This is a genomic window from Trichodesmium erythraeum IMS101 (assembly GCF_000014265.1).
Taxonomy (GTDB): Bacteria; Cyanobacteriota; Cyanobacteriia; order Cyanobacteriales; family Microcoleaceae; genus Trichodesmium; species Trichodesmium erythraeum.
In genome coordinates, this window is the sequence record NC_008312.1 from 3,921,662 (window position 1) to 4,152,347 (window position 230,686).

Annotated in this window: 140 protein-coding genes and 4 pseudogenes (2 of these 144 cut by a window edge); 71 read left to right on the forward strand and 73 right to left on the reverse strand. The window is 34.4% G+C overall.

From position 1 onward, the window contains the following. The 3 genes from TERY_RS12165 to TERY_RS12175 all read left to right on the forward strand — a co-directional run. A protein-coding gene (locus TERY_RS12165; protein WP_370495349.1) for a dynamin family protein crosses the window boundary here: on the forward strand, positions 1–1,265 show its 3' portion. Its footprint begins 202 nt before the window's first position; 1,265 of the gene's 1,467 nt are visible here — the last part of the coding sequence; the start codon falls outside the window, past its left edge; it ends in the stop codon at positions 1,263–1,265. 144 nt (positions 1,266–1,409) lie between these two features. Further along, positions 1,410–3,569: a dynamin family protein gene (locus tag TERY_RS12170; RefSeq protein ID WP_011612109.1), complete on the forward strand. Its 2,160-nt coding sequence runs from the start codon at positions 1,410–1,412 to the stop codon at positions 3,567–3,569. Between the two features lie 112 nt (positions 3,570–3,681). After that, complete coding sequence (locus TERY_RS12175) at positions 3,682–5,337, forward strand: dynamin family protein (protein ID WP_011612110.1); 1,656 nt, start codon at positions 3,682–3,684, stop codon at positions 5,335–5,337. A gap of 723 nt (positions 5,338–6,060) precedes the next feature. Here the strand turns inward: TERY_RS12175 and TERY_RS12180 are convergent. From TERY_RS12180 to TERY_RS25260, 6 genes are all read right to left on the reverse strand, one after another. Next, complete coding sequence (locus TERY_RS12180; RefSeq protein WP_011612111.1) at positions 6,061–6,834, reverse strand: DUF4058 family protein; 774 nt, start codon at positions 6,832–6,834, stop codon at positions 6,061–6,063. A gap of 1,044 nt (positions 6,835–7,878) precedes the next feature. Next, positions 7,879–10,722 (reverse strand): carboxypeptidase-like regulatory domain-containing protein, encoded by a 2,844-nt coding sequence (locus tag TERY_RS12185; protein WP_011612112.1) that lies wholly within the window; start codon positions 10,720–10,722, stop codon positions 7,879–7,881. 714 nt (positions 10,723–11,436) lie between these two features. After that, entirely contained in the window at positions 11,437–12,228 is a 792-nt protein-coding gene (locus tag TERY_RS12190) for a hypothetical protein (RefSeq protein ID WP_011612113.1), read from the reverse strand. Positions 12,229–12,240: 12 nt separating this feature from the next. Further along, positions 12,241–13,374, reverse strand: a complete 1,134-nt coding sequence (locus TERY_RS12195; RefSeq protein WP_011612114.1) for a hypothetical protein — start codon at positions 13,372–13,374, stop codon at positions 12,241–12,243. 126 nt (positions 13,375–13,500) lie between these two features. Further along, entirely contained in the window at positions 13,501–14,091 is a 591-nt protein-coding gene (locus TERY_RS12200; RefSeq protein WP_011612115.1) for a hypothetical protein, read from the reverse strand. A gap of 1,092 nt (positions 14,092–15,183) precedes the next feature. After that, a complete protein-coding gene (locus TERY_RS25260; protein ID WP_011612116.1) occupies positions 15,184–16,503 on the reverse strand; it encodes a sigma-70 family RNA polymerase sigma factor in 1,320 nt (439 codons plus the stop codon). Between the two features lie 819 nt (positions 16,504–17,322). Here TERY_RS25260 and TERY_RS12210 point away from each other — a divergent pair. The 3 genes from TERY_RS12210 (at position 17,323) to TERY_RS12215 (ending at position 25,031) form a co-directional block, all read left to right on the forward strand. Further along, a complete protein-coding gene (locus TERY_RS12210) occupies positions 17,323–22,284 on the forward strand; it encodes an AAA domain-containing protein (RefSeq protein ID WP_011612117.1) in 4,962 nt (1,653 codons plus the stop codon). Positions 22,285–22,733: 449 nt separating this feature from the next. After that, a complete protein-coding gene (locus tag TERY_RS32960) occupies positions 22,734–22,877 on the forward strand; it encodes a hypothetical protein (RefSeq protein WP_155994410.1) in 144 nt (47 codons plus the stop codon). A 309-nt stretch (positions 22,878–23,186) separates the two neighbouring features. Further along, complete coding sequence (locus TERY_RS12215) at positions 23,187–25,031, forward strand: hypothetical protein (RefSeq protein WP_011612118.1); 1,845 nt, start codon at positions 23,187–23,189, stop codon at positions 25,029–25,031. A 49-nt stretch (positions 25,032–25,080) separates the two neighbouring features. Here TERY_RS12215 and TERY_RS35025 read toward each other — a convergent pair whose 3' ends face one another. From TERY_RS35025 to TERY_RS12230, 3 genes are all read right to left on the reverse strand, one after another. Beyond that, positions 25,081–25,218, reverse strand: coding sequence for a hypothetical protein (locus TERY_RS35025; protein ID WP_196797006.1), 138 nt, complete (start codon positions 25,216–25,218; stop codon positions 25,081–25,083). Positions 25,219–25,367: 149 nt separating this feature from the next. Further along, complete coding sequence (locus TERY_RS12220) at positions 25,368–30,803, reverse strand: AAA family ATPase (protein ID WP_011612119.1); 5,436 nt, start codon at positions 30,801–30,803, stop codon at positions 25,368–25,370. A 1,424-nt stretch (positions 30,804–32,227) separates the two neighbouring features. Next, complete coding sequence (locus TERY_RS12230) at positions 32,228–33,283, reverse strand: peptidoglycan DD-metalloendopeptidase family protein (protein WP_011612120.1); 1,056 nt, start codon at positions 33,281–33,283, stop codon at positions 32,228–32,230. Positions 33,284–33,894: 611 nt separating this feature from the next. Between TERY_RS12230 and TERY_RS12235 the strand changes: the two genes are divergently transcribed. After that, the gene (locus TERY_RS12235; protein ID WP_011612121.1) at positions 33,895–34,443 is read left to right on the forward strand and encodes a flavodoxin; all 549 of its coding nucleotides are present in this window, start codon (positions 33,895–33,897) and stop codon (positions 34,441–34,443) included. Positions 34,444–34,911: 468 nt separating this feature from the next. On the opposite strand, the gene TERY_RS36885 is transcribed toward TERY_RS12235, so the two are convergent. The 3 genes from TERY_RS36885 to petJ form a co-directional block, all read right to left on the reverse strand. Next, positions 34,912–35,040 carry a hypothetical protein gene (locus tag TERY_RS36885; protein ID WP_370495356.1) on the reverse strand — a complete coding sequence of 43 codons (129 nt, stop codon included), beginning with the start codon at positions 35,038–35,040 and terminating at the stop codon, positions 34,912–34,914. A 194-nt stretch (positions 35,041–35,234) separates the two neighbouring features. Continuing rightward, positions 35,235–36,107, reverse strand: a complete 873-nt coding sequence (locus tag TERY_RS12240; protein ID WP_370495358.1) for a tetratricopeptide repeat protein — start codon at positions 36,105–36,107, stop codon at positions 35,235–35,237. Positions 36,108–36,348: 241 nt separating this feature from the next. Then, entirely contained in the window at positions 36,349–36,684 is a 336-nt protein-coding gene (gene petJ, locus TERY_RS12245; protein WP_044136765.1) for a cytochrome c6 PetJ, read from the reverse strand. Positions 36,685–37,756: 1,072 nt separating this feature from the next. Between petJ and TERY_RS35030 the strand changes: the two genes are divergently transcribed. Next, positions 37,757–37,951, forward strand: a complete 195-nt coding sequence (locus TERY_RS35030) for a helix-turn-helix domain-containing protein (RefSeq protein WP_196797008.1) — start codon at positions 37,757–37,759, stop codon at positions 37,949–37,951. 787 nt (positions 37,952–38,738) lie between these two features. Further along, positions 38,739–38,957, forward strand: coding sequence for a zinc ribbon domain-containing protein (locus TERY_RS36890; protein WP_370495360.1), 219 nt, complete (start codon positions 38,739–38,741; stop codon positions 38,955–38,957). A 681-nt stretch (positions 38,958–39,638) separates the two neighbouring features. Here TERY_RS36890 and petE read toward each other — a convergent pair. Further along, positions 39,639–40,040 carry a plastocyanin gene (petE, locus tag TERY_RS12250; protein WP_011612124.1) on the reverse strand — a complete coding sequence of 134 codons (402 nt, stop codon included), beginning with the start codon at positions 40,038–40,040 and terminating at the stop codon, positions 39,639–39,641. 143 nt (positions 40,041–40,183) lie between these two features. Between petE and TERY_RS12255 the strand changes: the two genes are divergently transcribed. Both TERY_RS12255 and TERY_RS12260 read left to right on the forward strand, forming a co-directional pair. Then, complete coding sequence (locus tag TERY_RS12255) at positions 40,184–40,606, forward strand: BlaI/MecI/CopY family transcriptional regulator (RefSeq protein WP_011612125.1); 423 nt, start codon at positions 40,184–40,186, stop codon at positions 40,604–40,606. Next, the gene (locus tag TERY_RS12260) at positions 40,606–41,451 is read left to right on the forward strand and encodes a M48 family metalloprotease (protein WP_011612126.1); all 846 of its coding nucleotides are present in this window, start codon (positions 40,606–40,608) and stop codon (positions 41,449–41,451) included. Before TERY_RS12255 ends, TERY_RS12260 begins: the two co-directional genes overlap by 1 nt. A 126-nt stretch (positions 41,452–41,577) precedes the next feature. Here TERY_RS12260 and TERY_RS12265 read toward each other — a convergent pair whose 3' ends face one another. The 3 genes from TERY_RS12265 to TERY_RS12275 all read right to left on the reverse strand — a co-directional run bounded on the left by TERY_RS12265 (position 41,578) and on the right by TERY_RS12275 (position 44,944). Continuing rightward, entirely contained in the window at positions 41,578–42,153 is a 576-nt protein-coding gene (locus TERY_RS12265) for a gamma-glutamylcyclotransferase (protein WP_011612127.1), read from the reverse strand. Between the two features lie 857 nt (positions 42,154–43,010). Continuing rightward, a complete protein-coding gene (locus TERY_RS12270; protein WP_011612128.1) occupies positions 43,011–44,126 on the reverse strand; it encodes an aldo/keto reductase in 1,116 nt (371 codons plus the stop codon). A gap of 311 nt (positions 44,127–44,437) precedes the next feature. After that, positions 44,438–44,944 (reverse strand): bifunctional nuclease domain-containing protein, encoded by a 507-nt coding sequence (locus TERY_RS12275; RefSeq protein ID WP_011612129.1) that lies wholly within the window; start codon positions 44,942–44,944, stop codon positions 44,438–44,440. Positions 44,945–45,235: 291 nt separating this feature from the next. Here TERY_RS12275 and ribE point away from each other — a divergent pair, with 291 nt between their 5' ends. Together ribE and TERY_RS36895 are read left to right on the forward strand one after the other, a co-directional pair. Further along, positions 45,236–45,961 (forward strand): riboflavin synthase, encoded by a 726-nt coding sequence (gene ribE / locus TERY_RS12280; protein ID WP_011612130.1) that lies wholly within the window; start codon positions 45,236–45,238, stop codon positions 45,959–45,961. 591 nt (positions 45,962–46,552) lie between these two features. After that, the gene (locus TERY_RS36895) at positions 46,553–46,687 is read left to right on the forward strand and encodes a hypothetical protein (RefSeq protein WP_370495365.1); all 135 of its coding nucleotides are present in this window, start codon (positions 46,553–46,555) and stop codon (positions 46,685–46,687) included. A gap of 178 nt (positions 46,688–46,865) precedes the next feature. Here the strand turns inward: TERY_RS36895 and TERY_RS12285 are convergent, their stop codons facing one another. The 5 genes and pseudogenes from TERY_RS12285 to TERY_RS12305 form a co-directional block, all read right to left on the reverse strand. Continuing rightward, positions 46,866–47,090, reverse strand: a complete 225-nt coding sequence (locus tag TERY_RS12285; RefSeq protein WP_044136767.1) for a hypothetical protein — start codon at positions 47,088–47,090, stop codon at positions 46,866–46,868. 44 nt (positions 47,091–47,134) lie between these two features. Continuing rightward, positions 47,135–47,356 (reverse strand): hypothetical protein, encoded by a 222-nt coding sequence (locus TERY_RS12290; RefSeq protein ID WP_044136770.1) that lies wholly within the window; start codon positions 47,354–47,356, stop codon positions 47,135–47,137. Between the two features lie 34 nt (positions 47,357–47,390). After that, positions 47,391–47,621, reverse strand: coding sequence for a hypothetical protein (locus tag TERY_RS12295; RefSeq protein ID WP_044136771.1), 231 nt, complete (start codon positions 47,619–47,621; stop codon positions 47,391–47,393). A 153-nt stretch (positions 47,622–47,774) separates the two neighbouring features. Then, positions 47,775–48,398: pseudogene (locus tag TERY_RS36900) on the reverse strand (hypothetical protein). A gap of 975 nt (positions 48,399–49,373) precedes the next feature. Then, entirely contained in the window at positions 49,374–49,628 is a 255-nt protein-coding gene (locus TERY_RS12305; protein ID WP_011612133.1) for a hypothetical protein, read from the reverse strand. A 318-nt stretch (positions 49,629–49,946) separates the two neighbouring features. Here TERY_RS12305 and TERY_RS12310 point away from each other — a divergent pair, with 318 nt between their 5' ends. After that, a complete protein-coding gene (locus TERY_RS12310) occupies positions 49,947–50,627 on the forward strand; it encodes an ester cyclase (protein ID WP_011612134.1) in 681 nt (226 codons plus the stop codon). Positions 50,628–51,367: 740 nt separating this feature from the next. Here TERY_RS12310 and TERY_RS12315 read toward each other — a convergent pair. Further along, on the reverse strand, positions 51,368–52,381 hold the full coding sequence (locus TERY_RS12315; protein ID WP_011612135.1) for a (S)-8-amino-7-oxononanoate synthase BioU: 1,014 nt from the start codon (positions 52,379–52,381) through the stop codon (positions 51,368–51,370). A 659-nt stretch (positions 52,382–53,040) separates the two neighbouring features. On the opposite strand from TERY_RS12315, the gene TERY_RS12320 reads away from it, so the two are divergent. The 3 genes from TERY_RS12320 to TERY_RS12330 all read left to right on the forward strand — a co-directional run bounded on the left by TERY_RS12320 (position 53,041) and on the right by TERY_RS12330 (position 54,509). Next, positions 53,041–53,253 (forward strand): DUF2997 domain-containing protein, encoded by a 213-nt coding sequence (locus TERY_RS12320; protein ID WP_044136774.1) that lies wholly within the window; start codon positions 53,041–53,043, stop codon positions 53,251–53,253. A 45-nt stretch (positions 53,254–53,298) separates the two neighbouring features. After that, positions 53,299–53,685, forward strand: a complete 387-nt coding sequence (locus TERY_RS12325) for a DUF1257 domain-containing protein (RefSeq protein WP_011612137.1) — start codon at positions 53,299–53,301, stop codon at positions 53,683–53,685. A gap of 368 nt (positions 53,686–54,053) precedes the next feature. Then, positions 54,054–54,509 (forward strand): 4Fe-4S domain-containing protein, encoded by a 456-nt coding sequence (locus TERY_RS12330; RefSeq protein ID WP_011612138.1) that lies wholly within the window; start codon positions 54,054–54,056, stop codon positions 54,507–54,509. Between the two features lie 533 nt (positions 54,510–55,042). Here the strand turns inward: TERY_RS12330 and TERY_RS12335 are convergent. The 3 genes from TERY_RS12335 to TERY_RS12345 all read right to left on the reverse strand — a co-directional run bounded on the left by TERY_RS12335 (position 55,043) and on the right by TERY_RS12345 (position 60,355). Beyond that, on the reverse strand, positions 55,043–56,659 hold the full coding sequence (locus TERY_RS12335; RefSeq protein ID WP_011612139.1) for a DUF4335 domain-containing protein: 1,617 nt from the start codon (positions 56,657–56,659) through the stop codon (positions 55,043–55,045). A 785-nt stretch (positions 56,660–57,444) separates the two neighbouring features. Continuing rightward, a complete protein-coding gene (locus TERY_RS12340) occupies positions 57,445–58,050 on the reverse strand; it encodes a DUF3038 domain-containing protein (protein WP_011612140.1) in 606 nt (201 codons plus the stop codon). A 424-nt stretch (positions 58,051–58,474) separates the two neighbouring features. Then, a complete protein-coding gene (locus TERY_RS12345) occupies positions 58,475–60,355 on the reverse strand; it encodes a DUF1565 domain-containing protein (RefSeq protein ID WP_011612141.1) in 1,881 nt (626 codons plus the stop codon). An 897-nt stretch (positions 60,356–61,252) separates the two neighbouring features. Here TERY_RS12345 and TERY_RS12350 point away from each other — a divergent pair. Next, a complete protein-coding gene (locus TERY_RS12350) occupies positions 61,253–62,335 on the forward strand; it encodes a thiamine phosphate synthase (protein ID WP_011612142.1) in 1,083 nt (360 codons plus the stop codon). A gap of 11 nt (positions 62,336–62,346) precedes the next feature. Then, a complete protein-coding gene (gene thiS / locus TERY_RS12355; RefSeq protein ID WP_011612143.1) occupies positions 62,347–62,589 on the forward strand; it encodes a sulfur carrier protein ThiS in 243 nt (80 codons plus the stop codon). 724 nt (positions 62,590–63,313) lie between these two features. Here the strand turns inward: thiS and TERY_RS12360 are convergent. Continuing rightward, positions 63,314–65,392, reverse strand: a complete 2,079-nt coding sequence (locus TERY_RS12360) for an SUMF1/EgtB/PvdO family nonheme iron enzyme (RefSeq protein ID WP_011612144.1) — start codon at positions 65,390–65,392, stop codon at positions 63,314–63,316. A 376-nt stretch (positions 65,393–65,768) separates the two neighbouring features. Between TERY_RS12360 and TERY_RS25265 the strand changes: the two genes are divergently transcribed. The 4 genes from TERY_RS25265 to TERY_RS12375 all read left to right on the forward strand — a co-directional run bounded on the left by TERY_RS25265 (position 65,769) and on the right by TERY_RS12375 (position 68,938). After that, positions 65,769–66,269 (forward strand): AAA family ATPase, encoded by a 501-nt coding sequence (locus TERY_RS25265; RefSeq protein WP_196797010.1) that lies wholly within the window; start codon positions 65,769–65,771, stop codon positions 66,267–66,269. A 126-nt stretch (positions 66,270–66,395) separates the two neighbouring features. Next, entirely contained in the window at positions 66,396–66,575 is a 180-nt protein-coding gene (locus tag TERY_RS35040) for a hypothetical protein (RefSeq protein WP_052845787.1), read from the forward strand. 229 nt (positions 66,576–66,804) lie between these two features. Further along, on the forward strand, positions 66,805–67,206 hold the full coding sequence (locus TERY_RS12370; RefSeq protein ID WP_011612146.1) for an FAD-dependent oxidoreductase: 402 nt from the start codon (positions 66,805–66,807) through the stop codon (positions 67,204–67,206). 658 nt (positions 67,207–67,864) lie between these two features. Then, complete coding sequence (locus TERY_RS12375; protein WP_011612147.1) at positions 67,865–68,938, forward strand: hypothetical protein; 1,074 nt, start codon at positions 67,865–67,867, stop codon at positions 68,936–68,938. A 253-nt stretch (positions 68,939–69,191) separates the two neighbouring features. Here the strand turns inward: TERY_RS12375 and TERY_RS12380 are convergent, their stop codons facing one another. Beyond that, positions 69,192–71,330: an amylo-alpha-1,6-glucosidase gene (locus tag TERY_RS12380; RefSeq protein WP_011612148.1), complete on the reverse strand. Its 2,139-nt coding sequence runs from the start codon at positions 71,328–71,330 to the stop codon at positions 69,192–69,194. A gap of 1,928 nt (positions 71,331–73,258) precedes the next feature. Here TERY_RS12380 and TERY_RS12390 point away from each other — a divergent pair. The 3 genes from TERY_RS12390 (at position 73,259) to TERY_RS33010 (ending at position 86,507) form a co-directional block, all read left to right on the forward strand. Beyond that, the gene (locus TERY_RS12390; protein ID WP_011612149.1) at positions 73,259–73,513 is read left to right on the forward strand and encodes a hypothetical protein; all 255 of its coding nucleotides are present in this window, start codon (positions 73,259–73,261) and stop codon (positions 73,511–73,513) included. Between the two features lie 1,177 nt (positions 73,514–74,690). Further along, the gene (locus TERY_RS35045) at positions 74,691–81,128 is read left to right on the forward strand and encodes a cadherin-like domain-containing protein (RefSeq protein ID WP_011612150.1); all 6,438 of its coding nucleotides are present in this window, start codon (positions 74,691–74,693) and stop codon (positions 81,126–81,128) included. A gap of 1,785 nt (positions 81,129–82,913) precedes the next feature. After that, positions 82,914–86,507, forward strand: a complete 3,594-nt coding sequence (locus TERY_RS33010; RefSeq protein ID WP_011612152.1) for a choice-of-anchor Q domain-containing protein — start codon at positions 82,914–82,916, stop codon at positions 86,505–86,507. A gap of 275 nt (positions 86,508–86,782) precedes the next feature. Here the strand turns inward: TERY_RS33010 and TERY_RS12410 are convergent, their stop codons facing one another. Further along, positions 86,783–87,148, reverse strand: a complete 366-nt coding sequence (locus tag TERY_RS12410) for a protein kinase domain-containing protein (RefSeq protein WP_011612153.1) — start codon at positions 87,146–87,148, stop codon at positions 86,783–86,785. A gap of 501 nt (positions 87,149–87,649) precedes the next feature. Continuing rightward, a pseudogene (locus TERY_RS33015) lies at positions 87,650–87,848 on the reverse strand (IS1 family transposase); the annotation flags it as partial. A gap of 14 nt (positions 87,849–87,862) precedes the next feature. Here TERY_RS33015 and TERY_RS12415 point away from each other — a divergent pair. Continuing rightward, complete coding sequence (locus TERY_RS12415; RefSeq protein ID WP_011612154.1) at positions 87,863–88,555, forward strand: Uma2 family endonuclease; 693 nt, start codon at positions 87,863–87,865, stop codon at positions 88,553–88,555. A gap of 317 nt (positions 88,556–88,872) precedes the next feature. Beyond that, a complete protein-coding gene (purL, locus tag TERY_RS12420; protein ID WP_011612155.1) occupies positions 88,873–91,200 on the forward strand; it encodes a phosphoribosylformylglycinamidine synthase subunit PurL in 2,328 nt (775 codons plus the stop codon). 1,095 nt (positions 91,201–92,295) lie between these two features. On the opposite strand, the gene TERY_RS12425 is transcribed toward purL, so the two are convergent. From TERY_RS12425 to TERY_RS12455, 7 genes are all read right to left on the reverse strand, one after another. Next, complete coding sequence (locus tag TERY_RS12425; RefSeq protein WP_011612156.1) at positions 92,296–92,997, reverse strand: 1-acyl-sn-glycerol-3-phosphate acyltransferase; 702 nt, start codon at positions 92,995–92,997, stop codon at positions 92,296–92,298. Positions 92,998–94,136: 1,139 nt separating this feature from the next. Further along, complete coding sequence (locus TERY_RS12430; RefSeq protein ID WP_011612157.1) at positions 94,137–95,609, reverse strand: aldehyde dehydrogenase family protein; 1,473 nt, start codon at positions 95,607–95,609, stop codon at positions 94,137–94,139. Between the two features lie 1,257 nt (positions 95,610–96,866). Next, on the reverse strand, positions 96,867–97,499 hold the full coding sequence (locus TERY_RS25280; protein ID WP_011612158.1) for a 2OG-Fe(II) oxygenase: 633 nt from the start codon (positions 97,497–97,499) through the stop codon (positions 96,867–96,869). Positions 97,500–97,612: 113 nt separating this feature from the next. After that, entirely contained in the window at positions 97,613–98,245 is a 633-nt protein-coding gene (locus TERY_RS25285; RefSeq protein ID WP_011612159.1) for a 2OG-Fe(II) oxygenase, read from the reverse strand. A 314-nt stretch (positions 98,246–98,559) separates the two neighbouring features. Next, complete coding sequence (locus TERY_RS12445) at positions 98,560–99,156, reverse strand: molybdopterin-dependent oxidoreductase (RefSeq protein WP_011612160.1); 597 nt, start codon at positions 99,154–99,156, stop codon at positions 98,560–98,562. Between the two features lie 1,430 nt (positions 99,157–100,586). Further along, positions 100,587–102,002: an LCP family protein gene (locus tag TERY_RS12450; RefSeq protein ID WP_011612161.1), complete on the reverse strand. Its 1,416-nt coding sequence runs from the start codon at positions 102,000–102,002 to the stop codon at positions 100,587–100,589. A gap of 111 nt (positions 102,003–102,113) precedes the next feature. After that, positions 102,114–102,488: a hypothetical protein gene (locus TERY_RS12455; RefSeq protein ID WP_011612162.1), complete on the reverse strand. Its 375-nt coding sequence runs from the start codon at positions 102,486–102,488 to the stop codon at positions 102,114–102,116. A gap of 685 nt (positions 102,489–103,173) precedes the next feature. On the opposite strand from TERY_RS12455, the gene rpe reads away from it, so the two are divergent. Continuing rightward, a complete protein-coding gene (gene rpe / locus TERY_RS12460; RefSeq protein ID WP_011612163.1) occupies positions 103,174–103,884 on the forward strand; it encodes a ribulose-phosphate 3-epimerase in 711 nt (236 codons plus the stop codon). A gap of 164 nt (positions 103,885–104,048) precedes the next feature. Here the strand turns inward: rpe and TERY_RS12465 are convergent, their stop codons facing one another. The 3 genes from TERY_RS12465 to TERY_RS12475 all read right to left on the reverse strand — a co-directional run bounded on the left by TERY_RS12465 (position 104,049) and on the right by TERY_RS12475 (position 107,731). Next, positions 104,049–104,798 carry a DsbA family protein gene (locus tag TERY_RS12465; protein WP_011612164.1) on the reverse strand — a complete coding sequence of 250 codons (750 nt, stop codon included), beginning with the start codon at positions 104,796–104,798 and terminating at the stop codon, positions 104,049–104,051. Between the two features lie 253 nt (positions 104,799–105,051). After that, positions 105,052–106,491, reverse strand: coding sequence for an RDD family protein (locus TERY_RS25290; protein WP_370497210.1), 1,440 nt, complete (start codon positions 106,489–106,491; stop codon positions 105,052–105,054). After that, complete coding sequence (locus tag TERY_RS12475) at positions 106,484–107,731, reverse strand: protein kinase domain-containing protein (protein WP_011612166.1); 1,248 nt, start codon at positions 107,729–107,731, stop codon at positions 106,484–106,486. Before TERY_RS12475 ends, TERY_RS25290 begins: the two co-directional genes overlap by 8 nt. A 224-nt stretch (positions 107,732–107,955) precedes the next feature. Here TERY_RS12475 and TERY_RS12480 point away from each other — a divergent pair, with 224 nt between their 5' ends. The 3 genes from TERY_RS12480 to TERY_RS12490 all read left to right on the forward strand — a co-directional run bounded on the left by TERY_RS12480 (position 107,956) and on the right by TERY_RS12490 (position 112,797). Further along, positions 107,956–108,549 (forward strand): FHA domain-containing protein, encoded by a 594-nt coding sequence (locus tag TERY_RS12480; protein WP_011612167.1) that lies wholly within the window; start codon positions 107,956–107,958, stop codon positions 108,547–108,549. Between the two features lie 1,370 nt (positions 108,550–109,919). Further along, the gene (locus TERY_RS12485; RefSeq protein WP_011612168.1) at positions 109,920–111,818 is read left to right on the forward strand and encodes an FHA domain-containing protein; all 1,899 of its coding nucleotides are present in this window, start codon (positions 109,920–109,922) and stop codon (positions 111,816–111,818) included. 574 nt (positions 111,819–112,392) lie between these two features. Next, entirely contained in the window at positions 112,393–112,797 is a 405-nt protein-coding gene (locus TERY_RS12490) for a hypothetical protein (protein WP_011612169.1), read from the forward strand. A 141-nt stretch (positions 112,798–112,938) separates the two neighbouring features. On the opposite strand, the gene TERY_RS12495 is transcribed toward TERY_RS12490, so the two are convergent. Beyond that, positions 112,939–113,379, reverse strand: a complete 441-nt coding sequence (locus TERY_RS12495) for a hypothetical protein (protein WP_011612170.1) — start codon at positions 113,377–113,379, stop codon at positions 112,939–112,941. A gap of 344 nt (positions 113,380–113,723) precedes the next feature. Between TERY_RS12495 and TERY_RS12500 the strand changes: the two genes are divergently transcribed. Continuing rightward, positions 113,724–114,530, forward strand: a complete 807-nt coding sequence (locus tag TERY_RS12500; protein WP_011612171.1) for an HAD family hydrolase — start codon at positions 113,724–113,726, stop codon at positions 114,528–114,530. A 308-nt stretch (positions 114,531–114,838) separates the two neighbouring features. Next, positions 114,839–116,053, forward strand: coding sequence for a DNA double-strand break repair nuclease NurA (locus TERY_RS12505; RefSeq protein ID WP_011612172.1), 1,215 nt, complete (start codon positions 114,839–114,841; stop codon positions 116,051–116,053). A gap of 163 nt (positions 116,054–116,216) precedes the next feature. Here the strand turns inward: TERY_RS12505 and TERY_RS33020 are convergent, their stop codons facing one another. Together TERY_RS33020 and TERY_RS33025 are read right to left on the reverse strand one after the other, a co-directional pair. Continuing rightward, positions 116,217–116,366 carry a hypothetical protein gene (locus TERY_RS33020; protein WP_155994412.1) on the reverse strand — a complete coding sequence of 50 codons (150 nt, stop codon included), beginning with the start codon at positions 116,364–116,366 and terminating at the stop codon, positions 116,217–116,219. A 149-nt stretch (positions 116,367–116,515) separates the two neighbouring features. Further along, positions 116,516–116,665: a hypothetical protein gene (locus tag TERY_RS33025; RefSeq protein WP_155994413.1), complete on the reverse strand. Its 150-nt coding sequence runs from the start codon at positions 116,663–116,665 to the stop codon at positions 116,516–116,518. Between the two features lie 1,575 nt (positions 116,666–118,240). On the opposite strand from TERY_RS33025, the gene TERY_RS12510 reads away from it, so the two are divergent. From TERY_RS12510 to TERY_RS26310, 3 genes are all read left to right on the forward strand, one after another. Further along, positions 118,241–119,326 carry a hypothetical protein gene (locus TERY_RS12510; protein ID WP_155994414.1) on the forward strand — a complete coding sequence of 362 codons (1,086 nt, stop codon included), beginning with the start codon at positions 118,241–118,243 and terminating at the stop codon, positions 119,324–119,326. A gap of 434 nt (positions 119,327–119,760) precedes the next feature. Next, entirely contained in the window at positions 119,761–121,563 is a 1,803-nt protein-coding gene (locus TERY_RS26305) for a GUN4 domain-containing protein (RefSeq protein ID WP_011612174.1), read from the forward strand. A 337-nt stretch (positions 121,564–121,900) separates the two neighbouring features. Further along, on the forward strand, positions 121,901–123,772 hold the full coding sequence (locus TERY_RS26310; RefSeq protein WP_011612175.1) for a GUN4 domain-containing protein: 1,872 nt from the start codon (positions 121,901–121,903) through the stop codon (positions 123,770–123,772). A gap of 323 nt (positions 123,773–124,095) precedes the next feature. Here TERY_RS26310 and TERY_RS12530 read toward each other — a convergent pair whose 3' ends face one another. Then, a complete protein-coding gene (locus TERY_RS12530) occupies positions 124,096–124,860 on the reverse strand; it encodes a transposase (protein ID WP_011612177.1) in 765 nt (254 codons plus the stop codon). A gap of 1,893 nt (positions 124,861–126,753) precedes the next feature. Between TERY_RS12530 and TERY_RS33030 the strand changes: the two genes are divergently transcribed. From TERY_RS33030 to TERY_RS33045, 4 genes are all read left to right on the forward strand, one after another. After that, positions 126,754–126,900, forward strand: a complete 147-nt coding sequence (locus tag TERY_RS33030) for a hypothetical protein (protein ID WP_155994415.1) — start codon at positions 126,754–126,756, stop codon at positions 126,898–126,900. 688 nt (positions 126,901–127,588) lie between these two features. Further along, on the forward strand, positions 127,589–127,735 hold the full coding sequence (locus tag TERY_RS33035; RefSeq protein WP_155994415.1) for a hypothetical protein: 147 nt from the start codon (positions 127,589–127,591) through the stop codon (positions 127,733–127,735). Positions 127,736–128,707: 972 nt separating this feature from the next. Then, positions 128,708–128,854 carry a hypothetical protein gene (locus tag TERY_RS33040; protein ID WP_155994415.1) on the forward strand — a complete coding sequence of 49 codons (147 nt, stop codon included), beginning with the start codon at positions 128,708–128,710 and terminating at the stop codon, positions 128,852–128,854. A gap of 414 nt (positions 128,855–129,268) precedes the next feature. Beyond that, on the forward strand, positions 129,269–129,415 hold the full coding sequence (locus TERY_RS33045) for a hypothetical protein (protein WP_155994415.1): 147 nt from the start codon (positions 129,269–129,271) through the stop codon (positions 129,413–129,415). Positions 129,416–133,126: 3,711 nt separating this feature from the next. Here the strand turns inward: TERY_RS33045 and TERY_RS12535 are convergent. The 5 genes from TERY_RS12535 to sat form a co-directional block, all read right to left on the reverse strand. Beyond that, positions 133,127–133,663 carry a COP23 domain-containing protein gene (locus TERY_RS12535; RefSeq protein WP_044136781.1) on the reverse strand — a complete coding sequence of 179 codons (537 nt, stop codon included), beginning with the start codon at positions 133,661–133,663 and terminating at the stop codon, positions 133,127–133,129. A gap of 1,063 nt (positions 133,664–134,726) precedes the next feature. Further along, complete coding sequence (locus TERY_RS12540; protein ID WP_011612179.1) at positions 134,727–135,353, reverse strand: exopolysaccharide biosynthesis protein; 627 nt, start codon at positions 135,351–135,353, stop codon at positions 134,727–134,729. Between the two features lie 399 nt (positions 135,354–135,752). Then, the gene (ahcY, locus tag TERY_RS12545) at positions 135,753–137,030 is read right to left on the reverse strand and encodes an adenosylhomocysteinase (RefSeq protein WP_011612180.1); all 1,278 of its coding nucleotides are present in this window, start codon (positions 137,028–137,030) and stop codon (positions 135,753–135,755) included. Between the two features lie 817 nt (positions 137,031–137,847). Continuing rightward, entirely contained in the window at positions 137,848–140,265 is a 2,418-nt protein-coding gene (locus tag TERY_RS12550) for a caspase family protein (RefSeq protein WP_011612181.1), read from the reverse strand. 622 nt (positions 140,266–140,887) lie between these two features. After that, positions 140,888–142,054 carry a sulfate adenylyltransferase gene (gene sat, locus TERY_RS12555; protein WP_011612182.1) on the reverse strand — a complete coding sequence of 389 codons (1,167 nt, stop codon included), beginning with the start codon at positions 142,052–142,054 and terminating at the stop codon, positions 140,888–140,890. 1,460 nt (positions 142,055–143,514) lie between these two features. Between sat and TERY_RS12560 the strand changes: the two genes are divergently transcribed. Further along, a complete protein-coding gene (locus TERY_RS12560; RefSeq protein ID WP_011612183.1) occupies positions 143,515–143,856 on the forward strand; it encodes a hypothetical protein in 342 nt (113 codons plus the stop codon). A gap of 344 nt (positions 143,857–144,200) precedes the next feature. On the opposite strand, the gene TERY_RS12565 is transcribed toward TERY_RS12560, so the two are convergent. Beyond that, positions 144,201–144,908: a glucosamine-6-phosphate deaminase gene (locus TERY_RS12565; RefSeq protein ID WP_370495385.1), complete on the reverse strand. Its 708-nt coding sequence runs from the start codon at positions 144,906–144,908 to the stop codon at positions 144,201–144,203. Positions 144,909–145,146: 238 nt separating this feature from the next. Between TERY_RS12565 and TERY_RS35050 the strand changes: the two genes are divergently transcribed. Together TERY_RS35050 and TERY_RS12580 are read left to right on the forward strand one after the other, a co-directional pair. After that, complete coding sequence (locus TERY_RS35050) at positions 145,147–145,338, forward strand: hypothetical protein (RefSeq protein WP_196797012.1); 192 nt, start codon at positions 145,147–145,149, stop codon at positions 145,336–145,338. A 1,935-nt stretch (positions 145,339–147,273) separates the two neighbouring features. Beyond that, positions 147,274–147,483: a hypothetical protein gene (locus tag TERY_RS12580; protein ID WP_011612186.1), complete on the forward strand. Its 210-nt coding sequence runs from the start codon at positions 147,274–147,276 to the stop codon at positions 147,481–147,483. Between the two features lie 710 nt (positions 147,484–148,193). Here the strand turns inward: TERY_RS12580 and TERY_RS12585 are convergent. The 10 genes from TERY_RS12585 to TERY_RS12630 form a co-directional block, all read right to left on the reverse strand. Further along, a complete protein-coding gene (locus TERY_RS12585) occupies positions 148,194–149,162 on the reverse strand; it encodes an SDR family NAD(P)-dependent oxidoreductase (RefSeq protein ID WP_011612187.1) in 969 nt (322 codons plus the stop codon). 1,571 nt (positions 149,163–150,733) lie between these two features. Further along, positions 150,734–152,455: a hypothetical protein gene (locus TERY_RS12590; RefSeq protein ID WP_011612188.1), complete on the reverse strand. Its 1,722-nt coding sequence runs from the start codon at positions 152,453–152,455 to the stop codon at positions 150,734–150,736. Positions 152,456–152,646: 191 nt separating this feature from the next. Beyond that, positions 152,647–157,875, reverse strand: a complete 5,229-nt coding sequence (locus TERY_RS12595; protein ID WP_011612189.1) for a HEAT repeat domain-containing protein — start codon at positions 157,873–157,875, stop codon at positions 152,647–152,649. An 895-nt stretch (positions 157,876–158,770) separates the two neighbouring features. Continuing rightward, positions 158,771–160,357 carry a gamma-glutamyltransferase gene (locus TERY_RS12600; protein ID WP_011612190.1) on the reverse strand — a complete coding sequence of 529 codons (1,587 nt, stop codon included), beginning with the start codon at positions 160,355–160,357 and terminating at the stop codon, positions 158,771–158,773. A 405-nt stretch (positions 160,358–160,762) separates the two neighbouring features. Continuing rightward, positions 160,763–162,361, reverse strand: coding sequence for a glycosyltransferase family 39 protein (locus TERY_RS12605; RefSeq protein ID WP_011612191.1), 1,599 nt, complete (start codon positions 162,359–162,361; stop codon positions 160,763–160,765). Between the two features lie 89 nt (positions 162,362–162,450). After that, on the reverse strand, positions 162,451–163,986 hold the full coding sequence (locus tag TERY_RS12610; protein WP_011612192.1) for a DUF6798 domain-containing protein: 1,536 nt from the start codon (positions 163,984–163,986) through the stop codon (positions 162,451–162,453). Positions 163,987–164,182: 196 nt separating this feature from the next. Beyond that, positions 164,183–165,946: a hypothetical protein gene (locus TERY_RS12615; protein WP_011612193.1), complete on the reverse strand. Its 1,764-nt coding sequence runs from the start codon at positions 165,944–165,946 to the stop codon at positions 164,183–164,185. A 138-nt stretch (positions 165,947–166,084) separates the two neighbouring features. Next, a complete protein-coding gene (locus tag TERY_RS12620; protein ID WP_011612194.1) occupies positions 166,085–167,635 on the reverse strand; it encodes a glycosyltransferase family 39 protein in 1,551 nt (516 codons plus the stop codon). Between the two features lie 439 nt (positions 167,636–168,074). After that, positions 168,075–169,049 (reverse strand): flippase-like domain-containing protein, encoded by a 975-nt coding sequence (locus TERY_RS12625; protein WP_011612195.1) that lies wholly within the window; start codon positions 169,047–169,049, stop codon positions 168,075–168,077. A gap of 796 nt (positions 169,050–169,845) precedes the next feature. Continuing rightward, the gene (locus TERY_RS12630; protein WP_011612196.1) at positions 169,846–170,814 is read right to left on the reverse strand and encodes a glutathione S-transferase C-terminal domain-containing protein; all 969 of its coding nucleotides are present in this window, start codon (positions 170,812–170,814) and stop codon (positions 169,846–169,848) included. A gap of 666 nt (positions 170,815–171,480) precedes the next feature. On the opposite strand from TERY_RS12630, the gene TERY_RS12635 reads away from it, so the two are divergent. The 4 genes from TERY_RS12635 (at position 171,481) to coaBC (ending at position 175,222) form a co-directional block, all read left to right on the forward strand. Continuing rightward, the gene (locus TERY_RS12635) at positions 171,481–171,966 is read left to right on the forward strand and encodes a hypothetical protein (protein ID WP_011612197.1); all 486 of its coding nucleotides are present in this window, start codon (positions 171,481–171,483) and stop codon (positions 171,964–171,966) included. Positions 171,967–172,026: 60 nt separating this feature from the next. Beyond that, positions 172,027–172,644, forward strand: coding sequence for a serine esterase (locus TERY_RS12640; protein WP_011612198.1), 618 nt, complete (start codon positions 172,027–172,029; stop codon positions 172,642–172,644). A 364-nt stretch (positions 172,645–173,008) separates the two neighbouring features. Then, the gene (locus tag TERY_RS12645) at positions 173,009–173,221 is read left to right on the forward strand and encodes a protein IsiD (RefSeq protein WP_011612199.1); all 213 of its coding nucleotides are present in this window, start codon (positions 173,009–173,011) and stop codon (positions 173,219–173,221) included. Positions 173,222–174,010: 789 nt separating this feature from the next. Further along, the gene (gene coaBC / locus TERY_RS12650) at positions 174,011–175,222 is read left to right on the forward strand and encodes a bifunctional phosphopantothenoylcysteine decarboxylase/phosphopantothenate--cysteine ligase CoaBC (RefSeq protein ID WP_011612200.1); all 1,212 of its coding nucleotides are present in this window, start codon (positions 174,011–174,013) and stop codon (positions 175,220–175,222) included. Between the two features lie 283 nt (positions 175,223–175,505). On the opposite strand, the gene TERY_RS12655 is transcribed toward coaBC, so the two are convergent. Continuing rightward, positions 175,506–176,354: a DUF3598 family protein gene (locus TERY_RS12655; protein ID WP_011612201.1), complete on the reverse strand. Its 849-nt coding sequence runs from the start codon at positions 176,352–176,354 to the stop codon at positions 175,506–175,508. Positions 176,355–176,953: 599 nt separating this feature from the next. After that, positions 176,954–177,346, reverse strand: a complete 393-nt coding sequence (locus tag TERY_RS12660; RefSeq protein ID WP_011612202.1) for a DoxX family membrane protein — start codon at positions 177,344–177,346, stop codon at positions 176,954–176,956. Between the two features lie 539 nt (positions 177,347–177,885). Between TERY_RS12660 and TERY_RS12665 the strand changes: the two genes are divergently transcribed. The 6 genes from TERY_RS12665 to TERY_RS12685 all read left to right on the forward strand — a co-directional run bounded on the left by TERY_RS12665 (position 177,886) and on the right by TERY_RS12685 (position 186,082). After that, complete coding sequence (locus TERY_RS12665) at positions 177,886–178,362, forward strand: hypothetical protein (RefSeq protein WP_011612203.1); 477 nt, start codon at positions 177,886–177,888, stop codon at positions 178,360–178,362. Positions 178,363–179,571: 1,209 nt separating this feature from the next. Next, positions 179,572–180,033, forward strand: coding sequence for a hypothetical protein (locus TERY_RS12670; protein WP_011612204.1), 462 nt, complete (start codon positions 179,572–179,574; stop codon positions 180,031–180,033). A gap of 897 nt (positions 180,034–180,930) precedes the next feature. Next, positions 180,931–182,202 (forward strand): acetylornithine/succinylornithine family transaminase, encoded by a 1,272-nt coding sequence (locus TERY_RS12675; protein ID WP_011612205.1) that lies wholly within the window; start codon positions 180,931–180,933, stop codon positions 182,200–182,202. Positions 182,203–183,211: 1,009 nt separating this feature from the next. After that, the gene (locus TERY_RS33050; RefSeq protein WP_155994416.1) at positions 183,212–183,388 is read left to right on the forward strand and encodes a hypothetical protein; all 177 of its coding nucleotides are present in this window, start codon (positions 183,212–183,214) and stop codon (positions 183,386–183,388) included. Between the two features lie 643 nt (positions 183,389–184,031). Then, positions 184,032–185,357: a family 10 glycosylhydrolase gene (locus tag TERY_RS12680; RefSeq protein ID WP_011612206.1), complete on the forward strand. Its 1,326-nt coding sequence runs from the start codon at positions 184,032–184,034 to the stop codon at positions 185,355–185,357. A gap of 131 nt (positions 185,358–185,488) precedes the next feature. Next, positions 185,489–186,082 (forward strand): hypothetical protein, encoded by a 594-nt coding sequence (locus tag TERY_RS12685; RefSeq protein ID WP_011612207.1) that lies wholly within the window; start codon positions 185,489–185,491, stop codon positions 186,080–186,082. Between the two features lie 729 nt (positions 186,083–186,811). Here the strand turns inward: TERY_RS12685 and TERY_RS12690 are convergent. Beyond that, complete coding sequence (locus tag TERY_RS12690; RefSeq protein ID WP_011612208.1) at positions 186,812–188,191, reverse strand: aldehyde dehydrogenase family protein; 1,380 nt, start codon at positions 188,189–188,191, stop codon at positions 186,812–186,814. 346 nt (positions 188,192–188,537) lie between these two features. Then, entirely contained in the window at positions 188,538–190,790 is a 2,253-nt protein-coding gene (locus TERY_RS12695) for a RelA/SpoT family protein (RefSeq protein ID WP_011612209.1), read from the reverse strand. 774 nt (positions 190,791–191,564) lie between these two features. Between TERY_RS12695 and patD the strand changes: the two genes are divergently transcribed. The 11 genes from patD to TERY_RS12755 all read left to right on the forward strand — a co-directional run bounded on the left by patD (position 191,565) and on the right by TERY_RS12755 (position 211,531). Next, entirely contained in the window at positions 191,565–191,951 is a 387-nt protein-coding gene (gene patD, locus TERY_RS12700) for a heterocyst frequency control protein PatD (protein ID WP_011612210.1), read from the forward strand. After that, a complete protein-coding gene (locus TERY_RS12705; RefSeq protein WP_011612211.1) occupies positions 191,948–192,559 on the forward strand; it encodes a zf-TFIIB domain-containing protein in 612 nt (203 codons plus the stop codon). Before patD ends, TERY_RS12705 begins: the two co-directional genes overlap by 4 nt. A gap of 227 nt (positions 192,560–192,786) precedes the next feature. Beyond that, positions 192,787–194,445, forward strand: coding sequence for a dipeptide ABC transporter ATP-binding protein (locus tag TERY_RS12710; RefSeq protein ID WP_011612212.1), 1,659 nt, complete (start codon positions 192,787–192,789; stop codon positions 194,443–194,445). Positions 194,446–196,834: 2,389 nt separating this feature from the next. Continuing rightward, the gene (locus tag TERY_RS12715) at positions 196,835–197,443 is read left to right on the forward strand and encodes a nitroreductase family protein (RefSeq protein WP_011612213.1); all 609 of its coding nucleotides are present in this window, start codon (positions 196,835–196,837) and stop codon (positions 197,441–197,443) included. 2,917 nt (positions 197,444–200,360) lie between these two features. Beyond that, positions 200,361–201,638, forward strand: a complete 1,278-nt coding sequence (gene glyA, locus TERY_RS12725) for a serine hydroxymethyltransferase (protein WP_011612215.1) — start codon at positions 200,361–200,363, stop codon at positions 201,636–201,638. Between the two features lie 384 nt (positions 201,639–202,022). Beyond that, a complete protein-coding gene (locus TERY_RS12730) occupies positions 202,023–203,084 on the forward strand; it encodes an MraY family glycosyltransferase (RefSeq protein WP_044137494.1) in 1,062 nt (353 codons plus the stop codon). A gap of 1,440 nt (positions 203,085–204,524) precedes the next feature. Continuing rightward, complete coding sequence (locus TERY_RS12735; protein WP_011612217.1) at positions 204,525–205,802, forward strand: competence/damage-inducible protein A; 1,278 nt, start codon at positions 204,525–204,527, stop codon at positions 205,800–205,802. Between the two features lie 297 nt (positions 205,803–206,099). Further along, positions 206,100–206,231: a hypothetical protein gene (locus TERY_RS36905; protein WP_011612218.1), complete on the forward strand. Its 132-nt coding sequence runs from the start codon at positions 206,100–206,102 to the stop codon at positions 206,229–206,231. A gap of 31 nt (positions 206,232–206,262) precedes the next feature. Further along, positions 206,263–206,709 carry a type II 3-dehydroquinate dehydratase gene (gene aroQ / locus TERY_RS12745; RefSeq protein ID WP_044136786.1) on the forward strand — a complete coding sequence of 149 codons (447 nt, stop codon included), beginning with the start codon at positions 206,263–206,265 and terminating at the stop codon, positions 206,707–206,709. Positions 206,710–207,850: 1,141 nt separating this feature from the next. Next, entirely contained in the window at positions 207,851–208,990 is a 1,140-nt protein-coding gene (locus tag TERY_RS12750; RefSeq protein WP_011612220.1) for an ADP-ribosylglycohydrolase family protein, read from the forward strand. Positions 208,991–209,005: 15 nt separating this feature from the next. Further along, positions 209,006–211,531 (forward strand): HD family phosphohydrolase, encoded by a 2,526-nt coding sequence (locus TERY_RS12755; protein ID WP_196797014.1) that lies wholly within the window; start codon positions 209,006–209,008, stop codon positions 211,529–211,531. Positions 211,532–211,723: 192 nt separating this feature from the next. Here TERY_RS12755 and radC read toward each other — a convergent pair whose 3' ends face one another. After that, complete coding sequence (gene radC / locus TERY_RS12760) at positions 211,724–212,455, reverse strand: RadC family protein (RefSeq protein ID WP_011612222.1); 732 nt, start codon at positions 212,453–212,455, stop codon at positions 211,724–211,726. 210 nt (positions 212,456–212,665) lie between these two features. Here radC and TERY_RS12765 point away from each other — a divergent pair, with 210 nt between their 5' ends. Together TERY_RS12765 and TERY_RS12770 are read left to right on the forward strand one after the other, a co-directional pair. Further along, a complete protein-coding gene (locus tag TERY_RS12765; RefSeq protein ID WP_011612223.1) occupies positions 212,666–213,211 on the forward strand; it encodes a 1,2-dihydroxy-3-keto-5-methylthiopentene dioxygenase in 546 nt (181 codons plus the stop codon). Between the two features lie 964 nt (positions 213,212–214,175). Next, positions 214,176–215,213, forward strand: a complete 1,038-nt coding sequence (locus TERY_RS12770; RefSeq protein WP_011612224.1) for an aldo/keto reductase — start codon at positions 214,176–214,178, stop codon at positions 215,211–215,213. A 1,560-nt stretch (positions 215,214–216,773) separates the two neighbouring features. On the opposite strand, the gene TERY_RS12775 is transcribed toward TERY_RS12770, so the two are convergent. After that, positions 216,774–219,260: a tetratricopeptide repeat protein gene (locus tag TERY_RS12775; RefSeq protein WP_011612225.1), complete on the reverse strand. Its 2,487-nt coding sequence runs from the start codon at positions 219,258–219,260 to the stop codon at positions 216,774–216,776. A 175-nt stretch (positions 219,261–219,435) separates the two neighbouring features. Further along, positions 219,436–219,639: a hypothetical protein gene (locus TERY_RS12780; protein WP_370495400.1), complete on the reverse strand. Its 204-nt coding sequence runs from the start codon at positions 219,637–219,639 to the stop codon at positions 219,436–219,438. A gap of 364 nt (positions 219,640–220,003) precedes the next feature. Between TERY_RS12780 and TERY_RS12785 the strand changes: the two are divergent. Further along, positions 220,004–220,348: pseudogene (locus TERY_RS12785) on the forward strand (type II toxin-antitoxin system PemK/MazF family toxin). A gap of 255 nt (positions 220,349–220,603) precedes the next feature. Here the strand turns inward: TERY_RS12785 and chrA are convergent. The 3 genes from chrA to TERY_RS12800 form a co-directional block, all read right to left on the reverse strand. Next, entirely contained in the window at positions 220,604–221,854 is a 1,251-nt protein-coding gene (chrA, locus tag TERY_RS12790) for a chromate efflux transporter (RefSeq protein WP_011612227.1), read from the reverse strand. A gap of 304 nt (positions 221,855–222,158) precedes the next feature. Next, entirely contained in the window at positions 222,159–223,193 is a 1,035-nt protein-coding gene (locus TERY_RS12795; protein WP_011612228.1) for a sulfotransferase, read from the reverse strand. Between the two features lie 33 nt (positions 223,194–223,226). After that, a complete protein-coding gene (locus TERY_RS12800; protein ID WP_011612229.1) occupies positions 223,227–223,601 on the reverse strand; it encodes a hypothetical protein in 375 nt (124 codons plus the stop codon). A 684-nt stretch (positions 223,602–224,285) separates the two neighbouring features. Between TERY_RS12800 and TERY_RS12805 the strand changes: the two genes are divergently transcribed. Then, positions 224,286–225,155: a hypothetical protein gene (locus tag TERY_RS12805; RefSeq protein ID WP_011612230.1), complete on the forward strand. Its 870-nt coding sequence runs from the start codon at positions 224,286–224,288 to the stop codon at positions 225,153–225,155. A 422-nt stretch (positions 225,156–225,577) separates the two neighbouring features. On the opposite strand, the gene uvrB is transcribed toward TERY_RS12805, so the two are convergent. The 4 genes and pseudogenes from uvrB to TERY_RS35065 form a co-directional block, all read right to left on the reverse strand. Beyond that, positions 225,578–227,578, reverse strand: a complete 2,001-nt coding sequence (gene uvrB, locus TERY_RS12810) for an excinuclease ABC subunit UvrB (RefSeq protein WP_044137500.1) — start codon at positions 227,576–227,578, stop codon at positions 225,578–225,580. Positions 227,579–227,777: 199 nt separating this feature from the next. Then, positions 227,778–228,125 (reverse strand): annotated as a pseudogene (locus tag TERY_RS36910) (chromate transporter). Between the two features lie 381 nt (positions 228,126–228,506). After that, positions 228,507–228,728: a chromate transporter gene (locus tag TERY_RS35060; RefSeq protein WP_196797017.1), complete on the reverse strand. Its 222-nt coding sequence runs from the start codon at positions 228,726–228,728 to the stop codon at positions 228,507–228,509. 44 nt (positions 228,729–228,772) lie between these two features. Further along, a complete protein-coding gene (locus TERY_RS35065) occupies positions 228,773–228,967 on the reverse strand; it encodes a chromate transporter (protein WP_196797018.1) in 195 nt (64 codons plus the stop codon). A gap of 658 nt (positions 228,968–229,625) precedes the next feature. On the opposite strand from TERY_RS35065, the gene TERY_RS12820 reads away from it, so the two are divergent. Continuing rightward, a complete protein-coding gene (locus TERY_RS12820) occupies positions 229,626–229,886 on the forward strand; it encodes a hypothetical protein (protein WP_011612233.1) in 261 nt (86 codons plus the stop codon). A 388-nt stretch (positions 229,887–230,274) separates the two neighbouring features. Beyond that, positions 230,275–230,686: the 5' portion of a prepilin peptidase gene (locus TERY_RS12825; RefSeq protein ID WP_011612234.1), read on the forward strand. Its footprint extends 410 nt past the window's final position; 412 of the gene's 822 nt are visible here — the first part of the coding sequence; its start codon is at positions 230,275–230,277; the stop codon falls past the right edge of the window.

Genomic DNA, 230,686 nt, shown 5'->3' on the forward strand with positions numbered 1-230,686 from the left:
AACTTGAAAAATCTGTAATCTTTTTAGAGCTTGATATTGAGGAAATAAAACCTAAGAAAGAATTAGATACCAAACCAAACTCTAAGGTTAATTTGGAAGTAACTGAAATTTCTTGTTGGTTTGCTGAACGACTAGATAAAATAGCTAGAACAATTATTGAATTTGAACAGCAAGGTGATGTAATTAATTGTCAAGCTGTTGTCACTCTATTAGAAGAATCAATCGAAAAACTACTAAATATAGGTAATCAATTGAGAGTCTTGATGATTGGAGATCTTAATCGTGGTAAAAGTACGATTCTTAATGCTTTGCTTGGAGAAAGTTTGCTACCTATGGGAGTAACTGCTACTACTGCAATTCCTACTTTTGTTAAATATGGTGAACAGGAAAAAGTAGTAGTTTATAAGAAAAATGGTGAACAAGAATCATTAAGTTTGGAGGAATATAAAAAGAAATATACGCTCAATTCAAAAGAAGTCAAATCTCTAATAAAGAAGCTGTATAATAATGTAAAAAGAAAATGGCTTGAACCTCTAGATTATGCTGAACTTTATTGTCCAATTGAAGTTTTATCAAGAGGGGTAGAATTTATTGATACAGGAGGATTTAATCTTACAGAAGCACAGAATCAAAAGACTTTTGATTACATTAAGGAGTGTGATGTTATTTTCTTTATTTTAAGTGCAGACCAACAACTTACTCAACAAGAGAGTAATTATATTAAAAGGCTATTAAGTATGCAAAACGATATTAATCAAATAAAAATAAACCAAAATTTTACTCCAAAAATCACAAAACCTATATTTTATTTAATCAATAAATTGGAAAAGGTTGAAGAAGATGAAAAAAAAGAAGTCCATGACATTTTTGTTGATAAATTCTGTGAATGTTTAGATATAAGTGAAGATGAAGCAGAAAAAATGTGGGGAGATACAATATTTGATGTGTATGCTAAAACAGCTTTAAAAAATTTAGAGCAAGGAGAATCTCTTGATGGTACTGGAATTATAGAATTTCAAAAACGGCTTGATAATTTTTTAAGTAATGAAAAATTAAAAACTAAATTACTACAAGCTGCTCAAATAGCAGAAATCGTTAAAGGTAAAATTGCTTCAAAAGTTAGTAATAGATTAGCTTTGTATAAATATACTGAGGTTGACCATGAGGTAAAAATTAAACATTTACAAGCCTTACAAGATAATATTTCTGCTCAAGTGGAAATAATTAAGGCTAAATATAATCAAATAAGTAGCTGTGCAGAATAGATCACATATACTTTAAAGCCAAAAAGCATATCTTCCCTGTAGTTTGGGAATAAATAATGGTAATTAATTTTGCCTAGGCACTTAGTAATATGACTTTCTAAACATGAAAGTCATACAAGTTAAATAACAATGAGGTAAACGACCATGCAAAATCAAAATACTGGATTCAATTTAGAAGTAACAAAAATCCGCCATGGCTTTGCTGATAAACTTCAAGAAACGGAGAAAATAATTGGTGATTTTGAAAATCAAGCAATAGTTCAAGGAGCATCGGGACAGTTAGAATTATCTGCTGTTAGAAAGTCTTTACGTAATGAAATTGGCAAGCTAAAAAATGGTAAATTTCGCTTTTTAATCATTGGAGATTTTAATCGTGGTAAAAGTACTATTCTTAATGCATTTTTTGAAAAAAGTTTGCTACCTATGGGAGTAACTGCTACTACTGCAATTCCTACTTTTGTTAAATATGGTGAACAGGAAAAAGTAGTAGTTCATAAGAAAAATGGTGAACAAGAATCATTAAGTTTGGAGGAATATAAAAAGAAATATACGCTCAATTCAAAAGGAGTCAAATCTCTAATAAAGAATGTGTATAATAATGTAAAAGGAAAATGGCTTGAACCTCTAGATTATGCTGAACTTTATTGTCCAATTGAAGTTTTGTCAAGAGGAATAGAGTTTATTGATACAGCAGGATTAAATCATACAGAAGAGGAAAATCAAAAAACATTTTCGTATATTGAGAAATGTGATGCAATTCTTTTTGTTTTAGCCGCAGATGAACAATTTACTCAGAAAGAAGAAGGTTACCTAAAAACGTTTTTGGGGTACAAGAAAGAGATTGAAGATATTGAAAACCAGCCACAATTAACACAAAGTCAAAGCTCAGATCCAGAAAGCAGAAACACAAAGGAAGTCAGACCAATTTTTTACTTGATTAATAAATGGGAAAAAATTGAAGAAGATGAAAAAAAAGAAGTCCATGAAATTTTTGTTGATAAATTCTGTGAATGTTTAGATATAACTGAAGATGAAGCAGAAAAAACGTGGGGAGATACAATATTTGATGTGTATGCTAAAACAGCTTTAGAAAATTTAGAGCAAGGAAAATCTCTTGATGGTACTGGAATTATAGAATTTAAAAAAAGACTTAGTGATTTTCTAACTAATGAGAGATTAATGACAGAATTAAAACAAGCTGTTAATAAAGCAGGAATTGCCAGCAGACAGGTAGTGTCGAAAGTTGAGGAAAGATTGTTTACACTTGAAGATGATGTAAAAACATTGGAAGAAAAAATTGAGAAAACTAAGCCTTGTGTTAATCTTATTAACAAAATTGTTCAAAATGTAAAGGAGAAAATAAAAGACAAAAGATATCTCTGTATTGCAAAAGTGGAAGGAGAATATAAAAGCTATTTTAATCAATTAGTTCTCAATTTTGAAAGAGATTTTGAAATGCCTGTAGTATCGGGTATGGAAAATAATCAACGTGAAAAATATACCCAATCTTTAGAGAATAAATTAACAAAATATCGACAAAAAAAGCTGAAAAATTGGCATAAAATAAGTACGGGTATCGTGTATGAGATTATTAATGACTTAAACAATTCATTTAACAAAGAAATTAATGACTACAATAAACAAAGAGATGCTATCAGGGAAATTCTTAATAAAAAAAAGTTTAAAGTTAAAGACCAGACAAGTTTATCCATGGATCAAAGTAGTTCATCAGAAAAATCATCATTAACTCCGGCTGAGGCAAATGTAACAGGAAGAATGTTATTGGGAGGGACTGGTGGGACAGTAGGTACTGCAGCAGTAGGAGCTGGAGGAGTATCATTAGCCCATGTTTTCGGATCACATATAGCTTTAACACATATTGTTGGTTCTGCTGTGGCTTTAACTCCTTTAGGATGGGTTTTAATTGGTAGTAGTGCTGTTGTGGGAGGAATAGTAGCATGGTGGCAAAGAGACGAAGAAGTTAAACAATTTCAGAAAAATATGCAGAACAGGGTCAAAGAAGCATTTAAAAAATTGCTTGAAGAAGATAAAGTCGAGGCTCTTAAACAGCAAGCCAGAGAGGTATTTAACCCTTATGAGGAGTCAGCTAAACAAATGAAAGACGATATTGAGTCTCTAGAAATATCCCTTGATAATTTGTTGGAAAAGAAAAGAACAACTTCAGTTAACATTGAAGAGGAGAAAGAACGTTTACAAACTTTCGTAGATAATATTAATGATAAATTGAAAACAATAGAAGCAAAATACAATGAGATAGCTTTAGCCCAATCTAAAGACAGTTAAACATTGTATGGTTAATTTTTTTTCTCAGGGTAGTTTACTAAGTTTTCTATTCTTTAGTAAGCTACGCTTTCTCGTAATTAACTGATGAAACTTGCAAATTATTTTGTTCAAAATGAAATCTTCTATCACAATTTCAAAGTCTCTTCAAGCTGCCTGTCAATTTATTGATGCCCAAGAAAATCAGCAACTTATTAAAGATGTGGAATTAGCCTGCCAACAATTGGTTAATCCTAATTTTGGAATAGCGGTAGTTGCTCCTTTTAATTTTGGCAAATCTACTCTAATTAATGCTCTATTAGGTAAAGAAATTATGCCAACAAAAATGATCAGAACTACTGGAACATTAATTAGTGTCAAGTATGGAAAAACTTTAACAATTGTTATTACTTTCACTTCAGGTAAAGTAATAAGAAGTAACGATGGAAAAGTTCTCAAAAAGTTTACTGTTTTGAATCGTCAAGGTAAACCTAGAGAGGATGTAGTTTCTGTAGAAGTTTTTTATCCTCATAAATTGCTCAAAAATGGAGTAGAACTTTTTGATTTACCCGGAACAAATGATAGGGAAGAACAGGATATTTTGATTCGTAATCAGTTATTGCGGGTAGATTTAGTTATTCAAATACTAAATGCTAGACAACCTTTTACCCAGGGAGAAAAGGAAACACTTAATAAATGGTTATTGAATAGAGGTATTAAAACAATTATTTTTGTTCTTAACCGGATGAATGAATTAGAAAGCAAAAATGATCAAGATGAAGTTTATAATGATGTTTATTCAACTATTAATACTTTTGAATCAGATTTACCTAAAGGGGTTAAAAAACTCTACCGTGTTGATGCACTTCCTGCTCTTAAGGCACAACAAGAAAGAAACATTTTGAAAATGATTACAAGTGGTATCATAAGTTTTGAATCAACTTTATTGACTATAATTTCTCTTCAAAAGGAAAGAATTAATCAGACTAGATTATTTCGGGTAATTAGTATAGCTTCTCAGGTTAAGTCTGTTTTACAAAAAGAAGCGAATAATTTGCTCAAAGAAATTAGAGATGCTGAATATGTCAGAAATGTTGCTATTGAAAAAGGAAGGCAGCGAGAAGAATATCTCAGAGAAGAGTTTAAAAGAAGAGTAAGAGTTTATGGTAATTGGCTATCTTTAGATATGCTTTTAGGAAGTTATCAAGAAAAAGTAGCACTGGCTTTAGAAACAGGATCTTTTAATAACTGGCAAGATAGTCAATTTAAGTCAACTATTCTTAATTATACTGAATCAATTGAAAAGTGGGCTAATCAATCTTGTGATGAGTTTCAGAAAGGTAGACCAAATAGGATTAAGATATCATTTCCCAGTTATCCTCATGTCTCTTTACCTCAGCTTCAAGAGACTGATTTTGGTCAGTGGTTTGGTGATGTTTTTAATGGTGGAGAAAACCAAAGAAGATTGGATAAAGAATATGAAAGAAAAAAATGGCTTGCTTATAAAAGTGCTGCTTATAACTATTTACATAAATTTCGTACAGCTACTCTAGCTTTTCTCAATGAATATGAAAAAACTGTTGAATTATTAATAGTTTTTACTGTTCCACCAGAGTCATTTACGGTTATTCAAAAACGTTCTTGTTTAAAGGTTTTAAATAATTTACTAAATGCTATTTACAGTATAGAATCATTGAAAATAACAACTAATATTCAGAGATTAAATTTGGGTAAAGATTTTATTTTTTTTATCCTTTTTTGTAAAAATTGTTTTTTGATGTTAATTGTTTAGGTGAATTTTTGACAGATGCTTTAGCACCTCTCAATGAATATGAAAAAAAATGTTGAATCATTAATATTTTTTATCGTTCTACTAGAGTTATTCACTGTTATCCCCCAAGGTTATTATTTAAGGTTTTGAAATAATTCACTAAATGCTATTCAAAGTATAGAATCCTTGAAAATAATAACTAATACTTATAGGTTAAATTGGTGAGAAAGTTTAATTTTTTTCTCTTTTTTTGTGAAAAGTATTTATTTATTGTAATAAAATAAATATTAATTATACTATAAATCTGTGATAATTTCAAGGATAGATATCAGTATTCAATAGAGAATGATGGGAAAGGTTAGGACAGTCTTTCGGTAATACTTTTTTACGGAAGTCAGAAGTGAAATTGAATATTATGTCTTATGTCGAGCTCAATACTTACCTTAATATTTATAGTTTGGTAGATGTTTGCAGAGGGCAGAAGATACTTATTCTGAAGGGTTTTTTCTAATTGTAACTAAGTTTTACAGGACTTCGGCAGAACCACCATATCTAGTAGAGGCGTTTAAGGTTAGGGCTCTAAACGGCTGTTCGCCCCTATAGATGGTGTATAGTTTGATATTTTACTTAAGCCCTCTTTTATACATAGACTATGCTGCTGGGCATGATGCAACATACTAAAAATTTCTGCAGTCAATATAGTTTCAGGTAATTATTTGAGAAATGGTGTGCTAAAATAGGAGCCTACTGCCTATTCTCCATTCCCTTAACAAATGGCAGAACATCAGCCACAGACCAAGGTAAAGGAGGGCGATCGCTATAACCAATAAAATGCTCATACCCCAACTGTTCGTACAACTCATTTACTAGTGTCTGTAAGTCTACTATTGGTTGAGTATCTCCAGCCAATAGAGGTAGTGAAAATTGAGGAATGGGATCGCTCAAATTAAAAGGATACAACTCGGCAATAGGGCGAATGTTATAGGGACTGATCAAAATTCGATAGTGACTTTTAGTGCTAGTTAAGGAAGGTAAAAGTTCTCCCTCTCGCAAAAGGTCAATTTCCACCAGATGAGTCCTACTCTCTAAAAATTGTTTCCGTCTAGTTTCATATTTATTACGACCTTCTCCTTTTTTGTTTACGAAAGAAATAACTTCAATAATTGTAACTACTTCGTTTGTGGTAGTATCCTTAACTTCAATATGATCCTGCTCAAGTTCTTCTCCCATAGGAATAGTTACTATAATAGGCTGACTGAAAGGTTGTGGTGTGGAGGCTTTTGTTGTTAGTGGGAGTGAATTATCTTGATTTTTTTGCACATTAACATCTGTTTGACTAATAACGATCTGTTTTGAGTTACCCATTTGATATACCCATTTATCAGTCACTAACTGATATTTAGGTAATAACTGGGGAGTTAACATTCTAGCGATCGCTGCCACCAGTTGATTATGAAATTCAGGCCAAAGTTCAGGTTGTTCGAGGTATGGGTTCATTCCGGGAAATGGGTTAGGCATAAAAAAAAGGAAAAATTAGTATTTATATTTATTTTAATTAGGGCTTACTGAAATTTGTCTTATGGGTGAGGGTTGAAGTCCGAACTCACGAATAGTTAGCGAGGTTGCATCAGAATTTCTGTAAGTATTTATACTATTCAAAACTGTTTCTACTTTCTCCAGATATCGATATCTATATAATTAATAAATAATGTTACACAAAATCAAGTTGATTTAAGGTATAAGGTGTGAGGTGTCAGGTGCTAGGTTTGAAAATTAACAAATTGATAACACCTTACTACCAAATATATTGATTTTGGGTCTGGTTTTTCCCGTTGAAGTTTTTACTTGAATTATTTTCTATCTTTGCTCTCTACCACTCAACCTCAAACGACCAAACCTACTAATTATCTTTACTCTCTACCTGAAACCACGAAAAGGGAGTGAATTGTATCCAAGGCATCCAGGTCAATGTCAGCGGTTGTTAAGTTCCCTCCTGGGCTATTAGTAGATTTAAAGGTGACTGAATATTCTTGAGAAACTTGAATGACTCGCTCTTCATTACTACCACGACTACTACCACAGTCGACGATATCTGTGTTGCGTCTCTCCGCAGGCGTTTATTTTACAGCATAAGTTCTGGGAGAAGTCACAGAGGAACCTATTTAATCTATGTTTCCCACGACAAAATGTAGCATAGAAAGATAGGTCAACCCTTCCCTTGTTATCTCCCTGAAACGGCGGGCAAGTTAACCCAACTAGAAGAAAATTATAGTGGTCAATTATTCTCAATAATTTAGTAAATATTTATGCTTAATATTTCTCTGATATTTTGACTTCTCATTAAGGTCAAGTAAATAAGGATAATTTTTATAATATAAATACTTAAGCAAGCCACAGATTTTATACTAATTTTGATATGACATATTGAAGTGCAGAATGTGAAATTTAAGGTGTCACAAATAGTTTTAAACTTTAGATGGGAAATAATTTCCTGAAATGACTGAGGGGGTCAAAATTTAGATTCTTTAAAATCTAACTTTTGACTGCTGCTTAGGGATGGTTTTAATCTCTGTCCGCTGGCTCCCGATAGAGTAAATCAATTTCTGTAAATACCTCTGAGGTTTCATCAAAGCGAATACTCTGGGGTTGAGCTGGTACACCATCAATGAGTAAATCATATTCACCAGGACCGAGGGACTCTAAATAATAAATTCCTGCACCATTGGTAATTGATAATATTTTTGCTCCTTCTCCACTGCGGGGGATCGCCTCTACTCGTAAACCACCCACAGGGTTCCCCGCATCATCCAATACCACACCTAACAAAGCATAGGCAGTTGTTAGGGGTATATAAATGGGTGTATAACTACCAGCTTTCACCTCGACAGCAGAAACTAATTGATTACTTTTCAACCCCAGGGGAATACCTATCGGATCAAGCTCAAAACGGTAGGTATCTGGAGGCAAACGCACAAAAATCCCATTTTTGCGCAGGTCTGGACTATAACTACTAAATCGCCTGACATCCTGATCATTAATCAAGAATAAAAATTCAGCTGTTTCATCCTCTAGCCCTTTGGTATAGATTTTTTCTCCTCTATCTTTACGATCATTGCCGTTTTTATCCAAAAAAGGGATTAACACTAGTCCCCCTTCTGTGCGTAATCTCTCAAAACGACTCTTACCAAAACTTACGGAGGATGACAAAAAAGCAGATGAGGATATCTGTAAACTAAATCTAGAGCTGTTATTGCTCATGGAAATATTTTGATACTTTGCTGTGACATATAACCCTGGGATTTTTGCGGTTGTGATCGAAGCTTGCAAGCCTGAACCTTCTGTTCCGATGCCGTAACCAATATCAAAAATCCAATCTGCAAAGCGATCGCCTACTTGGGAACGAGGTTTATAACGCCAACCAACTGTTGCGAGTCTATCGCTAGAGTTGTTATCATTCTGATCCATCTCTAAGTTCAGAAAAAGGGAATGATTATAATCATACAAACTTTTAGACTTGAGGAAAAAATATTCAAGATCTGTATCCCACCGCTGCTTTCTCATGCGGTGTCGGAGGGTGAGATTCTGATAACGAGAAAACAGATTCCAGTTAACATTTTGATCTTCATCGATATCAATGTTATTACGGAACAACAAATTACCAAAAGAACTACTGACATCGAGTCCCCCTACCAAAACTTTTTCGCCCACATCCCAACCTACATTTGTGGTGAGTCCTGGAAAAAGTCGCCACCTAATTCGTGCATCTTGAGCGTTATTATTACTGTTCAATGACAAGCGAACATCTGGACTCAAATCCCAATTTGCTCTAAATCTTTCTGATAAATCATCCTTATCAAACTCAAAATCTATACCCTGCTTCGGTTTAAAACGAACATTCAAATCATAGCGAATATTGCTACGTTTGTTGTCGGCTCTTTCATCACTATTGAGCATTGCTGTCGCTGTAATTTTTAAAGGCAAATTTCCTGGTTGAAAAAATACTTCCCCCATACCTTTCAGTTGCTGGTCATAAAAAAGTCCTGTACCTAGGGTGATGTTGTCTGTGGCACCCCAACGGTACAAAACTCCCCCTTGCATTTCATCCTCCATAGTTCCGAAGAAGGTCTCGCTATTTTGCGATCGCTCAAATCCACCCGATATCAGTAAGGCTGCAGTCCCACGACTGAGCTGACCAGGCAGTGAAAAGAACTCGGCTTCCCGAATTTCTGGGTCTGCGCTCAGTCGCCCATCGGGGTAGAGACGCAATTTATAATTATTGGCTGAAGGGCTACCACGGAGGGAAGAGGAGACTGTAGTCACGTCTTCAAAGCGATAAATACCGGATGAGTCTACTAACTGTTCTGCCAAAACCCTCTTACTGATAGAGTTAACAAGCTGTACCAATGTGCCTGGCTCTGCTCTGCCCCGAATATCTCGTTGTAAGCGACTGGAATTCAATCTTTGTTCTGGGTTGAAGCCTTCGTTTCCACCGGAAGAGGTGATGGGTGGCGCAAACCCGAACCGCCGAATGGCAGTAAATCCGGTGTAGGTACTGCTACCTTCTGGCCACAATGTTTCTTGGTCACCGATGATATAGTCCGTTGTCGGTGTTTGTCGCATATATTGGAGTTCGTTGAGTTTCCATGTTTGGCGATCGGTGAGGTCTTCTTGGTCAATATTCAGGTACCAACTGCCTCCGAATAGAGTCCCGATACCAACGAGTTCGCCAGTGTAGTCGTCGATTTGGTTGCCACTGCCGGAGATGTTTGCTTCTTGTCCGATGATACTGAGGGTGATGGGGGGGGCTGAGATGCGGGGTAAGCCTTCTAGGTTGAGCTGTCGTTGGTTGCTACGGATATTTGTTTGGGGTAGGTTTTTTCCCAGCCAGTCGGGGTTGAGTATAATTGCATATTCTTCTATATCAAATTCTACGGGAACACCTAATAGTTCACGAATTTGTTCTACGCTCAAAGCCATGCCGAGTTGATCATCGATCGCTAATTCGTTAAGGTCAATTTGTAAAGCTAAACCAGGCGACCGCAGTTCTACTTTTCCGTTATCTAGGGGAGTGGTGTTAAACTTTAGGGCTTTGATGACATCATCGTAGGCAATCAGCCATTTGTCAAAGTCAATTGCTTTTTCGCCATCTTCTGCACCGCGGACGAAAGTTCCGGGATTCACTGTGCGATCGCCGACATAGATGGCCAAGGGCATCAGGTCGAAATTCTGACTAATGGTTTCTGTGTCAGGTTCTGATTCTGAAATAACGGTTGAGGGCGGCAGTTCTTGGGCTTGTAGAATTGGTATGTTAATTGCTATACTTATAATTTGCGGTACAATAACAAGACTCAGATAAGCCCCACTGTTCAGCCTAAAAAATTGGGAAACTTGATTAAAAATATTCATAAATTGCTTGATACCAATTCTTAATACAGAGGCCTTTGGTATCTTTTACTATGGCCGGATAAATTGAGCCGGAAAAAATTCCCACGGTTCTGGAGCCTGAGTCATTCTGAGGCAGATAATTTGATGGGAGTTGGTCGGAGGGCTAATCTCACTTATAATATCATGCCCGGTTGAATACTTACACTTTGGAGGCAGTCAGGCAGAGGGCAGATGGCAAAAGACAGAGGGATAGAAAAAGCATTTATGAAAGAAAGTTTTTTAATTATGGCTTACTGATTAAATATTAAAGCATTGACGTATCAAAGCTTCAGCATTTTGAGTAGCTCAAAAAGTGTCTAGTTTTCGGTTCTGAGAGCTGAAAAAGTTAGTATTTTAGACGCTCCCTAGGTATAAAAATCAAGGTACAAATATATCCCCCTACCTCCTCTATCAATTCCCCATTCCTCTGTAGGGACCTTGCACACAAGGTCCCTACATTTCCTCCTGAAAGATATTAAGGGTGGTTCCCCTATTCCTGAAAAAGGCTTTTTCAGCAAGCCCTAATTACTGATGCTCTGGACATGATATAATAGTATGTTAGTTTTAATTATTAGTTTTGATTAAAAGACAAATGATTCACAAAGCCTGTATTTATATTATTGATTTTTTAGTCAATTATATTGATTTAGTGTGGGTTCCTATGAGCTTTAGTGTTAGTTCGAGTAGCTCCCTACTTTAGGGAATGGATAGGTCAAAGGAAAAAGGTATTTTACTAGAATTTTTACCATTGTCCCAGAGCAACTCTCCGGTCAATTGGTATGTACCGGAGGTTAATTCTACTGAATTTTCCGGTAATTCTAGTGGAATTAGGCGATCGCCTCCAGCAATGACAGTAATTTCTTTAACCTCGTTTTTGATAACGGCCTGGCCATTGCGCTGTAACTCCCACTGAACTGCAGGTCGTACTGTGCCGTTTCCTGGATTAGTCACAAGTAGCTCAAGCTGTTTTTTTTCTGAATTATAAGCTGCACTTTCTGGGGCTAAAGCAAAGTTAACTTCACCATGACGGACATAAACAGTTACCCCCAACCGAGCACGAATACTGAGACCACCTTCAGCATTTCGTTCTTTCAGAGGTTCCACAAAAATTACTGATCGATATTCTCCAGGGGCTGTTGTTGGTAACATTCGCATAATTAAACGAACTCGCCGACTTTGACCGGGCTTAACTACCAATTCAGCGGGGGAAAAAATTAAATAGGGGGACAGGTCAAAAGGATCACCTTCCTGAGTAGTGAAACCATCTCTCTTATAGGTAAAGGCTTCTGAGTTCAGTCGTACTCTCTGAGGTTGTGAACTTTTATTACGGACTGAAATTACCCCACTTGCTTTTCCTTGCTTAGTTTCCGCATTGATAACCATCGGGGAAATTGATACTTGAGCTTGCACTGCCTGAGGCAATGCCATGACAGAGGCGATCGCTGCCCCTAACAAGCTTTGCCATAAAAAACTTTTAAATAATTTCATCACCCATCTATCCTAATTAGCTGTGACAGTCACGGTAAAAGTTGCGGAATAATCTCCTGCTCCCAACTCTTCTGCCGCTCCTGTAGTGTCAAAGCGGGAAGTAACCTCAATCTCAATGTCTCCATTATCATCGGTACTCTCCCTTGTCCTCTGATCAATAATACCAGTGGTAAGTTCTTGAGTCAGTGCTTGTAGTTCCGTTGTTGTATTACTAGAAGGATGTGTTTTTCTAGTTTTGACTTTATGATCAACACCATTACTCCCTCCCCCCTGAAGGAGATCGATGTTTGAACTATTGCTAAATATTGGAGCAGTTAAGTTGGTCATCTCCACCGAATAGTCAACATCAGCGGTATTACAATCAAAACCGACAGAATCAGAAGCTTCTAGTATCCTGGCCCTTGGCTCGGGAAGTCCTGCAGACGATGTGGTTGTAACATAAGCCTTCGGGTTACCTGTCTCTGTATATTCACTACTATTTTGCAAACTGCATTCTTTTTCCACATTCTTAGAAATTACAGTAGTATTACTACCCGGGGTTCCCGAAGATGTAGGAGTCGCCGTTATCCTGAACTGTGTCTCATAGCCCCCTGCCGCAAACTCCTCTGCGCCTCCCTGTAAAAAAAAGGTCGACCTCAGATTTATTTTAATCTCACCATTACTATCTAAAGATAAATTGTCCCCCGGTTGACTACTACTAGAAGACACAATATCTACACTATCGTTAGTCGCCGTAAAATTTTCTTTTAAATCAGTATAAGAGGTGTTTTTTCCCACAGAAACTTGATGGGTGATCCCCGGGTCACCCAAATCTAAATTTGCAGGTGCTGGACTAGGGAGGGTAATTGTATCCAGATCCACGTCAATATCAGCGTTTGTTAAATTCACTCCTGAGCCATCAGTACATTTAAAGGTGACTGAATAATCCCTAGAAAGCCGAATGACCCGCTCTTCATTACTAACACCATCCACAGGGGTTGAGGTAATAACATAAGTTATAGGAGAGGTCTCACTTGTACTGATTTGATGGCATTCATTTGCAGCACTAGCCTTGGCTGGATTTAATACTATCCAGGAACTAGAGAGCAAAAAAAGAGTGGCACAGTTTTTACTACATTGCCATAGCCATGAATGCTTAATTTTCATTATTTCTACTTAATTGTAGATTAGTTGAAAACTTATATACATTGAAATTCCCATGGAAAAGGAAATGATGATCAGATGACCAACACTCCCTTTTCAATCTAAACTATTGCTGGAAATATAGCGTTCCTATTGTGCGGTAACAGTAAAAGTTGTCGTAGCACTATATGTTTGTGCCAATAATTCTTCATCAGCTGCTGTCCAAACAGAGCTTACGTTAATTGTCAGGTCTCCATCACCATCAGTATCTATGTTTGTACCAAGATCGCCGTCTGCTACGGTGGTGTCAGCAGCAACATTTAGTCCATATTGAAAAACATGACTTGCCGTAAGGTTACTTGCCGTAGCATTTGTGCCAGTGGGGGCTGTGTATGTAGTGCCAGTACCCGAAATGACAACTTGGACTTTTGCAGTATTGCAATCAAAAACTATGGCATCAGTCGCAGTCAGAACTTTTGTACGGTCCTCATTAGCACCTTGACCAATATCAACAATCGAAAGAGAGTCATTTGTACGATCGTAATCTGTTTTATCACTTGCTGTTACTATCGCACACTCTGGACTTACAGTTTCCGAGAAGCTAACAGCAGCATCTCCTGACCCAGCAGTCCCAGGAGGATCCGCCAAAGCTGAATTACGAAAAGCCAAAACTGATCCACCAGCCAGGGCGATCGCCATTGTCGAACTCAAAAATCTTTTTGCTGTTTTGCTTAAATTCATTCTAATTCCCTCAATATTTCTTGATGTTCTGCCAAACAGTATCAAAGAGAAATAATCATCAACTATTTTAGACAGTTTTACTATCTAATTAAGTTTTCAAGAATCTAGTTCTTAAGAAACTTTATTTCTCTGTTATATAAGTAAGACTGTTTTAGGTAGCAAATTGTGAATTTTTTTTCTTGAGAGTAGACAGAGAAGGAACTTCAACTCTTTCCCTAGGAGACACTGCGCCAATGGGAATACATTTAATATTATTTACCTCAAAATTCTATTTTGCCATAGCAAACTTCCCTTGACCCTATATTAGGCCAAAGGTATTCTGAAAGCGAGCTTTTGGGCACAAAAAGAGAACTCGCCATTTTTCTAGTTAGGAAGTAAGCACAACAAATCTAGCAGCAGTCAAACCAGACTAGAAGCTGTGATTCAACCGTTAATTATTTCTGGCCAAAGGTATCCTATAGGCCTGCTTTTGACCCAAAAAAGCGATCGCGCTATCTTTCTAGTTAGGAAGTAAGCACAACAAATCTAGCAGCAGTCAAACCAGACTAGAAGCTGTGATTCAACCGTTAATTATTTCTGGCCAAAAGTATCCTATAGGCCAGCTTTTGACCCAAAAAAGCGATCGCCCCATCTTTCTAGTTAGGAAGTAAGCACAACAAATCTAGCAGCAGTCAAACCAGACTAGAAGCTGTGATTCAACTGTTAATTATTTCTGGCCAAAAGTATCCTATAGGCCTGCTTTTGACCCAAAAAAGCGATCGCGCCATCTTTCTTGTTAGGAAGTGAGCACAACAAATCTAGCAGCAGTCAAACCAGACTAGAAGCTGTGATTCAACCGTTAATTATTTCTGGCCAAAGGTATCCTATAGGCCAGCTTTTGACCCAAAAAAGCGATCGCGCCATCTTTCTTGTTAGGAAGTGAGCACAACAAATCTAGCAGCAGTCAAACCAGACTAGAAGCTGTGATTCAACCGTTAATTATTTCTGGCCAAAGGTATCCTATAGGCCAGCTTTTGACCCAAAAAAGCGATCGCGCAACTATAAACTTAAAACTGACTCAAAAACAATAGTTTTAGCTTCAAAAAAACCCCACTAACAGCAGAATTTGTACCTCAGTTTCTCTGCTGAAAGCCTTAGCAAATTATCCGCTGCTAACCAATTAAACTGTTTGTCTAAAGCTTTTATTTTTCTGTTGCCAAAGTTGTATAAATGTGTTATGTCTTCTAGACCTTTGTGGATTAACCCCCTGGCCGGTTCCTTATATTGTTGGGCTAGCAGGAAGCCGACTATACTTATATTCATCCTGCCCCTCAGCAATACCGGTACTATATTTGTGCATGTACTCAGTAGACCACATTTGTGTTGTGTCTTATCTTTGTACCTTTTATTAGCATACTTAAATGATTTCACTAACACTGATGGAGCAACAAGCTCTTGTTTCCTATAGCCAACAGTCTCTATTTTCCCTAACTCCTCCTCAGCCGTTGCCTCTACTAAGTGCTTTTTCTTAGCGTCCCTAAGTGATTTCACTAACACTGATGGAGCAACAAGCTCTTGTTTCCTATAGCCAACAGTCTCTATTTTCCCTAACTCCTCCTCAGCCGTTGCCTCTACTAAGTGCTTTTTCTTAGCGTCCCTAAGTGATTTCACTAACACTGATGGAGCAACAAGCTCTTGTTTCCTATAGCCAACAGTCTCTATTTTCCCTAACTCCTTCTCAGCCGTTGCCTCTACTAAAATAGGCTCACTTTTCTCTTCAGATAAAACAGCCTCTTGGGGCATCTCAGTAGCAATAATTTCTGTTTCCAACTCTTGAGCTGGAGAATTTTCTACTTTGTGCTCCTCAAAAATAACTATTTCTTTTTGTTTCTGGTATTCCTCATACCTTTCTCGCAAAATAGCCCGCCCCTGGGAAATACGCTTACGGACATTAGGCTCAGAAATACTTAACTCTGTAGCTATTTCCTTATAAGAGTATTCTTTAAAAAAGAGAGCAAAAGTTTCCCGTAGTCTCTTTGGCAAATTGTCAATAGCCAAGCGACAAAAATCTTCTAACTCTCCGTAGGCAACAGCAAAAAATGGATCTCCTCTTTGAGTCCTCCCATCAGCGCGAGATAGAACCAAGTCTAGATCCTCAACCTTTTGATGATAGCGAGCAGACTGCTTCAGTAGATCCATACAAAGGTTATAGGTGAGTTTTGCCAACCAAGCTTTGAAGTTATCAATTGTTTTGTGACACTTTTGTACTTTTTCCCTAGCCTTCAACATAGCCATACTCAGAGCATCCTCAGCATTTATAGAATTACCTCCCATCCATTTGACACAGCAATGGTAGAGATAGTCTTGATGCTTTTGCCACTCTTGCCAAAATAGCCGGTCAATATTTGCAGTTCTATTGTATCTGTTTAACATTTTTTTTTAATATATATATAATTAATTTTATCTATATACTATATATAATTAATTTTATCTACATTTTTTAATATATATATATAATTAACTTTATCTATATACTATATATAATTAATTTGATCTACATACTTAAGTTAAATAATCTATACAAATTAGATACAATCAGGAAATAAAAAAAATTTTATCATAATTTAATGGCTAAGTTAAGGAGTACATGGCTTTCACCAAGCTGCTTCTAAGGATTTTAGTTGAATATTTTGGTAAGGGTTAAGGAAAAAAATCTGTCTCCTTAAAAGTTTAGTCAAAAATCAAGAAGGCTATTACTAATTCTCTTGAGAACTAGCAAGCCCTAATTAAGAATTAGAAATAAACCGATTTGATTTACAAAAATTCATAAAAAAAAAATAATTCTTACGAATAAATACCGTTTATTGTTTTAGTGCCTAAGTATTCTTAAACTCAAACAATTATTGGCTCATAATTTAGAAAGAACCACCTGATGAGTAGGGATATTTTATGTTGCAGAAAACTCGTAGCTGTTCACTCCTACAGATAGTTTATAACTTGAAGTTTTTTGCAAGTTCTGTTGCTGATATAATACTAATAAATAAATTAATCAATTAATAATTAATTAATTGATTAGCAGGTACTGACAACCATGAAAAAAACTAATAACTGATAACTAAACAAAACTTACGCAGCTATCACCATATATAGTAGGATTTTTAATCTTGCCGAGCACTGGCTGTTAACCTCTCAAACTAGTCTATAATTCCATATGAATACGTAAACCCTGTTGAAAAAAGCAGATAACTGAAAATGACTATATTTCAAACTAACCCATCCAACCTTCACCAATTACTCCAAATGGTAAAAGATGGAGATGAACTTAACCTACAAGCAGGAGATTATAAAGCACCTTTTACCATAGATAAATCAATTACCATTCGTGGTAGTGGTAGCGATACCGTGATTTTTGCTGCAACCGAAACCCCACTAATAATTACAGCTTCAAAAGTACGAGTGGAAAATTTAACAGTAGAGCGAACAGTTGGTGGTGACAATGGGGAAGTTGCTATATTTGCTGAAGCTAATACTAACCCCATTTTGAGTCAGGTGAAATTAAATGGTGTTGCAGAAAATGTAGAATGGTCAGGAGTAAGTTGGAATATCCCCACAATTCTCGACTTTGGGGAAATAGAAATAAACCGACTGGTAGAACGTGAGTGGGAGTTAGAACTAGGTTCAGCTTGTCAGGTTTTGTGCGATCTTAATTGGTTACAAGTGCGCTCCAGTTATCTCTCACCGGGGCGACAAAATTTACAGGTTGTCCTGAATACTGCCAATATCCCTACTGGTACAAATTTATCTGGCTTGATTTTTCTGTCAGCAGCAGATAGTAGACGGGAATTAGAAGTTACTGCCAAAGTTATTTCCCCCCTTCCAGTAACTCCAGTTTTAGCAGCTTCCACAAAAGCTTTGCCAGCTAAAGTTTTGAACTCTCAAGATTGGGGTTATCGGTTTTCTGGTAGTGCCGCAGATAAATTGGTTCGCGCTCAGTTGGGTGAGGCAGCTCTGAAAAAATATCCAGAATTTCCCCAACGTCGAGCCAAAGCAGAAGCATTGATGTCTGAAATATTGGATGGAAATTCTCATCTATATTATGTGCGCCGTCAAGCGCCGGGAAGAGAAGAAGGAGAGGAAATTTGGGAACTGACTATGGCGACTGACAGGGAGGAGCAAGAGTGGGAAAAAACTTTGAAACTTCGCGGAGCAGTAAATATTGATGAAGACAGAGTTTTAAAATTATTATCGGTGCAGTTAATTTCTCAAAAAGCAGAAAAAGATGAATTTAGTTTAGCTTTGCAAATTCGTTTATTGCCACAACATCAGTATCGACGAGGGATACCATTGGGAGTAGTGCGCTCTATGGGTAAAATGCCTTTTTTTGGAGACCGTATACCTACAGAGGAGCAACTACCTATTTGGACGACTTTTGTAGAAATAGAGCAACGTATAGCAGAAAAACGTCAGTTTTGCCTACAGTTTCTGAGTCATAACTATGGTAGTGCAGGGAGAAAGATTACTTTTGAAATTGATGTTTCTTCCGCAACCATTGATGGTACCGCAGAAAGTGCTATAGACGATCTTGAGTTACGGCGACGACTATTTGAGGCTAAGAACGAAGATATTCAGCTTTTTCAAACTTCTCCTGCAGGTGGTGATGCTAGAGATGGAGAAAAGTTGGGAGCGATCGCTACTATTGACTGGAAAAAAGGTCAAGTAGGAGTAATGTTAGATAGTGAAATTGTGGAAATTATTAGTCGTGGGAGTTATAGAATACCATCCACAGGATTTCTATTTTTTATAGCTTCTGGGGATATAGCTCAAGTGAAACGCAAACGCAGAGCTCTAGAAGATTTACAAAGTGGTCGTTGTCAGAATCCATATTTGGGAGATTTTTTCTTTGATGCTACCTGTGCGCGAGCTCCGAAGCAGGTAGTTAAACTGCAACCCCAGGATTTATTGTTACCTGCTGCGAATGTTAATCAAATTGCTGCTGTGGAAACAGTTTTAGCTAGTCCAGATTTGGCTTTAATTCAAGGACCACCTGGCACAGGGAAAACTACTGTTATTGCTGAAATATGTTATCAAGTTGCTTTGCGTGGGGGACGAACTTTGATTGCATCTCAGGCAAATTTAGCAGTTGATAATGCTTTGAGTAGATTAGTTCATAACCCGGTTATTCGTGCTGTGCGTAAGGGAAAAGCAGAAAAGGTGCAGGAAGAAGGGGAGCCATTTTTGGAACACCGAGTCATTGATACTTGGTTGAAAAATACTGCAAACGACTGTGAAAGTGATTTGGATGAGCGGCTACAACGGGTAGAAATTTTACGGAATTTATTGATAGAGTCAGAGAGGTTTAATGCTTATGTGGAGTTAGAGGAAGTATGGGTAAGTCAGCAGCAAGAGTTGAGCGATCGCCAAACTATTTTGGAAACAAGTCGGGAAGTTTTAGCAAGTGAAGTTTTGCAATTAGAAACTGATACAAAGGAATTAAATTTTCTGATGTTGGGATTAGATAATTTGTTAAATTCTGCACCTAATGTTAATTGGCAAGACGAGGAAGTTAAAAGTTTATTACCCCGTTTACAACCTTATTCTCAGGAGGAAAAATCAGTCAAAGATTTAGTAGAGAATGTGCGTTTAGCTCGAAATATTTCCAGAGATATTGGTTGGGAAATTCCAGCATTAGGAGCTTTTGGTTTAGCAACTTGGTTTCAAGAAAATTTAGCTATTTTATTGCCAGAATTTTACAATGGGTTAGCTGTAGCAAAAAAAGTAACTCTGATGATGTCAGAACTAGAAAATTTACAGCAGATATATCAACAGAGTCATAGTAAGTTTGAGCAGCTCAAAAAAGATATTGATAACCAAGATATAGTTTCGGAAAATCTACAAAAAAATCGCCAAGAATTAGAATCACAAAAAAGTCAAATAGATTTAGTTGTTTCAGAAGTAGGTGCTTGGATAAATATTGGTAAAAACCGTATATTTGAGGAATTAAAAAAATGTTGGGAGACTGATCAAGATTTCCAATTAGATTTAATTGGGCTACCAGAAAGTTTGATTAAACTTGTTAATAGGAAAAAATTACAACTTTTGCCAGAATATGCTCAACCTCTTCATAGTTTGCCAGATTGGGAAAGAGTGGAAAAAGCATTAAACGCAGAGTCAAATCGTGGCTTTCAAAATATCCGAGGCCGAGAACATCGTTTTGATAATTTTTTGCAAATTATTCTAAGTAAACCACCAATAGTTTTGTCAGAAAGAGATTATCAAAAGTGGCAAGAATACGCTATATATTTTGAACGTTATTCGCAACTTAACCAAACAAGCCGACAAGGTTTAGTAGAAAAAATCCAACATTTTTTTGATGAAAATAGGAGCAAATATAGTCTGGTATGGAAAGCAGATAATATGTTAAATACTTTGGCAGAAGTAACAGATAAGATATCCAATAAAATTCTCCATCATTCTCGTGAAATGTTACTTCCTATGAAACGAAGAAATCAAAAAGAAATACTAAAAAATAAGGAACATTTAGAAGAAATTAGTGAATTACAGAAAAGCTACAAACAAGAACGAGAAGTAGTTGAAGAAGAAGGAAAAAATTTACATCAAAAGCTCGAACAAAAATATCAAGAGTTTATTAACAAATTAACAGGAATAGAGGTTCAATTAGAGTTTAATCCAGAAATTCATAGTTTAGCTAAAAAGTATCTTGAATCAACACCATTAGAAGTATTAAATGATCAATCAAATTTTGTAGCTAAAGTAAATTCTTGGGAAAATAACCTCAAGCAACTTGAAAAAATAGCCCCTTTATTTGAGCCTTTTACCGTTCTTACAGATATTAAAAATCTTCTCCAAAATAAACTAAATACTGCTCAAGAAAAAGCAGATAAATCTCAGGAAGAACTCCAATCTTCTGAAACAGAAATTAATCAAATTAAAACAGCCTTACAACAAGAACCATCAATAACCCTAATCGAAGAAAGAGACTGGTGGAAATCTGCATGGAAAAAAATCCCAGAAAATATCAAACCTAGGGTTTATGAAACAGAAATATTTGCCATAGAAATTTTGCAGAAAATTAAACTTCAACTGCAAAACTGGCAACAAGAATTAGACACAGAAAAAACATATCTAAATAGCCACCAGAAATTTATCCAAGACTGGATTGAAAAAATCAAAAAACCTTCAGAAAAAGATAGTAACGATCTGAGAAAAATTTATCTTGATAATGCCAATGTTATTGGTATTACTTGCGTCCAAGCTGCCAGTCGGAGTTTTGCTGAAGAATTTAATAGTTTTGACGTAGTTATAATTGATGAAGTTAGTAAATGTACTCCCCCAGAAATATTAATTCCGGCATTAAAAGGCAAAAAATTAGTATTAGTAGGAGACCATCGCCAATTACCACCAATGCTCCATAATAGTACTATTGAAGAAATTGCTGAAGAGATGAAGAGTACAAAAGAAGAACTAAGCTTTTTAGAAGAGTCGCTATTTAAAACTCACTTTGATACAGCAACAGAAAAAATCAAGCAGATGTTAACTATTCAATATCGAATGCACCCGAATATTATGGGAGCAATTAATCAGTTTTATCAACATCGTTTACAATGTGGTATTATTCAACCAAACGAAGAACGCGCTCACAACTTAGGTGGTGAAATTCTGCAAGATAATAAACATATTATTTGGGTAAAAATGCCACATTTAGAAAGTTTTATTGAACAAAAAGAAGGAACATCACCTTTTAATGAAAAAGAAGTTGATGTCATTGAAAAATTATGTGGTGAAATGGAGAAATCTTGGCGTATTAAAATTGCGGAGGGCTTTCCCAGAAAAGAATTAGGAATTATTACATTTTATAATGCTCAGTTACGACTAATAGACTCAAGAATTAATCCAGAAAAATTTCCATCGCTGCATATTAGAACAGGTACAGTTGACAGATTTCAGGGTATGGAAAGACAAGTAATTATTGTGAGTATGGTAAGAAATAATGAGGAGGGAAAAGTAGGGTTTGCTAAGAAGCCAGAACGGGTAAATGTTGCTTTTTCTCGTGCTCAGGAATTGTTAGTTATTGTTGGGTGTCATGGGTTATTTACTCAACATTATGGAATGGTGGGAAATATGTACTCAGAAGTTTCTGATGTTGTGCGTCGTCAAGGAGGGTTGATAGAATTTTCTGACATTTTGGGTGAATAAAATAATTGAGAGTTTGATCAAAATTATATTATAATTTGATTTGCCAAGCACCTATAGTATAGTTACATTCTAAATTAAATATTTTGCTAAATTCCTAAAAATTATCACATATCTTTTAAGATAATGGTAGTTAAATTTAGTAATTCAATTAGATGTCTATCAAGCTAATTGAGGGTCAGTTGGGTTTAAGGCTATTTTATGGCTTATTCTAGGAACTAGTGATACTTACAGCTAAGGATATAATCAGGGTTTTAGCTTATCCAAAAATCAGATTAATTGAGCTAAAATATGGAATTTTGCTTGAGGCAGGTATTCTATAAAATAGGGAAAGTAATCTTTAAATTACTAAAACAAGTTAAATTAGTGGTAGTATCAAAATATTTATAGAATTAGTAATATATTAAATGAGTCTTTTGTTTTAATTAGGAGTGCTCTGGAGAGAAAATAAAATGTTATTGGCACCGGATTTGCTTTTAGTTGGTAAATACCGTTATCAACTAGAATATTTAGATATAAATAAAGTCGGTACTCATGCTAAGTCTATTCTCAAATGTGACCTGATACAACCTGAATTATTACTATTTTTAATTTAGTTGTGCTTTGGTAGATAATATTATTAATAAATAACTACTATAAACAGGGAAGTGGAAAGATAATTTTGCTTTACTCTTTTAGATAAAATTATCTTAATTCGGTGAAAAAAAATGTTTTATCTTCAGCCAAGCCTGCAAATGTTATTAAATTCTCTTTCCTCATAACTCCTAACTTTAATCTTCCTAACTCCTAAGTCCTGAGTCTTCATTAACTATCTAATTATACCAATTAGACTTGATTTAATATTACAAGGAAAGGAGCTGTAACAACAATATCCAATTTTATTAAGTAACGCAAAATTAAGACAAATGTTTTTACAATCTTCTACTAAATATATCAGCCCAGAGTTAAATAATTTAGCCGATAAAATTGAAAAAGATAGCCCTGGAATATCAGTTTTTGCTGCTCGTCAATTTTGTTATAAACTATATCAAACCCCAGTTCAAATTGAGATAATCAAAGAGAGAGATTTGAATATTCTTGAGGAATTTATTCTCAGAGCAAGTATTGAGTTTAATCCTCCACCAACTGAAGTAGAATTAGCACAAATACTAAAGTTAGATCCTATATTTATTCAGAACACTACTAATACTCTTCAATCTCTACAAACTTTAACTATAACACCATCAGATTCTAGAATTAGCATAACTTCTGAAGGAAAAGAATTTTATACAAAAGGTTCCTTGCCACAACCCCCAGAAAATAAAATTATTTATGCTATTACTAACCCTCTTTCTGAAGAAATTAATTGGCAACTTTCGGGTTTAAATTCTAAATCTCCAGAACTGCCAAACTTAGCAGATTTTATAACCTTTGAAAATACAACTCCTGAAATTGCTAATTTTACTATTGAAGAACTAAAAAAGGAAATAATAGACTCTAATTTAGGTATTTATTTACCAGAATCAGGAAAAATAATTAGAGATATTTTCGTAAATACAGATGGGGAAAAATCTATCTGGAAAGCTATTTCTATTTTAGTTATATTTGATATAATTGAAGAAAAGTTGATTTTACAAGCAAGAGAAGGAAATAAAATTTTAGAAAGGGTATCAAATCAGTTACAGGAAATGATAGAACGAGGAGAAATTTTGCTCAATGAATTATGTGGTTTACCTCCTGAATCTATAGCCTCTCAAACAGAATCAATTTTAGATTTAAAGAACCAAAAAGTTGAGGAGAGACTCCAAAAAATTCGGCAACAAGGAATTGAAATAATTAAGCAAACTAGAGAGCAGGGAAAGAAAAAATTACCAAAAAAATCAGAATTTATTTTGTTGCGCGATCGCGAAATTAGACCAGAGTTTTTATCTACTCTAAAAGCAGCAACTCAACAGATTTTAATCTATTCTCCTTGGGTAACTGAGGAAGTAGTAGATGAGGAGTTTATACAGCTTTTACAAAAGCTAGCAAATAACGGGGTGTGGATTTTAATGGGATATGGAATTGCAGAAAAACAGGAAAAAGAAACTCAAGCAATGTCCCCTAAAGTTGAGGAAAAATTATTAACAATTAGAACTCCTGAAGATTTACCAGCAGCTCAGATATTTTGGTTAGGAAATTCCCATGCTAAAGAGGTATTAGTAGATAGAAAAGTTCATTTATCTGGCTCTCATAATTGGCTTTCTTATCGAGGAGATAGAGGTTTTCGAGGAGAGACAGCTTATCGAGTCACAAATCTTGATACTGTTGGGTCGGCTTATGAATATTTGCAGGCCAGATTTCAATTTCATGCTAAAAATTTATGGGAGTCTGCAGTATCAAGTAGGGATATTAATTTGGCTGTTCAATCTGTTTGTATTTGGGGAGCTTTAGGTATGGCAGAAATGGCGTTTCAAGAATTACAATATCATAATTGGATTGAACTTTTTCCAATGTGGTTAAAAGTAGTTATTCAGGGGTTGAGGTCGAAACAAATTTTACTAGATGAGCAGATTTTTAAGCAAGCAATTTCTTGGTTAAATATAGTTGATACATCATATCAAAATATACAAGATTTACGCTCTGGATGGCAAGGAGTTATAGGAGAGATAGCTCGTCAAAATTCCCAAGCAGCTTTAAATTTATTAAATGAGGTAGCATGGGCAGAATTTATCCGTTTAGAAATTTCCTTAACAGACACCCCAGAAAAATTTATAAAAACGCTAAATTAGTTAGAATAAATACTTTGGCATAACTATAAGTATTCTAGGAAATATGATGTTATTCCTCAACCGTTCTGAGAAAGCTACAACTACAACTAATTGAACCTCTTAATAATTCTACTGTTGCTTCTATCTTGATAGATTTTTGGGAAATAATTATATATTGCACCAGATAGTTATAAATTATGTCAAACAATTATACCAATTCAGTTTAAAGATCTCACAAATAGTTTGAGAGTTTAAATGTGAAATAATTTCTATAAATGACTGAGCGCATCACAGTTTTCAAACTTTAAAACCAGACTTTTAACTTTTGAATGTATAACTTCCGTCAAAGGGTATTACTTATCTATAATCCAACAAAACCGGGATTTTGATTATGAACTCGCTACCTTTTCCTAGTTGAGAAATACAATACAATTCTCCATTATGTTGCTCGGTAATAATTTGATGACTTATTAATAATCCTAATCCAGTTCCTTGACCAACTGGTTTAGTAGTAAAAAAGGGGTCAAACACTTTTTCCCGCACTTTTTCGCTCATTCCTATCCCATTATCAGCAATAGAGATTTGGACAGTTTTGTCGTTGTGTACCTCAGTAGTTATCCTAATTTCAGGAACAGCGGGACTGTCTGCCCTTGTTAAAGCATAGATCGCATTGGTAATAATATGCCAAAAGACTTGATTTAGTTGACTAGGGTAGCAGTTGATGAGAGGCAGTTTTCCGTAGTTTTTAATCAGAGTAATATCAGGACGACCCTTTTGATCTTGACAGCGATGTTGCAAGATCATTAACGTGTTTTCTAAACCTTCATGGATATCTATCTCCTTACATTCTGATTCACCAAGACGAGAGAAATTGCGCAAACCGAGGACAATCTGGCGAATGCGATCGCTTCCATTTTGCATTGACTGGAACAAGCGTTTTAAATCCTCACACAAAAAGTCTAGCTCAACCTCTACTAATTTATCTTGTATTGCTGGACTAGACTGGGGAAAGTTCTCTTGATAAAGGTCTATTAATTCCACTAAATCTCCAAAATATTCTTGAGCATGAAAAATATTCCCAGAGATAAAAGTAATGGGGTTGTTAATTTCGTGAGCAATTCCCGCTACCATTTCCCCTAGAGAAGAAATTTTTTCAGCCTGAATTAATTGAGCTTGAGTACGCTGCAATTGTTCTAGGGTAGCCTGTAATTGTTGGTTATTTTCTTGTAGTTTCTGGGTTCTGATTTCCACTTCAGCCTCCAGGTTACGACTATAGTTTTCTAAACGACGATAGAGCAGAGCATTTTGGATAGAAATGGCTGCTTTTGCACTCAAAAGATTGATAATTTCTATGGAAGATGAGGTAAAAACTTGAGTACATAGATAGTTTTCCAGATAGATAATACCGATAAGTTTTCCTTGGTTAAGCATTGGGGTGCAACAAAGGCTTTTCGGCTTCTGTTGAGTAAAATATGGATCGCTAATGTATACATTCTCTTGGTCGAAATAATTAATCAATATCCTTTGTCGAGTTCGTTTTACCTTATTAATAATATTAACTGGTAGAACATTACTTAGATTTGGGGAGGCCTTCAAGAAACGACACTTGTTCTGATCACAGATGACAGAAATTTCCCAAGTACCAAAGTTATCTACAACTAGAACACCTTTATCTGCTCCAGCATTTTCGATAAGAACGTACATTAATTTAGAGAGCAAAACCTCAAGTTCAACTTCCTCAGAAAGAGCATGGAAGGCTTTAATGGCAGACTTTAGATCTAGTAATTGAAGAGAATTTTCTAGGGAGATGCTAGTAGTGGAGCTAATAGGTTTGACCTGTTGAAGGATGGGGTTAAGGAGTTGAGGATAGGTTTGTTCTAGTTGCTCAGTTTTAGCTTTGCTACCCCAATAAGCATATCCATAATAAGCCTCTTGCATATAACCAGCAGCAATTTTCTCTTTGCCCCATACAAGATAAAATTTTGCTGCCAGTTCGTTAGCCAGAGCTTCTTCCTGGAAATATTCATTTTCTTTTGCTCCAGCAATAGCGCGGTCGTAAAAATCTCCTGCTTGATACTTTTTACCTAAAACTCGATACTTTTCAGCTTCCACTAATTGCCATTTATGCAAATAATTCATCGGCGCATATTCTGACCAAAGGTGTAAATTATTCTGATTTTCTTGTACTTGTTGCAGTGAACTCCCAATATCTGAGGCAGACTCTTGAAGAGTAGCTAAAGTAATTAAAGAATCATAAAAATAAAAGCCCGCTTCACCAACCGTTCCCAGTCCTCCAGACAAATACTTTTTAGCTGCAATAGTATCAGCTTTTGCTGAAAGGATATCCCCTAAAATAAACTTTAAAATTCCCCGATGGAGATAATAATGAAAAATTTGAGCTAGATCATGGGATTTTAACATTTCAGTCATCCAAGGCCTTCTATCATTACTGTCCTCAATTTCCAGATGAATATTTTCTGGATTTCCTAAGAGCAATACTGTTGCTTCCCAAAAAATCAAACAATATCTTTCAAAGTGTGACAGCTTGAATTTAACTGTTACCTCAATATATGCTTGGATTTGAACTACTAACTCTTTCAATGGTTTACCACACCAGAAAGAATTGAGACAAAATCCGTAACTATAACGACCGAGATATTCAACTTTGCCTATTTCAAGAGCAGCCTGATAACCTGCTTCAAAAATTGACAATGTTTCCTGGAGGTGATTTTGGTGATGATACAAACATAATCCAAGAGGGATGAAGGTTATAGCGGGAATATTTTTATCCTTGGCGTTAGAAGCTAAACGATAAGCTAATTCGCCCAATTGATTGCTTGTATAAATATCTTTCTTAAAGTTCAGCATAAATATTCCATAAACCACATATCCAGTCGGTGAAAAGATACCATTACCATACTGAATTGATAATTTAGTTTGTAAACTACCCAACAAAGCATACAGAGGAGAACCTGCTAGATAACAGCACGTAATCATTCTGGTAGATATTTTCAAAATCGCTAATTTTTCAGGATTTACCATAACTGGCAGGTGTAATAAATCCTCTATAGATCGATCGCCTATCAAAGCTTGAGTTTCTTCAATTTCATGCTCCAATTCAACAGAGGTAATAGTCTCGGGAAACTTAACTCCAAACTCTTCTAAAATTGACTTACCATAGGCGATCGCTTCTAGCAAATTATTTTGGGTAGTTAAAGCTTGGATTCTAATTATATGACTGTCTACTTGATCTAATAAAGTTTTTCCATGCTCAATAACTGCATCTATCTGTTGATTCATTCCCTGAAAATCCCCATAAATTACAGATGCTTCTGCTACCAATTCATGTAATTGTAACATGGTTACATATTTTCGTTGCCAAGCTTTCCTACCAAGTAAGTCAATGCCAATTACTCCATACTCCCTTGCCGCTTTGTAGGCAGATCCTCCTTTAGCTTTACGACAAGCAACAAGATTAAGTTCCGCTAGTTCATCCCGTGCAACTTGTTCAGTAATTAAATTAACTCCATAATTGAGTTGATTAACAATTTCAAAAATGTATCGTTCTCTGGTTTCTGGAGATATCTGCTCTAGGAGTAATTGCCCAATGTGATAATGGTTAGCTTCCTTTTGATCATCAGGAATTAGAGAATAGGCAGCTTGTTGGACGCGATCATGCAAAAAGCGATACCCCACATTTTCAATATATTCATAATCTACCTCTGTTTCATCATTGCTGGTATAAAATTTATATACTTGACTTTGTAGCAAAATTAACTCTGCCTCTAAAGCTGACCACAAAGCTGTCATCACATCTGATTTCAATTGCTTGGCCACAATTGCTAATGTATCTAAGTCGAATTTGTTGCCAATACAAGCTGCTAATTTAAGTACCTGCTGAGTTTCCTTGGGTAACTTCAGCAACTTTTGTGACATAAACTCCACCACATCATCAGTGAGAGAAAGATCATTAATTTGGATTATATCACATTCCCAATAGCCCTGTTCGCGATTAAAAGTAATGTATCTATCCTGATATAATCCTTTGAGGAACTGAGTTGTAAAAAAAGGATTTCCTTGAGTTTTCCGATTAATTAATTCCGTGAGTGGTTGCGAGATATCAGTTGAACAATGTAAAGTATCAGCTACTAATTGATTCATATCGCGGAAAGCAAGAGATTGAAGAGTAATAGTATTAACAGTTGTACCCAGTTGTTTCAACTCCTCTAGCGCCAAAATCAATGGGTGTACTGATGAAACTTCATGATCTCGATAAGCTCCCAACAATAGTAGATAACTATTATCCTCCATCAACAGTTTAATCAATTTCAGAGAAGCTGTATCCGCCCAATGTAGATCATCCAAGAAAATTACCAGGGGATGTCTTTTATCTGTGAAAACTTCAATAAACTTTTGGAACAAGAAATTAAAACGATTCTCCACTGCATTGCCTGATAGTTCTGGTACAGCAGGTTGTTTACCAATTACTAACTCTAGTTCTGGAATCACATCAATTAATACTTGTCCGTTCTGCCCAACTGCCTCCAAGATTTTCGTTTTCCATGCAACAAACCGAGCATCAGGCTCAAACAACACTTGTTCCATTAAATTTCGCAGTGCTTGTAAAAATGCTGACAAGGGAACATTTTGATTAAATTGGTCAAATTTACCTTGAATAAAGTAACCATGTTGAGCAGTAATTGGTTTATGAACTTCATTGATCACAGCAGTTTTACCAATACCCGAAAACCCTGCCAGCAGCATTATTTCAGATCTTGGAGCCCTATCCCCTTCTCCTTCAGATACCCGCTCAAAAGCAGCTAACAACTGCTTAACTTCCCTTTCCCGTCCGTAGAGTTTTTCAGGAATGAGGAAGTGAGTGCTAAAATCTAGCCTTCCTAATTGAAACTTAGCTATTTCTCCTCTAGCTTCCCATTGTTGCAAACAATTTTCTAGATCATACTTCAAACCCAATGCACTTTGATAACGATCTTCAGGATTTTTCCCCATCAATTTCATGACAATGTTAATTACCATCTGAGGTATTTGTGGAATACAAACCCCATTTCTTAATTCCTTGTTCTCAAAGATTGGTAATTTAGCAATATGGCAATGTACTAACTCCATTGGATCATCCGTGGTAAAAGGTAACTCACCTGTAAGTAGTTCAAAGAACGTAACACCCAAAGAATAAAAGTCCACGCGATAATCAATACCCCGGTTCATCCGCCCAGTTTGTTCCGGAGAGATGTAGGCCAGAGTTCCTTGTAGCACATTGGGGTGGGTAACTTCCTGTTGTGCTTTGGGCAACAAACTAGCAATATTAAAATCAATCAGTTGAATTTGTTGAGTTTTGGGATAAATCAAGATATTGGCGGGTTTAATATCTTTGTGGATGATGCGCTTTTGGTTCAGATAATGTAGAGATTCAGTTAGTTGAATAGCAATTCTCAAAAATTCCCCAAGGTTTTGTTCTAATTCAGTATCAACACTTTTCAAACCCCCATGCCAATAAGATGAAAGGGCGATCGCTCCATTATCTGGCATCACTAAAGCATAACCATTACCGTAACGTTCCAGAGCAAGAGGTTGTAAAATATTGGGGTGTTGCAGATGGCGACTTAGCATATATTGGTTGTGAAATTGTACCAGCTCATTAAATTTGGGGTTAACATTGGCTAAGACTTTGATAATTACAGGTTTGTTGTCACTATTGCGTGTACCTCTATAAACTTCTGTTCTTGTTCCTTGGTAGATAATTTCAGTTATATGGTAACCAGTTAGAGTAATCATAATTATGTTCGAGATAATTGACAATTTGATATTGTTTTATTGACTTTCCAGAATTCTACTTATACGATAGTTTTTTTGACCCTGACTTCTAATCTTTTTCCAAATACCCTGACTTCTAATCTTTTTCTAAATTCCTGATTATTTCGGATTCTAGACAAGTAGACTTTTATCTATAATAGTCTATAATGATAAAATTTAAAACTTCATTCAAATCATCAAGATTTCTCAACAGGTACCAAGCTCGTTTTTCCATAGATCTGATTATATACACCTTTCCAATTTTTAGCCAGTTAAATAAACTACACCATAGAATTCCAAGTACTCAACAACTACAACAGGACTTACGCAAAGAAACTATATATATATATATAATGTATGGCAAAAAAGTGCGATCTTCACTATATCCTTTAGGCTCAGGTGAACCGCCACCCGGAGCGAAGGCTTTACTATTTTTCTTGAAAAAAGCTTCAGTTTTATAATAGAGTTTTTGGGAATTAAGGAAAAAAAAACGACTAAAACCTAAACAAGTTTATTTAGGTTTTAGGGTGCTTTTTAGTATTAAAATCCTAAAAATTTTATATAGTAAGCGTTTTATAATTTCCAATTTGACCACATCCAACAACTCTAATTAAATACTTTTCAATTCAAATGAAACGTATTGCAATTATGAGCTCAGACCCAACCGATAATAATTCGTAGCTTTTCTTTGTAAATACTTTTTTCTATTTTGACAGGAAAATTTATTCAGAAATTCCACACGCTCCATCTCACAAGCAATAAATTTTTCTGAATTATTCCTAAAGGTCACACTGCATGGGTCCTAGACCTGTGAATTGCTTGATTATAGCGTGAAATCATTCTCCAAACTCATTGGCTATGAAATTCACATTTTACAGCTCTCAGTAATGATTAATTGAAGTCATATTTTGACAAGACGTTAGTAAATTAGGGTATAATATTTCCCAAAAGCCCTTATAAGTAAACTTTAATGCAATGCCCTGAATGTAAATCAACCCAAGTTAACAACAGTGAAAAAAAGAAAGGAAAACACCAATTACATCTGTCTACACTCCCTACCATAAACCGCTATGTTTAAGCTCAAAGTGATAAATGGATCTAAGTTGCAACAACGACAATTCGATAATTAAGCAGTGGAGTTATTCATACAATGTGCCAGACTAAACCGTATAATTTAAACAGGTAAACCCAAAAGCTACAAAATTAAAATCTATTCAACTCCAACTAAGGGAAATTCTCACTTTAGCGGAGCAAGTTCAGCAGCTAGATCGCCACTTTCATGAAATAAAGCCATTCACCCTTCTTAAATTCAGAGATGTTCCCGTACCATTAACTCAAAAAAAAAAGTAGCGGTTTAGCGATCGCATACTTTCTTAATCATACCTTCATTTACCAACGCCCTTTTTTCAATTTAATTGAACCTCTTTTGTAATATTTACTAATACTTGGTCACCTCTAGTCAAACTATACTCACCTCTCCATTTACCTATAGGAAGGGACTGAGAATTATTGCGTTTACCCACATACCCCATCCATGTCTTGTGAGCAGATTTCATTTCCTTTTTATTGTCTATAACCCCCTCACCATTAGGAGCAAATAATTGATAATGTTCTTTATCCCCAGGCAAAACCCCATAAATTTGTACCCAAAATATTAATGCCGCACTATTTCCTGCTAAAACAGTATCGTAAAATTTGCCAGACCACAAATCATCCATAGTTGGCGCAACAGTAGCAAACCCACTTCTAATAATTCCAGTTGGTTTATAACTCAACGGTTCTTCCCAAATTGAATTACGAGGAACATTACAACCACTCTTAACATTCACTCCAACAAATGGATCTACAATTTCTCCTTGATATCGAACACTTAAATGAACATGAGGAAAAGAAGATAAACCAGATGTTCCTACTATTCCCAGTTGAGTACCTGCTTTGACAACCGTTCCTGGTTTCACAACAACACTACCATTACGGAGATGACAGTATTGAGCTTCCCAACCATTACCATGATCTATGACTATTCCATTTCCACATTCAATATTCTTAACCGCATCCCGATCTGCTGTATCTATTATTCGGCGATCTGGTATTCCGTCTCTGGTTCGTAGCACTTTACCAGGCGCCACAGCTGTCACAGCTACACCTTGTGCCATAATTTTTTCATCAGGTATAGCAAAATCTGTTCCTTTGTGACCATCGTAAGTTTGCCTGCCACAACCAAAATCTAGTTCTTTCGGACTAGGATCGCGATCGCTATACAACAGAATAAAGCAGTCTTTGTCAAGCTTACATTCAATAGGTAGAGCAAATTTTGGATTATTTGATACCTGAGCAATAGAATTTTCAAAGACAGAATTTTGAAATAGTCGGGTATGAGCATTAGCACTTAGCAGGTAGTTAGTTACTAATGCTATTACTAATGCAGTAACAAAACCATAAAAATAATTTTTCAGTTTCATCAGTATCTAGTTAATAAATATTTCTAATATTAGTTATTTTCATAAATTATCTCAATACTTAGAAAAATCTAGTAATTCAAAGCTTTTTTCAAACTTATAAATAGGAATCTATCCTAATCTCATCTTTCCAATAAAGTCAATTTCAGATGTTTCTCAGAACTAAATTTCTAACAAAAACATCTATAACTATAGACTAAATTCAAAAAATTGTCAACTACAACCAATACAGATTTCGATTAATTTACCCGATATATTCAAGATGTAGATAAAGTTGATAGAAAAAACTATATCTATGCCAAGGTCATCTGAAGCAGTTGCCTCTATAGACCTTGATCATTTGATTTAGCTTGAGAATACAATTGAAAACTTATTGATATTACTTCTTATTTAGCTCTCAGTAAGACTAATCCATAGATGGATTTTAACTGTCACATCTGAAAATCAGCTCAATCAAGAATTGATACCATTAAGTAAACTAGACAATTCTGCAATTAACTTGTTTAATTTACCAAGATATCCTAAAACATCTTGGTCGAGCTAGTACAATTTGCTTTCTCGAATAGATTCAATCAACTTTCATTTAGATGTAAAACTAATCAGGAGTGTCGATAATGGCAAAAATTGGTATCTTTTACGGTAGCACATCCGGCGTCACCGAAGAAATCGCTACAGCATTACACGAAAAAATTGGCGAAGAACTTTGCGATATCTATAGTATGGAAGAAGATTATGATGAATATAGTCAACTTCTTGATTACGATTATCTATTATTAGGTTGTTCGACCTGGGGAGCAGGAGAGGTACAGAATGACTGGCGCGAACCACTTTTTGACATGGATATCGAAAAACCTGATTTTACTGGAAAAACTATTGCCTTATTTGGTGCAGCAGATCAAGTCAGTCATGGAAAGCACTTTGCTGGTGCATTACAAATTATGTGCGACCACTTTGAGAAACTTGGTGCAACTGTAGTGGGAGAGTTTCCCATTGAAGGTTACAGTTTTGAGCACTGCTCTGCCGTCCGTAATGGTAAATTCGTGGGATTACCAATTGATGAAATTAATCAAAGCGATCTAACTGAAGATAGAATTACACAATGGGTAGAAACCCTACGCCCCATTTTTTTAGGTGAAGAAAGTTCTGTCTTATTGGCTGCTTAGGTAGGAAAATTTATATAGCACCCAACACGCAACAGTAGGAAAAATTTTACTGTAAAAGATTTCTCCAAATCTCAATAATTGAAATCTTGATACCAATTTAGGTAGCGATCGCTGTGGAGGCGGCAACCTAAAAAAAACCACCGGAGGAAGTTATTCAGGTAAATTTATCTCTTGGTTAAATAACCGACACCCAGTTTTTAACCCAGATTAATTTAGAATGGGAGTCAAAAACTCTTAGTCTATTATATAAGCCCTAGTAAGGTGAAACTAAAGCTTCCAAAGGATGAGGAGGATGTTTGCCCTTAACAGCTGTTGCCGTAGCATTCCCCCCGTGAAAAGTAAGCATGCAGCTAAAGCAGCGATTTATTGCTCCAATATTGCTCAGTAAAACTATCCGGAAAGTTCAAAAAAGGAAAAAAGTAAGCTCACAGCTAGATTTATGTCTATGTTGAAGACTGTAGGAGTCTGTTAGTAGCCTTGAAGCAAATGTGTATTTCCCATTTGCGATAGGCTAACCGCAGAGTTCCAGGGCGTTTCAAACCCTGGAAATGTTAAATCATCATCTATTGTATCTGTAAAAAATTGTTTTGTTTGCATCAGTTCATCTCCTTTTGGGCTGGGGAATATATTATTCCCCAACTTTTTTTTTATTTATGGTAGTTTTCAAATAGAGTAACCAATAACTTAGAGTCAAACCGAAAAATCCTTACTTTGAGCTATCTTAACTTGCTCTAACTCCTCTGTAATTGTTTCTCTTAGTGTAATGAACCTATCTTTTCCTGTAGATTTTTTTAGCCAATAGCAGTTTGATTAGATAATAACAGCCATTTTTGTAACCCATCAATTAACCCTTGAGTGTAGTTATAAGCTGCCATATTGCCTTGATCACAAAAACACTTTGCAGCGGCTTGCAAATCTTGAATTGCTGCTTCATAAAGTCCACCTTCTTCAAGCAATAACCCTCGGTTTAAATATGCTTGAGCTTCATAGGGATTAATTTGTAGACTTTTACTAAAATCTGCCATTGCTCCTTCAATATTTCCCATCTTCCTACAGACACAACCTCTGTTATAATAAGCTCTAGAATTATCAGCATCTATATAAATAGCATAATTAAAATCTGCCATAGCTTTGTGGGTATTTTTTGACATTAAATATGCCAAACCCCTTTCATTATAAATATCTCCTTGATTAAGGCTAGCATCCTGCTGAATATTTGTTAGAATTAAGTTATAGTTTTCTATGGCTTCGTGATAATTCTTTAGTTCAAAATTAGCCAACCCACGATTATATAAAGCACGAAAATCATTATGCTGATGATTAAGGACCTGATTATATTCTGCAATAGCCTGTTGGTAATTACCAATTTTGTCATAAGCTAAACCTAGGTTGAGATTTGCTTCTATATTTTTTGGATTAATTTTTATGGCTTCGGTACAGTCAGCGATCGCTTCCTCATATTTTCCCCATTGAAGATAAACTAAACATCTATTACTATAAGCACTAGCAAACTTAAATTTCAATTCTATGGCTTTAGTAAAATTTTCAACTGCTTGCTCATAGTTTTTGTTTTCTGAATTAGTAATTCCTTCAGTAAAGACCTTTTTAGCATTTCCAATCTTTAAGTTAGCAGTTGCAATTTTCATCGGTGGAGAGAATGACAAAAATAAGACTGTAACAACAATAATAATGCTGAATAAAAATCGATATAAGCCACTCATTTGTCACCGTATGTATTTACTTAAGATGCCAATATTGGGGCGAATACATAGAGCTATAGATTTAGTATTTCCTTTTGCTCTAATTTTCACCCCTACTATTAAGGAATATATTATCAAGATGAGAAAGCTTTCATTTGTGATTTAGAAAACTTTTCTCTCCTATCTTTTCCTAGTTTAGTATGAATTATTTCCAGCCGCCTTCAGCTTGAGCCATAACATAAGCTGCAACATTTTCAATTTGTTGAGGTTTGAGACGACGCCCAAATGCTGGCATTGCATTTTTACCATTTGTCACCTGGTAGATAATTTTCTCCGCTGCAAACATACCATATTTTTCTAAATCTGACTTTTGTAAAGTCTTTGCAGGGTTAATGTTATTCTTACCTCCGATATGGCAAGCTGCACAGTTACCTTGGAATACCCCCTTCCCACTAGCTATATCAGCAGCAAAAGCTGAAGGTTGTAACGCAACAACAACAAACATTATGGTTAAGACCACAATTGATAGTAATTTTTTCATTTGTTCTTCTCTGTCAGTACGAACACAGATTATTGTTAAATCCGTTTTTATTATTTTCAATGAAGTTTAATATTAAGTCAAAAGACATTTTGTCAAACATAATAATTGGATGAATTACTATTAAATAGTTTTTCATGCTTTTCATTTTTCTTAAAAATTAAAAAATACTTAAGTACCATAATAATATTGTTTACCTAACTTAATTTGATGTAAAAAATACAATATAAAGACTTCAAACTGACAAAAATTATCATTAATTTTGTGTGCCTACTTATTAATAATCAAAATAACTATCCTCACCCTCAAATACTTAACTTTTAGAGAGAGAAAAATTTAATATAGTAACCCTGTAAAATCACTAGACTTCTTCAAAAAATAACTCTAACTCTTGTTACTTTTGCCCTTTACATAAGTGCCCTCTGCCTACTACCTGAAAGCAGCCCATTTATTTCTTTCATTTTTCAGATAAGATTGCTATAATTAGATTTCTATCTTCTTTGTCTGTTTAAGAGCTAGGCTTTTTTTCATTTCTTAAAATCTTCATCGGCCTAAAGTCGCAGAAATTCTAACCGAGCTGGAGCTCAAGGAAATGTCACTTATTAGCTATAATCTTGGCTTATTTATGATAATCTGTAATTACCTTAATTTATCCTACTTGGATTTAAAACAGAACTGCATCCAAATTACCAGCCAAAAACATTGCTAGCTAAACATAAGCTCTGTAGGCCGTCATGCAAATAAATTGAGGTTTGTGATTAACTTTGTCTAGCAGAAGTCCCGCAACATAGTTGACTTGGTGTCAGGATGAATGGGTTATTTCTGAATCATTTTGTCTACTTCTAAACGTTTATCTTTAATATCATCAGGCAAATTATCTATGAAGTCGCTAATTACCTGCGTCATTGTTTTCTATTTTTTTATAGCATATAATCTTAACTTATCTAATCTTTCTTTAGTTGTTCGACAATGCAATAATTATTTCATATTTATATGCTGCAATTATGTATATAAATTATAATAATATATATGTTCAAAAAATAAAAGATAAATGAGAATACCCTACTAATACAAGTTGCATCCAACAAAAGAGCAAGCAGAAAAAATAGACAAGATACTAGATATGTTGCGTTATCAATATAACTATATGTTGGCTATTGGTTTATTTGGTGGGAACAAAATAACTTTCCAATTAATGCTTTTCCTTTTATATCTTATCTACCCGCTCTTAAAGACCAACCAAAAAGATTTAGTCAGTAAAAGTAATTAACTCAATTAAAGTTAGATAGACCCTGGTACAAACAGATTCATAGCTAAGTATTACAAGAAGCACCAAAAAGAGTTGATCGGGCATTTGATAGATGGCTAAAAAGTGACGTTAATAGTAAACACTTAGGCAAACCTAGGTTCAAAGGAAAATGTCAGTACAAAACATTTACTTATCCTCAGTTTAAACAACATCATTTTGTTAATAACAAAGTCAAATTATCTAAAATTGTTGATCTGAAAGTAATTGTACATAGACCTATTCCAGACCGTTTCACTATCAAAACAGCATCATTAATTAGGAAATATAATTGGTATTTTGTCGCTTTCAGCTTAGAAGACAAGTCTATAGCTGAAATTAAACTAGATATTAAGCGAGGTACAATGGTAGGTATAGATGTTGGTATTATAGATTGTTTTATTATTTCTAACAATGAATCATTTGCAGCTCCTAAATACCTGATAAAGGCCGAATAAAAAAATCAAGTTAACACAAAGGAAAGTGTCTATAATCAAGAAAGGTTATAAACCTAGATAAAAGGTCATTAAAAAGTTAGCTAATAAACATATAAAAGTTGCTGATACCAGAAAAATTTTTCACTTAAAAAATGCTAATAATTTGTTATATAAATATGACATTATTGCAGTAGAAAAGCTAAATATAAAAGATATGTCTAAATCTAGATTAGCTAAATATATATATGATGCATGATGGGGAAATTTCAAGACTATTTTAAACTAACAAAGCCGAAAAAGCTCGTCAGTTAGTTGTAGAAATTAAACCTCATGGAATGTTAACTGAATGCAGTAATTGTGGGCATCAAGTCAAAAAAACTTTAGCTCAAAGACAGCACCAATTTCCTAACTGTAACTTATCAATTAGTAGAGACTTAAATACTGCAATTAACATCAAAAATAGAGCCAAAGTATTGATTAAATACTTGCTGCCACAAATCAAACTTAAATCATATAAAGGTTTGAGCCTATTCGCGCATCAATTTGAGAGGTAGGGCATTCCTTGTTAGCTCAGTTTATGTCTATATATTAGAGTTGCTGAGAAGCCCGCTTTGTAGCTTGTCTCAAAGTTTGGAGTATGTCACGGAAAAATATTCCTTTTTCATGACTTCTCAAATCTCAGGAATTCCAATGCCATTGACTTACATAAGCCGTTGGTTTAGGTTAAACCCAAAAACTGTTACCCTGCTTGAGGTATTGTTTTCTACTCGGTAGTATCGGTTATTCAAGTGTGAACACTTTGGTTTGAGTTGTAAGGCAAGACTTAAATGCTTGTTGAAATATAACAATGAAGTTCAGTTTTACAGTCCGTGTCAGGGGAGCTGGATCAGATTGATGTGGCGAGTCTTAGGGAGCGTCTTCAAAGACTTATGTAGATAATAATCATAGGTTTTTCCAAACGGAGAGTTGACCTTTTCCTGATACAAACCTCAGAGATCCATAAGCTAATACACCTATCCCAACCCACCCTCGTCACTTTCCGGGGGAGGATATTTAGGAGTTGGTTACCTTTTCTTCAGCATCCATTTTTGGTCTCGGACTGCCCGTCCACGACTAATTAATCAACAAAATAATAGTATTTGTATTGTCTTCAAAAAAATAACTAAAAAAAATCGCCCTAAAAGGGCGAGGTATTAAACTCAATTTTTCAGTAATGTACAAGTTAAGTTCTGCTATTATTTTACAATCATATGACCAACCATTCCGGCACCACGGTGAGGAGTACAGAAGAACTCATAATCACCAGCCGTAGCATCTGCTGGGATACTTATATCAAAGCTTTCTCCAGTTTTATATGCCAATTCTTTGTGGGAAAGTGCTTTAGACAGATCTGCATTTGGTGATTTAGCAGGATTAAAAATTACATTATGAGGTTGAAGCATACCATTCTTGAATGTAACTGTATCACCTGGTTGAACAGTTACTTTCTTCGGAGCAAATTGTAGCCCACCAGCACCCATTGTTACTTTATAGTTTGCTGCTTCTGCTGGACTAGAGAATACTAGACTACTGATAACTAGCATTACTACGGAAGCTAGTATTGCTATAGACTTAGACAATGAGGAAATCTTACTCATCTTTAACCCCTATTTTTTTAAATTATTCTGTATTTGTACTATGTATTATATAATAACAAGACAAATCGTCATACCTAAATAATTTACTATAAATAATCGGGAATTTTCAACTAGGCCAAACTAAAATCGAAAAATTAAAAATTATGAGTCCTCTACCTAATCACCGTCCACAACAAATGTCCCTTGGCCCTTTGGAAACAGAAATTTTGAATATTGTTTGGGACTTAGGTTGTGCCACAGTCAAAGAGGTACAAGAAATTATTCTAGCTGACCCTGAGCGAGAGTTAGCTTATACTTCAGTAACCACTGTACTACGTCGCCTAACTCAAAAAGGTTGGTTAGTCTGTGATGCAAGTGAGCGTGCCTTTGTGTGGCGACCTTTGATTTCTCGTACTGAAGCCAAAATCTTGAAAGCCCACCAACAATTAAATCAATTTCTGGCAGTAGGAAATCCTGATGTGGTAGCCGCTTTTGCGGATAGTTTAGACTCTGCCAGTATAGACCAAATAGAGGAGATAGCCGAGAAGCTAAAAGCTATACGCAAAGCTAGGGAGGAGAAAAAATAATGCACCTAATTATTATATTTTTAGTTCTAGGTTTAGCTTATAGCCTCAGAACTGTGGATTTTTTTATTTCCCCTCATTGGTTAGTCCGTTGGCAGCGGTCTTTACTATTATTTGTTTCTTCTCCCCTATTACTTATTGCAACAGCTATTGCAGTCATTTGTATGGGGCCTCAAGGGGAAATGCTGGGATTATCAACTGGATGGATTAGTTATATAATAGCCTGGAGCTTTTGTGGATGGATAGCTATTTTGGGTTTGGTTTTAGGCTATCAAGGTTGGCGGTCTATACAAAAGGTTAATGATTATCCTCAAATAAATATTAAAGGTAAATCTGTATTTTTGCTTGATAATCCAATTTTATTTAGTGCTCAAATAGGCTTTTGGAATTCTAAGTTAGTTGTTAGTAAAGGGCTTATAGAAAGGTTAAGTTCTGATCAAATTTATGCAGTTTTGAATCACGAACAAGCTCATTATTATTATCGAGATACTTTTTGGTTTTTTTGGTTAGGTTGGTTAGGGAAAATAGTTCCTTTCCTACCAAATACTAAAGCTTTGTGGGATGAACTTTTGACACTGCGAGAAATTCGTGCGGACCAGTGGGCAAAAAAACAAGTTGATGGGTTGTTGTTGGCGGAGATTTTGTTATTAATGGTAAGCGATCGCCTGACTCAACCAACTAACTTTTATGCAGCATTTAGTTGTACAACTCCCCCTAACCGTTTGACAGAAAGAATTGATGCCCTATTAGCAGAAACAGATTTTTCTATTCAAGGAAATAATTACTGGTTTTGGAGTTGGATATTATTAAATTTTTTCCCTTTAATTACTATGTTATTTCATCAGTAGAAAAGGGAATATGACTTATGAATAGATTTTCAGGATAAAAATACCTTAGATATAGTACTTTAGTTTTCTTCTTCCTATTCTCTTTTACCAGATGAACTATTCGCTAAAAACACAAAATTATCTACTTTATTTATTTGATAAATGCTTAATATAGTCTACAGCTAAAACTTTTTTTTGTCTTTTCTGGTGCTGTAAGTTGTGCATATGTTCAAATAATTTCCAACAGTATTCTTGAGAAAGTCCACAAGTTATTGCACCTCGAAGTACAACGTTAAAATACCAATCATTAGGAGCTAATTCCTGGGATAATTTATCTACAACTACATAAGTAATTACTTTACTATATAATTTGCCTTGGCTATAAACTTCAACTGTTTCTGGTCGATAACCACCGCAGTGAATTTGTTTAACAAAATCAAATTTAACAGTCTCTCTTTCATCAAGGCGATCGCGTAACCTCAAAGGTAAACTATAAAGTACTCCTTCCACAGTTGAATTTGGATCTTTGACTACATCTAATGCTCCACAATTACGCTTTTGTAAATAATTATAAAATCCAATTCTGTACCCTTTAAGTTTCCCAGGACCAATAATATAGGGATGAGTATTTTCACCCAAAGTTCGTTTTAAATCTACAGGACACATACAAGAACCATAAGCAAAATAGTAAAACTTTTTCTCTGTAGAAATTAGCTTGTTCATCTTGGCTATTAAGGAATGATAATTTAAGAAATATATATGTAGTGTTTCCAGAAATATTTATAGCAAATAGCAAGTATATCAGGTATAAACATTAATTAAGCAGGTAAACAAAATAAATTACACATAGTTGAAATTCTAGGAAATTCTTATTGTGTAAACATAGCTATTTGTAAATAATGTTGTAAATAATTTTGTGTAGCTGCTTATTCCTGTCTTTTAGACAACTTGCTACTCACTAGTATACTTTACTGAAATGAAACACATACTTTATACCAGTAACAATTACTTGTTAATATTATCTAAACTCATACTGACACGATTATCAGTGATAAATATTACAGTTTTATTTCTTTAACTACTTAATGGAAAAAAGAGTAGAGAGTATCTTATTCTGTGAAAAAATACCCCCTATATATAGCATATATAGCACTTAGTATTATGATTATGTTTTTTTAATACCCACTGTGGAAAAAATTTAGGGAATTGAGAATAAATAGCAATTAAATTGAGAAAAGCATTTTTATTATGCTTAATTGATGAGACTTAATATTACCGTTGTAGCTGAGGTTATATTATGGGTGATAACAAGATATCTCTACTACAAAAACTTTACTATTTACACCTTGTAAATCTAATTTTTGATAGGATGCTATATCTTTAACAACTTTACACAAGATCTGAAAAATTTATTCGGTACAACCAATGAGGAAGAGACCTGATATTATCACAGTAGCTGAGGTAAACATTATTGAAACGGTAAGACAACTGCACTACAAAAGATTTACTATTTACACCTTGTAAACCTAATTTTTGATAGGATGCTGTAGCCTTAATATTTTAACACAAGATCTAAAACTTTATTCCCACAATCGACGACCAGATACACCCTTAAACCTTTCATGGGTATCTTTCAACAAATTTGGTATATCCAATTTTTCCGGACATCTAGGTAAACACTCACCACACTCAGTACATCGGTTACCTTTCTTACCAGGAAACCAATGACCAGCATTTTCAAACATTCCGTATCGATATTTAGCAAAATCTATCATATCATAAGCTATCCCCAAATTCCTTAATCTTAGAATTTCTGGAATCTGAATATCTTCTGGACAAGGTAAACAAGCATAACATTGGCTACATTTTTCCGTTCCCAAGCGCTTTAAAGCTTGGTTTTCTAAACGCTGAAATATTTCTGTTTCCTGAGAGCTTAGAGGTTCTATGCGATCGCTCATAGTCAAAGGCCATTCTAATTCTTGTGGCCTAGCAGCACCCAAGCTCAAAGTTGTAATTCTAGGATCACTTAATAAAAAACGATAATTTAATTCCAGTGGCAGAAAAGGCTGACACAACTTCTGAAGATTAGGAGGTGGTGTATATAATTGTCCACCTTTATCTCCTGGAGAAATAATAAAAATGCCCATATCTTTCTGGTGGGCTAACTCGACTGCAGGAGCATGACGTTGGAAAAAGTAGTAGTAATGTAAATTAATAAATTCAAAAAAATCTGTATTAATGGTTGCTAAAATTACCTCTAAAGGCCCATGAGTTGAAAAGCCAATATGTCGGACTCGCCCATCACTAATTACTTTATGAAGGGCTCTTATCCCATAAAGAGTAGTTTCTAAATGTTTCCAGGTATTAATGCCATGAATAGCTAGAAAGTCTAAATAGTCAATATTGAGATTTTTCAATGATTCATCTATGGAACTTTCTATCAGACTGACATCTTGTGTCGGCGTAATTTTCGTTGTTATATAAAGTTGATCACGCCGCAACCCAGAGGCCAAGGCTGTGCCCAGATACTTTTCACTTTGACCATAACCCCTAGCTGTTTCTATATGATTAATTCCCATTTTCACAGCTTGTTGTATTGTTTGAATAGCATTTTCCTGAGATACCAAATATCGCATAGTACCCAAGGAAAATACTGAGAGATTGAAATTAGTTTTGCCAAACCTGCGGTAATACACCTGTATATTTTAAAATCTTTAACGCCATCCCCGGCTCTTAGACATGGGAAAACAACTGAGCCCTAAGCTCTATGTTTTTATGTCATTAATGTTATTATGACATTCCTCTAGTACAGAGAATTTTAGCAACGTTTCATGGAGTTTTTGGCTCCAACTTTTAAGAAGGATGAAAACTGTAATTAACTTGCCATAAAAATACCTACCATCATGCTAAAACTAAAAATCTCAAATAGGCTGTTCAAATTCTTTCTTAGGGAAATAAATATTTTTTTGAATTTTAGTTTTTGGATTTCAACTTCTGTAAAGTAATATCAAGACAGTTCACCAGTACTAGATCCACCACGTTTGATCAAATCTTCAGGGCGAAGTTTTGACACAAAATCCCGAAATGCTTGCCTTTCAGCTTCATCTGCATCTCGGTCTACGGGGATCGAGGCATCTGCTATTACTTCTTCCATGACCCAAATTGGGCTATTTGTACGCAAGGCAATAGAGATAGCATCACTGGGCCGGGCATCAATTTCTTTTTTAGTTTCTCCTTGCTTCACAATTAGCACTGCATAGAATGTATTATCTTGCAATGAGTGAATTACCACCTTTTCTAGAACTCCATTGAGTGAATCTAGAATATTGACAGTAAGGTCATGAGTCAATGGACGTGGTGGTAGATGGTTTTCCAGGGCACTAATAATTGCCTTGGCCTGATCTTGACCTATATAAATAGGCAACGCACGTCGCTCTGTACTATCTCTTAACAACACAATTGGATTACGTGTTGCTGCATCCAATGCTATTCCAGCGACTTTCATTTCAATCATAGGCTCGGCCTCATCTTATAAATTATTTTTATTATTTTTGTCAAACTATATAGGATATGAATAATTCTAAGTAAGAAAGAATTGAATGTTAGTGTGCCCTGATCTTTACCTAATATAAGTTATTTTCACATTTATTTATTATTTTTATCTTTTAAGGTATGGTATCTGCCTTGACTAATAGCAAACCAAAGGTTAATACCATCTTATCTTTAAGCTATATGTTGTTGCAACTGCTCTAAAAATTTAACTAAACTTTAATTAATTAATTAATCATAGGGAAAAACAAAAACAGTGTTTACAGGATTAGTTCAAACTTTAGGAAAAATTAAACTTTTAGAAGAAAGCCAAATTTTAGTTTCTCTAGCATCATCTAGCAATAGCAAAATTATTTTAGAAGATTTGGCCATTGGTGATAGTGTAGCTGTAGACGGTGTTTGTCTAACAGTAATAAATATTTTAACCCAAGGATTTTTAGCGATCGTATCACCAGAGACTTTACAACGTAGTACACTAGGTCAACTTTCGGATAGGTATGTTAATCTTGAAACTTCATTAAGAGCAGGCAGTAAATTAGGAGGCCATTTTGTGACGGGTCATATTGACGGGGTTGGATGCTTAGAAACCTCTGTTAAAACTATTAATGCCTGGGACATGAAATTTACAGCTCCACACAAAACATATGAAAGCTGGGAATGTCAGATTGCACCGTATATTGTACCTAAAGGAAGTATAGCAGTTAATGGTATCAGTTTGACTGTAGCTGATTGTGATCGGGATGGCAACTGGTTTCAGGTAGCAGTTATTCCTCATAGTTTTAATGAAACAAACTTGAGTCATTTAAAACCAGGTAGTTTAGTAAATATTGAGGCAGATATTTTGGGTAAATATGTAGCTAAGTTTCTCCGTCATGGGTCTAATAATTATTCAGTTTTACCACCTGCTTTAACAGTAACTTCTCCTGTTAATAATTTAAAAGATATTACACCTGATTTTTTGGCAGAAAATGGTTTTATTTAATTTAAGGTAATAAATAGGGAGTAGGAAATAGGGAAAAATAGAAAGCAGGAAAAAATAGGAAAAGTCAAGAAATAAGTGTAAATAAAATTAAGCACCTACACAAAATCATTTAGGGTTGGCTGAAATTTGTCTTATGGGTGAGGGTAGAAGATGCAAAGGCACTGAATTAGGATAAATATAAATGATAAAGGATGTAGTCGAAATTATTTTCCCTCAATTTTTCTGCCCGACCTACTTCAAAATCATTAATTTTGAGTTGATGAGAGCAAAAAGCTTGTAGCAAAGGTGCTGATATTTAAAGGCTAAAGTATTTATCTGTAAATGCTTTCAGGTTTTTAATATAGTCAATGGGTGAATTTCGCCCCTTCATCTCTCCTTCAAGCTCCGTATGTAAGAGCTTCGCGCCTTATACGGCTGCTGATACTGGATAACTTCTATAATATTAAACTTGGTTATCAGTTACATAGGAAAGCTTGGGGTTTTATATCTAAACTTAGAAACAAAAGCTGTAATTGGGGAAAGTCTTTATAGTTAGGAATAGAGCAAGTACTTGCTAGTGCTTTCTTAGAAAATCAAAGGTCTGTTTAAATTGTGGAAAAAATAGGATTAAAAATTGAAGGAAGTTTAGTTAATTCCCAGTCTCAGAAAGCAAGTTTTAAATATACTTTGATTAAAGAAGATTTTATTATAAAAATCAAAGAAGAAAGAGTAAATAAAAAAGATTGACTAATCTCTTTTTTATACTTTATTTGTAATCAAAAATAATTAAATTATCATGTAAATACCTATTTTATTCAAAAATAATCTAGTAAATTTAAGTCTTAAAACTAATTATTGAAAAAAAACATGAGTAAGACTGACTCTAAGCTAGCCCTGTAGGTGCAAGATCCAGACAAAATAATTGCTATAGCCCAGGTTGCAGCATCATGTGCCAAATCTTCGGTCTCAACTCTACTGCACCGAGTGCTGTGCCGTTAGCCACACTCAAACAGTCATAGTTGGCTGCACTCAGCACTCGCATTCTACAGGGAAAAGGAGCTACCCCCAGGGAAGCGCTACTTAAACAAAAGTTAAAAAAGTGTTGTGGCTGGGGAAGTACAGAACTCGGGGAAATAACTTGATGATTCATGAATGCCCCTGATCGACAATTCAACACCATTCTTGTTCGGGAAACTACTGAGCAGTTTCTTCACTCAAAAAGCCGTGGTTAGGAAAGGTGGTTTCAATTGCTCTGTGAATTTTCTGCTCTGCCCACAAGTCAGAGGCAGTGAGCCAAGTTCCGTCAGCTTTGGCAGAAGGTTGTACTTGTCCTGTTTCTGCTATTAGAGGGCTTCCTACCCGACTAGTTGTGGTTTCAGCGAAGTTGACTACCTTTGTCGAAAAGTCTTTCCTCATAAACCTTTTTTACTTATAATTTTGGCTCAGTTGCTCAATAGTTGGCATTGTATTGTTGGTAACAAACTCCCTCGGGAGAAGCCATAAAAGTTCCTAGGGGTATTTGGGGGTTACAGCTTGCCCCAAAAACTTTACACTGAAAGGGCTTGAAAAACCAACTGAGGACAGCCCAACATTGGGAAGAATGGGGGTCATATCTCTTTAATTTGGGCAGATGGAATTTCACTTCCGCATCAAATTGAACACAGTCAGGGTGTAGTTTCAAGCCAGACTAGTCAGTGGAAACTATCCCCCGCTATTCATAGAAATCATGAGGCTTGTACACTCGGCTGATAGCTTGCATTGCTTCTAAGCTAAGAGAGGCTGAGAGTAATTCTAATTCAAGGGTGGAAAGTTCTGCACGACTATCAACCAGTTGTTATAGTAGCATCAATTTAGCTTTGAGCATGGAAATAGGAGTAACTTCGGCAACAACTAAGGGTTTGCAATAGTAACCAACTAAAAACTGATAGGGTTCCAGTTCAAAGGTAGCAATTAGTTGAGCTGGTGCGATGAATCCATCTATAGGTAAAATTCGGGAGTCCATAATGGCTTTGAGAGTAGGCACAATTGAGATGTGGTTACAATAGACACTAAAGTTGTCAATCTGCTTGGATTATGCTTGTAGAAAAGTCTGGGCTGTTTTGGCAGTGCTGTCTTCAAAGCCTACCCTGAAGAAAATGATGTGTCGCGTCCGTTGTTCGAGAGCGATTTAGAGAGCTTGCTGAGGCGAAGAGATAATCTGGATATCTGCTCCTTGGGTTTTGGCTTCTGCAAGGTTTTGTTGCGAGCCACAATAACTATTCGCGGCTTCACAGGTGGTGAAAATTATCTCTGTTTTTTGGCTGAGAGCTATGGCATGATCGATGCGCTGGGGAGCCAGTGACCAGCTTGCTTCCCCATAGCCTTGGAGGAATTCTAGATACCCGCACTCAATGGTATTGAGATTATATTTAGCAACAATGACAAGGCTATTAGGAGCACATACAGGCAAGAGCTTAATCTTGCGTTTTAGAGTCGCTCCTAAAGAGCTGCCTAGATTTTTGAGCTCATTTAAGAGTAGCTTTCCTTTCTATGATTGGTAAACTTCAGGAATAGAATTCAGAGCTTTAATTGGCTAAAAAGAAAACAAAGATTAAACAGCGAAAAATGCTCCCCTTTGTTCAGCCAAGATGTTGTGGAGTTGTTTTTGTAAACTCAAGAATATCTCTTTTGTAAATTCATTTGCTGTTTAAATAGTTTGTGTTCTACTATACCTTCACGGAAATTTATCCAGAAATCAAGATTCTGGCCCGAGTCATCAAAGCTTGAAGTTAGCGGTTTAGGCGGCTAGAGGAAGAATCCGGTCTAACTCAAGAGACTTTGGCTGCAAGTCTGCTTCAAAAGTGGGCTTAGGAGAAAGGACACGACTAATAGCAAAACGTTGAAGTCCTCAATACAGGCGAGAAAAACTCAACTCGGAATGAAGAGGAGAGACTTTGGGCTGAAATCCGCGTTATAAAACTTCTCGTTCGATGGCTTCAACGCTCACCTGTTTGCCATAAATAGTAACCGAGAGTTTTTGAGGCGTAAATTTTGTAGGAGATGAGTTAGTTTCTATTCTCCCTCAATTTTAACCGTTTTTTTTGGTTTTAGATTCAGTTAGTTGCTCCCCAGCCACAGCCTTTTTTTCCCATCCGGGTAATGACCTGAATTCCTGAGGAAACTAAAGGGGCAAGAAGACGATAGAACTAAGCTACTGTTTCAGGTCGAGAACTAAGAGGATGACTCCATCCCAAAAATTAGCTCGGTGAGCTACACCCTGGGAGTCAACGATGAATTGAAAGGGATTTAATTTTCCTGAAATTAGCCTCATCAAAGTCTGCCAACACCAATAATGGTCGCTGGTTTTCTCCCCACTAATTAATTCCAGAATGCTCCCATGATGTCTTTTGAGGCTTTCTCCCCTATCTGCTTTTTCACTATGGTCTTTCCACAGTTAAACCCCTGAAATTTTCTGGCAATTTTTCGGGAGTAATAAAGTATCCAGACCAGCTAGATATCTTCTGTGGACCTGAAGCTGATTTTCTACCTTCTGGAGCAGGAGAGCGACCAAAGTTTTTCCCACCCTATTGATATCCCAGAGATTTTCAGACATAAAGCGATCGGGCTTTACAGAAACCGTTCCACCCAAAAATAAGAGTGAGCGATGTTGTTCATCGTTTTGCTTCCTCTGATTAACAACAGTCCCCATAAATATCCTTGGAAAGAGACAAAATTAAGTTTCCAGAAGTGGCAAGTAAAAACCAGAAAATAACTAAATAATTCTTGAGAAATAAACTGTTGCATATCTAGAACACACACAGTTGAGAGATCCAGGTTTAGTGTATCATTAGCGCCTCCAATAACTTACAGAGTCATCCCTTCTCTCTAGGGCTTGAGTATTTAAACTCAGTAGTGAAGGCAAAAACTATAAAAGTATAGACTTTATTTGTAATTAAAAATAATTAAATAATTATATAAATACCCATTGTCTTCAAAAATAATCTAGTAAACTTAAGTTGTAAAACTAATGATTGAAAAAAATATGAGTAATACTGACTCTAAGCTCCCCCTGTGGGTACAAGATCGAGACAAAGTAATTACTAATAATGAAGGAGTGGAATGGCGAAAGGGGAAACGACCAGACTATTCTCATAATGATCGGGTTTTCCAACAAGAAAGTAAACACGATCATCAAAAAGGCTCTTTAGAAGCGATCGTTCATAACCTAGTCAGAACTTTTGAAATGGAAGTATCTAATAAAATTGATCCTCAACAGTGGTTATCTGTTGTTGCCGATAAATTTCGCATGAGTAGTAATGGAGGTAAAGAATACACTGCTCAAGAAACAGCAGAGCAAGGAACATATAATCTTTTTATGAGTCAAAATCAATATTATAATCCCAAAGAAGAAACTTTTGAATCATCCTCTGAAGTTTTTAATACAGCTTTTCCTGAAGGGTTTCTTTGGGAAGTAATAGAAGTGCTCTCAGGACCACCAAATGTTACTTTTAAATGGCGACATTGGGGAACTTTTAAAGGTAATTTTAAAGAGCATAAACCCACTGGTAAAACTATTGAAATCATAGGTATTAGCCTTGCTAGATTAACTGAAGATTTAAAGATTTTATCTATAGAACATTATTTCGATAATAGTAAGTTTATTAAAGATTTAACTGCTGGTAGTTGCCCATTTAATAGTCAAAAATAACAAGATTATTTAAAAAAAAGTAGGAATAGCTTGAATATATCTATGGTATAATTTTCTAACAATTATTTCTCAATACAATTTAAGTAATTAAGCACTATTAAACTCCTGGAAAACCTACTTTAGTTTGGCTGATGGTATATGCTATAAGAAGTTCAATATCATATAACACATAGGTGTAATTAATTTTGTGTACCAGCTATACTACTTCCTACACATCTAGTTTTCTCCTTTGTTTGCTCTTGTAGAGTAAATTGATGTTTACGAAACATTACTTGGAAAAATTGCCTCTACTTCCCTAGTTATTTATAACTTTTAAACTAGACTCACCATTCGCTTAAATTTTTAGAGAATAATCTTTAATAACGGTTACACACTAAGTGCACATTTGTTTTCTGCAAATTGGGTAAACCAAATGGAGTAGGTTGACGATATCTAATTTACTGCCTCAAACTATGATAAACTCCTTGATAGTAAATCAGTTGTTTTTGATTAATAAATTTTTGCTCTATACCTCAATTTCCATCCCATAAATGATTTGGGGAGGTTGATCAAATTTTAGGTTGAAGCTAGAGGCGAAGGGTGAGTTAAGATAGTGGCGTTCGCTCAACGGATCGGAGTTCTATGGCATAGATACCTGCAGGAGTTCTATACAATAACTATTCATCCTGACTTGACATAATACTATAGTGTGAGTAAAAAACTCACACTATTAATACTTCACCCATTAAGAAGATAAACCACTAGCGGACAAACTGTGGCATAACTTCAGCAGCAGTAAATAAACCATAAATACCTCTTTGATGTAAACCGACTCCTGCTTTGAAATAGCCAAATGCCGGACCACAAACATTAGCCGCCATGCTTGTTTCATCTCCTAATGTAAAAGTATGAGTAGAAATTTTACCTTCAAAAGTGCGACCAGTTATCTGAACATTTGTACTTAAAGGTTTTTTCGGGTTGCGAGTATCAACAATACCTCCTACTGTTACTCGATCGCGATCGCAAATTCCTGCCAACTCCAACATAATGTCGTCAGCATGTTCCATGTTCTGCAAATTCAACAGACCATTTGTACTTTCCAACAAAGCTTCCACCTCAGCATCAGTCATGGCTTTAGCTTTTTCCACATCATATCCGGGTAAATGACCAATATCCTCACGAATTGTGGCGCGGTAAGCTTCCCAATTGGCAATACCCACTCCAAAAGTAATTTTCACACTATGAATTTCCCCATAACTCTGAGCTGCTATAGCTGCTGCTGCAGTTAATAAACCAGGAGTTGCGCCACAACCTGTCATATAAGTAATACCTGCAGCTTGTAGTTCATCTTTGAGGGCCAACAATTGTTCTACCGCACTCGTTCTTTTAATAGCATCGACTAATACTCCCCGCCAACCAGCAGCAATAAATTGTTTAGCAACACTTGCCATAAAAGTATTAGGTAAGTTAGGAAGGGCCAAAAAATAACCATCCACAGTACCAGCTACTTTAATTAATTCTTCAATACTCTTATTACTTAAAACCCCACCAGTTTCTAAATAACCTAAAGACCCTTGGTCATTATACATAGTCATACAATGGTCAGCATTTAATCCTTGAGAATTGTAGACATAACCTTTTTGGTCAGCAGCAGCAACCAAGGCCATTTCTTGTTTAGGTGCAAGTACCCTAGCTGCAGCTTGCCCCAGACCGCCGAAACCTAAAACACCTACATGGATTTGATTTTTGGAAGTTGTTATTTTCATAGCCCTCATAGTATTTAATTTAACTGGACAGACTTTTATTATCTGCTAAGGTGCATCACTCTGGAAATCATTTTAGTTATCACCAACAGCACTTTCCACTGTATTTAAGGTATAAATTTAGGGGGTAAAATGCCCGCACCATAAGATTTTACTATTCAGGCCTTGTACATCTCATTTGAGTCCGATACTTTATCAGTTATCAGAGTTGACATCCTTCTAGGCAGTTAAGCGTGGGAGGAGTTTTACCGTTAGCTTGCTCAGGAGCGGGTTGACCTTGTAGGGACATTCCATTGAATATCTTTACTGTAATCTAGCCGTAAAAAAAATTATTTTTTCTTAACAATTTATGTTATATTTGTCAATAGTTTGAAGTTAAAAGTTTTAATAAAAGTATTAACTTGTCTAGTTTCTCTTCCCACATTTCCTTATGCCTGGGTTTAGTATCTTGACTGTTTCCAAAATATACGCCAAACTTAACAAGTAATTAAGTTACTGCTTCAGATTATAATAACTTTTGTTAATGATTCGTTATATATCAATTAATAAAAATTGATTTAGATTAAAAGCAAATCATTGAAACAATCAAGAAGCAACTTTAGCAGATATTCAGTTTCAAAAAATTGGTGTCTGTACATAGTCCTATAACTGTTCATCATTGAGCTATGAACATGGAAACTTTAGAGTTCATCATTTATCCAGATGGTCGAGTACAGGAAAAAGTGACTGGCATTGTCGGTAACTCCTGTACAGAAGTAACTGCAGCAATTGAAGCTGAGTTAGGTATTGTCTTAACTCAACAGACAACTTCTGAATATTTTGCTCAACAGCAGCATCAGTCTGATACTGCCACAACGCAAGTTTCTTCTTTTAGCGACTGGTAAAATTATTTTTTTTGTTGAGTTCCGTTTATTGCTTCTCAAATAACTATGTCACACTTTAGTCAAATTAAAACTCAAATTCGTAATTTAAAGTCTTTGCAGTCTGCTCTGACAGATTTAGGTATTGACTGGAAATCTGGCCCAACACAAGTCCGGGGTTATCGTGGACAGACTAGCACTGCTGAAGTGGTCATACCACAAAATAATGGGTATGATTTAGGTTTTACTTGGAATGGTAATGAGTATGAACTAGTAACTGATTTACAATTTTGGCAACAAGCATGGTCTGTAGATCGGTTTATAAAAATGGTGACTCAGCGCTATGCTTTACACACTGTAGTCAATGAAACTACCAAACAAGGATTTCAAGTTACTGAACAGCAAAAAAATCGGGATGGATCTATCCGACTAGTTGTTCAGCGCTGGAGTGCTTAAATAGGAGTAATCTCTTGCTAGTCTAGTAGGGTTCATTATACTCCACTTCCTGTAATGTTACTGAGTTCCTTAAACTATCGCGAAAGGTACCCTACTGGACTATAGAGCTCATTTGGCATCTCGGAGTGAAATAGGTAGAGAAATAGTGACTATAGGGGCATTTTTTGACCTTTTTTCCTTATTTTATTTCTCTAACTCCTAACTTCTAAATGTTGAGTTATAACTCCTTTGCCGACCACAAACACTCCTTGCCAAGAGAGGAAATGGCTTTTATATAATAAATTATTATCAGTGTTTGTTGGACTTTTTTCTGGGACCTAACCTTACCAATTCTCAAATTATAAATCATATTTATTTGTTTTGAAAAAATGCTAGATTTTTCTTCATCCTCCCTAGAAGGTGAGACAGAACGTTCTGGTTTGGAACCTGAACTTGGTGGAATATTACGGGATACTCCAGAACGTTCCGGTTTGGAACCTGAACTTGGTGGAGCATTACGACAAAAGGGAGTTTATGTTGATGAAATTACCTGTGTTGGTTGTAAACACTGTGCCCATATTGCTCATAATACTTTTTATATGGAACCTGACCATGGGCGATCGCGAGTTTTTGATCAAGATGGTGACTCTCAAGAATTAATTCAAGAAGCTATCGATACTTGTCCTGTTGATTGTATTCACTGGGTTGATTATACTAAACTGAAAACCCTGGAACAAGAGCGCAAGTATCAAGTAATTCCTATTGCTGGAGGTCCAGTGGATCATAGTACAGTGCGTATTGCTAGTCATAAAAACAAGCAAAATTTTATAAAAAAAGAAATTTGATTGTTGTAATTAGTGGTAATAATATAGGTTGGCCAATGAGACCTAACTCAACAGACATCTTTTTGTTCGCTCTAGTTGCCTCAACCCAACCTAAAATTTTAGATATAGATTTGGACACATTTCTGTATGGGCTTAAATTTTTAGGCGTATCAGTCCAATACCCTGATTTACAGGGCTAACAATTTGGACTTTGAGATTCTCCCCCGCTGTTAGGGGCGCTTAAAGAACCTAGCTGTAGCTTCTCAACGGGTTGACATTTTGCTGGGGCAAATATCTGCTAACACAGGCTGTTGCACCAACCCCTCAAAACTTACTATATCATTATTTTTTGATTAATTAAGTCAACGCTCTTTGCCATAAATATGTGTTTTAATACATTTATGTGACTGCTTAATTTCTACTTAAGGGATCTTGCCTGCATTAACTCAAGCTTATGTCAGTAGTTTTTCTTTAGTTGATAAGTTTGATAACTTAATCACCTGAAATAACTAGCTCGGGACGGTATTCTTAGATTCTAAAAATTGTCAACTAAATTATTCCTCTAAAAAAGTCTGTACTTGACCATTTGGTCTCAAAACTAATCGAACTTTAGCAGTTTTTCCGCCCTCAATATTAGACACAAAAGTTTGTTCTTCTAGAGGCATATTTGTATTACCATAAAACTCAACCGATGCTCGACTAATGGGAATTACCTTTTTCACAGAACCATCCCCATTTAGTAATAAACTATACTGCAAATCTTTTTCTAAACCTGAAGGCGGTTCCCAGGTTTTTTCAAAGTATTCTCTCACCTCTGCTACTTGAGGAATTTTATCAAGCAATGTATATTTAGACTTGTTTTTCTCACTATTAGATTCAGCAGTAGTTGATATATTACCCATTACCACCGGATCTACATCTTTTAAGGCTGGTAAATTAATTTTTCGGGGAACATTTATCGGAATACTACTCACATCTAAATAGGGTTTGACTCTTCTGCTATTAATATTTGTATTTGGTAATGGGGGTTGGTTTGGAGCAGGTTGAATTTGCAGACTTGGAGGCTGTTGCACAGGGTATCTAGGTTGTACTGTGACTCCATAATTAGGTAGTGCTGCTGGAGGAACTGGCGGAGGTGTTTGTAGCGGTGCTAGAGGAATTGGTTGGGGTGTCTGTAGCGGTGCTGGAGGAATAACAAATGTATTAGAACTTCCTTGGTTTTGGGGAGTGGGAGAAAAATTAGGTTGTCTTAAATTATTAGGAGATGGTGATCCTGGAGGATTTGGTTTAGGAAACAAAGGAGATGGTTTAGGAATGGGAGAAGGTTTAATTATGGTTGTTGTTGGTGATTTTTCTTTTGGTGTAGGTAATGGGGATGGAGGTACTTTTGGTGTTGGTAATAAAGTAGGGCTTGGGGATGTCTGGGAAGGAATTGATTGATTATTATTCCTGATAGCATCTGATGTAGCAATATTTTCATTTTGCTTTTGTTGACTTATTGCATAGCGGTTATAAAGTTTAATTCCGCCAGCAGTCAAACCAGCAGTAAGAGTCATTAGTATTACAGTATGCAACCATTCGGGAATAGGTTTAACTTCACCATCAGACTGAAACTGAGGTAATGTCTGTAAATCATTTTGACATTCATCTAGAGCGATCGCTAAATCATATAATTGTAACATACTCAGGGAAATAAATTCTCCTGATTCTTTGTTTGCTAAAGATCCCAAAAATAAATCATGGGTCAATAAGTCTCGTGGTTGCACATAAATATTTTGATTATTTATCAGGGGTTGGGAAGAAAAATTTATAACTTTCGCATTAGCACCTTCCATAGTATCTTCTGTGCTAGTATCTTTCTGATTTTTTTTATAAGAATTTTGTAACTGTATATTACTATCTTTTTCTACTTCTGTATTTTCCACATGTGAGGGTACAGTCGAAGAGTTATTTAAAAATTCTTGGACATAACTAGTAACTACTTTGTGGAGAAGATCTAGTTCGCTGCGCTCGCCTTTAACTGCCATATGCTCTGCTTCAGACACCCTGGGGTCGTCAAAACTGAGGCTAAACCTTTGTTGTCTTTGTATACCAAACCATGTTAACAATTTCAAACCTTTAGCTGTTACTGTTAATGTACAGGTTGGGGGAGTGTAACTTCGTGAAAACATTTGAATTAAATATCAATTTAAAGCCATACTGAAAAAATTTGAATTAAATATCAATCTAAAGTTATGCCATTAATCGTTTTTCCCTCTTAATGCCTAATTAGTTAATAATTTTATTCATCCTCAAAAATCAATTTGTACCAATTACTATAAACTTATACTATACTTAGTTGATACTTCAATTATTTAGTAATTAACACAGTTGCAATAACCTTTTTAATCATTATTAAATGGGAAACTGTAAATTACTATTATGGCAGTAAAGACGTTGTATACAACGTCCTTACCACAATACTAGCCAGCTCAATAGCCAAATTGAAAAGTTTTTGATAAATGGTATTACACAAAGTTTTAGGAATTAAGTACGGGATACATTGTTAGAGTTGCCATCTAACTCAGGAAAGTCAGAACAGATAAATTTATAGCCTTTATTTTTCTCCATAACTGTTTGATATTATCAATAAAAATAGCTAGTATTTTACAAAACAAATTATCACATTTGCATTTGTATTTTTAGGCTTTTTTTATTAAATTTATTTAACTAGTACTAAATTATAAAAAAACAAACATTAAGGAGCTTTAAATATTTTGCTAATCCTCAACTAATAATTATTAATTATCTTAATTATATACATTTTTTTATCAATTGATTTGATGATTATGTCAAAATAATTTACTTGCCCAACCCCAGCTTTTAATAAGATAATAATCATTTGGGGGGATAATTTCCCAAAATCTACGTCACCAAAACAAAACAACTTTTGATTTATGACCTCTGACTTTTGACTCTAGCTAGTTTTTTTATTATTGAGTTTAAGGCTTAATAAAAGACGATTGCATCCTTGAGGAGCGCTATAAAATAACAAATCAACTAATAACTTTAAAGCTAATGTTTCTGATTTATATGGTGTCGTACTGCCACGATCCCAATAATAATTTTGATAGACTTCTTTAAAGTCATAAAGATATTCCCTTAACAAAGTAACTGATTGAAGTTTACTATTTTGACTATCAATTTGTTCCATTAATGACACTGCACGACGAATTAAACCTTGGTTTTGTTTTGCTAGGTGACAGATAATTAATACAAAACTTTGAGCTTCTTCTACTTTCAGAGGTTGATTTTGAAGTACTACTGATTTTAATCCCTTCTCTGTTTCTACTACTAAAGAGAGCTGATCGGCAATTTTGGTCGATATATTTAATTGACTTGCTACTCGAACTATGGACTCAGAATTAATACCTATTAAAACCTTGAGAGCTAATAGTGTAATGTCCAATTTTGTTCTAATCTTATCTAATGGAACTGTTTGGGCCAGTGGAGGCTGGATATAATCTTGTCTCTGAGGAAGCACGAAAGATTTCGCATCACTGGGACTTGCAGATATCACCATATTATACCTCTGGAAATTTTAAACTCAGCAAATCTATTGTAGTCTTAGTCAAGCAAATTGTGTCTAATATGAAAAAAATTTTTTGTATGGATATTTTCTTGAATGTTTGTTTTTTCAAAAAATAATAGATATTAATAGTCTTTGTTAAGAAAATAAGTTAAGTTATACTCATTAATCAATTTTTGTGGCAAATAAATAATAGAAGTAAGGCAAAAAAGAAGGGGTAAGTTAAAAAAAAGGGGGAAAATGATTAACTTCTTGAGTGAAAAATGAATTCGAGCAGCTCTTTTTAAGTATCTCTAATTAAGTAAGATACATGATGACTTCTGATGACTTCTGATGACTTCTGACTTCAGCTATAGTCCTTTGCAGGGAATTTAATTTCGCTGCTTTGCGCCTTTTGATTTTTATCTATATCTTAATCTTATTGCACGGGTAGAATTTGAGCATTCAACCCATTGTTCTGCAAAGTTCTTAATAATTTATTCGCTTGAAAGCGACTCTTAAAAGCTCCTGCTTGCATTATAGAATTACCATTAATTTTAGTGGAAAAAGCATCTGGTACGAGCGATCGCAGCTTATATTGCTGAGAAATATTATTCACACTTACCACTACCCGATAGCGTAGACCTAAAGCTACTGCATGATTTTGAGAATTAGACCTTAAAGATAGCCTAGAAAGAGGTAATGGATTTTTATTTTGTGCTATACCGGGTGGTACATAACCTCCACGACCAAGAGGAATATTTGCTGTGGGAACAGGTAATACACTAGGAGCAGCAACTGGTGTCTTACTTCCATAAGTTGGGGGAGTGCTTCTTGGTGGTAAATTCGACAAGGCTTCTAATGCTCTTCTTCCTGACTCTGGTGGCGATACTGGTATTTTAATTGTTTGTCTATTATAGTAATTAGGATTAGTTTCTAGCAGTCTTTGTAAATTTCTCTGACCATTAGGTTGTTCGTAGGAATTTGTCCTAGATGTTTTCTGAGTTTCTGGAAGTGGTACAGGGATGATAACTATTTCTCTGGTTGAATTTTGTGTTCTGGCTCGGGAAACAATATTACTAGATATGCTTTGCTCCGGTGGTTTTTCTGCTGAGGGTGAAAAATTTGATTCTTTTGTCTTTACCTGAATGTCTTGTCTTAGAGGTGCAGTTTCCATAACTACTGCCTCCTTTTTCGACTCTCTTTGTACTTGATCTACATTTGGGGTTGTTGGAGTATTTTTCACAGGAGCAACTCGTGGAGGTGGGGCAATTTTTCCCGCTATATCGATGCTACCATAATTACGATCGCCTTCTAAAGAATTTCCATAAGCAGGAATAATTTTACCTTTAACTACAGAATAAATATTATACTGACCATTATTACGAATAGTATTACGACCAGGCTCTTGAGAATTACCTAGATCCGGTAGTGATCGAGCGGTGGCTGCTACTCCATTCTGTCTATTATTCTCTATATAATTGCCTCGCAAAATTGGCTGTGCATTTCCTTGGATAATTATTCCATTTTGATTTTCAATTAAACGGTTTCCTATTACTTTTGGAGCAGCATTATCTGAAATTTTAATGCCCACAGCTGTGTTTTGAAACAAATTATTTCTAATTTCTGGTTGAGAATTATCAGAAATTTTTATACCATTTCTGCCGTTGTTATAGAAAGTATTTTCCTGAATCATTCCTATATTATTACCCACTATAGAAATTCCATTCATACGATTACCAGTAAAAGTATTTTTACTAATAATAAAGTCACTAGATTCGATCCATAAACCATAACCTTGAAGATTAGGATTTGTGACTGTTACACCATTTAACTTTGAGTTTTTAGCTGCTATGATTGTAATATTTTTTTGTTTTATAGTCGAACTATTAAAATTACCACCACCTATAATTAAAACATTTTTACCTCTGTTGAAGAAGTTGCCTTTTATTGTGACTTTTGGCTTTAAAATTAAAGGGAAAACTTCACCTGTTTGTCTGCTATAAGTTCCAGGAGCAAGTAAAATTGTTGTATTAGGTTGAGCAATTTTTAAAGCATAAGTAATAGTTTTCAAAGGAGTAGTTTTAGTTCCATCTCTGTAGTCTCTGCCAATTGATGAACTAACATAAAGCACTTTCATCTCAGAATTAGCTTGATTTTCTGGGACTTGGGCTACTTCTTTTATGGGTGGTACTGCCAAACTTGTAGACGCAAATAACCCTAGTAATACTGTAGCTAAAAGGATTGATAAATAACTGGTTTTATGTAATAAATTTGTGTGATTATTTTCTGATGAAGAAATTATAAATATTGGATTCACAGCTTTTCTCCTGGGAAACTATGACAGAAAATTAGTTATATTTTATAATGGGATGTTTTGAACAAAGATTTTGATTTTTTTTCAAAATGATTTAATTGTTAAAGATTATGGGTAAGTTTTAAATAATCTTCAAAGAAATATATAGCAATCAGGAATAATTTATGAAATTTTTAATAACAATTAAGAAGAATCAAAATTATTCAATATTCTGAGTTTTAATTTTTAATTACTACTAAAACCTTACAATTGACATAAGATGCAATAGTTATAGTTAAAGTAGACTTGCCCCTGAAACCCAGAGCTGTTCTATTTTCTTAAAAGTACAGATGGGGGAGATGGGTGAGATGGTGGCTTTAGGAGAAAATAGGTGAAAAAATAAGGTTTTGACTATTATCAGTAATCTTTTTACCTTAAATGAACTGTTTTCTTGAGACATCATCGCGATCGCTAATATTTGTTTATTCTTGTTATCTGGGAATTACAGCAGACACTGGGCAAATTATGCTCCCCTGCATTTGGTAAAAACTATGTATTAGGGACATCTTGTCTCTGTGGGCGGAGTTCATAAATCTGAAATATGCTGATATAAATGATTAATAAATGCAAAAATTTCTAGCCTGAGATTTAGGATTTTTTCTAAATATGGCCTGACAGTTTTTCCTTTTGTCCTGTGGGAATAAACATTGAGTTCTACAATAATAGAAAAATTATATAAATGATAGTGAATTTCTATATAATAGTAAATTTTTATATTTTAGCCGGGATTATATTACAAAAAAATATATATTAATGGCATAATAGCAAAGTTTGTTTTGGTCTGCCCTCCAGATATTTGAGAGAGCAAATTTATAATTGTTTTGACACAGTAAGATTAAAATTTATAGGATAACTTTTATTATGGGCGATCAATATAATTTGGAAAAAAATGTGCAACCTGCTATTCGCCGAATTCTAGATGCAAATTTAGATAGGGCTCGGGAAGGACTAAGAATTATTGAAGAATGGTGTCGCTTTGGGCTTAATAGTATAGATTTGGCCCATGAGTGTAAAAAATTACGTCAAGAGATAGGTGGTTGGCATGCTACAGAACTGAGAATGTCCCGCAACACCCCTAATGACCCAGGCACACAGTTGACTCATCCACAAGAAGAACACCGCTCAGATATTGAACAACTACTACAAGTTAACTTTTGTCGTTTAGAAGAAGCACTCAGAGTCTTAGAAGAATATGGAAAAATTTATAATTCTCAGATGGCTTTGGCTTGTAAACAAATACGTTACCGAGTTTACACTATCGAAAGTGGTATTCTCGCCTATAAAAGAAATCAACAACTGCAAGACTCCTACTTATACCTTGTTACTTCTCCTGAAGAAAAGTTAGTTGATATAGTAGAGGCTGCTCTTCAAGGGGGGTTAACTCTTGTCCAATATCGAAATAAGACGGCAGATGACATAACAAGATTGACAGAAGCCAAAAAACTTTGTGAGGTTTGTCGCCGTTATGGGGCTCTATTTATTGTTAATGACCGGGTAGACTTAGCGATCGCTGTTGATGCAGATGGGGTTCATCTTGGACAAAATGATATACCTCTTAACATTGCTAGGCAACTGCTTGGTCCCCAGAAACTTGTAGGTCGTTCTACTACAAACCAGGAAGAAATGGAGCGGGCAATTCAGGAAGAAGCAGATTATATTGGAGTCGGGCCAATATATGAAACTCCTACTAAAGTAGGTAAAAAAGCAGTTGGTCTAGAATATATCAGTTATGTTGTTAAGAATTGCCCTATTCCTTGGTTTGCTATTGGTGGAATTGATATGCAAAACTGTGATGAAGTTCTATCTGCTGGTGCTCTTCGTGTATCTGTAGTTAGGGCAATTATGCAGTCAGAGCAACCTACTTTGGTAACTCAATATTTTCTGTCTCAATTAAGTCGTTATCAAACATTACGTTCTCATAGTATATTGCCAGAAAAAGTTTAGGTTAGATCAGAATGTCAAATAAAATTACTCTTATAGTTAATGGAGAAACTCGTACTTGTTTACCTCGGACAGTCCTACCAAATTTTTTAGATGAGTTAGGATTCAACTCCCGTTTAGTGGCTGTAGAATATAATGGTGAAATTCTACATAAACAATTTTGGGATAAAACTGAGATGCAACCGGGGGATAAGTTGGAAATAGTTACTATTGTTGGAGGTGGCGTTGAAGTCAGTAATGATAGTCATTTGAGTTGAGATGGAGACATTTCTTTTTTGCTAGAACTAAGTTTCAGCAGAAAAAGAAAGGGTGTTCTATTTTTCTTTGAAATGACTATAAAAGTCAGGAGTAGGGTGCTGTTAGTGATGGCGTAACGCACCCAAACCCAGATTATTAAAAAGGATGTTTCTCAACTGTTTTATATTGATATGCTCCCGATGTTGGGCTTAGGGGAGAAGGGGGTGTTATTCTGCCAAGGAGCCCCGACCGCAGTTTTGAGGTGAGGTGATATCCTCCCCCTGTGTTGATAATAATCTAATTATAACGCCGTTTGCGATAACTTTTGTATTGAGCCAAAAGGTTTTTTTTATTATTAAGTTTGAGTTTGGTTAGGGATGGATGTTATCTATGACTGAGTGCAGTTTACCTAATGTTACTCTTATTTATATGTTAAGTCTTTATTCTTTGGTTAAGTCAATAGCTCTCTCCAAAAATACTAATTTGATCACTGTAGAAAAACGATTTGAGAACTTGTTCTGGAGAATTCTAATGCTCTCTTACAGCATATTTCAGGTTAATGAGGTACCTCTAAGCAGGCAAGGTGCGCGCACTACTGATTTTTATCTAAATACAGCTCGACATCATTTTCCTGAAATTAGCTGTCATTGAGATGCATATTATCTATTCAACACAAATATTGGTAAAAAATTCGACCCACCAGAGGCAAGGCTCAATAGGGCAAAAGGGAAAAAAGGCAAAGGGCTATTGAAGAGTCTTGGGGGGAACGATCACAACACGAAAACCAATAGAGTAGGAACTCTGGTATGATATATAGCTGCTGCGTGCCGCAGAGCGACATGAACTAGGAGCGGCCTGGCAGTATCCGCCACGAATAACTTTTCTGTCTTTGTCTCCATCAAAATTATCATTACACCATTCGTTTACATTCCCGTGCATGTCATATAAGCCAAAAGCATTAGGAGGAAAAATTCCTACATCTGTTGTCCGTTCTCGATATGCTCCTTGTGGTTCATTAGCATGAGTTTCCCTCCCGTTAAAGTTAGCTAACTCGGACGTTATGGTTTCTCCAAAATAAAAAGGTGTTGTTGTTCCTGCACGACAAGCATATTCCCATTCTTCTTTTGTTGGTAGCCTAAATTGCTCCCCTGTCTTCTTGCTCAGTCTTCGGCAAAACTCTTGTGCTTCAGACCAAGTTACTTTCTCTACTGGTAGTTTTTTTCCTTTCCAGTTTGAAGGAGATCCATCCAATTCTGTTCCAATTTTTTCAAGGTTGGCCACTGCGTCCCATTGTTCTTGGGTAATTTGATATTGGCTCATCCAAAATTCTTCTACTTTGACTAATTTTTGCCCGTATCCTTCTCCCATCATATATTCACCTTTTGGGATGGGCACTAAAGAGAGTTTTATTGATCCAGCAATTACAATTTCTCTGACAAATACACTAAATTGATTTCTGGCTATTTCTTTTCCTTGAGCATTTACTGTTACCGTTTCTAGTTGTTGAATTGGTAGTAGTTTTTCCGGTTTTTTGCTTATATTAATCATTAAATTTATATTGTACCACCATAATTCTTCTAGGCTAAGGAATAATCCTTGTAATGGTATTATGGTTTGAATTGGGTTGCTAGAAATGTTAAGCTTTTTGAGACTTTTCATAACTGTAAATGGTCTCAAATCTGTGATTTTGTTATTTTTCAAATCAAGCTCTATGAGTTTATTAAACTGTCGCCAATAGCTCTTGATATTACCTATTTGATTATTTCTCAAAATTAAGTTTTTTAAGTTACTAAGTTTTTTTAAACAATCAATACTTTGAATTTTATTATTAGCCACTGACAAGTATTCTAAAGCTGTCAATTGGCTAAGAGGTTGTAAATCAGTTATTTGATTATCGTCTAGTATCAATTTATTAAGATGCTGCAAATTCGCTTGTTTGACAAATTTTAAATCTGATAAATTATTATCAATTAAGGTAATTTCTCTTAACTCTTTAAACTGAGACAATAAAGTTAAAGGCTGATAGCTACAAATATAATTAAACACCTCTTTTCCAATAATTGTTAAATGTTGGAGCTTTTTATAATTATTAATAAATTCAAGTTTTGTAATACTATTTCTGCCAACAATTAAAGTAGTAATATTAGGAAATTGTTCAACCCCTTGTAAGTCTTCATTAGTCAGAGTACTGTTACTTAAATCTAAAATTTTTAAATCCAAAGCTCTTTTTTTATCTATATAATCTATGTCAACATAACTCCAATTGTTTTGAGCATAAATTAACTCTTCTAACTTCAGAGTTAAGAAGTCGATAGGTTCTTCTAAATCTAAAACCTCTAATGATTCATTAATTGACTCTAACTTTCGCCATTCTAAGTTATCCTCTATTATATTATTATCCTCAGCAGTTGAAGTTAGGTAATATTGTGCTAATTCCTGCTCAACTTCTGGATGATAAATTTGTGCTTTATTTTCTAAGCTAGTATAGTGAATCTTAAACACTTCTTGAATTTGGCTGTTACCTTTTTCGTTTTTGATATCTATAGCTATTACTTCCTTTTCTCCATTATTTTTATCCCTCAATACATCTCTTTGGAAGACATTAACCTTAATTATTAAAACCAACTTTGAACCAATTTTTTGCTTCTTAACTATGACTTGATTATCTTCATTAATCTGCAACTTTTTGAGCTCAGGATAAGCCAGGACAACTTCGGCAATTTCTCCTCTTTGGGAGCAATATTGGGGATTAAAAGGATACAATTCTAGCTGATAAAGATTATCTGATGAATTTTCATTACTCGATTTACTCAGTTCTAGCAATAATAAATGCTCAGTTTCTTGTGACTCAAACTTACTTGGCTTATTCCAGATTTGTCTTTGAATTGTTAATATTTACTTAAGATTATTTCCAGTAAAAAAGCAATTATTTTTAAAATACTATAGTAACATTAAATAAGTTGTCAACCAAACAGTAAACTGAAGATTTGAACGACTAAAATTTCCTGAATCATATCTCATAATTATAAAATTAAGCTATTTAGATATCATGCTCCAAATGCTCTCACCGTTGAAGAGTTTCTTAATAGTTATTTTCAAGATAATAATTTTGAAATTATCCTTTATTATAATCAACTAGAAGGCTACAGATTTGAGGGTAAAAAAAATGGTCTGACAAGCTATGAGAAGTTTTATCAAATTGTCAACTAAACCTAAAAGAATTTTCTTTTTTGTCCGACCTACAGGAATGGGAAAAACAGAGGTAGCCAAAGCCCTGACAGAGTTAGTTTTTGGTGATGAAAAAGCCTTCGCACGTTTCGATATGAGCGAATACAAAGAACAACATGCCGCAGAGAAACTAACTGGTTCGCCACCTGGTTTTGTTGGTTATGGTGAAGGAGGAAAACTCACTAACAGAGTCTTAGAAAATCCTTATTCTATTTTACTTTTTGATGAAATTGAAAAGTCTCATTCCACAGTTCTTGATAAGTTTTTGCAGATTTTAGAGGATGGTCGATTAACAGATGGTCAGGGTAAGACTGCTTATTTTAATCAGTCAATTATTATATTTACTAGTAATATTGGAGCTTCTAAGTTATTGCAAGAAAAAGCTAATTTACAAACTAAAGACTATACCGAAATTGAAAGTTTTTTTAAATATAAAGTCAGAGATTTTTTTCTAGAAAACAGCCGAGCATAAATTTTTAATCGCCTAGGAGAGAATATAGTTGTCTTTGATATTCTAAGGCTTGATCATATTGTCGTAATTTGTCATAAGTTTCTGAATTACTTTGATAAAGCTGCTTTTAATAAATATCAAATTAAATTGAAATTTAATAGGAATATTGATGACTTTTTAATAAAAGAAATGCAATCCTATGAAATTTTTTTTATGGGAGGAAGAAAAGTTAAAAATCTTTTAGAAATATATGTTAAACGTCCCTTTAATTATTGGTTATTTGCAAGATTATCTGAGATTCCAAGTTTAGAAAACAGTGAGTTATAATTGTCTATTGAACGTCAAAAATTAATTGTCAAGGTTAATAAATAAAATCAGAAATGCAGGAGAGTAATTAGGTAAGCATTCCGCTATTCAATGCTTACCTTTATTCTTTTTCTGAAAAGTTGCGCCACAATATGTATAAGAGTACAAATTACCAAGTATATGGTTGACTTTTTATGATGAATATGGTAATTAAAAAAAATCCCCAAACTCTCTATCTAAAACAACTACCATGACAAAACTAGATTACGACTTAGTTATTGTTGGTGGGGGCATTGCTGGGACTGCTCTAGCTTGCGCTCTGAAAAATTCTGGTTTAAAAGTGGCATTAGTTGAGACTAAACTTAAATGTGTAGCTGCCAGAAAAAAACTTGCTTATAACCTTTCCTTAATTTCAGGCAGAATATTGGATGGCATTGGAGTTTGGCAAAAAATTTTGCCCAAAATTACTACATATAGGCAAATAAGTCTTTCTGATGGTAACTATCCCCATACTGTTCAATTTTATCCTAATTATTTAGCTATTAGTGGTGAGAAACAAACCTCAAAAGAGGGGCTAGGTTATGTGGGAGAACATCAAGTTATGCTGACGGTAATGCAAGAGTTTTTGGCGGACTTTGAGCAATTTACTTAGTTATGTCCGGCAGAAGTTTTGCGGGTAAATTATCAATCTAATTTTCTATAATTCCTATCGATATTTGATAACAGGGCAGGACTTACACAAAGGCTCTAATTTTAGTAAAAATATTAGTAAAAATGTCTGAATAAATTACCAGAAATACATCATATATAGTAATACTGCGTAAGTTCTGTAAAGTATGGGTGGTGGTGTATTGTAATTATTTTTGTTGGGAGAACAGTGAGAGCATTTTGTTTCTATCTAGACATTATGGGAGTAGGACTACCAAATAATGTAGGTTTGAATGTTTAATGGCTTAACTCTCTTTGATCACTTTGCGAGGTCTCAATGGCTGAGAGCATTTCAGAGACTTAATTTCTATTTTTGGCCATAATTTTTAGTTACTGGCGCGAAAATCATGTTTATTGTAGGAGTCATTATTATTTTAATTGTTCTCTATACGCAACCTAAATACGCAACCTAAACATTGTGAGTTAAACTCTCTGCAATTTCACTTCACTAATCAAGGTTACTGGGGTATCTTATAAGTATTATTATTGTTTTTACAGATGAATATCAAAGATTATAAGCTATAAAAACAATAGATATATTATTGACATTTTTAAAATCATTAAATACAATATAGTTATAGATTAAAATAGAGGACGTAGTTATGTTTTTGAACCCTAGTATTCATCAACAAATCCACGATTTAGAATTGGCTATGGAACAGTTAGAATTACAGAAAGAAGCCATTGCATTTGCTAAGAAAATTGATAATGAAGTAGGTAAGATAACTGAGCGTTTAGAAGAGATATTTAAGCAGTTTCCTGACTATAAAAATATAGTTTCAAAGAGGTTAAGGTTTGGTGAAGTAATTATAGATGAGGATTTAAGTATTGAGGATATCAATGACGTTGATGCAGAATTTTACAGTAGTGAGGTTATTGAAGTAAAAGAGATAGAAAAAACTATAGAGACATCTGCAACAGATACATTACAACTAGGTGATTTGGTTGAAAATAATTCAAATGGAGAGAGACTTTATGTGTTGAGTTTAGATTGTAATCATAAGAAAAGAAATCCTTATTATATAGTCTGCGATGAGAATAGGATATTCAAGATAAAAGAAAAAAATGTATTATTCTTGGCTCAATCTAATGATGAAAAAATAGCCTATGTTTATAGTTGCGTAAAAAATCTACTCTTAAAAGCAACAGATAACTACAACTTAAGTCTTGTTTTAAATAATTTGACTGATGAGATTCAAACATCTGTATGGAAAACACTTACTATAGAGGAAAAAAATCACATTGAGTGCGTTCGCGCTTGTCCTAAACTACTTCCTGGAACTTCACTCAGAGAGGTGGGGGTATTAGGAAGTAAAGTTTTATATGTTGGTCATAATGAAAATAAGAAGAAAGAAGCTTATTACATTGGCTATTATCTGAATGGAGAGCATGTAGCAAAAGATAAGAGAGTTGTATTAATAGATGGAGATTTTAAGCCTACTGTTTGTGATCAGAAATATATTAAACCGTTGATGAAGCCTCAACCTGATGAGTTTGATAAAGTACATCAGGAAATGTTGATAGAATTAAAGTCATGGATGGAACCGTCGATATATGGTTTCAAGCCTTTAGTTGAATCTGATGATATTGTTAATGATAAGCATAACCAGAGGTCTCCTATATTATTAAAGTCCTTGGAAATTAGGATGAAAAAATGGCTAAAATTTCTTGGGTAGTCTTGTAGACGTATTGATATTTATAAGTCAGCTCCTTTCACTGTCAGGACTATAACTACAAAAATCACCACTACCTGCATTTTAAAACTTTTGAGCAGGTCATTTATCAGTTTTATTATACTATTATATCAGAGCATAATATAGTTGAATTTTTTTCAGAGACCAAAAATCAAAAAATCAGTGAAGCAATTGTTTGGTTAAAAAAATTACTTCACTGCTAAATACCACCTTAAATAAAGAGTGTCTCTTGATTTTAACTAACTTGATGAATGAGTGACCAAGCTCGTAAAACTTCTGCAACACTCCACGCTTGAGCAATACAACCACGAGGTGTTGTTGGTTCATTACCGTCAAAAATTTCGCTAATACTACCAATACCATGCACCATCAAATGTTTTTCCATTGGTTTCAATAACTCTTTAGCTTTTACTGGATCTTTATAAATTCGTAAATGGGCTATAACATAACTACCGATCAACCAACCCCAAACAGTCCCTTGGTGATAGGCCCTATCACGTTTCTCCATATCTCCTCCATAAATACCCTTATACTCTGGATCATCACTACTAAGACTGCGTAACCCATAGGGAGTTAATAACTTCTGAGTGCATATCTCCATCACTTGTTTTTCTTGTTCTACTGTCAGAAGGGGAGTATAACTATATTTTTGACTTATTGGTGGTAGTGATAAAGCAAATATTTGATTAGGTCGCAAAGAAGCATCATTACCACTAGGTGTATCTATGACGTCGTAACAATAACCACTTTTATTATTCCAGAAACGGGGAAAACCTTTATCTTTGATCAACCTTATTAATTGTTTGTACTTAAGCTCTCTCTTCTTTAACTTTTCGGCAAACCTATACATGATTTGCAAAGCATTATACCACAAAGCACTGATTTCAATTGGTTTCCCAATACGCGCTGTTACTGGCGAGTTATCAACTTTGGCATCCATCCAAGTAATTTGACTACCTGGTTCACCAGCAAAGATTAAACCATCATCAGTATCTAACTTAACGTTGTAACGAGTACCTTTAGAATAGTAGTCAATAATTTCTTCTAGTACTGGAAATAATTGTGCTAATAATTTGTCATCTTCGGTGGCTTCATAATACGCACGAATGGCTTCAAAATACCATAGTGTTGTATCTACAGTATTATAAGTTGGTGTTCCACCACTTTCTGGGAAGTTGTTAGGTAACATTCCCTCTTTGACATATTTGGCAAAGGTTTGAAGAATGGAACGTGCTACATCAAATTGCTTTGTACAGATGGTTAAACCTGGTAAGCTAATCATTGTATCTCGCCCCCAGTCTTGAAACCAATGATAACCTGCAATGATGGTTTTCCCTTCTGTATGTTCAGGAGATTTGCGATCAACTATAAATTGGTTCGCTGCTAATACTAACTGCTTGATCCATTCTGGTGTTCCTTTGTCATTAGCAGAGGATATCGATGCAGAGGATATCGATTTTTTCTGGGTTGATATTTTTGATGGACTTGATAGTGGATCAATTGTTTTTTTTTGTTGTACTTGGGATATTTGAGGGTTAGCAAATTTTTGTATGATCTTTTGTTCGTAAGCCAGACGAGATGCTAAAGCTTCTTCACCATTAGTAGTAGGATTTTCTTTTGTGCTAGCAACTATAGTTAGAGATTTTCCTACTTCTAATTGAGCATTGAGGGTGATAGCGTTTAGGTGGTCTTCTATTTCCTCTAGCCCCCGATATTTTTCTATTGCTAGGTTAAACCCGTAATACCAATTGTTAGCATGTGTACATACTAAGGTTTTTTCGTCTATTTGAGGATGTGTCAGTAGATATAGGGGTGTAGCTTCAGGAAAAGGTTGTACACATACCCCTTTGTTAGCTTTCTTGATGTTGATATACCAGTCATTTGCATTATTTGCATAGGTATGATCATGATGCTCTCTATGGTTAATTAATGCTTTTATAACTAAATTTAATGGTTCGCTACCACTGCGTAGGTTATAATGAATGTAAGTTGTATTTTCTCCTTGCTCCATCCAGATTCGTTTTTCTAATACTATGTCCGCAAATTTAAATTTCCATACTGCTATTGTTCCTTCTAGATAAAATTTTTCGACTTTTTTGTAACCTTCTGGATTTATTGATCCGTTTGCCCAACGGTTACAATATAGTGGGAAGTTTTGATTTTTATATTTAGCCGTTTCGTCTAATTTTGTTAGTAGTAGTGTACGTCCTAATGGGGGCTGGAGAGCTGCTATTAGTAGTCCGTGATAACGACGAGTTAGGAGTTGGGCTATGGTACTGGAAGCGTAACCTCCTATTCCGTTTGTGACTAACCATTCTTGTGACTCAGCTATGTTGAGATTACTACAATTTTCTCGTTCAAAACTTATAACCATAAAAATATTACTTACTTACAATACATTTACATATAGTTGTTCCAGAGTTTTTTTTGACATCTTCCCCGGCTGTTAGACGCACTTAAACAACTGAGCTATACCTCCGATCCGGGTTGATATTGCGCAGGCTGCTGCACCCAGCACCTACCCCGAGCAGAGGTGAGTTACACTTGCCTCCACCTCTGTTTTTTATCTCCGAATACCGCTTTGTGATTAATCAATAAACTCAATTATAACATAATGTTTTTGAAAAAACAACTAATTGTATATAAAAAAAACAATTGGGTGATTTTTTTTACTCTATTTTTCTCTAATATATCTAGGTTTTTTTCTTTCTGATTATTTCTATCTCTTAGCTGCGAGTATTTTTTTTTGCACTTTTATTGTTACACTCTAAGGCTCTTATATTAAGTTAAATTATACTGATCATAATATTATCTATTACAATTTTTTTGGGAATGCAGTTCTTTTTTTTTTGAGCTTCACAATATCAAGATTCTACTTCTTTGATGTTGTTTTTGCTCAGGGATATGAAATTACTTTTTCTTTTTATCAATGAGACTTTTGAATGAGACTTTTGTTAGTTGAATAAAAAGTCATGTGTATAGACAGACTTCCCTCATTAACATCTTTATGTTATCAGATTTTTTTGTGATTGCCAAGTGTTTCTTCTTTTTTTGGTGCTTCATACAATGAGAAATAGATTGGGGTTTTCTTAGTGAATAGCTCCATCAGTTCAATGAGACTTTTGTTTATTGAATAAAAAGTCATATAAAGAAGCAAAGCTATTTTTATAGTAATTAAATCATCAGAAGTTAAATTTTTAAAATCCAAGTTTTTTTGAGCTTCAGGATAGAGCTTAAGAAAATAAAAAAACTCCTGGTCAATGACTAGATGTAGATGTGAATTTTGAGGTTTGCGATCGCTGAATATTGATAGTTTAGTTTCTCAGAGTAGGTTGATGTGCTTTAGGTAAGAAAAAAAAAGAGATTGAAGTTCCCTTGGTCGATGGTTCCATAAGTTCAATGGGATTTTAGGTGAATTGAATAAAAAGTCATATATAGGGGTAAGTTAATCCTTATAATAATTATATCATCAGAAGTTGAATTTTTTAAAATCCTACCCTTTAAAATTTTCTTTTGGGTGCTTAAGAAGATGAAAAAAAGCTAGTCAATGACTAAGGCGGAATGTTGATGGCTTAGTTTTCTCAGAGCAGGTTGGTATGCTTCAGAGAATGAAAAAAAAAAGATTGAAGTTCCTTTGGTCGATGCTTCTATCAGTTCAACGGGACTTTATGTTAGTTGAATAAAAAGTCATATATATAGTCAAGTAGACCCCTATAATAATTATATCATCAGAAGTTGAATTTTTCAAATCCTACCGATTGAAGTTTTTGTTTTGGTGCTTAAGAAAATGAAAAGCCTATTCCATGACTAGATGTGAATTTTGAGGTGTGCGATCGCTGAATATTGATGGTTTTGTATTTTATCATCAGCCTTTTGAGCTTATTGAGTTATCAGTTATATTATGTGTGCTTAAATAGTTACAAATAACGAGTATAGCCAGGAGTTAAAAGTTAGGAGTCGAGAGTTAGGTAGGTGGAGGTATGGGAGGAAAGAGGAGAAAAAGTAAAGTATAAAAATTTTTTTTGAAAACTAATTAAGTAGATATAATATTAATTATTTATTTGAAAAAAATTTGAAAAAAATAAGAGAATGAAACGAATTATTTTTACCTGTCTAATAGGAATAATAACCCTAACTACAACTCCCCTAATATTGTTACTATTACCACAAGGTAGTTATGCTCAAACTTGAAATTCTCAGGCAGAAAAATTAGATAAACTACTAAAAACAGCACTGTAACAAATAGGGCAATACCAATATCAGAAGTCTATAGAAAGGTTTCAACAAGTTTTAGTTATTCCCATGAAAATTCTAGAGGGAGAAAAGGAGGCGATGGCTGACTTTGGTATTGGTTATGTTTCCGACAAAATAGGTCAACCCCAAAAGACATTAAAATATTATGAAAAAGGTTTACCCATTTTGCCAGAAGTGGGCGATCGCTCAGAAAAAGCTACTACTTTGAATAATATTGTCGTAATTTACGGAGATAGTAACCAAGCAGAAAAAAACTATAAACAACTAGAAAAAGTCATTTGGGAGGCTAATTTCTTCTTCTAGCTGATAGCTGATAACTGACAGCTAAATGTTGACAAATCATGAATTAATATATTTTATCTGTGAGGGATAATCTTGTCAATAATGGAACAACCCACTTGGGAAAAGGAGAATTATGAATGTCTTGTTTATCAAAGAGAATTAGTAATAACCAGAAAAAATTAAAGAATGATAAAACCAAAGATATGATTGATAAAATGTTGCTAGAAAAAATTAGCTATTGTAGAAAGGTTTGTAGACGTCAATAATAGATATACCAAGATTTGTAGATTAGTATAGATAGGTTGTCGGCTAGAATTTATAAATTTTCCCGGATAATAAGTATAACAGAAAGGAGGCTTACTATAGTGGGTATGTCTATATTTAATGATTTTAGTAGACTAGCACTGAGGAAAGTTCATCTCCAGAAACTTAACTTTATTATCCTATTTGAATTTCTTAATATTACGGGAGCAGAACTACTAAAATTTGTCAAATATCCCAGAAGTACCTTTTTTAATTAGTTTTTATCGTTTGAAATTTCCTATTGCTATTTTACAGATAATTAAACCTATCTGCTTATTTGTAAATTTGTAACATTATTTTTTTACTTTTGGTGTTATGTCTACTTTGAAGTATTATAAGAAACTAGATCTATAAGAGATATATCTTATAAAATTTGTGAATAGTAATGCTATATTTGGTTGTCATCTCCCCCGGACCCCCGAGCCTCTATTCCCTAATATCACAAAAATATATAGTAAACTTTTTGATATTTGGTATGAGTATGGTAAGGCATCTATACTTTCCCCGGAATAATATACTTTATTGATACCCATACTATGGGATTAATATTACCAGGGATATTTGTAAGATTAGGAGATGAAGTCTGCCCTTAATTATCAAACAGAAAAAAAGTTGTTAAATTCAAAAGGTTGTACAAAAAATAGGTCAGCAAATTTATGCTCAAAACTAATTGGTCATAGTTAATATTTTCATGAATAAAAAAGTTGATAAACCTGGTTTTCTTAACTAATTTGATAGTTGATACTTGATTGGCAATGACAAATTTTAAATAGGCATAAATATTATATCAATTATAAAAATTTGGGAATTATAAGGATGATCAATAATTTATAATAATACCAATTTTTAAGTCAAAAATATCACCATATCATAATTTTAATTAAGAGGTATAGAAATGGGATCAGCAGGATCAATAACAAATACTCAAATAGTTACAAGGAGAATAAATGGTGTTCTCATACGAGGTGTCATTGATGATAATGGTGAGTTTATATCATTACAACCAATACCAACACCGGAACCAACACCGGAACCAACACTAGCGCCAACACCAGCACCAACACCAGCACCAACACTAGCGCCAACACCAGCACCAACACCAGCACCAACACCAGCACCAACACTAGCGCCAATACCAGCACCAATACCAGCACCAACAATAGCACCAACACCACCTGTTGTTACACCAGCACCAACACCAGCACCAACACCAGCACCAATACCAACAACACCAGATGGTAGAGAGATAATTCAAATAGGTGATATGTTCGGTGTGTTTGATGAAAATAACAATTTTGTCATACTAAATATAGTAGAAGCAACAGAAACAGAGGCACCAACACCGGAACCAACAACGGAACCAACACCAGCACCAATACCAACAACACCAGATGGTAGAGAGATAATTCAAATAGGTGATATGTTCGGTGTATTTGATGAGAATAACGACTTGGTCATAGTAAATTTAGTAGAGGAAACAGACGGAGCACCAGCACCAACACCACCTGTTGTTACACCAGCACCAGCACCAACACCACCTGTTGTTACACCAGCACCAGCACCAGCACCAACACCACCTGTTGTTATACCAGCACCAGCACCAACACCACCTGTTGTTACACCAGCACCAACACCCACAGCACCGGGAGGAGGTATTTTGCTTCCAGGGGGAGAAGTAGGGGGCACTGAGGAAGAGGAACTAGTATTTGGCAGTGCTTTCACCGATACATTTTTCGGACTTGGTGGCAATGATACTGTATTTGGGCAAGGAGAAAGTGACTCTATACTTGGCCAAGGAGGTAACGACCAAATTAATGGTAACCGGGGAAATGATACGGTTAGTGGTGGTGTAGGAAATGATAGTATACGGGGTGGAAGAGATGCTGACTCGCTTCTCGGTGATGCTGGAAATGATATAGTTTTAGGTGATCGTGATTTAGATACAATACGAGGGGGAGAAGGTAGAGATACTATTTATGGTGGTAAGGAAAACGATGATGTAGCAGGAGGAGAAGACAACGATTTTGTTTCAGGAGATGTTGGTGATGATATTGTAGTCGGTGATGGGGGGAATGATACTCTTCTAGGTCAGAGTGGCTTTGATACAATTTCTGGGGGTTTAGGTTTTGATATCATTAGTGGTGGTCAAGATGCTGATAGTATTTCAGGAAATGAAGATAATGACTCTCTGTCAGGAAACCAAGGTAATGATACTATTGATGGTGGTACAGGGGATGACTCTTTATCTGGAGGTAAAGATAATGATTTGTTATTAGGAGGTGAAGGTAGGGATACTATCAATGGGGAGCGACAAAATGATACTGTTGATGGTATGGAAGAAAATGATTTCCTCTCAGGGGGTAAGGGAAATGATTCTGTTGATGGAGGTCAGGGTGACGATCTATTGATAGGTGGTAGAGGTGATGATACTTTGACTGGAGGTGAGGGTCAAGATAGTTTTGTAATTATAGATTTTGAGGAATCTGATAATTTATATACTGTTACTGACTTTAATACGGCAGAAGACCTTATTAGTTTGGAAGGTGGTCTAAGGTTTGAAGACTTAGCAATATCTGATGATGGTGGTGACACTGTTATTCGAAATGCCAACGATGATATTTTAGCTATTTTAACTGGAGTTGATAGTACAACTCTTAATTCAAGGAACTTTTTTCCTACTCCAAGAGATATAGAACCAGAGCCGGAACCAGACCCAGCACCGGAACCAGAGCCGGAACCAGACCCAGCACCGGAACCAGAGCCGGAACCAGACCCGGAACCAACACCAGAACCAGACCCGGAACCAACACCAGACCCAACACCAGACCCGGAACCAACACCAGACCCAGAACCAGATCCGGAACCAACACCAGACCCAACACCAGACCCGGAACCAACACCAGACCCAACACCAGACCCGGAACCAACACCAGACCCAACACCAGACCCAGAACCAGAACCAATACCTCCAGATCCAGGTGATATAACGCCACCCGATCTGAATGAACCTCCCACTGACATTCTGTTAGATCGGAACAGTGTGCCAGAAAATAGTGAAGCAGGTACAGTTATTGGTACATTTACTACAGAAGATTTAGATGTGGATGATTCTCATGAATATAGATTAATTGATAATGCTGACGGACGGTTTGCTCTTGATCAGAAGAATAATCAGCTGGTTGTAGGGGAGGGAGCAAATCTTGACTTTGAAAAACAAGAAAGCTTTGATATTCGAGTTAGAACTTTTGACAGTGCGGCAGAAATTTTCACGAAGTCATTTACTATTAGTTTGACCAATGTCAACGACCCACCAGAAATTATAGTTGCGGAGGAACAACAACCTGTTAACGAAGGTGAACAGCTAGAAATTGTTGGTATTGAGGTTACTGACCCTGATGTGGGAGAGGAAGAAGTCGAAGTGACTCTAGAAACTACTAATTCCACAACTAGTCAGAGTAACTTAACCCTTGACTCTAATTCTAGTATCACTTTTACAACTGGTGATGGGGAAGCAGATAGTCGGATGGTATTTAAAGGAACTTTAGAAAATATCAATGAATCTATTAAGACCCTCACTTATACTGGAAAAAAATCTGGTAGTGATTTTATTAGTATCACTGTCAATGACGAAGGAAATACAGGGGAAGGGGATGCTCAAACTGATACTGCATTAATTGATATTAGTATCAATGATTTTCCTGTGGTGGAAACAAATAGGGAGTTGGTAGTAAAGAGAGGGGAAACGACAATAATAGAGAATACTTTCCTAGAAACAACTGATAATAGTAAAACTTCCTTAATATATAAGGTGACAGAGTTGCCAAGTCGTGGTAAACTGCTATTTAATGGAGGGACTTTCACCAGTTTTACTCAGGATGATATAGATGATGGTTTCTTAAGTTATAAACATACTCAAAAAAATACAAAAAATGATTCCTTTAGTTTTAGTGTGTCCGATCAAGTGGGAGCAGAAACAACAGATACATTCAATATTCGAGTCAACGTAGCACCAAATCTGACTACCAATAATTTAACTGCTATTGAAAGGACTGAGGTAGAAATTACTAACGAAAATCTACTGGCAGAAGATCCTGATACTGATACAGATGCAGCAACTCTAATTTATGAACTGACTGAAGTACCAAATGCGGGAATCTTAAAACTAGATAACGATACTCTAGAACTAGCAAATACTTTCACTCAAAAAGATATTAACCGAGGAAATCTCACTTACGAAGGTGAAGAAGTTGGTATAGATACATTTAGTTATGTGGTTACAGACCAAGACGGCGGTACTACCAGTGGGTTCTTAAATATTGATGTTGAAGCTGCCAATACTGCTCCAGAAGCAAAAGATGATGAATTTGAAACAAATGAAGATACAGTAAAAACTATTGATAAATCTGAGTTATTAGCAAATGATGAAGATCTTGAGGGAGGTGAACTTACAATTCCTGAGTTTGCTGACAATACTACTAATGGTAGATTAGAAGAAACAGCAGATCAATTCATTTATACCCCTAATCAGAATTTCAGTGGTTCAGAAAGTTTCACTTATACTGTTGAAGATAACAAAGGGTTAACAGATACAGGGAAGGTAATTATTAATATTATTCCTGTGGCTGATACTCCTAACCTAGAGATATCTACACCTACTGTATCGGGAACAGATCAAGAAGAATTACCACTAGATATAGCTGCTAGCTTAGGAGATACGAGCGGTTCCGAAACTCTATCCATTACTATTTCAGGAGTGCCAGATGGAGTAAGTCTTTCAGCGGGAACAGAGCAAGGTGGTGGTACTTGGGAATTGACTCTGGAAGAATTAGATAATTTAACCATTTTACCTCCTAAAGGCCAAGAGACAGGAACGACATTGCGTTTTGATTTAATAGTGACAGCGACAGCGACTGAAACTGAAACGGCAAATAATAATACCAATGCTCAAACAGGTACTATATCTGTGGAAGTAGAAGCATTAAACAATGCACCAGTGCTAACAGACTCAGGAGATATAACCCTAAATACTATTAATGAAAATCAGTTTAATAATGCAGGTACTCGCATTGCCAAAATTATTGATGGTGCAGTCACTGATGATGATGGTGGAGCGAGCAAGGGAATAGCTATTACTGAAATTGATAATAGCAAAGGTATATGGGAATATTCAGTTGATGATGGGGACAACTGGGTAGAGGTTAGTAATAGTAGTACTACTTTACTAACAGCTACAGATAGCGATCGCCTACGTTTTGTTCCTGAAACCGACTTTTTTGGCAAGAAGAGCATTAAATTCCGTGGTTGGGATACGACGGATGGTAGCAGTAACACAACTCAGTTAACAGAAGTTTTGGCCACAGGTGATACAAATGCTTTTAGTGAAAATATTGGTTCTGCTAACATCTTAGTTAACGACATCCCTGAAATTAGTAGGAATAAGGAACTAGTTATCAACTTTGGAGAAACAAAAATCATAGCTAAAAATTTATTACAAACAACTGACGGGGATAACGGTACAAATACCTTTACTTACACAATAACTCAGGAAGCAACAGCAGGAATATTGCAACTAGAGGATAACCCAACCCAGAGTTTCACTCAAGAAGATATTAATAGTGGTTTAGTTATCTATGAGCAGAAGGCTAGTAATACAAAGGATGATTCGTTTAGTTTCAGAGTTATTGATGTTGATGGGGGTAGAGTTAAAGACACTTTTAATATTCGAGTGAATGATCCTCCTGTTGGGACAACCACAGATCTAAATGTTACTATTGGTGAAACTAAGGTTATAGCTCAAGAAAATCTCCTATTTATCGACCCTGATGTGGAAGATGCTCAACCTGCTTCCCTAGAATATACTCTGACTGAACTGCCGAGTTTAGGGCAACTGCAGCAGGGAGAGGAAATTTTAACAATAGACAGCACATTCACTCAGGAAAATCTGGATAATGGAGAAATCAGCTATGCAACTACTACTGAGAGTATTGGCACTGATAGCTTGAAATTTCTAGTGACAGACCAAGACGGAGGAATTACCAATGAGTTGTTAAATATCAATGTCATCCAGGGGAACCGAGCCCCTCGAGTAGAAGAGGATAAATTGGTCACCTTGGAGGAAGATACTACTAAGACCTTGGATATTCTAGAGCCCATTGACCCTGATGGTGATCTTTTTACTATAACTGTTGACAGTATTCCTGATCCTGAAATAGGGCAAGTAGTATTGAACAATAATACTAATACTGCCCTAACTATTGGCCAACAGTTAAGGACTGGTGAACTAACATCATTAACGTTTATTCCTGTTGAAAATGCTAATGGAAATGCAGGAACTTTCAGCTATATAGTTGATGATGGCAATGATGAAAATAATTCTGCTACTCAAGTTATTAGTATTGATGTCACTTCTATCAATGACCCGCCCATTGCTGTTAATGATGGAGTAGTATCAGTATTTACTAGCTTGGACAATTCACTAACAATTAATATCTATGCCAATGATAGTGATGGACCAGAACCCCTATCAATTATTGGTCTCAGTAACGATGATGATGTTCTGGGTATTTCAGCAATTGTGGAGGGTTCTCAAGTTCAATACACGTCATTAGAAACCAGGGGAACAGGTGTGGATACCTTAGAATACACTGTAACTGATGGTATTGATCAAGTCACTGCCAATGCTATAGTGAATGTTCTCAATGTTACTGATGAGGCTGACTCTTTGCCGGGTGGTGAATTTAATGATAATTTTGATGGTGATCAAGGGGATGATACTCTTGAAGGTTTAGGAGGTAACGACACCTTGACTGGAAATGATGATAATGACAGCTTAGTAGGTGGTGAGGGTGATGACTCTATAGATGGCGGTGAAGGTGATGATACCTTATTTGGCGGTCTCGGAGCAGATATTCTGTCTGATGATAATGGGGACAATACCTTTGTTTATACCAGGGCTGATGATGGCAGTGAGGCTAAGTTTAATGCGGCTAATGCTACTTCTATTAGTACTGCTATTGATAATGGTTTGTTTGATCGCATTACTGGTTTTGATGGCTTAGGTGAAATTGGTGGGGATACTCTTGCATTCTCTAGTGAAATTATTTCATCTCTAGATAATATTGCCACTAACGTACAAACTACGGATATTTCTGAAAATGTTTTAAATTCTGGAACTCCTGGTTTATTTGCGTATGAAGTAGAAGATAAAACTTATTTAATTTATGATGCTAATGGGGATAATACGGTTGGTGATGATTCCCAAATTCTAGCAGAATTAGAGGATGTAAGTGGAATTACTGTTGTGGATGTAAATGATGATTTTACTATTATCTAATATTATTAGCCTCAAATATATTTAAGAGGGCTAAAGGGCAATAACTAATACTGTTTTACGAAAGTTAAAAGTCAACCCTCCTTTATCTCCTAAGGGGGGAAGTGATGGGTTTATGCATTAAGATTTTAATAATTCAAAACTTTGAGGCCCTCAGTTATTTCAAAACTTTGAGGCCCTCAGTCATTTTAGGAAATTATTTGATATTTAAAGTTGGAGACTATTTGTAAAATCTTTAAAGTAAATTAGTATTAAGATGTTAAACATAATTGTTTGACCGAAAAATTGGGTTTAAAGCCTCACCCATAACCACAAAGGGGTGACTTTATATTTGTTTATTTTTAATAAATATGTTATAATTATATCTATTATAATTGCAAGTAAGCAGTCAGAGACAAAAAGAGAGCAAAAATGGATGTGGAAGCAAGGACAAGCTACTCCAACCCACCCCCATCCCCTCCCAGTAAGAAAGCAAGAGAGGTGTGGCAGACCAGGAGCCAGGAGCTTGGCGCCAGCAAAATGTCAACCCGTATCAGAGTTTTGGCTCGGTAGAATTTACCTCGTGTCTAAAATTGGGCAGGATCTTAACAAGCTTAATTAGGGCTTCCTCAAAAGGTTTTTTTAAGGAGTGGGAGCTCCCAGGAGGGGAAGTAGGTCGCAAGGTTGTATGCCACCTCCCTATAAAGTAGGAATTTGTAGAGGACGTAGTCGGATATTTTTGTCCCTTGGTTTTTCTGCTATGGTCAGCCCAAAATGCTAACTTATGTGAGCTTTATGGACAGAAAATCAGGTATTTTTTTGACCTACTAGACCCTAAAAAAGCTTTAGTCTTTATTTGTCAATGCTTTGATATTAATCAGCAAATCCTAACTTAACCATTTCTCAAAAACTTTTCTACTTGGCTATTCATCAGGGGACTCACTTGATACTCTGACCGTGGAGAGGTACTGAGGTTCTATTGCTTTGTCCGTACTAAAATAAAAAGGTTATTTTGCCTATGTTAATTACTTCATAACTAAAGTATTACCTAATTCTTATAGTATTAATAGACAAAAAATAGTATTACTAAAGTTTTAGTTATGAGTATGAAATGATGAATGTAATATCAATTTCATGAACTTAAAACTTCACTTCTAAAAATAATGTATCAAGCTTTAAAGTTAAGATTTCAAGTGATGTTTAGCTTGACTTTAAGAATTTAGTATAATTAATTTATAAGGGTTTTAAAACAATATTATTTTTAATTTTTTGAGCAGAAAATTAATTTGATTATTTGATTATTTGATGAATTCAGCAATTATTTTAATTGAATAAAATCACCTATCTATTATCCAAGTTATGCGTTCAGGTATTGAATTTATTATCTAACGACAACATTGATTATTATTTCTATTCCGAAAACCAATAAAAATTTTTTCTACTCCTAAAATACAATCATTTTAACTACAAAAAATTTTACTTGATGATATCCTTTATTTCATAAAATTTGACTAGTTCTGGTAATTATGGTTGAATCAATACGAAAATAGAACATCATTTTTTTGATAAAATTTTCAAATAAGATTTGCTACTTTAGGGAAACTATAAATAATTATTATTAGTGATTTTTCATTTTCTTGTCTATATTTGAACAAGTTTTAGCTATTTCCATACCAATTTTTTTTAACATTTAACGTTTTTGTGACTTTAGCTATAAATATACCAAAGTTAATCTAAAATTTTCCGGTTGATAACCAATCTTATATGCTATAACTAAACAGTAAACTAAATTGAAAAGTCAAACAAATCATGGCTACAATTGTTGTTAATACTCTTGATGATGAAAATGATGGAAGTCTTGATCAAGGAACAGGCAACTCACTCCGAGAAGCTATTAATTTGTCTAATGCAGGAGATACAATCATTTTTGCTGACACTATTGCCGGAAAAACCATTAATTTGAGCAATAGTGAACTTATCATTAATAAAAACCTCACTATTGATGGGGATGAAAATAACCGAGTCACAATAAATGCACAAGGTAACTCTCGTGTATTTAATATAAATGATAACAATAGCACACAGCAGCAAGTTACCATTGATGGAGTTGTAATCACAGGTGGAAAAGCTTCTGGTAGTGGGCCAAATGAAAGTGATGGGGGTGGTATATTTACTAATGAAGCACTCACGCTCAGTAACAGTGTAGTTACAGGTAACACAGCATCAGGTGGAAATGCTGATGGTGGTGGTATATATATAAATTCCATAGCTAGCGCTGATATTATAAACACTACTATTAGCAATAATACAGCAACTGATGACGGTGGTGGTGTCGTTGGATTTGGCAATACAAATATTACTAACTCTACTATCAATAACAACGCAACACTTACTTCTACTGGCGATGGTGGTGGTGTCTATATAGTTCGCACTACAAATATTACTAATTCCACTATCAGTGGTAACACATCATCAGGTGAAGGTGGTGGTGTCTATGTTAAAGATCAGCGACTCTCCAACGCGACAATAACCAACAGTACAATTACTAATAACCAAGCACCTGAAGGTAAAGGTAGTGGTTTAGCTACTTTAGGAGTTCAAACAACAACTGTTACCTCTAGCATTATTGCTGGTAATGTTAACAGCGACGTTAACGAATTAACTAGTGGAAGTAACGCCATAGAAAGTGGTGGCAACAACTTAATTGGTACAGGAAACACTGCTGCTAAATTTAATGCTACAAGCGATATAACAGGAGTCACTAATCCTGGTCTAGATCCTCTTGCTGATAATGGGGGACCTACTCAAACCCATGCTTTACAAAATGTTAGTCGTGCTATTAATGCTGGCAGCAATCTTTCCAATCTGGATACTGACCAACGTGGTGCAGGTTTCTCCCGCGTTTTTAATGGTGTAGCCGATATTGGTGCTTTTGAGTTTGGCAACCCCATACCTACACCTGAACCTACACCTGCACCTACACCTGAGCCAACACCTGCACCTGAGCCAACACCTGAGCCAACACCTGAACCGACACCTGAACCGACACCTGAACCGACACCTGAACCGACACCTGAACCGACACCTGAACCGACACCTGAACCGACACCTGAACCTACACCTGAACCTACACCTGAACCGACACCTGAACCGACACCTGAACCGACACCTGAACCTAATTCTGGTAATGACACTCTTGACGGTAATGGTAGGAATAACTCTATCGATGGCGGGGACGGAGATGATTTCATAAATGGTAAAGGAGGCAACGACGAACTATTTGGTGAAAATGGTGCAGATACCCTCTTGGGTGACCTTGGCAACGACGAACTATTTGGTGGTAACGGTGGAGACAGCCTTGTCGGTGGTCCTGGTCGAGACCTTCTTGATGGTGGGACTGGTAACGACAGCTTAAATGGCTCATCTGGTCCAGATACTCTTGATGGTGGTGCCGGTGAAGATAACCTCGTCGGTGGTCCTGATGGAGACAGACTATTCGGTGGTCCTCGTAATGACACCCTAGATGGTGGGTTAGGTAGAGATAGTCTTATTGGTGGTAACGGCAACGACAGTCTGATGGGTGGTAATAGTATAGATACAATTGATGGTGGTATTGGTAATGACACTATTGACGGTGGCCGGGGTCCTGATGTTATAAGTGGGGAAGACAACGCTGACACTTTTGTATTGCGTTCTACCTATGGCAACGATCAGATTCTAGATTATGTAGATGGTACAGATAATTTCTTTTTAGATGGTCTGGCTTTCAAAGACTTGATAATAGAACGTGACCCAGATAACCGTAAGAATACTATTATACAGACTAAGGTAACTGGCTCGACAGAAATTTTAGCAACTTTGGTTGACTTTACAAGAACTGATAAGCTAACTGAGGCTGATTTTGAGTCTTCAACACCAACACCAACACCAACACCAACACCAACACCAACTTCAACACCAACACCAACACCAACACCAACACCAACAACTATTTCTCCTACTATTAATAATGACACTCTTGATGGTGATGATCAGAATAACGAGATCAAAGGTTTAGGAGGAAATGATTTAATAAGTGGTAAAGGAGGCAATGATCAACTATTTGGTGATGACGGTGCAGATACCCTTTTAGGTGATGATGGTAAAGATACTCTTAATGGGGGAGTAGGTAACGATAAGCTTGATGGTGGTAAAGATGATGATCGTTTAATAGGTGGTGCAGGAAATGGTGCAGATATCCTCTTAGGTGGTGATGGTAAAGATACTCTTATTGGTGGAGCGGGTAACGATAAGCTTGATGGTGGTAAAGATGATGATCATTTAATAGGTGGTACAGGTAATGATGTCTATACAATTAACTCCCGCAAAGATATTATTATCGAAAGAGCAAGACAAGGTAACGACCATGTCATGTCTTCAGTCACCTATAATCTCAGCAACAACTTAGAAAGACTGACTCTGCTCGGAAAAAACAATCTTACCGGAAGAGGTAATGATCGCGCTAACATTATTCGAGGAAACTCTGGAAATAATAACCTCGAAGGTAAAGGAGGCAACGACCAACTATTTGGTAATAACGGTGCAGATAACCTTTTGGGTGGTGATGGTAAAGATACTCTTATTGGTGGAGCAGGTAACGATAAACTTAATGGTGGTAAAGATGATGATCGTTTAATAGGTGGTACAGGTGATGATGTCTATACAATTGATTCCACGAAAGATATTATTATCGAAAGAGCAAACCAAGGTAACGATCATGTAAGATCTTTAGTTACCTATAATCTCAACAACAACTTAGAAAAACTGACTCTGCTCGGAAAAAACAATATTATAGGAAGAGGTAACGATCGCGCAAACGTTATTCGAGGAAACTCTGGAAATAATAAACTCGAAGGTAAAGGAGGCAACGACCAACTATTTGGTAATAACGGTGCAGATAACCTCTTGGGTGGTAATGGTAACGATGCTCTTAATGGTGGTGGAGGTTTAGACATTCTCAATGGTGGCTCTGGTCAAGACACCCTCATCGGTAGCTCTGGTCGAGATACCCTCATCGGTGGCTTGGATGCAGATAGCCTACTCGGTGGTAGCGATGTGGACACCCTCAATGGTGGTTCTGGTCGAGACACTCTTGACGGTGGCCGAAACCCTGATCGTCTAACTGGTGGAAGCGACGCTGACAGTTTCGTATTACGTTCTGGCGATGGCAATGATAGGATTCTAGATTATGTAGATGGTACAGATAACTTCTTGTTAGATAGTCTGACTTTTGAAGACTTGACAATAGAACTTGACTCAACTGGTAATAATACTGTCATAAAGACCTCGACAGAAACTTTGGCAACTTTGGTTGGCGTTACTGATATTACTGATCTAGATAATGGTGATTTTGTCATCGTCTAATTAGTATTAGGACTCTTTTTTCCAATCTCAGTTTATTCTTGAAGCGATCGCCTCTTTTAAATTAAAGGGGCGATCGTTTTTGTCAATATCCTCGGCACTATTTTGCCACATCAACTCCCCTGTAATATCGTCTTCAGGAAACGTACTTGCTTCTTTTCCTGTTCACAAAAAAACTCCAGTACGCCCCAAAGCCAAAAAATTCTGATTGAGGTATAACCTTTCCCTTAATTTGTTCTAGAGGTGCATAATATGTAGCAACTTTTGTTAGTTGATTATCATTTCGTTTGGCAAAAAAAATAAGTATAGTTAATTTTCCTCGCAGTACCAAAATCAATTGGCACTAAATCTAGATTTGCTTTGACTATAATATTAGTAGGTTTAATATCCCGGTGAATATAATTCTGGTTGTGCAAATAATCTAGAATTTCTAATAATTGTTTTAACCAATTTATTACTAACTCTTCACTAATAAAAATTTTCCCTGTTTTTGACATCCAAGTTATTAAATTATCTCTTGCTATTTTTTCTATAATTAAGAAGTGATAAATGTTAGTTTTAACATCCCAAATAAAATATCCATCTGATACTACTTTGGGAACTATAGGATGATTAAGTTGCTGCAAAATTTGGCTTCTTGCCAAAATAGACAGATCTGTTTTTCTTCACAAAAACTACCTATCACTTTAATCACTTTTTTTCTCGTACCTCTTTCTTCCACTTCCCATACTTCACCACAGCTACCCTCACCAATTTTTCTGGTTGCCCGATAGGGATTTTTTACAATTTAATTTTGTTGAATTATAGCTGCTATTCTTCACCGTCTGAAAAATCTACTTCTTGATAAATCTAATTGAAAGGAATTTCTATTTCAACAGTAGCTAAGTTTAAAACATTATTGTCTCTATTCTACTCGGTAAATAACCATTTATTTTCTTGTGGTTTTTTTTAGGTTGAATATTGTCTGGGTTGGTAGTGGTGGGCGATCGGCTTTTTGTCGCTTTTTTTGCTTTAGGATAGGGGCAAATTTTGCTACAGATATTAATGTCACCAAAAATTTGTGTATCAGAACCAAAATTGGAAATATGGGAAAATTCGATTCGTTCTAACTTAGATTTAATATTTGATTTTTTGGCGTTGGTGAATTAGGGTATGATTTGAGGATAAGGCGATCGCTGTGAGCATTTACAAGGAACTGGAACATCCAAAAATTTTAGATAATGAATGAGTAAGCGAATTGAATGCTTTAACATTTCATGATTACTTGGAATAGCAAAGAGTTTTTCTATGTAATCTAGCTTTGGGGTGCCTCAATCTCGTATTTTCTCCAACTACAATGGTCATATTAGGATAGGATAGTGCTATATATTTGTCAGTATTATGAGTCAAGCAAATTTAGCGACTCCCTTCTACCATTCCCACTCAAATTTCCCAAATATGGAGATAGAACCAATAATTGCCCAACCACAAATCTAACCAATGACCCCCAAAAAGATCTCAAATGGGAGGAACAACAACCGATTAAATACGAATATGTTAACGGAAAAGTCTATGCCATGACCAGGGGCAGTCTTGGACATAACTCAATTGCATTAAACTTAGCCTCTGGGCTGAAAAATCACCTCTGCAGTAAAGAGTGTAAAGTTTTCATAGCAGATGCCAAAGTAGGCATTTCCGAAAAAGGTCCTTTTTATTATCCTGATGTCATAGTCACTTGTGACGATCGCGATCTAAGCGCTAGAAAAATAGTCTATCATCCTTGTTTAATTATAGAAGTATTGTCTCCCGGTACAGCACATTTCGACCAAAACAAAAACTTCAGGAATTATCCTCATATTGATACCTTAAAAGAATATGTTATGATTGAAGCGGAAACTATGAATATAGATACCTACCGACTCAATGACAAAGGAAAATGGGAACTTACAACTTACTCAACAGAAGAACCCACTACCAATCAAATAGACCAAGACGTTCACTTTACCAGTGTTGATTTCTACTGTTTGCTCTCCTTAATTTATAAAGACGTAGTTTTTCCTGAATTAGTTTAATTCAGGACTTGCACCCAGACAAGAAACCGAGCTTATTGCCACGATTTGGGATTGAAAGTTACCAACGCTAATTTACTAATTGTAGCACTTAATGTACTATATATTATAATCTAAAATTGCTATTTTTTTATGAAAAATCTAACTTTACTATCTGCTAAATATGTATTAGTTTTTGGAAAAATACAAGCTACCTTTGCTTAGACAAATGCACGGACTTTTTTTACCGAAGATCTCCATTTGTTTTGTATTAAGTTTGACACAATTGATGAGATAATAAAACTGCCCAAAAATTAACTCAAATTTTCAAATTACAAATTATGTCACAAACTCCCTTTTCTCCAGAAGAAATAGCATCTGAAGGCATCAAACCAGAAGAATATCAAGAAATTCTGAACCGCTTAGGTCGCCACCCCAATAAAGCAGAACTAGGAATGTTCGGAGTTATGTGGTCAGAACACTGCTGCTACAAAAACTCTCGGCCTCTCCTCAAACAATTTCCCACCACAGGTAAACGTATCCTTGTTGGACCAGGAGAAAACGCCGGAGTCGTAGACTTAGACAACGGACTCCAACTTGCTTTCAAAATTGAATCCCACAACCACCCATCCGCTGTCGAACCATTCCAAGGAGCTGCCACCGGAGTCGGGGGTATCCTCCGAGACATCTTCACAATGGGTGCCCGACCCATCGCTGTACTCAACTCTCTGCGCTTCGGTTCCCTAAAAGATGCCAAAACCAAACGCATTTTTACTGGAGTTATTTCCGGCATTTCTCATTACGGTAACTGTTTCGGAGTGCCTACCGTAGGAGGAGAAATTTACTTTGACCACGCCTACACAGGTAACCCCCTAGTCAACGTGATGGCATTAGGACTAATGGAAACCCCCGAAATTGTTAAATCTGGTGCATCTGGTATTGGTAACCCAGTCTTATATGTTGGTTCCACCACAGGTAGAGACGGTATGGGTGGAGCCAGTTTCGCCAGTGCTGAACTGAGCGCACAGTCAATAGACGATCGCCCCGCCGTGCAAGTAGGAGACCCATTCTTAGAAAAATGTTTAGTTGAAGCTTGTCTAGAAGCATTTAAAACAGGGGCAGTAGTCGCAGCGCAAGATATGGGAGCTGCTGGCATCACCTGTTCCACCTCCGAAATGGCAACAAACGGAGGTGTGGGCATTGAATTCGACTTAGACAAAGTACCAGTCCGAGAAACTGGTATGGTTCCATACGAATACTTGCTATCAGAATCTCAAGAACGGATGTTATTTGTCGCCCAGAAAGGTCGCGAACAAGAATTAATTGATATTTTTAAACGTTGGGAACTTCATGCAGTAGTAGCAGGTACAGTCATTGAAGAACCTATTGTGCGAATTTTATTTGAGGGCAAAGTTGCTGCTGAAATACCTGCTACAGCTTTGGCAGACAATACTCCTATTTATCACCGGGAGTTATTGAGCGAACCGCCAGAATATGTCAGAAAAGCTTGGGAGTGGAGTGTGGCGTTACTACCAGCATCTACAGAACGTGGTATTGAAATTAAGGGAAATTTCCAAACCTGGAATGATATTTTACTGACTTTATTAGATACTCCAACTATTGCTTCTAAAAATTGGGTATATCAACAATATGATTATCAAGTACAAAATAATACTGTTATAATACCTGGTGGTGCTGATGCTGCTGTAATTCGGTTACGCTCACAAATTTCTAATATTAATAACCCAATAACAAATTCTGGTGTTGCTGCAACAGTTGACTGTAATTCCCGTTTAGTTTATCTCGATCCATATACAGGGGCAAAGGCAGTAGTTGCAGAAGCAGCAAGGAATCTCAGTTGTGTGGGTGCAGAACCTGTAGCGGTTACAGATAATCTTAATTTTGGCAGTCCGGAAAAACCTGTGGGATATTGGCAACTAGCAGAGAGTTGTCGTGGTATTGCTGAAGGTTGTCGGGAGTTGGGAACCCCTGTTACTGGGGGGAATGTCTCTTTATATAATGAGACTTTAGATGCTGATGGTCATCCCCAGGCAATTTATCCGACTCCAGTGGTAGGAATGGTGGGGTTAGTTCCTGATATTACTAGTATTTGTGGTCAAGGTTGGCAAACTGAGGGTGATGTTATCTATTTAATAGGGAATTTAGTGGGTGCATCTTTAGCTGCTTCTGAATATTTGGCAACTGTTCATGATGTGGTTGCTGGTAAACCGATCGAAGTAGATTTTGATTTGGAAAGGAGGGTACAGGCTGTTTGTCGTCATGGCATCCGACAAGGGTGGGTGCGTTCTGCCCATGATAGTGCTGAGGGTGGTTTAGCGATCGCTCTAGCTGAGTGTTGTATTAGTGGGAAGTTGGGCTCTGAAATTATTTGGGAATTGTCTGATTTTTCTAGTTTTCGATGGGATGAGTTTCTGTTTGGTGAGGGTGGTTGCCGAATTTTGGTTTCTATTGCGCCGGAAAATCAGATAATTTGGGAGTCATATCTTCAGGAAAATTTGGCAGATTTTTGGCAGAAAATTGGTCTGGTGGGTAATGCTGAAAGTGGTTTGCAAATTTTAGTTAATCAGGGTGTGTGTTTGATTAATATAGATATGGGAGAAATGAGCGATCATTTTAAAAATGCTATTGAAAGACGTTTGGATTTTTAGCTTGAAGTAGGAAATATAACACTACACAAAAGTTAAATAAAATTTAATCCCCCTACTCTTTGGGGGGGGGAAGTAAAAAGTTAAAAGTAATCTCACGAGTGAGTTTTTTCTATATTGAAAAGATATAAACTTGTATAGGACCTTACCTAAGTACACTACATATAACGTACATTATTAGTGAAGTTACCTTAATTCTAATTCTTAGTTTTTCTAGACAGATACTATCTTTAATGCCAGTAATTTTCTAGTAGTAATCAGAGAATAAATCCTGGGAAAATCTTGTTTAATTTTATTAAATAAATCCACTAAAAAAATATAGTTTTTATAATCAAAATATCTAAATATTAAGCATAAAGATTTAAAATATGTTGATTATTTTCAATATTTCACAATTATTCAAACTAACTATACTAGAACCAATTTAGCACTATCTAAATCGACAATATTAATCATGATGCAATCAACTGTTATTTAAGATATGAGTCTTTAAATTCACAATATTTATAGTGAAATATTAAAGGATAAATTGTCCTAAATACATCCACATATCTAATTTTTTATCACATAGTAATTCACAAAAGGTATGGATATAACATTTAACTTGGGCGACGACAATATAATGCCAGGGTACATAAGTTTATTTGCGGGCACTTCAGCGATGAAGATCCTGGTATAGAAATAGTTAATTGTATATATTTCAATAATTATGCTGGAATATTCAGTAAAATTATTAACTCAGGCTTCTTAAATTCAGAAATTTTCCTGTACCATTAACTCAAAAAACTCTGACTGTTTAACTATCGTATTCTTGCCTCATCATACCTTCATTTACTAACGCCCAATATACAAATCAAATTATGTCCTAATTTTGATGATTTTTCATTATGTAACAATCAAACAAAAACTTAAGATACTGAACTATTCCCGATTTCTAGAAAAACCGAAATTGATGTCTTAACCTATCCTTCCACTTCTAGATCAATTAGAAATCTGAATATTAGTAATATAACTATTTACTTTATATATAAAAACATTCCTTAAATGCTACATAAAAGTTTACTACAATTATATTTTTTTCTCGACATCTATGATCTTTCAAAAACTTTTTTTGTGTAATTGTTTTAGAGAAAGCTCTATATTAGTAGTAAGTTCTTGTGAAGCTTGCTTTGTAGAATCACCCAAATAATCTTTAACTACTAAAGGAGAACCAATATTAACCTGTACACCACATCGCCAGGGTGGTGGTGCAGGATGATCGTATAAAATACTAATAGGAACAATTTTAAGATTGAGTTCAGCACGACTTGATATTACCTGTAATGCTATACGGGAAACTCCTGGTTGAATAAAATGAATTTCATTATCTTCAGGATATATTTTTCCTTCAGGAAATAATACCAAAATTTCCTGATTTTTTAGGATTTTAACACTATGACGAAGAGCAGATATTCCTGGTGACTCGCGATCAATGGGAAAACCACCCAAGCGACGAATAAACCAACCTTGAAAACCTTCTACTTGTTCTTGGGAAACCATATATCGCAGGTAACGTTTAGTAACCAAACTTACGGTATAAGCGATAACTAGGGGATCCCAACGAGAACGATGAGTCGGCGCCAGAATAATTGCCTCCTCATCAATAGGAATTTTTTCTTGACCCCTGACTTCTATTTGGAAATAAAAGGGCAAAAGAATCTTAGACGTAATAAAGTAACTCAAGGGAGTTAGCCAAGGTGAAAATCCAGATATAATTTCTGGAGATGCTGAATAGTTTTTAGGTTTATTGTCTTGAGTCATTCCTAATATAAAAATAAGAAGAAGTTAAGGCTAGAAAGACTGTTACTCTCCTAAGAACAGGACAAAAAGCTTGACTCATAGAACAGGAAAAGGTTTCATAGAACTTAAACCATAATGTCCATCAACCTGAATATTTGGGAAATTAGTTGATTACAAATAACTTCTAAATTACCACTTTTCTTGCCATGGAGCCAGAATTCAATTTCTCCCTTTATTTATGTAGGCTGTACTTAGAGAAATATCAACTTGCTACAAATAGCAACTGCATTTTCATCTAATGCCCAAGTAAGTTATAATTACAAACGCCTACAAAGGTTTCTCCCCCCACTTTAACATAGATACTAGGGAATTTGTCCAGGCTATGATTGCTATCATGGACTGCTTGAAAAAATGGGTAACGTTGTTTGGTTGCCTTAAAAGTAGAGCTTTTGACCTTGAGTTTACTCATATAAATGAACCAGAACGTCTAACTAAAATGATATTTTTATTAACTTTGACACTGTGTTGAGTACACTGAGTAGGTGTTTGCTTAAATCAGCATCGTCCTGTGCTAGTCAAAAAAGATGAGGGTAAAGCTCAAAGTTTTTTTCCCTATGGTCTAGATTTTTGGTATAATATTCTCTTCAATATACCTAGCAAAATAGCTGATTTTCATATGGCTTGAAAATTTTTTCCTGTACTTAGAGAAATCCTATCTCAAAAGTGAAAGACATGAGCGACTAGAAGGCACTTATGTTGAAAGCAGAAAGAAAAAAGTAAAAGGAGCAGGAGCTAGAGCTATTTTTCAAGAAAACTAGTGATTTTCACAAGTGATTTAGAATTGCTATGATACAGTTGTTAGAAATTATTGATTAATATTGGTTTTAGCCTTTTTATAGCCTGGGAAAATGCTTAGTTTTCCGTCCGTCCAGAGAGCTCATGGATACTAGTATTTTAATTAGGCCTAGGTAGAATAATCTTAGGACAATTCTTCCAACTACCACCTCAGCTTGACCAAGAGGAGTGAGGGAGCGATAAATTCCCTACTCCTCTGTAGGGAGGTTGTATGCAACCTCCTTACCTACTTCCTCCCCCTGGGAGAGCTTAGGGGGAGATACCCTACTCTGATACTTTTTGAACAAACCCTAATAGATCACCAACTACATCTTCATAGTCACAGTCTTAATCTCCGTATACTGCTGTAAACCATACTCACCTAGCTCCCGACCAAGACCAGACTGTTTAAAACCACCAAAGGGCGCAGCAGCATCAAACACATCATAACAATTTACCCAAACAGTACCTGCCCGCAGCCTATGAGCCAAAGTATGAGCTTTAGTCACATCTTGTGTCCATACTCCTGCAGCCAAGCCATACATACTGTTGTTAGCTCGTTCTACCAATTCATCAATATCCTTAAACTTAATAATGCTCATCACCGGACCAAAAATTTCTTCTTGAGCAATTTTCATATTATCTTGCACATCAGCAAATACAGTTGGTGCAATAAAATAACCGCGATCGCCAACCCTTGAACCACCACATAACATCTGGGCACCATCCTGCTGACCAGACTCAATATAACTCATTACTTTATTAAACTGTTCTTCATCAACTTGAGGTCCTTGTTCCACACGTTCAGTAAATGGGTCGCCTACCATCCGAAGTTTTGCTCGTTCTACACTCTTGTTAACAAATTCATCATAACATTTCTCTTCCACAAACAGACGAGAACCCGCACAGCAACACTGACCTTGATTAAAGAATAAAGCAAAATGGGAGCCCTCAATAGCAGCATCCATATCCGCATCCGCAAACACTATATTTGGACTCTTGCCACCTAGTTCTAAAGTCACCCGCTTTAAGTTACTTTTGGCAGCAGCTTCCATAATTAAACGACCTACTTCTGTCGAACCAGTAAAAGCAACTTTATCAATATCCTTATGGTGGGAAATGGCAGCACCAGCAGTTGGGCCATAACCAGACAAAATATTGACCACACCAGGAGGAAAACCAGCTTCTATTACCAGCTCACCCACCCGCAAAGCTGACAATGGTGTTTGTTCAGCAGTTTTCATAACTAATGTATTACCCATTGCTAATGCTGGAGCGAGTTTCCATGCTTGCATTAATAGAGGAAAATTCCAAGGAATGATTTGACCGACAACCCCCACTGGTTCGTGGCGGGTATAGCAAAAGTAGGGGCCACTAATAGGGATAGTTTTACCTTGAACTTTGTCAGCCCATCCTGCATAATAGCGATAACAAGCGATCGCTAAAGGTAGATCTGTATTGAGAGAGTCTTTGAATGGCTTACCATTATCCAAGGTTTCCAGTCTCGCCAACTCTTCTATATTTTTTTCTATCAAATCTGCCAATTTGTATAGAAGTTCCCCTCGTTTGGCAGCAGAGATTTTTGGCCATTCGCCACTGGTAAATGCTTTGCGGGCTGCTATTACAGCTTTATCTACATCAGGTGCATCTGCTTCTGCAACGTTACAAATAACTTCTCCTGTTGCAGGGTTAATAGTTTCAAACCTTTTGCCAGAGGCACTTTCTACCCACTCGTTATTAATTAAGAGTTTAGTGGGACCAATTTTCACTTTTTGTTCTGGTTTTGTAGCAGTTACCATATATTTTTTCTAAAATTTGTGATAAATATTACTCTAACCCATTTACATTTTATATAGTTTTAAATCCTAAAAACTTTAAATATTTTTAAGAATTTTGAGTACATACAGCAATTACTCTTTCTTGCTTTTTCTCAATTTGAACCTATGCAATAACTTGTGTCTAACATTCAAAACTTCTAATACTATATCTAGATAAAACTTCATAAATTTAAGTGATGAACCTAAGTACAGGACAAAAATTTTAAAACCCTATGAAAATCAGATATTTTACTAGGTATATTGAAGAAAATATTATGCCAAAAACCTAGACTATAGCGAAAAAAAACTTTGAGCCTTACAGCCATATTTTTTGATGAATAGAAGACGATGTTCATCTAGCCAAACACCTACTCAGTGTACCCAAAAAAATGCTAAAATTAATAAAAATATCATTTGAGTTAAACGTTCTGCTTCAGTTATGTGAGTAGACTCAAGGTAAAAACCTCTAATTTTAAGGCAACCAAACAACATTTCAATCTGCCAGCAACGATCATAATAGTGAAATTCACTTCGTTTAGTAGTTTAGGAATTTCCTTTTTTCGGCAAAATCTCCCAAATTATGGGAATTGCCAAACCGTGATCAGCAATTCCTAACATGAGAATATTGTATCTATGTTTTCCAAGCTGCCATTAAGTTCAGTAATTACTCAAAACCCATTTTTGTGAGCAGTTCATAATGGCAATTACAGTCTAGAGAAATTCTCTGGTATCTATGTCAAAGTGAGGGAAAATCTTTGTAAGGGTTTGTAATGAAAACTTACTTAGGCATTAGATGAGAATGCAGTTGCTATTTGTACCTGGTTAATACTTTTAACTTGAAATATAGCCTAGATAAATAAAAGGAAAAATTTGATTCTAGCTCCGTGGTAATAAAAGTGTTTTTTTAAAAGTTTTTTGTAGTCAACCAATCTCCCAAATATTCAGGTTTCATAGACATTATAGTTTAAGTCATATAAAACATTTTTATATTCTTAAATTCCAGCTTTTTGTTCTGTACTTAAGTTGCTCTATTACTGTATTTTAAAAGATTTTTCAAACAAGTTATTAATAGAATTTATTGTGGTTCTTTAGCAGTAGTATTACACCGATATCCAAATATTTCCCTAAAAATATTCCAGTCAACTTAACTAAAAAAAAACTAATTTTTAGATAATCTAAATTGAATTTTACTTAAGGCAATAAATATTTCTATATGAAGTTAGGCTATTGTTTCTCAAACTATCGGAATTGAGGACCGCAAACCCAACAAACAAGTGCCCATCTTTTTCCTTTAATAATTGGTGTAACTTCATGGAGAACAAAAGAAGGAAATAAGATCATTGTTCCTCTAGCTTTTGGCAAATTTTCAGCTTCTCTTCGAGTGTATAACTTCAGTTCTGAACCTTCATAATCTTGGGGGTCAGAAAGTTGAATTGAGATAGAAATTTTGCGATAATAATAAGCTTCTCCAACGTCTATATGCTTATTGTAGTGATCTTGAATACTTTCCTGATTTTTACTAGCTTCATAACATAAAAGTTGCATACTATCCATGATACCATAAATATCATAATTCCACCACTTATTGTTAGCATATTTAACACTGTTTATTAACTTTTCCCAAAGCCATCTTGTTGACTCTGAATAACTCAGACCCCACACATTTACTTGGCGAATTTCAGGCTTTATTTTTCCATCTACAATTCCCTTTGATAACTTCATTTCTTTTGATAAAGAAATCACCCTTTCACATTCTTGTGCTGTAAAAGCTCCCCAATTTTCACCTGGTTGACAAAAATGCTCTTTTTGACTAGCGTCATAATAAGCATATTTAATTTGACGATATTTTTGTTGAGGATAAATCCAAACCATATTGTCTTAATTTCACTTTTTAAAACGATTTATACACTTTTGGCGTAGGCAATACAATCAGCAGTTTTTCTCACCTAATCCCCATAATCTATTCCCTACTTAAATTGTAGAAATCATCTAAATTGAGGTCCTCCTACCCAACCAATAAGTGCCCATCTTTTACCGGAAATAATAGGTGTTACTTCATGCAAGATGAATGAAGGGAACATAATCATTGATCCTCTACTTCTAGGTAATATTTTCTGATTTTTTTGTACATATAAATTTAGTTCTGCGCCCTCATAACTATTAGGTTCTGATAATTCCACAGAAAAAGAAATTTTCCGAAAAGACAAAGGATACTCATTATCTATATGTAGATCGCAATTATCTTGAATCTTCTCAGAAGTATTTGTGCTGTCATAACAAATGAGTTGTATAGACTCTAAAATCCCTACAATATCATAGTTCCAGCAATGGTTATTTCCAGATATAACATTATTAATTAATCGTTGCCAAACCCAATTTGTTTCTTGAGTTTGATATATTTCCCAAGCACTAACCTGACGATAGCTAGGGTTAGTAACTTCAGCGATATAATTTTGAGATGTTGCTACATTTTGTGAAAGTGAAATAATCCAGTCACATTCATCTGCCGTAAATACTCCCCAATTTTCACCTCTTTGACAAAAATGACTAGGCTCACTAGCATCATAACAGGTGAATACAGTTTGATTATATTTTTTTTCAGGATACATCCAAAACATTTTTTATGAGTTGTCTATTATCCAATCAATAATTACAGTTTTTGACATTCTCACGACCCTACTCTACAAGATAGTAAATAATTTTATAACATCAAAAAGTCAACAAGTGGGAAGACAAAATAGAGGAAAAAAGTTAAAAATAGAGCAGTCGCTAGGGTAGTGAGGGTCTTCTCAAACTCTCAAATTTATTCCGTACTGCGAATGTAAAGGCAAAAAGCAAATATCCCCTACTGACTTTCCCTTCTAGAGGTAAGGGTCTGGTTGACTTACAACTTCCGCTGTAATACATATCCCGCCTCTCATTTTCGTACTCGTTAAATAGATCCATAACGTTCTTCTGACCAAGGCTCACCACGTTTGTGATAACCATTACGTTCCCAGAAACCTAATTCTTCATTGTCTAGAAATTCTAGTCCATTAATCCATTTTGCACTTTTCCAAGCATAGAGATGAGGAACTACTAATCGTACAGGACCACCATGATTATAAGGTAATGGTTCATCAAATAGAGTGTGAGCAAAGAAATTTTCTTCTCGAAGGAAATCAGACAAAGAAATATTAGTAGTGTAACCTCCATAGCAATGTTCCATAATATGGATAGCTTTGGGGTCTAACTCTACATGAGCCATCAAATCTATAACTTTTACCCCTGTCCACTGAACATCAAGTTTTGACCAACGAGTCACACAATGAAAATCTGCTTTAAAGTGATTTTGTGGCATTGCCATTAAATCTAACCAATTAAAAGTAATTGGTTTAGCCAAACCCCATACTTTTAACTGCCATTTGTCCTGACTAATATTAGGAGTCTCACCATAAGTTAGTACGGGGAAACCTTTAGCCAAGTGCTGACCAGGAGGAACGCGATCGCTTAATTCTGCTTCTGGTTTTCGGAAAAATTTACCTAACATGGTTAACTATTTTCGGTTACTTGCTTAATTATTTCTATAATTGACTTAGTTCACTGATAAATAAGCTTTATAAGCTTTGTCATTATACTTCTCCCAAAATTAATATCAAACGAGGCAAAACAAAGCAAAAACTCAGTGATCCCAAATACATATTAACTATACTATATTATCAATTTAACTAATTCCAAGAAACTACTATAAATAGAATGAATCTTACCTATATAATTCCCTTAAGTCTTTTTTTCTAGCTACTTTTATCAGTTTCAATGCTGAGATCAAAACCTTGGATAGCATTCCTAGGATATTGACACCTTGTATAGAGTTCATTAGATCAACTTGGTTTTTTAACATAATTTCTTGGTTATTTCAGGTTGGATATTCACTACTGTTACTTTCTACCGGTGAAACTTACTCACCAAATAAGCGACTATTCTCATACTCACCAGGTAATATAGTGTGGACTTCTCCCTTCTCAGTCCTGGTATTCCGTAGGACTTAGGCGTACCTTCAATACAGGATACCCAACTGCCCTATTTTTTTCTATTTCTAGCTACATTTTGACCACAACAAATCACAATTTTCCAGGGCAAGAATAAACTTTCTGTGATCATCATTTAGGGACTGTTTCTCAAAAAATTAACCCATCTTGACTGATACCATTTGGATTTACATTTATCATGTTATGTCCAATATTTCTAGAGGTTTAGACTTTTCTAATATAAAGCTTCTGACTGCCTCATAAGTGCATAAATACCTTTAAGGCAAAATTTCTGTATTCAAGAATCATAAAAACTGGTAGAAGTCCCAGGGATAACCTTACCCTAAAGCTTTGACAGTTAAAATACTCAGCAGTTGACTCCCACCTGGATCATAGATTTATTTGCTCAATCTTGTTTTTGCTAATTTTTTAACATTTAAGTTTTCGTAGACAATAATTTTAGACTTTTGAGCATAACCTATTAGCAGGAGAGAAACTGAAAATCCTTTCTTTTTTCCTCTGCTATTTTTTGATTCTGTTTAGAAACTGCCATCAGAGCCTTCAACCTGCTTTTACTTCCTGATTAATTTTTATTATAAAAACATAAACTTTTACTATTGAGGTAAAAAGCATTCATTATCAATTAATGGCACCAAAAAGTCTCATGAACTTATCCTCTATTCATCTCACATCAAATTGAAAATTATCGTGTGATAAAAAATCTAATCCATAAAAAGCAACTTTGTCCAAATCCTTCTAATACTTCTGCCTCCTACCTCTAGTATAATTACCTTATCTTTTTAATGAGCCTCCATTATCAAACAGATTTAGTATTGAGATAATAGTTAAGGGTCAAAACATTCCTAGAGAATGTCCCTATCAATCAAGTATATTTAAACTTTAATGCCCTAAATGTCAAATCTACACCAGTGGATCAAAAAAATAGCAACTTTTACCAATTTTGTAAATTTTGAGATTTATCCTTAATTGACAACACATCTTCTCCTAACTGAATAGTCACATCCGATCTTAAAGAACCCGTACTTTCTACAAAAACTTCTCCAAAACCAAGAGACCTTTGAACTGCTTGTGCGGCCTGAAGATCTCCTTTCTGAGCAATAATTCGAGTTACTTCTAAAGATTTACTCCAGGGTTTAGCAACTTTAACATGCCAATAACCAGTCTCTTTGAGAGACATAACTAATTCATCAACAGCTTCCAAATTATCAGTACTACCTTGAACTGCTACCGTAATATAGTTATAATCTAAATTTTCTACTTCCCAAGCCTGATAACCAAAATCAAAGTGTTTAGACATCATATTATCTAAAGTTGTCAAATCAGGCAACCAGTAACTAGACTTATATTTCTTAGGATCGCTAAACTCACCGGGCACCATCAACATCTGCACATTAGGTCGTTTAATCTTAGCAGCAAAATTCATTAAAGCGACTAATTCCTCTACACTCAAATTTGTATCAATGTGAGACTGAATTACTGAAAGAATTTTTGGCAGTCGGGATAGAGTTTTCATATTGACCGACTGTTCCATAAAAGCTCGCATCAAAAGTTGCTGCCGTTGTACCCGCCCAATATCCCCTAAATTATCATAGCGAAATCTGAGAAATTGTAGAACTTGGTTCCCATTTAGATGTTGTTCACCTGCTTTAAGATTAATATAAAGGTGTTGACTATCATCCTGATATTTCATGTCTAATGGTACATGAACTTTCAGACCCCCAAGAGCATCTATCAACTTTTCCACACCTTGTACATTGACCCGAATGTAGCGGTCTATTCCTATTCCACCTAAAAGTTCACTAACAGCTTTTGCACTTTTTGCCGGTCCTCCATAATAGTTAGCAGCATTAATCTTAGTTAAACCTCGATCTTCTACATAAGTTCGAGTATCTCTGGGAATAGAAAGTAAGGTTAACTTCTGATTTTTAGGGTCAAATCTAACCATAAGTATTGTATCAGATAGTCCTTTAAAAGAATTAACCAAAGCATGGTAACCTAAATCATCATCCTGAGGATATTCTTTTAAATCTGATGTTAATACCTTAATTCCCAACAACAATATATTGACAGGCCGAGTTAACTCTGGCAACCTCATATTGCTTTTGGCCAAGTTTTTTTGAGAAAATACTGCTGCATCTTCTGGAGATAACCTTTGTTGCATTAGTGGAGTGCTAGAAAAAGCTACTGCCAATAGAGCGCCTGCCGTAGCAGAAGTTATTGCCACTCCGACTACACCTAAAGCTAACCCAAACCAATGTCTCTTTCTAAATTGGGTAGGTTGTTTCTGGTGTTTTTCTGTTGTTAAATCTTTATTAGGGGTTGAATTTAAAATTTTATTAGTGGGCACTGTTTTCCTCACACACTAAGTATTAAAATAAAAAGTTTTTTTGTTAGACAAATTTCGCTAAAAATTTAAATAAATTTAAATTTGCAAAATGTTAAATAGAATCTTCAACAATCATAAATGTTTACCGACAACTTTTTCTGCTATCCGGTTAATTCCTGGTAGCCACAAGGGTTGTCTTTTCCATATCCGAACCATTAGTCCAAAACTAATTATAAAATAGCTAGTAGTTAGTAGACTATTTATTAATAATAAGGTAATTATCCCAGATTCCCCTATTTCGACTCCTAATTGCAAGCAAATATTTCCTAATAACCAAATCAAGGTTAAAGTCACAATTAATCTGCTTACTGCTCTATGTTGTATGCTAGCCTTTTGACGAAACAAAATCCATATTGCAGGAAAAAAACCTAATATTGGAGTTACTAACAAAAATAATTCTTGGCGGTTAATGTAAGGATTTTCAAATTGCGCAGTATTTTTCATCATTAGTTATTTGGGTTATCAGTAGAAGTAAAATTTTTGCTAGTATTTACATAATTAAATTTTGTAAGATTATACTTAAGCTAATATATGTTGAGATTGGGAATCATAAAAATAACAGGAAAAAAAGTTTAAGTTATTAGGCGTCTTTTTTTAAATTAATACCTATATTGTTTCTATGCCCAACAGCTTATTATCTATCAGCAGGTAAACAAAAGAAATTACACATTGAGCCAAGCTAAAATCTTTAATATATAAACATTGTACTTTGTCAATAATTGCTGTCTAGGTACTGACCATATTAATAACTCAAATCTTACTGCTATCTCATCTATCTTTACCTAAGATAAGGAAATAACGTTTCTCCAACTAATCACATTTTAATTTTTATATAACGTTTTTCAAGTTCTTGAGGTACAGTTGTTTTCTGATTTTCTAATTCCACTGAACCTGAATTACTACTCAGTAGGGACTTTATATGCCAAGTCTCTACTATCAAACCATTAAACTAAACTAGAACTTCTCCATATATCTGTTCTGATCATAAATAATTAAATTAGTAATGACTTAGGTCAGATGAACCCAGGACTAACCTATCAAGTAGGAGTGTATAACTTAATATGCATGTGTAAGTCCTATTAATGTTAAAATTTTCGGTAATTACTTAATAAGTAGGAGATAGTTTACTATTATGACCACTACCGAGAAGAAACCTATTGTTATTTCCCCATCTATATTATCAGCAGATTTTAGTCGCCTTGGAGATGAAGTCCGAGCTGTAGATCAAGCTGGTGCTGACTGGATTCATATTGATGTAATGGATGGCCGTTTTGTACCTAATATTACTATTGGCCCATTAATTGTCAAAGCACTTCGTCCTGTCACTAAGAAACCTCTTGATGTCCACTTAATGATTGTGGAACCAGAGAAGTATGTTGAAGATTTCGCAAAGGCAGGCGCTGATATTATATCTGTTCATGCTGAACATAATGCTTCACCTCATTTGCACCGAACTCTAGGCCAAATTAAGGAGTTGGGTAAGCAAGCAGGTGTAGTTCTTAATCCTTCTACACCTCTAGAATTAATTGAATATGTTTTAGATTTATGTGACTTAGTGTTGATAATGAGTGTCAACCCTGGCTTTGGAGGTCAAAGTTTTATTCCTACAGTTATATCTAAAATCCGGAAGCTACGTGAAATGTGTGATGCCAGGGGACTTAATCCTTGGATAGAAGTTGATGGTGGTCTCAAAACTGATAATACTTGGCAAGTATTAGAAGCTGGTGCTAATGCTATTGTTGCAGGTTCTGCTGTGTTTAAGGCTAATGATTATGCAGAGGCAATTAATGGTATTCGTAATAGTAAACGTCCCGTTCCTCAACCTCAGTTAGCTACTGTTTAATAACAAAAAATACTGTTTAATAAAAAGTTATTAAAATTAAAAATGGGTTATATCATCCATTTTTAATTTTTTTTTGTTTTGAGATTAATTTAAATCAGGAGCAAAAGTAAAATTTAAATCTTTTTGTAATGGTTTTGGTTTCTGGCATCTTGCAGATAAAATATCTACTGACTAACTTTAGCAAAAGTCTCCTCTATCTGAGATAGTTTGACTGCACCAGAAAAAGTTTCTCCATTCATCACAAAGAAAGGTGTACCAGAAACACCTATTTTTTTAGCTAATTGAATATCTGTTTCAATTGAAATGCTAGCTGCTTCAGATTGGCGATCGCTATTAAATTTATCTATATTTAAACCCAAATTATTAGCAACTTCTAGATATAATTCTTCTCCTAATCTATCTTGTTGTTCAAATAAAGCGTCATGATACTCCCAAAATTTTCCTTGTTGTTGAGCGGCCCAAGCTGCTTTAGCTGCCGGATTTGCTTGAGGATGAATGTTTGTTAAAGGTAAATGCTTAAATACTAAAGTTACTCTATCTTGATGCTTATCCATAAATTCTTTAAGATTTTCCTGTGCTTTAGCACAAAAAGGGCATTGAAAATCAGAGAACTCAAATAGTACTATTTTTTGAGCAGTAGAACCAAAAGTTGGAGATTCACCAATTTGTTCTTGAGGATTATTTTTAAACTGTTGTAATGTTTTTTGTTGACTAGCTTCTTTTTCTTGCTGTTGTTCTTGTTGATAAGCCTGTACTGATTCAATTATTACCTCTGGATGATCACGAATAATCTGTAGAACTTGTTGTTCTAACTCTGGTTTTATTGGATTATTTGTTAGTTTATCCGAAAAAGTACAACCACTCAGACTAATGCAAGTAGTCATAACTATAGATAGTAAGAATAATACTCTCATAATCAGAAAAGTCTATTTTGTAAGTCAGTTATAATAATAAAATTTATATTATACTCCATTGAATATTAAATTATGAATTAGGAACCAAATAGAATAGTAAAAAAATTATACAGACTATCCCTAAAAAAACTTGATTTATTCCCCCTCTTAAGTGCTTAGACAAAATTAATTAATTACACAAAATTAAATCTTAACCCTCGCTCCCCCTTAAACACTAACACCCATAAATTTGACAGAATTATTGACAAATTATTTACTCTTCCTGAGTCATACAACATTCAGGTTGTACACTCAAATTTATGTTTTCACCGCTACGATTCAATTGTATATCAATAGGCAAAAACAAATATGAAGATTGGACAATTTCCTGGACTTGACTCGGAGAAGTAACTGTCCTATTCTTAACTTCTTGAAGTACATCTCCTGGCCTAATATTAGCTTTTTCTGCTGGAGAATCATCAAAAACTTTAATAACTAAAACACCTTGCTCTTCAGTAATGACGTTGCTCCCAATTTCTGTATTTAATTTCTGTTTAACTTCTCGTGTCAGCTCGGCCATTTGAACACCTAGTTTTGGATAGCCACTAAATTCAGCTTCCACTGGTGACTCAAATATAGAGCCATCATCACTGAGAGAATAGTTACGAAACTCAAAAGTACCATCTGGTCTTTGTGCTACGCGAAAATTATCCGCTGAGTAGGCGGAGTCTATTTCTCCAGAATCTAAATTGGTCGGATCACTACCTAATAAAACTAGGCCTTTAGCAGAAGACAAAAGCTCAATCTTTTGTAGGATGGTCTTAGTTTGGTTAATATCACTATCAAAAAACTGAGTGAACATGACTCCTGAAGGTCCTGTCATTGATAACTGGCTTTCATGGACAACAAAGCCAACACTGTAGCTTAATTTCCATACTCCTTTAAAGGCTTCTTTTAGCCTGTCATCTGGTTCAATAAGAGGGCCAAAAATTCTGTTTTCTTTGGTGGATACCTTTGGATATTTTGTCCTTGGTCGAGTGGGAGGTGAAGTTTCTGTTGGAGTTGGTTCCGATATTGTATCGTTATTTGGATCATTGGGTGCCTCAGGAATCATGGCTAAAATTTTACTAGAGAAAAACCCTGCTATGGCTAGAGCAACTAAAGACTTCCAAGGAATAGCTCTAGGTTGACCACTTGCTCTCTCCACTAAACACCTTGCCATAATGTCATGGAGTGCCTGTTTTTCTGGGGTAAAAGCAGCCATCAGATAACCAACAACTAATACAATTAATCCCAGAATAAACAGTATTCCAGCTAGTATCAAGTATGGTGAATCTGTAGACCCTGTCCCTTCACCCATTATGGCCACTATTGTAGCAGCTATCCAAACTACAAGAAAAAATGACTTGCCGAAATATCTTGCTGTTGCTTTGCCAAAAGAAATTTTATTTCCCCGTAAGTCTGTTACAGAAATTCCAACTATCTGTTTACCTAAAGTTCCTTGTATTTGAGAACTTTCCAATATAGCAAAATATAACCAACCTAATACAGTATTTAAAACTAGAAAAATAGAGGATTTTACCGAAGTATTTTCATTTATTTCTTGCTTACCCAAAGTCAAGTAAATTAATAGTAAAAAAACCACTCCATCAATTAAAATATCAACAAATATTTGATTAAAAATTGCATATTTTTTTGAGACATTTTTAAATATTCTTAATAACTAAACAACCATAGATAATGTCATGTAAAACTCGTTTTATTTTGTTAAAACTAGCCAGAATAAAACCTATACCTAAAGTTAAGTATGAAAAAAATTTACTAGAATGTCTTTTAGTAGCTTTATCAAAATAAATTCTCCTTCTTTGTAGATCAGTTACCTTAATTCCCATTAACATTTTTCCAAAAGTTCCTTGTGTTTTTGAACTATCCATTACTGGGCAATAAATAAATCCTGCAATTATGTAAAAGACTAAAATTCTTGCCATAAATTCTGCTTCATCAACAGTAACATCATTAATTATAAAATCAACAATTATACTACCAATAATTATAATAGTTTTATCAATCAAATCAGCAGCAAGTCTCATCCAAAAACCTGCATATTTTTCAACATCGGCAGGTAAAATCCCTTTAATTTCCTGCAATGCTTCCCCAGCATTATGATAACGTAACAAGCAATTTTGTTCCACCATTTTATCTATAATATTTCCTAATTCCTGACTAATCAAAACTCCTTGACGCCATAAAAGTTCAGGGTTATTTTGATTCCTAAGTAATAAATTAGGAGCTAGTAAATTTGGAGATACTCCCATCAAAGCTTGAATGGCTATTTTTCCAACAGCATAAACATCACTGGCGCATTCAGGATGACCTTGACCTTGTTCCCCAGCCATATATCCTGGGGTTCCAATAATAACCGTTATAGTTTTTTGACCTTGCTGGTTAACTAATACTGTACCTACCTCTTTAACTGCGCCAAAATCAATCAAAACTATCTGATTATCTTCAGTACGTCGCATTAAATTAGATGGTTTAATATCCCGATGGATTACTCCATTTTTATGGACAAAATCTAATACTTCTAAAATATCAATTAATAAGTGAATAACTTCTGATTCACTTAATTTATTCCCTGGTTTTAGCTCCTCTGTTAAATCTTTACCTTTAATATATTCTTGAACCAGATAAAATTCGTTATTTTCTTCAAAATTATCTATATAAGTAGGTATTTGCTTGTGATATCCTAATTTTTTTAGACTCTCGACTTCTTTTTTAAATAAACGTTCAGCATTCTGTAAGGTATAAGGGTCATTTTGTTGAGGTTTAAGCTTTTTAATAACAACTTCTTGATTGGGGGGTTGTGAATGTTTGTTTATAGCTATATATGTCTGACCAAAGCTTCCAGCTGTTAGGGTCTTAATAATTTCATACTGACCTTTTTTAAGAAACATATTGATTTAGTTAATTTAGATAAGTATATTTACTAAGTTTTAAGTTTAAAGTTATTACAGTATAATTGAGTTAAAATATTTGCTAGCATTAATATGGGGTCAAAAAAAAGAATGTATAAACTTTCTAGAAGGCTCTTTTACGAGAGTTAGAGAAAATATTTGTATAATTCTATGAAGATTTTGTAATCAAAAAATATACTCAAAGTTATTACTAAATAAATGCAATGAACGAAATTATTATATCATGGGAAGAGCAAGACACAACCAAGACTAAAACAATAAAGGAAATACAACCTAGCAAAAATCCAGGAACAGTTAGGTTAGGTCGAGAACCAGCTAATTGTGATATCACTTTTGATGACCCTAGTGTATCTAGGCTTCATGTAGAAATTTTTTATAACAGTCAAGATAACAAGTTTTATTTGCGCAATCTAAAAGCTAGTAACCCGCCAATAGTAGATAAAAAGCTTATTGTTAAATATGCAGAAGTTGTTTTAAATAATAATAGTTTGATATGTCTTGGTCAAACAAAAATTAAAGTTATCTATAACGCAAATAATATTTTCACCTCTCCTACAATTTTGCAATCTCCAATTCCTTTGAATAATAACAGTACGGTTTTAAGTCCTCCAGATGCTTCTCAATTAAAAGAACTAGCAACTAAACCAAAAAGATCCATATTTGGAGCTAATTATTTGGTTTGTCCAAACCCTAATTGTGGTAAACTTGTATCAATAGAAAAGTTAAATATTGGGTGTAGTTGGTGTGGTACTTCTTTAGCTGATGCCAAAAGTATTATTGTTCCTAATAATAATTAATCAGAATTCAAGTTTAGGCAAAAAGAATATGATTACTGTTAATAAAATAATTTATATATAGTAGGATAAAATAATTTGTAAATAATCTATAGATAAAATGTTAAGTAGGTAAACAATATAAATTACATATTGAACGAATCTCAAATCTAATATTTGTTTCAAAATCTCCCTTTGCCAATTTTTTATAAGTTTATCTGCTGAAAATCTATTGGATAATTGCTATATAGGTTTGCAAGTTTTTCAGAGGAAATAAACTAAAAAAAATATTTATATATAAATAATAGTTTAGAATCTTTATTGAAACCATATAGAGTGTAAAAAATATAATTATTGAATAATTTAAATCAGCATAATTGATAACATAATTAATGGTAAAATTCATCACCTCTGACAATTTTAGTCTTTATTATTAATAGTAAAAATACGATTTATGAAAATTTTAGTATTAAACTGATATGGAAAAAATTAACTACTGGATACCTCAAAAAAAACTACAATATAAATTGCCAGTAGCTATAGTCAGATAATTTAGTAAAATGCCATCCACTATTAGTTAAAATTTAGTTTCTAGTCTTAATTTAAACTACATATAATTTCTGGGTATCATGCTTTAATTAGTTGAGAAGAAGGTGATTTAGCAATAGTTGAATAAAATAGCACAAACAGTATATTTATTAATAGTTTACTTCAAGCAAAATATTTTATTAAAAATTTGAAAGATATAATTATTTAAAATTTGTAAATCACTTAGCATAAATAATAAACATATTAATTTTGAAAAAAAATATGAATTCTGAAAAATTTAGGATTAAATTTATATGAAAAAAAATTAACTATTGGATACCTCAAAAAAACGGAATTTAGAAAAATATAAATTCTGAAAAATTTAGTATTAAACTGATATGAAAAAAATTAACTACTGGATACCTCAAAAAAACACAATATAAATTGCCAGTATCTATAGTCATAAAATTTAGTAAAATGCTATCTACTATTGGTGAAAACTCAGCTTCTAGACTTGACTTAAACTACATAGAAATATTTGGGTATTATGCCTTAATTTATTGAGAATAAGGTAATTTAGTAATAGTTGAATAAAATAGCAAGAACGGTATATTTATTAATAGTTTACTGCTAGCAAAATCTTTAATTAAATATGTGAAAAATATAATCGTTGAAATATTTGGGTATTATGCCTTAATTTATTGAGAATAAGGTAATTTAGTAATAGTTGAATAAAATAGCACGAACGGTATATTTATTAATAGTTTACTGCCAGCAAAATCTTTAATTAAATATGTGAAAAATATAATCGTTTAAAACTTGCAAATCACCTAGAATAAATCAGCAAAATATTAATAGTAAAAAAAATGACTTCTGAAAATTTTAGTATTCAACTTATATGGACAGATTTAACTACTGGATACCTCAGACAACCACAATACAAATTACCAGTAACTATAGGAAGAAAATTTAGTAAAATGCCCTCTACTATTGGTGAAGATTCAGTTTCTAGACTTGAGTTAAAACACACAGAAATTTCTGGGTATCATGCCTTAATTAATTTAGAAAAAGGTAACTTAGTAATAGTAGATCAAAATAGCACAAACGGTATATTTATTAATGGTTTACGTCAAACAAAATCTTTAATTAAAGATGGGGATGTATTACAATTAGGTCCATACAAAATTGATATTAGAATAAATTTTCCGCCTCCTTGGTTTGTTGATGCTGAGAAAGTAAAAGTTTCAGACTTGCGAAAAAGTGGATATACTTTAGATGAAGCTGACTATGGAACTATAGGGGGTGGTTTAGGTAGTTTTATCTGGGTTGATTTTCTGAGAATCTTTGGAGTAAAATCTAATCAAATTGTAGCTCTGGGTATTGTACCTCTAGATGAGAATGGCAATATACCACCCAATGAAACTCAAAAATCTTATTGGCATTATAAACAACTTTGTCTGAATTCTCAAATTCCTGACCATGAAAGATTGAGGTCTAATTCAGATTCTTGTCCCGATAATATTTGGGGTTGGCCTAGTTATGCTCTTAGGGAGGCTTGGCAAGATTTTTCCCATGGTAGAATTTTATCTAGTTTGAAGTGTCTGTGGCAAGTATTTGCAGAGCCAACTTTTGCTCAGACTTATACTCCAAAAGCCAGAAATGTTTTTGCCTCTATAGATAGAGAAGCGAAACGAATAGGTTGGGATCAGATATTTCGCTTTGGTAGAGTTAGAGCTATTCGTAAAACTGATGATGGACGCTATGCGATCGCCTATTCTTTTTCTAGTTCTAAAAGCCGAGACTATGGCTTTTTAATAGTTAGCTTTCTTCATCTAGCTACTGGTTATCCCAAACTCAAATTTCTGGAAGACTTACAAATGTATCGGAGGCAAACAGAAGATTTTAGGGCAGTAGTAAACGCTTATGAAGATCATGCTCATGTCTATGAGCATTTAGAGAAAAATGGAGGGGTAGTATTAATTCGAGGTCGTGGAATAGTTGCATCCAGAATTATTCAACGTATTTATGAAGTACGACAGCGAAGTCAAAAAAATATAGGAATTATACATTTGATGCGTTCAGAAGTAACTAAAGGCAAAAAGTTTGGTGTTGCTCAACGTCAAGTAGAAAATAATTTTGAATTTCAACCTTTTAATTGGCCTAAAGCTTGTTGGGGAGGAGAACTAAGGGTAAAGTTAGAACAGGCAAAACCTGAAAAACGCAAAGACTTACTTAAGGAGTGGGGTGGTACAACGACTGCATCTCGGTCTGACTGGCGACAAATTATTCAGCAGGCTAAGTTAGATAAGTGGTATAAGGTTGAATTTGGTAAAGTGACGCGAGTTGAACCAAATCAGGGAAATGGTATTATTACTCATATATCTACAGAATTTCCTAAACTGGCTTTGGTAACAGATTTTATTATTGATGCTACTGGTCTTGAAGCAAATGTCGATGAAAGTCCTTTAATTTATGACTTGGTTAAAAAATATAATCTTCAACTTAACGCTCAAAAACGTTTAACTGTTTCTAATGATTTTGAAGTAATAGGGGTGAGTAATGAACCAGGTAAGATATATGCTTGTGGTGCTATAACTTTTGGTGGACCTTATGCTGCTGTTGATAGCTTCCTGGGTTTACAGTATACAGCACTGCGTTGTGTCGATCATCTTTTCAAAATTCAAGCCCCTGGAATCAAATATTTAAATGGGTTTAGTTCTATTGGGCAATGGTGGAAATGGGCAACTAATCAATCTCCTTCCTAGTCTTATAGAGTCTTTAAGAAGTTTTTTAACTTTGAAGAATACAAATATTTTTGGAGATTATATCATGAAATAAAAAATCCTATAAGTCGTTTTAGAGTACAATAGTTAGGGTTATTAACTATTGCTGATTTACCAATATTTATTAATGTAGGTTTATATATATATATTGATATAATTATTCTTAACTTAAAATACAATTAATAATCAATTATAATACGAAACCAGATTTCTTGTTTGGTTATTCAGGTCTTGGCTTAATTATTTATTATTTATGATTTATTATTTAGAGTTTTTGGAAGATCAAGACTAAAATTATTTAAAAACTTATTTAATAAACCTTTCAGTTTAACTATTTAAGCTAAAATAAATTATCTTCTTTGACAAATAAAGGCAGCCTTTATGTATTTTTTGAGCTTAGATTTTCAACAAATTTATTATAGTTTTAAATATTAGATAATAAAAAGATAAGGTGAATAGCTTTCCCTTTTTGAAAGGATGAAAAAAATTAAGTTTCAGTATTTAAAGCTTCCTAATTTCATAGAAGATATTAATAATTGTAATGGTGATAATTGAAATGACTCCTACTTTATTTGGTCGTTGGCAAACAAGATTACTATTATTAGCAACAGTAGGTATTTTAATTACTATCCCTTTTGGTGAACTGATATACTTTTTGGTATTAGGCTACATTGCTGTTTTAGGTTTATTTTGGGATATATTATACGACTTGCTTCAAAAATTCCGTTGGGATCGTGATTGGCCAGGAATTTATCAACTTTTAGCTGCTATCTGGGAAGCTATATTCTTATTATTTATCGCCAAAACTATAGATTTACCACTCTTAGAAATGTCTGACTTTAAAATTAAAAACTTTGCATTACATTATAGTTTAGTATGGTTAGGATTATATATAGTATCCCAAACTGTAATGCGAATCTATTTCCCCCGTTGGCGTTTTCGGGGAGGTCGCTGGTTGTAACATTCCCATGTGCAAGCTTGTCTATAGCCTTAACTAAAAAAAATAGATTTTTTGACAAAACAGTCTAATTTTTGACAAACTTAGGGAAGTTACTAGTGTATTATTAATATGCTATCATAGGAATTGAATATACAGAGAATTTTAGTCTAAAAAACCCATCAAGTCTTCACTATTAACCCCATTAGAAGCAACAGGACGATTCATCAATATTTTACTAACTTCTAGATTATTAGTACCAATTGGGCGAACTCCAGAAGCTGTAATTGTATTATTAAATTCTAATCCACTATCTACTACTGGGCGAATTCCAGAGGCAGACATTGTATGATTAATTTTTAGACTATTTGAAACTATCGGGCGATTGGAAATTGTTTTACTATATTTAAGGTTAGTTTTACCTATAGGACGATTTCCAGGTAATGCTAATTTGGTTGTTTCTTCTTGTATTTCTTTTGTTTCTACTGGCTTGGTCTCTACTTGTAAGGTAGTACGTTGTTGAGAGCCTTGCTCCAATTTTGTGGGTAGACTACTTTGAATGCTAGGTTGATTGCTAGTATCACTAGTTGGGTTAGTTTCTGTCATAATTCCACTTGTACTTGTAATTTTACTTTCACATCATTAAAGTTGGTTTATCTCATAAATAATTAGAACTACTACTTTAATGCTTTTTGGCCTTCTAATTAGGATAATTTTTAGTTTTAATAAACCTTTAATTATTCTAACCATACTTTAAAGCAAAAAACATAGCTTTGTGAAAAAATACAATGTCTAATACCAAGTTTGATAAATTTTTGTGACAAGTAGATAGGGATTTTGCTTTTTTATATTTACTTATAGGAAATTAGGCAGGAAGGAGGAAGGGATAAATATAAAAAAAAAGGGTCGGGATAGAGATAGCTGTCTGAATTGATGAGGTTATAACTGAAATGACTATGGCAATAAAAACTCCTACTGTTTTAGCTCTTGACTTTGATGGTGTTTTATGCAATGGATTAAGTGAATATTTTCAAACAGCTTGGCGCACCTACTCTCAATTTTGGCAAATATCAGATGAAATACCATTAAATGATTTGATGGAAAAGTTTTATCGGTTGCGTCCTGTTATTGAAATTGGTTGGGAAATGCCTCTTTTGATCCGAGCTTTAATATTGGGTATTGAGGAAGATACTATTTTTCAGGAATGGCAAGCGATCGCTGAAAAAATTGTTATTCAAGAAAATCTAGATCCATGGAAAATAGGTGCTTGTTTGGATAATACTAGGGATGAATGGATAGTAAAAGATTTGGAAGGGTGGTTATCTTTACATCAATTTTATCCAGGGGTTGTGGAAAAGTTGAAAGAATTGATGGTATCGGAGGTTAAACCTATTATTATCACAACTAAGGAGGGAAGGTTTGCTCGTTCTCTGTTGCATAAAGTTGGTGTTAATTTACCAGAAGCAGATATTATTGGCAAAGAATCTAAACGTCCCAAATATGAAACTCTAAAAATTTTATTGGCAAAACTAGGGGCCCGAACAACTATTTGGTTTATTGAAGATAGATTAAAAACTTTACTTTCTATACAAAAACACCCAGATTTACAAGAGGTAGAATTATTTTTGGCAGACTGGGGTTATAATACTCAGAAAGAACGAAATTCTGTGGCTCAATACCCATCAATTCATTTATTGTCTTCTGCTCAGTTTTGTCAGGATTTTTCTAAATGGAAATTTGGAGGTAAGAAGGAATAAAAATAAATGGAGTTATAAGATAAAATTGTGTTTCATAAATAAGGGATGATTTTGATTATTTTCACCATGTTTATGTTGGTAGTTTCTTATATTTTAGCTCAGATAATATTGCTTATTTAACTGCTTATTTAACTGCTTATTTAACTAAATATTTATCCTTGATTGATCCTTTGATTTACCTGTTGCTTATTTGGTCAGAAGATGAAGATTGACATAGTTTTTTATAGTAAGTTAAGTGACAAGGATATTCTAGAAAAAGCTACAAAGTGGGGGATAATTTTTTTGAATTTAACTAGGGAACTAAAATTATGCTAGACCTAACAAAACTAGCACAACAAATGCAAGGGATGAGTCAACATCTGACAAAAGAGGCGATGGCTGCTAAAAATAGATTGGAGATTGCTCAACAATTATTAGAAGCAGCAAAGGATGAACAAGAAGATTTATTAGCCTTAGAGGAAAGTTGGTGCGACCGTATACTTTTTAATCCTGCTATTCCTATAGAATCTTTAGATACTTATCCTCTAATTAATCCTCCTCCAAAAAGTCATACAGTATTCGCTACGGATGGTTCTCAAATAGCTCCAAGTCAACATGAAATTGCCTATTGTTATTTGTTAAATATTGGTCGAGTAATGTTGCATTATGGGGAAAGTCGTTATCCGCTTTTAGATAGTATTCCAGAAATTTTTTATGAACCAGGTGACCTTTATATCTCTCGACAATGGGGTATTAAAACAGAAGAATGGATGGGTTATCGACGGACTATTTCTGAGGCTTTGGTTTTGGCCCAATTGGGTTGTGAATGGGTAAAAAATAATTCTGATAATTTAGGTTCTCCAATATTAGCAATGGTTGATGGTTCTCTGATTTATTGGTTCTTGGAGTCTTTGCCTTCTGAAGCACGGGATAGGATTTTAAATCCCATAATGGAAGCTTGGAATAAATTAAAGCTGGCTGGTATTCCTTTGGTTGGTTATTTGAGTGCTTCTCGCAGTAATGAAAGTTTATCTTTTTTGCGTTTAAAGGCTTGTATTTATGATGAACCTGATTGTATCAGTAATTGTCCAAATGTTGGTTTGGGGGGATTTGGTTTTACTGAAAAAGCTCCTTGTCAGTCGTTTGAACCGCTGCGAGATGTGATATTTTGGGGTTCAATATTAAGGCCTGGACAAAGAAGTCCTTTGTGGCAATCTTCTGCTAGAATTCTGCATTTATATGGGGATAATACTATCTATTTTTGTTATGTGAATGTTGGTAGGGAAGTGGCTAGAATTGATATGCCAGAATGGGTGGTTGAAAATGAGGAAATGTTGGAGTTAGTGTTAGGAATGATTTTGGCTCAAGTGCAAAAGGGTTATGGTTATCCGGTGGCATTAGCAGAAGCTCATAATCAGGCGGTGGTTAGGGGTGGCGATCGCATCAGTTTTTTTGCTTTGTTGGAGCAGGAAATGATTAAGGCTGGTTTGAAAAATGTGGGGACTTCTTACAAGGAGACTCGCAAGCGGAGTAGTATTGCCTGATTTTAGTCGTTATAGTCTCCATGAATTCACAATCATAAATCTGTGATTTTTTGACTGCGGTTTTTATAGCTGCTATTGCTTATGGGGTGATTTCTCTCATGTCTAAACCTAAATGTTCATAAAGCGATCGCTTCTTAACTAGCAAAAAAAAGTTGTTTTATTTTTAACTAATTGAAGTATAATAAAAAGTAGACTCACTATTTTTTTTGAGCACACGAGCTTCTGACAACTCAATGAGGAAAGGCGATGGTTGTAGGTGAAACTCAGTAAAATTAGAGTCCCTTGCTGCAATTCGCACATCTGTTGTGCTCACACTTTAGGAGTCGTTTGCATCATACAAAGCTATTGAGCACTAAGTACTGAAATCTGCTTATAAGTAAGATTAGGAAAAATTAGACTTTGAAGCTACTAAATATTTATAAAGCGATCGCTTCTTAACTAGCAAAAAAAGTTGTTTTATTTTTAACTAATTGAAGTATAATAAAAAGTAGACTCACTATTTTTTTTGAGCACACGAGCTTCTGACAACCCAATGAGGAAAGGCGATGGTTGTAGGTGAAACTCAGTAAAATTAGAGTCCCTTGCTGCAATTCGCACATCTGTTGTGCTCACACTTTAGGACTCGTTTGCATCATACAAAGCTATTGAGCACTAAGTACTGAAATCTGCTTATAAGTAAGATTAGGAAAAATTAGACTTTGAAGCTACTAAATATTTATAAAGCGATCGCTTCTTAACTAGCAAAAAAAGTTGTTTTATTTTTAACTAATTGAAGTATAATAAAAAGTAGACTCACTATTTTTTTTGAGCACACCAGCTTCTGACAACCGAGAAGGAAAGGCGATGGTTGTAGGTGAAACTCAGTAAAATTAGAGTCCCTTGCTACAATTCTTACATTTGTTGTGCTCACACTTTAGGACTTTGGTCGCATCATCTGAAGCTCCTACAAACTAAGTTAAGTACCGAAGATATAATAGTTATAGGTAAAAATCAGATCGGAAAAATTAGACTTTGAAGCTACTAAATATTTATAAAGCGATCGCTTCTTAACTAGCAAAAAAAGTTGTTTTATTTTTAACTAATTGAAGTATAATAAAAAGTAGACTCACTATTTTTTTTGAATACACCAGCTTCTGACAACCGAGAAGGAAAGGCGATGGTTGTAGGTGAAACTCAGAAAAATTAGAGTCCCTTGCTGCAATTCTTACATCTGTTGTGCTCCCACTTTAGGACTTTGGCCGCATCATCTGAAGCTCCTGCAAACTAAGTTAAATACCGAAGATATAATAGTTATAGGTAAAAATCAGATCGGAAAAATTAGACTTTGAAGCTACTAAATATTTATAAAGCGATCGCTTCTTAACCAGCAAAAAAAGTTGTTTTATTTTTAACTAATTGAAGTATAATAAAAAGTAGACTCACTATTTTTTTTGAATACACCAGCTTCTGACAACCGAGAAGGAAAGGCGATGGTTGTAGGTGAAACTCAGAAAAATTAGAGTCCCTTGCTGCAATTCTTACATCTGTTGTGCTCCCACTTTAGGACTTTGGCCGCATCATCTGAAGCTCCTACAAACTAAGTTAAATACCGAAGATATAAGAGTTATAGGTAAAAATCAGAAAAGTTAGACATCCCCGCTGCAATTCGCATATTTGTTGTACTCCCACTTTAGGACTTGTTTGCATCATACAAAGCTATTGAGCAATAAGTAATGAATATCTAATGCTTATAGGTAAAATTAGGAAAAATTAGACTTTGAAGCTACTAAATATTTATGAAGCGATCGCTTCTTGACAAGCAGAAAAAGTTGTTTTATTTTTAAGTTAATTGAGTATTATAGGAAAGTAGTAACTCTTTTTTTTGAGATCACCAACTCCTGACAATCATGAAAAAAACATCTAATGGTTGTAGGCAAGATGAGGAAAAATTAGACTTTCAAACTACTAACCCAGATAAGTGCGAATGCTGTCTATATTCCTAAAGGTTTTGCTCCAACAGTAGTTTCCCACACCATCTCAAGCTCGTGAGCTGATGTAAAATTATAAAAAAATACTAGCTCATCCCCAGTGATAACTACCGATATTCCCCAAAAGTTGTGCTTCAGCTTCAATTATAGGGTTTTGGTCACATTACTTAAAGATCCAAAAAACCAAGGATGGAAGATCTAATGGTTGTAGGAAAAAAAATTGACATTAGCACTTGGTGAACTTTTAAGAAAGATGAAATATTTAATTCGCGTCTTTGGCTTAACTTTCCTGTCACTAACTCTGACAAACTGTTCCTTATGTCCAAAAAAAATAGTCTCTCTACTAGAGCCTAGTATTTTAAGACTATTTTATACAAATAAACCCCTCATATCTGGAGAAACAGAAGCTTATAATTTACTAACCCCAGCTCATGTGGTCAAAAAGGAAGGGAAAAATTTATTAGAAAATAATGATGGGAAAGTTGCGAATGTGACTAAATTAGAAATATTTCCGAGTAATATAAATTTAGCTTTAGCAACTTTTGAGCAAACGGGAAAAAAATGTAACTGTAATGATCCATTGCTAAGAATAGGTAATTCAAACAGTTTTAAAACCAGTAGTTCTGTCTACACTTTGGGCTTTGCTCTTTGGGGTAGGCAGTTGTTATCAGAATTTGCTTTTGGTAGTGTTTATACTGAGGAACGTCGGCGGCCAGGCGATGGAGTTTATGATCAAGCTTTGAGTGTAAGTGGAAACACTGAAGTGCCTGTTATGGATCAGAGGGTTAAGTTTATGGCAGCTCATAGAAAAAGTGATCAAGAACAAGAAATGGTCGAAAGTTTGGCTTCAAGACCACCAAAGTTGTCTGAGTCAGAATGTCAGAATTTCTTGGAAGCTGTATTTTTGGAGGGTAATATTCAAGGTTTGACTTTTTCCTGGGGTATACCTATTACTTTGAATTTTTTTCGGGAGTATTCTTCAAAGGCGATCGCTGTTGAGATACAAGAACAAGAAGTCGAGTTACCAGAACCACTTGAGGAGCACCGATGGAAAGAGGAAGAGGAAGAACGGGGTGAAATAGAACCAGAAGGACAAAAACAACTTCATAAGGCCGAATATAAGGCCAGACAAGAAGAGCTAGTTGAAATACAAAGCCTACAACTACAAAAAGAATTGATGTCTGAAAAACAAAAGAAAAGGGCAACAATAGGTATCGGGAGCTTTTGGGTAGATTTTTTGATTTTCGGAGTAGGCCTCAATGCTCTAGTACTTTATGGCGTGTTTTCTTATACTAAAAAAGGATGATTTCTCAGACAAATATTTACAACATATTTAGAAATAACGAGATACATGGCAAATGGTAAAAGTATTTATCTGAGTCATTTTGATGGTAATTGATGTAACTTATAATAACGGAAATAACTCTAAGTCGTTTTCCCTGTCTATAGAAAAAAATTTAGCTGCCACTCAAGTAATTAAAATTATTAGTTTAAAGCCTTAATAAGGCTCTCAGACTTGGACAACAAAAAACAGTTGTTTTGTTGTATTTAAAAAAAAAATTAAATAATATTGGAAACATATAGCTATTTTTTAGATATAGTTTTATTATAAAAATAATTAAAATAAAATCTAGATAAAATCTATATTAAGTTAAAATTTTCCGGATTTAAATATTTAAACCTTTACTAATAAAATGTTATTTGGTATAACCTTTCTGTCAACTAATATTCTTTAAACCGATGAAATCTCTACTGCCTATTATCAGTATAACTTTCTTATCAATAACTCTGACAAATTTTTCTTCCTCTGTCAAAAAAACAGAGGTCGAAGACATAGCTTCTCGACTAGAGGATAGTATTGTTAAACTATCTTATAAAAATCAACCAGGAGATGGAACTGGTTTTTTTGTAGAGGTGGAAGGAAAGTCAGAAGTCTGTAGTGTACTAACAGCAGCTCATGTTGTGGAAAAAGAAGGACAAAAAATCTTATGGACTGAAAAAGATGAAAAAGTCTGGGATGTTGCTACGGTAGAAAGATTTCCTGGTAGTATAGACTTGGCTTTGATTACTTTTAAGCCACACACAAAAAGATGTAATTATCCCGCACTAAAAATAGGTAAACCAGAAAACCTGAAGATAGGTAGTTCTATTTTTGTTTATGGTTTTCCTCGTCTGGATCAACATTTAGTGGCCCAGTTTGTTGGGGGTCAGGTTTCAGCTTTGAAGAAAAAAGCCCGGGGTTATGGGGTTGCTTATAAAGCTTTGACTGTTGAAGGAATGAGTGGAGCCCCTGTTGTGGATACAAAGGGTGAGGTTGTGGCAGTCCATGGAAGTAGTAACTCTAAAATGGTGCCAAGTTTGATATCTCAGCAGATAAGTAGGCCTGATATAGAATGGCAGCTTGATCGGCAAACTTTCAATAGAATTAATAATAGTAGTTTGACCTGTGCTTGGGGTGTACCTATTAATTATTTTCGGGAGTCTAAGTTTTATAATGCTAAGTTATATAGTAATCTTCTACCTTTAGACTTGAATAAGTGGATACTTTCGATATTTTCCATTAGTGGGTTGATGTTTAGCTCTGGTATTGTTTCTTTTCGGTTCAAGCGTTTTCAAGCTTCACCAGTTTCGGGACAAGAACAAAATGAGCAGGAAAGAGAGTTTGAGGATGTAGTATTTAGGGGAGAAGAAGAGCACAGACCGTTGAGTTCCCCGGCAAATATTCCGACTCAGCTACAAAATGAGCAGGAAAGAGAGTTTGAGGATGTAGTATTTAGGGGAGAAGAAGAGCGCAGACCGTTGAGTTCCCCGGCAAATATTCAGACTCAGCTACAAAATGAGCAGGAAAGAGAGTTTGAGGATGTAGTATTTAGGGGAGAAGAAGAGTACAGACCGTTGAGTTCCCTGGCAAATATTCCGACTCAGCTACAAAATGAGCAGGAAAGAGAGTTTGAGGATGTAGTATTTAGGGGAGAAGAAGAGCACAGACCGTTGAGTTCCCTGGCAAATATTCAGACTCAGGAGCAGCAAAGGCAAGGAGGGGTTCAGGTTCTTGAACCTCCGTCTTCTGTGGTTTCTGTGCCTCTGGTTTCTGCAGCTGGAGTTGATTATACTAGGTTGCATGAGTTATTGGTGGCTAAAAGGTGGAAGGAAGCAGACGATGAAACATATCAAAGAATGATAGAAGTGGCGGACCGGAAGTCCCAAGGATGGTTGAGAATTGAGGATACAAAGAATTTTCCTAGTCAAGATTTAGGGATTATTGATAAGCTATGGCTCAGATATAGTAATGGTATGTTTGGTTTTTCTGTTCAGAAGCAAGTTTATCAGAGTTTGGGTGGTACCCAGAGGTATAATCCAAAAGTAGTAGAGGATTTCGGAGATAAGGTGGGATGGCGCCTGGAGGGAAAATGGTTGAGTTATGATGGTTTGACTGTGAGTGATAATTATTACAGGGGACACCTGCCGTGTTGTGGGAATGAGGGGTCTTTGTATGGCTGGGCAGCAGTTCTTTGGTCTCTTCTCTCTCATAAAGATTTGTAAACTGTAAGATATAGCCGGAACTCAGGGTTTAGAGGTTGCTTAAGGTAAGAGGTGAGAAGTAAGGGGTTGATATTGATGAGGGATGGCTTCACTTCGGTTATTAGCTAATGTTGTTCCAGTGTTTAAATGGCGAAAATGTTTAGATTTTTTAATTACTAAATAATAGAGCGATCGCTACCTTGACAAATAGAAAAAATTGTTTTATATTTAAGTTAGATAAGTAAAATAGGAAAATATTAGGTCTTTTTTTTTAGGTGGCCATATAATTAGATAGTATAAAATTGTCGGTAAAGTTAAAAAAAATCCTACTAACTCAAGTTCCCAACCTCCGAAGCTGATGAAGTCTCTTTTTTCTATCCTTGGTCTAACTTTCCTCTCTGTCATTCTGACAAACTGTTCCTTATCTCCAGAAAAAATAGCTTCTCGACTAAAACCTAGTATTGTCAAACTATCTTATAAAAATAAACCCGGACATGGAACTGGTTTTTTTGTGCCTGGAGAACTAGGGGTCTGTACTGTACTGACTGCAGCTCATGTTGTGGACGAGGAGGGAAAGGTAAGGTTACGCACTGAAAAAGATGGAAAATTCTGGGATGCGGCTACAGTAAAAATATTTCCTCGTACTATAGATATGGCTTTGGTGACTTTTAAGCCAGAGACGGAAAAATGTAATTATCGGGCACTGAAAATAGGTAACTCAGATAGTCTCAGGATAGGTAGTTCTATTTTTATTTATGGTTTTCCTCGTCGGGGTGGGGCTCTAGTTCCCCAGTTTGTTGATGGTAAGGTCTCAGCTTTGGATAGGTTGGCTCGGGGTTATGGGGTTTCTTATAGTACTTTGACTGTGGGTGGAATGAGTGGAGCTCCTGTTGTGGATGGGAGGGGTAGGGTTGTGGCTGTACATGGAATGAGCGATGTTGAAATAGTTCAAAGTTTGGCTTCACAACAAGCAGGTTTGTCTGAGGATGAACGGCTTTTGAGTCAGCAGGCTCAGGAAAGTTTGAGGGCTGCTGGTGTTCAACGTTTGACTTTTTCTTGGGGTATACCTATTACTTTTTTTCGGGAGTCTAAGTTTTATTATTCTCAGGTTTCTGGGTTGAGTTTGTGGATGTTGTTTTATGGTGGGGCGGTGTTTGGTGGTGGTGTTGTTTATTTTGGGTTGAGGTATTTTCAAGCTCCACGGGTTTCAGGAGAAAGACAAGGGGACTGGGAAAGGCAACTTAAGAATGAAAAACGGAGGCGAGAGGAGGTTGAGGGCAGGTTGAGTTCTCTGGAAAGTTCTCGGGCTCAGGCACGGCAGGAGTTGGAAAGGCAAATAGAATGGGAAAGGGGGAAAAGACGGGAGTTTGAGGCACTGCTTAAGAATGAAAAACGGGGGCGAGAGGAGGTTGAGGGCAGGTTGAGTTCTCTGGAAAGTTCTGGGGCTCAGGCACAGCAGGAGTTGGAAAGGCAACTAGAATGGGAAAGGGGGAAAAGACGGGAGTTTGAGGCACTGCTTAAGAATGAAAAACGGGGACGAGAGGAGGTTGAGGGCAGGTTGAGTTCTCTGGAAAGTTCTGGGGCTCAGGCACGGCAGGAGTTGGAAAGGCAACTAGAATGGGAAAGAGGGAAAAGACAGGAGCTTGAGGCACTGCTGCAAAGTCAAGGGGAGGTTCAGCCTCGGGTTGTTGAGCCTTTGTCTTCTGGTGATGTGCCTCTGGTTTCTGCAGTTGGGGTTAGTTATTCTAGGTTGCGTGATCTATTGGTGGCTAAAAAGTGGAGGGAAGCAGACCAAGAAACATACAAAAGAATGTTAGAAGTTGCGGGCAGGGAGTCCGAAGGATGGTTTAGAGGCTCGGATATAGAAAATTTTCCCTGCCAAGATTTAGCCACGATTGACAAACTATGGGTAAAGTATAGTAGTGGTAAGTTTGGTTTTTCTGTTCAGAAGCAAATTTATCAGAGTTTGGGTGGTACGAATGAATGGGACGAAAAAGTCTGGACAGCCTTCAGTGATCAAGTTGGATGGCGAAAAAGGGGTCGTTGGTTGAATTATGATGAGATTTTCGACGAGACATCGCATTGTGTGGGCCTCCTGCCAGGCATCACACATTGTGACCTCGGCCTGACCGGTGGGCCTGGTCCTTTTGACCTTATTGACTCTTTAAGGATATTAAAAATGGTGGCCATTATTTTTGCTATTACTATTTTCTCGCGCAGAGACTTGTAGAGTATAACATAAAACAGTTTCAGCCGTCAAGGTAAAAAGTATTATCTCTGTTTTTTTAACGAGTTTTCTTGATTTGAGGATTTTGATACCTCACTGATCGCGGGATACCCGTGGGGATGGAATGAGTAGGGAAAAGGGTTTCAGGGGGAAAAGGGAAGGGAGAGAATAAACCAAAAACCAAAAACCAAAAACCAAAAACCAAAAACCAAAAACCAAAAACCAAAAACCAAAAACCAAAAACCAAAAACCAAAAACCAAAAACCAAAAACCAAAAACCAAAAACCAAAAACCAAAAACCAAAAACCAAAAACCAAAAACTAATTTTACTGATCATCAAAAAATTGCATAGCCACCTCCGGGTCATAACAATTAGCCAAAACCAACTGTCTGGCCACCTCCACCACCAAATTTGAGGGAAGTTCCCAGTCAGCCCAAGGGAGTCGCATTTGTCCTGGAGAAGCCTTATTTTTTTTCTTTTTTTTCACCTTAGGCAAAAACCTACTACCCCACCGACGGCGCCTTTGAGACTTAGGTCGAGATTTATATTTCCGGCAAAAGCCCCTATAATTTTGAGCACATTCATCAAGAGTTTTTCCCAGAGACAAAAAAGCTGGATGCCACTGTGTCAAACCATCATCAGTGAGACGGTCATAAGTGCCATAGTTAGAAAAGTCATAGAAAAAGCCAGACTGGATATTAGCAGCTTTTGGGTTAGCATGAATATAGCGAAGAGTATTCAAAGCTCGTTTTTTATCAGTATTGTCAAACCCGGTGCTGTGGTATCTTTTCTCCCAAAAATGCCCCGTACGGTTAAGCATCTGGTTAAAACACATAGCGGTATACCAGTTGAGCCAGTGCATAATTTTAGGTAGTTCTTGTGGTTGGGAGGGCTCTAGTAAATAATGAACATGATTACTCATAATACAAAGAGCATAAAGTTTAAAGGAAAATTTATCTAAAGCCTTTTTCAAAGCAAACAAAAATATTTGGCGACATTGGAGACGAGTCAAATGAAACTCTCGGTTATTGCAGCGAGAAGTAACATGATAGGAATATTGGGGGAAAAGTTGGCGCGGTTGTCTAGGCATTATCGGTTGTCAGTTATCAGTTATGAGCTTTTTTTTTTATTATTTATGAGTTGTGGCTAGTTGATCTTTATTTCAGTTATTTCTGATTTTTTGACGGAAAATTCTCAGATAAAAAATTAGATAAAAAATTAGGCAAAAAATTAGATAAAAAATCAAAAGTACTCAGACAGATATTTCGGTTCAAATATTTTTTTGTGTTTGAGCGATCGCTAATTTTAGCTATTAGCTAAGAGCTGGAAAAATTGAGGAAAAAATTTATCTCAAATATATTAATAAGTCATTTCTCAGGCATCAGCTTTTTGACGGAAAATTCTCAGACAAAAAATTAGATAAAAAATTAGACAAAAAAATAAAAAGTACTCAGCCAGATATTACAGAAAATTCTCAGATGAAAAATTAGGCAAAAAATTAGATAAAAAATTAGACAAAAAAATAAAAAGTACTCAGACAGATATTTCGGTTCAAATATTTTTTTGTGTTTGAGCGATCGCTAATTTTAGCCATCAGCTAAGAGCTGGAAAAATTGAGGAAAAAATTTATCTCAAATAATAAAGTCATTTCTCAGCCGTCAGCTTTTTGACGGAAAATTATCAGATGAAAAATTAGGCAAAAAATTAGATAAAAAATTAGACAAAAAAATCAAAAGTACTCAGCCAGATATTACGGAAAATTCTCAGATGAAAAATTAGATAAAAAATTAGGCAAAAAACCAGAAGTACTCAGACAGATATTTCGGTTCAAATATTTTTTTGTGTTTGAGCGATCGCTAATTTTAGCCATCAGCTAAGAGCTGGAAAAATTGAGGAAAAAATTTATCTCAAATATATTAATAAGTCATTTCTCAGGCATCAGCTTTTTGACCGAAAATTCTCAGATGAAAAATTAGGCAAAAAATTAGAAGTACTCAGCCAGATATTACGGAAAATTCTCAGATAAAAAATTAGGCAAAAAATTAGACAAAAAAATCAAAAGTACTCAGCCAGATATTTCCGTTCAAATATTTTTTCGTGTTTGAGCGATCGCTAATTTTAGCCATCAGCTAAGAGCTGGAAAAATTGAGGAAAAAATTTATCTCAAATAATAAAGTCATTTCTCAGCCGTCAGCTTTTTGACCGAAAATTCTCAGATGAAAAATTAGGCAAAAAACCAGAAGTACTCAGACAGATATTACGGAAAATTCTCAGATGAAAAATTAGATAAAAAATTAGGCAAAAAACCAGAAATACTCAGACAGATATTTCCGTTCAAATATTTTTTTGTGTTTGAGCGATCGCTAATTTTAGCCATCAGCTAAGAGCTGGAAAAATTGAGGAAAAAATTTATCTCAAATAATAAAGTCGTTTCTCAAGCATCAGCTTTTTGACGGAAAATTCTCAGATGAAAAATTAGGCAAAAAATTAGATAAAAAATTAGGCAAAAAACCAGAAGTACTCAGCCAGATATTACGGAAAATTCTCAGATGAAAAATTAGATAAAAAATTAGGCAAAAAATCAGAAATACTCAGACAGATATTTCCGTTCAAATGTTTTTTTCGTGTTTGAGCGATCGCTAAATTTAGCCATTAGCTAAGAGCTGGAAAAATTGAGGAAAAAATTTATCTCAAATATATTAATAAGTCATTTCTCAGCCGCCAGCTTTTTGACGGAAAATTATCAGATAAAAAATTAGGCAAAAAATTAGATAAAAAATTAGACAAAAAAATCAAAAGTACTCAGCCAGATATTACGGAAAATTCTCAGATGAAAAATTAGATAAAAAATTAGGCAAAAAACCAGAAGTACTCAGACAGATATTTCGGTTCAAATATTTTTTCGTGTTTGAGCGATCGCTAATTTTAGCCATCAGCTAAGAGCTGGAAAAATTGAGGAAAAAATTTATCTCAAATAATAAAGTTGTTTCTCAAGCATCAGCTTTTTGACCGAAAATTCTCAGATGAAAAATTAGATGAAAAATTAGATGAAAAATTAGATGAAAAATTAGACAAAAAAATAAAAAGTACTCAGCCAGATATTACGGAAAATTCTCAGATGAAAAATTAGATAAAAATTAGGCAAAAAATCAGAAATACTCAGACAGATATTTCCGTTCAAATATTTTTTCGTGTTTGAGCGATCGCTAATTTTAGCCATTAGCTAAGAGCTGGAAAAATTGAGGAAAAAATTTATCTCAAATAATAAAGCCATTTCTCAGGCATCAGCTTTTTGACCGAAAATTATCAGATGAAAAATTAGGCAAAAAATTAGATAAAAAATTAGGCAAAAAACCAGAAGTACTCAGCCAGATATTACGGAAAATTCTCAGATGAAAAATTAGATAAAAAATTAGATAAAAATTAGAAGTACTCAGACAGATATTTCGGTTCAAATATTTTTTTGTGTTTGAGCGATCGCTAATTTTAGCCATTAGCTAAGAGCTGGAAAAATTGAGGAAAAAATTTATCTCAAATAATAAAGCCATTTCTCAGGCATCAGCTTTTTGACCGAAAATTATCAGATGAAAAATTAGGCAAAAAATTAGATAAAAAATTAGGCAAAAAACCAGAAGTACTCAGCCAGATATTACGGAAAATTCTCAGATGAAAAATTAGATAAAAAATTAGATAAAAATTAGAAGTACTCAGACAGATATTTCGGTTCAAATATTTTTTTGTGTTTGAGCGATCGCTAATTTTAGCCATCAGCTAAGAGCTGGAAAAATTGAGGAAAAAATTTATCTCAAATAATAAAGTTGTTTCTCAAGCATCAGCTTTTTGACCGAAAATTCTCAGATGAAAAATTAGATGAAAAATTAGATGAAAAATTAGATGAAAAATTAGACAAAAAAATAAAAAGTACTCAGCCAGATATTACGGAAAATTCTCAGATGAAAAATTAGATAAAAATTAGGCAAAAAATCAGAAATACTCAGACAGATATTTCCGTTCAAATATTTTTTCGTGTTTGAGCGATCGCTAATTTTAGCTATTAGCTAAGAGCTGGAAAAATTGAGGAAAAAATTTATCTCAAATATATTAATAAGTCATTTCTCAGGCATCAGCTTTTTGACGGAAAATTCTCAGACAAAAAATTAGATAAAAAATTAGACAAAAAAATAAAAAGTACTCAGCCAGATATTACAGAAAATTCTCAGATGAAAAATTAGGCAAAAAATTAGATAAAAAATTAGACAAAAAAATAAAAAGTACTCAGACAGATATTTCGGTTCAAATATTTTTTTGTGTTTGAGCGATCGCTAATTTTAGCCATCAGCTAAGAGCTGGAAAAATTGAGGAAAAAATTTATCTCAAATAATAAAGTCATTTCTCAGCCGTCAGCTTTTTGACGGAAAATTATCAGATGAAAAATTAGGCAAAAAATTAGATAAAAAATTAGACAAAAAAATCAAAAGTACTCAGCCAGATATTACGGAAAATTCTCAGATGAAAAATTAGATAAAAAATTAGGCAAAAAACCAGAAGTACTCAGACAGATATTTCGGTTCAAATATTTTTTTGTGTTTGAGCGATCGCTAAATTTAGCCATCAGCCAGGAGCTGGAAAAATTGAGGAAAAAATTTATCTCAAATAATAAAGTCGTTTCTCAGCCGTCAGCTTTTTGACCGAAAATTATCAGATGAAAAATTAGGCAAAAAATTAGATAAAAAATTAGACAAAAAATTAGAAGTACTCAGCCAGATATTACGGAAAATTCTCAGATGAAAAATTAGATAAAAAATTAGGCAAAAAATCAGAAATACTCAGACAGATATTTCGGTTCAAATATTTTTTTGTGTTTGAGCGATCGCTAATTTTAGCCATCAGCTAAGAGCTGGAAAAATTGAGGAAAAAATTTATCTCAAATAATAAAGTTGTTTCTCAAGCATCAGCTTTTTGACCGAAAATTCTCAGATGAAAAATTAGATGAAAAATTAGATGAAAAATTAGATGAAAAATTAGACAAAAAAATAAAAAGTACTCAGCCAGATATTACGGAAAATTCTCAGATGAAAAATTAGATAAAAATTAGGCAAAAAATCAGAAATACTCAGACAGATATTTCCGTTCAAATATTTTTTCGTGTTTGAGCGATCGCTAATTTTAGCCATTAGCTAAGAGCTGGAAAAATTGAGGAAAAAATTTATCTCAAATAATAAAGCCATTTCTCAGGCATCAGCTTTTTGACCGAAAATTATCAGATGAAAAATTAGGCAAAAAATTAGATAAAAAATTAGGCAAAAAACCAGAAGTACTCAGCCAGATATTACGGAAAATTCTCAGATGAAAAATTAGATAAAAAATTAGATAAAAATTAGAAGTACTCAGACAGATATTTCGGTTCAAATATTTTTTTGTGTTTGAGCGATCGCTAATTTTAGCCATCAGCTAAGAGCTGGAAAAATTGAGGAAAAAATTTATCTCAAATAATAAAGTTGTTTCTCAAGCATCAGCTTTTTGACCGAAAATTCTCAGATGAAAAATTAGATGAAAAATTAGATGAAAAATTAGATGAAAAATTAGACAAAAAAATAAAAAGTACTCAGCCAGATATTACGGAAAATTCTCAGATGAAAAATTAGATAAAAATTAGGCAAAAAATCAGAAATACTCAGACAGATATTTCCGTTCAAATATTTTTTCGTGTTTGAGCGATCGCTAATTTTAGCCATTAGCTAAGAGCTGGAAAAATTGAGGAAAAAATTTATCTCAAATAATAAAGCCATTTCTCAGGCATCAGCTTTTTGACCGAAAATTATCAGATGAAAAATTAGGCAAAAAATTAGATAAAAAATTAGGCAAAAAACCAGAAGTACTCAGCCAGATATTACGGAAAATTCTCAGATGAAAAATTAGATAAAAAATTAGATAAAAATTAGAAGTACTCAGACAGATATTTCGGTTCAAATATTTTTTTGTGTTTGAGCGATCGCTAATTTTAGCCATCAGCCAGGAGCTGGAAAAATTAAGGAAAAAATTTATCTCAAATAATAAAGCCATTTCTCAGGCATCAGCTTTTTGACCGAAAATTATCAGATGAAAAATTAGGCAAAAAATTAGAAGTACTCAGCCAGATATTACGGAAAATTCTCAGATGAAAAATTAGATAAAAAATTAGATAAAAATTAGAAGTACTCAGACAGATATTTCCGTTCAAATATTTTTTTGTGTTTGAGCGATCGCTAAATTTAGCCATTAGCTAAGAGCTGGAAAAATTGAGGAAAAAATTTATCTCAAATATATTAATAAGTCATTTCTCAGCCGCCAGCTTTTTGACCGAAAATTCTCAGATGAAAAATTAGGCAAAAAATTAGATAAAAAATTAGGCAAAAAACCAGAAGTACTCAGCCAGATATTACGGAAAATTCTCAGATGAAAAATTAGATAAAAATTAGAAGTACTCAGACAGATATTTCGGTTCAAATATTTTTTTGTGTTTGAGCGATCGCTAATTTTAGCCATCAGCTAAGAGCTGGAAAAATTGAGGAAAAAATTTATCTCAAATAATAAAGTCATTTCTCAGCCGTCAGCTTTTTGACCGAAAATTCTCAGATGAAAAATTAGGCAAAAAACCAGAAGTACTCAGACAGATATTACGGAAAATTCTCAGATGAAAAATTAGATAAAAAATTAGGCAAAAAACCAGAAATACTCAGACAGATATTTCCGTTCAAATATTTTTTTGTGTTTGAGCGATCGCTAATTTTAGCCATCAGCTAAGAGGTGGAAAAATTGAGGAAAAAATTTATCTCAAATAATAAAGTCGTTTCTCAAGCATCAGCTTTTTGACGGAAAATTCTCAGATGAAAAATTAGGCAAAAAATTAGATAAAAAATTAGGCAAAAAACCAGAAGTACTCAGCCAGATATTACGGAAAATTCTCAGATGAAAAATTAGATAAAAATTAGAAGTACTCAGACAGATATTTCGGTTCAAATATTTTTTTGTGTTTGAGCGATCGCTAATTTTAGCCATCAGCTAAGAGCTGGAAAAATTGAGGAAAAAATTTATCTCAAATAATAAAGTCATTTCTCAGCCGTCAGCTTTTTGACCGAAAATTCTCAGATGAAAAATTAGGCAAAAAACCAGAAGTACTCAGACAGATATTACGGAAAATTCTCAGATGAAAAATTAGATAAAAAATTAGGCAAAAAACCAGAAATACTCAGACAGATATTTCCGTTCAAATATTTTTTTGTGTTTGAGCGATCGCTAATTTTAGCCATCAGCTAAGAGGTGGAAAAATTGAGGAAAAAATTTATCTCAAATAATAAAGTCGTTTCTCAAGCATCAGCTTTTTGACGGAAAATTCTCAGATGAAAAATTAGGCAAAAAATTAGATAAAAAATTAGGCAAAAAACCAGAAGTACTCAGCCAGATATTACGGAAAATTCTCAGATGAAAAATTAGATAAAAAATTAGGCAAAAAATCAGAAATACTCAGACAGATATTTCCGTTCAAATGTTTTTTTCGTGTTTGAGCGATCGCTAAATTTAGCCATTAGCTAAGAGCTGGAAAAATTGAGGAAAAAATTTATCTCAAATATATTAATAAGTCATTTCTCAGCCGCCAGCTTTTTGACGGAAAATTATCAGATAAAAAATTAGGCAAAAAATTAGATAAAAAATTAGACAAAAAAATCAAAAGTACTCAGCCAGATATTACGGAAAATTCTCAGATGAAAAATTAGATAAAAAATTAGGCAAAAAACCAGAAGTACTCAGACAGATATTTCGGTTCAAATATTTTTTCGTGTTTGAGCGATCGCTAATTTTAGCCATCAGCTAAGAGCTGGAAAAATTGAGGAAAAAATTTATCTCAAATAATAAAGTCGTTTCTCAGCCGTGAAGAAATTTCATTTGGGTTGTGCTTTTTCCAGGAATTTCCTTAACTCTACAGATATTACCTTACCACCTCAAACCATTTTTATCTGCCAAAATAAGATAGTAATCAGTTTTTGATAAATGATTTACCTTTCCAAAAACCAGCAGATAATAATCAGTTTTTGATAAATGATTTTTCAATTTACCCCCCAACAGCCAGCAAATAGTAATCAGTTTTTGATAAATGATTTTTCCCATTCAGTTATTAGCTCTCAGGGCAATAAAGGTAGGTAAGCTCAGATAAGGCAACCAAACAACTATAAGTTGCCAGTAGAGTTTGTCTGACCATTCGCCCTTATTAGGTTTTGCTGATAAGAATGTGGTTGCTCCTGAAAAATCCTATAACCCCCACCCTTAGGTTTTCCCTGCTCCTACAAAAGCCTAGATTTTTCAAAATTTTAACTGAAACCGGTCGCCCCCTTGACAACCCAAAAAACTTGTTGTACATTAATAATACGATAACTATCTCGGGCTACTACTACATCATGATTTTTGTTTGTTTGTACATTTTTTATTGATTTATTGCAGTTTTTTTGATTAGTGAATAAATTCTGAAAATTGCAAGTAAGATGAGATGAAAAAAAATCAGATGAACTTATATATATAGAAAATTAAAATCAGAATGTTGCTCGAAATTAATAAAAACAGAAAGAAACTCATAAGCCTCAGCCACATTCTTAACCATAAGCCTCTGCTTTAGAAGCCAGAGTCAAACGCAAAAGAAAAAAATAGTCAGCTTTATTTATCTTTTTGCTTAGCATGAATACAAAAAGCTCTCAGGCTAACCGCTAAAGTACTTGTTAGTTCCGAGTTTTGATAGATAAACCAATATAAAATACATTAATTATTTATTCATTTATCAGCTTTTCACCTCAAAACTATCATATTAAACATCAAAATTACTTACCCAGATATTTCGACTCAAATACAGTATATTTTAGGTAAATGATGTACAGAATAAACAGTAAAAATACCTAGTATAGGTATATTACCCGGGTAACTGTACCATTAAATAATACAAAGGGCTGTATTTTTCCATGTTCAAGCGATCGCTTCATTTCAGTCATCAGTTATTAGTTATTAGTTATTAGTTATTAGTTATTAGTTATTAGTTAAACTAGTGAGCGATCGCTCAAGATCCAATATATAAATATTGTGAGCTAAGACTTACCCATCAAACTTTAATAACCAATTTATTAAAGTAAACGAAGGGCAAGTTCAAACTTTCCTAAAAAATAAGTCAAGCAATAGTTATATTTTTGCCTATAGACACTTATCAGACAGAATTTTTCTAGCATTAGACCATCTGACAAACCCTCCTGGGAGGAGTTAGAAAAATTAGGAGTAGGTTGCTCCGGGCTAGAAATTTGTTAGTCACGCTTAGGGATGGGCTCCTTTAGTACCACCTTCTAATTTCTTGCCAAGCGATCTTCCTTAGCCAAAAAAGGCTCTAAATAGACCACAGGCAACTCCCTAGAAAAATTAGAGTTTGCCAACCTTGCCTCACTATTCTGTTCAAATGTCTCATCACTGAACAAAGCATTAGTCATATCTACCAAGGCCTGATAACCATCCACACCCTGATCCAAAGTCAATAATAATGGACAATTATTACCACTTTTAAGAGTTTTCGCACAAATAACTTCCTGCAGTGGAGTATTAGGGTCTTTGCGATATTCTAGAGTATATAAACCATGCTTGCGCAAATATTCTAAGCGCCTTTCTACTTCTTCACATCGTCTAGCGGTCGTCCAACCTCCCCCCATTTTTTTGACAATACCTAACCATGGTTTTTTACCTTGATCACCGTCATACATTACAGTCCAAACTTTTGTATTATCCTGTAACTCACAAGAAAAGCGGTCTGTTTTTTTGATCAATAGAGAAGGCGACCAAACTTGCGCAAGATCAATACCAAAACCCACAATATCCATGAACAACCCCATTATAGGAATTACTACAGCTACTATTACTGCTCATATCCCTAAGATTTTTCCATTCTCTTCCATAAGTTCCTCCTTATTTATATATAGGTATCAAGATTTTTTGAGGGAGGTGAATAGATATGGTTAATAACCCCTAATATTTTCTCCAATTTTCTATAAGGAGTTTTCGGAAAAAAGGAAAACCAGAGAAGGAGAAAGGAATATTGTTAATTATTAAATTATTAAATTATTAAAGTTATAAATTAGGTCTTGAGAGTCAGATAAGGAGATATAGGGTACTAGAGAATAAGTAGAATAGTATATATGAGCACATCTTTCCTACTATATAAATAGTAGCACAAATAAATTCAAAATGGCTTGGCTTTGCAGAAATTTTTGACTAGGTGATCAGTTATTAATTACTATTAATTACAGCCCATTTAGTAGTTGATAAAATATAGTTCTTGGAAAGAGCCGACTTGAGACCTGGTTTTTAGTCAAAAGTAGCGATCGCCTATTTATCCAGAGCAAAAATAATAAAGTTTCTAACTTATACTTTAAAAGCTAGCTATTAGCAGTCAGCTCAAGTGCTTTTCCTAAGTCATGGTGAGCCAAAAGCTAATCATCTTTTTGGTGTCGGACTTTTACAGGATATTTCGGGTATGGAGGTAGAGGGTAAACAGTAAAAATTATGTAGCGACTGGGAACATTTTACTCCCGTGGGCATACCTCATAATAATGGAAAGTTTTGTAATTTTTCTTGGAAGCTAATTCCTTTTCTTAGCTGACAGATCAATGCTTAAAGTTCTTAAACTGTAACTCAGTTATTAAACTGTAACTATTGAGTAAATATTATTACTTGAGGGGTTAATTCATGGATGCTTTGATAATTAATTAACTTTGAAATAAGTATATATGAGCGCATCTTTCCCATTATTTATATAATAGCACAAATAAATTTAAAATCAAGACTTTGGGAAAAATTTGTTTTGGGTATTTTGAAGATATAAATTGTATCTAACTGAAGTGCGAAAGGGAAAGATAATTAGACTAGAAAAATATGCCCAGATATCCTTAAAAGCTGCTAATTTGAAGTAAGAAAATTTTTAATTAATTTAATTCCACCTTTAACAACCTCATAACCAAATATCAGAATTAGACCGCTTAAAATTGCACCCATTAAACAGAGTACCAAACCAACCAGACTAATAAAACCATCATCATCTAACAAACCAAAGCCAGTAACAAAAATCCCGATCGCTGGTAAAGTATTAGTACCAGGAATAGGTATCATCATTGAGATAGCCATAAGAGCGATCGCGCAACCAACCACAATTCTACCAATAATACTCGTACAAATATAACTCAAACGAGGACGAGATATCAACTCAATTTTCCGTAACCAAGGAATACCAGAGTTCAAAATTCCTTGTACTTTCTGAAGAGAAATTGTATTATTTAACCAACTCTGAGGTAACCAGGGAGTTGTAGAACCAATTATTAGTTGAACTGCCAATAAAAACAATAAAATTCCAAATGGAATAGAATAACCAGGAGCAGGTATAGGCAAAGCTGAAGGTAGAGACAAAATTACGAATAAAAAGCCAAAAATTCTCTCTCCTGCTAAATCAATAATATCTCTCAAAGTAACTTGAGGAGTTCGTTTTTCATCAAAAAAATATTGTTGTAATTCTACAGATAATTTAGCCACTGATTTATAACTTTAAAAATTAAGATATATCCGGTTAAAACTCCATTATAAACCAGATGCTTTTTGATATTTTTACTTAAAATAAATAATAATTGTTATTTTTGCGAGACTATAAGCCAGATAATTTTTCGGTCTTATTACTTGAAATAAATAATAAACATTGCTCTTACCCTAATACAAACAACATTTTTTTTCTCTTAATATTGGTTATTTATTGAAATCAATAAAACAAGAGACTATTCCCCTAATAAAAATAAAGCAAATGAATAATAATTAATATTAATGGGGGAATTAAATAAAACCCCCATTATATATCCTAAGTAACCTTCAGAAGCTAATAGTTCGTCAGCAAATACTAAGTACTAGTTCAAGCCAATTATTACTTCTGAAAAGAAACAATTAGGTACCAACAGTCCAGGAATTCATGTATTCAAGCTGTTCATCAGTCAAAGTATCAATACCAATACCCATAGCTTGTAATTTCAAACGAGCAATTTCCTTATCAACTTCGGTAGGAATAGAATGTAAACCAGGCTGTAATTTACCTTTATTCTTAACCAAATATTCGCAAGCCAATGCTTGGTTAGCAAAACTCATATCCATAACCGCACTAGGATGACCTTCTGCTGCAGCTAAATTAATTAACCGTCCTTCACCTAATACAATTACAGACTTACCATTCTTAAGTGTGTACTGTTGAGTGAAAGGTCTAACTGTCTTGACATTATCAGCATTCTTACCCAAAGTTTCCAGGTCAATTTCAATATCAAAGTGACCGGAATTACAAACGATCGCTCCATCTTTCATGACATTGAAATGTTCGCCGCGAATAACGTGCTTATTACCAGTCACAGTAATAAATAGATCCCCTAATGGAGCCGCTTCTGCCATTGGCATAACTCGGAAACCATCCATGATCGCCTCAATAGCGCGAACTGGGTCAACTTCAGTTACAATAACATTAGCACCTAAACCTCTAGCGCGAAGTGCTGTACCTTTACCGCACCATCCATAACCTACAACAACAGTAGTTTTACCAGCTAATAAAACATTAGTAGCACGGATAATACCATCAAGAGTTGATTGACCTGTACCGTAGCGGTTATCAAAGAAGTGCTTAGTATCAGCATCGTTAACATTCATCGCCGGAAAAGTCAATACCCCATCATTAAACATTGCTCGCAAACGAACAATACCGGTAGTAGTTTCTTCCGTAGTACCAATAAGTTCAGGAAGTTGATCTTGTCTATTTTTTACTAGAGTAGCGACAACATCACTACCATCATCAATAATAATATTTGGCCTGTGGTCTAAAGCTATTTCTACGTGACGCAGATAGGTTTTTTCATCCTCTCCCTTGATAGCATACACAGAGATACCATGATCTACAACCAAACTAGCAGCTACGTCATCTTGAGTAGATAGAGGGTTACTAGCAATTAATACAGCATCAGCCCCACCATTTTTCAGAGCGATCGCTAAGTGAGCAGTTTCAGTAGTAACATGACAGCAAGCTGCTAATTTAATCCCGCTTAATGGCTTTTCCTTAGCAAAGCGTTCTTGAATTTGGCGTAGAACAGGCATTTCTCTACCTGCCCACTCAATTCTTTGTTTACCTAAAACAGCCAAGGACTCGTCTTTAACTTCGTATTTAATTTTAACTGGTGTTGCAACCATTTAGCTACTTCCTTATAGATCATGATTTTACTTAGCTTAACTAATTTTTTATAATTTTGCAAATCTTTATCAGGAGTGTTAATACGACAAAATTTATTTTGACATTCATACCAATATGTGTTATGTGTATATTTTTTAAATAATTAGGATTAATTAGGAATAAACCCACAAACTTTGTTTTTTTTTCTATATATCTAAAAAAATATAGAATTTATTGTAAAAAGCTGGTTCACGGGTGCTTTCGGTGAAAATATAGGATTTAAATATAGAATTGGTGATGAAAGCTAGGAGCTTCTCACGCCTTTGAAATTTAGTCAGAGTAAAATTTAACTTCAAAGTTAAGACTTCGTACCTTATGACTGGAATTATGTACACATTTCAGGTTTATGAGGCATGCCCAGGGGGAGAAGATGCCTATACTAGATGGTTTTCCCAAAATTAACTGTAGAAAGGGATCGAAGTTGTTCAGATTTGACTTGTAACCAAACTAGCATTAGAAAATATTTCTTTTTTTATGCATAACAATTGAGTCAAATAAACGAAACACAAAAATTTTTCGGCTTTTTTTTTAATAGATCCTAAATGATATCAAGTGTAATTATAGGGGTTTTCAGAAAGATGGAATGCACTTTTTTCAACAAAAACCCTTGTAGGGAGTTTCAGACAACGTCCCTACTGTGGTATACTTAAGTAAAAACTGCTATACAATACTTTTCTCATAGCAATTGCTTTCAAATCCCAGTTTTCTAAGAAAAAGCCAGGAAAATTTATAAATATTTGCAGTCTAAATAGGTAGTGCTATATTAATATTTTCTAGTCAAAGTGTTTTTTTAACAACTCGATAAACGAAACTCAGAGTTGCCCAACTATTAATATCGAGAGCATAATTATCCGTTGATAACTCTAAAGATTGAGTAGCTAATTGACTAGCACTCTGTAAATCTTGTAAAGTTGCTTGTGCGACTGCTAAAGGATTCAATATTTCTTTAATTAGCTGATCATCTCTAATTTGAAACACCTTTCCATCAACAAGAGTTGCAATTGTTTTCTTAAATGGTTGATGGCTACAAATAATTAGGCTTTCTTCTAATCCTTCAGAACCTATTACCCTCCATCCCAAAGATTTTGTATTTTTAGAAGAATTATTAATAACTGGAGGTATATTTACACTATCTCCCGGAGAAACAATTAACTCTGTTAGTGAAAGTTGAGGATCATTCTCAAGTTGATTAGATATAGTTGGATCGACAACAAAAAAGCGCCCACTACTGTCTAAAATGACTAACATAAAATAGACTGGGCGATCGCCATAATTATATAATTGATATTGAATTCGACTACCAATGGGTAAAGTTCCTAATGAATTACTAATTTCAGATTTGTCTATATCTTCATTGATATCAGTTAAAAATTTTGTGGTTCCATCCCTAACCCCCAAAGTTTCTCGCTTAAGAATTAACCTTGCATTTGGAGTAACAGTAGCCAAGTTAGCTCTAAGTTTGATTTGAGTAGATCCTTCATTCTTAGTTAAGCGTAGCATCTTAGCTGCCAGTAAGGTTTCCAATGGGGAACGTAACCTTTCTATTGCTCCCTTGACTGCTTCTCCTTTTTCTCCTATAGTCTTAGGTATAAGTACCTTGCCCAGAGAAAATAGAGCATAATGACCCTGAGAAGTAGAGGGTAAAATAGCAGAAGAACTTTGAGCGATAGTTGTTTCTTCTACTCGACTAAATATATAATCAGCGGCTTGTGTATCTGCTACTACGGTAACTTTAGGTATTGCTGAAAAACCACTGGTAGCATCTACCCGCTCTATTCTTGACATATTATGGTCTAGAGCTATCATCAAATTCAGAGATTGAGGTAAAACTCTAATCTTTTCTTGTACCAGAGATCCTGTCAAAAGTTGAAGATTAGGAAGAAGATTTTGAGAAGTTTTTTGTGTTTGGTCGTTGATATTTTCCTGGTTTATATCTGATAATTGTTGTGAATTATTAGTGTCAATGATAACGGAAGCTTTTGCTTTTAAGCCATTTCGATTCTGAATTTGTAATTCAAAGCTTAAGTCTAAATCAAAATCAGGAAAAGTTTTGAATAGAGAATAAGATGTAACCGTATCAAGAATACTAACTGGTAATCCTCCTAACCATAGGTTTGCTGTTTTGCCGTTATCTTCTACTGAAGTGATTACACCCGTAGCAGAGGGTAATAAAGGATTAAAGATATTTTGATTACTGATAGCTACTGGAATTATAGTAGGTACTTTTGTAGATTGAGCAATGTTCTGTTGTTTTGCTTGTTTAAACTCTGGTTGCTGATTAACTCCAGTTATTTGTTCTACCTCGCCAGCAGCTTGTGAAAAACTAATTTGTAGTCTGGTGGCGGGGGCTGTAGACCATAAATTTTGGGTAAGAGCATAAGTAAATAAACCAGAGCTAAAACCATTCCAGTCAGCTTCAGTAGCAAATTGGTTTTGTTGGCTAGCCTTAAGAACTAAGCCTTTGAGTTGACTTTCATAAATTTCCTGTTCTCCTAAAATATTTTGTTGATGTCGCAGTTGCATTTGCATTGCTTTCTCTTTCATATTGATTTGCTCTGTAGTCAAACTAGGTCGAGAGCGAATTCTGAGATTACCTTGCAAATTTTTACCAGGATATACATAGCTAGTATCTAATATAGTTACTACTTTTTTCGTAGGGAGCGATCGCAATAATAACCAGAGAGTCTCTTCTAAAACATCATTTATTTCTGCGCCCTCATTATTCGAAGCTATACCATCTATTGGAACTAGACTATTTTGAAAAATTAAATTTGAGGTACTTAATTCATTCTGTTTATTTTGATCAATCATCTTAGTCACACGACTACCATAGCCACTAAAATGAAACACAACCAAGTCATCTGGTTTAGCTTGATCAGTTAAATGACTAATAAAAGCTGTTTCTATATTTTCCCTAGTAGCTTGTTCATTTGTGAGAGTCAGAATATCAGCAGGTAAAAAACCAAACCGATGAATTAGCAATTCCCGTTGCATCTCCACATCTGTAACACACCCAGACAGAGATGCATTTAGATATTCATTAATACCTACTAAGAATGCTAATTTACCTCCTGTAGTTTGAGCTAAGGCTTCTGAATAATAATTTTGGAGGCGCCACCACCCTGCTTGATTGATTCCCAATACTCCTAGGGCCAAACTAGCCCTTTGCAGAAATTCCCGCCGCTTTAATCCCATGCTTTTTCCTTAATGTCTTACCTTAAACTAAGTCAAGTCAGAACTTTACATAACAACACTATGATTAATTTTCTATATAATTGACCCAAAAATCAGGTCAATAGCCTTCCCTTGGATAGGGGATGAAAAGAATATTCGATCAAGTATTTAGGGGCACTTGATGCTGGTGCCCAAATTTCTATTTCAATTTTTCATCCGGGTCAGTGTCCACCTTAAGAGTTATAATATATACTAATTGAGACAATAGTATAAAACAATTATAATTATATTCAACAGTTAATTTATTACTTTAAATTAACTTGATTTTGGCAGTTGAACTACTGACAAAGCCAGAGTTTCTTTAACTAACATCAGTGAGGTGACGGGTTAAAAGCTTTCCTTTAAATAAAGTCTAGCTCTTGTAACCCGCCTCTGGTTTATAGTTATTTACTATCTAGTGGAGGTTTCACCGGAAAAGAAATTTTATCAGTTTCTCAGATAAGTTCTTTAATCAACTTTTTTCTTGATATATCTGAGTTTGAGCCATTATTACCAATATTTGCGTATTTCCCTTGCCCGAACAGAGCAATGATAAACACTTTGGCACCTGAAAAATTTCTCAGTAGGGTTAGCTTAACTTCCTTTAGATTTTCATAGCCTTAGCTAACTCGGCTGCTACTTCTGGTCGTGAAAATTCTGGTGGTGGCAACTCACCCCGACGTAACATTTCTCGCACTTTTGTCCCTGATAGATGAATTCTTTCTTCTCCTGTACTTGGACTTGTTTTACTTGTGGCCATACCTTGGGTACGAGTACAGTAAAAAGCGTGTTCAAACTTCATTGGGACAATATCTAACTCTCTAGGTTCAAACTCATCAAAAATATATTGAGCATCATAGGTTCCATAATAATCTCCAACTCCAGCATGATCTCGTCCAACAATGAAGTGAGTACAACCATAGTTTTTCCGCACCAAAGCATGAAAAATTGCCTCCCGCGGGCCAGCATAACGCATTGCTGAGGGATTAATGGCCATCATGACACGATTTTCAGGAAAGTATTTTTCTAACATAATCTCGTAGCAACGCATCCTGACATCAGCAGGAATATCATCTGATTTAGTAGCACCAACCAAAGGATGTAAAAATAAACCGTCTACTACTTCTAAAGCACATTTTTGAATATATTCGTGGGCACGATGGATAGGGTTACGGGTTTGGAAACCAACTATTGTCTTCCAATTTTTTTCCTGAAATAGTTTTCTGGACTCAGCTGGATCTATTTGATATTTGGGAAATAATGGGTGAGGATGACGTTCTAATAACCAAACTGGGCCTGCTAAGTTGACTGGGCCAGCATCATACAGGACTTTCACTCCTGGGTGTTTGATTTCTTGTGTACTATAAACATTGATTGCCTCATGAGCTTTGTTGTAGTGGAACTTTTGAGTTAATTCTAAAACTCCAGCAAATTCTCCTTCTGGAGAAGACAGACCTACCCAGCTTCCTTCTTTTATTGAATCTGCTACTTCTTCTGATACTGATAATGTTACAGGTATACTCCAAGGCAGACCATTTTTAAGACGCATATCAACAACTACACTTTCATAGTCATCTTTGTCCATAAAGCCATTGAGGGGACTAAAACCTCCTATAGCTATCATTTCTAAGTCTGAAAGAGCCCGTTTGTCTAGTTGTATCTTTGGCAAGCTTTCAGCTTTTTCGATAAATTCTTGTCGTTCTGCTGGTGTGGCAATTCGATTAATTAGATGGCCACCGTGTGCTGGTATACCATTGAGATGCTGATTCAAGGTGATTCCTCTCTATATATTGACGACTATAGTTGAGAAAGATTAAGTTTTCCAATGTTGATCCTACATCTTTAGAGGTACATCTATCTTGAAGTTTGATAAATTTACTTTTGACATTCTACTAACTAAAGTCTTGTAAATTATTAAGGGTCATAAACTTGACGGACTGAAGTCATGTGAAATTTTACCTTGAATGGTATAGCCAAAGATGCTTAAGGGTCTGTCTGTGGTAACCATTCAGGTTACTTTTTGCTCTAATATTTGCAGTAGCGTTACAGTCTGCATCTATCAATTTTTCTTACTTAGTTTGGTATAAGCCTGGTTTAATTCGTTGACCACTAAAACTATACTCAGTTCTATTCTCAGGATGGTAAATAAGTATTTTATCTTTTAGGGGAAATTGTGAGGAATGTCAAACTAACTAGTGGTTAAAACCGGGAGCTGTTGTTTTCATCCAGCAGTTTAAGCTGACTGCTTTACAACCAAGGGAATTTTGACGATGATTTTTTTATTTAGAGCAGGGTAAATATATCTAAATGATGAAAGCCTTTCCCGGTAATGGTTTGAGAATTTAATTATCAAAAATACTTTGAGTCATAAAACCTTTGCCCACTTCCCATCTCAAAAATAATAGGACTTACCCAGAGCTACTGTATCTGTATCTATATCTGTATCTAGTAGGGATGTTTATCCTGGAGAATACTACCCAAATATGTTGTAGAGTCTGCAAGGCTTTTTTGCTCTGGATCTTCAATATGAAACACTCCCTAAAAATACTCTATGGTTTGATCTCTGTGGCTAACTCCTGAATAAGATAGGTTCGCCCTGGTGTTTAGAGGGTAGGGAATATTCATAAGGTGAAGTTTTTTACTTTCTAGTTTTGACTAAACTTGGGATATAAGCAGGCATAGAATTTCTTAATACATATAAAAAAAAAATTTTTCCTATTTGTAAAGTTTTGTAAAAAAAGCACTGTTTTCAATGTAAATAATTTGACAAAGACGGGTGAACTAAATTAGTATTATTTAAGTAATATATTAATCTCTTAAACCGCAAAATTTGATTCAGTAAACTATTAGCACTCATGACTGAAGATTGCTAAAAATAAGTCATTAAGTTGTGACTATTACTTCAAGGAATAAATAAAAGTTTTGCATCTGGTTTATAGAGTTAAATAAATTAGCACTCACCTGAAAAGACTGCTAATTTTAAGGGGCTATAATAATCTTAAATCAGTTATAAGAGTTGGAGTTGTTCCTATTTATTTAAAGGATACAATATCTATATTTGATAACTACGGCACTCTTGAGGAGAGTGAGGTATATTTTAATACTAATCTCTATTTCCTATCCCCATATTTCTTAAAGTTGTAAAACTTTGTACCTCATTAACTCCAAAACTGCTGTCAAAGGGATTGCTATACACCATAATTTGAGAAACTTTTAGGAGGAAAAGGGTAAATGCAATATACTTTTGAACTTTTAGGCATTTCTCCAGTACTACATTTTTTTAATCAGCAACAAAAACTACAAGGAGAAGATAACTTAAATGTGGAATATTTAGGAAACCGTAAGTGTTCCCTAGATCTGTTTCTCAAGTCTGTAGAAACTATTTCTTCTCAGCGCAGTTGGAGGGCAGATAAAGTTGTAGAAACGGTGATCAATTTTTGGATGAATAATCCTGATAGCGTTCAGTATTGGAATTCTCGCTTAAAAGATGCTGGAAAAGATAATCTTCTAGTGGCAAGGGTGGGAGATATTAAGTCTTTACGGAAATCTTTTGAATTATTACTGAATAATTGAATAATAAGTTATAACGCTACGGACAACTCAAAAGTTACAAGTAACCACTGAAGTGAGTTTTCTGTGGCTAAATATGGTATTGAAAAATATTTTTCCCCCTAAATGCTGACTGCTATGGTAAGAAGGGGCTGATTTGAGTGAGGTTGATGCTAGTTAGTTGGGGTATTTAATACTAACCTGGTTTCTATCTTTTTTTATACTGAGTACTACTAAATTTGGTACTCACAGGATTTTATTGAGTATGAGGCAAAATTGTCCCTGGCAAGATGTGGGTGCAACAAAGATTTGATCATGATGTGGGTGCAGCAAAGGTTTGATCATGATCGAAAGTTTTTTTTCTTCCTTTATTTAGAAATGAGGCTAGCGGAATTAGTATCTAAAAATAATGTTGCCTGAGATTTTTGTCGCAAAATAGAAGCAGGATATATTGTACTTATAGGATTATACAAAATATTTCTGATGACTTCTGCTTTTCGTTTTTCTGGTGCGAGGCAGAAGATTTTTTTTGCGGAACAAATTGCTGGAATGGTTACTGTAAATGCGTATTGGGGAACTGCATCAAGATGAGGAAAATGGCCTTGATTTACTTGTTGTTGACGGGAGGTTAAGTCAAGTTTGACTAATTTAATTGTTTGAGGATCGTTAAAATTTGCTACGGAGGGGTCGTTAAAGGCTAAGTGTCCATTGTCTCCTATGCCTAGAAGAACTAGATCGATGGGTTGAGCGGATAATAGTTGAGTGTAGCGATCGCATTCTTCTAAGGGTTCATTTGTATCCCCTTGGATATAATGAAATTGACGAGGAGTAATAAATTTTTCTACTTTTTCCTGGAGATAGTAACGAAAACTGGCAGGATGATCTGCGGAAATTCCTAGATATTCATCTAAATGAAATAAAGTTACTTGAGACCAGTCTATACCACCTAAAGTAGTTAAGGCTCTAAGAAACATAATTTGTGAATTTCCGGTTGCTAGAATAACATTTGCTTTTCGGTGTCTAGTAATCAAGTTTTGCAAATATTCAAGGACGCTTAAGGCAGCGTCTTTAGCCATTTCTAGTTCTTGGTGATATATTCTAACAGATAGAGCGTCAACTGAGAAAGTTTTTATTGGTCTATATAGTTTGGGTGTATTATTCCTGAAGTTAGAAGTCATAAGTTAGTAGGACCGAAAGGCCATTTTTTTAAGTTATTGCTTTGGATAAGTTTGAGTTTAGGGTTTGAGAATATCTTCATGGTAATGGTTAACTATAAGGATGTTTGTTGTATGATGATCAATTTTTATACCTAGTATGAAAACAAGAATGCACTGTTATGGTGAAGTGCATCTTGATCAGGGTAGCTTAAGTCTAATTTGGGTTTGGTCTTTTTTGTCTTTTTCAGAAGTAGGAGACTTACTACAAACTCCTCTTAATCTTTTTCTCTTAACTTTCACTTATCCCAGAAGGGGAAGAGGATGGAGTGGGAGAGGGATGTTCGGATAACGGACTTAGGTCTTTGAGGACTGGGAGAGTGAAAAGTTTTTAATGAATGGCATAATTTGACTAAGGTAATGATGGTGCTTTGGATCGGAGAATAATTACATGTTTTCCGCGATCGCTTTGCTGAATGACTAGGACTGGAGGGCTAGCATTTGATGGGGCTTCTGGTGGCAGGGATGGGAAAATATAATATTGGCCGTCTGTCTCAAATTGTAGTCGCCAGATAATTTTGGGAAAGCTGGGGGTCGCTTTTGTTATTGTAATCTTGTAGGAGTAATTCTTCGTATAATTTTATGTTTCCGATAATACGAAATTTGTTAATCTTAGGGTCGTCTATTAATTTATTTTTGTTGATTTTTCTACCTAATGGTAATTAGTTTTCTGCGGCTATTAAGGTGACTACTGGTAAGCGTGATGTTTTTCTACGGGAGTCTCGTATGGCATCCAGATTTATTTGAGTTTTACCGAGGAAAAATAGGGTTGTTAATAAACAGAAGGTGATGATGATTTATTTAATTAATTATTTTTTGTATTTTGGTAGTTAATTTTTTAAAAATAAAGAGATTATTGTAGGTAATTGGTTGTTTTATAGGTTTGATTTTTTAGAGTTAATTTTAATTATTTTAAATGCCATTATTTTAGAATTTTGTGTGTTTTTGCCTGAAAATTTTTATGTTTTTTTTCTATGTTTTTCAGGAAAAGGAGGCGATCGCTATCCATATTATTCTGAAAAAGGCGATTTTTTTTTACTTCCTAAGTTTCCAAAAAATACTTGTTTTGGTACTATTGAAAATGATTCTACGAGCAAATATAGGGTAGTTACTTCTAGTTTAAAATAACTGAATTAAGCCCAATAATAAATCTAACATATAAAATATAAGCCGACTCCTAATACGGTTAATAAATTAGTAATTCTGCTAAAATTTTCTATTTGTTTTGATTTTTTATGATTTTATTTTACTTATATTTTGTTTTTTTAAACCATAATATAAGCATTTAGTTATTAGCAGTTAGCTCTCGGCTTTTCTTAGTTAATGATGGGTAAAAATTTTATAAAGGTAATAAATTACTAAGTTGAGCTGATTATCTTTTTCCTGTTGTACTTTTTTTTAATATTTTTTTTGATGGTAGTTCCTTTTTATAGCTGAATACTGAATGCTTACAAAATATCTATAAAGTTGATCAATTACTCGGTTGAGTTAATTGTATTTTTTCTGGAGAAATTTTAATTATTTTTGGAGGTTAATTTCTTTTTCTAGCTGATAGCTAAATACTGAATTTTGAATGCTTATATCATAATGTGATTGCACATATTGAAGTATTCCTAAATAGATGGTAATATTTTCTTGTGGGGTTTGGTGTTTAAATCTCAGTTTTTGCCCTGGGTTGGGATACTAAACTTGTTTGTTTTCAGAATTTATTTAGCTTGGGTTTGGTGGTTAAATTTCTACTGTTTTTTTCAGATTTCTACTGTTTTTTTCAGAAATAATTTAAGGTTTTTCTCGCAATAATTCATATTTATATCTGATGCATTCTGAAGATAACTCAAATTACAATTATTTTTCTGGTTGCTTGTCTGACTATAGTAGTAGAATAATAGTAGTAAAATATATGACATCAGCGATCGCTAACCCTAGTCTATTGGGGACAAATAAAATTAAAAAATAAAAATTAATTTTAAAACCGATTCCAGTATCTTTGCTGATTTGGGCCAAGGTGATACTAAAAAATGGCGATCGCTAAACTGGTGCATTAGTAAGTATTAATTCTCGATGTATAATGATCAAAAGAGATAAAAGTAGTAAAAAATAAAATATTACTAATATTAACCCCATATAGTCTAACCATAGGAGTGATTTTTAGTATCCAACCTCTGATGGGATAATAGTTATTCCTGGAACAGGGGATAAAGACATAGGGGAGAGCTGACGTTTTGAAGTGCGAGTGGATGGGTTGGTCTGGGAAAATGCAGAGGAGAATGCTATTGAGATTAAACCTGAAAGTGTCATTCGGGTAGATGGCCGAGAGGCTATTCTGAGAGATTTGTGGAATGTTACTAGGAGTCGTTATGTTTTGAGTGAGATGGAGTTTGAACCGTCCCGGCAAATTTGGATTATTACTGCTAGGTTAAAATCAAAAAAGAAATAATATATGATAGCTGATGGTTAAATTCATAAAAGCATAACTCATCCCTATCTCCTCGGTGGGAGGGGATCAATAGGTTCTGGGCTAAGTCTGTGATAGTTTCATTGGAAATAAGTGAGGTAAGGTTTTTGATTAACTGTATTCTATTTTGAGCTATTTTTGGATCGCCTTTAGCTGTTTCATTGAAAGCTACTTGAGAAATATATATTTCAAAATTATTTCGGGGAGTATTCCATTATTCTCTGGTTATTGCTATGTTAGCAGCAACAATTAGATTTTGTCTGGGTCTGGCGGTTGAATAGCTGATAACACTTTTTTCTAAATATAAGGTTTCATTTATGTTGAAAATATTTTCTATTCCTGACTTCCTATTCCTTTTTATTTAAATGTTGGCAGAAGACCCGCGCTGTTTTATCAGAGCAGCGTCGGGAGGATATCAACCTATTTGGTTACAGCAGTTTTCCTGTTGGTAAACTACAGTGGGTATGTTTTGCTACGGGACATGAAACGCATTTTTGTTATGCAAAATTCCTATATACAAGGTCTCTACAAGGTTTTGGTTATGGCGATGTAGTTCATCAATTTGAAAAGCGCTATAAAAAATAGGGCTTACCTAAACTCGTCGATAATACGGTATTTGTAGAAGGTGAATGCCAGCAAGCTACTAAACATGGTGTTTCTGGGTAAGTCCTGAAAAAAAATTGAATGGGAGTTTAAATTTGAGGTGATGCTAGCTTTCCCCATAGTAATAAAAACCAAGGAACTTTGATGTTTGGTATTAACCATGCATATTTTCTGAGGGCAGGAACAGTAATAGGAAGCAAAAAACGAAGAGAACGTATAGATATCGGACAGTTACCATTCTCATCTATTATATTATATTTTTTAGCAACTTCAGCAACAATGCAGACTTTTCCTGTCTGGTCCATAATATTTGCTTTGGTTGCAAGGGTTGCAATGACTCTGCCTATAAAGAAAGGGGTTTCCCAATTTTTTGTATCACCAAATGTATCTAAAATATTGCTATTATCTGACTGATGGGTTAAGTTAATTATACGCTCGGTGCTGACAATTCCTGGCCAAATAGATATGGAAGCAATATTATCTGGTTTTAATTCTACTGCCATGTCTGCAGCTAAACGATCCTTTGCTGCTTTCCCGGCACCATAGGTGGCACCAAATAGATAGGACATTCCGCCCCAGGAGGAGATAGTAAAAATGATTCCGCCCCCACGAGGAGCCATCATTCTGGCAGCAAATACGCTGCTAATATAGTGACTGCGAAGACCTACGTTGTTCACACTATCCCAAAGATGAGGTTCAGATTTCCAGAATGGCTGACTGTAGGCATCTTTGAGGGCTCCTGCTCCTGAAAAGGCGTTGTTAATTAATATATCTAGTTGTCCCTGTTGTTCGTTTTTGATGCGCTCAAATAGTAAACGGACTTGTTCGTCATCGGTATGATCTACTTGAATGGCAATACACTTACCGCCGGCTTTTTCAACGGCTACTTGGGTTTCTTCAAGGGTACCGGAAATGCTATCGTTGATATAAGGTTTTTTGAGGCTACGTCCTGTAATATATACAGTGGCGCTGGCTTCACCTAGAGCTATTGCGATGCCTTTGCCTATGCCTCTGGTTGCTCCTGTAACTAATGCTACTTTATTTTTTAGGTTTGTCATAGTTGCTTGTTTAATAGTTGGCTAAGTATAGTTTAGCGAAAAACAATGCTTTGATTAAATTTATCAGGTATTTTAGGTGAATCTAAATTTGGCAAAATATAAGGTGTTTTTTCGGTTACAGCGGTTTTTATTTCAGGAGACTACTGTAGTGATGTTCCATGGAGGGTGTCTAGAAGGTTTGGGTTGTGATGATGTGGTTTATTAGCTGTAATAGGCGATCGCTATTAAGGTACAGTATTAAAGTACAGTCATAGTTAAGGTCACTTGAATAAGTTTTAGCTATTTCCAGAAAAGTTCAAGACCGAAAATATGAGGCAGATGCTAACTTTGGTCTTGGTTCTGTTTACAATAATATAGGTCAACTGTTTTACTAAAATTATCACATTTATATGATGGCTGATGTTTAAACTTATAAAAACTACATTCTGCTATTGCACTGGCGAGTTTATGATTTTTGAGCATTCTACTGACGTTTAAGTTTTCAATTACAATGGTGCTGTGGTTTTTAGGTAACGATGTTGTCTCATATCAGCTATTTTTTTTTGTGCTTTTTCTATGTTTTCACGGAACGGAACGGAACGGAACGGAACGGAAGGGAAGGTTGGTAAAAGGTTGCTAATGAGCTTGTCGTTTTTTTGCTTGTTTGTGGGCTTTGACGTTTGCAAGTTTGCTTCCATCACTACAAGTCCCTAGAACGTTTATGTCAATATCTACGCCTATAACTGCTCGTTTTTTAGGGGTAGACTTGGGCTGATATTCGTATTTATTTTTTGCGTTGATTAAAAAGTCATGAGTATAAGCGAGTTAACGCAACCTTACTTTTATAATATCAAAAAAAATCTCGTTTGCCAAGGGAATTTCTTTGGGAATTTCGTTTTTCTCAAGGTTAACTAAGGTTAATTGATTCTTGGGATAATTGGGGTCGTTTTTTTTTGCGTTGATTAAAAAGTCATGAGTATAAGCGAGTTAACCCCACCTTGCTTTTATAATATCAAAAAAAATCTCGTTTGCCAAGGGAATTTCTTTGGGAATTTCGTTTTTCTCAAGGTTAACTAAGGTTAATTGATTCTTGGGATAATCGGGGTCGTTTTTTTTGCGTTGATTAAAAAGTCATAAGTATATGCGAGTTCACCCCACCATACTTTTATAATATCAAAAAAAATCTCGTTTGCCAAGATAACTTCCTTTTTCCGGCTATTTTTTTTTGCTCAATAATTACAGCAATTTTTTTAGGAGTCAGAAAATTTAGGGGGTTAAGAGATAAGCATTTAGCTGTTAGCTATCAGGAGGAATTAGCTTTTCAGAAGAGTTAAAGGTTTGAAAGAAAAAAGATAATTACCTCAATTTAGTAATTTATTTTTTTTTGTAGGCATTAGGGCGCTTTTGAAATTGATAAATTACATCCCTATAACTAAAATCTTGTAGTGACTTTATATGCAACTTCCCTACTTCGGTCTACTAAGATAAAAATTGCTGTAAATTTTGAATCTTCAGCTATTAGCTAAAGGCAGTAATTGATCTGCAAAATTATTTTTTCTCGCTTCCTCTCCTGACTGAGCTTCCTTGATAAGTTAATTACTAGAAGTTACTCCTAAAATACATTTTGCTTCTAGTAAAACTAAGTTATGAATATCTAGAACTCGACATTTTTCTGGCACATTTAATAAGGTGGGAGTTATGCCATTTTCCATCTGACTTTTAACTAGGTTGGCGGCGGTATAATTTAATTGTTGAAGACGATGGTTTTTTCTGACATATTCTAAGGTTAATGCTTGAGAATCTAATAACCAAAAGTCAATTTTATATTTGTGGATAATTTTTTTGACTTCTTCTAGGTTCGGACTATATTGGGCTTGGATTAAATCTTTGGCTCGTTGTTTGATTTGATTATAATATCCTTGGTGATAAGGTAAAGCATATTCGGAACTTACTAATATTGAACGTTTGGCAAATGTGGGAATATTATTAGCTTCTAATGCTAAGGAGGCGATGCGAATATCTGAGGGTTGTTGGGCTAAATATTCATAAAGTTGGGGTGCTTTTCCGACTACATAATTGGTTACGGGAAAGTTGTTGGTTAGGGCTGGATATATAATAATTAAGGTTAATACTATATATATAGATGTAGATATGGAGATAGCTCTTATTTTTTGGAGTGGTTGGTTTTTGGATGAATTGTTGAGGAGATGGAGCTTTTTTCTGATTAATTCTATGATTAATGTGAAGGCTATTCCTCCTGCTAAAGCCATGATTATTCTGAGGCTATGTTGACTGTAACGACTGGGATGATGTAGTCGAAATAATAATAGGTGGGCGGCTATAAATATTCCGGTTGATGCTAAGGCTAATTCTGGTAAAAGGATTATTTTGTTGGTGATTTTTTGGGTTATATTTTTTTTGTTGAAGCTTAAGAAAATGAATAATAATAATCCTGCCCAAACTTGGGGGGGAAGAAAAGATTGGGATAGCCATTCTGGAGGAATAATGCCGGAGCGATCGCCTGTTAACCAAAAGTCAAAGTTGTTGTTTGAAAAGAAGGATGCTCTACCACCGGGGAAAAATTCTGGTAGTTTTTTGGCTTGGGTTAATGTAATGATTGGGCTATATTCGGAGGTGTTTAAAGCGTAGGGTAAAAGTATGAGGAATGCTGTGGTTAAACCTATGGTTAATATGGTGAGTTTTTGTTGGTTTGGGAGGTGGAGAAAGTCTAAGGTTAGGAGGGCGGCACTGAGGAAAACTCCTTGGGGATAAAATAATCCTAGAAGGGTAATTGTTATGATTATTCCTAGGGAGGATTTTTTGAGGAAGTAATGGAGAAATCCTAGGAATAAGGGATAGAAAAATGCTCTGGGGGTGCCGGAGATGAGGTCGTCTTTTAGCCAAAGATTTTGATTTAAAAATAATGTACTGAGAAATCCTGCGAGTGGGATGGGTAATATTTGTATTGCTACTTTGAAACAGTAGGCGGTTGTGATTAATCCTAATATTATTGGCAGGATTTTATTTAGTAATAAGGGTGGAATTTTGATGAGGGAAAATAGTTTATAAAGGTGGGTATATCCTTGGGGGGCTACTGATTGAAAATAGTCGGCAATAATGTCGTTGGGAAAAAGTTCGGGGTTGAGAAATTTTGCCATCCAAAAGATGTGGGACCGGGCGTCGTCTTGGACTATATATTGATGACTAAGGGCGGGAATTATTCCTAAAATTCCACAGGTTATGGCTAGGGTGAGGCTGAGATAAAACCAGAGTTTGACTGGGGTTAATGTGGTTAAAGTTTTGGCTGGGTTCATTTTGGTAAATGGGGAGGTGGGCGGCTGGAGGTATGGGGTTGGGGCTGTTTTTTGAGTAGTTATGGTTTTACATGATCTTTTAGGTTGGATATTAAGACTGGTTGCTTGGGTTTGGGCCCTCTGGTATGGTCTTGTCTATTTTATTGGGTGTTGGGGGCGATCGTAAATGTGTGTCAGAACTGTGGGAATGGCTATGTTGCATATTGCTGTAATATCTTTTTTGCCCAGATCTGTAGTTGTTCGTCTGAGTCGTTTTCGGCTCTGTCTTGTAATAGTGGGATGGTTTGGGGATGGTCTGGGTATTGTTTGACTATTGCTTCTAGTGCTGTTTGTCGAGGGTTGTCTTGAATTTCATGTATACGTTCAAAGGGATCGTTGAGGGCGTTGTCATAAAATATTTCAAAAGTTCCGGGCTCGTGTTTCCAACCAGTTGCTATTTGTCCGACGGCTTCAGTTCGCACCCGCCAACTTTCATCAGACAGAACCCTTTGTTTGAGTAATTCTAAAATTCCGGGCTCGTGTTTCCAAACAGTTGCTATTTGTTCGACGGCTTCAGTTCGCACAAACTCACTTTCATCAGACACAACCCTTGGTTTGAGTAATTCTAAAATTCCGGGCTCGTGTTTCCAACCAGTTACTATTTGTCGGAGGGCTTCAGTTCGCACCTGCCAACTTTCATCAGACACAACCCTTTGTTTGAGTAGTTCTAAAATTCCGGGCTCGTGTTTCCAACCAGTTGCTATTTGTCGGAGGGCTTCAGTTCGCACCCACCAACTTTCATCAGACACAACCCTTTCTTTGAGTAATTCTAAAATTCCGGGCTCGTGTTTCCAAGCAGTTGCTATTTGTCGGAGGGCTTCACGTCGCACATCCGAATTTTCATCAGACACAACCCATTGTTTGAGTAGTTCTAAAATTCCGGGCTCGTGTTTCCAACCAGTTGCTATTTGTCGGACGGCTTCAGTTCGCACCCACCAACTTTCATCAGACACAACCCTTTGTTTGAGTAATTCTAAAATTCCGGGCTCGTGTTTCCAAGCAGTTGCTATTTGTCGGAGGGCTTCAGTTCGCACAGACTCACTATCATCAGACACAACCCATTGTTTGAGTAGTTCTAAAATTCCGGGCTCGTGTTTCCAACTAGTTGCTATTTGTCGGAGGGCTTCAGTTCGCACATCCAAGTTTTCATCAGACACAACCCATTGTTTGAGTAATTCTAAAATTCCGGGCTCGTGTTTCCAACTAGTTGCTATTTGTTCGAGTACTTCACGTCGCACATCCGAATTTTCATTAGACACAACCCATTGTTTGAGTAATTCTAAAATTCTGGGCTCGTGTTTCCAACCAGTTGCTATTTGTTCGAGTGCTTCACGTCGCACATCCAAATTTTCATCAGACACAACCCATTGTTTGAGTAATTCTAAAATTCCGGGCTCGTGTTTCCAACCAGTTGCTATTTGTCGGACGGCTTCAGTTCGCACATCCGAATTTTCATTAGACACAACCCATTGTTTGAGTAATTCTAAAATTCCGGGCTCGTGTTTCCAACCAGTTGCTATTTGTTCGAGTGCTTCACGTCGCACATACTCACTTTCATCAGACACAACCCTTTCTTTGAGTAATTCTAAAATTCCGGGCTCGTGTTTCCAAGCAGTTGCTATTTGTCGGAGGGCTACACCTCGTACATTCAAGTCATCATCAGACACAACTCTTTCTTTGAGTAATTCTAAAATTCCGGGCTCGTGTTTCCAACCAGTTGCTATTTGTCCGACGGCTTCAGTTCGCACAAACCAACTTTCATCAGACACAACCCATTGTTTGAGTAATTCTAAAATTCCGGGCTCGTGTTTCCAACCAGTTGCTATTTGTCCGACGGCTTCAGTTCGCACAAACCAACTTTCATCAGACACAACCCATTGTTTGAGTAATTCTAAAATTCCGGGCTCGTGTTTCCAACCAGTTGCTATTTGTCGGACGGCTTCAGTTCGCACATCCGAGTCGTCATCAGACACAGCCCTTTGTTTGAGTAATTCTAAAATTCCGGGCTCGTGTTTCCAACCAGTTGCTATTTGTCGGAGGGCTTCAGTTCGCACCTGCCAACTATCATCAGACACAACCCTTTGTTTGAGTAATTCTAAAATTCCGGGCTCGTGTTTCCAACCAGTTGCTATTTGTTCGAGTGCTTCACGTCGCACAGACTCACTATCATCAGACACAACCCATTGTTTGAGTAATTCTAAAATTCCGGGCTCGTGTTTCCAACCAGTTGCTATTTGTCGGAGGGCTTCAGTTCGCACTTGCCAACTATCATCAGACACAACCCATTGTTTGAGTAATTCTAAAATTCCGGGCTCGTGTTTCCAACCAGTTGCTATTTGTCGGACGGCTTCAGTTCGCACTTGCCAACTATCATCAGACACAACCCTTTGTTTGAGTAATTCTAAAATTCCGGGCTCGTGTTTCCAACCAGTTGCTATTTGTCGGACGGCTTCAGTTCGCACAGACTCACTATCATCAGACACAACCCATTGTTTGAGTAATTCTAAAATTCCGGGCTCGTGTTTCCAACCAGTTGCTATTTGTCGGACGGCTTCAGTTCGCACAGACTCACTATCATCAGACACAACCCATTGTTTGAGTAATTCTAAAATTCCGGGCTCGTGTTTCCAAACAGTTGCTATTTGTTCGACGGCTTCACGTCGCACAGACTCACTATCATCAGACACAGCCCATTGTTTGAGTAATTCTAAAATTCCCGGCTCATGTTTCCAACCAGTTGCTATTTGTCGGAGGGCTTCAGTTCGCACATGCCAACTTTCATTAGACACAACCCATTGTTTGAGTAATTCTAAAATTCCCGGCTCATGTTTCCAACCAGTTGCTATTTGTCGGAGGGCTTCAGTTCGCACATCCAAATTTTCATCAGACACAACCCATTGTTTGAGTAATTCTAAAATTCCGGGCTCGTGTTTCCAACCAGTTGCTATTTGTCGGACGGCTTCAGTTCGCACAGACTCACTATCATCAGACACAACCCATTGTTTGAGTAATTCTAAAATTCCGGGCTCGTGTTTCCAACCGGTAGCTATTTGTCGGACGGCTTCAGTTCGCACAAACCAACTTTCATCAGACACAACCCTTTCTTTAAGCCAAGCATAAGTTGAAGAGTCATCCCTCCAGGATGTAGCCACTATTTCCACAGCTTGAGTACGAATTTCACGAACTAACTCTGCATCTTCATCATAAGATTCATAAAAATAACCAAGGTCATGCCCAGTCAAACCTTTTAACCTATTTAATAACCGAGAACTCACATCACCAATACCCTGAAGACTCCTAACTTCAAACAAACACTTGCCCGCCAAAAATAAATTCTGAAACTTTTCCTCTTCCCCATCTTTTTCCATCAAATAACTAATAATATCTCCCACAAACTTAGCATCTATCATCCCAGCAATTAACCGCAATACTTCATGCCATTTTTCATCCCGCCAATGGTTACCGAAAACATCATTTATTAACCCATCTTTTCCCAAAGTTTGTGTTTCTTTAAACTGCCAAACAAAACTCCAAGCACAGAAATATTCCAAAAAGGTTCGATGCACAAAAGCATAATATCCACCCCCAACAAAACACAAAATAAAATTACGAACCCGCAACTGTTCTATCAACGCCCTAGCCACAGTTGTCACATCATTAATATCTACACTTTCTAGATAATCTTTAATGATCTTTTTTAAACTATTTTCATCAATCAAATTACCAGCCAAACCTTCTTTATTCTGTTGCATAAAATCAGCTACTCGGCGCAAAATTTCTTGCTTATCTTTATAGTCAATAGTTATCGGGTCAATCTTAGCATCAACTAATGTTCTTTCCATATCCCATTGCTGTAATAAAATCAGAGAAGCTTGATTATAAAGTTCCGCCCTATCTCTGGGCAATTCTTGATGACGATTTAAAATAGCCATCATAGTTAATAAAAAAGGATTTTCCGACAATTGCTTAATAGCTGAATAATCATTAATTGCTCGTTTCAATTTTTCTCTTTTCCGCTCTTTTTCTCGCTCATCTTGATAAGTTAAATCATGCCAAGTTTGAATAAAATTATCAATTTGTTCTGACTCTAAATTTTGCAACATAAAATGATAAAATTCAGCATCCCGGAGTTGTTGTGGCTGATAACCAATTACTCTAGAAGTAACAATAACTCGGACATTTTTATAGTCATTTGTAAATCGATGAATATCAGTAATTATTTCCTTTCTTTTAGCAGGTTCAAAAACTTCATCCAACCCATCAAACATCACAATAGCATCACCATTTTGTAGTTTTGCATAAAGTTCTTGTTGAGGTAAATGGCAAGTTACACCGCTACCTTTTTCCAGAAAATCTAGAAAATTTTGGCATTTATTAGTCTCATAATTTCTCACATAAGTCTGTAGTTCAATTAATAGAGGAATTGGTTTTGAAGGCAAATCTATTAGAGGTAATTCTGCCCATTCTAAAGCGATATATTGTAATAAAGTAGATTTGCCAGAACCAGGGTCTCCCAGAATAACTAAATATTTATATTCGGTATTTTCTATTAGTTCTAAAACCGAGCGAACTGGCTGTTCTAAATATCTGCGTCGGTCAGCTTCCAATTGTTCTGGAGAAAATTCTATTTCTAACTGCCCAGTCTCTTTTAATTGTTGGAGATATTCTTTAGGAACTTCATACAATTGAGGCATAAATTCTTGAGATTCCCGAACATTTTGAGGAATAAACATCTGCCAGAGTTTCAGTTCATTATAGGTATAACCACTAGTATCTAAACTTTCTAATTTGAGATTTCCATATCGTTCTTGGATTCCTTCTTGGTATTTTTCGAGGTCAAATTCTGGTGTAATTTTATAATTTTGATTTGCTATTTTATCGAGGTTTTGTGAATCTAATATTTTCCGTAATTCATCAGAATTTATCCGAATTGCTTGAACTTTTTTCCCATATCTTTTTGCCACTCTTAACCAGTCAAAATCAGGTGGCAAAGTTGGAATAATTTCCTTGGCAACATCAGCTAATATCTTAATATCTACAATTTTTATATTATTATCAAAAGCACTACCCAAAGTTTCTCGAACTGACTTCTTTTTGAGAAATTGTTTGAAAGGTGGAATATATTTCTTTAGCTGGTTTTCCTCTAAATCTGCATCTTCCAATTCTTGCTGTGCTAATTCTAAAAATTCTTTAGTTGCTTTTCCTATAGCTTCTTGCAAAGGTTTTTTATTTGTTAAATCTTTAATAACATTACCTAAGCTAGTTTTAAAGAAGTCTTTAATACAATCTTTAGCAGCATCTTTAGCTAAATCTTCCAGAATAGGTTTAAATACAAACCCAACCCCTTGAGTCACTCCCCAAACAATTAACCAGTCAATCATAATTATTTCATCCTTTATATGTTAGTTATTTGTTATTATATATGAATATTTTATTTGGTCAATATCTGGAATTATATCCATGTTTGTTAAGTACTAATTTTATCTTCTTACCTCCTGCTGAGAGTCAGCTATTTTTCTCGTGGCGATCGCGTCAACAATAAACCATAAAAAAAATCAAAAAATTAACTGAGATAACCTGATATTTTAGTGTGTTATATTAGGATATTTTAATTAACTTTAAAATACATTTATAGCGTTGAGTAAATTACCTATTAAAGAAAGAGCCAGCGCAAAAAAATAATTGCACTAGCTCCTAGGGTTCAGCTAATTATGATAAACCCCAAGGGATAGGAAATGGAGAAAAAGCAGAAAATCTGTTTCTCAATTTAAAGCTTCCAACAAATCCACATTAACCCAAGGGTTGGAGGTTTTTATGTGTTTCTAAATTATATAATAACATATTTTTTGAATTTTTTAACCAATCCATATTAACTTCAGGGATGGGGAGACATTCTTAGAGACAGCCACCTAAAATCTATCTCCCATAAATCCGATTTCTAACAGCTTTGAAGCAATGAAAAAATTATTAACAAGTGAGTATTTAAAATATCAAGTATTTTAGTTATAAAACATGGTTTAAAATGCAGTTATAAATGTAGTTTAAAATGCAGTTATAAATCTAGTTATAAATCTAGTTATAAAACATAGTTTAAAATATTAACTTGCAGGGTAAAAAGAAGATACTTAATAATATTATGTTATGCCCGCTGAATTCTGTGAAAAAAATGTTTCATCTTGAGCAACGAGCAAACTTTCTAAATTCTCTTTCCTCCTAATTTATAACCCCTAATTAACTATCTAATTATACGAATGCTAACGGGTGCATCAGAAAACCCTAAATTCCAAGAGCACAACCATCTTTCCTGGGATCTGAAGCCCCTATTAAGACTCCCGATGGGTCACAAATGACCAACTGAGCCCCTCCTATTGGTGCGATGGGTCTTACTATCTTGTGACCTATGCTTGTCAAAGCTTCCGCTACGTTTTCGTCATAGCCCTCTTCTAGTTTTAAAACCCCGTTAAAGAAAAAACTTCTGGGAAAATTTATTGCTGACTGCGGGTCCATACTGTAGTCAAAAAGATTACTAAGAATGCGAGCATGACCATAAGGTTGGTAGTCTCCACCCATAACCCCAAAAGCCATGATCATGTCATTTTTACCTTTAAAAATAGCAGGTATGATAGTATGCAAGGGTCTTTTATTTCCTTCAAGTTCATTAGGATGGTTTTTCTCAAGAACAAAACTAGCTCCGCGGTTATGAAAAATGAGACCGTATTTTTCAGAGCATTTTCCAGTACCAAACGAATCAAAATTTGAAAAAATTAAAGAGATAGCGTTTCCGTCTTTATCTGCAGCAGATATTAAAACGGTATCTTTTGGTTTTTCATCAAAATATTGGATGCCGCTTCCATCTATTAGTTTGTTGAGAGATATTTGTTGAGCAATTTTTTCCAGAAAAGCTGAGTCTAAAAAGAAGTGTTCTTTAATTTGGGAAAACTTAGGATCTCCAATAAAAGCATTTCTGGCAGTATATGCAAGCTTTGCGATCTCTGCCTCTAAGTGTACCCTGTTAGCAGAATATGGAGAATGTTCTTGAATGTTGCAAATTTCCATGAGTTTCCGGATCATGATAGCAGTTATACCTTGCCCATTAGGAGGCAGCTCAAATAATTTACTTCCATCTTGAAAATTGGAGAAAATTGGCTCTACATATTCAAATGTCACGTTAGCAAAATCATCTAAAGTGTGAACTCCCCCCAAGTTTTGTAAAGACTTAACAAGATCTTCTGTAACCTCAGACTGATAAAACCCTTTTGAGCCATTTTTTTGGATTTTTCTCAAAACTTCCGCTTGCTTTGGAGCTCTAAAAATTGACCCAGTTTCAGGCACTTTACCATCAACCAAGTAGAATTTTTTGGTGGTTTGAGAAAATTTCAAATTATTTAAGCGCCAGTCAAAAGCCACTCTAGGACTGACTACTACTCCTTCTTCGGCGTATTTAATAGATGCTTTACATAATTCTGCTAACCCTAAATTACTGAATTTAAGAGCTAATTCCTCAAATAAGGCTACAGCTCCTGGAAGTGTAATTGAATGCACGCTGTTAATGGGAATTTTATTCAAGCCTTTTTGGAGGAGCAGATCACTAGATATTGCCTTGGGGGAGTTCCCGGAGCCGTTTATTCCAATGAGTTTATCACTTTTTTGGGATTTTAAAATGACAAAGGCATCGCCGTAGAGCCCGGTACTTTGTGGTTCACATAAGGTGAGCATCAAAGCGGCGCTGATGGCAGCATCTATGGCGTTCCCTCCATGGGACATGGTATCAAGACCAATTTTGGCAGCTAGAGGATGAGAAGTTGCTATCATTCCATTCTGTGAAAACACTTCTGATCTTTCGGGTTTATGAAAATTACGCATTTTTTTCTATTAGACCCCTCTGAAAATTCATCTCAAACATTTAAATTTAAAAATTATGCATTTTTTTCTATTAGACCCCTCCGCAAATTCATCTCAAACATTTAAATTTAATAGGCTAAAACTTAGTTTCCAGAGAAGTATATTAAAAGAGTACTGAATTTTGACTGTAAAATCCTGTTACTAAGTTTAGCTGATCATCTTTTTTGTGCGGACTTTTAATTTTTCTTGGAGGCTAATTTTTTCCTTTTTGATAGCTGATAACTGAAACCTGAATATTTATGTAGAAACTTGCCATGAAACCTTCCTACAACCGAAGAATAATTAACACATTCTTGGGGTAATAATCATCAAAAAAGTTATGTTAGTTTCTAGCATTCAGCTGAATACTTAAATTATTTATGTTTATTACTTACTTTGATTTAAAATCCAAAGTTCCCCAGGATTATAAACTAACTCCATTCGAGAATTTTCTTGTATTTCTAATCCAGAAATTAAACTCCATGGAGGACGAAATACAAATACATCAGTGAAACCTTTTGGAACTGTAGGAACTTTCGGTTCTTCAATGAATAAAACTTCCACATCAGGTCTCAACATATACCCGAGAGTAGCTAATCTTACGGAATAATTACTAATAATAAGAGGTTTGTTTGTTTGATTAATTATTCTAGCTACTTCCCCATCATAATAACTACTATATTTATTCCACCAAGTCTCAGCTTGAGAACTAATACCACAAGATATAATACCCAAAGAAATGAGAGCTACAGTTGCTATTTTCCAAAATTTATGTTCGATTTTATTAGTAAAGTTAGTCAATTTTGTTCCTAATAAAAAAGCTACAGATAATTGAATTCCTAGGTAAGCTGGAATTAAATAACGAGGAATAGTAGAACGTTGCCCTCCAGATATTAAGTCAGGAATTATTAAACATATTGGGGTAACTGCCATTAAGGTTAAGATAAATATAGTTACCCGTCGAGGTGCATTTTTTAGGAGGAAATAAATAGAGTAAATAACTAATACTAAAATCAATCCCAAGATATAGGGCCAGATAGTATTTAATTGTAACAAAGCATGATTATCAAAAACTAGTTTTTTCACATCAAATAATCTCTCAGAGGAACCAATTTGAATATCAAAAAATGTAAAACCAAGATTGATAAACCATCTTTTGAACAAACTGGATAAAGGTAAATCTTTGGAGACCCAACCAATGCCTTCAAAATGATTAATTATCAATATAAGCCAAGGTAAAAATCCTAAAAATCCCCAGAAAGAGGCTAGTAAATAAGCTTTTAATTTTTGGGTTAGTTTAAATTTTTCAATCAGGATTACATATAATCCATGACCAAGGGCTACTAATACAGAAAAGAGATGAGTATATAAAGCAAAAATGAGACTTGCAATATAAATTTTCCAGCTACGTTTCGTATTAATTCTTATTGCTTGAAGTAAGGCAATACTGGATAGTAAAATAACTAGGGAAAAAAGAGTATAAGCTCGTGCTTCCTGGGAATATAATACTAAAATTGGGGAAGCTGCTGTGAGAGAAATTGCTATCCATCCTACTAATGAGTTGCTAAATAATTCTCGACATAGCCAATAAGTACAGGGAAAAATGAGTAAGCTTGTTATGGCTGAAAAACTTCTAATTACGGTGACAGAATTACCGAATAATTTTACCCACCACCTCAAAAGTACAAAATAAATTGGTAAGTGTTCAGGATTATCTTTAGCTAGAGAGCTGATAATATTAATTGTGTTTTTCTGAGGATTAATTTCTTGATATTTCTGTAATTTTTCGACGGTAATAGTTCCGTCGTTTGAGAGTAGGTCTTCAAGTTCTCCCCTGGTGTAACTAACAATTCTTAAGGATGTAATTGTTTCATCGAACCAGTAAACTTTCTGGTCAATATTGATAAATCTGAAACATATTCCTAAGATTAGGATGATGGCAATAAAGATTTTTAACCAAGTAAAATAAGGTTTTTGTTGGAACATTTTTTAATTAAATTTGAGTAGGAATGCACCACAATAATTTTCCAACGGATGCACAGATAAGGAAGTTAAAAGTGGTTTTAAGCAAGAGGTTATTTATCAGTTACTTTATACATTTGATATAAATTATCCATATAAGTTTTTTCTATTTTTAGACAGTTAAGAGAGTTTTCATTTTCAATAATGACATAATTTATTCTATATTTATCAATTAAGTTCTGTAAAGCCTGACATTGAGCTATACCAGAATTATCATAAAATTGTTGTGCCATTAATAATCTGTTGTGCCATTCAATAACTTCTATATCTTTATAGGGATGAGACTTGAGATTAATTAAAATTGGTGCACCTGTGGCAATTCTAAAGTTAACAAATTTACCTGAAGTTATAGGAACTAAATAAATATCGTCTGGTTGTTTATTTTCTTTGACATATTCCATAATAATTGGTGTATCTTTCTGATTAATAGTTAATTTTTCTAATTGCATTCCCAGCCCTGAAAGAATGAACAGATATATTGCTACGACAGAGAAAATTTCTATGGTTTTTTTGTGTTGCTGAATTTGAGAATGATACTTATTAAAAATAATAGTAATAATATTAGCCAATATCATACAAGTAGAAAGAGGAACCAAAAAAGCAGAGATGCGCCATGGGGTAAGAAATGCTAAAGTATTACTACTAGAAAAAACTTGAGTTATTGTCAGAATAGTTGCGGTGGCAAAAGGAAAAAATAAGATAAAAAATAGTCTGGTTTTGTACAAAAGATAGAGAGCGATCGCTACTACTAAAATTTGAGTTGGAGCAGCGGGTTCAGTCAACCAAATATCGGGGAAGGAATGATGAGGAATTCTATTAACAAGCAAGCTTTCAGATATTTGAAAAAGTTCGGGAGATGTAGGTTGAAAAGTAATAGTCATATAACTGACTACTGGTAAAACTAAGATGAATGAAAATGTACCTATTAATAATGATTTTTGGAGATTTTTTTCATTTTTATAAGTTGTGATCATGTAAGCTAAAGTCAGTAAAGCGGTACTAGGAAGATATGTGGGATGAAAAGTTGCAGCTATCCCTAAAGCTAAGACTGCTAAAAAAGGTTTTTTTCTTAGAAAGGTATAGATAGAAAAGATAATTAATACTCCAAATGTACAGGGTTGAAAATATCCACCGAGAATGTATTGGTCTGCTAAACCATAGTGGAGGTGTACATGAGTTTTAAAGTCAAAAATTCGGATTTTTAGACAGTGAATAGTCAGGATCAGGAGGAAATAAATTAGGAGCTTTATTCGCGAACTATTAATTTTAAAAATTACTGAGGCAATGCCAAGGATACTATAAATATAGATGCCAAAAATTAGAATGTAATAAAAGTAGAAAAAATTTTCATGGAAGTAGGTAGAAGTGATTTTCACTAAAAAAGTAAAAGCAGGTAGAGGGTCTAATGTATTGGCTAACCAATCTTTGTTTAAATAACCATTACCAGCTTTGGCTAATCCTTGTAAAAATTTAGTATGTTGGTTTGAGGTATATAGGGGATATTGGGTATAGGAAATTCCAAAAATTAAGCCTAAGATAAAAATTTTCCAGACGAAAATAATAATTTTTTTTTTGAGTATTTGCTTCATTTTTTAAGTTACTAATACCATTATCTAGAAGTTACAATTAATGGATAAAAAAGTTAATAATAGAGAAAAAATATGAAAAAAAATCTAAATTAATTATTGATTATCAGTTGAAGTATTCTATTGTCTCAAAGTTAAAAGCTTGACATACATCAGACTTTATTTACTATACTTTTCCTTCTTCCTTTTTCCTTTTTCCTTATTCAATACATTTAGCTTCCAAAACCCATAATTTTTCTGTTTCTAAAACTGAACATTTATCTATAGTGTCAACTATGGCAGGAGTCTTTCCATTTTGGAGATTAATTTCAATTTGATTTCCCATTTGATAATACCACTGCCTCAACCAACGATTTTTTATTACATATTCTGGCATAAATGCTTCTCGGTCTAAGATTAAGAAATCAATTCTATAAGTATTAATAAAATTCTTCATCCACTGAATATCTGAATGATACTGAGCCCAAACAAATTCTGTAGCTCGTTGTTTTATTTGACTGTAATAACTAAGATGATAGGGAATAGCATATTCCCAGGCAAATAATACGGAACGTTGAGAAAATGTAGGAATATAATTTGCCTCTTCTGACAGAGAAGCAATCAAAATATCTTTTGGTTTTTGAGCAAAAAACTGATAAATTTCTGGGGATTTACCTTTTTGATAATCAGGGTAAGAAATTTTTTTCCATAAGCTCATATTACTTATTAATAAAATCCCCAAAATCCCAATTATTATTAATCCTAAAATTTTTCTTTTTGGGCAGGATAACTGTTGATTTATCCAGTAAAAAAATCTATCTAAAATTATACATAAAACAATGGCAGTGCCTATGGCTAATACTATCCGAAAACTATGATTTGTGTAACGACTTGGTAAATGTAATTTGAATAATAAAAGATGAGCTATTACAAATAAAGCGACGCCAGCTAACAATATTTGAAATAATAAATTAATATTAGGACTTATTTGTTTTAGCAAGGGAAGTTGTCTGGGGAAATTTATTCCATGATCAAGATTATTATTTTTCCCTTCTTTGCTTTTCAAAAGTATTGGTAATAATAATCCAACTATTAATATATGAGGCAGAAATAATTGTTTAGGTAGAATACCACTACGACCGCCAAGGATGAAAAAATCCCAGTAATTTTGTGAGAAAAAAACACTTCTACCAGCTTCGCCAAATTCTGGCAAAATTTTGGCTTGGGATGCTGTAATTATAGGTGCATAATTACTAGAATTTAAAACATAAAATAAAATTACTAGTAAGCTTACTCCTAAACCTACTCCACTAAATAGATAATGCTGTGGATTTTTGCTCAGATAAAACTGACTCTTTTCCCAGTTAAAAATTCTGATAATTAAAATTAATCCAGTGACGATAACATATTGTGGATAGAATAATCCGAGGAGAGCGATCGCTACTAAAAAAGGAAGTAATAATTTTCGCAATAAATAGTATAAAACTGCTAAAAATAAAGGATACAAAAAAGCTCTTGGTGTGCCGGAAGCGATGTCATCTTGAAACCAAAGATTTTGACTTAATAATACTGAGGCAAGAAAACCTGCAAAAGGTATTGGCAATATCTGAAAACACAGACCAAAACAATAGAAAGTAGTTACCAAACTTAATCCTAAAGGTAAGAGTTTATTTAGGAATATTGGATCTATTCCTACTTGAGAAAATAGCCAATAAAAAGTTTTATATCCCCAAGGTGCAACAGATTGAAAATAGTCGGCAATTAAGTCGTTGGGAAATAATTCTGGATCTAAAAAACGGCGCATCCAAAAAACGTGCTGTCTGGCATCATCTTGTACTATATATTCTCCTCTAAAAGCTTCTTTAATTACTAGTAAACTATAGATTGTTGTGAAGGTTAAACTAAGAATTAGCCAGAATATTGTTGACGATTTTTTTGGATAATTTGATGGGATTAAAATTTGTTTAATCTTTTGAATATACATAATTTTTATTACTCATTCCTGCTCTTGATAAAGACTAAAATTACCACATGTATTTGTTCATACATGTACAGATTAATTATTCAATTATCTCAGCAGGATAAAAATTTTTGATGCATAGAGATAAGGAAAGACTTGATTCTAATTTCGGTAACTCATGTCGTATAAATATACATAAGATCCAGGTTTTTCAAAAGTATCTATTCTGAGACCAATTTCATTTAAATAATAGTTTAAAAATCTTCTTTCTGCTGGAATATGAGTATGAGAAAATAATAACCATACTCTTTCATTCCCCCGCAGTTTGTCTAAGTCTTTTTCATATCTTGTCATCTCAGTAATTGATAATTCTTGACCATCAAACTTATCTAAATCATCCACACCAATAATATAGTCACCTTCTTGATAACCATATTTTTCTGCATAATACTGAAACTGATATATTCCTCGTTGATAGACATACAAAATATCTCCTGGTTGTTGATTTTTTTTGATATAGCTCAACACAGGTTTTATTTCTGATAAATTGAGAGGTTTTTCTATTAATTTAATGGCTTTTACTAAAGGTTGTCTGAGTAATAAAATAATCAAGAAAATAGTTATAATTTTAATTGGTCTAAATTTAGATTTTGTCAAAATATAACTTCCGCCTTCTGCTATGAGAAAAATTACAAATGGTGTGAGAAATAGAACCAAACGACTCCGAAATGGGTATTGATGTAAAAAGGATGCTAAAAAAGTCATCAACAATGGAGAAAGTAGGAGCAGCAAAATTTTTTTTCTGCTCAACCAACAGGAAATACAACCTACTAAAAAAGCGACAATGGCTAATCCATCAACCCATTTGCTAAAGCCTAAGGGTTTATAGAAAAATTTACCGAAAGCGTCTAGCATCCAAATAATATCCAATGGGGAAGTAGGGAAACCATCCTCCCAAGAAGTCGTTAAAGTTTCATTGCTCGTTAAATTTATCAAAGATAGGAAATAAAAGATGGCAAAACTTAAAACCCAAGCTGAATAAATGAGTAATAACTGTTTGATTTTACTGAGTTCTTTCTGCCAAAAATTAATTAGTAAAGCACTACTACCAAAACTTGCCAAAATAAAGATAGAAGGATGAGAAAACCAAATAGCAGTTACTCCCACTAGAGAATATTTAACTATCTGAACCCGGTGCAATTTTTGTTGTAGCAAAGGTATTAATAGTACATATAAAAGCAGAGCGATCGCTACATCACTGGAATATTGTTTGACTTCTGCTGAGTAATACACTAAATATTGTAGGCTAGCAAATAAAGCCAAACTAATAATAATAGCAGATTTAGAACTCCATTTTTTGCCTAATTCATAGAATAAAAACAACGAGCAAACACCACAGATAAAAGGAAAAAAACGTAGGGAATACTCATTATTACCTAATATCTGAACTGCTAATTTTTCTACTATTAAAAAACCTATGGGCGCACCTTGATCATAATCCAAAGGTTGCATTAATTCTAAATAAGAACGATTGACAATATTTAAGGCTAAAACTGCTTCATCTGCCCAGAGAGAACGATTAGATAAATATTGAATAAACCTCATAGCTACCCCAAAAGCAATAATTAAATAAGGTAGTGTTGGCCTGTTAAATAAAAATTTGAAATCTGCTAAACCTAAATTTTGAAACTTTTTATATCTAAGAATTTTCATCCTCAACTCCAGCAAAAAATAAGAAAAATTACCCTAATCAAATAAGGTAGTATTGGCCTGTTAAATAAAAATTTGAAATCTGCTAAACCTAAATTTTGAAACTTTTTATATCTAAGAATTTTCATCCTCAACTCCAGCAAAAAATAAGAAGAATTACCCTAGATAAAATATCAAAATTAATCTCCTATAAAAAAGGTTCAGTAATGTTTTAATAATTATAGGTATTAAGCTAATATATATTATATAATTCCGGATTTTAATTGATAATTTTTTTTTATTTTACGAGATTTAATTATAACTATTCAGCCAGAAATTATCTTATTTATAATAACCCTATTCCCTAGCCTAATGATAATTTTTTTATGAACTTTAATACTAACTATATTCTCTATTATCAAGAAAATATAGCAATACTTTTGATATTTAGTCTAACTTGGTATTATTGAGATTTTTGGAGACTTTTCATCTTATTCATTTCAATTAAATATTTGCCAAAAAATGGTAAACCAGCAATTGCTGGTAATACATAACGGGATGTACAAAGTAATCCTAAAGCTGCTCCAACTTCTTGAGAAAAATAAGGTTTATAAAACATAATAAAAGCTGCGTCACGAGTACCAACTCCAGCAAAAGTTAAAGGTAATAATCCTGCTAAAATTGCTAGAGAAGATAATGCTAAACTTTGAACAAATGGTGCTGAAGCATTTAATGCTAAAGTAAAAAACCAGATTTGTGATAAATGCCCAAACCAGATAAATATAGAGGTAACAGCAATTTTTGTTAACTGTCGTTTGTCATGCCAAAAATATTTGTGCATTTCTATCCAAGAATTTTCTAAGTCATCAATTTTTGAACTAATTTTTTTAGGCGTAAATTTTCGAGCAATGTGAAAAAATATTCTGGCAAATTTCCGAGATGATAATAACAATAGGCAAATAATTAAACCTGATGTAACTCCAGTAGTCATTATCCAAAATAATAAGTCTTTTTCTGGATAAACAATTAATCCAAAAACACACCAAATTAGTAAAGAAACTAAATCACAGGCTTTTTCAAATATCACTATAGATAAAGATAAAGTTCCCTCTAAATTCCCCCTTTTTTTCATAAAATAAGCTTTAGCAATATCTCCCATTTTTGAGGGCAAAATCATATTCAATACACTAGCAGCTAAAATTAATTGATTTGCTTCCCCAAAATTTAAATAAGATGATAATTTTTTATCCTTTTTTGGCATTAACTGTTGTAATCTCCAAGCAGTTAACATTGTCAATGGAATTATCATACTGACGCTAATTATCATCCATATATGGTGAGAGTTTTGAAATACTTTTATGAGTCCAGTAAAATTAATTTTTTGGTAAATTACTATCAGAATAAGTAAACTGATAATTAGAGAAATTAGTCGTTTCATTTACAATGTTTTTTATATCATTTAGGTACAACCTTGCTAGGCAATATGCCTGCACTATAAAGAGTTTATCATTAAAATACCCCTGAACAAATTAAAAACAAAATCCTAAGCATTTAGCTGTCAGTATCACCTATCAGCCAGAAACAAAAGTTAGCCTCTAAGAAGAATTAAAACTCTGACACAGAAAAGATGATCAGCTTGACTTAGTATTTGATTACTTCCATAGATTTTTTTTCGCAACATGACCTAGGAAAAGCACTCGAACTGACTGCTAAAGTGCTGAATGCTTACACAAAATCAATTCTTATCCATCAATTACGAATTACTATTCCCTATTCCCTATTTCCTATTACCTTTTTTATGGAAATCTCTAATATTTGCACCTCAAATTTAGGAATTGCTGATGAAGCATCAAAGCATTGAAAAATAAAGATAAGTACTTTTTATTGTGAAAAAAAATGCGGTTTTTTTTCAGTAGTTAAAGCTCAAAAATTTAGTATCTATTAGCTAATAAGATGTGTTATCCTAACTTTTCTGACAGCCAAACTTACCCTTTCTTTTTTTCAGTAAACCCTAGCTATTTATATCTGAACCCAAAGGAACTATACCCCCTGGGTTAAGCTGATAAAGTATCAAAGTATTTAAAAATAAAGGTAAGTACTTTTTTGTAGTGAAAAAAGTGCAAATTTTTCAGTAGTTAAAGCTCAAAAATTTTGTGCCTATTAGCCAACAAGATGTGTTATCCTAATTTTTCTCTCTGATAGCCAACTTTCCCCTTTGTTTTTTTCAGTAAAACCTAGCTATTTAGATCTGGACCTAAAGGAATTATACCTCCTGGGTTAAGAGGAAAAAGATTACCATAATAATCTTTTTTCACTGCCTCTAAATTGCAAGTCTCTGCTATTCCTGGAAGTTTATATAAATCTTGTAAATAAACACTCAAATATTTATAATCTTTAATTCTCCGTAAGTTACATTTAAATAATCCATAGTAAACAATATCAAAGCGGAATAAAGTAGTAAATAAACGTACATCTGCTAATGTTACTGACTCACCACAAAGATATCGACTTGTAGAAAGCATATTGTCAATTTCATCTAAGGTAGTAAATAATTCTTGGCAAGCTTTTTCATAAGCTTCTTGACTTTGGGCAAACCCACAACGATAAACTCCATTATTTACTGTATGATAAATCTTTTCATTCCACTGGTCTATTTTTGCTTTTAGTTGTTCTGGATAAAGGTCAAGATTAGAATTTTTGGCAAAGTGATTAAATTCAGTATTGAGTATAACAATAATATCTGCACTTTCATTATTAACAATAGTTTTTGTTTGCTCATCCCACAACACAGGTACAGTGGCACGGCCGTTGTAACCAGGCTGTGCTAAATTATATAATTCTGGTAAAGTATTGCATCCTTCTTCTTCTTCTTCAAATACCCAAATGCCTTTATCTCCTGCTGGAGAAGCAATAGTTACTGATATAGCATCTTCCAAACCTTTCAGTGCTCTAACTACAATAGTTCGGTGTGCCCAAGGGCAACCTAGCCCAACAAATAGGCGGTAGCGTTTGGTAGCTGGTTGATATTTATTCTCTGGTTGTATCCCTACTGTTTGTCTAAATAGGCTGACTGGGCGAATGTATTCTCCTGAATTGTTTCTTGGAGCAAGTTTTGACATCATTGTTTGCCAGAGGGTTGTCCAAACCCATTTTCCTAATTTAATTGTTAGAGAGGGTGGAAGTGATCTGCGTTTATTAACCATTTGTTTGATAATACGTTGTTTTAATATTAACAGGGCTTAGGCAAAGATACTATAATATGGTTCAAAGGAATTTAGTTGATTTTTGATGCGATCGCCTGACCTTCGTCACTCTTTTTTAGCAGACAAGGGGGAAATTTTTGAGCTACAAATATATCAGACTATATTCTAGTTGGGTTTTGCTCTTTTTGATCTTTTTAAAGAGTACGGACTAACCCATAACTTTGACCCTAGAGGGTCAGTAGGAAAGTGGGGTACTTTGAGATTTTTTATACAAAAATTGATTAACTACATCACCATAACCAAAACCTTGTAGGGACGTTGCATAACAAAAATGCGTTTCATGTCGCGTAGCGAAACGTCCCTACTTTTGTCTACCGAAATGAAAACTGCTGTAATTATTCTTGAAGGCTAATTTTTCTTTCTAGCTGAATTGAGTAGAAAAGTAGGTAAGTAGAGTAGTAGAAAAAAAGTCAACATAACAATAATTAACTTACCTAAAGAGAGTCAAAAAGTTATTTCTTTTAGATTAATTTATGAGTCATTACCAAAGTAAGATAAGATTAAAAAATGAAAGAGAAATGGTTAGAATATCATTATTTAATGTGGGATTATTTACGAAATTTTTCCGCTTATATTTAGCCTACTGTTCAAACTGTCAATGCAAAATTGATCCAGAACGGATATAAACAAAAGCCAACTCCCTTCGCTCAAAGAGGTGCTGATGGTAGAAAGAGCAATCCATTTTGGGGTACTTATAAAAATGAGAAAATTGCCCTTAATCCCAGATTAGCTAATGTAAAAGTTAATAATGATATATTAAGCAAAACCATATTTACAGGTCCGACTACTGTAGGCATAAAATTAGCTGCTGACTACTTGGCCTCTAAAGGACTTTCTCCTGATGAAATTGATGGGTCTCTCATGCCTTGGCGTTCTCGATTTGAAGATTGGACCACTTGGGAAGGAGATCAGGATCAAACAATTGGGCCAAACAAAAATGTAGGACTAACCCAGTATGAAACACGGTTAGGACTAGTCACCCGTCGTTACGATGCGCTAGATCCTAGTAGTGGTAAAGTAGGTAGAATTAAAATGACTATTGAAGCATTCAATCAACCTCGTCGAATAATTACCACATACGTCTCAGTTTAGGACATATGAAAAACTAGTCATTTAATACCTGAAACCTGAAACCTAACACCTAACATAGGAATGACACAATTAAATTCAATTTCCGTTCGACCTAAATTAGAACCCAATTTTTTATTTGTTGCCTTACATGGCTTAGGAGCTAATTGTAATGATTTAACATCCTTTGTAGCAGAGTTGAATCTCCCTAATTGTTGGTTTGAGTTCCCAGACGCCCCACTACCTCATCCCAAAGTACCTGGAGGAAAAATGTGGTATGACTTATCCAACAAAGAATTCCGAGGTTTAGTGAAAAGTCGCCAAATGTTGATTAATTTCCTAATTTCTCTAGAAAGTAAAACAGGAATACCTTTATCTAAAACTATTCTATGTGGTTTTTCTCAGGGTGGAGCAATGACTATGGATGTAGGGGTCACATTGCCATTAGCAGGGTTAATTATTTTAAGTAGCTATTTACATTCTCCACTTCAACCATCTGTAGAAAAATTACCACCCATTTTGATGGCACACGGTATAGAAGACCCAGTTGTACCTATTGAACAAGGGAGGCGATCGCGTGATACTTTCACAAACTTAGGGGCAAAAATACAATATCAAGAATTTGATATGGGACATGAAGTTCGGCCGGAAATTTTGAAGTTGATACAAAGTTTTGTTATAGATGTTATAGCAAAAGCCTAAAAAGACTATTATATTAAACAGAGTATTGACTTAATGAAAGAATAAAAGTATTCTTCATTAGATATAACTGTACTCAATTTACATGAAATTTATGCCCAACTAAATTAAAATTAAATAATAATTAGAAAACTTGTCATGGAAACTCACATTTGTGTTATGATTTAAGTTTATTTATATCTATATTTAAACTTAAATGCCTCAATTTATTTTTCAAATTAATTGAAAAATACGGTCAACTTGACCGTTGATACCTGTGGAGGTCTTGCTGCCGACAGTGACTGTAGAAACAGGAAGTAAAAATTAAAATGCCACAAACTGTAAATTGTGACATTTGATATCAGCTTTATGAAGCAGGTTGGTTTTGATGCAAACTATAACCCGTTCCTTACAGGAAGTACCTAATTTGACAACAGATGATGTAGCTAAGTTAGCTTTTCGTCTAGAGGAAGATGACTATAAAAATCCTTTTGAGGGTTTAAATGATTGGCACTTATTACGAGCGATCGCCTTTCAACGCCCAGAATTAATTGAACCTTATATCCATTTATTAGATCTAGAGCCTTGTGATGAGGCTTAAGCAAAATATTGTGAATTCCCAGTTATTAATTTAATAATTTGTTGAATTGGGAGTGTTGGTTTATAGCAGAAGGCGCGAAATTAAATTCGGAGCACGAACTATATTTGAAAGGGGCAAGAATATCTTAGCCACCCTGGCAATAGCTATAAGAAGAGAAAAAGCAGGATATTTTTGGCCTAACACTCCTAATTTATCTAAATTAGCTTTTTATCTAATTGCTCCACACCGAAAACTATCAAGTCAGTGTGGCATTAATCTGTTTTTTTCGATAATTTTATCCATTTCTCAACATTTATCTTCAAGGTCATCAGACAAATTATACATTTATCTATAAAATCACTCTAGGTAAAACATCAAATCCTAAAGCATCTTTAGGGACTGTTCAGCAGTTTACCCTGACTACATATAGTACTTATCGGTAAGTATCATAATAAATAAAATTGTAGTCAAAAATAGAAAAAATTAATCAGAATAGCCCACTTTAAAGAGTTAATTTTTATAAATTTTCCAACTCAAAAGTTTTTGATTACTTCTAGTTGATAAAATATTTATCTGCGGTTCAATTATTAATTACAAATATATTTATCAAACTTGAGATGACTTCCTTATTCTTTTATTCTTAACTTCAAATTATTAATTAAAAATATTATAGAAATTATTTAATCTATGAGTTAAACGTTTAGATCCTCCCCGCCCCTATTTTTCAGGTGGAGCTAACAAAAAAACACCCCTTTTTATGGGCAAAAATAGCGGATTATAAATGTACCATTAAACTGTGGAAATTGCTATATGGATAGAAAAGTTTTAATTGGTATTTGTGGTGGTATTGCAGCTTATAAAGTTTGTGAAATAGTTTCTACTTTAGTAAAATCTGGAGCTGAAACTAGAGCAATTTTGACAGACGCTGCTCAACAATTTATTACACCTCTGACTTTATCTACTCTTTCTCGTTATCCCGCTTATACAGACAAAGATTTTTGGCAACCCTCTCACGGACGCCCGTTGCATATTCAGTTAGGAGAATGGGCGGAAATAATAGTTATTGCTCCCCTCACAGCAAATACCTTAGCCAAATTAACCTATGGTTTTGCAGATAATTTGCTGACTAATATCATCTTGGCTTCCAGTTGCCCCATTTTATTAGCTCCGGCGATGAATACTGATATGTGGGAACAAACAGCAGTACAAAGAAACTGGCAACAAATATTAGCAGAAAAACGATTTCATGGTATAAGTCCTAGTACTGGAATTTTAGCTTGCGATCGTATTGGTAAAGGTAGAATGGCAGAGCCCAAAGAAATAATTACAAAGATAAAATCTTTATTATATACAGCAGGCAAAAAAGATTTAGTAGGTAAGAAAATATTAATTAGTGCAGGGGGAACGCGGGAACATTTAGATCCTGTAAGATTTATAGGTAATCCTTCTACGGGTAAAATGGGAATAGCTTTAGCTCAAGCAGCATTGCATCGCGGAGCAAATGTAACTTTGGTGCATAGCATTGTAGGAAAAATACTATTATCAGGAGTAAAAATGATAGAAGTAGTGAGTGCTGCTCAAATGCAACAAGCAATGTTAGCTCATTTTGCTCAATCAGATATAGTGATAATGAATGCTGCAGTTGCAGATGTCAAACCTGCTAAGTATAATGGTGAGAAGTTAGCCAAGAGATCCCTAGGAAATTCATTACCCTTAAAACCAGTACCAGACATTGTAGCAGAGTTAGGAAAATTAAAGCAGTCTCACCAATATTTAATTGGTTTTGCGGCACAGACTGGAGATATTGTTCCCCCTGCTTTGGAAAAATTGTGGGTTAAAAATTTAGATGCTATTGTTGCTAACCCTATCGATCAAAAAGGTGCAGGTTTTGGCAGTAATACAAATCAGGGAATTTTTTTAGATGTTGAAGGGCGGCAGCTAGATATTCCTTCTTGTAGTAAATTAGAGATGGCTCATTATTTGTGGGATTTTGTCTTAGAGAGGTATGGCGCTAACTACTAATGCTGAATAAAGCGAATGAATCTACTTTCATCTCGACATGATCGCGATAGGGGTGCTCCCCATATAGCTCTGCCGTAAACTTCACACTGACCTGCACAATTATTAGGCTGACGATTCAAAATTGGGGTTGTGCTTATTTTTTCTATATTACTGATAGGTACAAAGTTAATCCTTCCCTAATTAAGAATAGTGATCACCCAGAAAAACAGAGATGATCATATTAGAAGGAAAAAACTGCAGTTTCAGACACCTTGCAAGTTAGGTAACATCGCAAAACTTTTTTTTATTGAATTTTTTGCTCCGTAACAAAAGTTGAACTTACCCATTCTCCTTTGTCATTATAACTACGAATAATTCGTTGACGAAGTTGCGGCTCAACTAACCAGCCAAGTTCAAAAAATAAAGGTTTTCTCAACTCAACTTTGACAGGTAAAGTAGCAGATGCACCATCAGGAAGCAACAAAACTTTGACAGGTTGAGAACTTTGGTCAAAATGTAAAATTGACCCTTCAATTATAGCGCTAGAAGTAATAATTGTCGGATTCTGATCACCAAAAGTAATTTCCTGAACTAATCTACCTGTATTATCAATATTTAATTCCATTTGAGTTGTATAAGTATTAGGTTCCCGCAAATCAGGATACATCGTAATAGCTTCTCCCTGCCATTTTCCTAATAAATCATCTACTGTCAAAGGAGGGTTTTCTAAAGCATCTGTTCCAGCTCGTTTTTCTCGAATTAAAATTAATTTATCAAAATTACCATCTTGGTTAAAGAATTCAACTAAACGTAGACGACGATTTTTATTAATCAAACAAAACTCAGTAACACATCTTGAAAAGGGTGTTATTTTCATTATTCCTCTAGAAAAAGCACCATTTTCAAAATATAAAATATTTTGATCTGTAGTATTATATTCTATCACTATTTCATCAGCTTTTGACTCAGGATTTTTTACAAAAGAGTTAAAGCGACGTAGTGTTAAACGTACTCGTTTATTCTGGTCATCAAGACCTTCTAAAATCAGAATACTAGGTCTGTCTTGCAGTATTGCTAATTTGTCAGAAATTTTAGTAAATGAACCGTGCCATTCACCAAGATTTTGCAGAAAATTTTCCCATTGTGTTTTCATATTTTTTAGGAAATATTTGTAGTTTTTTATTATTTTAAAAGAGATTAAACAAAATCCCAAGTCTCTACATGAGATTAGCTTTTGGAATTTATTAATAGTACTAATTCAAAATTAATCTAATTCTTAAGTCACACTTCAATTATTAATTAATTAACAGAAAAATTTTAACCTTTTTAATAATTATTAGCTAGTAAAATGAATTATTATTACAGTACTTATTGCTGATGTTTAAGGTACATTTAAAAGTGGGCAATACTATTTTTGGTAAAAACTTATAAATTTTATTAAGTAAGAAACTAGGGTAGTAGGAGAATAGAGATGAACTAAATACAATAATAATGAACATTAACTTAGCTAAAGAGAGCAAAAAAGGTTATTTATTTTAGATTAATTATTTAATAATTAAAGTTTTACAAAAAGTTAGTATTAATGCACGGGAATTGGTATAAGATACCTGTATTAGTAATAATTTTATTATTCACCTCTTCTATATCATTTGTCTGATATGATACCGTATGTCTACTACTCCCCTAGTCTCTCACTTTCTCACTTTGCCACTCTATTCTTTCACTCCCCTATTCCCTAAAACTAAGTGTATTTTAATTAAAATCAATACTTTTTTCATCAAAACTAATGCTACCAGGACCAAAGGAAGTTACCATTAAAAGTCCTCCTATTAATCCCAGATTTTTCATAAAAGCAATTTCTTGAGCAGGCTCTATAAAAATATTATGAAAAACTAGAGTAGCTGGAATTAAAAATCCTACTAATGCAAGTGCTCCATAACGAGCTTTATAACCCAATAAAACAGATAATCCACCTACTAAAAGAACAATAATGGTTGGAATTAATAACCAACCAGGAACTCCTGAAGATTCCATATATTGTTGAGTACTTGCTCCACTAAAAATTTTACCAATACCAGATTTGAGAAAAACAGCAGAGAGAAATATTCTAGCTAAGAGTGAAATCCAAGGCTGTAAATTTTTCATGTTGTTTGAGTAAAAAAATATTCTTTTATCTTCTCATTTTAGTTAAAGCATCCAATTTTTTTTTAATATTTTTTTAATTTAAAATTATCTAAACAAACCTTTAACTTTGCTTACAGTTATAATTTTATTTAAATCTAAATAAATTATATAGGATTCGATTCTACAATATATGTTTAAAATTTCTTAGATTACTTCAATATTCATACCTCCAATATTTAGTTTTTCCATTTCTCCATATTCTTTAACTATATAATAAGTACTCAACCAAATTGGATATAACTTTGATCTTTGAGGGTGGTGAATAGGAATTTGCGAACTATCCCTTCTTGGAGAAATTGTTGGTATTTATGGAATCATAGAATACTAATCTTAAATTATTATCCCTATTCATTATTGTTACTAATTCCTATTTCCTAAGTACAAAAAAATATTTTACGCACAATCTCATTGAAGATCCGTATATAATAAGTAGCAATATAATAGGCCATAAATTGATGTAATCACCTGGTTATTAAGTTTAAATTATTGAGAACTTTGATATGATGAAAAAATTTGCTTTATTTATATCTGTTGCTTCAGTTATTTTGACTAACAACTTAGTTTTAGCAGGAGAACATGGCGCCAAATGTCTCCATATAGCTAGTAGTAAAATGAAAGGATGTATAGTTATTGTCTCTACAATAGAAAATAGCTTAATTTTGAATTTTAGGTCTGATAAATATCAAAATGATAATCTGAGGTTGAAAAATAATAGAATTATTGAAATTTCAAGTGGTAAACACGCTCAAAAAAGAACTAAAGAAACTATTGGAGCAAGTTTAGTGCTTGGTCCTTTAGGAGCATTAGTTGGTTTATTTGGTAAAGAAAAACGGACTCAATTTGCAATTGAATATGTGGATACTCAAAACAAAACAAATATCGCTTTTATTGATATTAAGACAAAAGATAGTGAATCTTTAATACAAGACTTAGAAAGTTTGACTGGTTTAAAAATTCGGAGTATAGAAAATCCTTAATAATGAAGTTAGTAATCAGAGGTAAAAAGTTTTTTCTGTCACGGATATTTTGAGTAACCTTTCAGCAAAATTTTTGCCTAAAAAGTGAAAAAAATGTATAGTTTTCTACCTAAAATGTAGCCTCAATCTTTCAATCTTGAGATATAATTATTATACATTTCTGAAGCTTTTAATTATTTGGCTGCAGTTATGAAAAATAAACTAATTAGTTTTATAGCTGCCTTTTTTTTCCAAACTATTATGAATATTTATCAACTATAGGAATCTTAAATTTTATGTAAAATTATTAGGATTATTAAAAAATGGTTCTCACCCCTGTAAATTTAGCATAATTGCCTTTTACCTCCTCTCTTCAAGCTGCCTAAATCTTTTATTCTTGAAATAAGATTATTATATATTTCTGAAGCTATTAATTATTTTGCTGGAGTTATGAAAAATAAATTAATTAGTTGAATATCTGCTTTTTTATTGGTTTTTCCTATTAAAATTTCCTGGGTAAGAACTCACAGCACTTACTATTTAAATCAGGATAATAGGAATTTAAAACTATCTAAAATGACTATAGATACGGATGATAAAAGTTTAAATATAGAGTTTAGCTAGGAAAAATTTTAAGCTGCTAAGTTTAATTGAAATAAAAATAAAATTACAGAAATTCATACAGGAAAGTATCCTAAAAATCAAGTCAAAAAAAAATCATATTATTGGTGAAAAATTATGGTTATAGTTCAAAAAAATAGAGTAAAAGTAATAGTAAAAATTGAGCTTTTAAGACAATATTTTTCAAGTTTTTGCAATGGATATTTTGAGTAATATTTCCCAAAAAAGTTAGCCTCAAATGCGTTTTTTTAAACGATTTTTTTTGCTAAAGCTATTCTGAGTATTTATAATGAGTATTTACAAAATATAGCAATCTTAAATTTTATGTAAAATCACTAGACTTGTTAAAAAATAGTTCCAACTCCTGTGGCTTCAGTATAATATTGTATCTGGATAATAAGTTATCCAAAAACTAACGACTGTAAATACAAATTTTATCCTTCTGCTGAGAGCCACAGATCCTCCTACCTTATTACCTCTAAAGTGTAATTATTCAACTCGACATGATATAAGTGTCTCCTGCTTGCTCCCTCAGAGCAACCTCAATTTTTCACTCTTGAGATAGAATTATTATATATTTCTGAAGCGGTTAATTATTTTACTGGAGTTATGAAAAATAAATTAATTAGTTTGATCTCTGCTTTTTCATTAGTTTTTCCTGTTAACATTGCCTTGGTAAGAACTCACGGCGCTTATTGTTTAAATCAGAATAATGGGGAGTTAAAACCATGTGCAGTGACTATAGATACAGATGCTAGAACTCTGGATATAAAGTTTAGAAAGAAAGAATTTCAAGATGCTAACTTAAATTTAACAAAAAATGATATTACAGAAATTTCTACAGGACAGTATGCTAAAAGTCAAGTAGAAAAAAGTGTCGCTAAGGGTCTTCTTTCTCCTCTTGGTGGGATAATTAGTGCAATAGATAAACAGGCTAGAATTCAAGTCGCAATTGTTTATTGGGATGACCAAAATAATCAAAATGTAACTGTTATTGATGTTCGTAGTCGAGATGCTCTTTTGTTTAGAACAGACCTGGAACTTATGACTGGATTAAAAATTAAGAGGTAAAGATTAATAAAGTTAAAGGTTATAAGTCAGAAGTTATTTTTATAACAAAGATTTAGAGTAAATATATAAAAATATTTTGTCTTCAAAAGGTAGGTTTATACTATTTATACAAAACTTTTAACCATCGCTTTTGATTAAGGTTAGGGGTATTGAATGTAACCTATTTAGGGAGTAGGGGAGAGGTAAATATTTATTAAACCAACATTAATTTAACTAAGGTAAGTAATAAAATTATTCTTTTTATGAATTACTTAATAACTGAGTTACTACTTAAGTATAGCATTAATTCCTGGTAATTTTTATTGTCTATAATCTCCGTAATTATTTTTTTTATTAACAAGAAAGTCATGAATAAAAAAAATAGACAAAAATGGGAATATTTAAGCAAATAAATTGTTATAGATTAGACCTATTACGATCTGTTTTAATATTTTAAATGGTCAATAAATTCATAATTATTGGTATTAGGAAAATTACCAGTTTTAAGATGAAAAAAACATAATTTTTCATGACTAATTGAGATTAATACTAGCCAATTATTATCTCAATTATTCTAGATTGATAAAATATTGATCACATCCATTACTATATCAATTAATTTATTAATAGCAAAGATAAACTTTAAAACAATCTAAATAATAGCCAATAATAGAGAAAAGAGTTGATAAGATATAAAATTATTTTTTCCTTTGCCAAAAATACCAGAAAGTAGGACTGATTCATGGGGGTACCCGGTTTCTAGAGTAATTTTTTATTTTTAACAAAAGATATCCAGGTTTCTGGGTTCGCCTGGGTAAGTTATGATAAGTTAAAAAAACTGGAAAAAAAATATATTATCTTCTAATATTCAGTTAGTATTAACATTAATTTTGAGAATATAATTAAAGGTATAATTATATGAGTCCAGAAACAATAGTTCAGCAGTCTTTAGAAACATCTAATGCATATACAACATTTAGTGCTGACAACTTTAACACTTATGTAATGAACACTTATGGGCGTTTCCCCATTGCCATCGAACGGGGCGAAGGTTGTCGTGTTTGGGATACAGAAGGAAAAGAATATCTGGATTTTGTTGCTGGAATTGCTACCTGCACTCTCGGTCACGCTCACCCGGTGATGATGGCAACAGTGTCAGAACAAATTAAAAGATTGCATCATGTATCTAATCTATACTATATTCCAGTTCAGGGAGAATTAGCACAATGGTTAATACAACACTCCTGTGCTGATAAAGCATTTTTCTGTAATTCTGGAGCAGAAGCCAACGAAGGAGCAATTAAACTTGCCCGTAAATATGCCCACGAAAAGTTAAACATCGAAAATCCAACAATTTTGACTGCCCATGCTAGCTTCCATGGAAGAACTCTGGCAACTATGACCGCAACTGGACAACCGAAATATCACAAAGGTTTTAGCCCGTTAATGCCAGGGTTTTATTATGTGCCCTACAATGATATTGCTGCGATAGAAAGTGCGATCGAAGAATTAGACAAAGACAAACGACAAGTTGCAGCTATTATGCTAGAAGCACTACAGGGAGAAGGTGGTATTCGCCCCGGTGATATGACTTACTTCAAAAGAATTAGAGAAATTTGTAATGAGAAAGGCATTCTTTTAATATTAGATGAAGTACAAGCAGGAATGGGGCGTAGTGGCAAAATTTGGGGATATGAAAATCTTGGCATTGAACCAGATATTTTCACTTCTGCTAAGGGGTTAGGTGGTGGTATTCCCATCGGTGCAATGTTATGTAAATCTCACTGTGATGTGTTTGAACCAGGCAGTCATGCTAGCACGTTTGGTGGAAACCCTTTTGCTTGTGCGGTAGCATTGGCGGTTTGTCATACTTTGGAACAAGAAAATTTATTGGCAAATGTACAGCAGAGGGGGGATGAGTTACGGATAGAATTAAAGGCTATTGCAGATAAGTATCCTAACTTGTTTAGCGAAGTTCGAGGTTGGGGTTTAATTAATGGTCTGGAGTTAAATGCCACGGCAACTTTAACTTCTATTGATATAGTTAAAGCGGCTATGAATGAGGGGTTGTTAATTGTGCCAGCGGGTCCAAAGGTTTTACGGTTTGTACCTCCACTGATAGTTACTGAGACTGAAGTGAAGGAAGCTATGGATCTTTTGGCAAAGGCGATCGCTAATACTGTTAATTAGGTGGATCTTTCTCAAACCCGCTAAAAGTCTTAGTGTTGTCAGATAAAGACAGCGCTTTTTTTGGTATATAAAAAATGCTAGCTTTTTGATTCAAAAAGCTCACATAAGTTAGCATTTTTTTGAACCCAGATATTGAGGGCGGTTACTGTTCAGCTCCTCAGATAATAACTGACATAACTCCTAACCATAACTTATGTAACTATCAACATATATAGTAGAAGTTTTCATGTTGCGGAGCACTCACGATGGTTAACCCCTACAGATATTCTGTAATTTTCAGATAAGTGGGTAAGTCTTGCTAAACTTACCATCTATATTTTTTCAGTAAACCTTATTTAACAAGAGAAAACTTATGAATGTGATAACTGCAGTTTGAAGGAAGGCAAAGACTTTAATGCTGGGATAAGGAGGGAAAACCCCATGTACAAATTATGTAAAGAAGTAGCTTTATCTTCTTTGTCTGAAGAGTGAAGATAAGTTACAGGCTGCGCTCAGTAGCATCAGCGTGAAACACCGAAGCTAGCTCCAAAGCTTATACAACCACATGTAGGTAAATTTGGGTAATTTTCTAGAACGGCGCGTTTATGAAATGTAACGCACCATCATCAACTTAGTGTTCTAGTGAATTTATAAATTCGTCAATGACCTGAAAAAAATCTATATCTTCTCCTTTATTATTCCTTAACTTCTCAAGTTTTTGGTAAATTTCAATTACCTTTTTGTTTTGAGTTGCAAACCCTGAAGTTTTGCTCAAATCTATTTCTAGAGAAGGAATAATCAAATCATCAAGAAATGCATCTACCCTTGGATAACTTGGATATTGCTCCTGAATAAATGCAAAAACTTGGTTGAAAATGTTAGCTGTAACTGGCTGATTTTTTTGTGTTTGGTAGTCCTATATAGCGGTTCTAACTTAAATGAGCTAAACTAAAAGCTGTAATTAACGAACTGAACTTTTCAGCATAAATAGGATAACAAGGCACACTTACGCTGTGAAATCTACTGCCTGGTGTCTACAGGCAATGTACAAGAGCATTATACAGATTTCTGGTCAGCTTATGATGATCGTTTTCCTAATTGTCAGCATAAATTAGTAGGTAAAGAAACTGCTTTAACTACCTACAACGGAAAGATTAAATTATACTTAACGTCAAATAATTTCTTGGGAATGTCAGAAAAAACTTGATCTTTTTCTAAAAAAGTGCGAAAATAACTAGGGTTTTACAAAGATATTATATTCACCATCACCATTATAATGAAGTGATAGCTTCACCGTAATTTTATCACTACATCTACAGGACTACCCGAAATTGAATCAGTATTAAAATCAATACCTATACAACTATTTTTTCTAGTCTTAACTACTGAAATTTCTTGTAAATTAGTATTTTAGCTTTATTCATTGCTAATTATTGCGATAAATTCAGTCTAGGAGTAGGTAAGTTTGAATATATATACTTCTTAACCAATTTGACCATCCTTCAAACCTAGATTAATGTATAGATTGACCTTGAATGACTTTTATCAATTTCGACCTAATATGCTTAGGTACTCTAAGGATATTTCGTCGTTCCCTTATACCTTTATTGCGACTGACAAGTATGAGTTAAAATATCCTGAGAGACTATTCCTGGTTATTAACATAGGTCACACGATATCCATGCTCATTAGTCCCCTAACTTTCGTCCTACATTCAGTAGCTACCTTGGGAATAGTTATTGTTTAGGATAGTTTAATTACTTTTCTGTTGGTCTGATTAAGAAAAGTATTACTTTGAGGCCAGTAACAAACCAGATATATCGCAACTTTCATGCAAGACAGCCAAAATAATGACTAATAAAAATAATCATAAATTCAAACGATTAAAAATATTGCTAGTAATAGGAGTAGCGATCGCCATCTTCTATGTTTTCCTAAGCACAATATTAACCTTGACAACTCCAGTCACCATCAAAGCTACACCTGAAAAAAAAGAAGTACGTGGAGTCTGGATAACTAACGTTAGTAGTAACGTATTATTCAGTCCGTGGGCAATTAATCGCGCCCTCCGTCAACTTTCTCAACTCAACTTCAACACAGTTTATCCTGTCACCTGGAACCGAGGTAACACCTTTTACCCCAGTGACGTCGCCAAAAAAATCATAGGTCAACCTCAAGACCCAACTCTAACTGCATTTCGCCTTGGTCAAGATGTACTCAGAGAAATATTTCAACAGTCCCATCGCCAAGGTTTACGAGTTATCCCTTGGTTTGAATATGGTTTCATGGCCCCAATAAACTCTCTGTTAGTCAGACGTCATCCTCAGTGGGTGACAACGAGTCTTGACAAAAATAGAAATTTTTCTGAACAATTCTCTGAACTAGAGCTGAAAGATTTACTACCAAAATCAGATGAACAGTCTTTATTAACCCAACTACAGCAGTCGCTATCCATCTATAATGTTTGGCTTAATCCCATTCATCCTCAAGTACAAAACTTTATTCTTGAGCTAATATTAGAAGTTGTCAAAAAATACGATGTCGATGGAATTCAAATAGACGATCGCTTTGGAATGCCAGTACAATTTGGCTACGATCCAATGACAATTTACCTTTATCAAGAACAGCATCAGGGAAAAAAGCCTCCAGAAAATTTTACAGATCCAGAATGGATGCAATGGCGGGCAAATCAAATTACTGCTTTCATAGAAAGACTTTACAAATCTATCAAAGCTGTTAAACCTAACTGTATTGTGTCTTTGTCTTCTAATCCTTATGATTTTGCCTACAAATTATATCTACAAGACTGGCAAACTTGGATCGAGAGAGGTTTAGTAGATGAATTTATTTTGCAGGTGTACCGAGATGATTTGCCTTCATTCTTAGAAGAGTTAGAACAGCCAGACGTTAAAATTGCTAAAAATAAAATTCCTTTCAGTATTGGTATACTCACAGGGACTTTGAAAACAACTATGACAATTGATAAAATTAAACAACAGGTAAAAGCAGTCCGTGAACGACACTTTGCTGGAGTATCTTTTTTCTATTGGGAAACCTTATGGAGTTATATGACTCCAGAGTCACCCCAAAAGCGGCGTGTTGCTTTTAAGAAAATGTTTCCCACTTCTGTACACCGTCCTAAATTTGCTCAACCACTTACCCCATGGTTGCCCTAACAAGGTAGTTGGGGTGGTATTACCCCTACAATTTAGTAGTCCCATAAATTACTAACCCCGATTTGTTCAAAGTATACTTATCAGTGTAGAATCTATAAGTTAGATGTAAAGTTGCTAGAAAATTTTTTTTGATGTCAGTTAGCGAATTATATTACTTTTCTTATAGTACTAAACCCAAAAACACTGGATGGAGTTTTTGTTTGCGGTGGGTATTTTTCACTCTTATTGGCTTTTTGGTCAGCTTAATGTTTGTAGAAGTGGATGTGAAACCTTATGTGGGGGCTATATCAGGAGCTATGGGTGGTGCTGTGGTGGGATTAGCACAATGGTTGGTGCTAAGAAATCGAATTTTCCAGAGCAGATGGTGGGTTGTAGTCAGTATTGTGGCTTGGTTATTAATTGGGGCAAGTAGTTTAGGGGCGTTAGGTTGGATCGCTCCACGAACAGAACAAATTTGGCTGAGGTTGTTTTATGGAGTTATTAATGGTGCTATTATGGGAGGGATTTTGGGATTAGCTCAATGGTTTGTAGTGAAAAGGCAAATTTCTCGGCCACAGCGATGGATAATGGCAAATATTCTAGCTTGGGCAATTGGTTTGCCTCTAGGTTGGTTAGTAGGTGGCTTGATCTATGAAGCGATAGGTTTGTTTATTAGTGAGGTTATTGGTTTATTTGTGACATGGTTTTTTGTTGCCCTAATTACAGGTATTGCTTTGATGCGGTAGTAAATACAAAGCTTGAACTTTTGAGTTTCCTCTAGTTATCGTTTGGCTGTTCATCATCTTTTTTCTTTTTTAGTTGTTCGGGAGTTTCCATATATCAATTTTTACCTAAAATTACCTGAAAGCTAGCACTATAATATTTTATTTAGTACCGATCCCTCTTTCTGGTGCTAAGTAGTAAGTATATAATTATGACATTGAATCACAATTATATACAAATATAAATAGTTTTACCAAGATATAGTTCCTATTTTATTTAAGTAATTCCAGGCCAACATGGCACGAGCAGGGGTTGCATAAAAGGAAAATAATTTTAATACTTTTCTCAAATGAGCATCTTGCCTATTCGTTATATTTTTAGGTTGTTAGAATGTTCGCTCCAATTATATTCATCCCTTAATTTAGCAACACCTTTTTTTTTATACAACTTGAGAATCAAATTTCTCCCTTAATTATCTAAGTAGCTAGGCATGAAAAAACTTAGCTATATTAAGATTTGTATACTGACTTCAAGCTCCTCTACAAAATTAATTTGAGGTGAATTTACATTTTGTTACATAGGGACAAATTTCAAAACCGACCTACTTATCAAAGGAGTTCGGCTTGGGAGACTAATTTTCAAGGAGATATCCCATAATTTTTCAGCAGTCGGAGCATCTTGCTCCTATACATGAACGATCAAAATATTCATGTATGTTGGGTTGAGCTAACGAAACACAACACAGCCAAATATTACCAAAAAATTATTTTTTTAATCAAACCAACCTTATTTTTATAAGGAGCATATCGGAATTTTAAATCAAACCATAATCCCTTATTCAATACACTTTTATAGTGAGAAAAAGTATCAAAACTAGCTTTACCATGATAACTACCAATACCACTATTTCCCACACCTCCAAACGGCAAAAATCTCACAACAAACTGCATCACAGTATCATTAATACAAACATTTCCAGAAGAAGTTTCCCTTAAAACTTGTTCTTGTTTCTGTTTATTTCGAGAAAAAAAGTAAAGAGATAAAGGTTTAGGACGAGAATTAACAAGAGCGATCGCCTCATCCAAATTTTCATATTCTAAAACAGGTAAAATAGGTCCAAAAATCTCCTCCTCCATAATTCCTGAATCCCAATTAACTCCCTCAATAACTGTAGGTGAAATATAAAGTTCTTCCGACTTTGTTTCACCACCAATAAAAATTTTTCCTTCTTCCAACAAATGATTTAATCTATTAAATTGCTTTTCATTTATAATCCGACCATAATCTGGACTATTAGCAGGATTTTTACCATAAAACTTATCAATAGACTGTTTAATTTTCTCCAACAAATCAGACTTAACCGACTTATTTACCAACAAATAATCAGGAGCAACACAAGTCTGACCAGCATTAATAAACTTTCCCCAAGTAATACGTTTTGCTGTATATTCTAACTGAATATCATCATCAACAATACAAGGGCTTTTTCCACCTAATTCCAAAGTAACAGGAGTGAGACTTTTAGCAGCAGCTTCCATAACTATTTTCCCTACTCTTGTTCCTCCAGTAAAGAAAATATGGTCAAATTTTTCGGCTAATAACTGTTGACTTTTTTCCACTCCTCCTGTAACAGCAGCAATATAGCTAGAGTCAAAAGTATGAGCAATTAAATCTGCAACAACCTCAGAGGTATTAACAGCTATTTCCGAAGGTTTAATAATCGCACAATTTCCAGCAGCGATCGCTCCCAATAAGGGATGAATAACTAATTGAAAAGGATAATTCCAAGCTCCAATAATTAACACAACCCCTAAGGGTTCTTGATAAATTTTAGCTCCGGCAGGAAACTGTTCAATTGGAGTAGAAACCCGACGAGGTTTTGCCCAAGATTTCAGCTTTTTAATCCCATCATTTATCTCTGGAAAAAAAGTCAGTTCAAAATATGCTTCAAATTCCGCTCTATTCAAATCTGCTTTAACGGCAGCAACTATTTTGTTTTGATAATCTGAAACTGCCTGTTTTAAACCCTTTAGTTGTTCTATTCTAAAGTCAATATTTTTGGTTTTTCCTGTAGCAAAAAATTTACGTTGTTTATTTAATAAATTACTTATAGATGATTGGTCTAAAAGCATAGTTTTTATCCTAAATTTGAGATACAAGAAAGTTTGAGGTATTAATTCAATATTTGCCCTTGGATATAAGACTAAATTGAGGCATAAAAAGTTAAAGTCTGAGAAATAGGATAGGCACTCTGTAAGTACTTAGCAGTTAGCTATCAGCTATTAGCAATGAGTTATTAAATCATTGTAATTTTCTATCAAAAATTAGTCTTCAAAGAGAATTCAAAGTTACGTTTCATGACATTCCCCGCTGAAATAAAAAGGCGTTCAGCTCACCTTCAGTAATTCCTTTAATACTTAAAAGCTGAATACTTACATTTGACTTTTCCTTACTACTTATTCCTCCTAACTAAAAATACTATTCAACCTGACTAACACGACGTAAATTCAAAATATCACTTATATTTTTAATCTGAGTACAACTACGTTCAAATTGTTGGCAGTCGCTCACTTCAATACATAGATTAATAATAGCAGTATGACCAGGATTTGTTTTAACCTGAGCATTTTTAACATTAACATTATTATCCATCAAACGGGATAAAATATCTTTGAGAACACCCACTCTATCTATAACTTCAATATAGATATTAACTGGATAAGTTTTCGGTCTTCCATTATTTTCATTAGCATTATTCCAACTAACAGGAACTAACCTTTCTCCAGGTACATTTTCTATATTAGAACAACCTTGACGATGAATAGAAATACCATTTATACGAGTTACAGCTCCAATAATAGGCTCACCTGGAATCGGATTACAACAACCTGCTAAATGATACATTAACCCTTCAACTCCAGCGATTGGATGATAATTATTAGGAGACGAAATTTGAGTAGACTTGTGTAAATATTTTTCTGAACAAATATCTGAATTTTCCTCAACTTTTGTGACTTCTCTAAAAGCATCTCGCAATCGATTGACCACTAAATTTAAAGTTATTTCACCATATCCCAAACCAGCCAATAAATCATCTACATTATGATAATTAAATTTTTCAGAAACAAGTCGCATTTGCTCAGATTTGAGTAAAGATTCAAAACCTTTTTTACCCAATTCTTTTTCTAATAATTCTCGACCTCTAGCTAAAATTTCTTCTCTATGGGAACGCTTATACCACTGACGAATTCGATTTCGTGCTCCACCAGTAACCACAGAATTTAGCCAATCTAAGCTAGGATGGCCATTTTTATGAGTTAAAATTTCGACAATATCACCATTTTTTAAAGGAGTATCTAAAGGTACTATTCGTTCATTTACCTTAGCACCTGTACAATGATTTCCTACCTCTGTATGAATACGATAAGCGAAATCTATTGGTGTCGATCCATGTTTGAGGGAAATAACATCACCTTTTGGTGTAAATGCATAAACATCTTCAGAGAATAAATCACCCTTAATAGTTTCCAAATATTCCCGATCATCTTTCAGGTCACTTTGCCATTCTAATAACTGTCTAAGCCAAGTAAACTTTTCATCTTCTGTCGTAATATTAACATTAGTATTACTATAACCAGTCTCTTTATACTTCCAATGAGCAGCTATTCCATACTCAGCAACATGGTGCATTTCCACAGTTCTAATTTGCACCTCTACCGGACGACCTGTAATACCTATTACTCCTGTATGTAACGACTGATAACGATTAGGTTTTGGCAGACCAATATAGTCTTTAAATCTTCCAGGAATAGGACGATAAGAGTCATGAACAATAGCTAAAGTTCGATAACAATCTTCTCTTTTTTCTACAATAATTCTCAGTCCAGAAATATCATATACTTCGTGAAATTCTTTTTGTTTTAAGTACATCTTTCGATAAATTCCATAAAGATGTTTAGGGCGACCACTAATGTCGTAACATTCTATTCCTAAGCGGTCTAATTTTTGTCGTAAATTTTCTGTCATTTTTAATAATCTAGCTTCCCTATCTACCCTTTTATCTGCTACCAACTCTTGAATTTCACGATAAGCATTTGGTTCAAGATATTTGAAAGATAAATCTTCTAATTCCCATTTAATCCTACCAATTCCTAAACGATTTGCCAGTGGTGCAAATATTTCCCGTGTTTCTAATGCTTTACTTAACTGTTTATGAGAAGGTAAATGTTGGAGAGTTCTCATATTATGTAATCTGTCTGCCAACTTGACAACAATGACTCTAATATCTTTTGCCATTGCCAAAAACATTCGGCGAAAATTTTCAGCTTGTAGCTCTGTTTTATTAGAAAAATTAAACTTAGAAAGTTTAGTTACACCTTCTACTAATAAAGTTACTTCTGAACCAAATTTTTCCTCTATTTCTTCAATTTTTACGTCAGTATCTTCAACAATATCATGTAGCAAACCTGCAGCAATCATGGTACTATCACCACCTAAATATTTTAATAATCCTGCTACGGCTACAGGATGACAAATATAAGGTTCTCCTGATTTTCTATACTGCCCTTCATGTAACTTATATGCAAATTCAAATGCTCGACAAATTAATGCTGTATCCACTGAACAACTAGTAACATTATTGCCCTTATTTCTGTTATCTAGACATTCTTGCAACCAATCAGGAATTACACATGAAATTTGAGCTTTCGGTGTGACGGTTTTTGTTTTCATAGTAATTAGTTTAGAGTTAATAAGTATCAAATATTAGTTTATTTCTGTATAAAACAGCTATATATAGCAATCCTACTTTTACAATTCCAAAATCTTCCCACTTTTTATAACGGGGTGAATGAGCAAGAGTTTTGGAACTTATTTCTGGCTTTTTAATTTTGACAATCGTTTGATATGATTGCTGTAATAGTCATGTGTAGTAATAAGTAATAGTAGATAAAAGCTGGAATCATAACTATACCGTTACTACAATAATTGCAATAAACTACTACCAGTTATATTTGTGTATTTTCCTAGTAGTATCTAATTGAATTACATATCTTTATTTTATTATAAAGTAATATAACTATCAACTAGATTTTTACTTAAATTTTCTAGTTTTTCTGTAGATAATCTGTGATTTTTATACTTTCATTTTTCTCCTATGATTTTTTTTACTTTTCACTCTTAACTATAGTACCTTCAAAAATATGCTATTATCCGATTTTTTGACTTTTCACTTTTAACTTATAGTTTCTGGGAAAATCTACTACTATATGATTTTTTAACGTTTAATTTTTTACTTTTAGCTATAGTGCCTTAAAAATATGCTACTGTCTAATCTTTATATTTTTTTACTTTTGACTTTTGAATTTTGACTTTTGACTTCTATCAACCTTTAATACTCTATATGTTAATAATATAGAATAGTATTACTTAATATACTAAATAATATATGACGGTATTACTTCGTCTGTTAATAATAATATATGCAAGTTTCGATTTATTTATATTATGTTACCAAAGAAGTATAATCAGCAGTATCAAAAATTAAGTCAACTTATAAATCAGTTACAACAGAATGTGACAGAAATAGAACTAGAAAAAATATTGGCCAATTTTCAGGAAGCCCAAGGGTGGTTTGAGACTCAGATTATTAATTTAGATAGCTCTGAACTAGACCCATCTATAGCATCCAAGATACAGTCTTATTTGACGGAGATTCATAAGCAATTTAAACTATTGAATCTAGATGTTAGCTTTTTACAAGCATCCCAAAACTGTCAAACACAAAAAACACGGCTGGCCAATATTAGCGATCGCCTAAAAACTCTTAAAGGTTATTGTAGAATTATACTTGGTCAAGACAAATTAATACAGAATCAGGAAAAAACAGGATGAAAAGCCCTAAATGCGATGCAGAGTTAGAAGACGCTATTTTAAATGATATTATCCCGGTAAAATACTGTCCTAAGTCTGAAGGTTTTTGGATTTCGGCAAAAGATTATGAAGCATGGTTATCCAGTTTACCTGTATGGTATGCTCCAGAAGAAACTTTGCCCTACTATAATCAATTTGAAGATTTTGTCCCCTCTTTGTTTGATGGTAAAGCAGGACTGTGTCCTGAATGTGGTACTTATTTATCACGATGCAGAATAAACATTAAACAACCTTTCTATATAGAACGTTGCATGAGTTGTGGAGGTATCTGGTTTGATAATAGCGAAGAGTGGAACATCTTAGAAGAGCTTGGTCTTCACACTAAAATTAACGAGATATTTTCCAGTCAATGGCAAGCAAGAGTGCGAGAGCATCAACAAGAAATGATTAATCGTGAGACTGTCATTGATAAATTGGGAGAAGAAATAGCTGAGTATATTTTTCAATTAACAGATATATTGGAAACTTACCCCCAAGCAGACTGTGCTGCTACTTATATGTTACGCAGATTTGAAAATAAAAGAAAGGAACTAAATGGAACATTTAGTATCAAAAGTCAAAGTGAATAATTTTTATCATGTATTACTACCCATTTAAGATGCCGAGCTAGATTCCATTTGCGGACTTGGGGAGTATTTGGACAGAAAAAACTCAGTCATTTTAGTTATAAGTTACTAGTGATCAGTACCGACTGCTGCAGTCAAAACCTTAAAATACTGAAGTTAATTTTTTTGACCGTCTTAAAAGAGTAGGATACCTGATTTTTTAGCCAGAGATTACTTTTAACTTTTAACCAATGAATCCCTTACTTAGTATAGAAAATCTACGAGTAGCTTATCCTGAAGAAGAGAGAAAATATCATTGGGCAGTAAATAATGTTTCTCTAAAACTTCAACCTGGTGAAAAATTAGGATTAGTGGGAGAATCTGGTTGTGGCAAATCTACCCTTGGACGTGCTGCTATGAGATTATTACCCAAGTCAGCAGAAGTTGAGGGGTCTGTTACCTTCAAGGGAGAATCATTGTTTAGGATGGAACCCTCTCAACTCAGAAAATTTCGAGGTGAAGCGGTAGCATTAGTTTTTCAAGACCCTATGACTCGCCTCGACCCATTAATGACTATTGGAGATCATTGTTTAGAAACTCTTATTGCGCATCAACCCCATCTATCTAAATCTCAGGCACAACAAAAGTCTATAGAAACCCTAGAAACTGTTAATATTCCTGCTAGTCGTTGGTCTCAATATCCTCATGAATTTAGTGGCGGAATGCGGCAAAGGGTGGCGATCGCTTTAGCACTTCTACTGGATCCCAAACTAATAGTGGCTGACGAACCTACTACTAGTTTAGATGTAACTATAGCATCTCAAATTTTGCAGGAGCTAACCAAAATTTGTCAAGAACGTCAGACTTCCTTATTATTAATTTCTCACGATTTGGCAATGGTGGCAGAATATTGTGACCGTATTGCTGTAATGTATGGAGGTGAAATAGTAGAGATAGGTGCAATTCAACAAATTATCCAAAATCCTCAACATGAATATACCAAATCTCTGTTTGCAGCAGCTTTACATATTCAAGTAGTTGAATCTACTGTTCCTCAAATTCAATCAGAAAAATCTGAAGAAATAACAGTTGCCAAAACAGTTAAACCTATTTTGCAAATCAAAGATTTAGTTAAACATTACACCTTAGAAAGTAATTTTATAGAACAGTTATTATTTTCTGGCAAAAGCAAACTTATTAAAGCAGTTGATGGAGTCAACTTAAATCTTTATTCAGGAGAAATATTAGGATTAGTCGGAGAATCTGGTTGTGGTAAAAGTACCATGACTCGAACTATTTTACAGTTAATCAAACCTACTTCTGGCTCAGTGAAATTTCAAGGTACAGATTTAACTACCTTATCACACTCAGCCTTACAACCCTATCGTAGGGAAATGCAAATGATATTTCAAGACCCTCTGGCTTGTCTCAACCCCATGATGACTATTAACCAGATAGTAGCTGATCCCCTATTTATCCATAATTTGGCTAATGCAGAGGAAGCTAAAATTCAAGTTGAGGAAATATTGGAAAAAGTAGGCTTGACTCCAGTATCAGAATATGGTACACGATACCCTTCCCAACTATCTGGTGGACAGCAACAAAGGGTTGCTATAGCCAGAGCTCTAATTACTAATCCAAAACTAATTATTTGTGATGAACCTGTAAGTATGTTAGATGCTACTATTCAAACTCAAGTTTTAAAGTTAATGTTGGATTTGAGAAAAGAATTAAGTTTAACTTACTTATTTATTACCCATGACTTGTGGGTAGCTAGATTTATTTGTGACAGAATTGCTGTTATGAATAATGGCAAAATTGTGGAGGAAGGGAAAACAGAAGAAATATTTAATCATCCCCAACATTCTTATACTCAGATGTTGTTAAATGCTGCACCTCAATTTTGGTAAAACCAGAATTCTACAAGTTACTGAATTTGGAGTGGAAGTGTATCTTACAAATGGAACTGAAATGTTTCTAAATACCTTACTTAAGTATTTTAAAACAATTTAGGAAATAGTTATTTTTCAAAGGAAAAATACATATAGTAGTCCTATTTTTACCTTCTTCAAAATCTGGCAACTTTTTAGGATTGTGATTTTGATGATTTGGGAAAATGGGTAAAAGTTTTGGAGTTAATTTCTGTTTTTTTTGAATCGTGACAACCCTTTGATAAAACTGCTATATAAATATTATCAAATATGGAAATGTTTATGAACTTAAATATCTAATTATGGCTCTTCAGTAGTTGTAATACTAAACTATTAAATGAAATGCTAATTCAATAAATATCTTAAGAAATTTCCAAATTTATAAATCTAGATCCAGAATCCTTAATCAGCTTCAGTATAGTTGCCATTTAGTAAGTATTTTAATGCTTCCAATAACCATATACATAGCTTGAAAAATAAAAAAAATCCTGTATACTAATCCTTTGTTTTATTATTTTTTTCTGATTCAAGACAAAATATTCCTAATCTTTTCTTTCAATTATTATATTTACTTGAAAATAGGTGATATATTTTTAAGTTAAATAAAAGGTCTAAAGTATCAAGTACGTCAAAGAGTACATTATACTATAAAAATCCTATCTGAAAAGTGAAAAATATTGGCGACGAGAAGGCACTTATGCTGAATACAAAAAGCAAAAGGAGCAGGGCTTATAACTATATTATTAAATAAAACTGGTGATTTTCAAGAATGATTTAGAGTTGCTATTTACTAGCTGCAAAAGGATAAATCTTAATAGTCAGTTAGGATTTTTTAAGACACTCGTTAAACAATTTATAATTAGTTTGATATAACAGAATATGAAAGCGTAGTAATACATATTCAGTAATCAAGAAGAGGTCTTTAACTAATATTTCAATTCCCAAATAAAAGCTCGTGTAAAAAACTGCTTAAAAGAAGAACTAAGATAATTAAAGAAAGTCTTATCAAAAAATTAAAAGTGAGTAGAGAATTGTGACCTCAAAAAAACTCTGATAAAAATTATTACAAGTTTAAGAATTAGGAGCGCATCATTGGTCTAAAGCTTTAGAAAGAGTACCCTATAGGTGAAGAATTTGAATAAAAAAAGCTCAGAAAAAGAATAATTTAAAATTATAGATATGGAGAAAAAATTGATTGATATTACTTAGACAAAGTAGGGTTCATTATAATTTCTGGAGTTATAAGTGCCTGGCAGGATATAGGAAATACTCAAGGATTCGGAGTCGCCATCATCGTTACCGTCGGAATGTTAATAGAATCATGAATCTGCAGAAAAATCAAGCAAGTTATGTTTCAACTGTGACAATTAATTATGATGTGATTATTTCTTGTATAAATACTTTTTTTCTACTATAAATAAACCCAAAGTGATTGTTTTATATCAATCACCTATTCATGGAAGTGATGGGTTTTGTATTGACTTGAATAGTGCTCAATTCGGCAAATTACTATCTTTGAATTACTTACTTAATTCTCCACAGTTGAATTTGAGATAAGTTTAGTAGCAGTTTATTAAATAGACCTCTCAAAAAATACCAATTTAGGAACAGTAAGGTAAGGGCTTGAGAATGTTTTTTGGAGATATCTAATATGAATTGCTGGGAATAGATACTGATATCAACTGGAAAACTTTTATCTCATTACATCACGAAAAAATTCTGAGAGAAGAGGGGAGAAAATTATGTTAAGTATGTTTGTCTAACTACTTAATTACCATCACCAATATTAGATTTATTGGGTGTGGAAAAATTTAAAATTATCAAAACTTTACTATATAAGCTTTTCATGATTTTAAGACTTAAAAAGAATATAAACCTGGATTTGTTTTGGGTTATAGCCATTTTTGGGGCTTAATTCCCAACAACATTCCCAACAACTCTATTTATATCTATTTTATCAAATCCCAATCTTTTTATATTTATGGATCATATTTTGGCTGCCACAAGTCAATTACTAGACAGTGGAAAGTTCTGGGAAGAACTATTGCGAGCTTTGGCTGACAGCTATCTTAAGGTTAAAACTTTCTTAAAATAACTATAAATGCTGCAAGCAAATTTTTATAATACTTTCAACTTTTAAAGTCAATAGTTTTTTAGGAGAACTTTGTACTTTCGAGTCAAGTACTGAATAATTGGAATTATTAATACTGTAAAACTTTAGCAACTTTTTTGAGGTATAATCTGACAAAACTGTGACAAAATCATAGAAAATAAGAATTGCAAGACGGAGTTTTTAACTTGAATTTTAAAAGCTCATTCTAGTGAATCAGTTTCTAAATTTTAAACTTATTAAGAGGAGTTTGACTTAATGGATACTTTAGAGGCAATTTATCAGCGTCGCGCTATTAAAGGTTTTGATCCTAACCATAAAATTACAGAAGATGATGAAAAAAAGCTTTTGGAAGCAACAATTCAAGCTCCCACCAGTTTTAATATTCAACATTGGCGTTTTGTTATTTTGCGAGATACAGAATTACGACAAAAGATTCGAGAACTTGGTTTTGATCAAGCCCAAATGACAGATGCTTCTTTACTCATTCTTTTTACAGCAGATATGAAAGCTTGGGGAAAAGGTGTTGAGCGCTATTGGAAAAATGCTCCAGAGCAAGTCAGTAACATGATGGTAGGTATGACAGGCGATTTCTATAAAGACCGTGAATGGCTTCAACGAGATGAAGCTCAACGTTCAATTGGTATGGCAATGCAGACTTTAATGTTAGCAGCAAAAGCGATGGGTTATGATTCCTGCCCGATGATTGGTTTTGATATTGAAAAACTAGCAGAATTGATTAATTTACCTGAAGATTATGTAATAGGTCCTATGGTAGCTATTGGTAAAAAAGTTAAAGACCCTTGGCCTAAACCAGGACAATTACCATTGGCAGAATTAAAAGTTGAAAATCAGTTCACAAAATAAATTAACTATAATTTTATTATTATAAACTAATTTACTTTAACCCACACTCAAAACCTGAAGTGCTAGTGTGGGGTTTATAGTTCATGACAATATAGTCACATAAGACATATCATGGTTTTACAGGTGTTACCCTAACTGGGTAAACTACAACACCTTCTATCCTATGGTCAAATATATAAGGGAGCTGCTTTTTTCATTATGTTCAGAGAAACCCCCACATTACTCTTTTATTAATCTTTTGCTGGCAGTACGATACAAATCTCTTTTTACTGTTATTCCTGAAAAAGGAACTTGATTTTTTTTGCCTTAACACGAAGAAAAATAGAAAATAATTGAGTGCTTAAGGGTACAAAATTATCTGAGGTTATTAGACTTACAAAACTATGATAAGAAATAATATGATGTGCTTTTTGAGTCTAATCACAGTTATTATAACGACCTAAATAGAAGTGGGCATAAGTTAGAAAAAACTCAAAAAAAAGAATCCTACGAAAAATGATGAATTAGTGCAAGCTCAAAAAAAGTTTCCAGAGGAATTGTGAAATATAAGGCAACTAGAAATAGAAGCTGAAAAGCTGGCAGTGTTTATACTTAACCAATGTCATATTCTATGGAGAGATATATTAGGTTATGCTTGGATAAAAACAGATAAAAGAATAGAAATTGCGATAAAAAATTAATTTAAAATCCATACTTATCATGGAACCTTAGATTATCAAAGTAAAGAATTTATTTTGCAACAATTAGAGAAGTAGAAATACTAAAAACACTATAGAATTTATTAAATCTTGGCACTACTCAAAGACTAGGTAAAAGATTTGCAATATTTGGGGATGGAGCAACTTACCATAAATCTCAAGAAATAATTTCGAGAATACTTAACAACAATTAATTAATATTTATCAAAAAAATAATGGTTGATAAATTGTACAAAATTGTCTCAAAATACCACAGAGAAAAATACTGTTAAAAATATTTGCTTACAAGCAAAAAAAATCATTAGATAATTTTATTATATTTGCAGTTATTTGAAAATAGTTAAGTGGTTATTTAAGTTTTTTGTAAATAAGAAAATATTTAATTTACCATTTTTTTTGGTCTTAAATATAACTACAACCTACGCGCGAATTGCTATATTTTTTAATACTTACCACACCAATAAATAAACTTTTAACCTCAAAAAAAAATAGCTTCATTTCATTTATTGTTTGTAGCTATTGAAATTTAATTAGTTATGTTTAAACCTAGCATTATATCTGTTTCATCTATAAATACTAAATTTCATTAATCTATACTTTTCATCAATTACTTCTGATTAATATATTATTTTTTGTACTTTTTTATGCCTCTAATTATCTACTATGCTGGTTTTTTATGACTTAATCTCAGTTTTTATAAAGCTCAAAATATGGCAGTAATACTCACCAAATTTTTAGTTTTAATTGGCAATAATTTACATAGTTATACAATAGTAGCATCTGGATGTTATGATACAATTTGTTTTCAACCCTTATCTACATTTATCAGATAACTAAAGTTTTGTTTCTCACATTTTAATAGTTCTAAATTTCCATCTATTATATGTGGGAATCCCTATTTTTGTACTCAATTTTTAGTAACAGAACATAAGATGGCAACAGATGGAAATTTATATTTTATGTTTCAAGTATGCAGTAACTATTTTTTTCGGAGTTATTTTGGATATAAGTTCATAATTATATCATCAAATTTTTATTTCTAAATGTACCTGATAACCCACGGAAACTTATGTGTTATTGGGAAAAAATATAAATTTTTTTACCTAAATTTATCTTCTCCTTCCTGCCTTCATTGTGACCAATTATCAATTTTTTTATTTAATCATTAATCAAGGTATAAATAATCAAACGAGATATTTTATGGAGATAATCATTGATCAGATAATCATCTTTAATTACAAAGCTTTTTTAGCCTGAGGCTCGATTAATTTTCCCGGATTTGAGATTGCAGGAAATTTTTAAGGTTATGATAATATTGATTGATATATTTTAACGGCCTGTTCTTGATAAATAACAGTTTTATTTCGACTTGATTAAAAGTTAATTTCGCTAAATTGTTTAATTCAATATGAATACTAGTATAAGAATTTTTTTCTAGCTCGTCTTATTTTTAAATGGCTTCATAAGTTACCTCAATTGACTTTATGGTTAAGTCTAGAGATGATATAAACTTGAAGGATATGAAGTAGATATAATAATTTGTAGATAAATTATATTTTTACTTCAATTAATAATTCCAAGTTTTAAGTTGCCTCTTACGGATAGCTTTTTTTGTATCAACTACAATATTTATTCCTGTTATTTGATTTTTATAAACAGGAAGACGAGGAGCATATCTAAACTTTGATAGGTTCTATTTTCAACTTACTTTACTGCTTAAAAGTAATTCCTGTTTCCCTATAAAGTTGTCAATATTTTTTGAGAGACTTTAGTCGGTATTGCTTGATAGTCTCTTTGAAAAGAAAGTGTTTTTATTGAAGCTGATGAAGCAGAATGATAAAGATTTTCAAATATCAAAGACTGACTAACTAAATAATTAGCATAGTTATAGAAATTTTTAAACAAGAAACAGAGTAAGTAAATTTCAGGATAAAACTGATGATTCCCAAAAATCATCAGTCTTTCAACTAATCTCATAAATCAAAGGACTAAAATTACGAAAGGATCCAAATATTTATTAATTTTGATGATTATGATTTGGCCTTTAATGATTAGGTGATTACATTAGCTTTAAATACGATAGTTATTGAATTTTGTCAAATATTTAGTAGCTCTTTTGTACAAATAAACGAAGATATTTAATATTATTTGACCATATACGATTATATTTCTTGAGAACATTTACTATACTTTTAATGTAGTTACAAAAAATAATAAACATGATTAACGCTAACTTTCTCGCTGATACTGACCCCCTAGTAGCAGAAATAATTCAAAAAGAATATGGACGGCAACAAGACCACCTAGAATTAATTGCTAGTGAAAACTTTACCTCACCTGCAGTTATGGCAGCCCAAGGATCCGTACTCACCAACAAATATGCTGAAGGTCTCCCAAGTAAACGTTACTATGGTGGCTGTGAATTTATAGACGAAGTCGAACAAATAGCTATAGATCGCGCCAAACAATTATTTGGAGCTGCCCATGCAAATGTACAACCCCATGCTGGGGCACAGGCCAACCTTGCCGTGTTTCTGACCTTATTAAAACCAGGAGACACTATCATGGGTATGGACTTATCCCATGGTGGACATTTAACTCATGGTTCCCCAGTTAACATTTCTGGTAAATGGTTCAAAGCTCATCATTATGGGGTAAATAAAGAAACAGAAGCTATAGACTATGACCAAGTTCTTGAGTTAGCAAAGAAGCATAAACCTAAACTACTGATTTGTGGTTACTCTGCCTATTCTCAGATAATTAATTTTGAAAAATTCCGGGCGATCGCTGATGAAGTAGGAGCTTATTTATTAGCAGACATTGCTCATATTGCTGGGTTAGTAGCAACAGGCCACCATCCTAACCCAGTCCCTCACTGTGACGTAGTAACAACTACCACCCACAAAACTTTAAGGGGACCACGAGGCGGTCTCATCCTTACTCGAGACTCAGAATTAGGGAAAAAACTAGACAAATCAGTATTTCCTGGAACTCAAGGTGGTCCTTTAGAACATGTTATTGCAGCTAAAGCAGTCGCATTTGGAGAAGCTTTAAAACCAGAATTCAAAACTTATTCCGGCCAAGTTATAGAAAATGCTGCGGCCTTAGCAACCCAACTACAAGAACGGAAATTGAAAATAGTTTCTGGTGGTACGGAAAATCACGTTATGCTAGTGGATCTAAGATCAGTAAGTATGACAGGTAAAAAAGCAGATAAATTGATGAGTGGGGTAAATATTACTGCTAATAAAAATACTGTACCTTTTGACCCAGAGTCTCCTTTTGTTACCAGTGGTCTCCGACTGGGTTCTCCAGCAATGACAAGTCGAGGTATGAAAGCTACTGAATTTATAGAAATAGGCGATATTATAGCGGAAAGATTACAAAATCCAGAAGATGAAGGGATAGCTCAAAAGTGTCGAGAGAGGGTAGCATCATTATGCAAAGCTTTTCCTCTTTACCCTCATATGATGGCTAAAGTTCCTAGTCTAGTTTAAAGGATTTTGTATAGAAGATATAGGTAATCCTAATTCAATTTAGAATTCATTCTATATCTCAAACTAGATAACCGATGGACTAGCCAATTCAAAGGCTTAATTGAATTCCCAAGCTATATATTTGATTAGGAATTAGTAGAGACGTTTTAGACAACGTCTTTACCAATTCTGACTGTTCAATTAATCAAATTTAAATATTAAATATGGAGTGGCACTATAGTTTGAAACAAATCAACTATGTGTCAGCACCCAACTCTGACAAAAAAATATTTTAATTTTCTACAATTATTACCTAGTTGATATCATAATAAGTGGCAAAATATTTTGATGATAATAGAAAAAATTAATAATTTATTATTAACTCTTAATCCTCCATTACTTCAGATACCTAATTATTTCTACCATTTAATTACTTTAATTATTTCGACTTTACTTGTACTTTTAACTACACCAACAATCAAAAAAATTGCTCTCATAATTGGACTTGTAGACCATCCTGGAGGTCGTAAAATTCATAAACAACCAATGGTGCGTTTGGGAGGAGTTTCTATTTTTATTAGTAGTCTAATCGCACTTTTAATTGTTTGGTGGTTAGGAGGATTTATAGATACTAATGGTAATATTCTACCTCCTGAAAAAGAGTTTGAAATCTGGGGCGTGACAGTAGGTGGTATAGCTTTCTTTGTTATTGGCTTAGCAGATGATTTGTTTGGTTTATCACCCCTATTTAGGTTATTTACGCAAATAATTGCTGCTAGTATAGCCTGGGTAGTTGGAGTACAAATTCAATTTCTCACTATTCCTTTTTATGGATTAGCACATATTGATATATTACTCAGCTGGCCTGTAACTGTGATTTGGTTAGTAGGTATGGCAAATGCTATTAATTGGATTGATGGTGTAGACGGTTTAGCTGCTGGTGTTTCTGGTATTGCAGCTTTTATGATGTTAATTGTTAGTATATTTATGGATCAGCCAGCAGCAGCTTTAATAGCAGCAGCTTTAGCTGGTGCAACATTAGGTTTTCTTCGTTATAACTTTAATCCAGCCCAAATATTTATGGGAGATGGAGGAGCTTATTATGTAGGATTTACTTTAGCAGGAGTAGGAGTAATAGGTTTAGTAAAAACAACGATGGTTACTTCTGTTGTTTTGCCTTATCTAATTTTAGCAGTACCAATTTTAGATATGTCTGCTGTAATTTTAGACCGTTTAAGAAATGGTAAATCTCCTTTTATTGCAGATAAACGTCATCTACATCATCGTTTATTAGACGCTGGTTTATCCCAAAGATTGACAGTTTTTTTTATTTATTCATTAACACTTTGGGCCGGAAGTTTAGCAATGGCTTTTTCAGGTATTCCTAGCGGTACAATTTATGCTTTTAGCGCTACAGGTTTACTAGCTTATACAAGTTGGAAAGTTTGGAAACAAAAACAAGCTTAGATATGAGCATTCAGCTCTCATTAATAACATTTTTCTTTTAAATAAAAGGTTGAAATTAGTATAAGATTAACTATCAGGATAGTTTTATTTTGTAGTAATATTTAATTCTGAATAGATAAGTAATTATACGAAACTAATGACACAAATAACTAATAATATATTACTCTATAAATGTTGTGAATTAATTCTGTCATAATCTGATATTTTTCACTCTCAAAATTCTCTTTTTTGCTAAATTTATTGGTCATTAATTGTAAACTAAAGTCGTATTCATAAATCACAATTATGCCCTTTACAAATATTTAATTGCCAACAAAAAGCTCAGGTCAAAAACTAGTCTTAATAATAATTAATACAATTCAATAAAGCCTTAGAAAAAATGTAAAGTGAGTGGCTAATTATGACCTCAGATAAAACTCTTACAAGAATCATTAAAAGTTTAAGAATGAGGAGCAAATCATTAGAGTAAAGCTTTAGAAGAACAACCTTATGGGTGAAAAATATGAAGAAAAAAAATGCCAAGAAAAAGAAGAATTTAAAATTATAGCTCTGGGAGAAAATTTAATTTATATTACTTAGATGAGGTAGGGTTTAGTATGATTTCTGGGATTATAAGTACATAACTGGATATAGGATAATACTTAAATATCCGAGTCGCCATAGTTGAATTTGAGATAAATTTGGTGGCCGTTGATTAAATATTAATCCCTGGGAATAGATGCTTATATCAACTGGGACACTTTTTCCCGATTGGATCACGAAAAAATCGGAGAGAATGAGGGGAGAAAATTATGTAATTAATTTTGTCTAACTACTTAATACCTTTTTCTTATAGTGAGATGGGGAGATGGGAGGCAAAAGAAGTGCTAAATTACTCATCAGAAAGAAAAAAACTTATTCTTGGCAAATCTATCTTGTCAATAAATTAAGATTATTCTTAAGAAACCATCGTTTATGGCTGTTGTTGACAAGATAATTTTCATGATGGTGTTTATTGAATCTTAAAAAAACTATATACAAGAATAAACAAATTATACAAAGCCCTGTTATTAAAGCCCCTTGATAAAAATTGACTTAATTCTTTTCTCTTAAAAGCCTAGGCTATAAAAATAACAGATGTATGAAAACTAGATTTAGTATTAGATACTTTAGTAATGTATATTTTTAAATACATTGACTTTTCCGAAATATGGATTGGATAATAATTACATAAATTTTCTATTTTGTCAGTTTTTATGTTAATAAAAAAATTGATAAAGTATAGCTCAAAAGCCGGGGTTTAAATCAAACTTTTATGGTACACCAAAAGCCATAGCTGATAGGTGAGGACTGAATATTTACCCTTAGATATTCAGTCTAATTCTAATAAGATTGAATTAGTTGTTTTTATAAGGACATTTGCTAGTTTTTTTCACTTAAAAATAAAATTAGGATGACTACATGATTGCAGAAATTATATGCGTTGGTACAGAGCTATTATTAGGAGATATTTTAAATAGTAATGCTCAATTTTTAGCCAAACAATTAGCAAATTTAGGCATAGCTCATTATTATCAAACCGTAGTAGGAGATAATCCAGACAGAATCAAACAAGTATTAGCGATCGCTACAGACCGCTCACAAATATTAATTTTTACAGGAGGTTTAGGCCCAACTCCAGATGATTTAACTGTAGCAACTATTGCTGATTTTTTTGAGACCCCATTAATAGAAAGGCCTGAGATTATAGAAGATATTACCAAAAAATTTGCCCGAAGGGGTCGGATTATGACTGCCAGTAACCGGAAACAAGCTCTAATTCCCCAAGGTGCAAATATTCTACCAAATCCTATAGGCACAGCTCCTGGAATTATTTGGCAACCAGTACAAAATATAACAATAATGACTTTTCCTGGAGTTCCTACGGAAATGAAGTCAATGTGGCAAGAAACTGCTATACCTTATATGCAGAGTCAGGGTTGGTGTGAACAAACAATATATAGTCGGACTTTGAAATTTTGGGGTATTACAGAGTCAAGTTTAGCAGAAAAAGTAGCTCCATTTCTGGAAAAGGAAAATCCTACTGTTGCCCCTTACGCTAATTATGGAGAAGTAAAACTACGGATTTCCGCCCGTGCTACGTCCCTTGAATTAGCAAATAAATTAATTATTCCTGTAGAAGAAGAAATAAAAGATATTGCCGGAATTGACTTTTATGGAATTAACGATGAATCTCTAGCTTCGGTAGTAGGGAAGTTATTATTAGAATCTGGTGAAACTTTAGCTGTAGCAGAATCTTGTACAGGTGGTAGTTTAGGTAGTATGTTGACCTCTATTCCAGGAAGTTCAGAATATTTTTATGGTGGAGTTATCAGTTATGAAAATCAAGTGAAAATTACTCTCCTAGATGTTAATCTTGAAGATTTAATGGCTGAAGGTAGTGTAAGCCATGTAGTAGCAAAGCAAATGGCAAGTGGAGTGGTAAAGAAACTAGGAACTAATTGGGGAATTAGTATTACTGGTATTGCTGGACCTGGAGGTGGAAGTGATACTAAACCTGTAGGTTTAGTTTACATTGGGATAGCTAGATATGATGATATTGTAGAAAGTTTTGAATACCGCTTCAGTAATTTGCGTGATCGTAATTGGATTAGAAGAGTTAGTGTTTCTACAGCTCTTGACTTGTTGAGAAGAAAGTTATACTTATCTAAGCAAAGACCACAACATCATCAAGCTTGATTATAATTGAATTAGATGATAACAAAAACATACTAGAGTTTTTAACTTTAGTCCATAATTCCATAACATAAACTTATTATTAATGAATGGCCATAAAGACCACAGTTCAAGATACCGTGTTAACATAAAAAGATAAATCAACAAAAAGCCAGGATAATTATTTCTTTTGGCTAAGTTGTGAGAATATTCCAAGAACTTGATTTAACAAGGGAAGCGGCATATCCCGCCCCGCTTACCCCTCACTATACAAATAAAAAAAGTAAGTATGGTGAAAGTAACCAGTGGGAATTCAATTTAATGGATTACATTGAAAAAGTACTAGAAAAATTAAAGGAATGGACTCGGAAGCTAGTTGAGGCTTTGTTAGGACCAGAAGCACAACCAGAACCTATTCCTATTCCAGTAAACGACCGTCCCCGTCGTTCATAACTTTATCATTCAATCTGTAGATTATTTGTTTTTGTTTAATATTTTAGTTTTACATGGGCCAAACTTGAATCTCTTGGGTCTGCGTGAACCAGGAATATATGGCTCTGTAACTTTAGATAATATAAATCGACTGTTAAAACAAGAGGCGGAAGCCATTGGAGTCAAAATCTCCATATCACAGTCTAATCATGAAGGTGTCTTGGTAGATTTAATTCACTCAAGTAGTGAGCAACACCAAGGCATACTTATTAATGCTGGTGCATATACCCATACTAGTGTTGCCATTAGAGATGCTATTTCTGGGATTAATATTCCCACAGTAGAAGTTCATCTTAGTAATATATATAGTCGAGAAGAATTTCGACATCATTCTTTTATTGCACCAGTAGCTATTGGTCAAATTAGTGGTTTTGGTTCACAAAGCTATCTATTGGGACTAAAAGCAATAGTTAATTATCTTAAAAACAGGGGTGATTAAAAATAATTATCCAAAATGTATGTTAAAAATTTTTTTCTGATACAAATTACCTAATACCGTTTTGAAAGAAGAATGTATTTGAATAGTCAGGGAGATAAAAAGATTTTACAGGAGATGTCCACTAGAGCCAAAAAGATGATTTACTAATTAATTAAAAATGGTATTGTCATTATGAAAATGAGTTCTGACTTCTGAGTCTTAAAAATTCTCCTAGCTATTTGTAGCAAAAATTTATCACACTTGGTATAAGTTGTGAATTAAAGACAGAAGGCAAGGGTGAAGATGTATCCTATCTCATGTGGGCAACAAAGGAAATATAAGCACTAATTCTAACAATATAGCGACTTATTCTATTGTTGCTTCTTGCCTTCATAATGCTCGATCTATTCTATTCTCCTCAATGCTCGTGCTCCAAAAATTTTTTTTGGCAAATATTTGTTTATGATAAATATTCTTGTTAAAAAGGAAAAGCTATGGTATTTTTGATATTTCTCAATTGACACAATCAAGAAAAGAAGAAAGTAGATAGAAAATTTATTAATCTCAATTATTATTATATTATAGCAGATTTTTATAGCAAATTTCGGACAAATGAGTTACAAGCCGTGAAGAGTAAAACTATTATGATATTATGAATATCACTAAATTTTTAGTGAACTCACCGGTAGGGAAAAATGCTGTATAACTGTTATATAAAAAAGCTATGCTAGTGCAACAATAATTATTTTTAAAATAAATATTAGATTTAGAAGATATCTTTAAATAAATATTAAATCTTGATGTAGGGTAATTAATTCGCAGATTTGCTCGTTAAGCTAAACAATCTATTTGATTCGCCTTAACCCAGATAAATTAAAGTTTTGAGTAGACTAATAGATTGATTTTATGAATAGCTTCGTAAGTTAAATTATCTTGCTTGATTGTTAAACTGAATAATCTATGTGATTCGCCGTAACCCAACGAAATGTAAGTTTTGAGTAGACTAATAGATTGATTTTATGAATAGCTTAGTAAGTTAAATACTCTTGACAAGAATTAAATTATTCTGGATGTACAATATTTTTTTTTAGTGAGTAGTAATATAAATATGTATAGATAGTGTAAGAAGCTTAAATAATAAAAATTGTATAATGAAAAAATAATGCAGTATTCTCTTTTAAAGAAATTTCAAGGTGCTTTACTAGGAGCAGTTTTAGGAAATTATATAGGTTCTCATTTTGAGTATCAGGTCAGAAAAAATAGAGGAAATTATAAATTATTTATTAATCAGCATAAATGTTATCTATCAAATTCACAGAAAAACTACTTACAAAAATGGGGAGAAGCTACATTTAATTGCGCAAAAAGCTTAATTAGCCAACAAGAATTTAATGAAGAGAATTGGCAGAAAGTTTATATAGAATGGAAAAATAAATGGGAGGACCAAAAAGATTATACTGGTGAACCCAACAAAATCAAAGATTCTCCAATAGAATTAGAAAAGTTAGTAAGGAGAGTTAATGATAAGGAGTCTAATTTTCAATACATAAACGATGATGTTTTGATTCCTACAGCCAGTAATGCAATTATTGCTAGCTTGCCAGTTTCTTTGATGTATCATGAAGATGAATTAAAACTCCAACAAAAATTGCGACAATGGGGAAATGTTTGGCAAAATTGCTTAGAAGTAAACCTAAGCAATTTAGTTATTGGATATACAATAGCTCAAGCCTTGACAGAAAGATTAGACCCTCGAACCATCATACCGAAAATTATCAATTATATTGGAGAAAAAGAATCAATAGTAGACCAACTTAGACAGGTAGAAAAATTGATTAATCAGGGAGCAAATTTAGATGCGGCAATAAATATTTTTTCAAAAAATGTTAGTTTTTTTGATAATGGGCAAATATCTAATGAGGGTCAACAAAAATCCCAATCTTGTACTTTTTTTATACCTATTTCTTTGGCCTTATACTGCTTTCTAAGTACCCCGGAGGACTTTGGTTTAGCAGTATTGTGTTCTGCAAGAACAGCATGGTCAACTCAGGTTTGTGCCATAGTAAGTACTTTATCAGGAGCTTATAATAGTATTGCTGGAGTTCCTGTGGAATGGCGACAAAAAATGGGTGTTGAACTGTTGGGAATGAAAGATGAAGTAGAGATTATGAAGTTGGCAAAAAGCCTTTGGGCAGTTTGGTGTGGGGTTTATGATCCAAATAATCTGACACAAAGTCTGGTTCCAGCAGTTGCTGCGAGCAATGTGATTCGTCCTCGCCCTTGCCCAGCTAATGGATATTGAAAACTCTATGATGTTTTGACATCAAGAAATATGTATCTGACACGTTTGATTGGGATATTATTTAAACCCCAGAAAAAAGGACAAGTATCGCGTTGGTCAACTCTGGCAACTTCGCCCATGTTGGTCATACTAGCAATAGTATCTCTAACCGCTACTATGGGCCAGCGATATTATAACCAGCCAGAGTTAAAAGAGGGAACTATTGCTCCTCAAATTATCCGCGTTCCTCAAGATGATACGGTGATAGATCATAAACTTACTGATGAGAGACGTAAGTCAGCTAGACTTGGGGATATAACTGTATTTATGATTGATCAATCAGTTAATCGGAAAGTAGATAAGGAATTAGAAGAAATACTAACAGTGGGTAATAAAGCTAGATATATGGTTGCTAATTTTCCTTTTGTAAATACAGGTATATTATCAACAATTACTCAGCGATACTTACGTCAAGTTTCTCAACAAAAGTGGCAAGCTATTCAAAAGATAGTGGAGGAAGAGTTACAAGAAAGACCGCCTGGACCTGAGTCAGAAAGAAATGTTTCTGCTAGCTCAACTCAAAAAACTCGAAAAGTTACAAATGAAAAGAATGATATTATACGCCCAACTTCAACAGATGAGGAATTGTCAAAGGGAAAATCAATACTGGCAGGTAATCAAAAAAATAGTTCTATAGTGGTTAGTAGTAGAGATAAAAAAGTAATTTCAGAGTTACTAACTTATCGTAAAAAGAGTTTATTTGAAAACTACCTCAAAGTTTTAGAGGAAGTTTCACTTGCTCGCAATTTTTATAAAAATGCTAAAAAACTTTTGGCTCAAGAGCAAGAAAATGAAGGTTATGAGGTATATGATCATACTTTACTAGAGCTGTATGATTCTACTTGGCAGAAAACTCAAATAGGTATTAAAACTGTAAAAGATCGTATGTTGGCTCAAGGAATATCACCAAATTTCCCCAAAAAGAAATGGGTGAATGCAATAAAAGCACAAGTAGTTGGTGTGCTGCCATTGGAAACTCAAGATTTAGCAGTCAATATTTTGAAGAACATTTTGGAGCCGAATTTAGCTAAAGATCAAGATGAAACTAGGAAATTAGTAGAAAAGGAAGCACAAAATGTTAAGCCTGTGCAGTATAAAGTTCGTAAGAATGAAGTTATTGTTAAAACAGGAGAAAAAATTAACCGTAAGGCATTTGTGCTTTTGGATAATTTTTCTTTGAGTCGCCGCAGAGTCAATTGGCGTAGCTTGGTGGTATTTGTGTGTATTGTGAGTGCTTCTGTAGCTATAGTCGTTATAGTAGGAAAAAAATTTCAATCCTGTTTAAGGCGCAGAGATCATATACTCTTATTGTTGTTAAGTTTGAGTGCGCCATTACTGGTGGCATTGAGAATACCCTGGACTAGTAGTTTGCCAGCAATTGGTTTGTTGGTGGGAAATTTCTACGGTTCAACTATGGGAGTAACATTGGTGGGGTTGATATCTGTAGTACTGCCTATTGGTATGGATGTTGACAAAATAGATTGGTTTGCTAGTGCTGTTGGTGGTATTGTTGGCAGTCTAGTGGTAGAAAAAATGCGATCGCGTGAGGAACAGGCACTTTTAGGTGTAGGGGTGGGTTTAACTCAAGGTATGGTGTATTTGTTGACAAATTTGATTGTTCGTGCTAATCCTGGATTGTTATGGTATGCAATCATCGGTCCAGTGGGTTGGCAAGTACTAACAGGTTTGATTTGGGGTATCGTGGCTTTGGGTTTGAGTCCGTATTTAGAGCATTTGTTTGATTTAATTACTCCGATCCGTTTGTCTGAGTTGGCTAATCCTAATCGCCCTTTGTTGAAGCGTTTGGCATCGGAAGCACCTGGTACTTTTCAGCACACTTTGTTTGTGGCAACTTTGGCGGAAGCAGCAGCACGAGAAATTGGTTGCAATGTAGAATTGGTGAGAACGGGTACTTTATATCATGACATTGGTAAAATGCACGATCCATTGGGTTTTATTGAAAATCAAATGGGTGGACCGAATAAACATGATGAAATTAATGATCCGTGGATGAGTGTAGAAATTATTAAAAAGCATGTTACTGAAGGGTTGGTGATGGCTCGTAGACATAGATTACCAAAGGCTATTCAGGCGTTTATTCCTGAACATCAGGGTACAATGTTAATTGCTTTTTTTTATTACCAGGCAAAGCAAAGATCTGAGAAGGAAGAGAAGGTAATTGAGGAAGAGCTTTTCCGCTATGCAGGTCCTATTCCGCAGTCACGGGAAACAGCTATTGTGATGTTGGCAGATTCTTGTGAAGCAGCGTTGCGATCGCTTAAGGATGCGAATCATAAGGATGCACTACAGATGGTGAAGAAAATTTTGCGGGCACGGTGGCAGGATCATCAATTGGTTGATTCTGGTTTGACGAGAGGAGAAATCTCAAGTATTGCAGAAATTTTTGTACAAGTTTGGGAACAGTATAATCACAAACGTATTGCTTATCCTAAAGGGGCAATAAATCCAAATCAGGTAAAGACTGTAAAATCTAGTTGTTAGTTATTAGTATATTTATGATCTTAAAAATAGACAAAACTTATCTATGACTATTTTTCTGAACTATATAACAAAAATGACCTATGGTGTGCTTCATTATATGGTCAATGCGCTGTCTGGTATATAGATTTTGGGTGGCGACTCTGAGTAAGTTTTACCTTCAAATAAACAAGACAAAGATATTTTCAATATTCACTAACCTCTTTGAGGGTAGTCTTCCCATAAATTAGTTATCTGGCGCAGACTAGAATGTTCTCCGTTACCGATAATAATATGATCTAGTAAGGGTATATCTAAAATTTGCGCTCCTGCTAAAAGTTGTTTAGTTAAATTGATATCTTCAGGGCTTGGTTCGACATTTCCTGAAGGATGGTTATGAGAAATAATTACTCTGCTTGCACCTTGGCGAATCACTTCTCCAAAAATTTCGCGGGGATGAGCTAATGTTTCTGTTGCTGTACCAATAGTAATTACCTGAGTTCCGAGTAAGCGGTTCTTTACATCTAATAATAAAACAGCAAATTTTTCTTGGGTTTGCCACATCAAATCTTGACTCAAGGCATCAGCAGCAGCTTGGGGACTTTCAACAACTGCTAATTCTGGAGGGCGAGATTGAAATACTCTTTTTCCTAATTCAATAGCAGCGAGAATAGTTGTTGCTTTCGCTGTACCAATACCATGAATTTGAGTTAATTCTTGAACTGTAATATTACGGAGAATTGAGAGGGGGTCACGCTCATATTGACTTAATTGATTTAATATGTATTGTCCGAGGCCAACAGCAGAGAGTTTTCCTTTTCCTTGACCCGTACCTAGTAGAATAGCAATTAATTCTGCCGTCGAAAGACTTTGAGAACCACAGGCAATTAATCTTTCCCGTGGTCGTTCATTACTAGGTAAGTCTGCTATTCTGAGGCTGTAGGTCATTTCTAGTTATTACTTATTAGTTATCAGTACTTCTAGCTGAATTATAAAACTTGAAATACTAGAGTTAATTTTTTTCAACATAGCATAGTTTAGTCACAGATAAATTCGATAAACACAAAAATTTTATAAAATTCAGTATTATTTATTATATTGCAATATTATTCTTATTTATAGAATCAACTTTAGTTATAAAAAATCAACAGGTTAAATATGGCAATACTCAAACTAGAAGACGGTACAATATACACTCAGCTTCACGATATTTCTCGTGAACTTTCTTCTCTAAACATTCAACTAAATCATTGGCCTGTAGGAGATAATCTAGAAACTCATAATCTACTGGAAAAAGATGTGCTTAGTGATGATCAAAAAGAAGAATTCTTGCAAAGTGTGGATCACTATTTTGAGGAACTAAAAGAAACTGCTGGTTATCAGTCACGAGACTTATTGGCGATACATCCAGAAATTCCTAATCTTGATGCTATCTTATCAAAGTTCGATAAGTGTCATACCCATGCAGATGATGAAGCACGTTATATTGTGGCTGGAATTTGTATTTTTGGTTTTGTACGTCCCGATGATAGTCAAGTCGAACTAACACTACAGCCACAAGAATATATTAATATACCAGCTAATACAGAACATTGGTTTTATTTGACACCAGAAAAACGGGTTAAGGCTGTGAGATATTTCTCTTCCACAGAAGGCTGGACTCCTCATTACACTTCTACGGAAATTCATTTTAAAAAATCATAGTATAAAGTATTAATTGAGGTAAATATAAACTACTCAGGTACTTACTAATTACTACTATAGTATTGTGTATTTTTTGTGATTCTTTCCGATATTTACACTCCCTCATTTATATGGTGTAGTTATGTACATCCTACTACCAAAAAAGATAGTACAAAAACTAGCCAATAAATTTATAGGTAATACCAATTTCCATGGATTAATACTATAGTTAGGCAGCACTTTAAAAATTTAAGTGATTAACACACTCTTGTCATAACTTTTTAAGTGTTTTGATCAAGTGTTAATATTAATGTTAATGTTAATTTTTAGATGTGTTATATGGATGCCTTTATACAACATCCCTAACCCCACTTTTTGACTCCCTCTTCCTAAGAGGGGTTAGGGGTGAGTCTCCTACTATTGAGAAATGTAAAAAACTTTTTTAGAAATGGTATAAACTATTGTAGAGGGTTTGATTTTCTAACCTCTATCATAAATTTGATATTGATTTTATCAAAGAATATGAAAAAATCTATAGGCAATAAGAAATGAATTTTTAATCAGGAATATAGGAAAGGCTTTAGTTCAGCAACTTAAATAAAAAAAATGTCTTGCTAATTGGTAGATTTTATTGCTCTATAAGCCTGACTAATAAATAAGGTCTTAAACCTCATTTTCTAGGGGGTAGAAAAAGGAATTTTTTGATTTTTTTTTACTTTCTGTTAAAGCTCAAGGTAATAATAACTAATAAATGAAATGATAAGCATATCGAGGATCAGCACCATTACACTCATTGTTTAACTCTTCTAGTTTAACCTGAAGTATATAGCATTAGAGGTTTAGTCTTACATATAGGTGTAATTAATTTTGTTTGCCTGTTTAAATCTCATTTTTTTTGCTTCCTATCTTAAAAAAAACAAGTATAAATATCTTCGTTATTCCTATTAATGCTAATCTAAAATTATACAATTCACTAAAAAAAACTATGAAATACAACAAGCTTGGCGATAGTAACCTTAATGTTTCAGAAATTTGTTTAGGCACGATGACCTATGGACTACAAAATACTATTGAAGAAGCTCATCAACAACTTAATTATGCTGTTGCTGAAGGTATTAATTTTATTGATACGGCAGAAATGTATCCCGTGCCAAGTAGGGCTGATACTCAAGGAAAAACAGAGGAATATATTGGTGAATGGTTAGTTAAACAACAACGGGATAAGTTAATTATTGCTACAAAAGTTACTGGTCCTAGTCCTAGAATTACATGGATTCGTGGGGAAAATCGTAAAGTTAACCGAGCTAATATTCAGCAAGCAATAGAAGATAGTTTGCGTGCTCTTCAGACTGACTATATTGACCTTTATCAAATCCATTGGCCTGACCGTTATGTGCCTCTATTTGGTGCCCCAGATTATGATCCAAATAATGAGTGGGATTCGACGCCTATTGCGGAGCAATTAGAAGTATTTGCAGAGTTAATTAAAGCTGGAAAAATTCGTTATTTAGGAGTAAGTAATGAGACGGCTTGGGGACTGTGTGAATTTTGTCATCTAGCAGAAAAATTAGGTTTACCAAAAATAGTTTCGATTCAAAATGCTTTTAGTTTAGTGAATCGTGTTTTTCATATTAATATAGCTGAAGCTTGTCGATTTAATAATGTGGGATTAATGGCTTATAGTCCTCTAGCTTTTGGTATTTTAACAGGTAAATATTTGCAAGGAGTTCCTGAGAATTCTCGTCTAGCTTTTTTCCCCGGATTTGACCAACGTTATCGTAAAACAAATTTGACTGAAGCGATAAAAAGTTATATAGAAATTGCCAATAAAAATAATATGACTCCGGCACAATTAGCATTAGCTTATGTGAATTCTCGATGGTTTGTAGCTAGTACAATTATTGGAGCAACAACTATGGAACAACTGAAGGAAAATATTAGTAGTGTGGAGATAAGTTTGACTGAGGAAATTATTGCTGAAATTGATACAGTTCATGCTAAATATCCTAATCCTACACCTTAGAATAAAATCTGAAGGAGTAAGGTAAAATTTATTAAGTTATAGTAGGTTATACTTTGGGGATACCAATTAATTTTTTAAGGTTTTACAAATAGTTTCTAACTTTAAGTTTTAAATAATTTCCTGAAATTACTGGGTTTTTCAAAGTTTTTAGCTGATAAAATCTTAATGGATAAATGCATGACTTCTGTGAAATAGTATGAGGTAAATTTATCTCGGATAAGTAGGGCTATGGACGTTGTATACAACGTCCGTACAACATAAGAATAATTAAGGCGCTTTTGGTTTTTTATTATCAAAAAATCTACTATTTATGTATTAATTACTGAATAATTAAAGTTTCACCTAGGTAGAAAGTTATTTACTTACTTTGGATATAAATTACTGTCAATTTATTCTGAAATACTTCTATTATTAATAGTGATTTATTTCTCAGCACGACTGCTATAATTCATTTGAATAATTTTTTTTTTGATTTACTTTTTATAGTGCTTTTACTTCAGTTATTTACAATTTACAGCTCAAAGTTGGTTCTAGAAAATATGTAAAAAAATAATGTGTAAATACCCTAGAATGTGATGCTATCTAAATTCTATAAAAGCGAAGGTCTATTTTTGTTTTTATGGAGAGAATGTGGCAACTAAATCTAAAACAATTTTCAGAAAATTACTGGTTTTATAAATATTTTTCTCTAAAATAATCCTGAGTTTATGTTGTAAAATATAACTGTTTTGGTTGATAAATGAAACTGAAGCTAGACAAGTTAAGTAATTTGTTGATCTTGAATACAGTTGGCAATTATATATCTTGAGTTGAACTTAATTTTTTGAGGTTTATCTTTAAGAAAACTAATTTATTGCAAATCCTGTATAAGTACGAATTTCTGGGGGATACAACCCTAATTTTTTTGACTTTTAGGAATACCTACTATTGATTAAATCTAAAGCTGTTCTATGTTCTAATTCATATTCGTAAATCCAATTTTTATGATTAATAATTTCTCAGTTCACTATACAACTATGTACCTTTTTTACTTTTAAATATCCTACAGTTAGTAACAAATATTTTTTGTGGTTTTTAGTAATTATAATTTTTCGAGATCAGTTACTTTAAGCTTATGGTCAATTAGGATATTACCCGAGAGTTTTAGTAATAATTTGATGATAATTATTTATGATATTTGTTCAAAAATAATCTCTTTGAAACTATGTTGACGTTTACTTTTGCTGACATTCGAGAGTTTAACAGTGATATCATCACTAGCACTGGTAATAATTTTGCCATTAGGACTCTAGGCAACTTCACGCAATTTATCTTGATGTTCTCCGATGTCTGTCAGCTCTCCCGTTTCAATATTCCATGTTTTTCAGATGCTCCCCGGCTTAAATATATGGGGGTTGGTTCTCACAAAAAGTGATTCTTTTATGAAATAATATCTTGATCTATAAAAGCCATTTAGGATTTTTTTCAAGAAAAGCGATCGCCTAAAAATACGAGGAAGGGATCAATGAATATGCTGGTTTATTAATTCAAGAAGAAAGGGGGGGTCGGTTAACTTTTGACTTATTCTCCATCCCCTATCAAAATAAAAGGCGACCAATAAAACGGACTCACATCTGACCTAGCATAACTTAATTTCGCCTGACGTAATGCTTCCACCTTGGTCATTCCTTGTTTCAAATTATCATAAAATTTCACCATAATATCCTTTGTTGTTCCATCCTCGGCATTCCATAAACTGGCTATGACAGCATCCGCACCTGCACGCTCAAATAAATAGGCAACTCCTGCTATTTCTTCTCCGTTGGAGTCCGCTTTCATGGCTGTTTGGCATGCACTCAAAGCGATTAAATCTGTATTTTCTAATCCTAAACGTGCTGCATTGGCAATATTAAAGGTTTTATTGTTGGCAAACAAAATAGTATTTTCTTCTAAACCCTGCTCACGGCAACCACCTTTTTGAAAGCAGCCGTGGGTAGCTAGATGCACTAAGGGAAAACCGGGAGATTCGTTTTCAAAACTGCTGAGGGTCGCTTTTTCTCGAGTTAAGGATTTTCCTGATAAGTTTTCCGCGATAATTTTCGCTTCATCTTCTGCACCGCGGAGGTTGATCTCTGTGGGCTGGGGATTTCCAAATGCCAATACTTTCAGGGACTTTGTCGGCTCTTTTGGCTCCTGTCTGGTGGCAGAGATGCGGGTCAGGTAGTGGATGGGATATTTGGCTATTAAATATTGCTCGGTTTGATTATCATATAGGGTTTCAAAGGGAATATAACGCAATTTTCCTGTGGGGATGATGGCTAGTCGTTTGGGGGAGTAGGCGGCTATTTCTGTTTCTATGGGGCGGATGAGATAGTCGTAGAGTTTTTCTTGGTTAGTGGCGTAGTTGTCGGCGTTGGGTTTTTCTAGTTGGCTGCGATATTCGGTGAGGATGCTATCAAATTCTTTAGCATCTATGGGGAGTTTTTTGACGAGGGTGGCTTGGTCTCTGGTCACGAGGAATATAGCTATGCTATCGGGGACACTTTTCAGACCAGTTAAAAGAGCAGGTTGAATAACAACGGTGCCCGGTGGAATATTGGCTTTGAGTTTGTCGATGTCTTTGGGTTCAAATTCAAAAAGCTCGGCAACTTCTGGATATTTCTGGCTAGCGTTTTCTGCGAGTTGGTTGTTTTCTGCTTGTAACTGCTTAATTTGTTGGGAAAGTTGGGTAGTTGTTCCATCTTCTATTTTGCTATAGAGAGCTTGCAATTTTTGATAGTTTTCTTCCCATTGGTTAATCAGTTTTTGGGCTTCTGGGTTTTTGACTTTGGCCTTAATAAGGCGGGTGTAGTCGGCGAGGTCGAAAGTGGTGGCTAGATTATACCATTTCCAAGCGGCTTCGGGTTGGTTTTGGTCGATGAGAAGATCGATCAGGGCGATCGGTGTCCACTTATTATATTGGAAATTTAAAAAAGTTTTGCGATTTTCTTTTTTTAAACCCCCACGAATTTCTAGGGTAATTTTTACTGACTTTTCCAAGTGGTCTATGGCTTTTTCTGGTTGGTTGCTATCTCGGTAAACTTTACCAATACTACTGAGAGTAGTAGATTCTAATGAGCGAGCGCCCACTTCTTGCATGATAGGTAAAGCTTTCTGTAAGTATTCTAATGCCTTTTGGGGTTGACCTATACTGCTGTAAACGTTACCAATATTATTCAGAGTAGTAGCTTCTTGTGAGCGATAGCCCACTTCTTGCCAGATAGGTAAAGCTTTTTCGAAGAATTCTAATGCCTTTTGGGGTTGACCTATATTAGAGTAAACTAGACCAATATTATTGAGAGTAGTAGCTTCTTGTGAGTGAGCGCCCATTTCTTGCGAGATAGGTAAAGCTTTTTCGTAGTATTCTAATGCCTTTTGGGGTTGACCTATACTGCTGTAAACTAGACCAATATTATTGAGAGTAGTAGCTTCTTGTGAGCGAGCGCCCACTTCTTGCGAGATAGGTAAAGCTTTTTCGTAGTATTCTAATGCCTTTTGGGGTTGACCTATATTATCGTAAACTAGACCAATATTATTGAGAGTAGTAGCTTCTTGTGAGCGAGCGCCCACTTCTTGCGAGATAGGTAAAGCTTTTTCGTAGAATTCTAACGCCTTTTGGGGTTGACCTATGTCAGAGTAAACTCCACCAATATTATTGAGAGTAGTAGCTTCTCCAAAGCGATAGCCGACTTCTTGCCAGATAGGTAAAGCTTTTTCGTAGAATTCTAATGCCTTTTGGGGTTGGCCTGTTTGGTCGTAAACATAACCAAGACCAAGGTTAGCCACTGCCTCATATTTTCGGTCTTTAATTTTTCTAGCAATAGCTAAAGCTTCTTGAAGCGTTTCTATAGACTCCTGATATTGGTATTGCCCTATTTGTTGCTGTGCTGTTTTTATTAGTTGCTCTAACTTTTCTGCCTGAGAGTTTGAACTTTGAGCATAACTGCTTTGTGGTAATAGCGGCAGTATTAGGGCAGTTGTAGTCAGGGTTGTTATTCCTATTAGACAGGTAACAATAATTCGTTTCATTTTCTGATTTTCTCCAAATAAATAATTAAATAATTAATCAGGACTTATCCCTAGTCAGAATTCAGTCAGGGATGACTTTTGAGCGCCCCCCTTGGGGAGACAAAGGGGGGTTGAATTGTAACTTTTGACTTGCCCGTAGTAGTGCTATACCATTACTATCCAGGACCACCAAATATTATTCTTTTCTTGACTTTAATGTAGCAGTAATAATCCAAATTTGTCGCTCCGGTTCAAACTCCATCTTACTCACAACATAACGACTATTAATAATATTCCTCATCTCCCTGGGTATACCCTCTCTTTCATCCACCCGAATCACACTTTCTGGTTTAATCTCAATAGGATTCTGATCTGCATTTGTCCATACCAACCCATCCACTCCCACTTCAAAACGTCGAACCGTCCCTATTTCGTCTACACTACCCCCACGAAGAATTATTATCCCATCAGAAGCGGGCCACCAAAGGTCTCCATAAAAGCTAATCTCTTGAACATTAGCGATCGCTTCTCGACCACGACTTCCACCTTTTTTAACAGTAATATATTCAGAATTTACATCTATTACCCTTTAACCAAGTTGCTGACTTTATCACCTTTCTAAAATTTAGAGAAAAGTTAATTAAACTCAACCTAAATACAGAACAATTAGCCCAACTTTATCAAGAATTTGCAGAAGAAGATCGTCAACTTGCCGAAGAAGGAATCAATGAATATGCTGATTTATTAACTCAAGAAGATAGACTATGAAAACTGAACGAGGAGAAATTTGGATTGCCACTCTTAACCCCACACAAGGTTCTGAACAAGCAGGAATTCGTCCAGTTATTATCTTTCAAGAAAACACGATTTCTCAATTTACTACGACTATTATTACCATCCCTTTAACTACTAATTTAAGATGAAGTTCTTTACCTAGTTGTTTACTTATTCCCACAAATGAAGGTGGATTAAATCAAGATTCAGTTGCTTTATGTCATCAATTAAGAGTATTAGATAAAACTCGTTTAGGTCACAAGTTAGGAAAACTAAGTTCAACTATCGTAAATCAATTAGAAAGTATTGTATTATTTACTTTAGGTTATAAATGAAAAACATATTTCATAGCTCTAAAATTTTCCTCACCTCAACTAAAACTTCTGTAGTCAGGGTTGTTATTCCTATTAGACAGGTAACAATAATTCGTTTCATTTTCTGATTTTCTCAAAATAAATAATTAAATAATTAATCAGGACTTACCCACTGGCACTACACCAGCGTTAGGACGAATGCCATTCGCTCCTACATATGGCGTTTGCAGAATAAGATCGTCAACTTGCCAAAGAAGGAATCAATTTGAGGTACATTTATGGATAAAGTAGTATTCCCAAGATTCCTGCAACGGGAATTACCAAAATCACATCAACTTTGAAGCGTAAGATAGCAAACAACCCACCCATTAAAATTAAAGCTGAGACCCAATGAATTTTCACACCTTGTAATAAAATCAATGCTGCAGCAAAAATCATACCAATTACAGCAGGACGAACGCCTTTTAATGCGGTCTGAATTGTAGACGAATTCTTAATCTGTTCTAGTAAGTCGGAACAAGTAATCATCAACATTGCGGGGGGGAAAAAGATACCAATAGTTGCAACCAAAGAACCTAGTATTCCCTTGACGGCATAACCAATGAAAGCTGCACTAATGAGGATTGGACCAGGTGTTATTTGACTTAAAGCGATCGCACTCGCAAATTCTGTTTGGGTAACCCATCCATAATTATTGACAACAATCTCTTGAATCATAGGAATGAAAACATAACCACTGCCAAACAAAGTTAGGCTCATCCCTGAAAAAACGATAAAAAGTTTAGCTAGACTAGTATTTTCCAAAAAAGGAAGTGGAACTAAATACAAAACCAAGAATGCTGAGAGAACAAAGGAAGAAAGAAGCAATTTTGTCTTTGAGATTAATGGAGAAGTGATAGGACTAGAGATATTACTAGTAGATAGTTCACTAGCAGTAGCATCATAATATAAAAGGTAACCAAAAATTCCAGACCCTAGTACAATAAGTAAAGTTGTGTAAAATCCACCTACAAACTTGAGAATAATAAAGGCAGCAACAGCAATTGAAATAGACTTCCAATTTTTAAGTGTTCTAATTGTTTTTTTGCTCAGTCGCCATATAGCTACTAATATAATGGCAACCATAGCTGGGATAAATCCAGCAAAAGCTTTACTAATGGCAGAAATTTCACCTACTCGAAAGTAAAAAGCCGTAAAGCTGACAACGAGAAGATAAGTTGGTAGCAATACTCCAGTAGTGCTAGCAAACGCTCCTCTAATCCCTCGAATTTTATAACCTATGTAAGCAACAACATTTACAGCAACCGGTCCGGGAAGAACTGTTGCTAGAGAAATACCATCAAGCATTTCTTCATGAGATAGTAGCTTATGTTGTTGAACAATCATACTTTCACACACTGAAACTAGTGCCATAAAGCCCCCAAAAGCCGTACTCCCAATTTTCAAAAATGCCCAAAATAGGAAACTTTCTTTCTTTAACTTTGATTTAGCATCATTTGGGATTGAAGTATCAGTCATGTCGCCCATTTTACAAACCTCCTTCTAACTGGACTTTTGAAAAAAATAGATTGAAAATAATCTTAAAACCTTATATAGCGCTACGTGCTAAGGTTAGGACATTTTTAGATTCCTTAACAATATTTTTTAATACATGAAAGAAGTTAAAAGTGTCCTAACGTCTTTTTGTACTACTATACAATCATGTTTTTACCTTGAATCAACCGTTTTCTTGATATACCTACGTTTTTAGCTATTTTTAGTTCTTTCAGGTATTTCCCTTGCTAAGACTGGGTTTGGAGCCATTTTCGGTGTAAAAAATCTCAAAGTCCAGCTAATAGGTTTTACTATCGATCAGCGAGCAGCGAGATTTAATGGCCTCTAGTAAAGATAATTGTTGTTCTCGTCGTTTTTTATCTTTGACATCTATCATATCTCTGACTTGAGCTTTAGCTTTTTCATTTTGTAGATCAAACTGGGCAATTTCTTCCTGACTAAAGGTTCTAAATTCTCCCATATTTGTTTGATTTCGCTCATATCCAAGAGAGTCTAGAACATCCCCTGCAACACTTTCAAAAATTTTGACTTCTTCTTTTGTTGCTTTACTCAGAAATTTATTAGAATTTTTCTTGATAATAGGTTTAGATACATTAGACCATAGAGTACTAGATGATGATGTATTACTAGCTTCCCTTGAATTATAGAAATCCAACATTGTCGGGCTAAATTCTAGCTCTAGAAACCCACATAAATTATATAGACTTAGTTCAGGCGAATTAATCAGATCTTCATAACTCAAACTAAAAAATTGTTCACCTCTAAGTTGCTTTTTGATCTTTAAAGCTGCATGTTGGTCTTTTCTCCACTGTTGAGCAATATGAAAAAAATGCTTTTGTCCGACTACTGCTTCCTTGAAAGAAACTGCTACGTCTCGGCCATCTCTGTAAAGATATAAGTATTTGGCATTAGGAAGATAAGCATTGATTTGAGGAAAATAGTGAACATTAGCTAGGCTTTTGCAACACCAAATTTTGGCATCCCAAGCTTCAGCATAAATATCATAAACACTTGAGAAAACGGCAACTAATGTATTTTCCATACAACGAGACAAAATATTATTTCGGTCAAACTTGATCCTTTCCCAGGGAACAGGGTTTAATTTGATTAATTGACAAGTATCATTAACAAGCTGTTTAAAGTTTTTACTAACTGATAAATCACCATAGGTAAAGAGTAGGGGCATTAACCTTTGTATTATATGAGGAGGATGAGGTGCCGCAATGATACTTATTTCATTTAAGATAAGTCTCAATAAATTCGAGCCTGATCTTTGTGTACCAATCATTATTATAGGCAGTTTTGATGTCATATTTTTAAACCAATAAGTCTAGATATAATCCTATCATTCTTCAAAACGTCGAATCTTCCCTATTTTGTCTACATCATCCCCACGAATAACTATTATCCCATCAGAAGCCGGCCACCAAAGGTCTCCATAAAACCTAATCTCTTTAACATTAGCGATCGCTTCTCGACGACGACTTCTACCTTTTTTAACGGTAATATATTCAGAATTTACATCTATTACACTACCCGATCGACTATCACCACTGTTAAGTAACACAGTCCCATTACGAGGCAAAGAAACAGGAATAGGTTTCACAGTTGGTTTAGCTTCAGCTTGGACAATAGATTTAGGATTAGCGATCGCTTCTCTTGTCTCTCGGGCCATCAAAGTTAGGCAGGCCACCAAAAAAATAATTGTAATTCTAGTCATTTTTATTTTCCTGCTTTAATAAAAAGATTATCTATTACTAATCTAATCAATAATTACATTGATTTTATAGATTATTTCCACTTAATTTTTATTCATAAATCTTTCACAACCAAATGCTCAAATTGCTATAATAGATATTTGAATGCTTTAAAAGGGTGAAAATGCTTATTATAATTGCATCCTTTTCAAGATATTTTGATTATTACACGGAGTCAGTTTTTAAATAGTTTATCTTGAAATAAAATGCCAAAAATATGAAAGTTGAAAGCATATAAATAACGAAATACTTACCATAATCTAACTAAAACTATGAACACCAAAGAAAAAATAAATCAACAATTCAACCAATTAAATGAAGAGCAACTTAACCAAGTTGTTAAATTTATCGCCCTTCTAAAAATTTAGAGAAAAGTTAATTAAACTAAACCTAGAAACAGAAAAATTAGCCCAACTTTATCAAGAATTTGCCGAAGAAGATCGTCAACTTGCCGAAGAAGGAATCAATAAATATGGTGATTTATTAACTCAAGAAGATAGACTATGAAAAATGAACAATTATCTCTTACTAATCTATTCAATCATTATATTGATTTGATAGATAATTTCCACTTAATTTTTATTCATCTAAATAGTCAAATTCCTATAGTATATACCTAAGTCAAAACAGAATTTATATTTACAATTATGTTAGGAAAAATTGCCAGTTTATTAAGCTTTTTAGGAATAGGTTTATATTTTACAGGTTGGATTTATCGTTGGACTTACTTTGGTTATTTTCAACTAGAAGTCACCACCCTAGATTTACCTTTTGAATCATTTTTAATAGCACCAATACAAGTATTTTTAGGCAACATATCCATAGGAGACTTTTCCACTATTCTGCGCAGTATAAAAATAGCGATCGCGACTTTTATAATTGTTCAAATAAGTTTCCAAAGCATTAGATTTGCCAAAGAAGAATTAAGCAAAATTCTAGATAAAATCCGTTTAAAACTATTAAAATTAAGCCTCAAAAGTAAATACGATAAAATCTCTCCCTTTCTGCAACTACCCCTATATTTTCCTAAAAATAATCGCCAAAAAAAAGGCAAAGCTTTAATAAGTGAAATTGTCATAGTAACCTGGTTATTAACAGCCTTATTTTTCCTCGGTCAAAGTCAGGGAAAAGTTGATGCTATTCGAGACGCCCGCAACGAAACATCATTATTACCAGTAGTTACCTTAATAGCTCCAAAAGATACACTACCATTAGGCAGAAATATTTTCGATCTCACAGACGATCCTAACAGAAGTAATTTTCGAGCGATCGGAGACATTGAACTATATGAACAGCTAATACAAAGAGACTATAACAACAAAAGCGACGACAACATTCCCAAAGTAGTGTGGCGACTATTATTTGATGGAAACAGTCAATATTATATATTTCCCTCAATACCAAAAAACTCACAACCAAATGCTCGCCCTCCAGTTTTAGTCATTCAACAGAGCGAAGATGGAAAATATATCCTTATTCTCAGCCCTGAAACACCACCTCAACCTAAGCAAAATTAACAACCATTAGAACCTACTGTATGATGTAGTTCATCAATTTGAAAAGCCCTGTCAATGCAAAAATATTGATCTATAAAGGCTTTAGTATTTTTAGACTTAAAAAAACGTCTATTTTTCGGTCCTAAGAGCCCAAAATACTAACTTTTTGAGCTCTTCCTAGGCAGAAAAATAAAGGGAAAAATATATCCCACTACCTCCTCTATTAATTTCCTGTTTTTCTGTAGGGAAATTGCATAAAAAAAATGGGTTTCATCTCCCGTAGCGAAACCTCCTTACTTCTCCTACTGGGAGATGTTAAGGATGAGTCTCCTACTTCTGAAAAAGACTTTTTTAGCAAACCCTAACCTAATAATATTTAGCCTTCAAAAATGAGGCTTTAGACCCAATTATTTTGAGCAAGCAAACTTTTTTTTTGATAAATTTCAAGAATTACCGACTAACTTATCCCGCAAATGTTTAATGCGATCGCGTAACTTAGCCGCCTCTTCAAACTCCAAATTTTTCGCCGCTTCCTTCATCTGACTTTCTAACTTTTTAATCCACTCCGGAACATCATCCAAAGACAAATTATCCACCTGTTCATAAACCTCTTCCAACTGTTGAGAATTTAAACGGCGCGACACATCCAAAAACGCCAAAATAGCATTACTTTGTTTTTTCACAACAGGCCGTGGCGTAATATTATTCATCTTATTATATGCCAACTGAATACCTCGCCTTCTTTCAGTTTCATCAATAGCCTTAATCATACTATCCGTCAAATTATCAGCATATAAAATAGCCTGACCTCGGATATGACGCGCCGCCCTACCAATAGTCTGAATTAAAGAACGTTCCGCCCGTAAAAATCCCTCCTTATCCGCATCTAAAATAGCCACCAAAGAAACCTCCGGCAAATCCAAACCTTCCCGTAATAAATTCACCCCAATTAACACATCAAACTCTCCCTCTCTCAACCCCTGTAAAATCTCAATTCTCTTAATAGAATTAATCTCCGAATGCAAATAACGAACCTTAACACTTTGATCCTCTAAATATTCAGTCAAATCTTCAGCCATCCGCTTAGTTAAAGTCGTAATTAAAACCCTCTCTTCCAGCTTAACCCGTTCCCTAATTTCACCCAATAAATCATCAATTTGACCTTCAGTCGGACGCACAAAAATTTTCGGATCAACAACACCAGTCGGACGAATAATTTGCTCAACAATTCTATCCTCAGATTTTTCTATTTCCCAATTTCCAGGAGTAGCAGAAACCAAAATACATTGATTAACCTTTTCCCAAAATTCCTCAGATTTTAAAGGTCTATTATCCGTAGCACTAGGCAAACGAAACCCATGTTCAACTAAAACTTTTTTCCTAGCTTGGTCTCCATTATACATTCCTCGAATTTGGGGAACAGTCACATGAGATTCATCAATAACTAATAACCAATCTTTCGGAAAATAATCAATCAAACATTCCGGCGGTTCCCCTGCTTTTCTACCCACTAAATGCCGAGAATAATTTTCCACTCCATTGCAATATCCCACCTCCCGTAACATTTCTATATCGTATCTGGAACGCTGTTCTAAACGTTGAGCTTCTAACAACTTTCCGGCTTTTTCTAATTCTTTTAATCTCTCATCTAATTCTACTTCAATATCATTACAAGCAATTTCTAATCTTTCTTCAGGAGTAACAAAGTGACGCGCCGGATATACATTTAAAGACTCTAAACTTTGGAGAATATTTCCAGTTACAGGGTCAATATAACGAATAGCATCTATTTCATCTCCAAAAAATTCTACCCGAATAATTCTATCCTCATAAGCAGGTCCGATTTCCAAAACATCACCCTTAACTCTAAATTTTCCTCGACCTAAATTCAAATCATTTCTAGTATATTGAACTGTTGCTAAATCTCTCAAAATTTGTCGTTGATTAATTTCTTCTCCCACTTGTAAAGAAATAGCTGCTTTTAAATATTCTGACGGAATTCCTAAACCGTAAATACAACTAATAGAAGCTACCACAATTACATCTCGACGTTCAAAAAGTGACCTAGTTGCTGAGTGACGCAACATATCAATTTCATCATTAATAGAAGCTGTTTTTTCTATATATGTATCCGTTACCGGAATATAAGCCTCCGGTTGATAATAGTCATAATAACTAATAAAATATTCCACAGAATTATCAGGAAAAAAATCCCTTAATTCATTACATAATTGAGCAGCCAATGTTTTGTTATGAGCCAAAACTAACGTCGGTCTACCAACATTTTCTATGACAGAAGCTATAGAAAATGTCTTACCTGTACCAGTAGCTCCAAGTAAGGTTTGAAAATTATGCCCAGCTTGAATATTGGTAGTTAACTGAGCGATCGCTTGAGGTTGGTCACCAGTAGGTTGAAAGGGAGCTTGCAAACAAAATTTTTTCATGATTATTTTAAAATTAATTGTACCATTCTTCATGGTATCTTGAATTCGTCAAATTAGGATGAAAAGAAGGAAAAAAAATCGCACATTGACCCACTTTCTAGCCTGAAAGCGCGGATATTTCACTCAACTGCAACTCCAGCGAGTCGCACTTACATTTATCCCCCCCATGTTCGTTTAATGTCAACATTTTTAGGTATATTTATGGATAAAGTAGTATTCCCAAAATTCCTGCGATGGGAATTATCAGAATAACATCAACTTTGAAGCGTAAGAGAGCAAACAACCCACCGATTAAAATTAAAGCTGAGACCAAATGAATTTCAACACCTTGTAATAAAATAAATGCTGTAGTAAAAATTATACCAATTACAGCAGAACGAACGCCTTTTAATGCGGCCTGAATTGTAGATAAATTCTTAATCTGTTATAGTAAGTCAGAACAAGTCATCATCAACATTGCGGGGGGTAAAAACATACCAATAGTTGTAACCAAAGAACCTAGTATTCCCTTGACAGCATAACCAATGAAAGCCGCACTAATGAGCATGGGACCAGGTGTTATTTGACTTAAAGCGATCGCACTGGCAAATTATGTTTGGGTTACCCATCCATAAGTATTGATAACAGTCTATTGAATCATAGGAATGAAAACATAACCACCACCAAACAAAGTTAGGCTCATCCCTGAAAAAACCATAAAAAGTTTAGCTAGACTAGTATTTTCCAAAAAAGGAAGTGGAACTAAATACAAAACCAAGAACGCTGAGAGAACAAAGAAAGAAAGAACTAATTTTGTCTTTGAGATTAATGGAGAAGTGGTAGAATTAGAGATATTACTAGTAGATAGTTCACTAGCAGTAGTATCATAATATAAAAGGTAACCAAAAATTCCAGACCCTAGTACAATAAGCAAAGTTGTGTAAAATCCTTATACAAACTTGAGAATGATGAAGGCGGCAACGGCAATTGAAATAGACTGCCAATTTTTAAGTGTTCTAATTGTTTTTTTACTCAGTCCCCATATAGCTACTAATATAATGGCAACCATAGCTGGAATAAATCCAGCAAAAGCTTTACTAATGGCAGAAATTTCACCTACTTGAAAGTAAAAAGCCGTAAAGCTGACAACGAGAATATAGGTGGGTAGCAATACTCCAGTAGTGCTGGCAAATGCTCCTCTAATTCCTCAAATTTTTAACTTATGTAAGCGACAACATTTACCGCAACCGGTCCGGGAAGAATTGTTGCCAGAGAGATACCATCAAGTATTTCTTCATGAGATAGTAGCTTATATTGTCGAACAATTATACTTTCACACACTGAAACCAGTGCCAGAAAGCCCCCAAAAGATGTACTCCCAATTTTCAAACAATTTTCAAAAATGCCCAAAATAGAAAACTTTCTTTCTTTAACTTTGATTTAGCATCATTTGGGGTTGAAGTATCAATCATTCTGCCCATTTTATAAACATCCTGATCATAGATTTTATTATCTATTGATCAGTGATATTTAATAGCTTTCAGTAAAAATAATTATTGTTCTCGTCGTTTTTTATCTTTGACATCCATAATATCTCTGACTAGAGCTTTAGTTTTTTCATTTTGTAAATTAAACTAAGCAATTTCTTCGTGACTAAACGTTCTAAATTCTCCTAACTTTCAAAAATTTTGATTTCTTTTTTTGTTGCCTTACTCAGATATTGATTAGAATTTTTCTTGATAATAGGTTTAGAGACATTAGACAATAGAATACTAGATGATGCTGTAGTTATAAGCTTCCCTTGACTTATTTGAGGCCATGCACCGAAAGACAGCACTTGCTAATGTCTGAAATCTGGGACTAGGTCCTCACACGGTATCCCCGTGGGAAGTAATTTAACCTTCATAAGTATCAGAGTTATCCTTTTAAAGGACTGAGCAAATGTAAAACGTTAGAGTTTACTTAGGTCAAAGGAATTGCATACCCTCAATAATAGGATTTATCCTGACTTCTGCTGGGGTAGTTCACAGTAGCAAATACATCTATAAAATATCTATTAGAGTTTCTTGTGGTAAACACTACACAAAAAAGACCAGTAAAGTATGTAGGTTCAAATATTGCCCTATTACTGACTCCATACCTACAAAAATTAGCAAAATTGCTCTATCGCACTTATCTCGAGACCCATCCTAGCCAAGTTAGACTTCCTCAAGGTGTGGCCATTAGTCTCATTAGTTATCGAGCTGGTCTAATATTCTCCCAAAAGCCAATTTTATTACCAGGGGAATTTTTTGTCCCTTTAGAGTTGATTGAATCAAAAATTTATTGATAAATTAGTTTTGATTTTATACTCTCCGCCATATAGAACTTGGCTCCTTAAACAGTGAAAATTTCGACTCTTAAAGGGATGATCAAACTCCATCTACGAACCCCCAGAAAATCTCAAAGTTATTCCTATTTCAGGATATAAGAATATTAGTAGCCCTAGATAGTAGTGGTAGATAGAATAATTTGGTGATGGGTTTATTGGAGTATTGGTCAAACTTTTTTCTTTTAAGCCATCAGGTATAGGCTCATGAGCAATTGGCACGATACACTAATTAAGTTAACAAATCTTCACTTGACTGTAAAATTAATTATGCCAGAAGTAATGAGAAAAGATTAGAAGGAAGTAACCTCAAAAGCTAGGAATGTCACTTTGAACTTTTGATAATTATATGGATTTACTTATAATGTGGCCTCTAACTCTAATTGTATTTCCCCTAGGCGCATCTATTGGTAGCTTTCTCAACGTTGTCATTTATCGGATACCTGCAGGATTATCTATTCTGTGGCCTCCATCTCGATGTCCCAAATGTCATAGTAGATTAAAAGCTACAGAAAATATCCCTATATTTGGTTGGCTACGGTTGCGCGGACGTTGTGGTCATTGTCATAGCCCTATTTCTATTCGCTATCCAATAGTAGAATTAATTACAGCCTTACTATTTTTAGTTGTTTTTGGGAAATTTGGAATTACTATCTCTACCCTAGGCTACTGGTTTTTTTTTAGTTGGTTACTGGCTTTGTCTATGATTGACTTGGACACTATGACTCTGCCTAATCCTTTAACTCAATCAGGGTTAATTG

Coding starts and splice junctions, on each gene's coding strand:
- TERY_RS12170 (WP_011612109.1), top strand. CDS start 1,410: ATGCAAAATCAAAATACTGGATTCAATTTAGAAGTAACAAAAATCCGC.
- TERY_RS12175 (WP_011612110.1), top strand. CDS start 3,682: ATGAAATCTTCTATCACAATTTCAAAGTCTCTTCAAGCTGCCTGTCAA.
- TERY_RS12180 (WP_011612111.1), bottom strand. CDS start 6,834: ATGCCTAACCCATTTCCCGGAATGAACCCATACCTCGAACAACCTGAA.
- TERY_RS12185 (WP_011612112.1), bottom strand. CDS start 10,722: ATGAATATTTTTAATCAAGTTTCCCAATTTTTTAGGCTGAACAGTGGG.
- TERY_RS12190 (WP_011612113.1), bottom strand. CDS start 12,228: ATGAAATTATTTAAAAGTTTTTTATGGCAAAGCTTGTTAGGGGCAGCG.
- TERY_RS12195 (WP_011612114.1), bottom strand. CDS start 13,374: ATGAAAATTAAGCATTCATGGCTATGGCAATGTAGTAAAAACTGTGCC.
- TERY_RS12200 (WP_011612115.1), bottom strand. CDS start 14,091: ATGAATTTAAGCAAAACAGCAAAAAGATTTTTGAGTTCGACAATGGCG.
- TERY_RS25260 (WP_011612116.1), bottom strand. CDS start 16,503: ATGTTAAACAGATACAATAGAACTGCAAATATTGACCGGCTATTTTGG.
- TERY_RS12210 (WP_011612117.1), top strand. CDS start 17,323: ATGACTATATTTCAAACTAACCCATCCAACCTTCACCAATTACTCCAA.
- TERY_RS32960 (WP_155994410.1), top strand. CDS start 22,734: ATGTTATTGGCACCGGATTTGCTTTTAGTTGGTAAATACCGTTATCAA.
- TERY_RS12215 (WP_011612118.1), top strand. CDS start 23,187: ATGTTTTTACAATCTTCTACTAAATATATCAGCCCAGAGTTAAATAAT.
- TERY_RS12220 (WP_011612119.1), bottom strand. CDS start 30,803: ATGATTACTCTAACTGGTTACCATATAACTGAAATTATCTACCAAGGA.
- TERY_RS12230 (WP_011612120.1), bottom strand. CDS start 33,283: ATGAAACTGAAAAATTATTTTTATGGTTTTGTTACTGCATTAGTAATA.
- TERY_RS12235 (WP_011612121.1), top strand. CDS start 33,895: ATGGCAAAAATTGGTATCTTTTACGGTAGCACATCCGGCGTCACCGAA.
- TERY_RS36885 (WP_370495356.1), bottom strand. CDS start 35,040: ATGCAAACAAAACAATTTTTTACAGATACAATAGATGATGATTTAACA.
- petJ (WP_044136765.1), bottom strand. CDS start 36,684: ATGAAAAAATTACTATCAATTGTGGTCTTAACCATAATGTTTGTTGTT.
- TERY_RS36890 (WP_370495360.1), top strand. CDS start 38,739: ATGTTAACTGAATGCAGTAATTGTGGGCATCAAGTCAAAAAAACTTTA.
- petE (WP_011612124.1), bottom strand. CDS start 40,040: ATGAGTAAGATTTCCTCATTGTCTAAGTCTATAGCAATACTAGCTTCC.
- TERY_RS12255 (WP_011612125.1), top strand. CDS start 40,184: ATGAGTCCTCTACCTAATCACCGTCCACAACAAATGTCCCTTGGCCCT.
- TERY_RS12260 (WP_011612126.1), top strand. CDS start 40,606: ATGCACCTAATTATTATATTTTTAGTTCTAGGTTTAGCTTATAGCCTC.
- TERY_RS12265 (WP_011612127.1), bottom strand. CDS start 42,153: ATGAACAAGCTAATTTCTACAGAGAAAAAGTTTTACTATTTTGCTTAT.
- TERY_RS12275 (WP_011612129.1), bottom strand. CDS start 44,944: ATGATTGAAATGAAAGTCGCTGGAATAGCATTGGATGCAGCAACACGT.
- TERY_RS12285 (WP_044136767.1), bottom strand. CDS start 47,090: ATGAATCATCAAGTTATTTCCCCGAGTTCTGTACTTCCCCAGCCACAA.
- TERY_RS12290 (WP_044136770.1), bottom strand. CDS start 47,356: ATGAGGAAAGACTTTTCGACAAAGGTAGTCAACTTCGCTGAAACCACA.
- TERY_RS12305 (WP_011612133.1), bottom strand. CDS start 49,628: ATGGGGACTGTTGTTAATCAGAGGAAGCAAAACGATGAACAACATCGC.
- TERY_RS12310 (WP_011612134.1), top strand. CDS start 49,947: ATGATTGAAAAAAATATGAGTAATACTGACTCTAAGCTCCCCCTGTGG.
- TERY_RS12315 (WP_011612135.1), bottom strand. CDS start 52,381: ATGAGGGCTATGAAAATAACAACTTCCAAAAATCAAATCCATGTAGGT.
- TERY_RS12320 (WP_044136774.1), top strand. CDS start 53,041: ATGGAAACTTTAGAGTTCATCATTTATCCAGATGGTCGAGTACAGGAA.
- TERY_RS12325 (WP_011612137.1), top strand. CDS start 53,299: ATGTCACACTTTAGTCAAATTAAAACTCAAATTCGTAATTTAAAGTCT.
- TERY_RS12330 (WP_011612138.1), top strand. CDS start 54,054: ATGCTAGATTTTTCTTCATCCTCCCTAGAAGGTGAGACAGAACGTTCT.
- TERY_RS12335 (WP_011612139.1), bottom strand. CDS start 56,659: ATGTTTTCACGAAGTTACACTCCCCCAACCTGTACATTAACAGTAACA.
- TERY_RS12340 (WP_011612140.1), bottom strand. CDS start 58,050: ATGGTGATATCTGCAAGTCCCAGTGATGCGAAATCTTTCGTGCTTCCT.
- TERY_RS12350 (WP_011612142.1), top strand. CDS start 61,253: ATGGGCGATCAATATAATTTGGAAAAAAATGTGCAACCTGCTATTCGC.
- thiS (WP_011612143.1), top strand. CDS start 62,347: ATGTCAAATAAAATTACTCTTATAGTTAATGGAGAAACTCGTACTTGT.
- TERY_RS12370 (WP_011612146.1), top strand. CDS start 66,805: ATGACAAAACTAGATTACGACTTAGTTATTGTTGGTGGGGGCATTGCT.
- TERY_RS12375 (WP_011612147.1), top strand. CDS start 67,865: ATGTTTTTGAACCCTAGTATTCATCAACAAATCCACGATTTAGAATTG.
- TERY_RS12380 (WP_011612148.1), bottom strand. CDS start 71,330: ATGGTTATAAGTTTTGAACGAGAAAATTGTAGTAATCTCAACATAGCT.
- TERY_RS12390 (WP_011612149.1), top strand. CDS start 73,259: ATGAAAATTCTAGAGGGAGAAAAGGAGGCGATGGCTGACTTTGGTATT.
- TERY_RS35045 (WP_011612150.1), top strand. CDS start 74,691: ATGGGATCAGCAGGATCAATAACAAATACTCAAATAGTTACAAGGAGA.
- TERY_RS33010 (WP_011612152.1), top strand. CDS start 82,914: ATGGCTACAATTGTTGTTAATACTCTTGATGATGAAAATGATGGAAGT.
- purL (WP_011612155.1), top strand. CDS start 88,873: ATGTCACAAACTCCCTTTTCTCCAGAAGAAATAGCATCTGAAGGCATC.
- TERY_RS12425 (WP_011612156.1), bottom strand. CDS start 92,997: ATGACTCAAGACAATAAACCTAAAAACTATTCAGCATCTCCAGAAATT.
- TERY_RS12430 (WP_011612157.1), bottom strand. CDS start 95,609: ATGGTAACTGCTACAAAACCAGAACAAAAAGTGAAAATTGGTCCCACT.
- TERY_RS25280 (WP_011612158.1), bottom strand. CDS start 97,499: ATGGTTTGGATTTATCCTCAACAAAAATATCGTCAAATTAAATATGCT.
- TERY_RS25285 (WP_011612159.1), bottom strand. CDS start 98,245: ATGTTTTGGATGTATCCTGAAAAAAAATATAATCAAACTGTATTCACC.
- TERY_RS12445 (WP_011612160.1), bottom strand. CDS start 99,156: ATGTTAGGTAAATTTTTCCGAAAACCAGAAGCAGAATTAAGCGATCGC.
- TERY_RS12455 (WP_011612162.1), bottom strand. CDS start 102,488: ATGATGAAAAATACTGCGCAATTTGAAAATCCTTACATTAACCGCCAA.
- rpe (WP_011612163.1), top strand. CDS start 103,174: ATGACCACTACCGAGAAGAAACCTATTGTTATTTCCCCATCTATATTA.
- TERY_RS12465 (WP_011612164.1), bottom strand. CDS start 104,798: ATGAGAGTATTATTCTTACTATCTATAGTTATGACTACTTGCATTAGT.
- TERY_RS12475 (WP_011612166.1), bottom strand. CDS start 107,731: ATGTTTCTTAAAAAAGGTCAGTATGAAATTATTAAGACCCTAACAGCT.
- TERY_RS12480 (WP_011612167.1), top strand. CDS start 107,956: ATGAACGAAATTATTATATCATGGGAAGAGCAAGACACAACCAAGACT.
- TERY_RS12485 (WP_011612168.1), top strand. CDS start 109,920: ATGACTTCTGAAAATTTTAGTATTCAACTTATATGGACAGATTTAACT.
- TERY_RS12490 (WP_011612169.1), top strand. CDS start 112,393: ATGACTCCTACTTTATTTGGTCGTTGGCAAACAAGATTACTATTATTA.
- TERY_RS12495 (WP_011612170.1), bottom strand. CDS start 113,379: ATGACAGAAACTAACCCAACTAGTGATACTAGCAATCAACCTAGCATT.
- TERY_RS12500 (WP_011612171.1), top strand. CDS start 113,724: ATGACTATGGCAATAAAAACTCCTACTGTTTTAGCTCTTGACTTTGAT.
- TERY_RS12505 (WP_011612172.1), top strand. CDS start 114,839: ATGCTAGACCTAACAAAACTAGCACAACAAATGCAAGGGATGAGTCAA.
- TERY_RS26305 (WP_011612174.1), top strand. CDS start 119,761: ATGAAATCTCTACTGCCTATTATCAGTATAACTTTCTTATCAATAACT.
- TERY_RS26310 (WP_011612175.1), top strand. CDS start 121,901: ATGAAGTCTCTTTTTTCTATCCTTGGTCTAACTTTCCTCTCTGTCATT.
- TERY_RS12530 (WP_011612177.1), bottom strand. CDS start 124,860: ATGCCTAGACAACCGCGCCAACTTTTCCCCCAATATTCCTATCATGTT.
- TERY_RS12535 (WP_044136781.1), bottom strand. CDS start 133,663: ATGGGGTTGTTCATGGATATTGTGGGTTTTGGTATTGATCTTGCGCAA.
- ahcY (WP_011612180.1), bottom strand. CDS start 137,030: ATGGTTGCAACACCAGTTAAAATTAAATACGAAGTTAAAGACGAGTCC.
- TERY_RS12550 (WP_011612181.1), bottom strand. CDS start 140,265: ATGGGATTAAAGCGGCGGGAATTTCTGCAAAGGGCTAGTTTGGCCCTA.
- TERY_RS12560 (WP_011612183.1), top strand. CDS start 143,515: ATGCAATATACTTTTGAACTTTTAGGCATTTCTCCAGTACTACATTTT.
- TERY_RS12565 (WP_370495385.1), bottom strand. CDS start 144,908: ATGGCTAAAGACGCTGCCTTAAGCGTCCTTGAATATTTGCAAAACTTG.
- TERY_RS35050 (WP_196797012.1), top strand. CDS start 145,147: ATGAAAACAAGAATGCACTGTTATGGTGAAGTGCATCTTGATCAGGGT.
- TERY_RS12585 (WP_011612187.1), bottom strand. CDS start 149,162: ATGACAAACCTAAAAAATAAAGTAGCATTAGTTACAGGAGCAACCAGA.
- TERY_RS12590 (WP_011612188.1), bottom strand. CDS start 152,455: ATGAACCCAGCCAAAACTTTAACCACATTAACCCCAGTCAAACTCTGG.
- TERY_RS12595 (WP_011612189.1), bottom strand. CDS start 157,875: ATGATTGACTGGTTAATTGTTTGGGGAGTGACTCAAGGGGTTGGGTTT.
- TERY_RS12600 (WP_011612190.1), bottom strand. CDS start 160,357: ATGCGTAATTTTCATAAACCCGAAAGATCAGAAGTGTTTTCACAGAAT.
- TERY_RS12605 (WP_011612191.1), bottom strand. CDS start 162,361: ATGTTCCAACAAAAACCTTATTTTACTTGGTTAAAAATCTTTATTGCC.
- TERY_RS12610 (WP_011612192.1), bottom strand. CDS start 163,986: ATGAAGCAAATACTCAAAAAAAAAATTATTATTTTCGTCTGGAAAATT.
- TERY_RS12615 (WP_011612193.1), bottom strand. CDS start 165,946: ATGTATATTCAAAAGATTAAACAAATTTTAATCCCATCAAATTATCCA.
- TERY_RS12620 (WP_011612194.1), bottom strand. CDS start 167,635: ATGAAAATTCTTAGATATAAAAAGTTTCAAAATTTAGGTTTAGCAGAT.
- TERY_RS12625 (WP_011612195.1), bottom strand. CDS start 169,049: ATGAAACGACTAATTTCTCTAATTATCAGTTTACTTATTCTGATAGTA.
- TERY_RS12630 (WP_011612196.1), bottom strand. CDS start 170,814: ATGGTTAATAAACGCAGATCACTTCCACCCTCTCTAACAATTAAATTA.
- TERY_RS12640 (WP_011612198.1), top strand. CDS start 172,027: ATGACACAATTAAATTCAATTTCCGTTCGACCTAAATTAGAACCCAAT.
- TERY_RS12645 (WP_011612199.1), top strand. CDS start 173,009: ATGCAAACTATAACCCGTTCCTTACAGGAAGTACCTAATTTGACAACA.
- coaBC (WP_011612200.1), top strand. CDS start 174,011: ATGGATAGAAAAGTTTTAATTGGTATTTGTGGTGGTATTGCAGCTTAT.
- TERY_RS12655 (WP_011612201.1), bottom strand. CDS start 176,354: ATGAAAACACAATGGGAAAATTTTCTGCAAAATCTTGGTGAATGGCAC.
- TERY_RS12660 (WP_011612202.1), bottom strand. CDS start 177,346: ATGAAAAATTTACAGCCTTGGATTTCACTCTTAGCTAGAATATTTCTC.
- TERY_RS12665 (WP_011612203.1), top strand. CDS start 177,886: ATGATGAAAAAATTTGCTTTATTTATATCTGTTGCTTCAGTTATTTTG.
- TERY_RS12670 (WP_011612204.1), top strand. CDS start 179,572: ATGAAAAATAAATTAATTAGTTTGATCTCTGCTTTTTCATTAGTTTTT.
- TERY_RS12675 (WP_011612205.1), top strand. CDS start 180,931: ATGAGTCCAGAAACAATAGTTCAGCAGTCTTTAGAAACATCTAATGCA.
- TERY_RS12680 (WP_011612206.1), top strand. CDS start 184,032: ATGACTAATAAAAATAATCATAAATTCAAACGATTAAAAATATTGCTA.
- TERY_RS12685 (WP_011612207.1), top strand. CDS start 185,489: ATGTCAGTTAGCGAATTATATTACTTTTCTTATAGTACTAAACCCAAA.
- TERY_RS12690 (WP_011612208.1), bottom strand. CDS start 188,191: ATGCTTTTAGACCAATCATCTATAAGTAATTTATTAAATAAACAACGT.
- TERY_RS12695 (WP_011612209.1), bottom strand. CDS start 190,790: ATGAAAACAAAAACCGTCACACCGAAAGCTCAAATTTCATGTGTAATT.
- patD (WP_011612210.1), top strand. CDS start 191,565: ATGTTACCAAAGAAGTATAATCAGCAGTATCAAAAATTAAGTCAACTT.
- TERY_RS12705 (WP_011612211.1), top strand. CDS start 191,948: ATGAAAAGCCCTAAATGCGATGCAGAGTTAGAAGACGCTATTTTAAAT.
- TERY_RS12710 (WP_011612212.1), top strand. CDS start 192,787: ATGAATCCCTTACTTAGTATAGAAAATCTACGAGTAGCTTATCCTGAA.
- TERY_RS12715 (WP_011612213.1), top strand. CDS start 196,835: ATGGATACTTTAGAGGCAATTTATCAGCGTCGCGCTATTAAAGGTTTT.
- glyA (WP_011612215.1), top strand. CDS start 200,361: ATGATTAACGCTAACTTTCTCGCTGATACTGACCCCCTAGTAGCAGAA.
- TERY_RS12735 (WP_011612217.1), top strand. CDS start 204,525: ATGATTGCAGAAATTATATGCGTTGGTACAGAGCTATTATTAGGAGAT.
- TERY_RS36905 (WP_011612218.1), top strand. CDS start 206,100: ATGGATTACATTGAAAAAGTACTAGAAAAATTAAAGGAATGGACTCGG.
- TERY_RS12750 (WP_011612220.1), top strand. CDS start 207,851: ATGCAGTATTCTCTTTTAAAGAAATTTCAAGGTGCTTTACTAGGAGCA.
- radC (WP_011612222.1), bottom strand. CDS start 212,455: ATGACCTACAGCCTCAGAATAGCAGACTTACCTAGTAATGAACGACCA.
- TERY_RS12765 (WP_011612223.1), top strand. CDS start 212,666: ATGGCAATACTCAAACTAGAAGACGGTACAATATACACTCAGCTTCAC.
- TERY_RS12770 (WP_011612224.1), top strand. CDS start 214,176: ATGAAATACAACAAGCTTGGCGATAGTAACCTTAATGTTTCAGAAATT.
- TERY_RS12775 (WP_011612225.1), bottom strand. CDS start 219,260: ATGAAACGAATTATTGTTACCTGTCTAATAGGAATAACAACCCTGACT.
- chrA (WP_011612227.1), bottom strand. CDS start 221,854: ATGGGCGACATGACTGATACTTCAATCCCAAATGATGCTAAATCAAAG.
- TERY_RS12795 (WP_011612228.1), bottom strand. CDS start 223,193: ATGACATCAAAACTGCCTATAATAATGATTGGTACACAAAGATCAGGC.
- TERY_RS12800 (WP_011612229.1), bottom strand. CDS start 223,601: ATGACTAGAATTACAATTATTTTTTTGGTGGCCTGCCTAACTTTGATG.
- TERY_RS12805 (WP_011612230.1), top strand. CDS start 224,286: ATGTTAGGAAAAATTGCCAGTTTATTAAGCTTTTTAGGAATAGGTTTA.
- uvrB (WP_044137500.1), bottom strand. CDS start 227,578: ATGAAAAAATTTTGTTTGCAAGCTCCCTTTCAACCTACTGGTGACCAA.